Genomic DNA, 165737 nt, shown 5'->3' with positions numbered 1-165737 from the left:
TGTCCGGCCCGCCCGGGGCGGGTCGGACACGCCCTAGACTCGGGCCCGTGACGACGACCGTTCCGGCCCCGCGGACCTCGACGGACCTGGCCGACGCCGTGCGCGACGACGGGTCCCTGCGCCGCTTCCTGCGCGGGCTGCCCGGCGTCGACGAGGTGGGCCTGGAACGCCGCTCGGCCGTGCTGGCCACGCGCAGCATCAAGAAGGCCGCCAAGCTCCGCGCGCTCGACACGGCGATCTCGATGATCGACCTGACGACGCTGGAGGGCTCCGACACCCCGGGCAAGGTCCGCTCGCTGTGCGCGCAGGCCCGCCGCCCCGACCCCGAGCACCCCGACGTGCCGCCGGTCGCCGCCGTCTGCGTCTACCCCGACCTCGCGGGCACCGCGGTCGAGGCGCTGCGCGGCTCGGGCGTCGCGGTGGCCGCGGTCGCCACGGCGTTCCCGGCCGGGCGCTCGTCGCGGGCGGTGAAGCTGGCCGACACCACGATGGCCGTCGACGCGGGGGCCTCGGAGATCGACATGGTGATCGACCGCGGCGCCTGGCTGGCCGGGCGCTACGGCCAGGTGTACGACGAGATCGTGGCCGTCAAGGCGGCCTGCGGCGCCGCGCACCTCAAGGTGATCCTGGAGACCGGCGAGCTGGCCGGCTACGACGACGTCCGCCGCGCGTCCTGGCTCGCGCTGCTCGCGGGCGCCGACGTCATCAAGACCTCCACCGGCAAGATCTCCCCCGCCGCCACGCTGCCGGTGGTGCAGGTGATGCTCCAGGCCGTCCGCGACTGGCACCGCGCCACCGGCGAGCTGCGCGGGGTCAAGGCCGCGGGCGGGATCCGCACGAGCAAGGACGCGATCCGGCACCTGGTGGCCGTCAACGAGGTGGCCGGCCCGCGGTGGCTCACCCCCGACCTGTTCCGGTTCGGCGCCTCGTCGCTGCTGAACGACCTGCTCCGGCAGCGCCGCACCCAGGCGCTCGGCCACTACGAGAACACCGACCGGATCGGCACCGCCTGATGGACACCTGGGACTACGCCCCCGCCCCCGAGTCCGCGGCACTGGCGAACGTGGCGCCCACCTACCGCCCCTTCGTCGACGGCGCGTTCGTCGACGGGGGCGGCGAGGCGCTGAAGACGGTCAACCCGGCCACCGAGGAGGTGCTCGCCGAGGTCGGCACCGCGTCGGAGCAGGACGTCGACCGGGCCGTCGCCGCCGCCCGCCGCGCGTTCGAGAAGACCTGGGGCCCGATGCCGGGCGCCGAGCGGGCCAAGTACCTGTACCGGATCGCCCGGATCGTCGCCGAGCGCTCCCGCGAGCTGGCAGTGCTGGAGACCCTCGACAACGGCAAGCCGATCCGCGAGTCCCGCGACGTCGACGTGCCCACCGCGTCGGCGCACCTGTTCCACCACGCGGGCTGGGCCGACAAGCTCGGCTACGCGGGCCTGGGCCCCGACCCGCGCCCGGTCGGCGTCGTCGGCGCGGTGATCCCCTGGAACTTCCCGCTGCTCATGGCCGTCTGGAAGATCGCGCCCGCACTGGCCTGCGGCAACACGATCGTCCTCAAGCCCGCCGAGACCACCCCCTTGACGGCGCTGGTGCTCGCCGAGATCGCCGCCGAGGCGGGCCTGCCGGCCGGGGTGCTCAACGTGCTGCCCGGCGCGGGCGGCGTCGGCGCGGCGCTGGTGGCGCACCCCGGGTTGGACAAGGTGGCCTTCACCGGATCCACAGACGTCGGCAAGGAGATCCAGCGGACGCTCGCGGGCACCGGCCGCCGCCTCACCCTGGAGCTCGGCGGCAAGGCGGCCAACATCGTCTACGACGACGCGGCGATCGACCAGGCCGTCGAGGGCGTCGTCGACGGGATCTTCTTCAACCAGGGCCACGTCTGCTGCGCGGGATCGCGGCTGCTCGTGCAGGAGTCGATCGCCGAGGAGTTCTCCGAGCTGCTGCTGCGCCGCGTCGAGACCCTGCGCGTCGGCGACCCGCTGGACAAGAACACCGACGTGGGCGCGATCAACTCCCGCGCCCAGCTCGACCGCATCGTCGACCTGGCCGCGGCCGGTGACGCCGAGGGCGCCGAGCGCTGGACCAGCTCCTGCCCGCTGCCCGAGCGCGGGCTCTACTTCCCGCCCACGGTGTTCTCCGGTGTCGAGCAGACGATGCGGGTGGCCCGCGAGGAGATCTTCGGCCCGGTGCTCTCGGTCCTCACCTTCCGCACGCCCGAGGAGGCGGTGGCGAAGGCGAACAACACCCCCTACGGCCTGTCGGCGGGGATCTGGACGGAGAAGGGCGCCAAGGCGATGTGGACCGCGCGGCGCCTGCGCGCCGGGGTGGTCTGGACGAACACCTTCCACCGCTTCGACCCCACCTCCCCCTTCGGCGGCTACCGCGAGTCGGGCTTCGGCCGCGAGGGCGGCCGCGCCGGCCTGGAGGCCTACCTCTCCTGACCCCCCGCCCTCTCCTGACCCCCGCGAGTCGGGACATCCGTGCGACCGGGTCGTGCCGCCCGTGAGATCGCTCTCCGGCCCGGGCGACGGGACGGCAGGCGCGCCATCATCGACCCGATGCCCCGCACCCACGCCTTCACCGACGACGCCCTCGGCGACCACGACGCCGTCGGGCTGGCGGAGCTGGTCCGGCGCCGGGTGACCACGGCCGACGAGCTGCGCGCGGCGGCGCTCGCCCGGGCCGGGCAGGTGGCGCAGCTGGGTGCGGTGGTGACGACCGGGCCCACGGCGACCGGCGCCCCGGACGGGCCGCTGGCCGGCGTGCCGACCTACGCCAAGGACAACATCGAGGTCGCCGGCATGCCGTGCGGGCACGGCACCGCGGCGTTCGTCCCCCGTCCGGTGGCCGCGCACGGGCCGGTCACCGCGCAGCTGCTGGCCACCGGCCTGGACGTGCTGGGCACCAGCCGGATGCCGGAGTTCGGGTTCAACGCCTCCACCGAGTTCGACGGCGCGGCGCCCGCGCGCAACCCGTGGGACCCGGCGTACTCACCGGGTGCGTCGTCGGGCGGCGCGGGCGTGCTCGTCGCCGCGGGGGTGGTGCCGCTCGCGCACGCCAACGACGGCGGCGGGTCCATCCGCATCCCGGCCGCCTGCTGCGGGCTGGTCGGTCTCAAGCCCGGCCGCGGCCGGCTCGTGCCGAACCCGCAGGGCGCGCGGCTGCCGATCGACCTGATCGCCGACGGCGTCGTCAGCCGCACCGTCCGCGACAGCGCCGCGTTCCTCGCCGCCGCCGAGCGGTACCGGCGCAACCCGGCGCTGCCGCCGATCGGGCTCGTCGAGGGCCCGGCCGCGCGCCGGCTCCGGATCGGGCTGGTGCTGGACTCCCCGACCGGTGCCGCCACCTGCACGCAGACCCGCGCCGCCGTCCTGGACACCGCGCGCACGCTGGAGAAACTCGGCCACACCGTCGAGCCGGCCGCGATCCCGATCGGGGGCTCGTTCGTCGAGGACTTCGTCGACTACTGGGGCATGCTCGCCTTCCTCGCCGCGTCCACCGGGCGCTGGCTGCTCGGCCGCGACTTCGACCCCGCGCGCATGGACGGCCTCTCCCAGGGCCTGCGCGAGCGCTACCGCCGCGCGCTGCCCCGGACGCCGGTCATCGTGCGCAGGCTGCGCCGGGTGCAGGCCGGCTACGCACGGGTGTTCGCCGCGCACGACCTGGTGCTCTCCCCCGTGGTCGCGCACACCACGCCCCCGCTGGGGCACCTCTCGCCCACCGTCCCGTACGACGAACTGCTGCGCAGGCTGCTGGCCTACGTCGCGTTCACGCCGTTGAACAACGTGGCCGGGGCGCCGGGTCTCGCGCTGCCCGCGGGCCTGTCCGCGGACGGGCTCCCGATCGGGGTGCACCTGTCGGCGGCGGTGGGTGACGAGCGCAGCCTGCTGGAGGTGGCCTACGCGGTGGAGGCCGAGCGGCCGTTCCCCCGGATCCAGGGCCCATGATCACCGGTTCGGCGCGAAAGCGGCGAGAACCCGCCGGAAACGCGCCCGAACGATGATCATGCCGGCGATCGTGACCACGACGGCTCCCGGGCCGGGTGCCCGTTAGGCTCGGCCCGTGAGCCTCTCCCCCGCCGTCGACGGCCGCCTGCCCGTCGCCAAGACGTTCAAGCTGTACGTGGGTGGGGCGTTCCCGCGCTCGGAGTCCGGCCGCAGCTACCCCGTCTCCGACGCGAAGGGCCGGCTGCTGGCGCACGCCGCGCTGGCCTCCCGCAAGGACGTCCGCGACGCGGTGAGCGCGGCCGGGTCGGCGTTCCGGGGCTGGTCGGGGGCCACGGCGTACAACCGGGGGCAGGTGCTCTACCGCGTCGCGGAGATGCTGCAGGCCCGCCACGACCAGTTCGCCGACGACGTGCTGGCCGCCGAGGGCGGCACCCGGAAGAAGGCCGCGGCCCTCGTCGACGCCGCGATCGACCGCTGGGTCTGGTACGCGGGCTGGACCGACAAGATCGCCTCGGTGCTCGGCTCGGTGAACCCGGTGGCCGGGCCGCTGGTCAACTGGTCCACCCCCGAGCCGACCGGGGTGGTCGGGGTGCTGGCCCCGCAGTCCTCGTCGCTGCTGGGCCTCGTCGACGCCGTGGCGCCGGTCCTGGCCACCGGCTGCACCGCCGTGGTGGTGGCGTCGCAGGAGCGTCCGCTGCCCGCCGTCGGGCTGGCCGAGGTGCTCGCCACCTCCGACGTGCCCGGCGGCGTGGTCAACCTGCTCACCGGATCCACCGCGGAGCTGGCGCCCTGGCTCGCCGCGCACGGCGACGTCCACGCCCTCGACCTCACCGGGGCGCCGCCGGACCTCGCGGCCGAGTGCGAGCGCGCCGCGGCGGGCACCGTGAAGCGGGTGCTGCCCCGCCCGGCCACCGAGCCCGACCCCACCCGCACGCCGGGCCTGGCGCGGCTGCGCGCGTTCACCGAGATCAAGACGGTCTGGCACCCGGTCGGTCGCTGACCGGGGAGGGTCCTAGGCTCCTCGCCGTGGCCAGCGACATCGTCCCGATCCAGCTCTCCCTCACCGAGGGCGACCTCGTCACCCTCTGGGCCCCGAAGTGGCGCGAGGACGGCGAGGAGTGGGAGGCGTTCCTGGGCGACGACGACGCGCTGTTCGCCTTCCCCGAGGTGGCGCAGCTCGCCGCGTTCGTCCGCACCGCGCGCGAGCACGACCTGGTCGACCACCCCGCGTGGTCGGTCGTGCCCGATCTCAGCGTCGCCGAGCTGACCCCGCAGGAGACGCAGACCTACGACATCATCGGCGTGCCCGAGCTGGTGGCCGAGGACGCCGACCAGTGGACGATCGGCGAGCTGGGCGAGATCGTCGAGATGCTGCGCTCGATCGCCGACGTCTGCGAGCTCGACGTCGTCACCGAGGTGCTCGACTCCGCGCCCGGCTTCGGGCTGCTGCACCAGGGCACGCTGCCGTTCGTCGGGCGCGAGGGCGGGCGGCAGTGGACGGAGCTGGTCGACGTCGTCGCCGCGCGCTGGGACGACGTGATCGACGCCCTCGACGACCTCGTCGACACCCCCGAGGTCGACGCCGCGGCGCTCGCGACGGCGGAGAAGGAGGAGGCCGCGGCCGCCGTACCGGTGGAGGACGCCGACGCGATCGCCCCCGCCGACGACACCGACGACGTCGACGACACGGCCGACACCGACGACGAGGAGCCGGAGGGTTTCTGGAACGAGGTCGGCATCCACCCGATCCGGATCACGACCCGCGACGGCGAGTTCGTCTCGCTGCGCTGCTTCCTCGACGACAAGCCGGTGTTCCTGGGCACCGGCGGCACCATCGAGGTCTTCGGCGGCGGGCGCGCGCTGGCCCGCTGGATCGCCGAGGACGGGGCCGACGGGCACGACCTCACGGCCGCCTCGACCTGGCCGGACGTGGTCGCGCGGGCGTCGGTGGGCGAGCTGGAGGTGGAGGTCGACGACCTCGACTCCTACGTCCTCACCGGGCTGGCCGACGACATCGCCGAGGGCGTCCTCGCCGTCGACGCCACGCAGCTGGAGCAGGCCGTCGAGCTGCTGCGCGACGTCGGCGAGTGGGCGGGCGACGACGACCCCGCCGAGGCGCTCGCGGAGAACCAGCCGCTGGGCTGGCTCGTGTCGTTCGTGGTGCGCCCGAACCCGACCCGCCTGGCCCCGAGCCCGCCGTTCGACCGGGAGTCGGCGCGGTTCCGCGAGCTGGTCGAGGAGCTGACGGGGCGCCTGCACGAGAACTGAGGTCTCCTCCTCCACGGGGGAGGCCGCCCCGGGGCGCCCTGCCCGAACCTCGGACCCGAGGCGCCGCCCCGGCGCCCGGGACGAGGAGCGGGACATGAGCACGTTGAGCGTGTGGCGGTTCGACACCGAGGACGGAGCCGCCCGGGCCGTGGCGACCCTGGAGGACCTGGCCCGCAAGAAGCTGGTGACGGTCTGGGACGCGGCCACGGTGTCGTGGCCGAAGGACGCGAAGAAGCCCCGCACCGAGCAGCTGCACAACCTGACCGGGGCAGGCGCGCTCGGCGGGGCGTTCTGGGGCCTGCTGTTCGGCCTGCTGTTCTTCGTGCCCCTGCTCGGGGCGGCGCTGGGTGCGGCGTTCGGGGCGCTGGGCGGGACCCTGGCCGACGCCGGGATCAGCGACGACTTCGTGAAGCGGGCCCGCGACGAGATCACCCCGGGCACCTCGGCGCTGTTCGTCCTCACCTCCGACGTGGTGCTGGACAAGGTCTCCGAGGCGTTCACCGGGCAGCGGCCGCAGCTGCTGTTCACCAACCTGTCCACCGACCAGGACGACGCCCTGCGCGCGGCCTTCGCCGAGTAGGACACCGCCGAGTAGGACACCCCGGGGCCTCACCCGCCGGCGAGCGCCGCGGGCGGGGCCCCGTCGTCCTCCTGGACCGGGACGCGGTCCACCGGCGGCCGGCGCCCGGGGAGGTCACGCGCCGAGCCCAGCAGCGCCTGCGCCCAGGACGCCCGCGGGTCGCAGTCGACCAGCAGCGTCTTGACCAGCAGCGTGAGCGGCACCGCGAGCACCGCCCCGAGCAGCCCCAGCATCCAGCCCCAGAACGCCAGGCCCAGGAACGTCACGCTGATCGACAGGCCGACGGCGTTGCCGATGAACCGGGGCTGGGCCAGCGAGGTCAGCAGGAAGTTGACCACGCTGTAGATCACTAACACGGCCAGCACCAGCTGCGGGCCCCCGACGAGCAGGGCCAGCAGCGCGGGCGGCAGCACGCCGAGCCAGAACCCGACGTAGGGGATGTAGTTGGTGAGGAACGCCAGCAGCCCCCACAACAGCGCGAGCGGCACCCCCAGCAACGCCAGGGCGATCGTGTCGACGGCCCCCACCAGCAGCCCGAACACCGTCGTCACGACCAGGTACCGGCGGGTGTCGACGGCGAACCGGACCAGCCCGTCGGCGATGTGCGGGCGGTCCGCGGCGATGGCCGCCATCCGGGCCGACGCCTCGGTGGACTCGATGCTGAGGAACAGCATCAGCGACAGCAGGAAGACCAGGTTGGTGGCCAGGCCCGTCACCCCGGCCAGCAGCGCTCCGACGACGGCGACGAGCCGCCCGAGGTCCAGCGCCGCGGCCAGTACCCGCACCTGGCCGACCCCGACGCCCCACTCGCCCAGCAGCCCCGTCAGCCCGGCGACGAGCGCGTCCGCCTCCGCGGCGTAGCGCGGCAGGATCGTCGCCAGCTGCGCCACCGAGACGACCAGCACCACGACCAGTACCAGTACGACGGCGTAGACGAGCAGCACCAGCGCGGCCACCGACAGCCAGCGCGGCACCCCCAGCCCGCGCAGCCGCCCCTCCACGGGGCTGACCACGATGACGATCACGAACGCGAGGAACGCCGGCCCGATCAGCCAGGCCGTCGCCTGTACGCCCGCCGCCAGCACCACCGCGGCGGCCGCCCCCACCAGCACCACGAACGCCCGGGGCAGCGCGGTCACGGGTCGGCGCCCGGGACTTCCTGCACCGACACGACGTGCAGCCCCAGGTTCTGGATCAGCGCCAGCACCCCGTGCAGGTGGGACTCGTCGAGCACCTCCCCGAGGATGATCGTCTGCGGCGGGGCGTGCAGGACCGTCATGTCCGGGAACGCGCCCCTGGCCCGCTCCGACAGCAGGCCGGCCACCCGGAACTCGTAGCGCGTCGTCACGTCCCCACCACCTCCGTGGTCGCCGCCCGGGTCAGCCGGCCGGCTCGGTCGCCGGCGCGGGTGCCGCCCGGAGCTCGTCGGGCACCGAGCCGGGCATCCGGCCCGCCGGCACGATCGCCAGCAGCGCGAGGGCCGCCAGCACCAGCAGCGAGGTGCGCAGCGCCCGGATCCGGGCCTCGGTGTTGATCCGGACGGCCTCGTCCACCTGCGCCGCGGTGGCGGTGGTGGCGCCGAGGGTCTCGACGAGCGCGTCGTTGGGGACGAAGTTGACCTGGTCGAGGTTGACCTGGGACTTGAGCTCCGGAGGGATGGCGGGGTTGTCGACGAGCTGGCTCGACACGATCCCGCCCAGCACCCCGACGGCGAACACGCTGGCCAGGGCGATGCCGACGCTGCCGGAGATGTTGTGCACCAGCCCGCGCCACGCGCCGACGTCGCCGGAGAGGTTCCTGGGGACGGCGGTGAGCAGGGTGTTGAAGACCAGCGCCACGATCGCGCCCTGCCCCAGGCCCAGCGTGATCAGCCCGACGACGACGAGGATCTGGCTCCAGTCGTTGCGGATGGTGACCCCGAGCAGCGTCAGCGCGGCGGCCACCACGACGAACCCGGCCCTGGCGATCACGGCGGGCGACCAGCGCCGGTAGAACCCGGCCACCACCGAGCTGGCCACGAAGATCGACAGGGTGTACGGGATCACCGAGATCGAGGTCTCGAAGCTGGTGCGGCCCTGCACGATCTGCAGGTAGAGCGGGATGAGGAAGTTCGCCGCGGTGCCGACGAACAGCATCGTCGCCATGCACACGGTGGTGGCCCGCTCGGAGGGTGACTTCAGGACGTCGAGGGAGAACAGCTGCGGGCGCCCGGCCTCCTGCTGCGAGCGGGTCCAGGAGAAGAAGGCCTGCGCACCGACGACGCCGCCGACGATCAGCAGCGGCGCGGGCGAGACGCCGAACACCGAGAACGGGGCGGCCGGGGTCGCCAGGAACAGCCCCCACGAGGCCAGCCCGCTGAAGCCGAAGCTCAGCATGATCACCGACCCGGCGGCCAGCGCGGCACCGGTCCAGTCGATGCGGATGTCGGGCTGCGCCGGGACCGCCCGGATCCGGAAGCTCAGCACCAGGTTGACCACCGCGAAGGCGACGACCAGCGCGAACGACCAGCGCCAGCCGATCGTCGAGGCGAAGGAGCCCGCGACGAGCAGGGCGAGCACCCCCGCCGCCGGGATCGCGGCGGCGAGGAAGCCGATGGCCCTGGCCTGCTGCTCGCCGTGGAAGTTGGTGGAGATGAACACCACCAGCGCCGGGGCGATCAGGGCGATCACCGCGCCGGAGGCGGCCTGGGCGACGAACAGCATCGCCGGGCTGACGCTCAGCGCGACGGCCGCCATGGCCGCCCCGTGGATCGCCACCGCGATCTGGAACACCCGCCGGGAACCGTACTTCGCCCCCACCTTCGCCCCCAGCAGGATGAACGCCGCCATCGCGAAGGTCCCCGCGGTGATCGCCGTTCCCACGCTGGTGGCCGGGGTGCTCAGGTCGGTGGTGATCCCCTGCATGGACACCGTCAGGGCGTTGACGGCGAACGAGGCCTGGATCTGGGTCAGGACCACGACGACCAGGGGCAGCCAGGACGCGTTCGCGACGCCGGGCGGGGCGGGTGGCGAGGTCATGCGGCACGCCTTTCGGTCCTGCGGGGCCTGCGGACAGGGCACCCACCCTCGGCGGCGCGGACCGCGGGGGCCTCCCCCGCAGCGGGGGAGCCCGGGCCCCGCCGGGGCGTCCGTCGAGCACCCGCGCCGGGGCCCCGGCAGGCCCGCGGCGGGGGCCCGGGGCCAGGCCGACACCACACCTCCCCCGCCGCGGACGAGGCAGGGTGCCCGGGCGGGCGGGCACCGTCACTCCTGTTCCCCCGCCGGCAGGAGGCCGCCCGTGTCCAGCACGACCGCACCCGAACCCGCCGACCCGGCCGCCGCGGCCCGACCCGACGCCCCGGCCCGACCGGACGACCCCGATCGGACGGGCTGGTGGGCGATGCTGGTGATCGGCGTCCTCACCGTCCTCTACGGGCTGCTGGTGATGAGCCTGCGACCGGCTGCACTCGCGTCGGTCGCGGTGCTCGCCGGCATCGGGTTCGTCGTCGCGGGCGGCGTCCAGTTCCTGATCGCCGGCGGCATGGACCGGCGCTGGCGCTGGATCGCCTACGCCGGCGGGGTGCTGGCCGTCGGCGCCGGGGTCGCGGCCGTCGTGTGGCCCGGGCCGACCCTGTACGTGCTGGCCGTCGTCACCGCGTGGGGCTTCGTGTTCAACGGGCTGAGCCGGATCATCGGCACGCTGGTCGACGCCAAGCGCGGCCTGTGGTGGCTGGGCCTGGTGCTGGGTCTGTTCGAGCTGCTGATCGGGGTGTGGGCGATCGGGTCGCCGCTGCGCGAGGTGCTGCTGTTCGTCAACCTGGTGGGGATCTTCCTGATCCTGTGCGGCGTGGACGCGATCGTGCTGGCGCTGGGCGGGCGGTCCGAGGCCCGGACGGGCGCCCACGCGTCGCGCCCGTGACCGACGTCGCCGTCCTCGCGGTGCTGCTCGTCCTGCTCCTCCGGCCGTTCCGGGAAAGGACCTGACCTCCCATGTCCCCTGCCATCCGCGTCCCCGCGGACTTCGACCCGGTGCCGTCGGTCCGCGAGACCGGCGCCGTGCGGGTCTGCGCCGCGGCGGCCGTGCCGTCCGACGCCGACGCGCTCGCCGTCCTGCTCGGGCCCGCCGGTGACGTGCCGGCGGAGCTCGGGCTCGACCGCGCGGCGCTGGCCGCGGCCGGGTTCGGCGGGGAACCCGGCCGGACGCTGCTGGTCCCCGGCGGGGCCGGACCGGTCCGGGTCGCCGTCGGGACCGGTGACGCGCCGGACGCCGCGGGCCTGCGCGACGCCGCCGCGGCGTTCGCGAACGCGGTGCCGTGGAGCGCGCGGCCCGCCCTGCTGCTCACCGGCGCGGACCCGCGGGCCACGGCCCAGGTGCTGGTCGAGGGCGTGCTGCTGGCCCGCTACGCCTACGTCCCGCTCAAGTCCGCACCCGGGCGCACGGCGGTCGCGGCGGTCACCGTCGTGGCCCCGGGGGCGGTCGGTCCCGCCGGGGCGGGCGCGGAGACCGGGCGGATCCTCGCCGGGGCCACCGCGCTGACCCGCGACCTCGCGAACTGCCCGCCCGCCCACCTCACCGCCGCCCGGATGGCGGACGTCGCCGTCCAGCTCGGCGGCGCGCGCGGCCTGGGGGTGGAGGTCTTCGACCGTGACGCACTGGTCGCGCTCGGCTGTGGCGGTCTGCTCGGCGTCAACGGCGGGAGCCACGAGCCGCCGCGCATGGTCACGCTGACCTACACGCCACCGGGCGAGCCCGCGGGGCGGCTGGCGCTCGTCGGCAAGGGGATCATGTACGACTCGGGCGGGATCAGCCTCAAACCCGCCGACGGCGTCCACGCGATGATGAAGAACGACATGTCCGGCGCCGCGTCGGTGCTCGCCGCCATGTCGGTGCTCGCCGAGCTGGGCTGCCGCACCGCCGTCACCGGGTACCTGATGTGCACCGACAACATGCCCTCGGGCACCGCCCTGAAGATGGGCGACGTGCTGACCGTGCGCGGCGGCACGACCGTCGAGGTGAGGAACACCGACGCCGAGGGCCGGCTGGTGATGTCCGACGCGCTGGTGCTCGCCACCGAGGAGCGGCCCGACGCCATCGTCGACATCGCGACGCTCACCGGTGCCTGCATGCGGGCGCTCGGCACGTCGGTGGCCGGGGTGATGGGCAACGACCAGGCACTGGTCGACCGGCTGATCGAGGCGGGCGCGCGCACCGACGAGCCGCTGTGGCAGCTGCCGCTGGAGCGGCGCTACCGCGCCGACATCGACTCCCCGATCGCCGACCTCAACAACCTCGGCGACCTCAACGGCGGCGCGATCATGGCCGCGCTGTTCCTCGCCGAGTTCGTCGACGGGCTCCCGTGGGCCCACGTCGACATCGCGGGCACCGCCGACGTCGCGAAGCCCGGCGGCTGGCGGCCCGCCGGGTGCAGCGGGTTCGGCACGCGCCTGCTGGTCGAGCTGGCGCTCGGGTTCGGGGCGGGACGGTGACCGCCGGACCCGTCGAGTGGGTCGCGATCGTGTTCGACGGGCCGGCCGTCGACCCCACGGTCGTGCCGGCGCTCGCGGAGCTCGTGGGGTCCGGCACCGTCCGCATCCTGGATCTGCTCATCGTCTCCAAGGACACCGCGGGCGTCGTCACCTCCGTGGAGCTCGGCGAGCTCGACGCGGCCACGCTCGCCGCCTTCGACGTCCTCGACGGCGACGTGCTGGAGCTGCTCGGGGAGCAGGACGTGCCGGTCGTGGGCGAGGAGGTCCCACCCGGCGCGACGGCGCTCGTCGTGCTCTGGGAGAACGTGTGGGCCACCCGGTTCGCGCAGGCGGTGCGGGCCGCGGGCGGCACGCTGCTCACCCACGACCGCATCCCCGCCGACGTGGTCGAGCAGGCCATGGCCGGGGTGCCCCGGTGAGGCGCCGGGGGCTCGGACGGCGCGGCCCGGGGCTGCTGGGGACGGTCGCGCGCACCGCGGTGGTCGCGGGCACGGCGTCGGCGGTGGCGGGCGGGGTGGCGGCGCGGCAGCAGGAGGCCGCCCGGGCACCCCGGGGCCGGAACCGGCCGCACCCGCCGACGACGTGCCGTCCGTCGACGACATGCTGGCCCGGCTCACGCAGCTCGGCGAGCTGCGGGCGGCCGGGGTGCTCACCGAGGACGAGTTCACCGCCCAGAAGGCCCGGATCCTCGGGACCTGAGCACCGGAGGGCGCCACGGGCCGCCCGCGGTGATCGTCGTCTGCGGTGCGATCCGGCCGACCGTGGCCGCCCCGCACCGCTGGGGGTGATCATGGTCGGTCCGCGACCCTCCCGGGGTGCGCCGCCCGAGCGCACCTCCCCCGGGACGGGGGAGGCCGCCGCGCCGCCCGGTCCCCGACGCTGACGGCCCCGATGCCGGTGCCGCGCCCGCCCGAGGAGACCCGATGTCCGACCCCCGACCGGCCCGACCCGCCGTCGACGCGACCCGCCGGTGGTCCGGCGGCCTCGCCACCGCCGTGGTCGCCGCCCCGATCGCGCCGGCGGTCGGCAGCCCGGTCACCGGGGCGGCGGCGAGCGCGTCGCGGCCGGGCGCGCGGCCCGGCGCCGCGTGGTGAGCGGGGTCGCCGGGGCCGTCGGCGGGGTCCTCGCCCCGGCGGTGGCGGTCGGGCTGAGCCCGTTCGGGGTCGTCGGGGTGGTGCTGGTGCTGGGTTCGCCGCACGCCCGCACCAGCGGGCCCGCGTTCGCCGCGGGCTGGGTCGCGGGGCTGGTGGCGGTCAGCGCCGTCGCGGTGGCCCTGACCGGCGACGTCGACGAGCCCGGCAGCGTCGCCGCGAACGGTGTCGGCTGGGTCGAGCTCGCGCTCGGGGTGGCGCTGCTGTACCTGGCCGCGCGCAAGTGGCGGAAGCGGCGACGCCCCGGTGAGGAGGTCGTCCTGCCGGGCTGGATGGCCACGATCGGCGACGCGGGACCGGGCCGGGCGGTCGGGCTGGGTGTCACGTTGATGGTCGCCAACCCGAAGAACCTGGCGCTGACGGTGAGCGCCGCGGCGTCGATCGGGCAGACCGACGTGGTGGGCACCGGGCTGGTCGTGGCCGTCGCGGCGTTCGTCGTGCTGGGCTCGGTGCCGGTCGTCGGGGCCGTGCTGGCCCACCTGGTGCTGGGCGAGCGCGCCGCCGCCGCCCTCGGATCGGTCAAGGAGTTCATGATCGCCAACAACGACGTCGTCGTGGTGGTGCTGCTGCTCGTCTTCGGCTTCTCCCTGGTCGGGGACGGCCTGTCCGACCTCCCGCAGGCATGACGGCGGCCGCGGACCCCGGGCGCGTCAGGGGGCCGAGGCGAGCAGCCCCTGACGCCGGGCGGTCGTGACGGCCTCGCGCCGCGACCGGGCGTCGAGCTTGGTGTAGATCGCCTTCACGTGGGTCTTGACGGTGGAGTGCGAGACCGTCAGCTCCGCCGCGATCTCCCCCAGCGAGCGCTGGGTCGGCAACAGGCTGAGCACGTCGCGCTCGCGGTCGGTGAGCCGCACGAGGTGCCCCGGCCCGCCCGTCGCGGTACGCGCCCGCAGGATCCGTGCGGCCACCGGTTCGAGGTCGCCGAAGCCGCCAAGGTACCGGACGAGCACGTCGATCACCTCCGGCGGTGCCGAGGTCAGCGGACGCAGCGCGCCGGAGGCGGCGGCCAGTGCGAGCGCCCGCCCGAGCTCGCGGCGGGCCTGCGGGCGTCGTCCGGCGTGCAGGGCCAGCCGGCACGCCACGACCCGCGCCTCCACCCCGACCCACGGCACCAGCACGGGCGCGCTGCCGTCGAGGACCGGGGCCAGCGCGGACGCCGCGGTGCCCGTGCGCCCCGACGCCACGTGCCGCCGGGCGTGCAGGAACAGCACGTCGCCCGAGGACGGGCCGAGCAGGCCCTCGGCCCAGCCCAGGACGGCCCGCGCCTGGTCGGTGTGGCCCGCCGCCGTGGCCGCGCCGTGCTCCAGCACCGCCACGAGCGCGGTGAATCGCGGCGGGTTGCGCCCCGCCACGGCACCCGCCCGCGCGGCCGCCATCTCCGCCAGCCCCTCACCGGTGCGCCCGAGGTCGCACAGCGCGCACCCGTGCACGACCGACCGGACGTGCATCCCCGCACCGGGCACGGGCTCGTCGACGGGCGGGGCCGGGGCGGCGTCGAGGAACTCCAGGGCGCGGACCGGGTCGGCCGCCAGCAACGTGCCGTAGGCCCGCAACGTCGACGCCAGGCCGGCGGCCGCCGTGTGCGCCCAGCCCGAACCGGGCAGCTCGGCGCCCGCCTGCTCGGCCAGCCGCGTCATCGCCCCGAACTCCCCGCCGCCCGCCACCGCCGCCGCGAGGACGGCCAGCGCCCGGGCCGCCAGGTAGCCGTGGTGACGCCGCCGGGCCCCGTCGAGCACGGCCTGCGCCAGCGCGTGCGCGTCGGCGGAGCGGCCGTCGACGGCCAGCAGGAAGGCCTGGTCGAGACGGGCCATGGCGTCGAGGGCCCAGTGCTCGACGTCGCCCGGGGCGCGGTCCGGCGGCGGTGGCCCGGAGGCGAGCTCCATCTCGGCCGCGTCGACGAACAGTCCCGCCCGGCGGGACCGGACCAGGCGGTACAGCTCGCCCACCTCCGGATCGGCGTCCGCGCCCGCCTCGGCGAGGTAGTCGTCCGCGGGGCGGGTCGTGCCGCCCTCCATCGCGGCGAGCGCGTCGAGCAGGCCGAGCCGGTGGTCGACGCCGACCCCGCGGTCGACGAGCCAGGCCACCGTCGTGCGCACCGCCGAGTGGTGGCCGCCCGAGAGCAGGGTGACGGCGAACCGCCCCAGCAGGTCGGTCACCTGGCCGACCTGCCCGCCGGTGCGGGCGTGGCCCAGCGCCCGGTCCGGCTCGCGGTGCTCGGCGAACCAGGCGGCCGCCCGGACGTGCAGGGCGGCCGCGAGGTCGGGTCGCCTGCGTCGCAGGTCGGCGTGCAGGTGCGCGCGCAGCAGTGCCTGGGTCCGGTAGGTGGCGCGCCCCGTCCCGTGGCCGACGACGAGCGCCGTGCGCTGCTCGAGCTCCTCCAGCACGTCACCGGCGTCGGACCGCAGCGCCAGCGCCGCGGCCAGCCCCACCGGCACCCGGTCGCAGATGCTCACCGCGCGCAGGACCTCGACCTCGTCGGGGGCGAGGCGGGAGAGGATCTCCCCGACGAGGTAGTCGGCCACCACGCGGCCGTTGCCTGCCAGGTCGGCGAGGAAGCGGTCGCGGTCGACGCCCGCGCGCAGCGAGATCGCGGCGAGGCGCAGCCCGGCCGCCCACCCCTCGGTCTGCTCGACGAGCAGGCGTACCTGGTCGGGCCGCAGGTCCACCTCCTCCGCCGACAGCTTCGCCTCGGCCTCGTCGAGCCGGAACCGCAGCTGCTCGGCCCGGATCTCGCACAGGTCCCCGTTGAGCCGCAGCCGCGCGATCGACACCGGCGGGTCGGTGCGCCCGGCCAGCACCAGCCGCAGCCCCGGCGACCGGTCGCGCACGAGCGCGGCCAGCCCGTGCACCGCCGCCGGCGCCGTGAGCTCGTGCACGTCGTCGAGGACCAGCAGGACCGGCTCCGGCAGCGCGTCGGGCAGACCCGCGACCGCGGCCAGGAACTCCGGGTCCCGCCCCGGCCGGGGCGGGATCACCAGCCGGTGCACCGCGCTCCCGGGCTCCGTGTGGGACCCGAGCGCGGTGAGCACCGCGGCCCAGAACCGGCGGTCGTCGTTGTCGTCCTCGTCGAGCGAGACCCACGCCACCGGCTCGGGCCGCGTCGCCACCCACTCGGCGAGCAGCTGCGTCTTGCCGAACCCGGCCGGTGCGCTGACCACCGTGACCTGTCCGGGCCCACCGGCGTCGAGCGCGTCGAGCAGCCGGGCGCGGCGCTGGTGGCGCGGGGAGAGCCGCGGGACCTGCGTCTTCACCCGGGGGACGCCCGGCCGGGAGCCGGGCGCACGCGCACGTTCCCCGTCGTCCACTGGGGGAAAACTACGCCCTCCGTGTGCTTCCGGACATCACCCGACGGCCCTCCGCCCGAGGACCGAACGGCCTACCGCCCGGATCAGGCCCGCAGCGCCGCGTACCCGGGCTTGATGACGTCGTCGATCAGCGCGAGGCGCTCGTCGAAGCCGATGAAGGCCGACTTCATGGCGTTGACGGTGAACCACTGCAGGTCGGCCCAGCCGTAGCCGAAGGTGTCGGCGAGCCCGGCCATCTCCCGGCTCATCGAGATGTCGGACATCAGCCGGTTGTCGGTGTTGACGGTGACCCGGAACCGCAGCCTCGCCAGCAGGCCGATCGGGTGCTCGGCGAGCGACTTCGCCGCGCCCGTGTGCAGGTTCGACGTCGGGCACATCTCCAGCGGGATCCGCTTGTCGCGGACGTAGGCGGCGAGGCGGCCGAGCGTCGCGTCGCCGTGCTCGTCGACGGTGATGTCGTCGACGATGCGGACGCCGTGGCCGAGCCGGTCGGCCCCGCACCACTGCAGCGCCTCCCAGATCGACGGCAGTCCGAACGCCTCGCCCGCGTGGATGGTGAAGTGCCCGTTCTGCTGGCGGACGTACTCGAACGCGTCGAGGTGGCGGGTGGGCGGGAAGCCGGCCTCGGCCCCGGCGATGTCGAAGCCGACGACGCCGGTGTCGCGGTAGTGGATGGCCAGCTCGGCGATCTCGCGGGAGCGCGCGGCATGCCGCATCGCCGTCAGCAGGCAGCCGACGCGGATGCGCCGGCCCCGCTCCGCCGCCCGCGCGGTGCCGACCCGGAAGCCCTCCAGCACCGCCTCGACGACGGCGGCGAGCTCCAGGCCCTCCTCCACGTGCAGCTCGGGGGCGAAGCGCACCTCGGCGTAGACGACGCCGTCGTCGGCCAGGTCCTCGGCGCACTCGGCGGCGACGCGGACGAGCGCGTCGGCGGTCTGCATGACCCCGACGGTGTGCCCGAAGGTCTCCAGGTAGCGCACCAGCGAGCCGGAGTGCGCGGCGTCGAGGAACCAGCGACCCAGCGCCGCGACGTCCGTGGTCGGCAGCGGGCCGTAGCCGACGGCGTCGGCGAGCTCGACCACCGTGGCGGGGCGCAGGCCGCCGTCGAGATGGTCGTGGAGCAGCACCTTCGGAGCGTCGCGGACGGTCTCGGGATTCAGGGGTACCGGCACGGCCTGAACGCTAGAACACCACGTCACGGCACCCTCCCCGACCGGCCCGACTGCTCCGTACGGGCTAGCGCGCCTCCGATTGGGGAGCCGCGGACGGGTGATCAGCGGCCATCGCTACGCTGCGTACGCCCCGTCCGCTCCTCAGGAAGCTCCCCGCCGCCATGAGCAATGACTCGGTACAGTCTTTCGACCGCATGCGCGGCATGCTCGTGCGCGCCGCGGAGATCCGCGACAGCGAACAGCAGCAGATCTTCGACTCGCTCGACGAGATCCACGCCCGCCTCGCCGCGCTCGACGCGCTCGGCACCGTCCGCAAGCGCCTCACCGAGCTGCCCGACCGCACCGAGGTCAGCGTCCTGGCCGAGCGGCTCGACGAGACCGTCGCCAAGCTCGACGCGCAGGACGCCGCGCTCTCCACGGTGCTGCGGGCGCTGGAGTCGCTGCCCGACAAGCTGGCCAAGCCCTTCGCCCAGCTCGACGGCCGCCTCGACGGCATGGCCGGGCGCATGGAGGGCATCTCGGGCCGGATGGACGGCCTCGACGACCGCCTCGGCGGCCTGCACAAGCGCCTCGACGACCTCGACAACCGCCTCGACCGGCACGAGATGCGCCTCGACGCGATGCCGTCCTCGGTCGGCACGCCGATCAAGGAGCGCATCGAGGGCGTCGAGCGCGTGGTCCGCGAGCAGCTCGACGGCGCCACCCGCGCGTTCGACGAGACCGGCGAGGGCCTGCGCAACCTGCTCGGCGACACCAGCATCGGCCTGCACCGCCGCCTGGAGGACCTGGCCGCGCGCCCGGCCGTCGACCCGACCGAGCCGCTCGACGGCCTCGCCGGGCGTCTCGAGGCCCTCGCCGCCCGCCTCGACGCCCTCGACGAGGCCGTCACCGACCGGCTCACCTCGCTCGACCGGGCCGTCGACGGCAAGTTCGGCTCGCTCGACGGACGCCTCGACGAGAAGCTCGGCCGCATCGACGCCGTGCTCGTCGAGCGCCCCGACGCCGCCTCGGTCCGCGCGCTGGTGGAGCGGGCCAACGCCGAGTCCGAGCAGCGCAACGCCGGCCAGCTCGACGAGGCGATGGCCACCTTCGCCGAGCTGATCCTCGGCCGCGGCGGCCAGCCCCAGTCCCCGCCCCCGCCGCCCCGCCCGACCCAGCGCCGCGCCCGCAAGGTCACGGTGAAGTCGTCCAACGGCGCGTCCGCGGGCGACACGGTCACCGACGACCCCGACGACGACTGACCCCGCGAGTCGGGACTTCCGTGCGACGCAGTCGCACCGTCCGTGCGACGGCCGGACGTCAGCGGCGGGCCCGGCCCGCACTCACGCGTCGTCGAACTCGCTCGCACGGATGTCCCGACTCGCGGGGGGGGTCAGGGGCGGATCGCGTCCAGCAGCAGCGCCGGGCGCTCCGCGGGCCCGTCGGTGATCCGCAGGCCGCCGTCGAGGGCGGCGCGGGCCGCCGCGACCGCGGACGGGGTGTCGGTGTGCAGCTCCAGCAGCGGCTGCCCGGCCTCGACCTGCGCGCCCGGGTCGGCCAGCAGCAGCACCCCGGCACCGGCCTGCACGGCCTCCTCCTTGCGCGCCCGCCCGGCACCGAGCCGCCACGCGGCCGTGCCGACGGCGAGGGCGTCGGGGGTGAACGTGCCGGACGCCCCGGCCGCCACCGTCTCGACGTGCGAGGCCACCGGCAGCGGCGCCGACGGGTCACCGCCCTGGGCCGCGATCATGGCCTCCCACACCGGGTACGCCGCGCCGGAGGCCAGCACCTGCGCCGGGTCGGCGTCGGTGATCCCGGCCAGCTCCAGCATCTCCCGCGCCAGCGCCACCGTCAGCTCGACGACGTCGGCCGGCCCGCCCCCGCGCAGCACCTCGACGGACTCCGCGACCTCCAGCGCGTTGCCGGCGGCCCGCCCGAGCGGCACGGACATGTCGGTGACCAGCGCGGTCGTCGCGAGTCCGTGCGCGCCCCCGATGCCGACCATCGTGCGGGCCAGCTCCCGCGCGCGGTCGAGGGTCTTCATGAACGCCCCCGACCCGACCTTGACGTCGAGCACCAGCCCGCCCGTGCCCTCCGCGATCTTCTTGCTCATGATCGAGCTGGCGATGAGCGGGATCGACTCGACGGTGCCGGTGACGTCGCGCAGCGCGTAGAGCTTGCGGTCGGCCGGGGCCAGCGTCGGCGTCGTCGCGCAGATGACGGCCCCGACGGACGCGAGCTGGGCGGCGATCTCCTCCAGCGTCAGCGACGCGCGCCAGCCGGGGATCGACTCGAGCTTGTCCAGGGTGCCGCCGGTGTGCCCGAGGCCGCGCCCGGACAGCTGCGGCACCGCCGCACCGCACGCCGCGACGAGCGGCGCCAGCGGCAGGGTGATCTTGTCGCCGACGCCGCCGGTGGAGTGCTTGTCCACCAGCGGGCGGCCGAGGTCGCCGAAGGACAGCGTCTCCCCGGAGTCGATCATGGCCTGGGTCCAGCGCGCGATCTCCGCGGTGTCCATGCCGTTGAGCAGAATCGCCATCGCGAGCGCGGACATCTGCTCGTCGGCCACGTCGCCGCGGGTGTAGGCGGCCAGCACCCAGTCGATTTGCCCGTCGGTGAGCCGGCCCCCGTCGCGCTTGGTGGTGATCACGTCGACGGCCGAGAAGCTCATGGCTCGACGGTACGACGTTCCGCGCCGCGCGCACCCTGCGACCCCGACGCGCACCGTCGAGGGTGCGCGCGGGGCCCGAACGTGCGCGGCGGCGTCAGGTGGGGAGGTGTTCCGGGCCGAACGCGTCGGGCAGGACCTCGCTCAGCGGCCGGACGCCGCGGGGGGTGTCGAGCAGGCAGTCGGGGCCACCGAACTCGTAGAGCACCTGGCGGCACCGCCCGCAGGGCATGAGCAGCTCCCCGGTGCCCGACCGGCAGGCCACCGCGACGAACCGGCCGCCGCCGGTGAGCCGCAGCTGCCCGGCCATCGTGCACTCCGCGCACAGCCCGAGCCCGTAGGAGGCGTTCTCGACGTTGCAGCCGGTGACGACGCGCCCGTCGTCGCAGACCGCGGCGGCGCCGACCTGCAGGTGCGAGTACGGGGCGTACGCCGAGCCGGCCGCGGCGACCGCGGCGGAGCGCAGCGCCGCCCAGTCGTGGTCAGTCACCCTCGCCCCTGCGGTACTCCATGCCGATCGCGGCGGGCGGGCGCAGCCGTTGCGAGGCCACCGCCAGCACCAGCAGCGTGACGATCTGCGGCGCGTAGGAGGCGAACTCGCGCGGCACCGTCTCGGTCGAGAAGTAGACCGCATAGACCGCCGCACCCGCGACGAGCGCGATCGCCGCGGTCTGCCAGCGTCGCTGCAACACCCACAGCACCGCCAGCCCGACCGCCAGGATCGACGCCCCGTAGAGCAGCGCGTGCACCGCCTCGCCCCCGGCCCGCAGCTGCACGCCGTCGACGTAGCCGAACAGCGCGGAGCCCGCCAGCAGCCCGCCGGGCCGCCAGTTGCCGAAGATCATCGCGGCGAGCCCGATGTAGCCGCGGCCGCCGGTCTGGCCCTCCAGGTAGCCGAGCTGGCCGGGGTTGAGCGTGAGCGCCGCACCACCGAGCCCGGCCAGCGCCCCGGAGACGATCAGCGCGATGTACTTGTAGAGGTAGACCTGCACGCCCAGCGACTCCGCGGCCACCGGGTTCTCCCCGCACGAGCGCAGCCGCAGCCCGAAGCTGGTGCGCCACAGCAGCAGGTAGCTCGCCGGGACGAGGACGAACCCGAGCACGACCAGCGGCGTCAGCCCGGACAGCAGCCCGCCGAGCAGCCCGGCGACGTCGGAGAGCACCACCCGTTGCTGCGCCTCCACCGCGGCGAGCGCGTCGGCCAGCGGCTGCACCGAGAACGTCTCGAACCCCTCGACGCGCGGGCTCTGCCGCGGGTTGCCCGAGACCGGCAGGAACAGCAGCGTCGACAGGTACTTGGTGACGCCCAGGCCCAGCAGCGTGATCGCCACGCCGGAGACGATGTGGTTGACGCCGAACGACACGGTCGCGACGGCGTGCAGCAGCCCGCCGAGCACCCCGAACACCAGCCCGCCGACGACGGCGGCGTAGGGCCCCCACTGGTAGCCGGCCCACGCCGCGCCCCAGGTCCCGAGGATCATCATGCCCTCGAGCCCGATGTTGATCACGCCCGCGCGCTCGGCCCACAGGCCGCCCAGCGCCGCGAACAGGATCGGCAGCAGCAGCCGCACCGCCGCCTGGGTGGTGCCGCTGGAGGTGAGCTGGATCTGGCCGGTGAGCGTGGCCGTGACCGCCAGCAGCCCGACCCCCACGGCCACCACGATCGCCGAACGCGCCCAGCCGGGCAGCGTGCCGAAACCCGCCCGGGCCCTGGTCAGGGTGGTCATCCGACCACCTCCTTGTCCGCCGCGGGCGCGCCGCGCAGCTGCGCGGCGACCCGGCGCTGCTCGGCGGCGAGCTCGTAGCGCCGCACGACCTCGTAGGCGACGACGACCGACAGCACCACCGAGCCCTGCATGATCAGCACGATGTCACGGGGCACGCCGATGTTGTCGAGCGCGATCGCCGACTTGTCCAGGAACGCCCACAGCAGCGCGCCGAACGCGATGCCCGCAGGATGGTTGCGGCCCAGCAGCGCGACGGCGAGGCCGGTGAAGCCGTAGCCCTGCGGCGAGGTCAGGGTGTAGGCGAAGTCGCGCCCGAGCACCTCCGGCAGCCCGGCGAGCCCGGCGACCGCGCCGGAGAGCACCAGCGCGATGATCACCATCCGCTTGGCGTTCACGCCGCCCGCGGTGGCCGCCGTCGCCGACTCCCCCGACGCCCGCAGCTCGAACCCGAATCGCGTGCGGTTGAGCAGGAACCAGTAGCCGACGCCGAGCAGGACGGCGACCACGACCATCCCGAAGATGGTGCCCGCCCCGGTGTCCAGGCCCGGGAACTGCCCGCTCGGCTCGATCGGCTTGGTCGAGATGTTGTTGCCCTGCAGCACCCCGAAGGAGTCGGGGCGGATGAGGAAGGCGATCGCGCCCAGCGAGACGGCGTTCAGCATGATCGTGGAGATCACCTCGCTGACGCCGCGGTACGCCTTGAGCAGCGCCGGGATGCCCGCCCAGACCGCCCCGACCAGCACCGCCACCACGATGATCACCAGCGTGTGCAGCACCGGCGGGAGCACGATCAGCCCGCCGACGATCGCGGCCACGCAGGCCGCGAGCCGGTACTGGCCCTCGATGCCGATGTTGAACAGCTTCATCTGGAAGCCGATCGCCGCGGCCAGCGCGACGATGTAGTAGATGGCCGCGCTGTTGACGATGTCGACGGCCGTGGTGCCCTGCCCGACCTGGCCGATCATCACCCCCAGCGCCGTCAGCGGCGACGCCCCGCTGATCACCAGCGCGACGGCGCACAGCGCGGCGGCGAACAGGATCGCCAGCGCGGGCGGCAGCAGTGCGGAACGGATCCGGCTCATGCCGCGGCCCCGTCGGCACCGGTCATGGCGGCCCCCAGCTCCTCCGGCGTGACGGTGGCGGGGTCGGCGGCGGCCACCAGCCGCCCGCGCAGCATCACCTTGATCGTGTCGGACAGGCCGATCAGCTCGTCGAGGTCGGCGCTGATCAGCAGGACCGCGAGGCCGTCGGCCCGGGCCCGGCGCAGCACCTCCCAGATACCCGCCTGCGCGCCGACGTCGACGCCGCGGGTGGGGTGCGAGGCGATCAGCAGCACCGGGTCGCCGGACAGCTCGCGCCCGACGATCAGCTTCTGCTGGTTGCCGCCGGACAGCGCGGCCGCGGCGACGTCGACGCCGGGCGTGCGCACGTCGAACTCCTCGACGATGCGCCGGGTGTCGCGCCGAGCCGCCTCGCGGTCGATCAGGCCGCCCCGCGCGACCGGGGGCCTGCTCTGGTGGCCCAGGATCCGGTTGGCCCACAGCGGCTGCGTGGCGAGCAGGCCGTAGCGGGTGCGGTCCTCCGGGACGTAGCCGATGCCGGCCTCGCGGCGGGCCAGGGTGCCGGCGCGGGTGATGTCCGTGCCGGACAGCGTGATCGTGCCGTCGGTGGCCCGGCGCATCCCCATGATCGTCTCGACGAGCTCGGTCTGCCCGTTGCCCTCGACGCCCGCGATGCCCAGCACCTCGCCCGCGTGCACGACCAGGTCGACGTCGGCGAGCAGGGAACGACCCCCCTCGTCGGCGGCCAGCTGCAGCCCGGTCACCCGCAGCACCTCACGGTCGGTGACGGTCGAGTCGCGCGTCTCCGGGCTGGGCAGCTCGCTGCCGACCATCATCTCGGCGAGCTGGCGGCTCGTGACGGCCCCCGGGTCGGCGGAGCCCACGCAGGCACCGCGGCGGATCACGGTGATCGTGTCGGCGATGGCGCGCACCTCGTCGAGCTTGTGGGAGATGAACAGGAACGTGAAGCCCTCGGCGCGCATGCCGCGCAGCGTCGCGAACAGGTCGTCGACCTCCTGCGGCACCAGCACGGCCGTCGGCTCGTCGAGGATGATCGTGCGGGCGCCGCGGTAGAGCACCTTGACGATCTCGACGCGCTGCCGGTCGGCCACCCCGAGGCGCTCCACGAGCATGTCGGGACGCGCGTTCAGCCCGACGGTGCGGGCCAGCTCGGTGATGCGGGCCTTGGCCTTCGCCCCGATGCCCAGCTGCGCCTCGGCGCCGAGCAGGATGTTCTCCGCGACCGTGAGGTTGTCGGCCAGCATGAAGTGCTGGTGCACCATGCCGATCCCCGCCCGGATGGCGTCGGCGGGCGAGCGGAACCGCACCTGCGCGCCGTCGACGGCGATGGTGCCCTCGTCGGGCTGCTGGATCCCGTAGAGGATCTTCATCAGCGTCGACTTGCCGGCCCCGTTCTCGCCGCACAGCGCGTGCACCTCGCCGCGGCGCACCGCCAGGTGGATGTCGCTGTTGGCGACCACCCCCGGGAAGCGTTTGGTGATCCCGGTCAGCTCGACGGCGTAGTCCGTCATGCCACTCCTCGTCGGACGTGCGGGGTCGGACGTGCGTCGGGGGGCCGGGGCGTCGGCCCCGGCCCCCCGCGCACCGCGATGATGCCCTACGGCGTGCTGCTCACCGTGATGTCGCCGTTGATGATGGCGGCCTTGTAGGCGTCGAGGTCGGCGACCAGGTCGTCGACCCCGCCCCCGGTGGTCGAGTAGCCCACACCGTCGACCGACAGGTCGAAGGTCTGCGGCAGCACCGAGGTGTCCCCGGCGGCGACCGCGTTGATGAAGTTGAAGACCGCGACGTCGACGCGCTTGAGCATCGAGGTCATGATCACCTCGTTCGTCGGGGCGGCGACGGTGTTGAACTGGTCGGAGTCGACGCCGATCGCGTACTTCGGGGCCTCCGCGGTGGTGGCCGCGGCGACCGCCTCGAACACGCCCTGACCCGAGCCGCCCGCCGCGTGGTAGACCACGTCGGCGCCGCTGTCGAGCTGGCCGCGGGCCACCTCGGTGCCGCGGGCCGGGTCGTTGAAGCCGGAGAAGTCGCCGGCCGGGGAGATGTAGTCGACGTCGACCTCGACGTCGGGGGCCACCGCCTTGGCGCCCTGCACGAAACCGGCCTCGAACGCCTGGATCAGCGGCACCTCGACCCCGCCGACGAAGCCGATCTGGCAGGAGGTGGTGCGCATCGCGGCCGCCGCGCCGACCAGGAACGAGCCCTGCTCAGCGGCGAAGGTCAGGCTGGTGACGTTGGGCAGGTCGACCACGGAGTCGACGATCGCGAACTGGGTGTCGGGGAACTCCGCGGCGACCGTGGTCAGCGACTCGGAGTAGGCGAACCCGACCGCGACGACCGGGCTGAAGCCCTCGGTCGCCAGCTGGCGCAGCCGGCTGACGCGGGCGTCCTCGCTCTCGCCGGTGGCCGCGGCCACCTCACGGGTGTTGTCCTGCACCAGGCCGAGCTCGGCGACGGCCCGCTCCAGACCGGCGTAGGCGGAGTCGTTGAACGACTGGTCGCCGCGGCCGCCCACGTCGAAGGCCAGGCCCACGCGCAGCGCGCTGGCGTCGGCGTTCGGGGCGATCGGGGCGGCGCTCGGGGCGGCGGCGCCGCCCGCGGCCGCGGGAGCGGCGTTGCGGGCGCACTCGGTGCCCGCGGCGTCACCGCCCGCCGCGGGGGTGCCGGTGTCGCGGGCACAGCCCGCGAGGACCAGTGCACTGCTCAGCACCGCGGCGGCGAATGCCATACCTCTTCTGTGACGCACGGGGACGTGCCTCCTGTTCCGGCCGGCACCTCGTGGGCCCCGGGATCTCGCTGGGAGCGGCGCAGCGCTGCGCGACGGCGAACCGTAAACCCGGCGGACGGGGGTTGACCATGGCCGTGACCGAATCGTCGGCTCCGGTGGGTGAGCGCCCCGTGAGCACCCGGTGATCGGCATGTGCCACATTCGACCGATGGACGAGGTCACGACGACGGTCGCCGCCCCACCGGAACGGGTGTGGGCGTTGGTCACCGACATCACGCGGATGGGCGAGTGGAGCCCCGAGAGCACCGGCGGGCGGTGGCGCGGCGGGGCGACGGGGCCCGCCACGGGGGCGCGGTTCGTCGGCGGGAACCGCAACGGGTGGGTGCGCTGGAGCACCCACTGCCGCGTCGTGGAGTGCACGGCACCGTCGCGGTTCGCGTTCACCGTCGCCGAGAGCCGGATGACGTGGGGCTGGCGGCTCGAGCCCGACGGCGACGGCACCCGGCTCACCCAGTGGCGCGAGCGGACCGGCACCCCGAACGTCGCCGTCCGGGCGCTGGCGGCCAGCGGGCTGCTGGGCCGCGACCGCGAACAGCTCATGGTCGACGGCATGCACCGCACGGTCGCGGCGGTGAAGGCGGCGGCGGAGCGCTGACCGCGCCCCACGGCCAGGTGCTCGCGCACAGGGGGCGGGCTCGCGCACAGGTCGCACCGTGTGCGAGCGACCGGTTCCCGTGCGCGAGGCCGGTTCCCGTGCGCGGGACCGGTTCCCGTGCGCGGGACCGGTTCCCGTGCGCGGGACCGGTGACGGCGGGCGCCCGCGGGTGCGGCCGGTCGTAGAGTGCGCGGGCGTGCGCTGGATCGCGGCGGCGGGGCTGGTGGTCGGGCTGCTCACCGGGGCCGCGGCACCGGTCGCGCCGGGGTGCCCGGGCCAGGCCGCTCCCCCGGGCCCGGCCGCGGTGGAGGAGGCCGCCGGGCCGCCCGCGCTCCCGGTGCCGGCGGAACCGGTGGGCGGGCTCGGGGTCTGCGGTGACGCCGTGGCCGGGGGCGGCGCCGTGCCCGTCGAGCTGGCGTGGCCCGCGCCCGGCGCCGCGACGCCGGTGCCCGGGGCGCCCGTACCCGCCCCGGCGGCCGCGTTCGTGCTCGCCGACCTCGACACCGGGGCCGTGCTCGCCGCCCGCGCCCCGCACGCCCGCCACCGACCGGCGTCGGCGATCAAGGTGCTGACGGCGATCGTCGCCCTGCGCGACCTCGATCCCGACCTCGTCGTCGACGGCACCGCCGAGGACCTCCGGATCGAGGGCAGCCGCGCCGGTATCGGCCCCGGTGGCCGCTACACCGTCCGCCAGCTGCTGCAGGGGTTGCTGCTGAACTCCGGCAACGACACCGCGGCCGCGCTGGCCAGGGCCCTGGGCGGCGACGCGGCCACCGTCGCGGCGATGACGGCGACGGCCGCCGGGCTCGGGGCGCTGGACACCCGCCCGGCCACCCCCTCCGGCCTCGACGGTCCGGGCGGCGCGTCGAGCGCCTACGACCTCGCGCTGCTGTTCCGGGTGGCGATGCGCGACCCGCTGTTCGCCGCCACGATCGCGACGCCGTCGGTGCCCTTCCCCGGCTACGGCGACATGCCGGGGTTCGAGCTGTCCAACTCCAGCCGGTTCCGCACCGGCTACCCGGGCGCCCTCGGCGGCAAGACCGGCTTCACCGACGCCGCCCGGCACACCTTCGTCGGGGCCGCGGAACGCGGCGGCAGGCGGCTCGTCGTGGCGCTGGTGCGCGGCGAACAGTCCCCCGTGCCGATGACGGCGCAGGCCGCGGCCCTGCTCGACCTCGGCTTCGCGCTGCCGCCCGGCGTCGCGCCACTGGGGACGCTGGTGGACGCACCCCCGGTGGTCGCCGCACCGGGCCCGGGTGGCGCGCCGCCGTCCCCCGCCCCGGCCGACCCGGCTCCGAGCCCGGACGACCCGGCCGGGCCGGGGTGGATCGTGCCCGTCGGCGCGGTGGTGGCGCTGGTCGTGCTGGTGACGGTCGTCCTGCGCCGCCGGAGACGGTGAGGAGTCCTCCGGTCAGTCCCGGCGCCGCCCCCGCAGCAGGCCGGCTCCGAGCACCCCGGCGATCGCCCCGGCCCCGACGAGCCCGGCCGCGGTCCCGGCAGCGGGCCCCGAGCGGACCGTCACCTCCGAGTGGATCACCGCGGGCCCCGGGACCTCGACCTCCTCCTCCTGCTCGTTCTCCCGCGACGTCGCCGCCCAGGCCGTGACGAACAGGATGAACCGCGAGGTGAAGAAGGCGAACACCATCAGACCGATGAACGGGCCGATGATCTGGCCGGTCGGCGACTCCGTCACCGACGCCAGGTAGACCGTCATGACCTGCTTGAGCACCTCGAACCCGACGGCGCCGAGCACCGCCGCCTTCGCCGCGCTGCGCAGCGTGGCGTGCTCGCGGGGCAGCCGGGCGATCACCCACAGGAAGATCAGCCAGTTGGCCGCGAGACCGAGCAGGACGCCGAACAGGCCGAGGAGGAACTTCGCCCAGCCCTGCTCGGCCAGCCCGACGAACTCGAGGATCGTGCCCGTGAACCCGAACACGAGGCCGGTGATCGCGAACGAGCCGATCATGGCGGCGCCGAGGCCGACCAGGGTGAGCAGGTCGAACAGCGTCTTCTTGACGATCGCCGGGGCGGTCGGTGGCTGACCCCACTGCTCCGACAGCGCCTCGCGCAGGTTCGACATCCAGCCGATCCCGGTGTAGAGCGCGCCGAGCAGGCCGATGATCCCGATCGTGTTGCGGGACTCGATCGCGTTGTCGACGATCGGGTTGATCAGGTCGTCCAGGCCGGCCGGGGCGTTCGCGCTGATGCCGGCCTTGAGCTGGTCGAGCAGGTCGGGCTGCAGGAACAGCACGTACCCGAGCGCGGCCACCGAGACCAGGATCAGCGGGAACAGCGCCAGCACGGAGAAGTAGGTGATGGCCGCGGCGTAGTGGTCGCCGTGCCGCTCGGTGTAGCGGGCGCCGGCACGCACCAGGTGGTCGAGCCAGGCGTAGCGGGCTCGGTAGCGCTCCAGGAGCGTCGGCTCGGCGGGCTTCTCCGCCTCCGCGGCCCTGGCCCGGACGGCGTCCGCGTCCTTGTCGACGGCAACAGCCACGCTTCACGTCCTCAGGTGTCAGGTCGGGGGCAGGAACCCGATCTTGTCGTGGACGGCGGCCAGTGTCGCGCTCGCGACCTCGCGCGCCCGGGTGGCGCCGCGGGCGAGCACCCGGTCGAGTTCGGCCGGGTCGTCCAGGTAGCCCTGTACCCGTTCTGCGAGCGGAGCAGTGAAATCCGCGACGATCTCGGCGAGATCCTTCTTCAGGTCGCCGTAGCCCCTGCCCGCGTAGTCGCCCTCCAGCTCGGCGATCGTCCGCCCGGACAGCGCCGAGTGGATCGTGAGCAGGTTGGAGACCCCGGCCTTCGCCTGCGGGTCGTAGCGGATCTCCCGCTCGGCGTCGGTGACCGCCGAGCGGATCTTCTTCGCGTTGACCTTCGGGTCGTCGAGCAGGTTGACGATCCCGCCCGGCGCGGAGCTCGACTTGCTCATCTTGGCCGACGGGTCCTGCAGGTCCTGGATCTTCGCCGTGCCCGCGAGGATGTAGGGCTCCGGGACCACCAGCGTGCGCCCGAAGCGGGAGTTGAAGCGCTGGGCCAGGTCGCGCGTCAGCTCGACGTGCTGGCGCTGGTCCTCGCCGACGGGGACGCGGTCGGCGTTGTAGAGCAGGATGTCGGCGGCCTGCAGGATCGGGTAGGTGAACAGCCCGATCGACACGCGATCGGCCTGCTGCTTGGCCGACTTGTCCTTGAACTGCGTCATCCGGCTGGCCTCGCCGAACCCGGTGAGGCAGCCGAGCACCCACTCGAGGCGGGCGTGCTCGGCCACGTGCGACTGCACGAACACGGTGCAGCGCTGCGGGTCCAGCCCCAGCGCGAGCAGCTGCGCCACCCCGTTGCGGGTGCGGGCGGCGAGCGTCTTCGGGTCGTGCTCGACGGTGATCGCGTGCAGGTCGGGCACGAAGTAGAACGCGTCGTGGTCGTCCTGCAGGGCCACCCACTGCCGCACCGCGCCCAGGTAGTTGCCGAGATGGAACGAGTCGGCGGTCGGCTGGATGCCGGACAGCACCCGTGGGCGGCGGTCGGTGGGCGTGCTCATGGCGTCATCCTTCCAGCCGCCGCGACCGTGTTCTCCCGCCGGTAGCGTCGGGCACAGGCCGTCGGAGGAGGAACCCGTGACGCTGTTCGTCGCCCAGGAGACCGACACGGACGACAACCCCTACCTGCTCGGGGTGCACGCCCCCGTCCGCGACGAGATCACCGCCGACGACCTGGAGGTGGTCGGCGAGATCCCGCGCGACCTGAACGGGGTCTACCTGCGCAACGGGCCCAACCGCCGCTACGACGCGCCCGGTCGCTACCACTGGTTCGACGGCGACGGCATGGTCCACGCGATGGCGTTCGAGAACGGCACGGCGCGCTACCGCAACCGGTACGTCCGCACGGCGGCCCTCACCGCCGAGGAGGCCGCCGGGCACGCGCTGTGGAGCGGGGTCATGGAGTCCCCGCGCGGCAACCCGGTCGGCACCGCCCGCGGTCTGCCGTTCAAGGACAGCGCCAACACCGACCTCGTCCACCACGACGGCCGGGTGCTGGCCACCTGGTACCTGTGCGGGCAGCCGATGAGCCTCGATCCGCTGTCCCTGGAGACGATCGGCGCCGAGACGTTCCTGGGCACGCTGCGCGGTGACGTGATGGCGCACCCGAAGTCCGACGAGGCCACCGGCGAGCTGATGTGGTTCGACTACGGCGCCCGCGACCCGCTGCTGCGCTACGGCGTCGTCGGCGCCTCGGGCCGGGTCGAGCACGAGGTCGCGATCGACCTGCCCGGCCCGCGGCTGCCGCACGACATGGCGGTCACCGAGAACTTCTCGATCCTCATGGACCTGCCGCTCGTGCAGGACGCCGAGGCCGCGCGGCAGGGCCGGCACAAGATCACTTTCGACCGGGGGACGCCCTCACGGTTCGCGGTGGTCCCCCGCCGCGGCACCGAGGTCCGCTGGTTCACCGCGGAGCCCTGCTACATCTACCACGTCGTCAACGCGTTCGAGGAGGGTCGCACCATCGTCCTCGACGTCTGCCGGGTCACCCGCCCGGAGCCGGTGCCGACCCGCCCCGGGCCACTGGGCAAGCTGCTCGGCTACCTACGCCTGGACGCCCGCCTGCACCGCTACGTGTTCGACCTCGACACCGGCACCACCACCGAGACCCGGCTCGACGACGCCAACACCGAGTTCCCCTCGATCGACACCCGGATGACCGGCCGGGCCGCCCGTTACGCCTACACCGTGCACATCGCCGACACCGAGACCGTGCTGTTCGACGGCCTGCTGCGGTACGACCGCGTCACCGGCGAGCGCCAGGAGCACCGCTTCGGGCCGGGCCGCTACGGCAGCGAGGCCCCGTTCGCCCCCCGGGACGGCTCGCGGGGCGAGGACGACGGCTACCTGGTGTCGTTCGTGACCGACGAGCGCACCGGCCGCAGTGAGGTGGAGATCCTGGACGCCGCGGACCTCACGGCCGGTCCGGTGGCCAGGGTGCTGCTGCCGCAGCGCGTGCCGGTGGGCTTCCACGCCACCTGGGTGCGCGCCGACCAGCTCCGGACGCCGGCGTGAGGGTCCCGGGCCCGTGACCGGACGGACCCCCGAGGTGGAGCGGTTCTGGCGGGAGTTCTGCGCGGCGACGGGGACGGACCCCGGCACGCGCTGCGACGTCTGGCGCTTCGGTGACTCCGCGGCGTTGGCCGACGAGCTGCTGGAGCTGGTGCTGCACGGCCCGAAGCGGGCCACCGCGGGGCTGCTGCTCGACCACGAGCTCGACGGTGACCCGCTGCCCGAGGTCGGGGGCCTGAGCGTCGTGCTCGACGGCCGCGACCGGCCCCGGGTCGTGCTCCGGACCACCGGGGTGGAGGTCACGCCGTTCCGCGCCGTGGACGCGGCCTTCGCCTGGGACGAGGGCGAGGGCGACCGGACGCTGGCGTCGTGGACCGCCGGCCACGAGGCCTACTTCCGACGGTCCCTCGACGCCCGCGGCATGGCCTTCGACCCCGACCTCCCGTGCGTCCTGGAACGCTTCACGATCGCCTGGACGCCCTGAGGGTGCCGGCCGCCGCACGACTCAGTCCTGCGGCTCGGGCTCCGGTTCCGCAGCGGCGCGGATCACCTGCACCGTGCCGTTCTCCAGGTCGATCGGCCCGAGCCGCCACGGCTGCCCGTCGCCGGACTCGCCGCCCTCGTCGCTGATCTCCGGACCGGGGAAGAGACTGCCCAGAACACCCATACCCCGACGCTACGCCAGCGGCAGCAGCCGCGGCCCCGCCCCCGCGGCGGGCTCCAGGCGCGACGGGGAGCCCACGTAGGTCGTCGTCCGCTGACGGACCGGGCGGCCGGCCGCGTGCGCGATCGCCGCCAGCTCCGTCACGGTGCGGGCGCTGCCGTTCTCCGAGCCCGCCATCCGGCTGATCGTCTCCTCCATCAGGGTGCCGCCCATGTCGTCGGCACCGCCGCGCAGGATGTCGGCGGACAGGTCGTCGCCGAGCTTCACCCACGAGCACTGGACGTGGTCGATCCGACCGTGCAGCGCGAGGCGGGCGACGGCGTGGACGGCGCGGTTGTCGCGCTCGGTGGGCCCGGGACGGGCCAGGCCCGCGAGGTAGATCGGCGCGTTGTGGTGCACGAAGGGCAGCGGCACGAACTCGGTGAAGCCCCCCGAGCGGTCCTGCTGCCGGGCCAGCGTGCGCAGGTGACCCAGCCAGTGCCGCGGCTCGTCGACGTGGCCGTACATCATCGTGGAGCTCGACGGGATGCCGAGCCGGTGCGCGGTGCCGACCACCTCCAGCCACTGCGCGGCGGGCAGCTTGCCCTTGGTCAGCACCCAGCGGACCTCGTCGTCGAGGATCTCCGCGGCGGTGCCGGGGATCGAGCCGAGCCCGGCGTCGCGCAGCTCGGTGAGCCACTCCTCGATCGAGACGCCCGCCTTCGCCGCCGCCGACACGATCTCCATCGGCGAGAACGCGTGCACGTGCATGTCCGGGACGGCGGCCTTCACCGCGCGGACGAGGTCGGCGTAGAAGGTGACGGGCAGCTGCGGGTCGATGCCGCCCTGCACGCACACCTCGGTGGCGCCGTCGCGCGCCGCCTCCACCGCGCGGGCCGCGACCTCGTCGAGGGACAGGCGGAACGCGTCGGCGTCGCGCTCGCGCTGGGCGAACGCGCAGAACCGGCAGCCGACGTAGCAGACGTTCGAGAAGTTGATGTTGCGGTTGACGACGTAGGTGACCTCGTCGCCGACGACGTCGCGGCGCAGGTCGTCGGCCAGGCGGGTGAGCTCCTCCAGCGCCGGGCCCTCGGCGAGGATCAGCGCCATCGCGGCGGCGTCGTGGGCCGGGTCGAGCAGCGCGGCCGGGTCCGTGGACGCCAGCGCGAGCCCGGCGCGCACGTCGGAGTCGAGCCGCTCGGGAGCCGACCGCCGGGTGGCGTCGAGCTGTTCCCGCAACGAGTCCCAGTCGCCGTAGACCGAGGCGAAGTCGCCACGGCGGTCGTCGGTGCGGCCCTCGGTGTCGATCGCGGCGTGCAGGTCGGTGCGGCCGGTGGAGGCGAACCCGCCGTCGGGCTCCTGCCACGGCCTGCCCTCGACGACGGCGCTCTCGTCCGCGAGGCCGTCGGCATCGGCGAGCGCGGCGACGTGGGCGTGCAGCCGGGTGTCGATCCACGGCGAGCCCGCCCGGACGTACCCCGGGTACACCGTGAGGCGCTCGCGCAGCGTGAACCCGGCGGCGGCCGACCGGGTGGCCAGCTCGTCGATCGCGGGCCACGGCCGCTCGGGGTTGACGTGGTCGGCGGTGACGGGCGAGACGCCGCCCCAGTCGTCGATGCCGGCGCGCAGCATCAGCGCGAACTCACTCCCCACCAGGTTGGGCGGGGCCTGCACGCGCATCTTGGGCCCGAGCACGATCCGGGTGACGGCGATGGTGGCGGCGAGGTCGTCGAGGTCGGCGTCGGGGTCGTTGCGCATCGCGGTGTCCGGCTTCGCCCGGAAGTTCTGGACGATCACCTCCTGGATGTGCCCGGCCGCGCGGGCCGCGGCCCGGATCGCGAAGACCGACTCGGCCCGCTCGGTCCGGTTCTCCCCGATCCCGATCAGGATGCCGGTGGTGAACGGCACCCCGACGCGCCCGGCGTCGGTGAGAGTGCGCAGCCGGACCGCGGGCTCCTTGTCGGGGCTGCCGTAGTGCGGGCCGCCGGGCTCGCTCCACAGCCGTGTGGCCGTCGTCTCCAGCATCATCCCCATCGACGGTGCGACGGGCTTGAGCCGCGTCAGGTCCTCCCAGGACAGGACGCCGGGGTTGAGGTGCGGCAGCAGCCCGGTCTCCTCCAGCACCGCGATCGCGCAGGCGCGGACGTAGTCGAGCGTGGAGTCGTAGCCGCGGGCGTCGAGCCACTCGCGGGCGGCGGGCCAGCGGGCCTCGGGGCGGTCGCCCAGGGTGAACAGCGCCTCCTTGCACCCCGCGGCGGCGCCGGCGCGGGCGATCTCCAGCACCTCGTCGCGCTCGAGGAACGCGGCCGGGAGCCTGTGCGGGACGGTGGCGAAGGTGCAGTAGTGGCAGCGGTCCTGGCACAGGCGGGTGAGCGGGACGAACACCTTGCGCGAGTACGTGACGACGCCGGGGCGGCCCTCGGCGACCAGCCCGGCGTCGCGGACGCGGGAGGCGACGGCCAGCAGCTCGTCGAGGTGCTCGCCGCGCGCGGCGAGCAGGACGGCGGCCTCGGCGACGTCGATCACCGCGCCGTCGCGGGCCCGCCGCAGCGCCCGCCGGAGCGAGGCGTCGGTGGGCGCGGTTTCGGGGAGCAGGTCGGCCATGTCCCGACAGTATGTTCCCGCCGCGCCCGCGGTCGACCCGATCTGGACAGCGTTGAGGAAGCGGTGTGAACTCGGCCCGTGCGGCGGTACGTGTGTGCGGTCTTCTGCGCCTGCCTGCTCGCCGCGTGCGCCCCGGCGGCGCAGCGGCCGGTCCTCCCCCTGGTCGTGGTCCTGCACGGCCTCGGCGGCACCGGCGACGGCACGTACTCCTACGGCTTCGACGACGTCGAGGGCATCGTGGTCGCCCACCCCGACGGCGTCGACCGCTCCTGGAACGCGGGCGCCTGCTGTGGCGGGGCGCACGCCCGCGGGATCGACGACGTGGCCCGGCTCGACGCGCTCGTCGCCCGGATGGTCTCGCGCGGCGGCGTCGACCCCGACCGGGTGTACGCCGTCGGCTTCTCCGGCGGCGGGATGATGGCCTACGCCTGGGCGTGCGGGTCGCACACCCTGGCGGGGATCGGTGTCGTCGGGGGCGCGCGGGTGGCCCCGTGCCCCGACCCCGGACCGGTCGCGGTGGTGGCCGTGCACGGCGACGCCGACGCGGGCGTGCCGATCGGCGGCGGTGTCGGCCCGCAGAGCGTCACCGGCTTCGACTACCCGTCGCTGGAGGAGTCGCTGGCCCCGTTCCGCGACGCCGTGCGGATCGTGCGCCCCGGCGTCGGCCACGAGTGGGAGCCGGGCACCGCGCGGCTGTTGTGGGAGCGGCTACGGACGGCGGTCAGGCCACGTCGGCGGGGGTGCCGCCGGTGACGGCCACGAGTTCGGCGAAGGTCGTCGGGAACACCGCGTGCGCGATGCCGCCCGCCGCCCACACCTCGTCGTAGGCCTCCAGCGCGCGGTCGACGAGCGTGCGCAGCGGGGCCGGGTGCCCGACCGGGGAGACCCCGCCGATCACCTGCCCGGTGGCCGCGCGCACGAACTCCGGCGACGCCCGCCCGACCGTCCCGACCCCGAGCAGCGCCGCCACCCGGCCGGTGTCGACGCGGTGCGCCCCGGAGGTGAGGACGAGCAGCGGCTCGCCGTCGGCGTCGAAGACGAGCGAGTTGGCGATCTGCCCCACCTCGACGCCCAGCGCCGCGGCGGCCGCCGTGGCCGTGGTGACCGCGCCGGGCAGCACCTGCAGGCGGGCGACGCGGGCCGGGTCGGCCCCGGCGTCGCGCAGGGCGGCGGTGACCCGCTCGACGTTGCGGTGCACGGGGCCGGTCATCCCTCCTCCGCCAGCCGGGTGCCGGTGAGCTGGCCGCCGTCGGCCGGGGCGAGCACGCAGAACACCTGCCGCTGCCCGTACGACGGCGTGCCCGAGGTCGCGGTGTTCCGGGTGAACTCGGCCTCCGACGGCACCAGCGCGGTGACCGCCAGCCGGTCGGTGTCCGGGCCCGCGACGACACCGGACCCGAAGGTCAGCGCGCAGGCGGCGCGAGCGAAGTCGGGGAGCCCCGGCGGGAGGTCGAGGGCCTGCCGGCTGCCGAAGGTGTCGACGACGTCGAAGACCTCGGCGGCGTGCGGGGCGTCGCACTGCTCGGTGGCCGACGACAGGACCTGGACCCCCGGCTCGGGGGCGACCGCCAGGCAGTACTCGGAGGCGACGTCGAAGAGCGGCACGTCGCCGCCCTGGCCGTAGGTCAGGACCCGCACGTCCGGCCGCCCCGCCGCGGCGAGGGCGACACCGCCGAGAAGGCCCCCGACCACACCCACCAGCAGGCCCGCCACCAGCGCCGCCGCGATCCACCGCCACGGGCGGGCCGCCGCGGGCGGGGCCGCGAGCTGGCCCGTCACCGGCGCGGTGGGGCCCTCCGACGGCGGGCCGCCACCGGAGGCGAGCAGCGCCTCGGCCTGCGTCGCGGTGAGCCGGGCCTGCGGCGAGCGCTGCAGCAGCCCGGTGATCACCGGGCCGAGCGGCCCGCGGGTCCGCACCGGGGGCGGGTCGGTGTGCAGGACGGCCGAGATCGTGGCGGCCGTGGTCTCGCGGTCGAACGGGCCGTGGCCCTGCACCGCGTGGTAGAGCGTGGCGCCGAGCGCCCACAGGTCGGCGGCGGGCGTGGCCGGGCCGCCGTCGAGCCGCTCGGGCGACATGAACCCCGGCGAGCCGATCAGCGAGCCGGTCGTGGTGAGGCGCGGGTCGTCGACGGCCTGGGCGATGCCGAAGTCGGTGAGCTTGACCCGACCGCCCGCGCCGAGCATGACGTTGCCGGGCTTGACGTCGCGGTGCACGACCCCGCCGTCGTGCGCCACCCGTAGCGCGGCCAGCATGCGGCGGCCGATCTCGGTGGCCTGCCCCTCGTCGAGCGGCCCGGAGGCGGCGACCACCTGGGCGAGCGTGCGGGCCTCGATCAGCTCCATGACGATGTGGTCGACACCGTCGTCGGTGAGCACGTCGTAGACGGTGACGATGCCGGGGTCGTTGAGCCGACCCGCCGTGCGGGCCTCGCGCAGCAGCCGCTCGCGGAACAGCAGCCGCTCCCGCTCGGGCAGCCCGGCCGGCAGGTGCAGCTCCTTGACGGCGACGTGGCGGCCCATCACCCGGTCCTCGGCCCGCCACACGATGCCCATGCCGCCGCGACCCAGCTCGGCCAGCACCACGTACCGGCCGCCGATGACGCGTGTGGGGATCACGGACCGTACTCCACGGTCACGGGTGCGTGGTCCGACCAGCGCTGCGCGTGGCTCGCCGCCCGCTCGACGACGGCCGAGCGGGCGCGGGCGCCGAGCCCGGGCGTCGCCACGTGGTGGTCGATGCGCCAGCCGGTGTCGTTGTCGAAGGCCCGGCCGCGGTAGGACCACCACGAGTACGGCCCGTCGACGCCCGGGTGCCGCTCGCGCACGACGTCGACCCAGCCGTCGCGGCGCAGCGCGGCCAGCCACTCGCGCTCGTGCGGCAGGAACCCCGAGTTCCGGACGTTGCCGCGCCAGTTGCGGATGTCGGCCTGCGCGGGCGCGATGTTCCAGTCGCCGCAGACGAGCACCTCGCGGTCCTCCGCGGCGGCCTTCTCCCGGCGCAGCGCGAGGTAGGGGGCGAAGGAGGCGAGGAAGCGGTCCTTCTCGTCCTGCTTCGGCGTGCCGACGGTGCCGTTGGGCAGGTACAGCGACGCGATCGTGACACCGGGCAGGTCGACCTCCAGGTAGCGGCCGGACCCGGCGAACTCGTCGTCCTCGATCCCGGTGCGGACGGCCCCGGGCTCGGCGCGGCTGAGGATCGCGACCCCGCTGCGGCCCTTCGCGGACAGGCACGGTGCGAACCGGGCGTGCCAGCCGTCGAACAGGCCGGGCGGGATCTCCTCGGGCTGCGCGCGCGTCTCCTGCAGGCAGACGACGTCGGCCGCGGTCGCGGCCAGCCAGCCCGCGAACCCCTTCGCCGCGGCGGCCCGGATCCCGTTGACGTTGACGGAGGTGACGACCAGCACCCCGGCAGAATCCCTCAGCCGCAGTCGCTGCCCGGCACGGGGGTCAGGTAGGTGTCGGAGACGAAGCGCCCGTCCTCCAGCTGGCGGAACCCGTCGGTGACGGTGCGGGTGGCGTCCAGCACCGTGCCGCGGTCCAGCGCGCCCAGCAGCTCGGACTGCTCGGCGGGCCCGGCGCGCACGTTGAGCTGGTCGGTGGTGACCTCGACCTGGCAGCCCGTCGACCCGTCGGCCCCCGCCGTGCCCGAGCCCCGGTCGATCATCGCGAGCACCGTGAGGACGACCCCGAGGATGACGACGAAGGTCCAGCTCCGGTACGCCTCGACGCCCGGGCGCGTGAAGGTGGGGCGCTTGATTCCCAGGGGCACCGACCCACGGTAGCCGTCCGATGACCCCCGGGACACGGGGCACGCAGCCGGGGTGTTAACAGAACGGCCGTACGGTATAGCGTGACGGCAAGGTCCCGCGTACCCGATCACCGAGGCAGGCCAGCACACGATGAAGGTCATCTACACCTACACCGACGAGGCACCGGCACTGGCGACCCACTCGCTGCTCCCCGTCGTCGAGGCGTTCCTGGGCAAGGCGGGCGTCGACGTCGAGACCCGCGACATCTCCCTCGCCGCCCGCATCCTGGCCGCGTTCGGGCTGGTGCCCGACGCGCTGGCCGAGCTGGGCGAGCTGGCGAAGACGCCTGAGGCCAACATCATCAAGCTGCCCAACGTCAGCGCGTCGATCCCGCAGCTCAAGGCCGCGATCGCGGAGCTGCAGAAGGCGGGCTTCGACGTCCCCGACCACCCGCACGACGCCTACGACGCCGTCAAGGGCAGCGCGGTCAACCCGGTGCTGCGCGAGGGCAACTCCGACCGCCGCGCCCCGGCGTCGGTCAAGGGCTTCGCCAGGGCCCACCCGCACTCGATGGGCGCCTGGTCGCCGGACTCGGCCTCGCACGTCGTCACGATGGAGGACGGCGACTTCCGGCACTCCGAGCGCTCGGTCACGATCGGCGCCGACGACACGCTGCGCATCGAGCACGTCGCCGCCGACGGCACCGTCACCGTGCTCAAGGAGACGCTCCCGGTGATCACGGGCGAGATCGTCGACGCCGCGGTGATGCGCCGCGAGGCGCTCGACGCGTTCCTCGCCGCCCAGGTGGCCGACGCCCGCGAGCGCGGCGTGCTGTTCTCGGTGCACCTGAAGGCCACGATGATGAAGGTGTCGGACCCGATCCTGTTCGGGCACGCCGTCACCGCCTACTTCGCCGACGTGTTCGCCCAGTACGGCGACGAGCTCGCCTCCGTCGGCGCCAACCCCAACGACGGCCTGGCCAGCGTGCTCACCGCGCTGGAGAAGCTGCCCGCCGCCACGCGCGAGGCCATCGAGAAGGCGATCACCGCGGGCTACGAGTCCGGACCGTCGCTGGCGATGGTCGACTCCGACCGCGGCATCACCAACCTGCACGTGCCCAGCGACGTCATCATCGACGCCTCGATGCCCGCGGCGATCCGCTCGTCGGGGCAGATGTGGAACGCCGCGGGCGAGCTGCAGGACACCAAGTACGTCATCCCGGACTCCTCCTACGCCGCCCTCTACGCCGAGACGGTCGACTTCTGCCGCGAGCACGGCGCCTTCGACCCCACGACGATGGGCACCACCCCCAACGTCGGCCTGATGGCGCAGAAGGCCGAGGAGTACGGCAGCCACGACAAGACCTTCGAGATCCCGGCCGCGGGCACCGTCCGCGTCGTCGCGGGCGACGGGTCGGCGCTGCTGGAGCACGAGGTCGCCGAGGGCGACATCTGGCGCGCCTGCCAGACCAAGGACGCCCCGATCCGCAACTGGGTGGAGCTGGCCGTCTCCCGCGCCCGCGCCACCGGCGCCCCCGCGGTGTTCTGGCTCGACGAGACCCGCGCGCACGACGCCGAGGTGCTGCGGAAGGTGCGGGCCCAGCTCGACGAGCTCGACACCGACGGGCTGACGATCGAGGTCCTCGACGTCGCCGCCGCCACCCGCTACACCCTGGACCGGGCCAGGCGCGGCGAGGACACCATCTCCGTCACCGGCAACGTGCTGCGCGACTACCTCACCGACCTGTTCCCGATCCTGGAGCTGGGCACCAGCGCCAAGATGCTCTCGATCGTGCCGCTGATGAACGGCGGCGGGCTGTTCGAGACCGGGGCGGGCGGCTCGGCGCCCAAGCACGTGCAGCAGCTCGTGAAGGAGAACCACCTGCGGTGGGACTCCCTCGGCGAGTTCCTGGCGCTCGCGGTCTCGCTGGAGTTCCTGGGCGACAAGACCGACAACCCGCGGGCGACCCTGCTCGGGAAGGCTCTCGACGAGGCCACCGGGAAGCTGCTGGAGACCGGGAAGTCGCCCTCGCGCAAGGTCGGCGAGATCGACAACCGCGGCAGCCACTTCTACCTGGCGCTCTACTGGGCCCAGGCGCTCGCCGCCCAGACCGACGACGCGTCGCTGGCCGCCGACTTCGCCCCGCTCGCGCAGCGGCTCGCCGAGGCGGAGGACACGATCGTCGGGGAGCTGGCGGCGGTGCAGGGCAGCCCCGTCGACCTCGGCGGCTACTACCACGTGGACAAGGAGAAGGCGGACGCGATCATGCGCCCGTCCGCCACCTTCACCGCGGCGCTGACGGAGCTCTGACCCGGGTGGACGGCACCCTCACCCGATCCGGTCGGGTGGGGGTGCCGTTCGCGTGTCGGGCTCGGCCGCGTACTCGCCGGGCGTCAGGCCGGTGACGGTGCGGAAGTCACGGGTGAGGTGGGCCTGGTCGGCGTAGCCGAGCTCGGCCGCCACCCCCGCCAGGTCGACCGCGTCGGCCCGCAGCCGCGCGGCGGCCTCCTGCAGGCGGCGGCGCTGGATCAGCCACTTCGGGTGCAGCCCGAGGCGGCGGGCCAGCAGCCGCTGCAGGGTGCGCTCGCGGATGTCGAACTTCGCGCAGACCTGGCCCACCCGCCGCACCTGCGGGTCGCCCTCCACGTACTCGACGATCGCGTTGACCAGCCGCCCCTCGTCCTCGACGGGCGGCAGCCGCTCCAGCTCCCGCTCCAGGACCGCGACCGCGGCGAGCCGGCTCGCGGCGTCGGCCCCCATCACGTCGCGGATCCGGGTGGTCAGCCCCGGCCCGTCGACGCCGGGTGCCTGCGCCAGGTCGACGAACCGGTCGGTCAGCTCGCGGACCGGCCGGCCCCACACCGGCGCACCGGCCGCGGGCTGCAGCATCGCCCCGACCGCCCAGCCGTCGCCGGCCAGCTCGGTGACCGACAGCCCGGTCCGCGGTCCGTAGAGGCGGGCGTAGGAGTCGGCCACCACCACCAGGCACACGGGGTACTGCAGCACGCGCTGGCGCGACACGGTGCCGGGCGGCAGCGACCAGACCGGCACCCAGTAGCGGCGCACCAGGTCGGCGAGCCCGGGGCCGGGGGCGTAGCGGTGCACCGGCGGGCTGAACCCGGTGGCGTCGCGCAGGTGTGCGTGCTCCACCGGGTCGATGGCGCGGGGACGGCCGTCCACGTACGGCATTCTCCCTGTTCCGGCGCGGTCGGGTGGTGCATGGTGCGGTGTGTGCACCGCACCACCATCCATCTCACCGACGCGCAGCGCGACGTGCTCGACGCGCGCGCCGGCGCCGAGGGGGTCTCCTGGGCCGAGTTCATCCGCCGGATGCTCGACCGGTCGCTGCAGGGCGAGCCGGACCGGCTCACCGCGGATCTCGCCGCCATCCGGGATTCCTTCGGCACGCTGGGTGACGAGGAGATCGTCGTGGGCCGGGACGACGGACCGTAAACCGGTTGCGTGCAGCCGTAACGTAGATCGACGTGCTGTCGCCCTATCCGCAGCTCGTGATCGCCGGATTCCGCCGCCACTCGACCTACCGCCAGGCCGCCCTCGCGGGCCTGACCACCAACATCGTCTTCGGGCTGCTGCGCGCCGCCGTCCTGCTCGCCGTACTCGCCCAGCGCCCGGTCGTCGCCGGGTACGACGTGGCCGCCGCCGTCACCTTCGTCTGGCTCGGGCAGGGCCTGCTCACCGTCGTGCTGCTCTGGGGCGACACCGAGCTGGCCACCCGGATCCGCACCGGCGACGTCGTGATCGACCTGGGGCGGCCGTGGGACCTGCAGGCCGCGCTGCTCGCCGGCGACCTCGGGCGGGCCGGCTTCGCTGTGCTGGCCCGCCTCGTCCCGCCGATGGCCTTCGGCGCGGCACTGTTCCCGATCCGCTGGCCGGAGCGGCCCGCCACCTGGGCGCTGTTCGCGGTCGCCGCAATGCTCGCCGTGGTCGTCAGCTTCGGGATCCGGTTCCTGCTCAACGCCAGCGCCTTCTGGCTGCTCGACGCCCGCGGTGTGTTCGCCGTGTGGGGCGTGGTCGGCGGGGTGCTCTCGGGCCTGGTCATCCCGCTGGCGTGGTTCCCGGAGTGGGCGCGCACGGCACTGGCGTTCACGCCCGCGCCGTCGCTGTTCCAGACCCCGATCGACGTGTTCCTCGAGCGCGGGGAGCCGGTCGGGGCGCTGGCCGGGCAGGCGTTCTGGGCGGTGCTGCTGCTCGGCGTCGGCCGGGTCGTGCTGCACCGCGGGTCGCGACGGCTGGTGGTGCAGGGTGGCTGACCGCGTCCTGCTCCGGATCGTCGCCTCGCGGATCCGCAGCCAGCTCGCCTACCGCACCTCGTTCGCGCTGCACGTCGTCGCGCAGCTGATCGGGCAGGGCATCGAGCTGGTGGCGATCCTCGTGGTGTTCACCCAGGTCACGAGCCTGGGCGGGTTCGACCGGGACGAGGTCGTGCTGATGTACGCCCTCGCCGCCACCGCGTTCGGGCTCGCCGACCTGTCCGTCGGCCAGGTCGAGGAGCTGCCGACCTACATCCGCACCGGCGAGCTCGACGTCCTGCTGCTGCGCCCGCTCGGCACGCTCGTCCAGATCCTGTCGGCCGACATCGCCCTCAAGCGGGTGGGCAAGGTCGTCACCGGGCTCGCGGTCCTGGCGTACGCGTACGCGACCAGCGGCATCGACTGGACGCCCCTGCGGGTGCTCGTGGCGGCGACCGCACCGCTGTGCGGCGCGGTGATCTTCGGGGCGGTCTGGGTCGCGGCCAACACGGTGTCGTTCTGGGTCGTCGACGGCCGGGAGGTCGCCAACTCCGTCACCTACGGCTCGAACTTCGCCACCTCCTACCCGATCACCGTCTACGGGCCGTGGCTGCGCCGGGTCCTGTGCTTCGCGGTGCCCGGCGCGTTCGTCGCCTACTTCCCGGCGCTCGCGCTGCTCGGCCGGCCCGACCCGCTCGGGTTCCCGCTGTGGCTGCAGTACGCCCCGCCGCTCGTCGCCGCGCTCGCGGTGGGCGGGGCGGCACTCGTCTGGCGGGCCGGGGTCCGCCGCTACCAGGGGACCGGATCATGATCATCCAGACGCGGGGCCTCGGCCGTGACTTCGTCGTGCGCCGCACCCGGATCCCGGCCGTCGCCGACGTCGGCCTCGACGTCGAGCGCGGCGAGGCGGTCGGGTTCCTCGGCCCCAACGGCGCCGGGAAGTCCACCACGATCAAGATGCTGACCGGGGTGCTCGTGCCCACCGCCGGGACCGCGCGGGTGTGCGGGCTCGACCCGGTGCGCGAGCGGAAGGCCCTCGCCCGACGGATCGGCGTGGTGTTCGGGCAGCGCAGCCAGCTGTGGTGGGACCTCCCGCTCGCCGAGAGCTTCGCCCTGCACGGCGCGATCCACCGGGTCCCGGCCGCGCGGCACCGGGAGCGGCTCGACGAGTGCGTCGAGCTGCTGGACATGGCCGCGTTCCTGTCGACGCCGGTGCGCCAGCTCTCGCTGGGCCAGCGGATGCGCGGCGAGGTCACCGCGGCCCTGCTGCACTCCCCCGAACTGCTGGTCCTCGACGAGCCCACCATCGGCCTGGACCTCGCCAGCAAGGAGCGGCTGCGCACGTTCCTCGCGGCCGTCAACGCCCGCGGCGACGTGACGCTGCTGCTCACCACCCACGACCTGCCCGACGTCGAGCGGCTGTGCCGGCGCGTCGTCGTCATCGACAAGGGCCGCGTCCTCGTCGACGACGACCTGGCTACGCTGCGGCGGCGCTTCGCCGGGAACCGGACGCTGGTCGTCGACCTCGTGGAGCCGGCCGGGCCGCTGCACGGGCTCCACGGCGTCGTCGACGTGGCCGTGGAGGCGCAGGGGATGCGGCAGCGGCTGGAGTTCACCGGGTCCGCCGCCGGGCTGATCGCCGAGGCCGCGCGGCGGGTGGAGATCCGCGACGTCACCGTGGACGAGCCGTCGATCGAGGACCTGGTGCGCACCCTCTACGCGTCCTGACCCCGGGGGCCATGACGGGTGTCATCGATCCCGGTGATCGTCGGGACTGCCGGGGGGCGGGCGCGGCTCGGGATGCTCGGGCCATGATCCGATCCACGCGTGTCGCCACCGCACTGGCCGGTCTGTTCGTCGCGTCGGCCTGCGCCGCCCCCGGGCCCGACGCCGCCGGGCCCCCCGTACCCGAGCTGCGGTGGTCCGACTGCGCCTCCGACGCCGCGCTGGACTGCACCACCCTCACCGTGCCGGTCGACCGCGCCGACCCCGACGGCCCGGCGTTCGCGCTGCCCGTCGTCCGGATCCCGGCCGGTGACCCCGGGAACCGGATCGGTGCGCTCGTGCTGCACCGCGGCGGCCCCGGCTACAGCGTCGTCGACTACCTCACCGGGATCCGGTCGGGCGCGGTCCCGGACCCGCTGACGCCCGAGGTCTACGCCCGCTACGACGTGATCGCGCTCGACCAGCGCGGGGCGGGCGGGTCGCAGCCCGCGATGGTGTGCGGCGACGCGGCCCCCGATGTCCCCGCCCTCCCCGTCGACGACACCGAGCGCGCCGCCCGCCTCGCCGCCGACGAGGCGTTCGCGCGGTCCTGCGTGGAGGCCTCCGGCGAGATCATGGACCACCTCTCCACCGACGAGGCCGTCCGCGACCTGGACGCGCTGCGGGCGGGGCTCGGCGAGGAGCGGCTGAGCTTCGTCGGGCAGTCCTACGGCACGCTGTTCGGTGCGGTGTACGCGAACCTGTTCCCCGACCGCGTCGGCCGGTTCGTCCTCGACAGCGTGGTGGACCCGGCGGCGATCGCGGGCACCGAGCCGCTGCGCAGCACCCGCCTCGGCGGCGACGTGGCGACCGCGGAGACGATGGCGGAGTTCCTGCGGCTGTGCGCGGCGGGCGGCGAGCGCTGCCTGTTCGGCGCGGGCGACCCGGCCGGGGCGTGGGACCGCCTCACCACGGCGCTGCGCGAGGCGCCCGTGACGCTCACCGCCCCCGACGGGCGCACCGTGCGCCTGGGGTACTCCGAGGTGGTGTCGTGGGCCGGCAACTGGCTCTACCAGCCGAACCTGTGGGAGCAGCCGATCGCGGGCGCGTCGTTCCTGGCCCTCGCCGAGCAGGCCCTCGCCGACCCCACCGGGGAGGCGGGCACGCTGATGGCGCAGGTCCTGGTCAGCCTGCGCGACGACGCCGACCTCGTCGCCGCGCCCTACGCGGGCGCGCTCAACGCCACCGCGTTCGGCGTCAACTGCGCGGAGAACGAGTTCCCCGACGGCCCCGACGCGTTCACCGCGGCGGCGCCGACCGCGACGCCGCCGTGCCGCACTTCGGCGCGCTGCGGGCGTGGAACGACAGCGTGTGCAGCCGGTGGCCGGTGTCCGTCGAGGGCTACCGCGGCCCGTGGGACGCGCGGACCGACGAGCCGGTGCTGATCGTCAACAGCCGGTTCGACCCGGCCACCCCGCTCGCCGCGGCGCAGCGGCTGCACGACCTGATGCCGGGCAGCGCGCTGCTGGTGCACGAGGGCGTCGGGCACGTGGCCGCGCAGCAGTCGGCGTGCGTGGTGCAGGCCGCGGGCACCTACCTGACCGAGGGCACGCTGCCGGTCGAGGGCGCGACGTGCGCCCCCGACCGCGTCCCGTTCGGCTGAGCCCGGTTCAGCCGAGCTGGCCCGTCGAGGCGACCCCGGGGATCGCCCCGCCCCGGAACGCCTCGACGAACAGCGCGTGGTCCTCCCGGACGCGGGCGGAGTAGGAGTGGGCGAACTCGACCACCCAGTCGGCGAACTCCTGCTCCCGCCCGTCGAGCACGGCCAGGATCGCGTCCTCGGTGGAGAACGGCACCAGGGTGTGGTCGGCGTCGGAGTCGGCCACGCAGTGCACCTTCGCCGTGGCCCGGCCCAGGTACTCCACGACGGGCAGGATCTCCTCGGGCTCGGTGAGGTTGCTCCAGTCCAGGTCGTTCTCGTACGGCGAGACCTCGCTGACGACGAACCCGACGCCGTCGAGGTCGGTCCAGCCCAGCAGGCGGTCGGCGTGGGCCTGCAGCGCCCGCTGCGAGACCGCGGTGCGGTGGCCGTGGTGCTCGAACGCCCCCGCGATCTCCGGGTCGGTCACCACCCGGGACGGGGCGGCCACGTTGCCCTGCTTCATCGACACGACGACGTCGTTGTCGAGCGCCTCGTTGAGCCCCTCGATCAGCACGGTGTACGCGGGCAGCCCGGCGCTGCCGATGCCGAACCCGGACCGGCCGACCACGTCCTTCACCGTGTAGGCCACCCCGCGGAAGCGCTTGGACTCCGGGATCGAGTCGAGGTAGCGGGTGAACGCGTCGACGACGCGTCCCCGCTCGTCGTCGTCGAGGCGGCGGACGCCGGGCCCGTCGCGCAGGATCCGGTCGAAGCCCTCGGTCTCGGTGATGTCGTCGAGCAGCTCCACCCGCGTGCGCAGCCGCGCGAGCTGCAGCACCTGGCGGATCGCCCCCTCGGCGGTGCGCAGGTTCAGCGCGAAGGCGCGGTCGTCGTCCTTGTCGACGAACGTGCGCACCTGGTCGACGTAGCCGCGCACGTAGCCCCGCACGAGCGTGGTGATGTCGTCGTCGGAGATCGCCTTGCGCCAGCCCAGCAGCGCCATGCTCGCCGCGAACCGCAGGACGTCCCAGGTGAAGTGCCCGACGTAGGCCTCGTCGAAGTCGTTGACGTCGAAGATCAGGACGCCGTCGCCGTCCATGTAGGTGCCGAAGTTCTCCGCGTGCAGGTCGCCCTGGATCCACACCCGGCTCGTCCGCTCGTCCGCCCACGGGTCGTCCCGCTCCGCGACGTCGGCGTAGAACAGGCAGGCGCTGCCGCGGTAGAACGCGAACGGGTCGGCGGCCATCTTGCGGAACTTCGTCCGGAACGCGGCGGGGTTGGCGGACATGAGGTCGTCGAAAGCGTCCACGAGGGTGTCGACGATGCGCGCCGAACGGGTGACGGAGGCGTCGGTCATGCCGAGAAAGTAGCGGCTGTCACCCCCTACGGGGGACTCCTCAGACGAGCGCGAGCTGGCTGCGGGTGATGGTGACGGCCAGCAGCACGGTGACGACGCCCGGCACGGCGTAGCAGACGACGTCCAGGACGCGGCTGCGGATCGCGAGCAGCCCCACCCGTTCCGGCGGGAGCGCCACCCGCAGTGCGGCGGCGACCAGCAGCGCCCCGCCGAGCAGCACCCCGCCCTGGCGCCAGTGCTCGGTGAGCACGCGGGTCATGCCCGCGGCGGCGATCAGCAGGACGATCGCGGCGGGGGCCCACTCGGGCAGGCGGGTGCGCACGCCCTAGCCCCGCCCCGCCGCCTTCTCGGCCGCCTCCACGACGTTGGTCAGCAGCATCCCGCGGGTCATCGGCCCGACGCCGCCGGGCATGGGGGCGAGCAGGCCCGCGACCTCGGCCACCTCCGGGTCGACGTCGCCGGCCAGGCCCAGCTCGGTGCGCGTGACGCCGACGTCCAGGACGGTGGCGCCGGGGGCCACCATGTCGGCGGTGATCAGGCCCCGCACGCCGGCCGCGGCCACCACGACGTCGGCGCGGCGCACCTCGGCGGCCAGGTCGCGGGTGCCGGTGTGGCACAGGGTGACGGTGGCGTTCTCCGCGCGGCGGGTGAGCAGCAGGCCCAGCGGCCGCCCGACCGTGACCCCGCGCCCGACGACGGTGACCCGCTTGCCGGCCAGCTCGACGCCGTAGCGCCCGCACAGCTCGACGATCCCGCGCGGCGTGCAGGGCAGCGGCCCCGGCTCGCCGAGCACCAGCCGCCCGAGGTTGACCGGGTGCAGGCCGTCGGCGTCCTTCTCGGGGTCGACGCGCTCGAGTGCCGCACCGGCGTCCAGGCCCCGGGGCAGCGGGAGCTGGACGATGAAGCCGGTGCACGACGGGTCGGCGTTCAGCTCGTCGATGGCCGCCTCGACCTGCGCCTGCGTGGCGTCGGCGGGCAGCTCGCGCTGCAGCGAGGTGATCCCCACGCGGGCGCAGTCGCGGTGCTTTCCCCGCACGTAGGAGTGGGATCCGGGGTCGTCGCCGACGAGCAGCGTGCCCAGCCCCGGCGTGACGCCGGCGCCGGTCAGTTTCTCGACCCGCCCGGCCAGCTCGTCGAGGATCGTGGTCAGGGTCGCCTTGCCGTCCATCACGGTCGCCGTCACGCCCGCCATCCTCCCAGAGGTGGCCCGACCAGCCCTTCGGACAGGTAGAGATCCACCGAACTCGACGGGATCGGCCGCCTGACCAGCATCACATTCCGGTAGAGGTCATGATCTAGACCTTCGAAGGGGTGTTCAACGGCTGTGACGGCACGCACAATACGCGCTGACCGGCACTGACGCCGGAGAGCCACCTTACGAGAGGCATGGTCCATGAGTGTGGAGAGTGACGTCCAGTCCGGAGCACACGCCGCGGCCGATCCGGCTCCCCCGGCAGCACCCGCCGCCAACCCCGCGCTGCTGGGCCTGATGACCTTCATCCCCTCCGGCATCACCCTCGGTCTCTGGTTCGTCGGCTACCTCGACACCGCCACCGAGGCCGGCGGCATGATCCCGATCGTGGCACTGTCCGCGGGTCTGTTCCAGCTCATCGCCTCCATCGCGGCGCTGCGCGGCGGGGCCAGCACCGTGTCGGCGATCTTCGGGGTGTTCTCGGCCTTCTGGCTGAGCTTCGGCTTCCTGCTGATCGGCGCCACCAGCGGCTGGTGGGGCATCACGGCCGACAACCTGGCCAGCGTCCAGGGCACCTACCTGCTGTCCTTCCTGATCATCTTCGTGGTGCTCACCCTGGCCACGCTGCGCCTGCCGCTGACCTTCACCATCGGCTTCGTGCTGGTGTGCGTCACCTTCGCCCTGGCGTTCCTCGGGGTCACCACCGCCAACGCCAGCCTGTTCCCGCCGGCCGGCATCGCCACCTTCCTGTTCTGCATCGTGTTCGCCTACATCCTCGTGGACGGCATCGGTCAGGAGCTGGGTGGCAAGGCGCTGCCGCTGGGCAGCCCCATCCAGAAGTAACCCTCTCGACCCGGAGGCCCCGCCGCGCACCCGCGCGACGGGGCCTCCGTCATGTCGGCGGAGGCCCGGGTCAGCGGAAGTCGCGCGAACGGACCGCCACCGCCAGCTCCAGGCGGGTCAGCCGGTCGGCCACCAGGTTGAGCACCCCCTCCTCGCTGCGCTCCAGCCGCCCGCGCACCAGCAGCGCGGCGCTGCCGACCGCCACCGTGCGGTAGCGCGCCCACAGCCCCTCCGAGCAGGTCACGTTGAGCATCCCGCTCTCGTCCTCCAGGTTGACGAACGTGACGCCCTTCGCGGTGGCGGGCCGCTGCCGGTGGGTGACCAGGCCGCCGACCAGCACGCGCGGGGGTCGGCGCTCCGGGTCGCTCGGTGCGTCGAGGTCGGCGAGCCGGTCGATGCGCAGCGCACCGAGCCGGTCGAGGCGCTCGCGCAGATGCTGCACCGGGTGGCTGTCCGGGGAGACGCCGGTGGCCCAGACGTCGGCCACGGTGAGCTCGACGTCGGTCATGCCGGGCAGCGCGGGCGCGTCGAGGCCGACCGCGGTGCCCGGGAGCTGGTCGGGCCGCACCGACGCCACCACGCCCGCCGCCCACAGCGCCGAGCGCCGGTCCACACCGAAGCAGCCGAACGCCCCCGCCGTGGCCAGCGCCTCGGCCTGCGGCCCGGTGAGCCGCACCCTCCGGGAGAGGTCGGCGAGGTCGCGGAACGGGCCGCGCAGGTCGCGCTCGGCGTCGATCAGCTCGGCCAGGTCGGGCCCGATCCCGCGCACCTCCGCGGTGCCCAGCCGGATCGCGAACCCGCCCTCGCTGCGCGGATCGCTCTGCAGCAGCGCCTCGGACCGGCCGTGGTTGACGTCCGGGCCGCGGGCGAGCACCCCGTGCCGCCGGGCGTCGGCCACCAGCGACTGCGGCGAGTAGAACCCCATCGGCTGCGAGTTGAGCAGCGCCGCGCAGAACGCGGCCGGGTGGTACCGCTTGAACCAGGCGCTCCAGTACACCAGCGACGCGAAGCTGATCGAGTGGCTCTCCGGGAAGCCGAAGTTGGCGAAGGCCAGCATCTTGGCGAAGATCCCGTCCGCGACCTCGCCGGTGATCCCGTTGGCCGTCATCCCGTCGAAGAACCGCGCGCGCAGCTTCTCCATCTTCTCCGTCGAGCGCTTGGCGCCCATCGCGCGGCGCAGCTCGTCGGCGTCGCCCGCGGAGAAGCCGGCGACGTCGACGGCCACCTGCATGAGCTGCTCCTGGAACAGCGGGACGCCGAGCGTCTTCTTCAGCGCGTTCTCCAGCAGCGGGTGGTCGTAGACCGGCTTCTCCAGCCCGTTGCGCCGCCGGATGTAGGGGTGCACCGAGCCGCCCTGGATGGGCCCCGGTCGGATCAGCGCGATCTCGACGACCAGGTCGTAGAACTCCCGCGGCTTGAGCCGGGGCAGCGTGGCCATCTGCGCGCGGGACTCCACCTGGAACACCCCGACGGAGTCGGCGCGGCAGAGCATCTCGTAGACCTCGGGGTCGGTGGGCTGCAGCTCGTGCAGCTCGATCTTCTTCCCGGTGTGCTCGGCGACGAGGTCGATCATCAGGTGCAGCGCGGTGAGCATCCCCAGCCCGAGCAGGTCGAACTTGACGAGCCCGGCGTACGCGCAGTCGTCCTTGTCCCACTGCACGACGGTGCGGCCCTGCATCCGCGCCCACTCGACGGGCACCACCTCCGACACCGGCCGGTCGCAGATGACCATGCCGCCGGAGTGGATACCGAGGTGGCGGGGGAAGCCGATCAGCTGCCCGGCCAGCTCGCTCACCGGCTCGGGCATGCCCTCGACGACCGGCGCCCCGTTCCACCGCTCGATCCGCTTGCTCCACGCGTCCTGCTGGCCGGGGGAGAACCCGAACGCGCCCGCGACGTCGCGCACCGCCGACCGCGGCCGGTAGGTGATCACGTTCGCCACCTGCGCCGCGCAGGTCCGCCCGTGGGTGGCGTAGACGTACTGGATCACCTCCTCACGGCGGCCGGACTCGATGTCGAGGTCGATGTCGGGGTAGCCCTCGCGCGCCGGGGACAGGAACCGCTCGAACAGCAGCCCCATCCCCACGGCGTCGACGTTGGTGATGCCCAGCGCGTAGCAGACCGCGGAGTTCGCGGCCGAGCCCCGGCCCTGGCAGAGGATGTCGGCGCGGCGGCAGAACTGCACGATGTCGTGGACGATCAGGAAGTAGCCGGGGAAGTTCTTGTCCTCGATGATCGCGAGCTCGCGCTGGATCGTCTCCAGCGCCGCGCCGTACTCGGCGTGGCTGCCGTAGCGCCGGGCCGCCCCGCGCCAGGTGAGCTGCCGCAGCCAGCTCGCCTCGGTCTCCCCCGGTGGCACCGGGAACGGTGGCAGGTCCGGCGCCACCAGCCGGATCGAGAACGCGCACTCCCGCCCGAACTCCGCGGCCCGCGCCACCGCGCCCGGGTACCGCGCGTCGAACCGGGCCGCCATCTCCGCACCGGAGCGCAGGTGCGCGGTGCCCGCCGGGGGCAGCCAGCCGTCGATCTCGTCGAGGCTGCGCCGGGAGCGCACCGCGGCCAGCGCCGTGGCCAGGCGGAACCGGTCGGGGGTGGCGTAGTGGGCGGCCGTCGAGGCGATCGTGGGCAGCCCGGCGTCGGCGGCCAGCGCGGCCAGGGCGTCGTTGCGCTCGCCGTCGGTGGGCAGGCCGTGGTGGGTGAGCTCGACGGCGACGTGCCCGAACCTCTCCCGCAGCCACCGCAGCTCCTTCGCCGGGTCGCCACCGGTCTCCAGCGCGCGGCGCACGGCGCCCTTGCGGCAGCCGGTCAGCGCCAGCACGTGGCCCGCGGTGTCGGCCACCACCTCGTCGAGGTCGTAGACCGGGCGCCCCTTCTCCCGCCCGCGCAGCTGCGCGGTGCTGACGGTGCGGCACAGCGCGCGGTAGCCGTCCGGGTCGCGTGCCAGCAGGAGCAGGTGGGTCCCCTCGGGATCGGCCACCCCGTTCTGCGGGGCGGACAGGCCCAGGCTCAGCTCCGTGCCGAACACCGTCGGCAGGCCCACCTCGGCCGCGGCCTCGGCGAACCGCACCACGCCGTACATGCCGTCGTGGTCGGTGAGCGCCAGCGCGTCGAGACCGAGCCGGGCGGCCTGCTCGACCAGCTCCTCGGGGTGGCTCGCGCCGTCGAGGAAGCTGAAGTTGGAGTGGCAGTGCAGCTCGGCGAACGGGACGCGCTCCGCCGGGCGTTCCAGGTCGGGTGGCTCGTAGGGGCCGCGCTTGCGCGACCACGCCGGGCTGTCGCCCCCGTCGGCCTCCGCCCCGCCGGTGAGGCTGCCCCCGTCGCGCGGACGCCCGGACAGCGCCGCCTCCAGCTCCGACCACGGGACGTCCGGGTTGTTCCAGCCCATGCCCACAGTCGAACACACGTTCGATCCGGACTCAACGTCGCGCCCACCACTCCCGGGCTCACCGCAGCTCGTCCCACGCCCAGGAGGCGAGCGTGGTGGGGGTGGTCGTCGTGGCGTCACGGGGCTGCTCGGACACGAACCCGTCGCGCATCCCGGTGGACATCCCCATGATCGACTCCACCTGGCGCTCCCCCAGGCCCGCGCCCCGCAGCATCCCGCGCATCTCCTCGTCCGGCACGCGCTCGGCGCGCAGCGGGCGGCCGGTGGCCCGCGCGACGACCGCGGTGGCCTGCTCCCAGCTCAGGTCCTCGGGGCCGTGCACGGCCTGCACCCGCCGGCCGGTCCAGCCCGCGAGCAGACGGCCGACGGCCACCTCCGCGATGTCGCGCGGCGCCACCCAGGGCATCGGCAGGTCGACCGGCAGCACGACCGGGACGACGCCGGACAGCGGCTGCAGGAGCAGGTTGGTGAAGAAGAACCCGCAGCGCAGGTGCAGCACCGGGGCGCCGGTGGCGTCGAGGAGCTCCTCGGTGCGGGCGAGCCCGTCGATCTCCCCGACGCCGTGGCGCAGCTCGGCCCCGACGCTGCTCTGGAACACGGTGCGGCCGATGCCGTTCTCGGTGACGGCGCGGGCGGCGTGCGCGCCGAGGCGGGCGTAGTGGGCGGTCGGGTCGTCGCCGGTGCCGGGCGGGTCGACCCAGAACAGGGCGTCGGCCCCCGCCGTGGCGGCGACGACCGCGTCGGCGTCGGTGAGGTCGACCCGCACGGCGTCGACGTGCCCGCGCACGGCCTCGGGCAGCCGCGCCGGGTCGCGCAGCAGGGCGACCGGGCGCAGACCGGCGCGCACCAGCATCGCGAGGACGTGCCGGCCGACGTTGCCGGTGGGGGTGGTGACGGCGATCCGCATGCACCCCAGGCTCGCGGCCGACCCTGACAGCCCCGGTCAGGCACCCGGTCAGTCGTAGACGCCGACCACCCACCACCTCCCGTCGCGGTGGGCGAGCAGCAGCGCCGTGCCGTCGTCGAGGGCGAGCTGCATCCGGCTGACGGGCCCGGCGCCGGCCCACCACCGCTGCTCCAGCGGCCACGGCCCGGCCCACCCCCGCACCTCGCGGGCCGCGCCGCCGTCGACGGCGACCCGGTGCGGCGCGGCGGTGAGCCGGTCGGGGGCGGCGAGCCCGACCGGTGCGCCGCCGACGTCGAGGGGCTCGGCCGGCAGCGGTTCGACCGGGACCGTCGCCGGGGACGGGGCGGGCACGCGACCCGGCCACGACGGCGCCGGCTCCGGGACGGCGGGCCGGCCGATCGGGGTCGACCGCGTGGCCGCGCGGCGGCGCGCGTTGCTCGGGCGGGCGTGCCCGGACTCGGGCCGGTCGACGGCGCTGACCCGCCCGGTGGCACGCAGCACGTCGTCGGGCCAGCCCGCGGGGGCCCGGCGGGGCGTGCCGTCGCCCGGCCGCACACCCCACGACCACGCGCCCGGCTCGTCGGGGGCCGGATCCCGCTCTCCTCCGGCCCTCTCCCCCGCGGCGTCCGGTCCCCCCACCGGGCCCGTGCGGCGGGTGCGGCGCGGCGGCGGCGCCCCGGGCTCCCGCTCGTCCCCCCAGGGCACCAGCCGCACCTGCTCGGCGGGGTCGCGGCCGCCGGCGAGCACCGCGGTGACCACCGCGTCGGGCCCGAGCAGCGCCTGCACCCGCACCATCGCCCGCCCGGCCCGCGCGTCGGCCTCCCCGGCCTCGCCCCACAGCCCGAGCTGCAGCGCCCCGGCCGTCACCGTCTCCTCCGGGGTCAGCCGCAGCCACCGCACCTCCCCGGCGTGGCCGCGCGCCAGCCAGGCGTCGAGCTGCCAGCGGACGCGGTCGACGGTGCCGGAGGGCGAGAGCGGCTCGGCGCAGCGCCAGATCCGGTGCAGCTCCTCCCCCGCCGTGGTGCGGGCCGCGATCCCCAGCCGGGTGCAGGACAGTCCGTGCCCGGCGAGCGCGGCGTGCAGCCGCTCAGCCAGGCCGCGGGCGGCGAACGCGGCGGCGTCGACGCGGTCGACCGGCGGGTCCAGCTCGATCTCGACGGCCAGCTCCTCGGGCGGGCGGCGACGCAGCGGCGGACGCGGGTCGAGGCCGCGGGCGAGGCGGTGGGCCAGCACGGCGTCGGCCCCGAACCGGGAGGCGACGTCGTCGGCGTCGAGCGCGCCGAACGCCCCGAGGCTGCGCAGGCCGAGGCGGCGCAGCAGGTCGACGAGATCGGCCCGGCCGGCGTCGGGCTCGCGGTCGAGCTCCTCGACGCCGAGCGGGGCGAGGAACGGCGGTGTGTCGCCGGGACCCACCGCCAGCCCGCGCCGGGCCGCGAGGACGGCGGCGAACAGCCCGTCGGCGACCCCGACCTGGCACTCGACGCCCGTGCGCGCGGCCACCTGGTCGACCAGCCGCTCCGCCGCGGCCTGCTCGGAGCCGAACCAGCCGACCGGGCCCCGGGCCGGCATCACCAGCAACCCCGGCCGGACGATCTCGACACCGGGCGCCAGCTCCTCCACCGCGACGACGACGGGCTCGAACGCGCGCGCGTCGCGGTCGGGGTCGCGGGCGAGCACCGCGAGCTCGGGGCAGCGGGCCTGCGCCTCCCGGCGGTTGAGCCCGCGCCGGACCCCGTGCGCACGGGCCACCGCCGAGCACGCCAGCACCCGGTTGGCCACCACCACCGCCGCGGGCCGGTGCGGCGCCACCCCCTCCGCCCGGGCGGCCGCGGTGACCGGCCAGTCCGGCGACCACAGCGCCAGCACCCGCACCGGCTCGTTCATGATCGCGGACAGTGGCCGGGAGGTGTCACGGGCGACACCCGCGGACCACTCGCGGCGATCATGAGCACGGGCGCGCGGGAGCCCCTCATCCGGCCACCACGGCGGCCGGCTCCGGCACGACGACCTCGGGCGCACCACCCGGCCCCCCGCCGCGGGACGGCAGCAGCAGCCGCCCGCCCCTCCCCGGACCGAGGCCCTTCCCCCGCAGCTCCACCCGCACCCGCCGCGCGCACAGCCGCCCGGACCCGCCCTCCAGGCCCTGCCACTGCGCGTCGGCGCAGCTCAGCTCGACGTCGGCCCCCGGCCACGGACCCAGCGCGAGCAGCACCGCCCCCCGCTGACGGGCCCGGGCGGCGAGCCGCTGCCGGTCGGCCGCGCGCACCCCGCCCCCCGCCACCGCGACGACGTCCATCCCGTCGAGCAGGGCCACCGTGACGGCCAGCAGGTCGCGACCCGGCCGGGGTACCAGCGCCAGCCGGTCGAGCCGCACGCCCGCCTCGGCGGCGGCGACCAGCCCGAGCTCCGGACGGCCGACGACCCCCACCCACGCCCCCTCCGCCGACGCCTCGGCGACCAGGGCCAGCAGCAGGGAGGTGGCCCCCGGGCCGCCCACCACCGCGACCGAGGACCCCCGGCGCAGGCCCCCGGCCGGCAGCAGCCGGGCCAGCGGACCGGCCACCGGCAGCACGCGCCCGTCGGCGGCGGGCCCGCCGACGGGACGGATGCCGGCGGCCCGGTCCTCCAGGCCGCGCAACACCCCGCGGGCCAGCTCCAGCCGGCTCGCGGCGTCGGCCCGGGACCCGCCCCCGGGCATGCGTCGGACAGCGGCCTCGGCCACGGCATGCCTCCCCCGTCACGAGATGAACCGGCACTCGCGCCGTGGGAAGTCGGCGTGCTCGAACTGATGTTCGACAGCGTAACCGCCGGTGCACGCGGGGGGCAAGAACCGGTCCGGGTATCGACCGATCGGCCGTGGTGCCCACGACCCCGGGACCGGGCGCCACCGGTCGACCGCGGACGCAGGACGGGGGACTCGGCAGCGCAGGACGGGGGACTCGCGGGCAACACCCGCGAGTCCCCCGTTCCCCGTCCCCGAGTCCCCCCGTCCCCGAGTCCCCCGCCCCCGGGGTCGCCGTCGGTCAGTGCGCGAAGTGGCGCGTGCCCGTCAGGTAGAGGGTGACGCCCGCGGCCTGCGCCGCCGCCGTGACCTCCGCGTCGCGCACCGACCCGCCGGGCTGCACGACCGCGCGGACGCCGGCCTCCAGCAGCACCTCGAGGCCGTCGGGGAAGGGGAAGAAGGCGTCCGACGCCGCCACCGAGCCGCGGGCCCGGTCGCCGGCGCGGGCCACCGCGAGGCGCGCGGCGTCGACCCGGTTGACCTGCCCCATCCCCACGCCGACCGCCGCGCCACCGGCGGCCAGCAGGATCGCGTTGGACTTCACCGACCGGCACGCCCGCCAGGCGAACGCGAGGTCGGCCAGCACCTCGGGGGACGCGGCGTCCCCGCAGGCGAGGGTCCAGGACGCCGGGTCGTCGCCGGGGGCGTCGACGGCGTCGCGCTGCTGCAGCAGCAGCCCGCCGGTGATCGGCCGCAGCTCGGCGCCGGTGCGCGACGGGGCCACCGGCAGGCGCAGCACCCGCACGTTCTTCTTGCGGGTGAGCACCTCGAGCGCGCCGTCGGCGTAGGAGGGCGCGAGGACGACCTCGGTGAAGATCTCCGCCACCTGCTCCGCCATCTCGACGCTGACCTCGCCGTTGGTGGCGATCACCCCGCCGAACGCGCTGACCGGGTCGGTCGCGTGCGCCTTGCGGTGCGCGTCCGCGACGTCCGTGCCGACCGCGATCCCGCACGGGTTGGCGTGCTTGATCACCGCGACGCACGCGACGTCGCCGTGGTCGTGGGCCGCGCGCCAGGCCGCGTCGGCGTCGACGTAGTTGTTGTAGGACATCTCCTTGCCGTGCAGCTGCTCCGCGGCCGCGAGGCCGGGGCCGCCGGAGACGTAGAGCGCGGCGGCCTGGTGCGGGTTCTCGCCGTAGCGCAGCGTCGCCGCGCGCTCCCAGGTCGCCCCGGCCCAGACCGGGAACAGGCTGGGAGGTGCCCCCGGGCTGCCCGGGTCGGGGGCCAGGACGCTGCCCATCCACGACGCCACCGCGACGTCGTAGGTGGCGGTGTGCCGGAACGCGTCGGCGGCGAGCAGGCGCCGGTCCTCCAGCGAGAACCCGCCGCTCTTGAGCTGCTCCAGCGCCCACCCGTAGCGCGACGGGTCGACCACCACGGCCATGCTGTCGTGGTTCTTCGCCGACGCGCGGACCATCGCGGGCCCGCCGATGTCGATCTGCTCGACGCACTCCGCGGGCGTCGCCCCCGACGCGACCGTCGCGGTGAACGGGTAGAGGTTGGACACCAGCAGGTCGAACGGCGCGATGCCCAGCTCGGCCAGCTGCGCGAGGTGCTCGGGCTTGCGGGTGTCGGCGAGCAGGCCGGCGTGCACCCGCGGGTGCAGGGTCTTGACCCGCCCGTCGAGGCACTCCGGGAACCCGGTCAGCTGCTCGACCGGCGTGACCGGCACCCCGGCGTCGGCGATCCGCTGCGCGGTGGAACCGGTGGACACGATCTCCACCCCGAGCGCGTGCAGACCGGTGGCCAGCTCCAGCAGCCCCGCCTTGTCGTAGACGCTGATCAGCGCCCTCTTCACGGGCCTGCGCTCCGAGCTCACGGGATGGTCACCTCTCGTCCGGTCACGGTGGCCCCCTGCCGGGCCAGCGCGGCGACGGTGCCCACGAGCAACCGCCGCTCCTCGATCTTGATGCGTTCGTGCAGCGTGGCGACGGTGTCGCCGGGTTCGATCGGCACGGCGGCCTGCGCGAGCACCGGGCCGGTGTCCATGCCCTCGTCGACGAGGTGGACGGTGGCGCCGGTGACCTTGACGCCGTAGGCCAGCGCGTCGGCGACGCCGTGGACCCCGGGGAACGACGGCAGCAGCGCCGGGTGGGTGTTGAGGACCGGGGCGCCGACCCCGGACAGGAACCCCGGACCGAGGATCTTCATGAACCCGGCACTGACGACCAGGTCGGGCCGGTGCGCGGCGACGGCGTCGGCGAGCGCGAGGTCCCAGGCGGCGCGGTCGGGGCGGTCGGCGACGCGGAGCACGAAGGTCGGGATGCCCCGCCGCTCGGCGCGGGCCAGCCCCTCGATACCGGGCCGGTCGGCCCCCACGGCCACCACCTGCGCGGGCGGGCCGGCGTCGAGGAGGGCCTGCAGCAGCGTGCCGGACCCGGAGACGAGCACGACGACCCGCGCCGGGTCCGGGATCGCGATGCGCCGGCCGGGACCCGCGGACGGGGCGGCCGGCGGGCTGCTCGGCGACGCGGACACGCGGGCTCCTCGCGGCTCGACGATGATCGGGGAGAACCCGTCCAGCCTAGGCGGCGGCGCAGGTCACACCGATGTCGGAGCCCCGCCGTCGCCCTCGGCGGCCTCGCGGGCGGCCCGCTCCGCGGCCTCCCTCGCCCGCTGCGCCACCAGCTCTGCCACGGTGCGCGGGGCGGCGGGCCCGGCGGCGGCGGTGTCCCGACGCTCCGGGGTGGCGTCCGCCCGGCCGCGGCCGAACCAGCGCGGGCGGCGCTGCGGCTCCCGGTCCGCCGCGGTCGCCGCGGCGCCGCCCCGCCGAGCGGGTGTCGCCGCCGGGCCCGGGACGGGCCCGTCCGCCGTGCGGACGTCGGGGCGGCTGCGGTCGCGGACGCCGCGGCGGTCCCGGACGGCGGGCCGCTGCCGGGCGATCCGGTCGACGGCCCGGTCGCGCGCGGGTGGGTCGGCAGGGTCCGCGGGCGGGTCGGCAGTGTCCGCGGGCGGCTCGGCAGGGTCCGCAGGCGGGTCGGCAGCCTCCGCGGGCGGCTCGGCAGGGTCCGCAGGCGGGTCGGCAGCCTCCGCAGGCGGGTCGGCAGCGTCCGCAGGCGGGGTCCGGTCGGTCGTGTCGGACTCGGTGGTGTCCCGGACCGCGTCCGGCCCCGCGGACCGGTCGCCGTCCTCGACGGGTGCCGGGGTCCGCTCGTCGCCGTCCGGTGGGTCCTCCTCCGACGCGGCGCTGCCCTCCGGCCGACCGCCCCCGTTCGGGGCCGCCTCGTCCGTCCCGGCGCCCTCGTCCGTCCGCCCGTCCCGGTCCCGCTCCGCCCCGGCGGGCCCGTCCGGCTCCCGTTCCTCGTGTTCCTCCGCCGACACCGGCGCGTCGTCCGCCGGCTCGACCTCCGGCTGGTACTCCGGCTCCGGCTCCACGGCCGCGACCGGCGCCCGGTCCCGGGCGTCCACGTCCTGGTCGTCGTCCTCGTACTCGTACGGGTCCTCCCCGGGCGCCCGCCCCGCCCCGAGGAACACCACGAGCAGCGCGGGCAGCCCGACCAGCAGCAGCACCGCCGGCACGAGCAGCTCCACCGGGATCCGGACGGGGTCGTAGGGCCCGGCCGCGAGCCGCCCCCCGGCGAGCGCCCCCAGCATCCCGGCGACGACGGCGGCACCGGCGACCGCGGCACCGGCCACCGGCAGCGCGTCGTCCCCGGAACGGCGGGCGACGACCCCGGTCAGGCCGCCGACGACCAGCGGCCCGGCGAGCACCAGCGCGGTCCACGCCGGGGGCGACCCGGCGGGCAGCGCCGCGAGCAGCGGGAACACCGACGGCTCGCCTGCGGTCACCCCGAACGGCGAGACCGCCGCGGTGCCGACGGTGAACCCGGGCCCGACGACCCACGCCAGCCCGCCGACGACCGCGTTGGGCAGGTAGGCGAGCGCGAGCAGCGTGACCCCGATCCCGGAGCCGAGGTCGGGCGCCAGGTCGGCGTAGCTCTCCCCGACGTCGGGGGCTCCGAGCAGCAGCCCGGCGAGCAGCGCGACGGCGCCGAGGGTGAGCAGGCCGGTGAGCGCGACCGCGCCCGTCCGGACGGCGGCACCGGTCCACGCGGGGATCCGCCGGTCGGCGGGCCGGCCGCACACCCGGACGACCCCGATCGTCGCGGCGCCGCCCGCCACCAGCCCGGAGGAGACGAGCGCGGCCCACGGGGCGGCGGCCACCTCGGCCGCCCGCGGCAGCAGCGCACTGCCCAGCACGGCGACGGCGGAGTGCGCCCCGGCGAACGTCGCGAGCACCGCGCCCGCGTCGGTCCGCCAGCGCCCGCCGAGCCGGCGCACGGCCCAGCCGGCCCCCGTGGCGACGACGCCGGCGACGACGACGGTCGGCAGCAGCGGCAGCACGCTGAGCGGCTGACCGCCGAGCACCAGCGGGATCAGGTGGGCCGCCAGCCAGAGCGGGATCGCCGCGGCGAACGCGCCGTCGACCGAGATCCCGGCCCCGGCGGTGAGCACGACGGCCGCGGCCGCGGGCACCAGCAGCGCGTAGCTGACGATCACCGTGCCCATGGCCCCGGCCATCAGCACGCGGAGCCGCTCGAACCCGTCGGCCTCGGACCGCTCGACGGCCTCGTCCGGGTCGTGATCGGAGGCGTCGAGGGTTCGGGTCACCCCCGCAGGGTCGCAGCGCGGCGGGCGCGGATCGAGCAGGCGCGCGGATGCCCGGCCGAGTGATTCGCCGCCGGGCGCCCGCGCCCCGTCAGCCGGGCCGCGACTGCTCGTCGGGGGTGATGAAGCGCGTCTCCTCGGCCCGGCCCTGGTCGGCCTCGGCGGCGGGCGCGCCCTCGGGCGGGGTGACCGGCGTGCCCGACACCGGCGTGCTGGCCGACGACGAGACCTCCGTGGTGGCCGAGCCGGACCCGCTGTACCAGCCGGAACCGGCCTCGGCCGAGCCCGGCGCGGGGAGGGCGGAGGTCGCCTCCGTGGCGCTCTGGCCCGGGTCGGCCCCCTGGCCCGCCGCGTAGCCCGCACCGCCGTAACCCGCGGCCTGGCCGTACGCCTGGCCGTAGCCGGGCTGACCGCCCGGGGCGGCACCCGGACCCTGCGGCCCCGACGGCTGCGGTCCGGACGGCTGGACACCGGGCTGTGCGCCGTAGCCGTAGCCCGGCTGCTGCTGGCCGTACCCCGGGCCGTATCCGGGCTGCTGTCCGTAGCCGCCGTACTGCTGGCCGCCGTAGCCGGGGGGCTGCTGGCCGTAGCCGCCGTACTGCTGGCCGCCGTACCCGGGCGGCGTGGCCGGGCGGTGCGCCGGGGCCTTGAGCACGCCTGCGTCCATCAGCATCGCACCAGCGGCCAGCCCGGACGCCACGAACGCGAGGACGAGCCCGACGACCAGCAACGCGGACGGGCCGCCGCCGAAGTCCTGGCCCGCCGAGCTCGTGACGGCTTGGAGCAGCTGCAGCGTGCCGGTGAACAGCAGGACCACCGCGGGGACCAGCACGCGGCCGACCTTCGGCAGCACCGCGGCCCCGGCGAGCAGGCCGCCGCCGATCACGAGCGCACCCGCGAGGCTGCCGGTGAAGGTGAACTCGTCGAAGAAGCCCAGGAGGTAGATCACCACCACGAGCGCGGCGGCGCCGAGGGCCAGCAGCCGCGCGGGCCCGGGCCTGAGCTGGTGGTCGGTGGTGCTGGTCGCGGCCGTCGAGTTCGACTCGGGCTGCTGGGTCATCGTCAGTGCTCCCCTCCGTGCGGACTCCCGCGGTCCGGCGTACGGGCGTGCCGAACGCTAGTCCATCGACGGCGATCGTCCTCCCCGGACGCACGGGAGCCGCGCCCCGGAACGGGACGCGGCTCTCGTGGAACGGGACGGGTCTAGAGCCCCTTGACGATCTCCCGCATGAGGTCGGCGGTCTCGCTCGGCGTCTTGCCGACCTTGACCCCGGCGGCCTCGAGGGCCTCCTTCTTCGCCTGCGCGGTGCCCGCCGAGCCGGAGACGATGGCGCCGGCGTGGCCCATCGTCTTGCCCTCGGGCGCAGTGAAGCCCGCGACGTAGCCGACGACCGGCTTCGTCACGTTGGCCTGGATGTAGGCCGCCGCGCGCTCCTCCGCGTCGCCGCCGATCTCGCCGATCATGACGATCGCGGCGGTCTCGGGGTCGGCCTCGAAGGCCTCCAGCGCGTCGATGTGCGTGGTGCCGATGACCGGGTCGCCGCCGATGCCGATGGCGGTGGAGAAGCCGATCTCGCGCAGCTCGTACATCATCTGGTAGGTCAGCGTGCCCGACTTCGACACCAGCCCGATCTTGCCGGGGCCCGCGATGTCGGCCGGGATGATGCCGGCGTTGGACTTCCCGGGCGAGATGATCCCGGGGCAGTTCGGGCCGATGATCCGCGTCTTGTTGCCCTTGGCCACCGCGTGCGCCCAGAAGTAGGCGGAGTCGTGCACCGGCACGCCCTCGGTGATGATCACCAGCAGCGGGATCTCGGCGTCGATCGCCTCGATCACGGCGTCCTTGGTGAACTTCGGGGGCACGAAGGCGACGCTGACGTCGGCGCCGGTCTCCTTCATCGCCTCCTCGACGGTGCCGAACACCGGCAGGGTCTTCCCGCCGATCTCGACCGTCGTGCCGGCCTTGCGCGCGTTCACGCCGCCGACGATGTTCGTGCCCGCCGCGAGCATCTTGGTGGAGTGCTTGGTGCCCTCACCACCGGTGATGCCCTGGACGATCACCTTGCTGTTCTCGTTCAGGAAGATCGACATGTCTCAGGCCCCCGCCGCTGCGAGCTCGGCGGCCTTGTCGGCCGCGTTGTCCATCGTGTCCACCTGGGTGACCAGGGGGTGGTTGGCGTCGTCGAGGATCTTGCGCCCCTCGACGACGTTGTTGCCGTCGAGCCGGACGACGAGCGGCTTGGTGGCCGCGTCACCCAGGATCCCCAGCGCCTCGACGATGCCGTTGGCCACCGCGTCGCACGCGGTGATGCCACCGAAGACGTTGACGAACACCGACTTCACGTCCGGGTCGCCCAGGATGACGTCCAGGCCGTCGGCCATGACCTGCGCCGAGGCGCCGCCGCCGATGTCGAGGAAGTTCGCGGGCTTGACGCCGCCGTGCTTCTCGCCCGCGTAGGCGACCACGTCGAGGGTGCTCATGACCAGGCCCGCGCCGTTGCCGATGATGCCGACCTGGCCGTCGTCGAGCTTGACGTAGTTGAGGCCCTTCGCCTTCGCCTTCGCCTCGAGCGGGTTCTCGGCCCGCTCGTCGACCAGCGCCGCGTGCTCCGGGTGCCGGAAGCCGGCGTTCTCGTCGAGGGTGACCTTGCCGTCGAGCGCGATGACCCTGTCCTGCGGGTCGCGCACCAGCGGGTTGACCTCGACGAGCGTGGCGTCCTCGGAGACGAAGGTCTCCCAGAGCTTCACGATGACGTCGGCGGCCTCCTCGGCCACGACGGCCGGGTACTTCGCCGCCGCCACGATCTCGGCCGCCTTGGCGCGGTCGACGCCCGCGATCGCGTCGATCGGGATGCGGGCCAGCGCGTCGGGGCGCTCCACGGCGAGCTGCTCGATCTCCACGCCGCCCTCGGCGCTCGCCATCGCGAGGAAGGTGCGGTTGGAGCGGTCGAGCAGGAAGGAGAAGTAGTACTCCTCGGCGATGTCGCTGGCCTGCGCGACCAGGACGCGGTGCACGATGTGCCCCTTGATGTCCAGGCCGAGGATGTCGGTGGCCTTCTCGGCCGCCTCGTCCGGCGTGGACGCGAGCTTGACGCCGCCGGCCTTGCCCCGGCCGCCGACCTTGACCTGGGCCTTGACGACGACCGCGGTGCCGATCTCGGCGGCCGCCGCCTTCGCCTCCTCGGCCGTCTCGACGGTCTTCCCCGGCAGGACCGGGACGTCGTGCGCGGCGAAGAGGTCCCTCGCCTGGTACTCGTAGAGATCCATGGGCTCTCCCACTCCGCTGTGCGTACGAGCCGCTCTCCGGCTCTCGGGAACGCTGCTGCGACGACCCTAGCGACGCGGCCCGGACCTGCCCTGACCTGCCCCGGTGACTGCTGTCACCCCCGGACGGACAGGGCGGTGTGTCAATCAGGGACAGCGCGACGGCGGTCACTGATCTACCGTCACTCCATGGCGCTGGTCCGCGCGGGACTCGACCGTCTGGCCACGATGGCCGGTGCGGTCGGCCGCACCGCGGCCGAGGTCGGCCGGGCGGGCACCTACGTGGCCCGCACCGTCGGCACACCGGCGGGCGTGCGCGGCGTCGCCGTCGAGTGGGCGTGGCTGGCGGCGCACCTGGCGGTGTACCCGGCCGGGCTGGTGCACGAGACGTTCGCCGCGACCGGTGACGGCTACCGCACCGACCCGCTGCCCCCCGAGCGCCGCGGCCTGCTGGTGGCCGACGTGGAGGGTGCCGGATACCCGATCCTGCTGGTGCACGGGATCATGGACAACCGTTCGGTGTTCACCGTCTTCCGCCGGGCGCTGCGCCGGCGCGGGTTCGGCGTCGTGCACGCGGTCAACTACAGCCTGCTCACCGGCGACGTCCGGACCGCCGCCCACGAGCTGCGCGGGCACGTGGAGCGGCTGCGCGAGCTCACCGGCGCCGAGCGCGTCCACATCGTCGGGCACTCGCTCGGCGGGATGATCGCCCGCTACTACGTCCAGCGCCTCGGCGGCTCCGACGTCGTCGACACCCTGGTCACGCTGGGCAGCCCGCACACCGGCACGCTCAGCGCCTACCTCATGCCCACCCCGCTGGCCGCACAGCTGCGCCCCGGGTCGGAGCTGCTCGACGAGCTGGCCCGGCCCGCACCCGGGTGCCCCACGCGGTTCCTCGTGGTGTGGAGCCGCATGGACCAGATGATCGTCCCGCAGCGCAACGCCCGGCTGGCCCACGAGGACCTGCACGTCGAGCACCTGGAGCTGCGTGACGTCGGTCACCTCTCCCTGCCCATCGACCCCCGCTCGGTGCACTGGGTCGTCAGCGCCCTCGCTCGTTCGGACCACCGCCGTCACCCGTTCCGCCGTGGTCAGGCCGCGGGCGGCCGCGAGCCGACCACGTACCGCAGGCGCTCGTCACCCGCGTCCTGACCGGTCGTTCCCACAGCCCGACACGCCGTCCGCGGATTTGCCTCCCCCGCGTGACCACCGCTACGTTTCGCGCGTCCGCATCACGGACCGGTCACGACGGCAGCAGGGCATCCCCCGAGATGCCCGGCGGGATCCCCAGCCCACGCCGACCGGGACGCGACACGGGCAGACCGCTTATCCGTCGAGAAGGGCAGGTCGTGGCGCGCCACCGCTCCCCCAGCGGCGCTCCGGACCACCTCGCCGACGCGACCACGCAACTGCGCGCCGTCGCCGTCCCCGGGGTGCACCGGCTACCCGCGCCACCCACCGCGTCCGTCCGTGGACGCGTGACGGTCGCCGCCGTGGCCACCGGAGCCGTCGTCGCGGCCGGACAGACCGCCGTCACACCCCTGCTCGAGACCACCGAGCCCCCGCCCGTCACGATCGCCGCGCTGCTCCCGGTCGCCGAGACCGGGCCGGCGCCCTTCCCGGTCGACGCCATCGGCGGCGACCAGCTGCTGCCCGCGTCGCTGTCGATCAGCGGGCTCGACGCCGAGTCGCAGGTCGACGTCGAGAACCTCACCAAGGCCGTCGAGATCGGACAGGAGCTGGCCCGCCGCGACGCCCTGCTCGCCTCGGCCCTCGCCTTCGGCGCGCCGCTGGCCAACCTCGTCGGCGACCAGGCGTTCGTGCAGCCGACGCTGGGCCGCTTCACCTCCGGGTTCGGCGGCCGCTGGGGCACCTCGCACAACGGCATCGACATCGCCAACGCCATCGGCACCCCGATCTACGCCGTCACCGACGGGGTGGTCGAGGAGTCCGGCCCGGCGTCGGGCTTCGGGATGTGGGTGGTGCTGCGGCACCCCGACGGCACCAAGTCCGTCTACGGCCACATCAACCGCTCGCTCGTGCAGGTGGGCGACGAGGTGCGCGCGGGCGAGCAGATCGCCGAGCTCGGCAACCGCGGCTTCTCCACCGGCCCGCACCTGCACTTCGAGATCCACGACGCGAACGACAACCCGATGAACCCCCGCCCGTGGCTGGAGCAGCACGGGATCGACGGCTACTGACCCGGGCCGCGCTCGCGCTCCGCGACCGGCCCCGGAAGATCACCGGGTGGGCGCGTTTCCGGCGGGATGTCGCCGGAAACGCGCCGAGACGACGATCAAGGCGCCGTCCGCGCCTACAGCTTCTGCAGCGGCACGCCGCCGATCAGCATCAGCCGCACCGTGCCGGCGCTGCCGAAGTCGATCGTGACGGTGGCGCGGGCGCCCGTGCCGTCGGCGGCGGTGACCGTGCCGAGGCCGTACTTGTCGTGGCTGACGCGGTCGCCGACGTCGAGGCTGAGCGTGGGCACCGTGGACGCCTTCGGCACGTTCCAGCTGCCCCGGTCGGTGGCGGTGCTGCGCCGGCCGAAGCCGAAGCGGCCCACCGGCGCGGAGCGCTCGGGCTCGGCGCGGCGCCAGTCGACGAGGGTGTCGGGCACCTCGGCGAGGAACCGCGACGCCGGGTTGGCGTTGGGCTGCCCGAACGCCGAGCGGATCATCGCCCGCGACAGGTAGAGCCGCTGCCGCGCCCGCGTGATGCCCACGTAGGCGAGCCGCCGCTCCTCGGCCAGCTCGGCCGGGTCGCCCATGGCCCGCATGTGCGGGAACACGCCGTCTTCCCAGCCGGTGAGGAACACGACGGGGAACTCCAGCCCCTTCGCCGTGTGCAGCGTCATCAGGGTGACCATGCCCTGGTCGTCGTCGGGGATGGAGTCGGCGTCGGCGACCAGCGCCACCCGCTCCAGGAACGCCGCCAGCGAGCCCGGCGCCGGGAGCCCGTCGTCGACCTGATCGCCACCGGACTCCGGGTCGACGGCCACGTCGGCCACCGCGGCGTCGCCGGCGAACTCGCGCGCGACCGTGACCAGCTCGGCGAGGTTGTCCAGCCGCGAGCCGTCCTGCGGGTCCTCGCTGGCCTCCAGCTCGGCGGTGTAGCCGGTCTTCGCGTAGACGGCCTCCAGCAGCTCCGCGGTCTCCTCGCCGCGCTCCACCAGCTCGGCCAGCTCGTCGAGCATCCGGACGAACCCGGCGATGGCCCGCTGCGAGCGCGTGACCAGCCCGGGCACCCTCCCGGGGTCCTCGGCGGCGACGCGCAGGGCCGTGGCGAAGGAGATCCGCTCGCGGTCGGCGTAGGAGGCGACCATCTCCTCGGCCCGCTCGCCGATCCCGCGCTTGGGCACGTTGAGGATGCGGCGCAGGCTCACCGTGTCGTCGGGGTTGGACAGCACCCGCAGGTACGCGAGCGCGTCGCGCACCTCCATCCGCTCGTAGAACCGCACCCCGCCGACGATCCGGTACGCCATCCCGACCCGGGCGAACACGCCCTCGAACACCCGCGACTGGGAGTTGGTGCGGTAGAAGACGGCGATGTCGGAGTTGCGGTACTCCCCGCTGTCGACGAGCCGGTCGATCTCCTGGGCGACGAACGCGGCCTCGTCGTGCTCGTTGTCGGCGACGTAGCCGACGACCTTCTCCCCGTCGCCCGCCTCGGACCACAGGCGCTTGTCGCGCCGGTCGGGGTTGCGGGCGATGACGGTGTTGGCCGCGGTGAGGATCGTCTGGGTGGAGCGGTAGTTCTGCTCCAGCAGGATGGTGCGCGAGTCCGGGAAGTCCTTCTCGAACTCCACGATGTTGCGGATGCTCGCGCCGCGGAAGGCGTAGATCGACTGGTCGGAGTCGCCGACGACGCACAGCTCGGCCGGCGCCGCCCCCTCCACGGCCGGCGCCACCAGCGCCCTGACCAGCGCGTACTGGGCGTGGTTGGTGTCCTGGTACTCGTCGACGAGCACGTGCCGGAACCGGCGCCGGTAGTACTCGGCGACGGCGGGCAGCCGCTCCAGCAGCGAGACCGTCTCCATGATCAGGTCGTCGAAGTCGAAGGCGTTGGCGGTGCGCAGCCGGGCCTGGTAGACGCCGTAGACCTCGGCGACCTTGCGCTCGTACTCGTTCGTGGCGCGCTCCGCGGCGTCATCGGCGGAGAGCAGCTCGTTCTTGAGGTTGGAGATCTGCGCCCCGACCGCGCGGGGGGCGAACTTCTTGGGGTCCAGCCCCAGGTCGCGCGTGACCATGCCGATCAGCCGGCGTGTGTCGTCGGCGTCGTAGACGGAGAACGCGCTGCGCACGCCCAGGTGCTGGGCCTCGCGGCGCAGGATGCGCACGCACATCGAGTGGAACGTGGAGACCCACATCGCGTTGCCGCGGCGCCCGACCAGCGCGTCGACCCGCTCCTTCATCTCGGCCGCGGCCTTGTTGGTGAAGGTGATCGACATGATCTCGCCGGGGTGCACGTCGCGCTCGGCGAGCAGCCAGGCGATGCGGTGGGTGAGCACCCGCGTCTTGCCCGACCCCGCCCCGGCGACGATCAGCAGCGGCGTCCCGGCGTGCACGACCGCCTCGCGCTGGCGCGGGTTGAGCCCCTCCAGCAGCGCCGCACCCCGCTTCGTGCGGGGGGTGGTGACGGTGGTCTGGGGCAGTTCGAACAGCGCACTCATCGTGTCGAACAGGCTACCGCCGCCCCCGACGCCCTTCCGCTGTGGCACACTCCGACGGTGCGATCGCAGTGCGGGCGATTTTCCTACGGGTACCGGATCCCGGTGCCCGTGGCGGCCCTGCGCTGACCAACCCACGAGCCCCGGTGTCCAGGTGACCCGGGGCTTCTTGCTGTCACGGGTCGGGCACCGGCGATGAGGAGGAGACCGTGACCATGAGCGCCGAACAGACCCCGCCCCAGGACGACATCCCGGCCGAGGACGAGATCCAGGAGCTGCGCAGGGAGATCGACCACCTCGACGCCGAGATCCTGCGGCTGGTGGTGCGCCGCAGCGAGGTGTCACAGCGGATCGGCCGCGCCCGGATGGCCGCGGGCGGCCCCCGCATCGTCTACAACCGCGAGATGGCGGTGCTCGCCCGCTTCCGCGAGCTGGGCGTCGAGGGGCGCGAGCTGGGCATGCTGCTGCTGCGGCTGGGGCGCGGGCGGCTCGGCGGGCGCTGAACCCCGGCACCGCGTGGCACCCTGGACGACATGGGTGATCTGTTCGGTCTGGTGGCGTTCCTCGTGGCCCTCGCCGGCCTGCTCGTCGCGCTCGGCCACGTCGGGCACCTCGCGATGCTCAACGGCGCCGCCCGCACGCGCGGTGCTGCGGGCGGGGCGACGTCGGACTACGTCGCCGGGCGCTGGAAGGTCGCGGGCGGCACGGCCGCGGCGGCCGCGTTCGGGCTCCTGCTCACCAGCGGCGGCCTGCCGCTCGACGTGCTCGGCCTGCTCGTCGCGGGCGGGGCCGGTGTCGTCGCGAAGGGTGCGCTGGACCAGACGCGGGGCCGCTTCCGCGGCCAGGCCTGACCCGGCGAACGGACGAACGGTCTGTCATCCTCGATGAGCGGTAATACGCCGAACAGGTGAACGACGCCGAGCGGGCGAGCAGCACTTGGCTCCGTACGGCGACGTCCGGTAGACATTCGGCAACATGTTCACTCCACGGGAGGACGTCGTAGCTGTGCCTCAGATGGTGTCCGGCGTCGCCGACCCGATCGCGCCCGCCGACGTCGTCACGGTCGCCGAGCTCCTGCACCGCTACGCGCCGGACCCGACCACCGGGCCGCTGACCGTCGGCAGCCTGCTGCGCCGCGAGGGCCACGAGCCGTCCGCCGACCGCACCGGCGACCGGGACGGGGCCCCGCGCGGCCCCGGCGCCGTCGTCCGCCGCGGCGCCATCGCCGCCGCGGGCACGCTGGTCGTCGCGGGCTCGGTCCTCGGCGCGGCCGTGCTGGGCGACACCGGGGTCACCGGTGCCGCCGGCGGCACCGGCACCCCCGGCGGCTATCCCGGCGAAGGTCGCCTCGACCTCCCCCAGGCCGGGGTCGGCGCCATCCCGTCCGTCGTCGACAACACCGCGCAGAGCGACCCGCTCGACGCGGGCGACGCCGCGCCGCGCACCTGGACCGACATCGCCTTCCCCTCCGGCGTCACCGCCCCCCCGACGGCCCCGACCGTGGGCGGCGCGCCCACCGTCCCGGCGACCGGCGGCGGCACCGGCACCGGCGGCGGCACGGGAACGGCCGGCGGCGGCACGGGAACGGCCGGCGGCGGCACCACGGGCGGGTCGACCGCCGGAGGCGGCGCCCCCGGCCCGGCCGCGGAGGCACCGCAGCGCTCCGGACTCGGCGGCGCCGTCGCGGGCGTCGGCGAGGCGGCGGGCGGCCCGGTCGGCGGGGTCGTCGAGGATCTCGGCGGGGCCGTCGGCGGTGTCGGCGACACCCTCGGCGGCGGCAGCCCGAGCCTGGTCGGCGAGCTGGCCCGCGGCCTGCTCTGAGCTAGACCAGCCGCCGGTCCGACGCCCAGCGCGACAGCTCGTAGCGATTGGACAGCTGCGTCTTGCGCAGCACCGACGACACGTGCGTCTCGACCGTCTTCACCGAGATGAACAGCTCCCCGGCGATCTCCTTGTAGGCGTACCCGCGGGCCAGCAGCCGCAGCACGTCGCGCTCGCGGCGGGTGAGCAGGTCGAGTTCGGGGTCCCCGGGTGGGGCCGCCCCGGGCTTCTGGGAGAACACGTCGAGCACGAACCCGGCCAGCCGCGGCGAGAACACCGGGTCGCCGCCGTGCACCCGGCGCACGGCGTCGGCCAGCTCCCGCCCGGAGATCGTCTTGGTGACGTACCCGCGCGCCCCGGCCCGGATCACCGCGATGACGTCCTCGGCGGCGTCGGAGACCGACAACGCGAGGAACACCACGTCCGGCAGCTCGGGGCGGAGCTGGCGCAACACCTCGGCCCCGCCGCCGTCGGGCATGTGCACGTCGAGCAGGACGACGTCGGGCCGGTGGTGCCGGATGGCGGCCACCGCCTCGTCGACCGACCCCGCCTCGCCCACGACGGTGACGTCGGGGACGGCGCGGTCGAGCTCCGCGCGCACCCCGGAGCGGAACAGCGCGTGGTCGTCCACCAGGACGACCCTGATCATCGCTTCGGTCACGTCGCCGCCTCCTCGTGCGTGCGCACCGGCATCGCCAGGTGCACCTCGGTGCCCTCGCCGGGCGTGCTGCGCAGCCGCACGGTACCGCCGTGGCGGCCCATCCGGCCGTGCACGGAGTCGGCCAGGCCGTGGCGGTCCCCGGGCACGTCGTCGGGGTCGAAGCCCGAGCCGCGGTCGCGCACGAACAGGTTGACCTCGTCGTCCTCGACCTCGCAGTACACCGACACCTCCGCCACGCCCGCGTGCTTGGCCGCGTTGACCATCGCCTCGCGACCGGCCAGCACGAGCGCGCGCAGGTGGTCGTCGAGCGTGCGGTCGGCCCCGACGACCACGGGCGCCACCGTCACCGCGTAGGTGTCCTCGACCTCCGCCGCCGCGGCGGCCAGCGCCGCGGTCAGCCCCTCGTCGAGCGCGGCGGCCCCCCGGCCGTAGCCGCCCGGCCCGTAGAGCCACGCCCGCAGCTCACGCTCCTGTCCACGGGCGAGCCGGGCCACCTCGCGGGGCTGGTCGGACTGGCGCTGGATCAGCGCGAGGGTCTGCAGCACCGAGTCGTGCAGGTGCGCGGCGATCTCGGCCCGCTCGGTCTCCACGATCCGCTCGCGGCGCTCCTCGGTGAGCTCGCGGACCAGGCGCACCCACCACGGCACCGTCAGCACACCGACGCCCACCAGCGTGGCCAGCACCGCGAGCAGCGCGAACTGCACCTGCCCGAGCTGGAGCTGTCCGAACAGGAACACCGCGATCCCGGCGGCGACGAACAGCGCCCCCGCGACGGTCCGCCACAGCGCGTTGCGCCCGCCGGATCCGGTCCAGCGGCGGCGCTGGCCCTCGTCGGCCTCGCGCCACACCAGCGCCGCGCCGACGGCGGCCACCCCGAGCGGGCCGACGATCCAGCCGACGAGGTCGTTGCCCAGCGCGGCGGCCGTCAGCGCGGCGGCGACGCCGAGCGCGGCGAGACCCAGCGCCTGCTGCCGCTCGCGTCGCGGGGTGGAGCGCTCGACGTCCGAGCTCTCCTGCCGGACGAAGACCCACAGCAGGCCGTAGGCCAGCGCGCCCGCCCACCACATGGCCGCGAGCGCGATGAAGGCGGCGCGGACCCAGGTGACCGGGATGCCGAGGTGGTCGGCCACCCCGCCCGCGACGCCCGCGACGAGCCGGCCGGTACGGCGGCGGGCCAGCGGTGGGGTCGGCGTGTTCACCGCACCATCGTCACACGCACCGGCCGGGTGGACATCGGGGGAAACTCGGGGGTGGGCCGGGGTCATCCCTCATGATTCGACCCACCGCGGCGAGCAGGGTGGTGGACATGGACGGGACAGAGCTGCGGACGAGCCTCCGCGAGATGTGGGACACGCGGCCGGCACGGCCGCGCGAGGGCCGGCAGGTCGCCGGCGTGGCCGCGGGGATCGCGCACCGCTACGACGTGGACCCGGTGCTGATCCGCGTGGCGTTCGTCGTCGCCGCGTTCTCCGGGGTCGGCGTGCTGCTCTACGTCGCGGGCTGGGTGGTCCTGCCCGACGGCCGGGACACACCGTCGGCGCGGTCCGGGCCGCGCGGCGCCGCGCTGGTGGCGCTGGCCGTCATCGGCGCGATCGCGGTCGGTTCCGTGTTCGACGGGCGCGGCTTCGGCATCCTGCCGCTCGCCGTCGCGCTCGGGCTGCTGTTCCTGCTGCACCGCAGCCGCGGCGGGCGCACCGTCCCCCCGGCGCCGGTCACTCCCGCTGACGAGCCGGGCACCGTCTCGCTCGTCAAGGGCACCCCGCCGGCCTGGGACCCGCTCGGCGCGGCCCCCTTCGCCTGGGACCTGCCCGAGCCGGGCGGGCCGCCACCCGCCCCGGCCCGCCGCCGCCCGCCGGTCACCGCGGTGACGCTCGGGCTCGCGCTGATCGCCGGCGGGGCCACGGCCCTGCTGATGCTCACGCTGGGCGTGCTGACGGGGTCGAGCGCGCCGGTGCTGCTCGGGGTGGTGCTCGCGGTGCTCGGGCTCGGGCTCGTCGCCGGGGCGTTCCTGGGCGCGGGGCGCGGGCTCGTCCCCGCCGCCGTCCTGGTCGGCCTCCTCACCTGGGGCACCCTCGCGATGCCGTTCGACGAGTGGCCCGAGGGCGGCTTCGGTGACCTGTCCGCGAGCCCGGTGACGCCCGCCCAGCTCGCCCCGCTCTACACGCGGTCGGCCGGGGACGTCGACATCGACCTGAGCCGCCTGGACCTCTCGGGCACCGGCGGCCCGGTCGCCACCGAGATCCGCCTCGGCGCGGGCGACGTCACGATCACCGTCCCGGCCGACGCCGACCTGACGCTGGCGGGCGCCGTCGGGGCCGGGTCGATCCGCTACGGCGGCGAGGTGCGCGAGGGCGTCGACGCCCGGCTCGACGCCTCCGACCTCGGCGCCGACGGCGTCGCGGGCGGGCGCCCGCTGGAGATCACCGTGCACGCCAACGCCGCCGACGTGGAGGTGCTCCGTGGCTGAGCTGCAGACCCGGCGTCGCCGGCCCGACCCCCTGACGCTCGTGACCGGCGTACTCGCCCTGGTCCTCTCGGTGTTCGCCTTCGTGGGTGAACTGCCCGCGATCGACCCCCGATGGCTGCTCGCGGGCGGCGCGGCGGTCGTCGGCCTGGTACTCCTGGTGGGGAGCCTGACGAACCGTCGGGAGTAGCACGGCCCGTCCCGGGGGCTGGGGAGCGACCCGGGACAGGCGGCGGACGGCGGGCGGTACCGGGTCGGGGGACCCGGGACCGCCCGCCGTCATTCCCACTCGATGGTGCCCGGCGGCTTGCTGGTGACGTCGAGGACCACGCGGTTGACCTCGGCCACCTCGTTGGTGATCCGGGTGGAGATCCGCTCCAGCACCTCGTAGGGCAGGCGCGTCCAGTCGGCCGTCATCGCGTCCTCGGAGCTGACCGGCCGCAGCACGACCGGGTGCCCGTAGGTGCGCCCGTCGCCCTGCACCCCCACGCTGCGGACATCGGCGAGCAGCACCACCGGGCACTGCCAGATGCTGTCGTCCAGCCCGGCCGCGGTGAGCTCCTCGCGGGCGATCGCGTCGGCGGCGCGCAGCGTCTCCAGCCGGTCCCGGGTGACCTCGCCGATGATCCGGATGCCCAGCCCCGGCCCGGGGAACGGCTGGCGCCCGACGATCGCCTCGGGCAGCCCCAGCTCCCGCCCGACGCGGCGCACCTCGTCCTTGAACAGCGCCCGCAGCGGCTCCACCAGCGCGAACTCGATGTCGTCGGGCAGGCCACCGACGTTGTGGTGGCTCTTGATCGTGGCCGCACCGGACCCGCCGCCGGACTCGACGACGTCGGGGTAGAGGGTGCCCTGGACGAGGAACCCGACGTGCTCGTCCTGGGCCACGGCGGCCGTGGCCGTCTCGAAGACCCGGATGAACTCCCGGCCGATCGTCTTGCGCTTGGCCTCCGGGTCGGTGACGCCCGCGAGCGCGTCCAGGAACCGGTCGGCCACGTGCTCGGTGTGCAGGCGGGCCCCGGTGGCCGCCACGAAGTCGCGCTCGACCTGCTCCCGCTCCCCCGAGCGCAGCAGGCCGTGGTCGACGAACACGCAGGTCAGGCGGTCCCCGATGGCCCGCTGGACGAGGGCTGCGGCCACCGCGGAGTCGACACCGCCCGACAGCCCGCAGATCGCACGGCCGTCACCGACCTGGGCGCGGACCGCGGCGACCGTGTCGTCGATGATCGAGGAGGTGGTCCAGCCGGGGGCGATGCCCGCGACCTCGTGCAGGAACCGCGCCAGCACCTGCTGCCCGTAGGGCGAGTGCCCGACCTCCGGGTGGTACTGCACGCCCGCGAGCCGCCGGTCGGTGTCCTCGAACGCCGCGACGGCCGCCCGCTCGCTCGACGCCGTGACCGTGAACCCCTCCGGCGCGCGGACCACGGAGTCGCCGTGGCTCATCCACACCGGGTGCCGGGCGGGCGTGCCGTCGTGCAGGACGCCGCCGCACACGGTGAGCTCGGTGCGCCCGTACTCGCGGGTGCCGTCCGGGGCCACCTCCCCACCCAGCGCGCGCGCCATCGCCTGGAAGCCGTAGCACAGGCCCAGCACCGGGATGCCCACGGTGAACAGCTCCGGATCGACGACGGGCGCCCCCTCGGCGTACACGCTCGACGGCCCGCCGGACAGGATGATCGCCGCCGGCTTGCGCGCCACGATCTCCTCGACGGGGGTGTCCCCCGACACGATCTCGGAGTAGACCTGCGCCTCCCGCACCCGGCGGGCGATCAGCTGGGCGTACTGGGCGCCGTAGTCGACGACGAGGACGGTCGGTGGTTGCACCCGCCCACGATAACCACCGCGAGTGCCACCTCGTCGTCGCCGGCAGCGCGCTCACGACGCACTCGGAAGGATCACCGTCCGGGGGGACGGCGGAACCGGAGCGGCCGCGTCCCCGTCCAGGTCGGATGCTCACCGAACCGTTCCGCGGCACCCTGGCCGTCGCCCGCGGCCTCGTCACACCGGGGCAGCTGCGCGGGCCCCGCTTCCACCGGCTCCTGCCCGACGTCCACGTCCGCGCGGGCCGGGCGGTGGACCTGGCTCTCCGCTCCCGGGCTGCGGCGCTGTTCGTCGCCGGGCGCGGGGTGCTGGGCGGGTTCTCCGCGGCCGAGCTTCTCGGCGCCTCCTGCGGCCCGGCCGACGCGCCCGCGGAGGTGGTCCTGCTCGACGGACACCGCCAGCGCCCGCTCGACGGCCTGCTCGTGCGCCGCGACCGTCTCCACCCGCACGAGGTCACCATGGTCGGGGGGACCCCGGTGACCACGCCCCGCCGCACCGCGTTCGACCTCGCGCGGCGCCTGCCGGTGGTCGAGGCGGTGGTCGCCGTCGACGCGCTGGCGTTCGCCTGCGGCCTCGCCCCCGCCGACCTGCTCGCCGTGGCGCGCGAGCACCGCGGGGCCCGTGGCACCGGGCGGCTCGCCGAGATCGTCGGGCTCGCGAACCCCCTCGCGGAGTCACCGATGGAGACCCGCGTCCGGCTGGCGTTGGTGTTCGGTGGCCTTCCCGCACCCGTGCTCCAGCACCCGGTCGGGCCCTACGACCTGGACATGGCCTACCCCGCCTGGCGCGTCGCGATCGAGTACGACGGCCGCGCGCACCTGACACCGGCGCGGGCGACGCGGGACCTGGAGCGGCAGGCCCACCTCACGGCGGCCGGCTGGACGGTCCTCCGGTTCCGGGCGGGCACGGTGCTCCACAGCCCCGCCACGATCCCGGCGACGGTCCGCCGGCACCTGGCGGCCGAGGCCCGCCGCCGCGGCGTCACCCTCGCCGAGCTCCTGAGCGCCGCATGAGCCCGGCGCCCGCCACGGCCGTCCACGACCCGCGAGTGCCGCATCCGTGTCGGTCCGGCTGCGCCGGCGCGGCACTCACGTCGCTGTCGTCCCGGCTCAGCCCCGGACGGTCAGCCCCACGCGCTGGAACTCCTTGAGGTCGGAGTACCCGGTCTTGGCCATCGCCCGGCGCAGCGCCCCGAACAGGTTGACGGTGCCGTACGGGCTCGAGCTCGGCCCGAACAGCACCTCCTCCAGGCTGCGCTCGCCCGGCCCGAACCCGGTGACCTCCGAGCGGGGCAGCGACGGGTGGGCCACCGAGGAGGTCCAGTACAGGCCGCCGCCGGGCGAGTCGGCGGCGTCGGCGAGCTGCTCCCCGAGCATGACGGCGTCGGCCCCGCACGCGATGGCCTTCGCCAGGTCGCCGGAGCCGGTCATGCCGCCGTCGGCGATGACGTGGACGTAGCGGCCGCCGGTCTCGTCGAGGTAGTCGCGGCGGGCCGCGGCGGCGTCGACGATCGCGGTCGCCATCGGCACGCCGATGCCCAGCACCTCGTCGGTGGTGGTGGCGCTGGACTCCCCGTACCCCACGATGACGCCGGCCGCGCCGGTGCGCATCAGGTGCATCGCGGTGCGGTAGTCGCCCACCCCGCCCGCGACGACGGGCACGTCGAGCGAGGCGATGAACTCCTTGAGGTTGAGCGGCTCGCCACCGGACACGTGCTCGGCGGAGATGATCGTGCCCTGCACGACGAGGATCTCGACGCCGGCCGCGAGCAGGTCGGGGGTGAGCTCGCGGGCCCGCTGCGGGCTGACCCGTGCCGCGACCGTCACCCCGGCCTCGCGGACGGTGCGCAGCGCCTCGGCCAGCAGCGTGGGCTGGATCGGGGCGGCGTGCAGCTCCTGGAGCAGGCGGACGGCTGCGGCCGGGTCGTCGGACTCCGCGGCCTCGACCACCCGCGCGAGCGCACCGTCGGCGTCGGCGTGCCGGGCCCACAGGCCCTCCGCGTTGAGCACGGCAAGGCCGCCCAGCTTCCCGACGGTGACGGCGCTGGCCGGGGAGACCACCGCGTCGGTCGGGTGGGTGATCAGCGGGATCTCGAAGCGGTAGGCGTCGAGCTGCCAGGCGGTGGACACCTCCTGCGAGCTCCGCGTGCGCCGCGAGGGCACGATCTCGACCTGGCCCAGGTCGTAACTCCGACGGGCCTCCCGGCCCATCCCGATCTCCACGAGGTCACGCACGTGCAGCAGGGTAGACGGCCTACCTCGCGGCGTAGTTGGGCGCCTCGACCGTCATGGTGATGTCGTGCGGGTGGCTCTCCTTGAGCCCGGCCGCGGTGATACGCACCAGCTGCGCCTGCTGCAGCTGCGGGATCGTGTCGGCCCCCGCGTAGCCCATGCCCGAACGCAGCCCGCCGGTGAGCTGGTGGACGACCTGCGAGAGCGGCCCCCGGAACGGGATGCGCCCCTCGATGCCCTCGGGCACCAGCTTGTCCTCGCTGAGCACGTCGTCCTGGGCGTAGCGGTCCTTGGAGTAGGACTTGGCACCCTCGCGCGCGCTCATCGCCCCGAGCGAGCCCATGCCGCGGTAGGTCTTGTACTGCTTGCCGCCGACGAGGATGAGGTCGCCCGGCGACTCCGCGGTGCCGGCGAGCAGGCTGCCCAGCATCACCGTCGACGCCCCCGCCGCGATGGCCTTGGAGATGTCGCCGGAGTACTGGATGCCGCCGTCGCCGATCACCGGCACGCCCGAGGCCGCGCACGCCAGCGAGGCCTCGTAGATCGCGGTGATCTGCGGCGCGCCCACCCCGGCGACGACGCGCGTGGTGCAGATCGAGCCCGGCCCGACCCCGACCTTGACGGCGTCGGCCCCCGCCTCGACGAGCGCCGCGGCTCCCGCCCGGGTGGCGACGTTGCCGCCCACGACGTCGACCTCGCCCACCTCGGCGCGCAGCTTGGCGACCATCTCCAGCACACGGCGGGAGTGCCCGTGCGCGGTGTCGACCATCAGCACGTCGACCCCGGCCTCGACCAGCCCCATCGCGCGGGCGTAGGACTCCTCGCCGACGCCCACCGCCGCCGCGACGACCAGCCGGCCGTCGGGGTCCTTGGTGGCCAGCGGGTACTTCTCGGTCTTGTTGAAGTCCTTGATCGTGATGAGCCCGCGCAGGATGCCGTCGCCGTCGAGGATCGGCAGCTTCTCCAGCTTGTGGCGGCGCAGCAGGCCCAGCGCGGCCTCCGCCGAGACGCCCACCCGCGCGGTGATCAGCGGCGCGTGGGTCATCACCTCGGACACCGGACGGCTGTGGTCCATCTCGAACCGCATGTCGCGGTTGGTGATGATGCCGACGAGCCGGCCGCCCGCGTCGGTGACCGGCACCCCGGAGATCCGGAACTTGGCGCACAGCGCGTCGACGTCGGCGAGGGTGGCCTCGGGCGAGCAGGTGACGGGGTCGGTGACCATCCCGGCCTCGGACCGCTTCACGACCTCGACCTGCGCGGCCTGCTGCTCGGGCGAGAGGTTGCGGTGCAGGGTGCCCAGCCCGCCTGCGCGGGCCATCGCGATCGCCATCCGCGCCTCGGTGACGGTGTCCATCGGCGACGACACCAGCGGCACCTTGAGGCGCACCCGGCGGGTGACCTGCGTGCTCGTGTCGACGCTGCTGGGCACCACGTCGGATTCGGCCGGCAGCAGCAGCACGTCGTCGAAGGTCAGGCCCAGCATCGCGAACTTGGGCGGCAGACCGGCGGCCTCGCTCGTCATCGCACCTCCACCTCGCCGATCACGGCACGCTGCCGCCTGTGCCGCCATCGTATCCGCGCGCACACGCAGCGACGCGCCGGTCGGGCGAGGGCCTGCCCACAGATCTCCGGCACCCACGCCGAGTAGGATCGGCGGGGTGCCACCTGACGCGCTGCCGCCGGACCCGTTCGCCGGGGATCCGCACGACCCCGCGCTGTCCCTCGACGGCCCCGAGCCCGAGGACGCGGAGGAGCTGAGCGACGTCGAGCGCGACGAGATCGTCGCCGACCTCGCCGACCTCGCCGTGTACCAGGCCCTGCTGGAGGCCCGCGGGGTCCGCGGCATCGTCGTCGACTGCGGCGACTGCGGCGAACAGCACTTCCACGAGTGGAGCCTGCTGCGCGCGAGCCTGCAGCAGCTGCTCGACGAGGGCCAGATGCGCCCGCACGAGCCCGCCTTCGATCCCGACCCCAGCAGCTACGTCACGTGGGAGTACTGCCGCGGCTACGCCGACGCGGTGCTCTCCGACTCCTGACCCGCCCGTACGTCGAACGGCCCCGGCCCCCTCGCGGGGACCGGGGCCGTTCGGCGTGACCGGTCAGGATGCGGTCGGGGTCTCCGACCCGGACGCCGTGGGCGTGCCCTCGCGGGTGGCCGTGGAGCCGAGGCCCTGGCCCGTCGTGGTGGTCGGGTCCGCGCCGCCCTCGGTCGTGGCGGGCGGCGGGGCCTGGGTGTCGCCGGGCGGGACGGACCCGCCCGGACTCGGGGTGGGACTCGGCGTGACCGTGGCACTGGTGGGACCGGCGTCGAGCGGGCTGACCCCGGGGTCCGCCGACGTCGTCGGCGAGGTCGCGGACGAGCCGGGCGTCGTCGTCGCGGGCGCGGGCGGGGCACCCTCGGCGGCGGCCCGTGGCGGGACCCGGCGCTGCGGGTCGGCGGCCAGCGGGGTGCCCGGCTGGATGCGCTGGCCCTGCGGGGTCTCGGCCGCCTTGGCCTCCAGGAAGCTCGCCGTGTCGCTGAGCTCGACGAGGCCCTCCTCGATCCGGATCGCGGCGAGATCCTCCTCGGCCGCGGCCAGGACCTGTGCCGCCACCGCGGGCTCGCCGCGGGTGAGGGCGTCCTTGGCCTGGTCGATGCGCGACTCGACGCGCACGGCGGCCTCGACGGACTCCGCGCGCTCGCTGTAGAGGACCCGGGACACCTCCCACAGGGAGTCGCCCGGGCGGGCGTCGGCCGCGCCGTAGGAGACGCCGCCGATCGTAAAGACGATCATCGCCGCGGCGGCCGCGAGCGGGAACAGGTGACGGGCCCGGCGCCCGGCCGGGCGGGACGCCGCCTGCACCGTGGCCATCGCCGTGTCGAGGTCGACGAGCTCGGGGAGCGGCTCGGAGTCGACCTCGGAGCGCCACGAGGCGAGCAACGCGACGACCTGGTCGTCGGCGTCGTAGCCGTGCACTCCCGGGGTGGAGACGGACATGCCGGCCGCGAGCGCGCTGATCAGCTCGTCGTCGGCCTGTACGGCCACGAGATCGATCGGGCCGTCGGCCAGCTCGTCGAACGGGACCGGGCGGGCACGCATCCCGTCGGGACGGAAACCGTTGGTGCCGTTGGTGTGCGGCCGGCGAGGACTCGTCCCGCCGAAACCGCGTCGTTCGTCCTGCATCTAGACCACCCCCTCGGGCATCGACTTGCGAAGCCGGGCCAGGGCCCGGTGCTGTGCCACCCGGACCGCTCCGGGTGTGGAACCGACGGCCTCGGCCGCCTCCTCCGCCGACAGACCCACCACGACGCGCAGTACCAGGATCTCGCGCTGCTTCTCGGGGAGCTGGTCGAGCAGGCGCGCCATCTCGCCGGACAGCTCGACGCGCAGCGCCCGCTGCTCCGGCCCGTCCGCGGTCTCGACCGAGTCCGGCAGATCGGCGAACGGGTCGGACTTGTTGCGCGTGGACGCCCGGTGGGCATCGATCACCTTGTGCGAGGCGATGCCGTAGACGAAGGCGAGGAACGGGCGTCCCTGCACCCGGTACCCCGGTAAGGCCGTCAGCACGGCCAGACACACCTCCTGCGCGACGTCGTCCGCGGAGGCGAACGAACGCTCTCGCCCCAGCCTCGCGCGGCAGTAGCGCACGACCAGGGGTCGAATGATGGCGAGCACGCGCCCGACCGCAGCCCGGTCTCCCGCCATGGCGCGGGTGACGAGCTCGTCGGGAACGTCTGTCGTCTCACTCATCGCACTGTGTCGTCCGGGCGTTACGCAGCATCTTCGATCTCATCCGTTCGTGAGGCCGACCACGGAGAGTGCTCAACCGTGCCCTCAGTGCGGTCCACCGTAGCGAAGGGCCGGGGACCGCCGACGCGGGTCCCTCGACAGGAGGACGCACGGGGACGCCGCGGAGTTGCCCGGGAACCGTCACCGGGCGGACATGCGAACGGGTGCGTGGCCGCCGGTCGGCGGCCACGCACCCGTGTGGAGCTGGGTCGTCCCCTGGGGGACTCGTCCCTTAGGAGACCAGGCCGCGGCGGAAGCCGTGCGCGACGGCCTGGGCGCGGTCGCGCACACCGAGCTTGCGGAACAGCCGGCGCGCGTGGGTCTTGACCGTGTCCTCGGACAGGTAGAGCTCGCGCCCGATCTGCCCGTTGCTCTTGCCCTGGCTCATCCCGCGCAGCACCTGCAGCTCGCGCTCGGTGAGCTGGACACCGGGGTCGGTGGGAGCCCGCGGCGTGGGCACGGCCGTGCTCGCGAGCGTGTGTGCGAGCGCCGCCACCAGTTCGGGACGCGAGGCGTCCCAACGCAGGTAGCCGCGCGCGCCGCCCGCGATCGCGGCCGCGATGCTGCCCGCGTCGTCGGGGGCCCCGAAGACGATCACGTTCGCCTGGGGGTGGGCGGCGACCAGACGCCGCGTCGCCTCGACCCCGGTGGGCACCGCGCGCTGGGTGCCGACCAGGACCACGTCGACCGGCTGCCGGGAGAACCGGGCCAGCAACTCGTCCCCGTGCGCAACACAATCGATCCGGTGCACCCCCGGCACCGCGGACATCACGCGGGTCAGGCCTTCGCGGACGCTGCGACGATCGTCGCAGATGAGTACCGTCGTCACGACGATTCCTTCCTGCAGCTTCCTGCAGCCGGGTGATGTGTCACCCCACGCATCGGCGGGTGACCGCTCCACCTTGACACGATCAGGGCCCATTTGTGCCCTCCATTCGGGAGAGTTGCGCCGAGTGGCACTCGTCATGTGGGTGACGAAGTTCCGAATGGAGTAATTACATTACCGAGGTCCGCGCGGACGCCCGCACCGGCTCCCCCGTCAGACCCCTGCCCAGGGGATCACTGAGCTGGTAGAGCACGCTCGCCGTCCGTGCCGCGGCGTGTCGTCGGCGCGCCGTGCCGTTCGGCCGGCCGTTCGCCGCTTCGGGCGACCGGTCGCCCGCTCGGTCGTTTGCGTTCGGTGACGATCCGGTCACGGTCGGACCACCGAGCGTGTCGGCCAGGTCGGCCGCCGCCAGCCGGGCGGGACCCGACAGGGGGAACAGCCCGGCCCCGTCGGCGGCCTCGGCGATCGCATCCAGCTCACCCAGCACTGCTCCGTCCGGGTGAGCGACGGCCCGGACGACGGCCAGCACGAGCCGGGACTTGACGACGTGCCGTACCGACCCGGCCTCCCGCGCCCGCTCCAGCGCCCGCTCCGCCGGCTCCAGCCCGCGGGCCGCGACGCCCGCGTACAGGGCGGCCTCCGCACGCACCCAGCCGATGCGCACCGCCGTCCGCCAGGACGGGTGCCCCACGGCCTCGGCGGCGTCGAGCAGCCGACCCGCCACGGGGTCGCCCAGGCCCAGCGCGTCGGCGGCCAGCCCCACCAGCGCGTCGACGCCCGCCGCGGCCGCGTCGGTGCCGTCCGGGCACCGCGGCGCGGCAGGCGCGGCCGCCGCCAGCCGCAGGCCGCGGCCGTCGAGGGGGCGGGCGAGGGCGTGGCCGCCCCGCTGCCGGCGGTGGGCGGCCAGGGTCACGGCGGCGTGCGCGGCGACCGCACCCGGGACCCGCGGATCGGCCAGCAGCCCCTGCAGCACCGTCGCGGCGGCGGCGAACCTCCCCTGGCCCCCGTGGACGACGGCCGCGCACCACCGGTCGGCGGGAGAGGCGCCCGGGCCGATCCGGACCAGCGCGTCCGGCCCCGGACCGAACGCCGCGGCCCGCAGCGCGGCCGACGGCGCGGCCGCCCCGCTCAGACCAGCACCGCCGCGACGAGCTGCCGGCCGGCGTCGGACAGCGAGGCGAGGGACCCGACCCGGGGCGGCAGCGGGACCCCCGCCCATCCCGGGCCGGCGACGAAGGTGCGGAAGCGCGGTCGGGTGCGCGGCAGCGACCGCAGCAGGCCGACGTCGGCGCTCTGCGGCAGCTGTGACCACAGCACGATCGCGGCGGGCGCCGTCCGCCGGACGGCGGCGACCAGTGCGTCGGAGGGCAGGTTCGCGCCCATCGCCCGGGACTCGACGCACCGGTGGGCCAGTGACGCGGCCAGCGCCGTCAACGGCAGGGTGTGGAACTCCCCCGGCATCCCGGCGAGCAGGACCGGCCGGGGGTTGCGCGGAGCCGGTGCCGCTGCGGCGTGCCGCCCGAAGACCGTGATCACGCACTCGCTGATCAGGTGCTCGATCTCGATGCCCGCACCGGTGTCGGCCCAGCGCTGGGCCACCGCGGCCAGCACCGGGCGGGCCACGGCGTCCCAGGTCTGCTCGACACCGTCCGCCGCGATCGACTCCTCGAGCAGCCGGCGGATCGCCGTGGCGTCCAGGGCCAGCGCCGCGCGGCCCATGCCGCGCGCCGCCCGTCCCGCGCCCGGCAGGCGCAGCGCGCGGCCGCCCACGCGGACCCGGGTGGCGGCCCGGCCGTCGCCCGCGTGGTCCGACAGCAGCAGCGGACCGCCGTCGTCGGACGCGTCGAGGGCGCCCGGCGCCCCGGGCGCGGGCGGCAGGCGGCGGGGGCCGTCGGCGTCTGGCCGGGGCAGCCGGGCGGACCGGGCGTAGGCGGCGGCGTCGACGGGCGAGGCGCCGCGCAGCAGGGCGTGCTGCATGAGCTCGAGGCGCGCGACGTCGTCGGCGGTGTAGCGGCGGTGGCGCCCCGGCACGTGCTCGCCGGGGCCGATCCCGTAGCGGCGGTCCCAGGTGCGCAGCGTCGACGGGGCGATGCCCAGCCGGCGGGCGACGGCCGCGACCGAGAGCCGGGCCTGCTCCGGCGGGGCGGGGTCGTCCGGGCCCGGGTCGCCGGGGGCGTCCGCCGACGGCTCGGGATGCATCCGCTCATGGTGCGGGGCCGGTAGGGAGAAGAGCAACACCACCCCGATCGATATCGCACTTGAACAAGGTTTGGCGCGGTTCTAGGATGGGGACTCCGGGACCGTCGGAACGGTCGTCGTTGGAGGGGTGGTCGTCGTGGCGGACATCAGGAGGCTCCCGGTCCCGGTCACGGACATCTGGGACTGGCAGATGCACGGATCGTGCCGCGGGATGGACAGCGGGGAGTTCTTCCATCCCGAGGGTGAACGGGGCCCGGCGCGGGCCAACCGCGAGATCCGGGCGAAGCAGATCTGCGAGGCCTGTCCGGTGCTCGAGCAGTGCCGACGGCACGCGCTCGCCGTGCAGGAGCCCTACGGCGTGTGGGGCGGCCTGTCGGAGTCCGAGCGCGACGACATCATCCGCGGCCGCGAGCGCACCCTGAAGATGGCCGAGCGCGAGCCCACCCCCCGCTGACGCCCGGGGCAGGCGCCGCGGCGGCGCGCCGGCTCCGAGACAGCGAACGGGCCACCTCCGATCCGGAGGTGGCCCGTTCGTACGTGCGGGTGGGGCTAGTGGCCGTGCCCGTGGCCGTGACCGCCACCGGCGGGAGCCGGCGGGGCCTCGACGGGCTTGTCGACGACGGCGCTCTCCGTGGTGAGCACCATGCGCGCGATCGACGCGGCGTTGACCACGGCGGAGCGCGTGACCTTCACCGGGTCGATGACGCCGTCGGCCAGCAGGTCGCCGTAGGTGAGGGTGGCGGCGTTGAAGCCGTGGCCCCACTCCTGCTCGGCGACCCGGTTGATGACGACCGAGCCCTCGAAGCCACCGTTGGCGGCGATCCAGAACAGCGGCGCCGACAGGGCCTTGCGGACGATCGAGACGCCGGTGGCCTCGTCGCCGGTGAGGCCGAGGCCGCCGTCCAGCGTCTTGGCCGCCTGCACCAGCGCGGAACCGCCGCCGGGCACGATGCCCTCCTCGACCGCGGCCCGGGTGGCCGACACCGCGTCCTCGATGCGGTGCTTGCGCTCCTTGAGCGCGGTCTCGGTGGCCGCCCCGACCTTGATCACCGCGACGCCGCCGGCCAGCTTGGCCAGCCGCTCCTGCAGCTTCTCGCGGTCCCAGTCGGACGTGGCGTCCTCGATCTCGCGCTTGAGCTGCGCGACCCGGTCGTCGACGGCGCTCTTGGGGCCACCGCCCTCGACCAGGGTGGTGGAGTCCTTGGTGACCACGACGCGCCGGACCGTGCCCAGCAGGTCGAGACCCGCCTCGGACAGCTTGAGGCCGACCTCGGCGTTGATGACCGTACCGCCGGTGGCGATGGCCAGGTCCTCCATGAACCACTTGCGGCGGTCGCCGAAGAACGGCGACTTGACCGCGGCGACCTTGACGGTCTTGCGGATGGAGTTGACGACCAGCGTCGAGAGCGCCTCGCCCTCGAGGTCCTCCGCGATGATGAGCAGGGGCTTGCCGTCGGCGAGCACCTTCTCCAGCAGCGGGAGCAGGTCGGCGATGGCGCCGATCTTGTCGCGGTGCAGCAGGACGTAGGCGTTCTCCAGCACCGCCTCCATCGACTCCGCGTCGGTCACGAAGTACGGGGAGAGGTAGCCCTTCTCGAACTGCAGGCCCTCAGTGATCTCCAGCTCGGTGGCGAGCGTGGAGCCCTCCTCGATGGTGATCACGCCGTCCTTGCCGACGGCCTTGAGCGCCTCGCTGATCAGGTTGCCGATCTCCTGCTCGCGCGAGGCGATCGTGCCGACCTGGGCGATGTGCTCCTTGTCGTCGACAGGGACGGCCTTCTCCCGGAGGAAGTCGGCGACGGCCTCGGCGGCGGCGGAGATGCCCTTGCCCAGCGCCATCGGGTTCGCACCCGCGGCGACGTTGCGCAGGCCCGCGGCCACCATGGCCTGGGCGAGCACGGTGGCGGTGGTGGTGCCGTCGCCCGCGACGTCGTTGGTCTTGGTGGCGACGGTCTTCGCGAGCTGGGCCCCGAGGTTCTCGAACGGGTCCTCGAGGTCGATCTCACGGGCGATGGTGACGCCGTCGTTGGTGACGGTCGGCCCACCGAACTTCTTGTCGATGACGACGTGCCGGCCGCGCGGGCCGAGGGTGACCTTGACCGCGTCCGCGAGCTGGTTTACCCCACGCTCGAGTGCGCGGCGGGTCTGCTCGTCGAAGCTGATCTGCTTCGGCATGTCCTGCCTCTCTGGGATCTATCCGGGACAAGCGACCGCCCCGGTGGCCCGCTCGGTCGAGGGACCACCGGGGCGGCGGTACTACAGAACTGCCTGCGTCAGTTGACGACCGCGAGCACGTCGCGCGCGGAGAGGATGAGGTACTCCTCGCCGTTGTACTTGACCTCGGTGCCGCCGTACTTGGAGTAGATGACGACGTCGCCGACGGCCACGTCCAGCGGGACGCGGTTGCCGTTGTCGTCGATACGGCCGGGGCCGACCGCGAGGACCTTGCCCTCCTGGGGCTTCTCCTTGGCGGTGTCCGGGATGACGATGCCGGACGCGGTCGTGGTCTCCGCCTCGCTGGCCTGGACGACGATCTTGTCCTCGAGCGGCTTGATGTTCGCCACGACGATGACCTCCCCTTCGGGGTGTACGTGTATCGGCTCTGATCGGATGAACGCGAGACCACCGGGTTCCCCGCCGCCGCGGGTGCCGGGGTGCCGGGGTGATCTCGGCGTGCGTTGGCACTCTACCCACGAGAGTGCCAATCCCTCAACGGTGGCCCACCGTTCACCGGGTCGAGCCACGCGGTCCACTGCGCGCACCATCGGGTGGCCGAGGCTGCCGGTCGTGACCGACGACGCGAGCACCGCCACCGACCGCCGATCCGTCCTGCGGGCCGGACTCGCCGCCTCCGCCGTGCTGGCCGCCCCGGCCGGCCTGCTGGCCGCCTCCCCCGCGGCGGCCGGCCCCTCCGCGACGGCCCGCCGGGGCGATCCGTTCACCCTCGGCGTGGCCTCCGGCGAACCCTCTCCCGAGGGGTTCGTGCTCTGGACCCGCCTCGCCCCCGACCCGCTGGCCGAGGACGGCCTGGGCGGTATGGGCGAGCGGCGCACCGACGTCGAGTGGGAGCTGGCCGCCGACGAGCGCTTCCGCCGGATCGTGCGCCGGGGCGTCGGGACGACGGGGCCGGAGCTGGGGCACAGCGTGCACGTCGAGGCGGCCGGGCTGGCGCCGGGCCGCGAGTACTTCTACCGCTTCCGGGCCGAGGGCTCCATCTCCCCGACCGGGCGGACCCGCACCGCGCCCGCGGCGGCCTCGATGGTGCCGCTGACGATGTGCTTCACCTCGTGCTCGCAGTACGAGCACGGCTTCTTCACCGCCTACGCCCGGCTCGCGCAGGACGAGCCCGACCTGGTGCTGCACCTGGGCGACTACCTCTACGAGTACGCCGCCGGGGAGTACGTCGCGCCGCAGGGCAACGTGCGCGACCACCTCGGCCCGGAGACCTCGACGCTGGCAGGCTACCGGCAGCGGCACGCCCAGTACCGGACCGACGCCGACCTGCAGGCCGCGCACGCCGTCGCCCCGTGGCTGGTGGTGTTCGACGACCACGAGGTGGAGAACAACTGGGCCGGCGACGTGCGCGAGCTGCCCGAGGACCCGCCGGGCCCGTTCGCGCCGCGGCGGGCGGCGGCGCTGCGGGCGTACTGGGAGAACATGCCGCTGCGCGCGGCCCAGCGCCCGTCGGGGGCCGACATGCGGCTGTACCGCAGCGTCGGCTGGGGCGCGACGGCCGCGTTCCACATGCTCGACACCCGCCAGTACCGCACCGACCAGCCGTGCGAGGACACCTTCCCCGCCGACTGCGACGCCCGCACCGACCCGGCCGCGTCGCTGCCCGGCTCCGAGCAGGAGCGCTAGCTCGCCGAGCGGTTCGCCACCTCCCGTGCCCGGTGGGACGTGCTCGGCCAGCAGGTGTTCTTCTCCCAGGTCGATCTCGTGCCCGGCGGGGCGCGCGGGTTCAACCCCGACGCCTGGGACGGCTACACGGCCTCGCGCGACCGGGTCGTCGACTCCTGGGTGGACGCCGGGTCGCGCAACGTCGTCGTCCTCACCGGCGACGTGCACGCGCACTGGGCGGCCGAGGTCAGGCGGCGATTCGACGACCCGGCGTCCCCGGTGGTCGGCACCGAGCTCGTGTCGAGCTCGATCACCTCCGGCGGCGACGGCTCCGAGACGCGGGAGGACACCGCGGGGCAGCTCGCGGACAACCCGCACATCCGGTTCTTCAACGACCGGCGCGGCTACGTCCGCACCCGGTTCACCGCCGACGAGCTGACGGCCGAGTTCCGCGTGCTGCCCTACGTGCAGGAGGCCGGGGCGCCGGTCGAGACCCGGGCGACGTTCGTCGTCGAGGACCGGCGGCCGGGGCTCGAACCCGCCTGACGTGGCGTACGCCCTAACCGCTCCCGCCCATCACGGAGGAGGGTGCGGGAGCGGGCACCGGGGCCCGCCGGGAGGGGGCCCGATGAGCACGCTCGACGTGGTGCTGATCCTGCTCGCCGGGACCGCGGCGGGGGCGATCAACGCCGCGGTGGGCTCCGGGTCGCTGATCACCTTCCCCACGCTGCTCGCACTGGGTTACCCCCCGGTGCTCGCGAACGTCTCCAACAACATCGGGCTGGTGCCCGGCGGTGTCGCGAGCGTGTGGGGCTACCGCCGGGAGCTGGCCGACCAGCGGCGCAGGCTGCTCGTGCTCGGGTCGATGTCGGTGCTCGGCGGCGCCACGGGCGCGGTGCTGCTGCTCGTGCTGCCCGACTCGGCGTTCCGGGCCGTGGTGCCGGTGCTGATCGCGGTGGCCGCGCTGCTGGTCGCGGTGCAGCCCTGGATCGCCCGGGCGCTCGCCCGGCGGCCCGGGCGGACCGGGCGGCCCGACGTCGGCCCGGCCGCGCTGGCCGCGACCGCGACCTGCGGGGTCTACGGGGGCTACTTCGGCGGCGCGCAGGGCATCCTGCTCGTCGGGCTGCTGGGCACCGTGATGACCGAGACGCTGCAGCGCCTCAACGCCCTCAAGAACGGGCTCGTCACCTGCGTCAACGCCGTCGCCGCGGTGACCTTCCTGGTCGTGGCCCCGGCGCAGGTCGACTGGCGGGTCGTCGCGCTCATCGCGATCGGGTCGTCGGCGGGCGGGCTGCTGGGGGCGCGGGTCGGGCGCCGGCTGCCCCAGCCGGTGCTGCGCGGGGTGATCGTCGTCGTGGGTCTCGTCGCGATCGTGAACCTGCTGCTCTGATCAGGACACCAGCACCTCGGTGACCGGCATCGACGAGTCGGCGGGCAGGTCGAGCGGGCTCGCCTGCGCACCGCTTACGAGCAGGTGCGCGCCCAGGGCCGCCACCATCGCCCCGTTGTCGGTGCACAGGCCCGGGCGCGGGACGCGCAGCGCGAGGCCGGCGACGTCGCAGCGCTCCTGGGCCAGCGCGCGCAGCCGGGAGTTGGCCGCGACCCCGCCGCCCAGCAGCAGCGTCTCCATCCCCCGCTCGCGGGCCGCCCGCACGGCCTTCGCGGTGAGCACGTCGACGACGGCCTCCTGGAAGCTCGCCGCCACGTCGGCCACCGGCACCGGCGTGCCGGCCCGCTCCAGCGCCTCGACGTGCCGGGCCACCGCGGTCTTGAGCCCGGAGAAGGAGAAGTCGAACGGGGCGTCGCGGGGGCCGGTGAGCCCGCGCGGGAACGCGATCGCGCGGGGGTCGCCGTCGCGGGCCACGCGGTCGACGTGCGGGCCGCCGGGGAACGGGAGGCCGAGCAGGCGGGCGATCTTGTCGAACGCCTCGCCCGCCGCGTCGTCGATGGTGGCGCCCAGCGGCGTGACGGGGCCGGCGACGTCGGGCACGTCGAGCAGGCTGGAGTGCCCGCCCGAGACCAGCAGCGCCAGGCACGGCGGCAGCGGGCCGTGCTGGAGCGTGTCGACGGCGACGTGCGCGGCGAGGTGGTTGACGCCGTAGAGCGGCACGTCCCACGCGGTGGCGTAGGCCTTCGCCGCCGCCACCCCGACCAGCAGCGCACCGGTGAGCCCGGGCCCCGCCGTGACGGCCACGGCGTCGACGTCGCGGGCGGTGACCCCGGCGGTGGCGAGCGCCCGGCGCACCGCGGGGACCATCGCCTGCAGGTGCGCCCGCGAGGCGACCTCGGGCACCACCCCGCCGAAGCGCGCGTGCTCGTCGACCGAGGAGGCCACCTCGTTGGCCAGCAGCTCCGGGGCGGCCCCGTCGTGGCGGACGACCCCGACCCCGGTCTCGTCGCACGAGGTCTCGATACCGACGACGATCACCGGGCGTCCCTCCGCATCGTGTGGGCGTCGGCCCCGCTGGGCCGGTAGTAGCGCCTGCGCAGGCCGACCACCGAGAAGCCCTCCGACTCGTAGAGCGCCTTGGCCACCGCGTTGTCGGTGCGGACCTCCAGGAACACCGTGGCCGACTCCGCGTCGGCCACGGCGAGCAGCTCCCGCAGCAGCGTGCGGCCGATCCCGCGGCCCTGGTGCGACGGGTCGACGCCGATCGTGTGGATCTCGGCCTCCGCCTGCGGCGGACCGGCGACGAAGGCCAGCCCGGCGTAGCCCACGAGGGTGTCGCCGTCGCGGGCGGCGCGGTAGAGGTGGCCCATGCGGACCTCGTCGCGGAAGGCGCGCTCGCTCCACGGGTCGTCCTCGGGGAACAGCAGCTTCTCCAGCTCGGCGCAGCGGGGCGCGTCGTCGGGACGCAGGTCGTCGGTGCGGGTGGTGGCGGGGCTCATCGCGCGCTCACCTTCTTGCGCGCACCCGGCTCCGCGGCGTCGGGGCGGCGCAGGTACAGCGGCTCGAGCGGGCCCGGCTCGACACCCGCCCGCACCGCGGCCGCCGCGACCGCGACCAGCCCCCGCGGCGACGGGGCCGCGGGCTCGCGCACCGGCCATCCCAGACCGGGCGCCGACCCGCCGGCAGCCGCGACCGCGGGGAGGCCGCGCCCGACCAGCGCGGCAGGGGACTCCACGTGGGGCCCGTCCCGCCGCGCCCCCGACCCGTCGTAGAGCGCCCAGTACACCTCGCGACGCCGGGCGTCGGTGACGACGACGAACGGGCCCGGCCCGGCGACGTCGGCGGCGATCGCGTCGAGGGTGCACACGCCGTGCACGGGCACCCCGAGCGCGTCGCCCAGCGCGGCCGCCGTGACCATCCCGACCCGCAGCCCGGTGAACGGGCCCGGCCCGGCCCCGACGACCACCGCGCCGACCTCGCGCAGCGCGATCCCGGCGCCCGCGCACGCGGCGAGCACGCCGGGCATGAGCAGCTCCGCGTGCTTGCGCGGGTCGTGCACGACGTGGACCGAACGGGGCACGACCGCGTCCGCGGTCAGCTCGACGACACCCGCGGTGACGGCGGGTGTGGCGGTGTCCAGGGCGAGCACGTGCATCCGCCCAGGTTACGAGCGCGGGCCCGGGCCCGTCCCGAGGGGCTGCCCGCCTGTGGACGACTCCCGGCGATGTGGACAACTCACGGTCGTCGACGCCGTCCGGGGCGGGGGTCGTCAGGGGTGGGCCGCACCGTCGCCGCCATGAACCGATCCCCCGAACACCTCGTCCGGACCCGCACCGACCCGTGTCACGGTCGCCGTGCGCACGTCGTCGGGGCGGCGGTGCAGGCGCACGAGCAGGTGCCGGGCCGAGAGCCGCTCGGCCACGCCCTCGCCCCATTCCACGGCCACCACGGCGTCGGCCAGCTCGGTGTCGAGGTCGAGGTCGTCGAGCTCCGCGGCCACGTCGGCGGCCATCCCGAGGCGGTAGGCGTCGACGTGCACGAGCGGCACGCCGCGCGGACCGGCCCGGTGCTCCCTGGCGATCACGAAGGTCGGCGACGTCACCGGTCCGCTCACCCCGAGGCCGCGGGCGAGCCCCCGGACCAACGCCGTCTTGCCCGCGCCCAGCGGGCCCGAGAGCACCACCAGGTCGCCCGCGCCCAGGCCGGCGGCCAGGCGCTCGCCCAGTGCCTCGGTGTCGGCGACGCCGGGCAGCTCGAGCACGGCGCCGTCCGCGCCGTCCGGCGCGCTCACGCCCGCCGCCGGAACCGCCGGGGCCGGGCACGGCCGGTGGTTGGCTCGGCGACGATCCGGGCCGCGCTGCGCTGCAGCAGCCCGACCAGGGCCTCGTCCATCGTGGCGGGCTGCTCCAGCATCGGCAGGTGCCCCACCCCGGGGAAGCGCACCAGCACCGCGTCGGGCAGCTCGGCCGCGAGCCGCTCGGAGTGCGAGAACGGGATCACCCGGTCGGCCTCGCCCGCCGCGACGAGCAGCTCGCACCCGGCCAGCGCGGGCAGGGCCGCCACCCGGTCGTGGGTGCCGACGGTATCGACGAAGTCGGTCAGGGCGTCCACCGCGTTGGAGCTGATCATGGTGTCGACCAGGTCGACCAGCCAGGGGGCCACGCTCCGGTCGCCGTACGCGAAGCTGCGCGTGATCGCCCAGATGAGGTCGCCCGCCACCCCGCGCACGACGTCGACGAGCCGGGGCTGCAGCCGGGCGAGCAGGCCGACGCCCCGGGTCAGCGGGTTGTGCCGCGACAGCAGCGCGCCCTGCAGCCCGGCACTGGCCACCTCCCCGGCCGACGTCGAGACCAGCGCCACCCCGAGCACGCGCTCGGTGAACAGCTCGGGCCGGTGCTCGGCCAGCGCCATCAGCGTCATGCCGCCCATCGAGTGCCCCACGAGCACCAGCGGGCCCTCCGGGGCGAGCGCGCGGATCACGGCGTCGAGGTCGCGGCCGAGCTGCTCGATCGTGCAGCTCTCGCGCGGCGCCCGCTCCGAGCGCCCGTGGGAGCGCTGGTCGTACAGCACCAGCCGCACCGCGGGGTCCACCAGCTCGGCCAGCGACCGGCGCTGGAAGTGCCAGGTGCGGCGGTCCAGGGCGAAGCCGTGCACGAGCACCACGGTGAGCACGGGGGCGTCGTCCGGGCCGTCGGAGAGGTCGATCTCCTCGCACGACAGGCGCACCCCGTCGTCGGCGGTCACCGACGACGCCTCGCCCGGTGGCAGCACCCCGGGCTCCGAGGCGCCCTCCGACATCTGCGTGGCGAGCCTGCGGCGCGCCGAGGCGATCTCCCGGCGCTTGCGCGCGGCCGCGCCCACGGCCACGCCGGTGGCCGCGGCGCCCACCACGCCGCCCGCCACACCGACGGTCTGCCAGACCCCGGGACGCTTCACGCCTGCCCCACCACCGTGCGAGTCACCCGGGAGCCGTGCACGCCCGTGGCGATCTCGTAGTGGATCGTGTCGAGCTCGTCGGCCCACTCCTGCGCGGTGGGCCCGCCCCCGTCGCCCGGGCCGAACAGCACCGCCCCGTCACCCGTGCGGACGTCGGCGTCGGGCCCGCAGTCGACCACGAACTGGTCCATGCAGACCCGCCCCACCACCGGCCGCGACCGGCCTCCGATCGACACCCGCATCCGCCCGTTCCGGTTCAGTCGCCGCGGCACCCCGTCGGCGTAACCCGCGGGCACCAGCGCCAGCGTCGTCTCCGCAGGCGTGGTCCACTCGTGGCCGTAGGACACGCCCTCGCCGGCGGGCACCCGCTTCACCAGCGCCACCCGGGCCCGCAGCGTCATCGCCGGGCGCAGGGGGCTCTCGTCGACCGGCCGGTCGAGCGGGTCGAGCCCGTACACCGCGATGCCCGGCCGGACGATGTCGAAGTGCAGGTCGGGGCGCGTGAGCGTGGCGGCGGAGTTGGCGAGGTGGCGCAGCGGCGACAGGCCGCGGTCGCGGGCGGCCTGCCAGGCCGTGGTGAGCCGGGCGGCCTGCCGGTCGAGCGTCGGGTGGTGCGGGGCGTCGGCGTGCGCGAGGTGCGACCAGACGGCCACCACCTCGCACGACCCGTCGGCCGCGGCCTTGGCGGCGTCGTCGAGCAGGTCGGCCCACGCGGCGGCGGGCGCGCCGTTGCGGGACAGCCCGGTGTCGATCTTGAGGTGCAGGCGGGCCGGGCGTCCGGTCGACCGGGCGGCGGCCAGCACGGCGGCCAGGTGCTCGCGCGAGGCCACCGACAGGTCGACGTCGGCGGTCAGCGCGGCCGCGAAGTCGTCGTCGGGCACGTGCAGCCAGGACAGCAGGGGCGCCGTGATGCCGGCCGCGCGCAGCTCCAGCGCCTCCTCGATCGTGCAGACGCCCAGCCAGGACGCCCCGGCCGACAGCGCGGCCCGTGCCACCGGTACGGCGCCGTGGCCGTACCCGTCGGCCTTCACCACGGCCATGACCTGGGCATCCGCGGCCGCGGTGGCGAGCACCCCGATGTTGTGGCGCACGGCGTCGAGGTCGATCACCGCCTCGACCCGGGCCGTCCCCGACGAAGTCACGCCCGCATCATCGCATCACCGGTCGGCGCGGGGCGTCCCCCGCACGGCGTGCGCCGGCTCACTGCCGGCCCCCGCCCGCGGCGTGCAGCGAGCGCACGGCGGCCGGGATCGCGGCCTGCAGCAGCGAGGCCGGGGCGGGCGCGCCGTCGGCGGCCAGCTCCGCCGCCCGGGCGTGCACGAACGCGGCGCACCCCGCCGCCCACCACGGCTCCAGACCGGAGGCGAGCAGCGCCCCGATGATCCCCGACAGCACGTCACCCGACCCGGCCGTGGCCGCCCACGACGTCGTCGACGGGTGCACCAGGGCACGTCCGTCGGGCGCGGCCACGACGGTGGCGTTGCCCTTGAGCAGCACCGTCACCCCGAGCCCGGCCGCCGCGCGCCGGGCCGCGGCGATCCGGTCGACGCCCACGTCCCCGGCCAGCCGGGCGAACTCGCCGGCGTGCGGGGTCACCACCACGGGCCTGCCCCGCACGGCGGCGCGCAGGTCGGCGTGGCGCGCGAGCAGGGTGATCGCGTCGGCGTCGAGGCACAGCGGCACGTCGCGGTCGAGTGCGGCCACGACCGTGGCGTACCCGGTGTCGTCGGTGCCGGAACCGGGGCCCACCGTCCAGGCCTGGGTCCGGCCCGCACCACCGATGTCGGCGGTCGCCACCACCTCGGGCCAGCGCGCGTGCACGGCCTCGGCCCCGGTGCCCGCGTAGCGCACCATGCCGCTGGTCGCCAGCACCGCGGCGCCCGCGGCCAGCACGGCCGCGCCGGGATAGACCGCGGATCCGGCCGCGATCCCGACCACCCCCTGGCTGTACTTGTCGTCCGCCGGTCCGGGCACCGGCCAGCGGTCCGCCACGTCGGCCGCCTCGAGGACCTGCGCGTGCGGCGCGGGCAGGTAGGGCCCCAGCCCGAAGTCGACGAGGTGCACCGGTCCGCACGACGGCGCGGCGAGGACGTGCACCGGCTTGCGGGCCCCGAAGGTGACGGTCGCCGACGCGCGGACCGCGGGGTCGTGCACCTCACCGGTGTCGGTGTCGACACCGCTCGGCAGGTCGACGGCCACGACCGGCACCCGCGCCCGCTCCGCCGCGGCGAGCAGCCCGGCCCCCGGCTCACGCACCGCACCGTGACCGGAGATCCCCACGATCCCGTCGACGACCAGATCGGCCCGCTCCACCAGCGCCGCGGCCCCCGCCGCCGCGGCGACGCGGCCGCCGACCCGGCGCAACGCCACCAGCCCCGGCTCGTAGGCGCGCTCCGGCACCAGCAGCACCGCCGTCACCGCGACACCGCGGCGGCGCAGCTCGTAACCGGCCCACAGGGCGTCACCACCGTTGTGACCGGCCCCGACCAGCAGCACCACGCGGCGCCCGGCCACCCCGTCCCCCAGCATCGCGCGCACCCGCACCGCGAGCCCGTACGCCGCCCGCCGCATGATCGTCTCGCCGGGCACCCGCCGCATCATCGACGCCTCGGCCTCCCGGATCTGACCGGCGGTCCACACACCCCACATGCGGGCGAGGGTAGGCGGGCCGGCCGCTCCCGTCGCCCGGGCCCGATCGGGTGAGTCCCGTCCCGGACCGGCGACGGGCGGGCCGCGGTACTACGGTTCTGCGCTGTGACCCGGACCCGTTCGTCCACGCCCACCGCGGTGCAGGCGCAGCTCTCGGGGCTGCGCGGCGGCAAGGACGCCCTCGCCCAGCTCTCCCGCCCCGGCCCCCTGGTGGCCCTGCGCGGAGATCTGGGCATGGTCGGCATCCCGGGCGTCGTGTTCGCGCCGGAGGAGGGGCTCGGGCTGCCCGCCGTCGCGTTCGGCCACGACTGGCTCCAGCCCCCCGACCGCTACGCCGACCTGCTGCGGCACCTGGCCACCTGGGGCATCGTCGCGGCGGCCCCGGGCAGCCATCGGGGCGCCCTGCCCAGCCACGCCGGGTTCGCGGCCGACCTGCGCACCACGCTGGACGTGTGCGCGGGGGTGCGGCTGGGCGACGGCCGGATCAGTGTCGACGCCCGCCGCACCGCCTTCGCCGGGCACGGGATCGGTGGCGGCGTCGCGATCCTGGCGGCCGCCGGGCACCCGCGGGTGCGGGCCGTCGTGACGATCGCGATGGCCCAGACCCGCCCGTCGGCGCTCGACGCGGCCCGCACCGTCACCGTCCCGACGCTGCACCTCACCGCGGGCCGGGACACCGTCGCCCCCGCCGCCGGGCACGCCGAGCCGGTCTCGATGGCCGCAGGCGGACCGGTCGTGCTGCGCACGCTGAAGAAGGCCACCCACACCGGGTTCCTCGACGGCCTGCACTGGAGCGACCTGCTGCTGGCCGGAAGCCCCGACGAGCGGACCCGCCGCGTCACGCGCGGGCTCGTCACGGCGTTCCTGCTGCGCGAGCTGGGTGACGAGCGCGCCGACGCCCTCGACGAGCTGGTCGACGGCAAGGTCGCCGGCACCGAGGTCGTCGCCCGTTCCTGAACCCGGTGCCGTTCACGCGGGTGGACGGGCTCAGCGCCCGTCGTCGGACAGGCGGGCGATGCTCATGCCCCGCTCGTCGTCGACCCGGCGTGCCCCGGTCCCGCCCAGGCGCGGCCCGGAGCCGGACGGACCGGACGCCACCGGGCCGTCCACGGAGGCGTCCACCGGGCCGGTCGCCGCCGCAGCGAGCAGCCTCCCCACGGCCACCGTCGCCTCCAGCTCGCGGTCCAGCACCCGCCGGACCAGCCGCGCCCGCTCCGCCCAGGCGCGCCCCGCGTCGTCGGACCAGTCACCCGCCACGTCGTCGATCACCCGCCCCAGCCCGGGCAGGGCCTCCTGCAGGCGGGCGGCGGTCACGAGCACCAGCCCGGCCGCGGCCCGCAGGGCCTCGTCGAGGCCGTGATCGGCGGCGTCGCCGGGGTTCACGGCCGGTCCACCAGCTCGCCGAGCCGCCCGGCCGTGTCGCCGTCGACGGCCGCCGCGGCGTACGCGGCGACGTGCAGACCCGCGGCCAGCCCGGAGAGCTCCCGTCCCGTCCGGTCGACGGCGGCGGCCACCCGGTCGAGCTCGGCGAGCACCGCCGCCCCGCCCGGGGTGCGCGCCAGCGTCGCACGCGTCGCGGCATCGACCGCGGGCGCCGGGACCAGCCCGTCGAGGAGCGCGGACAGCCGCCTCCCGTGGACGTGCAGGCGGTCGGGATCCAGCTGCAGCTCGTGCGCCATGGGCCGATCCTGACCGACCCGCACCCGGCACGGGGCCGAACGGCGGAACTCAGTGCGCGGCGGCCACGACCTCGGCCAGCCGCACGGCGGTGTCGCGGGCCTGCTCCTCGGTGGGGGCCTCCACCATCACCCGCACCAGCTGCTCGGTGCCCGAGGGCCGCAGCAGCACACGGCCGGTGCCGCCCAGCTCCACCTGCGCCGCCTCGACGGCGTCGCGCACGGCCGCCGAGTCCGCCACGGCCGCCTTGTCGGCGACGACCACGTTGTGCAGCACCTGCGGCAGCGGCGTGACGATCCCCGCCAGCTCCGCCAGCGACGACCCCGTCCCGGCCATCCGCGCCATCAGCCGCAGCGCGGTGAGCAGCCCGTCGCCGGTGGTGGAGCGGGCGGGCAGCACGAGGTGCCCGGACTGCTCGCCGCCGAGGGTGAACCCGCCCGCGCGCAGCTCCTCCAGAACGTACCGGTCGCCGACCGCGGTGGTGCGCACCGCGATGCCCGCCGCCTCCATGGCCAGGTGCAGCCCGAGGTTGCTCATCACCGTGGTGACCAGCGTGTCCTCGGCGAGCTCGCCCGCGTCGCGCATCGCGACCGCGAGCACGGCCATGATCCGGTCGCCGTCGACCACCGCACCCGCCGCGTCGACGGCCAGGCACCGGTCGGCGTCGCCGTCGTGGGCGACGCCCAGGTCGGCGCCGTGCTCGCGGACGGCGTCCTGCAGCGGGCCGAGGTGGGTGGAACCGACACCGTCGTTGATGTTGAGCCCGTCCGGCTCCGCGTGCAGCGCCACGACCTCCGCCCCGGCGCGCCGGTAGGCGTCGGGGGCGACGGCGGACGCGGCCCCGTGCGCGCAGTCGACGACGACCCGCAGCCCCGCAAGCGACGGCGTGCCGTCGAGCAGGTGGGCGGTGTAGCGCTCGGCGGCGTCGGCGAGGTCGCGGACGCGGCCGATCGCGGCGCCGGTGGGCCGCGGCCCGGTGTCGCGCAGCCCGTCCTCGACCGCGACCTCGAGGGCGTCGGGCAGCTTGTGCCCGCCCGAGGCGAACAGCTTGATGCCGTTGTCGGGCATCGGGTTGTGCGAGGCGGAGATCATCACGCCCAGGTCGGCACCGAGGGCGTCGACGAGGTGCGCGACGGCCGGGGTCGGCAGCACACCGACCCGGACGGCGTCGGCACCGGCGCTGGTGAGACCGGCCACCACGGCCGCCTCGAGCATCTCGCCGCTGGCGCGGGGGTCACGCCCGACCACCGCGACCGGGCGGTGCGAGCGGTCACGCTCGGCAAGCACGCGGGCCGCGGAGGCGGACAGCGCAACGGCGAGCTCCGGGGTGAGGAGCTCGCCGTTGGCCAGTCCGCGAACGCCGTCGGTACCGAAGAGACGTCGTTCGCCCATGTTCAGCGCTTGCTGTACTGGGGCGCCTTGCGGGCCTTCTTCAGGCCGTACTTCTTGCGCTCGATGACGCGGGGGTCACGCGTGAGGAAGCCGGCGCGCTTGAGCGGCGGGCGGTCCTCGGAGTCGACCTCGATCAGCGCACGGGCGATCGCCAGACGCAGCGCGCCGGCCTGGCCCGAGATCCCGCCGCCGTGCAGGTTGGCGAAGATGTCGAAACGCTCGGTCTTCTCCAGCAGCACCAGCGGCTCCCGGATCAGCTGCTGGTGCAGTTTGTTCGGGAAGTAGGTCTCCAGGCTCTTGCCGTTGAGCGTGAAGTTGCCGGTGCCGGGCATCAGGCGGACGCGGACAACCGCCTCCTTGCGACGGCCGACGGTCTGCACCGGGCGGTCGGAGAACACGGCGTCGGTGAGGTCGCTCGCGACGTCGACCTCGACGTCGGTGTCGTCGGCGTCGGCGTCGGCGTCGACGGGGGCGGAGTCGATCTCGGCGACCTCGTCGGAGCCGGCCTCGGCCTCGACGGCCTCGGTCTCCGCGGGGGCCTCGACCTCGGGCTCGGGGCTGCTCACGGGCTGTCCTTCCACTGACTCGGAACTGGTCGGCTCAGAGGTGGTCACTGAGCGACCTGGGTGATCTCGAACGCGGCCGGCTGCTGCGCGGCGTGCGGGTGGTCCGGCCCGGCGTAGACCTTGAGCTTCTTGCCCATGGCCCGGCCGAGCTTGTTCTTCGGCAGCATGCCCTTGACGGCCTTCTCGACGAGGCGGTCGGGCTGCTTCTCGATCATCTCGCCGACCGAGCGCTGCCGGAGGCCGCCCGGGAAACCGCTGTGCCGGTAGACGAACTTGTCGTCGCGCTTGTTGCCGGACACGGAGATCTTCTCGGCGTTCACGATGACGACGAAGTCACCGGTGTCCATGTGCGGCGCGTAGGTGGGCTTGTGCTTGCCGCGCAGGAGCGTGGCGGCGTGCGTGGCGAGGCGGCCGAGCACCACGTCCGTAGCATCGATCACGTGCCAGGCGCGGTTGATCTCGCCGGGCTTCGGGCTGTACGTGGACACGGACCTACCTCGTCGCTGTCTGGGCTCGTCGAACTGCGGGCTCGGGAGCTGCCTCTGGTGCATCTGGTGCGGAGAAGGCCACCGGCCCCGGAGGCGGAATGCCCGCACACGGAGGGCACGACCTCTCGCCGCACTATCGGTTGTCGAGGGTACCCGCAGGTCCGGAGGAGGGTCACAACGCCCCCTCCGGACCCCGTCGCTCAGGTCCAGAGCGACCGGTTGCGGGCCTCCACCTGCTGGTAGTTCTCGTTCGCCGTGCCGACCGCACGCCCGATCTGGTCGAGCACGGCCGCGATGTCGACGGCCGCGTCGTTCCACTCCCGCTGCTTCTCCCGGTAGAACAGCGCGGCCTCGCCCTGCCAGGACGCCGCGACCGGCCGCAGCCCGTCCTCCAGCTCCACGAGCCGGTCGTTCATCCGCTTCGTCGTGGCCCGGATGTCCTCCTGCGCCGTGGCCAGCGCGGCGAACCCCACCTTGATCTGCGACATGTCGTCCTCCCTCAGCCCAGTGCGGCGGTGATCGTGGTCAGCTGGTCGCGCGAGGCGTCCTCGGAGGCCTGGTAGCCGGTGCCCGAGGTGCGGATCGCCTCCCCGATCGCGCCGAGCGCCTCCCCGAGGCGGTTGGCGTCGGTGTCCCAGCGGGCCATGAGCTGGACGAAGACCCGGTAGCTGTCGCTGGACCATTCGGCGGCGAGCGGCGCGAGCCTGCCCTGCAGCGCGCGCAGGTCGGCCAGGATGGTGTCCCTCACCTCCATCGCCCGCGTACCCGCGGCCATCATCTCCTCGGTCGAGGTACCGAAACCGTCCATGTCTCCTCCTCCGTGCGGTGACCGCGACGGTGGTCACCCCTGTGCGCCGGACCGTGTCACCCCCGGCCGGGCGCCCGTGGCCGTTCGGGGCAGACGTGTGCTGGTGCGAACGGCCGGGCGCCGGCGGTCAGCCGCCGCGGATCGTGGCCACCACCTCGGCGCAGGCCGCGGCCACCGCCGCCGCCCCGGACGGGGTGTGCCGGCAGCCGACGCTGAGCTGGGTGCCGCCGTCGAGGACGACGTACCACCGCACCTGCGTGACGCCGTCCTGCTCGCGGTAGGCGGTGACGGCCCGGCCGCCGAACCGCGCGTCCGCCTCGTAGCCCGACAGCGCGGGCCCGGCGGCGTCGAACTCCGCCCGCAGCTCCGCCGCCGCGCGGCGCGGCTCGGCCGACGCGTCGTAGCCCAGCGGGGTGGCCTCCACCGCGATCAGGTCGCTGCCCTCGGGCGCGGCCACCGGGGTCAGCAGGCTGCGGCGCCGCTCGGGCAGGCCACCGGTGTGCGCCCAGCCCGCCGGCAGGGCCAGCCGGTACCCGTACTGGGCGAGCACGCCCTCGGGTGGGGGCTCGGCTCCCGGCTCGACGAGCCGCCCGAGCGCGTGCAGCGCTCCCAGTGCGGCGGCCACGGCGGCGGCGCCCAGGAGCACCCGGCCCCGGCGCCGGACCGGTTCGGGGACGGGTGGCAGCCACGGCTGCGGCGGTGGGCACCACCCACCGGGCGGCGGTACCGCGGGCGGCAGCGGCAGGTCCAGTGCCGCCAGCACCGCCGCCGCGTCGGGCCGGGGCACCACGGTGACGTCGACGAAGCCCGCCGCGTCGAGGCACGCGGCGAGCCCCGGCGCGCGGGCGCACCCGCCGGCCAGCAGCACCGGCACGTCCGGCCGCCCGGCCACCTCCCGGGCCGCCCCCACGACCTCCACCCAGGTCGCCGCCGCCCCGAGCCGGTCGCCACCGGGGGCCGTGCGCCGCGCCACCACCCGGCCACCGCGGACCATGCGGACCCGCGTGGCCGACGCCCCGACGTCGAGCACGAGCGCCTCCGCCCGGCCGCCCGCCACGGCCACCGCCGCGTCGACGGCGACGACCCGCCCGGGCAGCCCGGCCGCGCGGCCGAGGAGCACCGTCTCGGTCGCACCGTCGAGCAGGCCGCGCAGCAGGACCGGCAGCGGCACCCCCGCTTCGGCGGGGACCTCCACCACCCGCGGCGCGCCGTCGGGTCCGGGCCGGGCGACCCGCACGACGGTGGCGCCGGGCTGGACCGCGACCCTCACGGCGCGTCGGCGGGCGGCATCCAGGCCAGCTGGATGCGCCGTGCGCCGTGTCTGCGGTCGACGAACGTGCCGCGCCCCGGCGGCGACGGAGTGGCCTTCACGGTCTCCACCAGCGCCCCCTCGTCCGGCCGACCGTTCATCACCAGGCCGGGGGTGGACAGCTCGCGCAGCCGCCCGAGCACCGGGTCGAACATCGCCCGGCCCGCCCCGCCGCAGCGCCGCGCCACCACCAGGTGCAGCCCGACGTCCTTGGCCTGCGGTAGGAACTCCAGCAGCGGCAGCAGCGGGTGCGCGCCGCCGTGGCCCCCGGTGGGGGCGACGAGGTCGTAGTCGTCGACCAGCACGAACACCTCCGGCCCGCTCCACCAGCTCCGTTCGCGCAGCTCGCGGGGCCCGACGTCGGGTCCTGGGAGCCTGCGGCGCAGCGACGACGCGACCTCCCGGGCCGCGTCGAGGGCCGCGTCGGGCGTGCTGGCGTAGCCGATGAGGTGGCTGTCCGGGACGGCGCCGAGCAGCGTCCGCCGGTAGTCGACGACGACCACCCGCGCCTCGTCGGGCCGGAACCGCCCGACGATCCCGTGCGCGAGCAGCCGCAGCAGCGTGGTCTTGCCGCTCTCCGCGTCGGCGAAGCACAGCAGGTGCGGCTCGGCCGCCACGTCGAACTGCACGAGCGCCAGCCGCTCCTCGTCGACGCCGAGCGGGAGGCCCGCCGAGCCCGGTTCGGGATCGGGCAGCCGGTCGTGGTCGAGCCGGTCGGGCAGCTGGCGCACCGGGGCGAACCCGGCGTCCGGCCAGGCCGCGGCCACGTCGCCGACGAGCGCGACGGTGTCCGACCCGGTGAGCCGCGGTGCGGCGAGCACCATCGCCGCGCCGTCGGGGGCCAGGCCGTGCCCCGGACGGGCGGGCACGGCGGCCGCGCGGCGCCGGTCGACCTCGGAGTCGGACACGTCGCCCAGGCGCAGCTCCAGCCGGCTCCCGAACAGGTCCTTGAACGCCGGTCGCAGCTCGCTCCACCGCCCCGCGGTGACGGCCAGGTGCACCCCGAACGACAGGCCCTGCGCGGCGACGGGCAGCAGCCGCGTCTCCAGGTCCTCGAAGTCGTGCCGCAGCGTGAGGTACCCGTCGACGACGAGCAGCACGTCGGTGGCGGGTTCGGCGGCGAACTCGCCTGCCGCGCGCCGGGACCGGAACGCCTCGATGCCCGCCACCCCGGCGTCGCGGAACAGCCGCTCGCGCCGGGCGAGCAGGGCGGCGATCTCGGCGACGGTGCGGCGCACCAGGTCGGGCTGGAGCCGGTCGGCGACGGTGCCGACGTGCGGCAGCCCGCCCAGCGGGGTGAGCGCCCCGCCGCCGAAGTCGAGCACGTGCACCCCCAGCTCGGCGGGGGTGTGGGTCAGCGCGAGGCCCAGCACGGCGGTGAGCAGCGTCGTCGACTTCCCCGACCGCGGCCCGCCCACCACCGCCAGGTGCCCCGCGGCGCCGGAGACGTCGAGCAGCAGCGGGTCGCGCCGCTGCTGGTAGGGCCGGTCGACGAGCGCGATCGGCACGCGCAGCGCCCCGCCGCGCCCGCCGGACGCGGCCAGCCCCCGGCCGGGCACCGGGCGCGGGTCGCCGACCAGCGCGTCCAGCGGCGGGGGGTCGCCCAGCGGCGGCAGCCACACCCGGTGCGCGGGCGGGCCCAGCCCGTCGAGCGCGGCGAGGACGGTCTCCAGCACCGTCGGCCCGTCGGCGGGCTCCTCCGGCTCGGGACCGGGCGGGGCGGGCGGCGCGACCGGGCGCACCCCGAACAGGTGCGCCGTGCGGCCCTCGACCGGGCCGCGGGGCCGCCCCGGCGCGCCGGACGGGCCCGACACGTAGGCGGCGCGGAACCGGACCAGCTCGTCGGTGCCGGTGGACAGGAACGCCGCACCGGGGGTGGCCGGGAGCTGGTGCGCGTCGGGAACGCCGAGCACGGCGCGCGACTCCGCCGCGGAGAACGTGCGCAGCGCGATCCGGTAGGACAGGTGCGACTCCAGCCCCCGGAGCCGCCCCTCCTCCAGCCGCTGCGAGGCGAGCAGCAGGTGCAGCCCCAGCGACCGGCCGAGCCTGCCGATCGTGACCAGCAGCTCCAGCAGCTCGGGGCGCTGCGCGAGCAGCTCGGAGAACTCGTCGACCACGACCAGCAGCGCGGGCAGCGGCGGCAGGTCCGCGCCGGCCCGGCGCGCCGCGGCGTAGTCGGCGACGCCGACGAGGTTGCCGGCGTCGCGCAGCAGCTCCTGGCGCCGGGTGATCTCCCCGGCCAGCGCGTCGGCCATGCGGTCGACCAGCGTCAGCTCGTCGGCCAGGTTGGTGATGACGGCCGAGACGTGCGGCAGCGCCGAGAGCCCGAGGAAGGTGGCGCCGCCCTTGAAGTCGACGAGCACCAGGTTGAGCTCGTCGGAGGAGTGGGTGGCGGCGAGGGCGAGCACCAGCGTGCGCAGCAGCTCGCTCTTGCCCGAGCCGGTGGCGCCGATGCACAGGCCGTGCGGCCCGCTGCCGCCCTGGGCCGACTCCTTGAGGTCCAGGTGCAGGGCGCCGCCGCTCTCGTCGAGCCCGATCGGCACGCGCAGCCGGTCGGTCTCGCTGCGGCGCCGGCGCGCCCGCAGCTCGGTCACCCCGTCGCGCCCGCCTGCCATCCCGAGCAGCGCGGGCAGGCCCGCGGCGGGACGCGGGCCGTCGGCGGTGGACGATCCGGCGCCGCCGGGCCGGTAGCGGGCCAGCCGCCGCGCCAGTGCGCGGGCCTCGGCGACGCCGAGCGCGTCGGGCCGCCCGATCACCCGCGGTGCCCCGTCGCCGTCGGGTGGGCCCCCACCGGTGCGCTCGACGGCGTCGGGCCCGACCAGCAACCGCACCACCGACGGGGACGGCCGCCTGCCCGGCGGCGGCCCGACCCGCAGCACCGTCACCCCGGCCACCGCGGCCCACGGGCCGGGCCCGTCGGCGACCTCGTCGACGACGACGAGCAGGTGCGGCTCGCCCGCCCCCGGCCCCGCGGGACGCCCGGCGAGCTCGGTGACCCACCAGCGGCGCACCTCGTCGGCGTCGGCGGTGAGCATCCGCAGCGCGCCGATGGCGTCGCGCCGGCGGGGGTGCGCGGTGTGCGGCAGCCACTTCGCCCACTCCCACTCCCCCGCCAGCGGGGGCGGGGCGACGACGGCGAGCAGGGCGTCGGCCGGGCTGTGCCACAGCGCGTACTGCGCCACCATCGCCCGGGCCAGCGCGCGGGCCGGCCGCAGGTCGGCGGAGTCGGCGGGCGGCTCCAGCCACACCGTCGAGCTGGCCCGCAGCGACAGGGCCACCGGCAGGTCGGGCACCACCGCGTGCCGGAGCAGGAACCGGCGCAGCGCCAGCGCGGTGATCGGCTCGATGCCCTCGACGGGCCCGGTCTGCGGGGCGACCAGCCGCGTCGCGAGGCGTTGCGGCCCGCACCCGACGCGCAGCCTCCCGAAGTCGGGATCGGCGGGCCGCCGCTCCCACAGCCGCCCGGCCGCGAGCACCACCGGCCAGGCCCCGACCTCGGGGTGCACCGACTCCAGCACCGCGCGCTGCTGCCCGGCGATCCCCCGGACGCGACGGCGCACCTGGGCGAGGTAGCGCAGGTAGTCGCGGCGGTCCTCGTCGACCGAGGCCGAGCGGTTGCCCCCGCCGCGACCGCCCGCGCCGGTGAGCATCATGCCCAGCGTCGAGACCATGAACATGCCGCCGAACAGCCACGACGTCGGGTTCCGCACGCCCAGGACCGCGATGAACCCGACGGAGGCGAGCAGCATCACCAGCGGCAGCAGCCGCGCCATCACCCCGGCGGGGACGACCCGCTCCGGCTCGGGGGGCGGCTCCAGCGTCAGCTCGCCCGACGGGCTGTGCCGCACCGGACGCGGCGTCCGGACCACTCCGACGGTGCCCACGCACCCACCTCCGCGACTTCGGTCAAACGGCCACGGGGCGACCCCGGCGCGGCGGATAGTAGGCAGCCGATCCCGCCCGGCGAGGCGATACGGAGAAACCCGAGGAGCGCGATGCCGTCCGTCCGACCCCCGGTGGCCGATCCGGCCCCGCCCGCCTACACCCGGCTCACCGTGCTGGCCCCGCGCACGCGCGTCGACGTCGCGCTGCCCGCCGACCTCCCGCTCGGCGAGCTGGTGCCGATGGTGCTGGAGCTGGTCGGCGAGCCGGGTCCGGGCCACGCACCGCTGCCGTGGCGGCTCTCCGGCGTCACCGGCGGGCCGCTGCACCCCGCCGCCACCCTCGACGAGCTGGGCGTCCTGGACGGCGAGATGCTGCGGATCGGCCCGGCGACGGCCCCGCCCCCGTCGCCGGTGTTCGACGACCCGGTCGACGCGCTGGCCTCCTCCGCCGGCCGCACGGCCGGGCCGCGGGTCACGCCCCGCGCCGCGGTCGCGGTCGTGCTCGGCGGCCTCGCGGCGGCGGTGCTCGCCTCGGTGCCGCCCGGCCCGTGGGCGGTGACGGCGGCGCTGCTGGGCACCGCCGCCGCCGCGGCCGCGCTGACGCGGGCGGCCCGCACCCACGCGGTGACGCCCGCGCTCGTCGCCGTCCCGCTCGCCGCCGGGGCGGGCGCCGCCGCGACGGCCGCCGTCCCGGGTGCCGCGCAGGTGCTGCTGGCGGCGGCCGCCGCCGGGGTCGCCGCGGCGGCGGGGCAGGCCCTGCTGCGGGCGGTCACCCCCGCGCTCGTCGCGGTCGTCGTCGCGGCCGTGCCGGTCGCCGTCGCCGCGGTCGCGGCCCTGCGGTTCGACATCCCGGTGGCCGCGCTGGCCGCCGGGGCCGGGGCCGGGGCCGTCCTCGCCGCCCCGCTGCTGCCCCGCGCGGCGCTGCGCCTGGCCGGGCTGCCCGGGCCGGTCGTCGCCTCCGACGCGGGCGAGCTGGCCGACGCCGACGACGGTCCCGACCTGCTGCCCCCGGCCGAGCTCGCCGCCCGCGCCGCGCTCGCCCGCGGCCACCTCGCCGGGCTGGTCGGCGGCTGCGCGGTGGTGGCGGCGGCGTCGGTCGGGCCCGTCGCGGCCGGTGGGGGCTGGACGGGGCCGGTGCTCGGCGGCGCCGTCGTGGCCGTGCTCGGCCTGCGCGCACGCAGCTTCGCCGACCCCGCCCCGGCCCGCACGCTGCTGGCCTGCGCGGTCGGCGGGGGTGTCGCGCTGGCCGCCGTCCTGTGTCTGGGCTCGGGCGGGCCGGGGCGGCTGCTGGTGGCCTGCGCCGCCGTGCTGGGCGCCGTGCTGGCCGTCACCGTCGGCGGCGGGCCACCGCCGTCCCCGGTCGCCCGGCGGGCCGTCGACATCCTGGAGGGGGTGCTCACCGCCGCCGCCGTGCCGCTCGCGCTGGGCGCGATGGGCCTGTTCGCCCTGGTCCGCGGCCTGTGAGCGGCGGTCGCGGGGCGGTGCTGCTCGCAGCGCTGCTGCTCGTCCCGGTCCCGGCGGCCGACCCGCCACCCGACCCCGGCGACCCGCCGCCGGTCACCGTCGCGGCCCCCGCGGGCCGGCCCCCGGGGCCCGCACCCGGGCTCCGGTCGCCACGGTCCTGCACGCCGCCCGCGTCCGGGCCGCCGGCGTCGACCGACCCGGCGCCCGCGCGGCGGCTGCAGCTGGCGGCCGCCCACCGCATCGCCACCGGGGCGGGCACGCTCATCGCCGTCATCGACACCGGGGTGGCCCCGCACCCGCGGCTGGGCGACCGGCTGCGCGGCGGCGGCGACTACCTCACCGGCGGCGACGGCCTCGACGACTGCGACGGCCACGGCACCGCGGTGGCCGGGCTGCTCGCCGCGTCCCCGTCCGCCGACGACGAGGTGGTCGGGATCGCGCCGGGCGCCGAGGTCCTGTCGATCCGGCAGTCCAGCCCCTCGTACACGGTCCCGGCCGCCGACGGGCGGCAGCGCCCGGCGGGCGACGTCGCCACCCTGGCCGAGGCGGTGGTGCTGGCCGTGCGCTCCGGCGCCGACGTCGTCAACGTCTCCGAGGCGGTGTGCCTGCCCCCGGACCGGGCGGCGGTCGAGGGCGCCGAGCTGCACGCCGCGCTCCGCTACGCCGAGGACGCCGGGGTCGTGGTGGTGGCCGCGGCGGGCAACGCGGGGGTCGGGCTCTGCGCCGAGCCGGGCGCCGACGCGGGCGCGCAGGTGTCGCTGCCCGGCTGGTACGACGAGCTGGTCGCCGTCGGCGCCACCGGCCCCGACGACGCCGCCGCCCCGTTCACCGTCGGCGGGCGGTGGGTCGACCTCGCGGCCCCCGGTACCGGGATGCGCTCGCTCGCCGTAGACGGCGGCGTGACCGCCGACCCGGTGGCGGGCACCAGCTTCGCCGCGCCGCTGGTGGCCGGGCTGGCCGCGCTGGTGCGGGAGCGGTTCCCCGAGCTGACCGCGGCACAGGTCGTCGACCGGATCCTGGCGACGGCCCGGCGCCCGGCGGGCGGCCGTGACGCCGCGCTCGGCCTCGGCGTGATCGACCCGGTCGCCGCGCTCACGGCCGAGCCCGCGGTGCTGGAGGTGACCGACGGCCCCGCGCAGGCCCCGACCGCGACGCTCGCCGGCACCGACCCGGTGGGCGACCCGCCGGCCCCGCTCCCGCCCGTCGACCTCGCCGTGCTGGGCGGGCTGCTCGCCGTCGCGGCGGCCACGGCGGTGGGCCTGCGCCGCCGCCCGGCCCACGGCTGACGGTCCCTCAGCCGGGCAGGACGTCGACCGTCTCGCGGGCCGCGGCCAGGTCCAGCGTGCCGCCGACGGGCAGCAGCCGCAGCGCCCACTCCGGGGCGGGCTCGGCCGCGGTGACGCCGAGGGCCTGCGCCGTGGGCTCGTCGGCCACCCCGTAGGCGACGCCGGAGGCCGCCACCAGCCACAGCGGCCCGGCCCCGTCGGCCCGGCCCGGCGCGGTGGCCCGCACCGCCCCGCCCCCGGCCGGGGAGAGCACGACGGCGTCGGCGCGTTCCCCGGCCCCGTCGGCCTGCACCAGGTCGACCCCCGCGGCACCCGCCGGGACCGGCAGCGCCGACCCGACCAGCAGCGCACCGCCGTCGGCCGCGGACCACACGCCGCACACGACGGGCGCGTCCCCGGCCTCGCGCAGCGGGCCCACCGTCTCCGGCCAGCCCTCGACGTCCAGCTCCTCGACGGGCGGCAGCCCGGCCAGCTCCTCCGGCCCGACCTCCCGCGTCCGGGAGCCGGCGGCCCGCAGTGTCTGCGCCACGGCCGGGCCGACCTGCTGTGCGCCGCCGGAGAGCAGCACGTGGTGGGTCGGCGGGCCCTCGCCCGCCGGGCGGCCGACCAGGACGTCGCCCACCCGTCCGGGGCCGTTCGCGGCGCCCGCGCCGGGGATGCGCGGGGTGCGCAGCGGCGGCCCCTCCGGCAGTGCGTTGAGCAGCGCCGCCGACGCCGGGCGCGGCTCCCGTCCGCCGAGCCCCATGGTGCTGACGACGGCGCGGTCGGCCAGGTCGACGCGGTGCCGCCGGCCGCCGGTGACCAGCCAGGTGTCGCCACCGCGGACGGCGAGCAGCACGGCGCCGCCCGAGGGGGCCACCGGTTCCGCTCCGCCGACGACGGTCGTGCGCAGCGCACCGCGACCGGACTCGGGATCGGCGGTGTCGCAGACCGCCCAGCGCGGCGCGATCACCGCACCGCCCAGGCGCACCGCCGTGGCACCGGCGACGGCGGCGGTGGGGGTGCGCGGGGCGGCGTCGAGGTCGGCGTCGGCGACCAGGACCGGGACGGCCGTCGCCGGGTCGGCCGCGCTCGCCCCGCCCGCGCGCAGCGCCGCGAGCACCAGCCGCCCCGCGGGGAGGTTGGCGACGGGCACCAGCCGGTCGGGCTCGTGCGCCACCACGTACATCGCACCCGACCCGGACCCGACGACGACGGCCTGCCGCGTCCAGTCCGGCCGCGGCGCCACCTGCGCCCAGATCGCGACCCCGCCCAGCGCCAGCATCCCGACCAGCGCCCCGGCGATCGCGGCCCGCCGCTGCGACCGCAGCTGCTCGTGCAGCGGCACCGGGTCGCCGCGGACCAGCGCGGCCTCCAGCCGGCGCAGCCCGAACCGGTAGGCGTCTACCTGGTCGCGGGTGGCGGGTGCCCGCGTCGCTCCGCCGGACTCCGCGCTCGTACGCACCTCGGGACGCTAACCCCGCGGCGCCCCCGCCCGTGGGCGTTCGGGAGAACTCACCGGACCTCGCCGATGTCCTCGAACCACAGGTCGGGACGGGCCGCGACGAACTCCTCCATCAGCCCGACGCACCGCTCGTCGTCCAGGACGGTGACCGTGACGCCGTGCTCGGCGAGCCAGTCGTGCCCGCCGTGGAACGTCCGCGCCTCGCCGACGAGCACCGCCCCGATCCCGAACTGGCGCACCAGGCCCGAGCAGTACCAGCACGGGGACAGCGTCGTCACCATGATCGTCGACCGGTAGTCGCGCCGGCGCCCCGCGGCCCGGAACGCCGCGGTCTCGGCGTGCAGCGACGGGTCGCCGTCCTGGACGCGGCGGTTGTGGCCGCGCCCGAGCAGCGCGCCGTCGCTCGCGAACAGGGCCGCGCCGATCGGGATGCCGCCCTCGGCCAGACCGGCCCGGGCCTCCTCGACGGCGACGTCGAGCATCGGGTTCATCCGCCCATGCTCCGGCCGATCACCGCGGCGATCAAGGACCGGCCTCCCCCGGCACCCGGACCCGCCGGGTCCGCTCGGCGCGCGCCGCGAGATCGGCGTCGGCGGGGTAGTCGACGCCCACCAGGCTCAGGCCGTGCGCGGGGGCCACCGGCACCTCGCTCGCCCGCTCGGTGCGGGTGAGCAGCGCGGCGGGCCACCCCACCGGGCGCCGCCCGCGGCCGACGTCGAGCAGGGCGCCCACCAGGCTGCGCACCATCGAGTGGCAGAAGGCGTCGGCGGACACGCCGGCGGTGGCCACGCCGTCGTCGTCGACGGTCCAGCGCAGCTCCTGCAGCGCCCGCACCGTGGTGGCGCCGTCGCGCCGCTTGCAGAACGCGGCGAAGTCGTGCTCGCCCAGCAGCCCGGCCGACGCGGCGTTCACGGCGTCGACGTCGAGCGGGAAGGGCCAGGACAGCGTGTCGCGGGCCCGCAGCGGGTCGGCCCCGTGCACCGCGGTGGCCACCCGGTAGCGGTAGTGCCTGCGCAGCGCGGAGAACCGGGCGTCGAACGCCGGTGGTACGGGGCTCACCGCCCGGACCCGGACGTCGGGGGGCAGCAGCCGGGCCAGTCGGCGCACCAGCCACGCCGTGTCCAGCGTCGGGGACAGGTCGGCGTGCGCCACCTGCCCGGTGGCGTGCACCCCCGCGTCCGTGCGCCCGGCCACCGTGAGCGCGACGGGCTCGCGCAGCACCGTCGACAGCGCGTCGACGAGGACCCCGCACACCGTGCGCAGGCCGGGCTGCATCGCCCACCCCGAGAAGTCGGTGCCGTCGTAGGCCAGGTCCAGGCGGAAGCGACCGAGCCCGCCGTCCGGGGGGACGACGGGCTCGGTGGGGTGGTGCGGGTCGCTCAGGACTCGTCCTTGTCCTGCTGTGAGGCAGGGAGCGAGAACCCGGCGGCCTCCGCGGCCTCGGCGCTGGCGAACCAGACCTCGGCCACGGTGTTGTCGTAGAACCGCGAGCCGGGGACGTGGTAGAGCATCGAGTCGGCGTTGCCCTTGATCTCGAAGCCCTCCGGCGCCTCCTGCGGGTCGTCCAGCGGGGCGTGGCTGCCCTCGCCGTACGGCGCGTCGGCGGAGTCGGCGGCGTCCTCGGCGGCCTCGGCCGCGTCGAGCGCCTTCTCCTGGGTCTCGCTGCCCTCGGGCGCCTCGGCCGCGGCCTCGAGAGCCTTCTCCGACGCCTCCTCGGCCGCCTCGGCGGCCGAGGTGGTGGCCGCCTGCGACGCCGCCGCGCGGCGGGCGCGGTTGGCCTCGTCGGTGACCGTCTTCTGCGAGACCAGCTCGATCACGGCCATGGGGGCGTTGTCGCCCTTGCGCGGCAGCGTCTTGGTGATCCGCGTGTAGCCACCGGGCCGGTCGGCGAAGAACGGTCCGATGTCGGCGAGCAGGCGGTGCACGACGGTCTTGTCGCGGATGACCTTCTGGATCTCGCGACGGTTGTGCAGGTCGTTCACCTTGGCCTTGGTGATCAGACGCTCGGCGTACGGACGCAGCTTGCGCGCCTTGGCCTCGGTCGTCGTGATCCGGCCGTGCTCGAACAGCGAGGTCGCGAGGTTGGCCAGGATCAGCCGCTGGTGCGCGGGTGACCCGCCCAGGCGGGCCCCCTTGGTGGGCTGAGGCATGGCTACAGCTGCTCCGTTTCTGCGTAGTCCTGGCCGTCGTCGCCGAACGGCTGGTCGGCGTCGTAGGTGTCGGAGCCGTACTCGGCGGCCGCGGCCGACGGGTCGAATCCGGGCGGGCTGTCCTTGAGCGCGAGCCCGAGGCCGACGAGCTTCATCTTGACCTCGTCGATCGACTTCGCCCCGAAGTTGCGGATGTCGAGCAGGTCCGCCTCGCTGCGCCCGACGAGCTCACCCACGGTGTGGATGCCCTCGCGCTTGAGGCAGTTGTAGGAGCGGACCGTGAGGTCGAGCTCCTCGATCGGCATCGCGAAGGCCGCGATGGTGTCGGCCTCCTGCGGCGACGGGCCGATCTCGATGCCCTCGGCGTCGACGTTGAGCTCGCGGGCGAGCCCGAACAGCTCGACGAGCGTCTTGCCGGCCGAGGCCAGCGCGTCGCGGGGGGTGATCGAGGGCTTCGTCTCGACGTCGAGCACCAGCTTGTCGAAGTCGGTGCGCTGCTCGACACGGGTGGCCTCGACCTTGTAGGTCACCTTGAGGACCGGCGAGTAGATCGAGTCGACCGGGATGCGGCCGATCTCGGCGCCGGTGGCCTTGTTCTGCATGGCCGGGACGTAGCCGCGACCCCGCTCGACGACGAGCTCCACCTCGAGGCGGCCCTTGTCGTTGAGCGTGGCGATGTGCAGGTCCGGGTTGTGCACGGTGACGCCGGCGGGCGGGACGATGTCGCCCGCCGTGACCGGGCCGGGGCCCTGCTTGCGCAGGTACATCGTGACCGGCTCGTCCTCCTCGGAGGAGACCACCAGCTCCTTGAGGTTCAGGATGATGTCGGTGACGTCCTCCTTCACCCCCGGGACGGTGGTGAACTCGTGGAGCACGCCGTCGATGCGGATGCTGGTGACCGCCGCGCCCGGGATGGACGACAGCAGCGTGCGCCGGAGCGAGTTGCCCAGCGTGTAGCCGAAACCGGGCTCCAGCGGCTCGATGACGAACCGGGAGCGGGTGTCGACGACCGAGTCCTCGGCCAGGGTGGGGCGCTGAGAGATCAGCATGGGAATGGGCCTCCTTCAGGCCTGCGGCAACCGCTATTTGATGCCGCAGTGAGCCCCCGGCCCCTCCCTGCGGGACCGGGGGTGTCGAGCCGCTACTTGGAGTAGAGCTCGACGATCAGCTGCTCGGTGACCTGCGTGTCGATCTGCGCACGCTCGGGCAACTGGTGGACCAGGATGCGCAGGTTCGAGGGGACGACCTGCAGCCATGCCGGAACCGGACGGTCGCCGAGGAGCTCCTTGGCGATGATGAACGGGTCCGTGTTGACCGACTTCGGCTTGACGTCGATCACGTCGTACTGGGAGACGCGGAAGCTCGGGATGTCGACCTTCTGGCCGTTGACCAGGAAGTGACCGTGGTTCACGAGCTGGCGGGCCATGCGCCGGGTGCGGGCCAGGCCCGCGCGGTACACGACGTTGTCCAGACGCGTCTCGAGGATCTGCAGCAGGTTGTCACCGGTCTTGCCCTGGCGACGGTTGGCCTCCTCGTAGTAGCGGCGGAACTGCTTCTCCAGCACGCCGTACGCGAAGCGGGCCTTCTGCTTCTCCTGCATCTGCAGGAGGTACTCGGTCTCCTTGATCCGGATCCGGCCGTGCTGGCCGGGCGGGTAGGGGCGACGCTCGAATGCCTGGTCTCCCCCGACGAGGTCGACCTTGAGGCGACGCGACTTGCGCGTCATGGGTCCGGTGTAGCGAGCCATGTCTGTCCTACCTCCCCTAGACCCGGCGCCGCTTGGGCGGGCGGCAGCCGTTGTGCGGCTGCGGGGTCACGTCGGAGATCGTGCCGACCTCGAGGCCGGCGGCCTGCAGGGAACGGATCGCGGTCTCGCGGCCGGACCCGGGGCCCTTCACGAACACGTCGACCTTCTTCATGCCGTGCTCGGCGGCCTTGCGGGCGCAGCTCTCGGCGGCCATCTGGGCGGCGAACGGCGTGGACTTGCGCGAGCCCTTGAAACCGACGTGGCCCGCGGAGGCCCACGCGATCACGGCACCGGTCGGGTCGGTGATCGACACGATGGTGTTGTTGAAGGTGCTCTTGATGTGCGCGTGCCCGTGCGCGACGTTCTTCTTCTCCTTGCGGCGGACCTTCTTGGGTCCGGCCTGCTGGCGAGTGCGGGGCGGCATTACTTCTTACCTGCCTTCTTCTTGCCGGCGACCGTCTTCTTCGGTCCCTTGCGGCCGCGGGCGTTGGTCTTGGTGCGCTGGCCGCGCACGGGCAGGCCGCGGCGGTGCCGGATCCCCTGGTAGCAGCCGATCTCGATCTTGCGGCGGATGTCGGCCTGCACCTCGCGGCGCAGGTCACCCTCGACCCGCAGGTTCTCCTCGATGTACGCGCGGAGCTTGGCGAGGTCCTCGTCGGTCAGGTCCTTCGAGCGCAGGTCGCGGTCGATCTCCGTGGCGGCGAGGATCTCCAGGGAGCGGGTGCGACCGATCCCGTAGATGTAGGTGAGCGCGATCTCCATCCGCTTGTCGCGGGGGAGGTCGACGCCGGAAAGACGTGCCATGCGGCGGTTTCTCCTGTCGATGCTGTGTGCCAGGTCTGCCCGACGCCCGTCCCGGAGCCGCTGAGTCCCGGGCCCCGGCCTGGTTCCGGGGGTGGTTGCGCCCGTGTGGCGCGGCAGGTGCGTCGAGTTCCTCTTCTGGTGCGTCGATCTACGGTGCGGTGATCAGCCCTGACGCTGCTTGTGGCGCAGGTTCTCGCAGATCACCATGACCCGCCCGTGACGGCGGATCACCTTGCACTTGTCGCAGATCTTCTTGACGCTCGGCTGGACCTTCACGTCCGTCGCTCTCTCAGTTGTCGGTCACTTGTATCGGTAGACGATGCGGCCGCGGGTGAGGTCGTAGGGAGACAGCTCCACGACGACCCGGTCCTCGGGGAGGATCCGGATGTAGTGCTGCCGCATCTTGCCGCTGATGTGGGCGAGGACCCGGTGTCCGTTCTCCAGCTCCACGCGGAACATCGCGTTCGGCAGGGGCTCGACGACCCGGCCCTCGACTTCGATCGCCCCGTCCTTCTTGGCCATGTCCTCCGCGATCCGTGACAGGTGTGCGTACTGTGGATGGTCGTGCAGGAGCGCCGCCGACCCGGGACCGTGAGGCCCTCTCAGGCACGCGACGGAACCGGCGCAGGGGCGCGCCGAAACTCCAGTGTACGACCCTTGCCGGACCCCTCGCGCATGGGGTACAAGGCGCCCCGCAATCGCCTTGACCGTCCCCCCGGGCGACGGGTGAGCTGGGCGGCGTGAGCATCGAGCAGCCCGGGGTACGCGTGGTCCGTACCCTGCCCCGTCCGCTGCGCCCGTTCCGCCACCGCGACTACCGGCTGCTCGTCGCGTCGATGGGCGTGTCGCTGTTCGCCAGCGGCATGTGGACGGTGGCGCTGGTCTTCCAGGTCATCGCGCTGGGCGGCGGGCCGTCGGAGCTGTCGCTGGTGATGACCGGGCTGTCGGCGGGGCTGCTGGTCAGCGTGCTGCTGGGCGGGGTGGCCGCGGACCGGCTGCCGCGCCGGGCCCTGCTGATCGGCGTCGAGGTGCTGCGGATCGGGGCGGTCGGCCTGGTCACCGTCCTGTCGCTGACCGGGGGGCTGCGGCTGTGGCAGCTCACGGTGATCGCGTTCGCCGTCGGGGCGGCCGAGGCGTTCTTCTTCCCCGCCTACTCCGCGCTGCTGCCCACCATGCTCCCGGCCGAGGAGCTGCTCGCGGCCAACGGCGTCGAGGGGATGCTGCGCCCGGTCGCCCTGCAGGCGCTGGGCCCGGCCGCGGCCGGTGCACTGGTCGCGGCGATCGCACCCGGTGCCGCGCTCGCCGCCGCCACCGCGGTCTACGTCCTCGCCCTGCTGCCGCTGCTCGTGATGCGGGTCGCGCCGGTCACCGCGGCCGCGGAACGCAGCTCCGTGCTGGGCGACCTGCGCGAGGCCGTCGGCTACTTCCTGCGCACGGGGTGGTTCTTCGCCACGCTGGTCTTCGCGACCCTGCTCGTGCTGGTCGTCATCGGGCCGATCGAGGTGCTGGTGCCCTTCGCGGTGCGCGACCAGACCGGCGCCGGGCCGCAGGGGTACGCCCTCGTGCTGGCCGGCTACGGCATCGGCGGCGTGCTCGGCTCGTTCGGGGCGTCGGCCGTGCGCCTGCCCCGCCGCTACCTGACCCTGATGATCCTGCTGTGGGGCCCGGGATCGCTCCCGCTCGCGGTCATGGGGCTCACCGACCGCCTCTGGCTGATGGTGGTCGCCGCGGTCGCGGTGGGCGTCGCGCACTCCTGGGCCCAGGTCATCTGGGGCACGCTGCTGCAGCGCCGGGTGCCGCCGCACATGCTGGGGCGGGTGTCGAGCCTGGACTTCTTCGTCTCGCTCGCCCTGATGCCGGTGTCGATGGCGCTGGCCGGTCCCGTCGGCGACGCACTGGGCCTGCCGCTGACGTTCGTGCTCGCCGGCGCGATCCCGGTGTTACTGGCGGTCGCGGCGATCCTGGGCTGGCGCCTGTACCGCGACGAGATCGCCCACCCGCTGGACACCCCGGTCACCCCGGTCACCCCGGTCAGCCCGGCATCGTGAACCACAGCATCGGGTTGCGGGTGGTGCCGCGGGCGCCGGCCAGGCCGAGCTCCTCGCGCAGGGCCATCAGGCGTGCGTACACGCCGGGTGCCCGCCGCCGCGACGCCGTGAAGCCCTCGACGCCGCGCTCGCGCATCCACCGCAGCAGCACCGCGCCCTCGGTGAACGGCAGCACGAACCGGCCGTGGTGCACGTCGTGCACGCTCACCGGGATCCCGGACGGCACGAGCGGGAACAGGTCGGCGAGGAACCAGCGTGCGAACGCCGCCGTGTGCGCGGCGTCGACGAACAGGTAACCCGTGTCGCGGGGCACGTCCGACAGGCGCCTGCGCACGTCGCCGTGCACGAACGTCCACCGGTCGCCGGTCAGCTCCCGCGGCACGGTGTGCCGCACGTTGTCGATGCGGTCGAACGAGTGCAGGTGCCCGGACCCGTTGTCGCGCAACGCCTGCAGGATCCAGCTCGTCGACCAGCCGTGGAAGGTGCCCAGCTCCATCACGTGCGCCGGGCGGGCGTCGCGCAGCAGCAGGTAGGTGATCTCGGCTTCCAGGTCGTCGAGCTGCGGGGTCATCGACGGCGTCGACTCCCGGAACCGCCGCTGGTCGGCCACCACCCGGGCCAGGTCGGCGGCGTGGGTCCGGTAGAGCGCCGACACGCGGCCCAGATCGATCATGACGGGCACCGTAGCCGGTCGCCCACTGTCGTCGACGGGCGGCGAGTACGGCCGCCGCCCGGGCGGCCGTACCCGCCTCCCGCTACAGCGCCTTGAGCTCCTCGGTGACCTCGGCGACGGACTTCTTGGCGTCGCCGAAGAGCATCGAGGTGTTGTCGGCGTAGAACAGCGGGTTCTCGATGCCCGCGAAGCCGCTGCCCATCGAGCGCTTGAGCACGATCACCGAGTGGCTCTGGTCGACGTTGAGGATCGGCATCCCGTAGATCGGGCTCGACGGGTCGGTGCGGGCCGCCGGGTTGGTGACGTCGTTCGCCCCGATCACCAGCGTGACGTCGGTGCGGGAGAACTCGTCGTTGATGTCGTCCATCTCCTTGAGCGCGTCGTAGGGGACGTCGGCCTCGGCGAGCAGGACGTTCATGTGGCCGGGCATGCGCCCGGCCACGGGGTGGATGGCGTACTTGACCTCCACACCCTTGGCCTCCAGCAGCTTCGCCATGTCCTTGACGGTGTGCTGGGCCTGGGCCACGGCCAGCCCGTACCCGGGCACCACGATGACCGACGACGCGTAGGCCATCTGCACCGCGGCGTCGGCCGCGGACGTCGACTTCACGGTGCGGTCGACGCCGTCGTCGGCGCCCGGCACCAGGGTGGTGCCGCCGAACCCGCCCGCGACGATCGCGGGGATCGTGCGGTTCATCGCCACGGCCATCTGGTTGGTCAGGATCGAGCCGGACGCCCCGACGATCATGCCCGCGACGATCATCGCGGTGTTGTCGAGCGCGAGGCCCGCGGCCGCGGCCGACAGGCCGGTGAGCGCGTTGAGCAGCGAGATGACCACGGGCATGTCGGCGCCGCCGATCGGCAGCACGACCAGCACGCCGAGCACCGCGGCCACCACGAGCAGGCCGATGATCCAGATCTCGGCCGCCCCGCCGAGCCCGGCCACGACCGCGCACGCGATCGCCCCGGCCAGCAGCGCGACGTTGACGAACTGCTGCGCCCGGCCCAGGCCGATCGGGCGGCCGGGGAGGATCTCCTGCAGCTTGCCGTAGGCGACGATCGAGCCCCAGAACGACACCGAGCCGATGATGGCGGCGAACAGCGACGCCACGATCACGTAGGCGGGCTCACCGGAGAACGAGTCGGTGGTGCGGAACTCCGACCACGCGATCAGCGCGACCGCGCCACCGCCGACGCCGTTGAACAGGGCCACCATCTGCGGGATGGCGGTCATCTGCACCTTCTGCGCCGAGGGCACCCCCAGCGCCGTGCCGACCACGAGCCCGACGATGATCAGGATCCAGTTGTGGGTGACGGTGAGCAGCGTGGCCACCACCGCGATCGTCATGCCGACCGCGGCGATCTTGTTGCCGCGCACCGCCGTCTTCGGCCCGGTCAGGCCCATCAGGCCGTAGATGAACAGGCCGAACGCGAGGATGTAGAGGATCGGGACCAGCACGTCCATCAGGAGTCGCCCTTCTTCTGCGCGGGCTTGGCCTTGAACATGCCGAGCATCCGGTCGGTGACCAGGAAGCCGCCGATCACGTTGATCATGCCGAAGGCGATGGCGACGACCAGGATGATCGCGTCGCCGACGGAGGGGTTCTCCAGGCGGCCCAGCACGATGAGCCCGCCCAGCAGGACGATGCCGTGGATGGCGTTGGTGCCCGACATCAGCGGCGTGTGCAGCGTGTTGGGCACCTTCGAGATCACCGCGAAGCCGACGAAGCCGGCCAGCACCAGGATCGCGATGTTCGCGAGCAGGCCCGTGGAGCCCGCCTCGGCGGCCTCGGCGGCCAGGACCGCGCCGGTCATGAGGTCTCCTCCCGGGTGACGCAGGACTTCGCGAGCACCTCGTCGTCGTAGTCGGGCGCGAGCCGGCCCTCGTCGTCGAGCATCAGCTCGAGCAGCGACGAGACGTTGCGCGCGTAGAGCTCCGAGGCGTGCTCGGGCATCGTCGCCGGCAGGTTGAGCGGCGCGGCGATCGTGACGTCGTGCTTGACGACGACCTCGCCGGGCTCGGTGAGCTCGCAGTTGCCGCCGCTCTCGCCCGCCATGTCGACGACGACGCTGCCCGGGCGCATGCCCTCCACGGCCTTCGCGGTGACCAGGGTCGGCGCCGTGCGGCCCGGCACGTTCGCGGTGGTGATCACGATGTCGAAGCCGGTGATGGCCTCCTCCAGCCGCGTCTGCTGCTCGGCGCGCTCCTCCTCGGTGAGCTCGCGGGCGTAGCCGCCCTCGCCGACCGCCTCGATGCCCAGGTCGAGCCACTGCGCGCCCAGGGACCGCACCTGGTCGGCCACCTCGGGCCGCACGTCGTACCCGGTGGTGCGGGCGCCGAGGCGCTTGGCGGTGGCCAGCGCCTGCAGTCCCGCCACGCCGACGCCCAGCACGAGCGCCTGGGCCGGCTTCACGGTGCCCGCCGCGGTCGTGAGCATCGGGAAGAAGCGCGTCGAGCGCTCCGCCGCGAGCAGCACGGCCTTGTAGCCGGCCACGTTGCCCTGCGAGGACAGCGCGTCCATCGACTGGGCGCGGGAGATGCGCGGGATCGCCTCCATCGCGTAGGCCACCACACCGGCCTCCTTGAGGGCGGCGAGCGACTCGGGTGCGGTGCGCGGGGCGAGGAAGCCGATGAGCGTGGCACCCCGGCGGAGCCTGCCGATCTCCTCGGTGGTCGGCGGCGCGACCTTCGCCACGACGTCGGCCGTCCACGGGTCGCCGATGGTGGCGCCCGCGGCGACGTACACGTCGTCGGGGATCAGCGCCCCGAGCCCGGCCCCGGACTCGACGACGACCCGCACGCCCTTCCCGACGAGCTTCTCCACGACCTTGGGGACCAGCGCGACCCGGCGCTCCCCCGCTCCGGACTCGCGGGGCACCCCTACGGTGGCGCCCCCGTCTGCTGCTGTCATTGCCGGAACCTAGCCCAGCACCCCGGCGAGCGGACCCGCCGTGTGATCAGTGTTGGGTCACGACGGTGTGCTCGACCGATTCAGGATCCGGGCAGGGTGAGGATCCGGGGCCCGTCCTCGGTGACGGCGACACTGTGCTCCCAGTGCACGGCGCGGCTCCCGTCGGCGGTGACGACCGTCCAGCCGTCGGGCAGCTCGAGGGTCTCCGGGTCGCCGCCGGTGAGCATCGGCTCCACCGCCAGCGCCATGCCGGCACGCAGCCGCGGCCCCTGTCCGGGGTCGCCGTGGTTGGGCAGGAACGGGTCCATGTGCATGGCGGTGCCGATGCCGTGGCCGCCGTACTCGGCGACGATCCCGTACTCGACGCCGTCGCGGCGCCCGGCCTCCTCGCAGGCCGTCTGCACGGCGTGGGAGATGTCGGAGAGCCGCCCGCCGGGCACGACGGCGGCGATCCCGGCGTGCAGCGCGGCCTCGCACGCCGCCGACAGCTTCCGGTCGGCCTCGCTGACCGCACCGATCGGGATCGTGACCGCGGCGTCGCCGTGCCAGCCGTCCAGGATCGCGCCGCAGTCGACGGAGATCAGGTCGCCGTCGGCGAGGAGCGTGGCCGTGGACGGGATGCCGTGCACGATCTGCTCGTTCACCGAGGCGCAGATCGACGCCGGGAACCCGTGGTAGCCGAGGAACGAGGGCACGGCGCCGCCGTCGCGGATGGTCTGCTCGGCCAGCGCGTCGAGCTCACCGGTGCTGACGCCCGGCTTGGCCAGGTCGACGACGGCCGCGAGCGTGCGGGCGACGAGCGCGCCCGCGGCCCGCATCGCCTCCAGCTCGCCCGGCGTCTTCAGCTCGATGTCCCGGCCACGCAGCCGGGCCACCAGGCCGCGGACCCCTCCGCGCCCCCGGCTCACGGCCGGGGCAGGGCGTCGAACACCCGGTCGGTGATCTCCTCGACGGTACCGACGGCGTCGACGCTGACCAGGCGGTCGGCGTAGTACTCGAGCAGCGGGGCGGTGTCGTCGCGGTAGACCTGCTGGCGGCGACGGATGACGTCCTCGGTGTCGTCGCTGCGCCCGCGCCCGAGCAGCCGCTGCACGACGACCTCGTCGGCGACGTCGAACTCGACGACCGCGTCGAGCTCGAGGCCCTGCTCGCTCAGCAGCCCGGCCAGCGACTCGGCCTGCGGGGCCGTGCGCGGGAAGCCGTCGAGGATGAAGCCCTTCGCGGCGTCGGGCTCGGTGAGGCGCTCGCGGACCATCGCGACCGTGACCTCGTCGGGGACCAGGTCACCCGCGTCCATGTAGCGCTTGGCCTCGACCCCCAGGGGGGTCTCCTCCTTGAGGTTGGCCCGGAACAGGTCGCCGGTCGAGATGTGCGGCACGTCGAGCCGCTCCGCCATCCGCTCAGCCTGAGTTCCCTTGCCCGCACCCGGCGGCCCCACCAGAACGAGTCGCACGCGAGCCCGCCTTCCCCTGTTGTTCTACAGCTTGTCGATGCGACGTTAGCGCAGGAATCCCTCGTAGTTGCGCTGCATGAGCTGGCTCTCGATCTGCTTCACGGTGTCGAGACCCACGCCGACCATGATCAGAACAGCCGTGCCGCCGAACGGGAAGTTCTGGTTCTGACCCGATCCGGTGATCCCCAGGAAGAAGTTCGGGAGCACCGCGATCAGGCCGAGGTAGAGCGATCCGGGCAGCGTGATGCGCGAGAGCACGTAGTTCAGGTACTCGGCGGTGGGCCGGCCCGGGCGGATGCCGGGGATGAAGCCGCCGAACTTCTTCATCTCGTCGGCCCGCTCGTCGGGGTTGAACGTGATGCCGACGTAGAAGTACGTGAAGAAGATGATCAGTGCGACGTACAGCAGGATGTGCACCGGGTTGGACTGATCGACCAGATAGGTCTGCACGAACTGCTGGAACCCGCCGTCGACGCTCCCGGCCAGCTGCGAGATCAGCTGCGGCAGGTACAGCAGCGACGAGCCGAAGATGACGGGGATGACGCCGGCCTGGTTGACCTTGAGCGGCAGGTACGTGGACGTGCCGCCGTACATCCGGCGACCGACCATCCGCTTCGCGTACTGCACCGGGATCCGGCGCTGGCCCTGCTCGACGAACACCACGCTCGCGATGATGGCCAGACCGAAGACGCAGACCCCGGCGAAGATCAGCGGGCCGCCCTCGGGGTTGTTGAGGATGTTGGCGCCCTCGGCCGGGATCCGCGCGGCGATCGAGGCGAAGATCAGCAGCGACATGCCGTTGCCGACGCCGCGCTCGGTGACCTGCTCGCCCAGCCACATGACGACGGCGGTGCCCGCGGTCATCACGACGACGATCAGGGCGAGGTCGAAGACGCTGTTGCCCGGGATGATGTCCTGGGTGCAGCCCTGGAACAGCTGCCCGCGGTCGGCCAGCGCGACGATGCCGGTGGCCTGCAGGACGCCGAGCGCGATCGTCAGGTAGCGGGTGTACTGGGTCAGCTTGGCCTGACCCGACTGCCCTTCCTTCTTCAGCTGCTCGAACCGCGGGATGACCACGGTGAGCAGCTGCACGATGATGCTCGACGTGATGTACGGCATGATGCCGAGCGCGAAGATCGACAGCTGGAGCAACGCCCCGCCGGAGAACAGGTTGATCAGCGAGTAGACGCTGGCGTTCGCCCCGCCGGAGACGTCGGCGATGCACTGCTGCACGGCCGGGTACGAGACACCCGGCGACGGGATGGTGGCACCGAGCCGGTAGACCGCGACGATCCCGAGCGTGAAGAGGATCTTCTTCCGGAGATCCGGCGTGGTCAGTGCCGACCGGAAAGCGCTGAGCACTGGTGTGATCCTCCTGTACTGGTGGCCCCCGCGTCGCGGGCTGCCGCGGCGGCACCCGGCCGACCCGCGCAGAACCCTAACAGCGGCTGTACCGCCCCCACGGCGCGGACCGGAGCCGGTAGGGCCCCGGTCCGCACCGAACGGGTGTCACAGCTCGGTGACGGACCCGCCCGCGGCCGCGATCTTGTCGCGGGCGCTGCCCGAGAACGCGTGAGCACTCACGGTGAGCTTGACGCCGTCGAGGTCACCGTTGCCCAGCACCTTGACGGGCTGGTTGCGGCGGACCGCACCGGCCTCGACGAGCTCGTCGGGACCGACGGTGCCACCCTGCGGGAACAGGGTGGCCAGGTCGCCGACGTTCACGACCTGGAACTCCACGCGGAAGCGGTTCTTGAACCCCTTCAGCTTGGGCAGCCGCATGTGCAGCGGCATCTGCCCGCCCTCAAAGCCCGCGGGCACGCCCTTGCGGGCGCGCGTGCCCTTGGTGCCGCGGCCGGCGGTCTTGCCGCCCTTGCCGCCCTCACCGCGTCCGACGCGGGTCTTCGCGGTCTTCGCACCCGGCGCGGGGCGCAGGTGGTGGATCTTGATGGTGGACTCGCTCACGAGTTCACCTCCTCAACCGTCACGAGGTGCCGGACGGTGTGGACCATGCCCCGGATCTGCGGGGTGTCGTCCTTCTCCACCGTCTGGCGGATCTTGCGCAGCCCGAGCGAGAGCATCGTGGCGCGCTGGTTGGCCTTGGCGCCGATGACGCTCTTGCGCTGGGTGATGATCAGCTTCGACATCAGACCCTCGCCGCCTGTGCGGCTTCCGCACGCGCACGCATCATCTGGGCCGGGGCGACGTCCTCGAGCGGCAGGCCACGGCGGGCCGCCACCTCCTCGGGACGCTGGATCATCCGCAGCGCGGCGATCGTGGCGTGCACGACGTTGATCGCGTTGTCGGAGCCCAGGCTCTTGGAGAGGATGTCGTGGATCCCGGCGCACTCCAGCACGGCACGCACCGGACCACCGGCGATGACGCCGGTACCGGGGCTGGCCGGGCGGAGGAGGACGACGCCGGCAGCGGCCTCGCCCTGCACCCGGTGGACGATCGTGCCGCCGATGCGGGGGACGCGGAAGAAGTTCTTCTTCGCCTCCTCCACACCCTTGGCGATCGCCGCGGGCACCTCCTTGGCCTTGCCGTAGCCGACGCCCACCAGGCCGTCGCCGTCGCCGACGATCATCAGCGCGGTGAAGCTGAAGCGCCGACCACCCTTGACGACCTTGGCGACACGGTTGATCGTGACCAGCCGCTCGATGTACGGGGTCTTGTCCTGGGCTCCGCCCCGGCCGCCCCCGTCGCGGCGGTCACGGCCGCCGCCGGAGTTGTTGCGCTCGCCACCGGGCCCGCTGTTGGGCCCTCCGGACCCACCGGGCCCTCCGCCGTCGCGCCGTGCACGTCCCGGCATCAGTGGTTTCCTTCCATGTTGTTCGTGTGCATCAGAACTCCAGACCACCCTCGCGCGCGGCGTCGGCCAGCGCGGCGATCCGGCCGTGGTAGCCGAAACCACCGTGGTCGAACACGACGGCAGTGACGCCGGCCTCGCGGGCCCGGGTGGCCACGAGCTCGCCGACCTTGGCCGCACGGGCCTTCTTGTCGCCGTCGAGCGCGCGGACGTCGGCCTCCATCGTCGACGCCGAGGCCAGCGTGCGGCCTGCGAGGTCGTCGATCAGCTGCACGAGGATGTGCCGCGAGCTGCGCTTGACCGCGAGCCGGGGACGCTCCGGGCTGCCGCTGACCTTCTTGCGGAGCCGGGCGTGCCGGCGGGTGACGGCGGTACGGCGCTTGGCCGACACCTGGGAGGCGGTCCGCTTCCTGGCCGCCGCGGAAATTGTCTCGGCCATTACTTACCCGTCTTCCCGACCTTGCGGCGCACGTTCTCGCCCGCGTACCGCACGCCCTTGCCCTTGTAGGGCTCGGGCTTCCTGATCTTGCGGATGTTGGCGGCGGTCTCGCCGACCAGCTGCTTGTCGATCCCCTGGACGGAGAACCGGTTCGGGGTCTCGACGACGAAGGTGATGCCCTCCGGCGGCTGGACGACCACGGGGTGGCTGAACCCGAGCGCGAACTCGAGGTTGCCCGCCTTGAGGGCGACGCGGTAGCCGACGCCGACGATCTCGAGCTTCTTCTCGTAGCCCGTGGTGACGCCGAGCATGAGGTTGTTGACCAGCGTGCGCGACAGGCCGTGGTAGGCCTTGCTGCGCCGCTCGTCGTCCGGCCGCTTGACGACCACGGCACCGGTGTCGTCGCGCTCGACCGTGATCGGCTCGATGACGGTGTGCGTCAGGGTGCCCTTGGGCCCCTTGACCGTCACCGTACGACCGTCGATCTGGACATCCACACCGGACGGAACGGTGATGGGCAGCTTCCCGATTCGGGACATGGTGTTACCCCCTCACCAGACGTAGGCGAGGACTTCTCCGCCCACGCCGTTCTTGTGTGCTTGCCGCTCGGTCTGGAGACCGGCGGACGTGGAGATGATGGCCACGCCCAGACCGCCGAGCACGCGCGGCAGGTTCGTGGACTTGGCGTAGACGCGCAGACCGGGCTTGGAGACGCGGCGCAGGCCGGCGATGCTCCGCTCGCGGTTGCGGCCGTACTTCAGCTCGATGACCAGGGACTTGCCGACCTCGGCGTCCTCGACGGAGTGCGAGGCGATGTAGCCCTCACGCTGGAGGATCTCGGCGATCGACACCTTGAGCTTGGAGTGGGGCATGACCACGCGGTCGTGGTACGCCGAGTTGGCGTTGCGCAGACGCGTGAGCATGTCCGCGATGGGATCGGTCATCGTCATGTGACGTCACTGCTTTCCCGCCTGGTTCCCCCGGGCTCGCACCCGGGGGCCTGTGACGATCTGGAGGAGGGTGGGGCTACCAGGAGGACTTGCTCACGCCCGGCAGCTCGCCGGCGTGGGCCATCTCGCGGACGCAGATCCGGCAGAGGCCGAACTTGCGCAGCACGGCGCGGGGCCGTCCGCACTTCTGGCAGCGGGTGTAACCGCGGACCTTGAACTTCGGAACGGCCGCGGCCTTGATCCGGAGGGCCTTCTTGGCCATCTCACGCCTCCTTGAACGGGAAGCCGAGCTTGCGCAGCAGCGCCCGGCCTTCCTCGTCGGTCGTGGCCGTGGTGACGACCGTGATGTCCATGCCGCGCGGACGGTCGATCGAGTCGGGGTCGATCTCGTGGAACATCGACTGCTCGTTCAGGCCGAAGGTGTAGTTGCCCCGGCCGTCGAACTGCGTGGCCGAGAGGCCGCGGAAGTCGCGGATACGCGGCAGCGCGATCGTCAGCAGCCGGTCCAGGAACTCCCACATCCGGTCGCTGCGCAGGGTGACCTTCGCGCCGATCGGCATGCCCTCGCGCAGCTTGAACTGGGCGATCGACTTGGTGGCCCGGCGCATCTGCGGCTTCTGGCCGGTGATGGTGGCCAGGTCGCGCATCGCGCCGTCGATCAGCTTCGCGTCGCGGGCGGCGTCGCCGACACCCATGTTGACGACGACCTTCACGACGCCGGGGATCTGCATGACGTTCGCGTAGGAGAACTGCTCGCGCAGCTCACCCGCGATCTCGTCCCGGTAGCGCTGCTTGAGCCGCGGGATCGTCTTCTCTTCGGTGCTGGTCATGTCAGATCTCCTTCCCGTTGCTCCGGGAGACCCGAACGCTGGACCGCTTGCCGTCCTCGTCGCGGGTGACCTGACGGCCCACGCGCGTCGGCTTGCCGTCGGAGTCGACGACCATCACGTTCGAGACGTGGATGGCGGCCTCCTGCGTGACGATGCCGCCGGACTGGGCGCCGCGCTGGTTCTGGCTGACCCGGGTGTGCTTCTTGATCCGGTTCACGCCCTCGACCAGGACGCGGTCACGCTCGGGGTAGGCCTGGATGACCTTCCCCTTCGCTCCCTTGTCCTTGCCGGCGATCACCACGACGGTGTCGCCCTTCTTGATCTTCATGGGTTACAGCACCTCCGGCGCGAGGGAGATGATCTTCATGAACTTCTTGTCGCGCAGCTCGCGACCGACCGGTCCGAAGATGCGGGTCCCCCGCGGCTCGCCGTCCGGCTTGATCAGCACGGCGGCGTTCTCGTCGAAACGGATGTAGGAACCATCCGGGCGGCGACGCTCCTTGACGGTGCGGACGATGACCGCCTTGACGACGTCACCGCGCTTCACCCCGGCCCCGGGCATCGCGTCCTTCACCGTGGCGACGATGGTGTCGCCGATGCCCGCGTAGCGCCGGGCCGAACCGCCCAGCACCCGGATGCACAGGATCTCCTTGGCACCGGTGTTGTCGGCGACGCGCAGTCGCGACTCCTGCTGGATCACTTCGCCTTCTCCAGGATCTCCACCAGGCGCCAGCGCTTGGTGGCCGACAGCGGGCGGGTCTCCATCAGCCGGACGCGGTCGCCGACGCCGGCCGTGTTGGCCTCGTCGTGCGCCTTGATCTTCGTCGTCCGGCGGATGACCTTGCCGTACATCCGGTGCTTCACGCGGTCCTCGACGACGACGACGATCGTCTTCGCCATCTTGTCGGAGACCACGAGACCCTCACGGATCTTGCGCTCGTTCCGCTCCACCTCGGTGGGCGGCGTCTTCGCTGTGTCGCTCATGCCGCGCCCTCATTCTCGTCCGGGGCGGCAGACAGGCCCAGCTCGCGCTCGCGCATGATCGTGTAGATCCGCGCGATGTCGTGCCGGACGGTACGCAACCGCCGGTTGTTGTCCAGCTGCCCGGTGGCCATCTGGAAACGGAGGTTGAACAGCTCCTCCTTGGCCTCCCGCACGCGGAGCACCAGCTCCTCGTCGGTGAGCTCACGCAGCTCGGCTGCGGTCGTCGTCGACGCGGCCATCAGATGTCACCACCCTCACGGGTCACGATCCGGCACTTCATGGGCAGCTTGTGGATCGCGCGGCGCAGGGCCTCGCGGGCGAGCTGCTCGTTCGGGTAGCTCATCTCGAACAGGACCCGGCCGGGCTTGACGTTGGACACCCACTTCTCGGGGGATCCCTTACCGGAACCCATGCGGGTCTCGGCCGGCTTCTTGGTGAGCGGGCGGTCCGGGAAGATGTTGATCCAGACCTTGCCGCCACGCTTGATGTGCCGGTTGATGGCGATACGAGCGGACTCGATCTGCCGGTTGGTGACGTAGGCGGGCTCGAGGGCCTGGATGCCGTACTCACCGAAGGTGACGCGGGTGCCGCCCGAGGCCGCACCGGTGCGGTGCGGACGGTGCTGCTTGCGGTGCTTGACCCTGCGCGGAATCAGCATGATCAGGCCTCCGAACCCGAATCGGGCGCCGGCGCGTCGACGGTCGCGGTGGCGGTGCCACCGGACGACGACTCGGCGGCGGCACGGCCGGCCTCGGTGCCCGAGCCCGTGGTGCCCGAGGCACCCGAACGACGGCGGGCCGGACGCTCGCGACGCGGGCCGCGGTCGCCACCGGGAGCCGCGGCCGCAGCCGGGGCACCTTCGCGACGGCCACCGACGACGTCACCCTTGTAGATCCACACCTTGACGCCGATGCGCCCGAAGGTGGTGCGGGCCTCGAACAGGCCGTAGTCGATGTCGGCGCGCAGCGTGTGCAGCGGGACGCGACCCTCGCGGTAGAACTCCGAACGCGACATCTCCGCGCCGCCGAGGCGACCCGAGCACTGCACCCGGATCCCCTTGACCTGCGGGGAGCGCATGGCCGACTGGATGGCCTTGCGCATCGCGCGACGGAACGCCACGCGGTTGGACAGCTGCTCGGCGACGCCCTGCGCGACGAGCTGTGCGTCCGACTCGGAGTTCTTGACCTCGAGGATGTTGAGCTGGACCTGCTTCTTGGTCAGCTTCTCGAGGTTGCCGCGGATGCGGTCGGCCTCGGCGCCACGGCGACCGATGACGATGCCCGGACGCGCGGTGAAGATGTCGACACGGACCCGGTCCCGGGTGCGCTCGATCTCGACCTTGGAGATGCCGGCCCGCTCCATGCCCTTGGAGAGCATGCGGCGGATCTCGACGTCCTCCTTGACGTACTCGGCGTACTGCTTGTCGGCATACCAGCGCGACTTCCAGTCGGTGGTGATACCGAGGCGGAAGCCGTGCGGGTTGATCTTCTGACCCATTAGCGGGTCCTCCCCTTCGCACCACGAGCGCCGCGCCCGTTCTTGGCGGGCTGCGACTCGACCTCGACGGTGATGTGGCTCGTGCGCTTGCGGATCCGGTACGCGCGGCCCTGGGCCCGCGGGCGGATGCGCTTGAGCGTCGGGCCCTCGTCGGCCATGGCCACGGCCACCACGAGGGTGTCCGGGTCCAGGTCGAGGTTGTTCTGGGCGTTGGCCGCCGCACTGGCGACCACCTTGTACAGGGGCTCACAGGCAGCCTGCGGCGAGAACCGCAGGATGTCGAGAGCGTCCTGGACCGGCCGACCCTTGATCAGCGCGATGACGCGCCGGACCTTGGTCGGCGACATGTGCACGTGCCGCGCGATCGCGCGCGCCCGGACGGGCGCGGCGGTCGTGCTCTCGGCCGTTTCAGCCATGGTCACTTCCTCCTGCTCCGTCTCAGCGCCTGCGCGACTTGCGGTCGTCCTTGATGTGGCCACGGAAGGTCCGCGTGGGCGCGAACTCCCCCAGCTTGTGGCCCACCATGGAGTCCGACACGAACACCGGCACGTGCTTGCGGCCGTCGTGCACCGCGATCGTGTGCCCGATCATGTCGGGGATGATGGTCGACCGTCGGGACCAGGTCCGGATGACGGTCTTCTTGCCCGACTCGTTGAGGACGTCCACCTTCTTGAGCAGGTGGTCATCCACGAACGGGCCCTTCTTCAGGCTGCGTGGCATCTTTTACCTCCCTGCTCAGCGCTTGTTCTTGCCGGTGCGACGCCGGCGGACGATCAACTTGTCGGACGGCTTGGTACGGCGGGTGCGGCCCTCGGGCTTGCCCGCGGGGTTGACCGGGTGGCGACCACCGGAGGTCTTGCCCTCACCACCACCGTGCGGGTGGTCGACCGGGTTCATGGCCACACCGCGGACGGTCGGGCGCTTGCCCTTCCACCGCATGCGGCCGGCCTTACCCCAGTTGATGTTGGAGTGCTCGGAGTTGCCGACCTCGCCGATCGTCGCGCGGCAGCGGACGTCGACGTTGCGGATCTCCCCCGACGGCAGCCGGAGCTGCGCGTACGGGCCGTCCTTGGCCACCAGCTGCACCTTGGCCCCGGCCGAGCGCGCCATCTTCGCGCCGCCACCGGGGCGGAGCTCGATCGCGTGGATCACGGTGCCGGTGGGGATGTTGCGCAGCGGCAGGTTGTTGCCGACCTTGATGTCGGCCCGGGGGCCGGCCTCGACGCGGTCGCCCTGCTTGAGCTTCTCCGGCGCGATGATGTAGCGCTTCTCGCCGTCGGCGTAGTGCAGCAGTGCGATCCGCGAAGTGCGGTTCGGGTCGTACTCGATCTCCGCGACCTTGGCCGGCACGCCGTCCTTGTCGTTGCGACGGAAGTCGATCAGGCGGTAGGCCCGCTTGTGGCCACCGCCCTGGTGCCGGGTGGTGATACGCCCGTGCGCGTTGCGCCCGCCCTTGGAGTGCAGCGGACGGATCAACGACTTCTCGGGCGTGGACCGCGTGATCTCGGCGAAGTCCGAGACGCTGGAGCCACGGCGACCGGGGGTCGTCGGCTTGTACTTACGGATACCCATCGTCCTACGCCCCTGCCCGGCCACCGAAGACGTCGATCGTCCGGCTCTCCTCGGAGAGCGTGACGATCGCGCGCTTCGTGTCCCTGCGCTTGCCGTAGCCGGTGCGGGAGCGCTTGCGCTTCCCGTTGCGGTTCAGGGTGTTCACGGAGAGCACCTTGACGCCGAACACCTTCTCGACGGCGATCTTGATCTCGGTCTTGTTCGCGTCCGGCTTCACGAGGAAGGTGTACTGGCGCTCCTCGAGCAGCCCGTAGCTCTTCTCGGAGACGACCGGCGCGAGCAGGACGTCCCGCGGATCGGGGATCACTTGCCCTCCTTCTCACGCTGCGACGGCGGCAGCTGGAAGCCGGCGGCCTCGGCAGCCTCGGCGGTGGCGAACCAGACCTCGGCCACGGTGCGGGCGTAGAACGAGCTGCCCGGCACGTGGTAGAGCATCGAGTCCGCGTTGCCCTTGACGGGGAAGCCCTCCGGCTGGCCACCGTCGGCCAGCGGAGCGTGGCTCTGCGGGCCGAACGGCGCGGCGTCGTCGGCGGGGGCCGCGGGCTTCTTGAGCAGGCCCTGCGGCTGCGCCGCGGCGGCGGACCTCCGCGTCGGCGCCGCGACGGGCCCGGCGAGGAAGGTCTCGAGCGACTCCTCGGTGAACAGCACGACGTCGTTGACGAGCACGTCGTAGGTGTTCAGCTGGTCGGGCGCGATGAGGTGCACGGTCGGCAGGTTGCGCAGGCTGAGCTGGCTGACGACGTCCTCACGGCCGACGACGGCGAGCACGCGGTGCGCGGCGTCGCTGACGAGGCCCTCGATCGTCGTGCGCGCGGCCTTGGTGGAGGGCGCGTCGCCGGTGACGAGCGAGTCGACGACGATGACGCGGCCCGCGCGGGCCCGGTCGGAGAGGGCCCCGCGGAGCGCGGCGGCCTTCATCTTCTTGGGCGTCTTCTGCGTGTAGTCGCGCGGCGTCGGGCCGTGGACGACACCGCCGCCGGTGAACTGCGGCGCGCGGGTCGAGCCCTGGCGCGCGCGGCCGGTGCCCTTCTGGCGGTACGGCTTCTTGCCGCCGCCGCGGACCTCGCCACGGGTCTTCGTGTCGTGCGTGCCCTGGCGGGCGGCGGCCAGCTGGGCCACCACCACCTGGTGCATCAGCGGCACGTTCGCGGTGACGTCGAAGACGTGCGCGGGCAGGTCTGCCTTCACGGTCGTGGTCATGCGGTCACACCACCCTTCGCGGCGGTCTTGACGAGCAGCAGGCCACCACGGGGACCGGGCACGGCACCCTTGATCAGCAGCAGGCCGCGCTCGGCGTCGACCCGGAACACGGTGAGGTTCTGGGTGGTGACGCGGGCGACGCCCATGCGGCCGGCCATCTTGATGCCCTTGAAGACGCGGCCCGGCGTGGCGCAGCCGCCGATGGAGCCCGGCGAGCGGTGCTTGCGCTGCACACCGTGGCTGGCGCCGAGGCCGTGGAAGCCGTGGCGCTTCATGACGCCCGCGGTGCCCTTGCCCTTGCTGGTGCCGACCACGTCGACCGTCGCGCCGTCGGAGAAGACCTCGGCGGTGATCTCCTGGCCGAGCGTGTACTCGGCGGCGTCGGAGGTGCGCAGCTCCACCAGGTGGCGCCGCGGCGTCGTGCCCGCCTTGCCGAAGTGCCCGGTGCGCGGCTTGTTCACCTTGCGCGGGTCGATGGCGCCGTAGGCCAGCTGGACGGCGACGTAGCCGTCCTTCTCGGCCGTGCGGACCTGCGTCACCACGTTCGGGCCCGCCTGGACCACGGTGACCGGGACCACCCGGTTGTTCTCGTCGAAGACCTGGGTCATCCCGAGCTTGGTGCCCAGGATCCCGGTGATCTGTCGTTCGCTCATGAGTCCGTCAGCCCTACTGGATGTTCACGTCGACGGACGCCGGCAGGTCGATGCGCATGAGCGCGTCGACCGTCTTGGGCGTCGGGTCGAGGATGTCGATCAGCCGCTTGTGGGTGCGCATCTCGAAGTGCTCGCGCGAGTCCTTGTACTTGTGCGGCGAGCGGATGACGCAGTAGATGTTCTTCTCCGTCGGCAGCGGCACCGGCCCGACGACCCGAGCTCCCGTGCGCGTGACCGTCTCGACGATCTTGCGCGCGGAGGCGTCGATGGCCTCGTGGTCGTAGGCCTTCAGCCTGATGCGGATCTTCTGTCCCGCCATGGTCGTCGGTCGTCCTTCTCATCCTGGGAGCGTGCTGCGGGCGTTTCCGGGTCGGGCCCGGCCCGTGGACCGGCGCAGCGCGCGGTGGCGCTGTCGGTTCGCACGGTCTGGGCTCCGGTCCACGAGGTCGGGCGTGTCGCCCGGATCGCGTACCGGTTCCCCGTGATCACCCGCGACCCCGGGGGGTCACTGTGCTCGGGGGGCTGGCGCCGGGCCCGGCACGCACGGAGACGAACTCCGCGCATGCCGGGGCCCTACGCGCAACCCGTCAAGGATGCCACACGACGTGCGGCACCCTTGACCGGGGGGTGGTGCGGTGTTACTTGGTGATCTTGGTGACCTGGCCGGCGCCGACGGTCCGACCACCCTCGCGGATGGCGAACTGCAGGCCCTCCTCCATGGCGATCGGCTGGATCAGCTTCACGTCCATGAGGGTGTTGTCGCCGGGCATGACCATCTCGGTGCCACTGGGCAGCGTGACCACGCCGGTGACGTCCGTCGTCCGGAAGTAGAACTGCGGACGGTAGTTGTTGAAGAACGGCGTGTGCCGGCCGCCCTCGTCCTTGGACAGGATGTAGACCTGGCCCTCGAACTCGGTGTGCGGCGTGGTGGTGCCGGGCTTCACGATGACCATGCCGCGCTCGACCTGCTCGCGCTTGACACCGCGGAGCAGCAGCGCCGCGTTGTCGCCGGCGCGACCCTCGTCGAGGAACTTCTTGAACATCTCGATGGAGGTCGTGGTGGTCTTGAAGGACTTCTCCTTGATGCCGACCACCTCCACCTCCTCGTTCACCTTGACGATGCCGCGCTCGATGCGGCCGGTGACGACGGTGCCACGACCGGAGATCGTGAAGACGTCCTCGACGGGCATGAGGAACGGGCGGTCGACGTCGCGCTCGGGCTCGGGGATCGACTCGTCGACGGCGTCCATGAGCTCGAGCAGCTTGTCGGCCCACTCGGCGTCGCCCTCGAGGGCCTTGAGCGCCGAGACGCGCACGATCGGCAGGTCGTCGCCGGGGTACTCCTGCGACGACAGCAGCTCGCGGACCTCGAGCTCGACGAGCTCCAGGATCTCCTCGTCGTCGACCATGTCGGCCTTGTTCAGCGCGACGACGATGTAGGGCACGCCGACCTGGCGGGCGAGCAGCACGTGCTCACGCGTCTGGGGCATCGGGCCGTCGGTCGCGGCGACCACCAGGATGGCGCCGTCCATCTGCGCCGCACCGGTGATCATGTTCTTGATGTAGTCGGCGTGCCCGGGGCAGTCGACGTGCGCGTAGTGGCGCTTCTCGGTCTGGTACTCGACGTGCGCGATCGAGATCGTGATGCCGCGCTGACGCTCCTCGGGAGCCTTGTCGATCTGGTCGAACGCCGACGCCTCGTTGAGGGACGGGTACTTGTCGTGGAGAACCTTGGTGATTGCCGCCGTCAGCGTGGTCTTACCGTGGTCGATGTGACCGATGGTGCCGATGTTGACGTGCGGCTTGGTCCGCTCGAACTTCGCCTTCGCCACTGGGGAATCCTCCTGGACTGAGTGACTTCATCCGCCGTGCTGACGGGGGGGGTCTGTGGGTGGAACGGGGTCCGGCGGGCCCGTGACGGGCCCGCCGGGGAGTGCTACTCGCCCGTGGCCTTGGCGATGGTCTCCTTGGCCACGTTGGTCGGGACCTCCGCGTAGGAGTCGAAGACCATGGTGTAGTTCGCCCGGCCCTGGGTCCGCGACCGGAGGTCGCCGACGTAGCCGAACATCTCGGACAGCGGGACCAGCGCCTTGACGACGCGGGCGCCCGCCCGCTCCTCCATGGCCTGGATCTGGCCGCGGCGGGAGTTGAGGTCGCCGATCACCTCACCCATGTAGTCCTCGGGCGTGGTGACCTCGACGGCCATCATCGGCTCGAGCAGCGCCGGGCTGGCCTGACGTGCGGCCTCCTTGAGCGCGATCGAGCCGGCGACCTTGAACGCCATCTCGGACGAGTCGACCTCGTGGTAGGCACCGTCGACCAGGGTCAGCTTGACCCCGACGAGCGGGAAGCCGGCCAGGATGCCGTACTGCATGGCGTCCTGTGCACCGGCGTCGACCGACGGGATGTACTCCCGCGGGATGCGGCCACCGGTGACCTTGTTGTCGAACTCGTACAGCGCACCGTCGGCGGTGTCCAGGGGCTCGATGGTGATGATCACCTTGGCGAACTGGCCCGAGCCACCGGTCTGCTTCTTGTGCGTGTAGCTGTACTTCTCCACCGTCCGGCGGATGGTCTCGCGGTAGGCGACCTGCGGCTTGCCGATGTTCGCCTCGACCTTGTAGTCGGTCTTCATGCGGTTCACCAGCACCTCGAGGTGCAGCTCCCCCATGCCGGCGAGGATGGTCTGGCCGGACTCCTCGTCCTGCGTGACCTGGAAGGTGGGGTCCTCCTCGGCCAGCTTCTGGATCGCGACGCCCAGCTTCTCCTGGTCGGCCTTGGTCTTCGGCTCCACCGCGACCTGGATGACCGGGTCGGGGAAGGACATCGACTCGAGCACGATGGGGTGCTGCGGGTCCGACAGGGTCTCCCCGGTCGTGGTGTCCTTCAGGCCGATGACCGCGTAGATGTGGCCGGCCTGGGCCTCGTCGACCGGGTTCTCCTTGTTGGCCTGCATCTGGAACATCTTCCCGATGCGCTCCTTGCGGTCCTTGGTCGAGTTGACGACCTGGGACCCCGCGGCGACCTTGCCGGAGTACACCCGGATGTAGGTGAGCTTGCCGAAGAACGGGTGCGCGGCGATCTTGAACGCGAGCGCGGAGAACGGCTCGTCGACGGCCGGCCTGCGGGTGGCCACCGTCTCGCCGTCCTGCAGCGTGCCCTCGACCGGCGGCACGTCCAGCGGCGACGGCAGGTAGGCGATGACCGCGTCGAGCATGGGCTGGACGCCCTTGTTCTTGTACGCGGACCCGCACAACACCGGGTAGGCGATCCGGTCGGTCACGATCTTGCGGATGCCGTGCTTGATCTGCTCGACCGTGAGCTCCTCGCCACCGAGGTAGAGCTCCATGAGCTCGTCGTCGGTCTCGGCGACGGCCTCGACGAGGGCCGTGCGGTACTCCGCGGCCTTCTCGGCGAGATCGGCCGGGATCTCCTCGACGGTGTAGTCCTCACCGATCTTGACCTCGCCGCGCCAGGTGAGCGCGCGCATCTCGACCAGGTCGACGACACCGATGAAGTCGTTCTCGGAGCCGATCGGCAGCTGCAGGGGCAGCGGCGTGGCGCCGAGCCGCTCCTTGATCGTCTTCACGGTGAAGTAGAAGTCGGCGCCGAGCTTGTCCATCTTGTTGACGAAGCAGATGCGCGGGACGTCGTACTTGGTGGCCTGCCGCCAGACCTGCTCGGACTGCGGCTCGACCCCCTCCTTGCCGTCGAAGACCGCGACCGCGCCGTCGAGCACCCGCAGGGAGCGCTCGACCTCGACGGTGAAGTCGACGTGGCCGGGGGTGTCGATGATGTTGATCTGGTGGTCTTTCCAGAAGCAGGTGATCGCGGCGCTGGTGATCGTGATGCCGCGCTTCTGCTCCTCCTCCATCCAGTCCATCGTGGCCGCGCCGTCGTGCACCTCACCGATCTTGTAGTTCAGACCGGTGTAGTACAGGATCCGCTCGGTCGTGGTGGTCTTGCCGGCGTCGATGTGCGCCATGATGCCGATGTTGCGGACCTTGCCCAGGTCCGTCAGGACGTCCCGTGCCACTGCTAGCTCTCCCTCAGAGGGTTGGCGATCGACGGTCCGTCGGTCACCAGCGGTAGTGGGCGAAGGCCTTGTTGGACTCCGCCATCTTGTGCATGTCCTCGCGCCGCTTGACGGCGGCACCGAGGCCGTTGCTCGCGTCGAGCAGCTCGTTCATGAGCCGCTCGACCATGGTCTTCTCGCGGCGCGCGCCGGCGTAGGACACCAGCCAGCGCAGGCCCAGCGTGGTCTGCCGGACGGCACGGACCTCGACCGGGACCTGGTAGGTGGCGCCACCGACGCGGCGGCTGCGCACCTCCAGGGCGGGCTTGACGTTGTCGAGCGCCCGCTTGAGCGTGACGACGGGGTCGGCGCCGGTCTTCTCGCGCGTGCCCTCGAGCGCGGCGTAGACGATGCGCTCGGCCAGCGAGCGCTTGCCGTCCTGGAGCACCTTGTTCACCAGCTGGGTGACCAGCGGCGAGCTGTAGACCGGGTCGGAGACCAGCGGTCGCTTCGGAGCAGGGCCCTTGCGAGGCATCAGCTCTTCTCCTTCTTCGCGCCGTAGCGGCTGCGAGCCTGCTTGCGGTTCTTGACGCCCTGCGTGTCCAGCGAGCCGCGGACGATCTTGTAGCGGACACCCGGGAGGTCCTTCACGCGGCCGCCGCGGACGAGGACGATCGAGTGCTCCTGGAGGTTGTGGCCCTCACCGGGGATGTAGGCCGTGATCTCCATCTGGCTGGTCAGCTTGACGCGCGCGACCTTGCGAAGCGCCGAGTTCGGCTTCTTCGGGGTGGTCGTGTAGACGCGTGTGCAGACGCCGCGGCGCTGGGGGCTCCCCTTGAGCGCGGCCGTCTTCGTCTTGGTGGCCTTGTCCTGACGGCCCTTGCGGACCAGCTGCTGGATCGTGGGCATGAACCGTCTGCTTCTTCCCGTCGGTGGTGCTGTGCTCTCTGGATGACGTGCCGGGGAGGCCGGTAGCACCGGCCGCCCTCCCCCGAGGTCGGGCGTGTCGCACCTCTGGACACCGTGCACATGAAGTCGGGGAACCTCACCGGGTGGCCATCGGCCCTGCGCGTCGCGGCGCGATCGCGAGCCGGAGCCTGCGATCGACGACCCACGGGCGCGCAGATCGGCCCGACCGAGGTCGAGCGCAAGCACCAAGAGTACCCGCCCCGCCGAGAGGGGGTCAAAACGGGTCCTGGTCAGCGTCTGCCGGTACGGGCAGAGTGCCGCACCGTGCCGCCGGCCGCAAGGGGACTCGCCCGCTCGCCGCGCACGGACACCCGCTCGTCGCACCCGACGTGCCTGGCCCGGGCGTGCGGCGCGTGGCCCCGGCGAGCCGTTCCGCCGGACCCGCGTCTCCGGTTACCGTCCGGTATGCCCCTCCCCCGTGCCGCCGTGCGGCTGCTGACCCGCGGCGTGGTCGCGCCGCTGCTGACCCCGCTGCTGCCGCTGCCGCTCAGCCGCCGGCTGCTCGACGTCACCGGGTACGTCCTGCCCGTGCCCCGGGGCACCCGGCGCACCGCCACCGTGCTCGGCGGTGTGCCTGCGGAGCGGGTCGCCACACCGGGGTCCGACGGCCCGCACCAGGTCCTGTACCTGCACGGCGGCGGGTACAAGACCGGCTCCCCGAGATCACACCGGTCGCTGACCGCCCAGCTCAGCCGGGCCTGCGGCGCACCCGTGCACGTCCCGGACTACCGGCTCGCCCCGGAGCACCCGTTCCCGGCCGCCGTCGACGACGCGGTGGCGGCCTGGCGGGCGCTGCGCGCGGCCGGGCACCGTGCACAACACATCGCGGTGCTCGGGGATTCCGCGGGCGGCGGGCTGGCCATGGCGCTCGCCCTGCGGCTGCGGGCCGCGGGCGAGGAGCTGCCCGGGTCGATCGGGCTGATCTCCCCGTGGCTCGACCTCGACCTGTCCTCGCCGTGGGTGCTCGCCAACTCCGGGCGCGACGCCATGCTCGACGCCGACACGCTGACCCCCGCCGCCGAGGACTACCGGGCCGGTGCCGACGCCTCGGAGCTCGCACCGCTGGCCGCCGACCTGTCCGGGTTCCCCCCGCTGCACGTCGTCGCCGGGGCGGACGAGGTGCTGGTCGGCGACGCCGACGCGCTGGTCGAGCGGGCCCGCGCGGCCGGCGTCCCGGTCTCCTACACCCGCGCGGCCGGGATGTGGCACGCCTACCCCGTGTTCGCCGGCCTGCTCGCCGAGGCCGACGCCGCGGTGGCCGGGCTCGGTGCCGCCGTGCGGCGCGACTGCGCCGCGGACCGCGTGCGCGTCGCCGTCGTCGGTGCGGGTTTCGGGGGCATCGGGCTCGGTGCGGTGCTGAGCGGGTCCGACGTCGCCGACGTGACGATCCTCGACAAGGCCGACGGCGTGGGCGGGGTGTGGCGGGCCAACACCTACCCCGGTGCCGCGTGCGACGTGCCGTCGCACCTCTACTCGTTCTCCTTCGCCCCGGGGCGCGAGTGGACCCGGCGCTTCGCGCCGCAGCCCGACATCCTGCGCTACCTGGAACGCGTCGCGGCCGAGCACCGGCTCGCACCGCGGCTGGGCACCGAGGTCACCGAGGCCCACTGGGACGACGCCCGCGCCACGTGGCGGCTCGACCTCTCCGACGGCGGCTCGCTGGAGGCCGACGTGCTGGTGCCCGCGTGCGGGCAGCTGTCCCGGCCCGCGCGGCCCCGGATCCCCGGGCTCGACACCTTCGCCGGCCCGGTCTTCCACTCCGCGGAGTGGGACCACGACGTCGACCTGCGCGGGAAACGGGTCGCCGTCGTCGGCACCGGGGCCAGCGCCATCCAGTTCGTGCCCGCCATCGTCGACGACGTCGCCTCGATGACGGTCTTCCAGCGCTCCGCGCCCTGGCTGATCCCCAAGCCGGACCGCCCCTACGGCCGCGTGGCCCGCACGCTGCAGCGCGTGCTCCCGGCCGGCCGGCTGCCCGCCCGCGGGTTCTGGACGCTGTTCTTCGAGACCGGCGCGCTGGGCTTCACCCGGTTCCCGCTGCTCACCCCGCCGTTCCGCTGGGCCCACCACGCGATGCTGCGCAGGCAGGTGCCCGACGCCGGGCTGCGCGCGCGGCTGCAGCCCGACTACCCCGTCGGCTGCAAGCGCGTCGGCATCTCCTCGGACTGGTTCCCGGCGCTGGCCCGCCCCCACGTCGATGTCGTCACCGACGCCATCGCCGCCGTGACCCCGACCGGAGTCCGCACCGCGGACGGCACCGAGCACGCGGCCGACGTGATCATCCTGGGCACCGGCTTCGCCACCAGCGACTTCCTGGCGCCGATGAAGATCTTCGGCCCGGGCGGTGTCGAGCTGTCCGAGCGGTGGCGCGACGGCGCGCGGGCGCACCTGGGCATCTCCGTGCCCGGTTTCCCCAACCTGTTCCTGCTCTACGGCCCCAACACCAACGTCGGCTCCGGGTCGATCGTGCACATGCTGGAGAGCCAGATCGCCTACGTGCGGCAGGCGATCGCCGCCGTCGCCGGCGGTGCGGGCCCGCTCAGCGTGCGCCCGGACGTGGAGTCGCGCTTCGACACCGAGATGCAGGACAGGCTGGGCGACAGCGTGTGGACGGGCTGCCAGAGCTGGTACCGCACGGCGAGCGGGCGGATCGTCAACAACTGGCCCGGCCTGATGCGCGAGTACCGCCGCCGCACGGCGCACTTCGACCCTGCGGACTACGAACGCCCCTGAGCCGGGACGGCCAGGACCGGCGGGCGTGGTCGGCGGGCCGCGTGCGCGTGGTTCACCGCCAGGTCCCGCAGAATCCCCGACGCTCTCACCCAACTCGGTGGGGCCAGAGTGCCGTTCGTGCAGGGGCGGAACGCGCGGACGGGGCCGGACACCCCCACGGGAGAGGGGTGGCCGGCCCCGTCCGGGACCCTCCGAGCGGCTACCTAGCGGTAGTCGCGACCGAAGTCGTAGTCGTCCAGCGGCACCGCGGCGCCGGTGCCCGTGCCGAACACGTCGGGGCTGTAGTAGCCGTCGTCGTAGCTCGGCAGCGCGTAGGCGGCCGCGCGGGCCTCCTCCGTGGGCTGGACCTGGATGTCGCGGTAGCGGGCGATGCCCGTACCGGCCGGGATCAGCTTGCCGATGATCACGTTCTCCTTGAGCCCGACGAGCTTGTCGCGCTTCCCGTTGATCGCGGCATCGGTGAGGATCCGGGTGGTCTCCTGGAACGAGGCCGCGGACAGCCACGACTCCGTGGCCAGCGAGGCCTTCGTGATCCCCATCAGGACCGGGCGGCCGGACGCGGGCTCGTTGCCCTCGGCCACGACGCGCCGGTTCTGGGTCTCGAAGTCGGCCCGCTCGGCGAGGGCGCCGGGCAGGAACTCCGTGGACCCCGAGTCGATGATCGTGACCCGGCGCAGCATCTGCCGGATGATCACCTCGATGTGCTTGTCGTGGATGTCCACGCTCTGCGTGCGGTACACCTTCTGCACCTCACGCACGAGGTGCAGCTGCACCTCACGCGGGCCCATGACGCGCAGCACCTCGTGCGGGTCGGCCGTGCCCTCGAGGAGCAGCTGGCCCACGTGCACGTGGTCGCCGTCGGCGAGCGGACGCTCCTGGCCGTCGACGACGGTCATCGCGAGCCACTGCCGCTTCGACAGCTTCTCGTAGACGATCTCCTCGCTGCCGTCGTCCGGCGTGAGGGTGATCTTCCAGAAACGCTCGCCGTCCTCGATGGAGATGCGCCCGTCGACGTCGGCGATCGGGGCCTTGCCCTTGGGGACGCGGGCCTCGAACAGCTCCTGGACACGCGGCAGACCCGTGGTGATGTCGTCGCCCGCCACACCACCGGTGTGGAAGGTACGCATCGTGAGCTGGGTCCCCGGCTCACCGATCGACTGCGCCGCGACGATGCCGACCGCCTCGCCGACGTCGACCAGCTTGCCGGTGGCCATCGAGCGCCCGTAGCACATGGCGCAGATGCCGGTGGCCGACATGCAGGTGAGCGGGCTGCGCACCTTGATCGTCTCGACGCCGGCCGCGACGAGCACGTCGAGTGCCGGGTCGCCGAGGTCGTCGCCCCGGGACACGATCACCGAACCGTCGGGCCCCGTGACGTCCTCGCCCGAGGTGCGGGCGTAGACGGCGGTGCGCAGGTAACGGTGCGGGATCCGCCGGCCGTCGGAGGTCTCCTCGGTGACGGCCATGGAGACACCGCGCTCGGTGCCGCAGTCGACCTCGCGGACGATGACGTCCTGGCTCACGTCCACCAGACGACGGGTCAGGTAGCCCGAGTCGGCGGTACGCAGTGCCGTGTCGGCGAGGCCCTTGCGGGTGCCGTGCGTGGAGATGAAGTACTCCAGGACCGACAGGCCCTCACGGAAGTTGGACTTGATCGGACGGGGGATGTACTCGCCCTTGGGGTTGGCCACCAGACCACGCATGCCGGCGAGCTGCCGGACCTGGGTCATGTTGCCCGCCGCGCCCGACTTGACGATCGTCGGGATCGGGTTGTCCTCGGGGAAGTTGGCCTCCATGGCCCGGGCGACCTCTTCGGAGGCCTGGGTCCAGATCTTGACCATCTCGTCGTTGCGCTCCTGGTGGGACAGGGCCCCACGCAGGTAGCGCTTGTTGACCTGCTCGGCCTTGACCTCGTAGCCGTCGAGGATCTCCTGCTTGTTCGGCGGCACGATGACGTCGGAGACGGCCATCGTGACCCCGGAGCGGGTGGCCCAGTAGAAGCCCGCGTCCTTGAGCCGGTCGAGACACTGCGCGACCTCGGTCATCGAGTACCGCTCGGCCAGGTTGTTGACGATCATCGCCTGGCGCTTCTTCGGCAGGATCTCGTTGACGAAGGGGTAGTCGGCCGGGAGCAGCTCGTTGAACAGCACCCGTCCCAGCGTCGTCTCGGCCAGCCACGGGTCGCCCTCGGTCCAGCCGATGGACTCCGCGATCTCGGCAGGCGGGGTGACCCCGTGCAGCCGGATCTTCATGGGCGCCTGCAGGTGGAGCACCTTGCGGTCGTAGGCCATGATCGCCTCGGCGACCGAGGAGTAGACCCCGCCCTCGCCGTGGGCGCCCTCGCGCAGCCGGCTCAGGTGGTAGATGCCCGTGACCATGTCGAGTCGCGGCATGGCCAGCGGACGCCCGGACGCAGGCGAGAGGATGTTGTTCGACGACAGCATCAGCACGCGCGCCTCGGACTGCGCCTCGGCCGACAGCGGCAGGTGCACCGCCATCTGGTCGCCGTCGAAGTCCGCGTTGAACGCCTCGCAGACCAGCGGGTGCAGCTGGATGGCCTTGCCCTCCACCAGCTGCGGCTCGAAGGCCTGGATGCCCAGGCGGTGCAGGGTCGGTGCGCGGTTGAGCAGCACCGGGTGCTCGGAGATGACCTCCTCGAGCACGTCCCACACCTGCGAGCGGCCACGCTCGACCATGCGCTTCGCGGACTTGATGTTCTGCGCGTGGTTGAGGTCGACCAGCCGCTTCATGACGAACGGCTTGAACAGCTCCAGCGCCATCTGCTTGGGCAGGCCGCACTGGTGCAGCTTGAGCTGCGGGCCGACGACGATGACCGAACGGCCGGAGTAGTCGACGCGCTTGCCGAGCAGGTTCTGGCGGAACCGACCCTGCTTGCCCTTGAGCAGGTCGGACAGCGACTTGAGCGGCCGGTTGCCCGGGCCCGTCACCGGCCGGCCGCGGCGGCCGTTGTCGAACAGCGCGTCGACGGCCTCCTGCAGCATCCGCTTCTCGTTGTTGACGATGATCTCGGGTGCGCCGAGGTCGATCAGTCGCTTGAGGCGGTTGTTGCGGTTGATGACCCGGCGGTACAGGTCGTTCAGGTCGGAGGTCGCGAAGCGGCCACCGTCGAGCTGCACCATCGGGCGCAGGTCCGGCGGGATGACCGGGACGCAGTCGAGCACCATGCCCATCGGCGAGTTGCCGGTGGTCTGGAACGCCGCGACGACCTTGAGGCGCTTGAGGGCGCGGAGCTTCTTCTGCCCCTTGCCGCTGCGGATGGTCTCCCGCAGGTTCTCGGCCTCGGCCGGGATGTCGAAGTTCTGCAGCAGCGTCTGGATCGCCTCGGCGCCCATGGCGCCGGTGAAGTAGTCGCCGTACCGGTCGTAGAGCTCCCGGTAGATCGACTCGTCGGCGATGAGCTGCTGCACGTCGAGCTTGACGAAGGCGGTCCAGATCTCGTCGAGCCGGTCGAGCTCGCGCTGGGCGCGGTCGCGCAGCTGGCGCATCTCGCGCTCGCCACCGTCCTTGACCTTGCGACGGACGTCGCCCTTCGCGCCCTCGGCCTCGAGCTCGGCCAGGTCGGCCTCCAGCTTCTGGGCCCGCTCCTCGAGATCGGTGTCGCGCCGGTTCTCGACCCGCTTGCGCTCCACGCTCATCTCGGTCTCGAGCGTGGACAGGTCGTTGTGGCGCAGCTCCTTGTTGACCGACGTGATCACGTAGGCCGCGAAGTAGATGATCTTCTCGAGGTCCTTGGGCGCCAGGTCGAGCAGGTAGCCCAGCCGGCTCGGCACACCCTTGAAGTACCAGATGTGCGTGACCGGGGCGGCCAGCTCGATGTGCCCCATCCGCTCACGACGCACCTTGGCGCGCGTGACCTCCACGCCGCAGCGCTCGCAGATGATGCCCTTGAACCGGACGCGCTTGTACTTGCCGCAGTAGCACTCCCAGTCCCGGGTCGGGCCGAAGATCTTCTCGCAGAAGAGTCCGTCCTTCTCGGGCTTGAGCGTGCGGTAGTTGATCGTCTCGGGCTTCTTGACCTCGCCGTGGGACCACTCGCGGATGTGCTCCGCGGTGGCCAGACCGATGCGCAGCTCGTCGAAGAAGTTGACGTCGAGCACTATGAGTCCTCAGTCCTTCGTTGTATCGGCTTCGGGCGGGCGGTCAGTTGACGACGTCGTCGACGGTCATCGACTCGGAACCGGGGCGGCTGGACAGGTTGATGCCCAGGTTCGCCGCGGCCCGCTCGAGGTCCTCGTCGTCGGTGTCGCGCATCTCGATCGCCTGCCCGTCGCTGGAGAGCACCTCGACGTTCAGACAGAGCGACTGGAGCTCCTTGAGGAGCACCTTGAACGACTCCGGGATGCCGGGCTCCGGGATGTTCTCGCCCTTGACGATCGCCTCGTAGACCTTCACGCGGCCCGCGACGTCGTCGGACTTGATCGTGAGCAGCTCCTGCAGCGTGTAGGCCGCGCCGTAGGCCTGCATCGCCCAGCACTCCATCTCACCGAAGCGCTGGCCACCGAACTGCGCCTTACCACCGAGGGGCTGCTGCGTGATCATCGAGTACGGGCCGGTGGACCGGGCGTGGATCTTGTCGTCCACCAGGTGCAGCAGCTTCAGGATGTACATGTAGCCCACCGACACCGGGAACGGGAAGGGCTCCCCGGAACGGCCGTCCATCAGCGTGGCCTTGCCGTCGGACTTGACCATCCGCTCGCCGTCACGGTTGGGCAGCGTGCACCCGAGCAGGCCGGTGATCTCGTGCTCCTTGGCGCCGTCGAAGACCGGGGTGGCGGTCTTCGTGCCGGCGGGGGCGGAGTACAGGCTCTCCGGGATCTGCTTGGCCCAGTCGGTGCCCTCGGCGTTCTCGCCCTGCTCGATGTCCCAGCCGGTCTTGGCGATCCACCCGAGGTGGGTCTCCAGGACCTGCCCGATGTTCATCCGTCGCGGCACACCGTGGGTGTTCAGGATGATGTCGATCGGGGTGCCGTCGGGCAGGAAGGGCATGTCCTCGGCGGGCAGGATCTTGCCGATGACGCCCTTGTTGCCGTGCCGGCCGGCGAGCTTGTCGCCGTCCTGGATCTTGCGCTTCTGGGCCACGTAGACGCGGACCAGCTCGTTGACGCCGGGCGCCAGCTCGTCCTCGTCGTCGCGGGAGAAGACCCGGATGCCGATGACCTTGCCGGTCTCGCCGTGGGGCACCTTCAGCGAGGTGTCGCGGACCTCGCGCGCCTTCTCACCGAAGATCGCGCGGAGCAGGCGCTCCTCCGGGGTCAGCTCGGTCTCGCCCTTGGGCGTGACCTTGCCGACCAGGATGTCGCCGGGCTGGACCTCGGCGCCGATCCGGATGATGCCGCGCTCGTCGAGGTCGGCGAGGACCTCCTCGGAGACGTTCGGGATGTCCCGGGTGATCTCCTCGGCGCCCAGCTTGGTGTCGCGGGCGTCGATCTCGTGCTCCTCGATGTGGATCGACGTGAGCACGTCGTCCTGCACCAGGCGCTGCGAGAGGATGATCGCGTCCTCGTAGTTGTGGCCCTCCCACGGCATGATCGCCACGAGCAGGTTCTTCCCCAGGGCCATCTCGCCGTTCTCGGTGCACGGGCCGTCGGCCAGCACCTGCCCGACCTCGACGCGCGCACCCTCCACCACGATGGGCTTCTGGTTGGTGCACGTGCCCTGGTTGCTGCGGCGGAACTTGTGCAGCCGGTAGGTGCGGCGGGTGCCGTCGTCGGCCATCACCGTGATGAAGTCGGCGCACAGCTCCTCGACGACGCCGGCCTTCTCGGCCACGACCACGTCGCCCGCGTCGACCGCGGCACGCAGCTCCATACCGGTGCCGACCAGCGGCGAGTCGGAACGGAGCAGCGGCACCGACTGGCGCTGCATGTTCGCACCCATCAGGGCGCGGTTGGCGTCGTCGTGCTCGAGGAACGGGATCATCGCCGTGGCGACCGAGACCATCTGCCGCGGGGAGACGTCGATGTAGTCGACGCCCGCCGGGGAGATGTAGTCGACCTCGCCGCCCTTGCGGCGCACCAGCACGCGGTCGCCGATGAAGTTGCCGTCCTCGTCGAGCGGCTCGTTGGCCTGCGCGATGACGAAGCGGTCCTCCTCGTCGGCGGTGAGGTAGTCGATCTGGTCGCCGGCCTTGCCGTCCTCGACCTTGCGGTACGGGGACTGGATGAAGCCGAACGGGTTGACCTGCGCGAAGCTCGACAGCGACCCGATCAGGCCGATGTTCGGGCCCTCCGGGGTCTCGATCGGGCACATGCGGCCGTAGTGGCTGGGGTGCACGTCGCGCACCTCGAAGCCGGCGCGCTCGCGGGACAGACCACCCGGGCCCAGCGCGGAGAGGCGACGCTTGTGCGTCAGACCCGCGAGGGGGTTGGTCTGGTCCATGAACTGCGACAGCTGCGACGTGCCGAAGAACTCCTTGATCGCCGCCACGACGGGCCGGATGTTGATCAGGGTCTGCGGCGTGATCGCCTCGACGTCCTGGGTGGTCATCCGCTCGCGGACGACCCGCTCCATGCGCGAGAGGCCGACCCGGATCTGGTTCTGGATCAGCTCGCCCACGGTGCGCAGGCGACGGTTGCCGAAGTGGTCGATGTCGTCGGTCTCGACCGGGATCTCGACGCCCGAGCCCTCCTGGCCCTCGACGGCGTCGGAGATCATCGAGGTCTCCCCGGCGTGCAGCCGGACGAGGTACTCGATGGTGGTGGCGATGTCCTCCTCGGTCAGCGTGCCGACCGGGTTGGGCGTGGACAGGCCGAGCTTCTTGTTGACCTTGTAGCGGCCCACCTTGGCGAGGTCGTAGCGCTTGTCCTTGAAGAACAGGTTCTCCAGGAGCGTCTGCGCGCTCTCCCGGGTGGGGGGTTCGCCGGGGCGCAGCTTGCGGTAGATGTCGAGCAGCGCCTCGTCCTGGCCGGCCGTGTGGTCCTTCTCCAGGGTGGCGAGCATCGTCTCGGAGAAGCCGAAGCGCTTCGAGATCTGCTCGGCGTCCCAGCCCAGCGCCTTGAGCAGCACGGTGACCGGCTGGCGGCGCTTGCGGTCGATACGGACGCCGACGGTGTCGCGCTTGTCGACGTCGAACTCCAGCCACGCACCGCGGCTGGGGATGACCTTCACCGAGTAGACGTCCTTCTCGGTCGTCTTGTCGATGTTGTGGTCGAAGTAGACACCGGGCGAGCGGACCAGCTGAGACACCACGACGCGCTCGGTGCCGTTGATGATGAACGTGCCCTTGGACGTCATCACGGGGAAGTCGCCCATGAAGACCGTCTGGCTCTTGATCTCACCGGTGGTGTTGTTCGTGAACTCCGCGGTGACGAACAGCGGAGCCGCGTAGGTCATGTCCTTGTCCTTGCACTCCTCCTCCGACGCCTTGACCTCGTCGAAACGGGGGTCGGAGAAGGACAGGGACATCGACCCGGAGAAGTCCTCGATCGGCGAGATCTCGGTGAGGATCTCCTCGAGACCCCCCACCGGGTTCTCGTCACCGGCATCGATACGCCGCTGGAACCAGGCCTCGTCCCCGACGAGCCACTCGAACGACTGCGTCTGCAGGTCGAGCAGATCGGGGACCCGGAGCGGCTCGCGGATCTTCGCGAAGGAGACCCGGGTGGGGGCTCCGGGGAGGGCCATGTGGTCCGAGGTGGTCGCGGGGGTCTTGGTGGCGTGCGGCGATGCCAAGATGCGTCCTTCCGGAACTGCGCTCTTCATCTGGCGTGCTGCGGGTTCCACGCGCTACCGTTTCTCATCGTTGCGGTAGGAGCGGGAAGGTCCGAGGCACCCCGTCTGTTGTCAGGGCGCGGCCGCCGACCACCTTCGCGAGCATCTCGGGGTGGACCGCCGGAGCACGTTCTCCTCGGCAGGGACCTCGATGCGCGCGCGAAGCTGGACGGAGGCAGCGCAAAGAGGCAGTCTAGCTGCAAATGCAGCCGCTGTCGAGACAGGTCCCCAAGGGAACCATCGAGACCTAAGAGTGACCTGACAGGCGCACCGAGTCAAGACGCTACGCGTCGGTAAGTGGTCCCTTCTGCGGGACGACCGGCAGATCGGGCCCGGTGATCGCGCCCGACGGGCGGCCCCGGCCGGGGCTCGTCCCGTCGCGGCGACCGCCGACGGCGGCGCGGGGGCGCGCCCCGGTCCGCCCGCGCCCGCCCGCTGGGACGGCGAACGGCTTCCGTTTGACAGTCTGTGACGGGCGACACCACGATCGCGAAGGTCCACTCTGCTGTCGACCTTCTTGGAGACGACGATGTCCGACGCCCCCGCCATGCGCGACCTGCTGGGTGCCGACGCCCCCTCCAACTGGGGCAAGTGGGGGCCCGACGACGAGCTCGGCGCGCTCAACTATCTCGACGCCGGGGAGGTGCTGCGCGGTGTGCAGCACGTGAAGTCGGGCGAGACCTTCACCCTGCAGATCCAGATGGGCCGCCAGGACGGGCCGGGCGACCCGCTGTGGCCCGGCCGCGAGGGCATCCAGCGCCAGAACGTCATGGACGAGTCCACCTGGGACGGCGAGGGCGCCCCGGCGTTCCCCGGCGGCCTGCACTACGCCGACGACACCGCGCTGATCTTCCTGCAGGGCTCCACGCAGTACGACGCGCTGGGCCACGTCTGGTACGACGGCAAGCTCTGGAACGGCTACGACGCCCGCAGCACCGTCGGCGGCATGCAGAAGGCCTCGGTGCTGCCGATCGCGGAGAAGGGCGTCGTCGGGCGCGGCGTCCTCATCGACATGGCGCGCCACCGCGGCAAGCAGTGGCTCGACAAGGGCGAGACGTTCACCCACGAGGACCTCGAGGCCGCCGCCGCCGCGCAGGGCGTCACGATCGAGCCGCACGACGTGCTGTGCGTCCGGACCGGGTTCATGAAGTACTGGTACGAGCTCAACGACAAGGAGTCGTTCTACGACGGGTTCAACGAGCCCGGCCTGACGTATTCGCGCGAGCTCGTCGAGTGGTTCCAGACCCGCGAGATCCCCAACCTCGTCACCGACACCATCGCCAACGAGGTGACCTACGAGCCGGAGACCGGCGTCGCGCTGCCGCTGCACAACGCGCTGATGCGCAACCTGGGCGTCACGCTGACCGAGATCGCCTGGTTCGAGGATCTCGCCGACGCCTGCGCCGCCGACGGACGGTGGAGCTTCCTCTACGTCGCCGCGCCGCTCAAGGTCGTCAACGGGACGGGGGCCCCGGTGAACCCGATCGTGATCCGATGACCGGCGCCTACCACGCGAAGCCGTGGCTGGCCCGGTACGCCCCGGGCCAGCCGGCGTCGATCACGCCGGAGTTCGACAGCGCGCTGGAGATGTTCCGGGCCGCGGTGGCGCGCGACCCCGACGGGGAGATCATCCGCTACTTCGACGGCCGCATCACCCTGCGCGAGCTCGACGCGCTGACCGACGCGTTCGCCGCCGGGATCGTCGACGCCGGGTTCGCGCCGGGTGAGCGCCTGGCGGTCTACCTGCAGAACGTGCCGCAGTTCCTCATCGCGCAGATCGGTTGCTGGAAGGCCGGCGGCATCGCCGTGTCGATCAACCCGATGAACAAGGAGCGCGAGCTCACCGAACTGCTCACCGACTCCGGGTCGACGGTGCTGGTGTGTCTGGAGAGCCTGTACCGCGACGTGGCGGCGGCCGTCGTCCCGGGCACCGCGGTCCGCCAGGTGATCACCACCTCGGAGCTGGAGTACCAGACCCGCGACGACCCGCGGATCTTCACCGGGGTCGAGCGGATCGCCTGCGAGGGCACCGTCGACATGGCCGGGCTGCTGGAGCGTTTCGCGGGCCAGGCACCGCCCGCGGTCACCCTCGGCCCGGACGACATCGCGTTCCTGACCTACACCTCCGGCACGACGGGCCCGCCCAAGGGGGCGATGACCACCCACCGCAACGTGGTGTTCAACGCCCAGACCTACCGCGAGTGGGTGGGCCTGAGCAGCGACGACGTCGTGCTCGGCGTCGCCCCGCTGTTCCACATCACCGGCCTGATCGCGCACATCGCGATCTCGCTGCTGATCGGGGCGCCGCTGGTGCTGATGTACCGGCTCGACCCGGCGGTGACGATCGAGACGATCCGCGACGAGCGGGCCACCTTCACCGTCGGCTCGATCACGGTGTTCATCGCGCTGATGAACTCCCCCGCGGCCGAGAAGGACGCGCTGGCGTCGCTGACCAAGATCCTCTCCGGTGGGGCGCCGATCCCGCCGTCCACCGTGAAGGCCTTCGCCGCGACGTTCGAGCACTACATCCACAACGTCTACGGCCTCACCGAGACGACGTCGCCCAGCCACGGCACGCCGTTCGGCACCGAGGGGCCCGTCGACGAGGCGTCCGGCGCGCTGTCGGTCGGCGTGCCGGTCTACGACACCGTGGTCCAGATCGTCGACGACGAGGGCAACGACCTGCCGGTCGGGGAGATCGGCGAGCTGGTGACCACCGGCCCGCAGGTCGTCGCCGGGTACTGGAACAAGCCGGAGGAGACCGCGAAGGCGCTGCCCGGCGGTTCCCTGCACACCGGCGACGTCGGGTACATGGACGCCGACGGCTGGTTCTACATCGTCGACCGCAAGAAGGACCAGATCAACGCGGGCGGCTACAAGGTGTGGCCGCGCGAGGTCGAGGACGTGCTCTACGAGCACGAGGCGGTGCGCGAGGCCGCCGTCGTCGGGGTGCCCGACGAGTACCGGGGCGAGAGCGTCAAGGCGTTCGTCAGCCTGCGTCCGGGCAAGCAGGTCTCCGAGGCCGACCTCATCGCGTTCGCCAGGGAGCGGATGGCGGCCTACAAGTACCCGCGGTCGATCGAGTTCCTCGACGAGATCCCCAAGACGGTCACCGGCAAGCTGCTGCGCCGCGAGCTGCGCGGGCGGTGACACGCGACAGGGGCGGCACCCGGTCCGGGTGCCGCCCCTGTCGTGCGTGCGGTGGTGACGCGGTGATCAGGCCAGGCTGACCTTCGCGCCGGCCTCCTCGAGCTTGGCCTTGGCGGCGTCGGCCGCGGCCTTGTCGACGCCCTCGAGGATCGGCTTCGGGGCCGACTCGACGAGGTCCTTGGCCTCCTTGAGGCCCAGGCCGGAGACGAGCTCGCGGACGACCTTGATGACCTGGATCTTCTTGTCACCGGCGGCGTCGAGGACGACGTTGAACTCGTCCTTCTCCTCCTCGGCGGGCGCGGCGGCACCACCGGCGGCGGGGCCGGCGGCGACGGCGACCGGGGCGGCCGCGGTGACGTCGAAGGTCTCCTCGAACTTCTTCACGAACTCCGACAGCTCGATGAGGGTGAGGTCCTTGAAGGCCTCGAGCAGCTCGTCGGTGGACAGCTTCGCCATGGTGGCGGTCCTTTCTCAGGGGTGCAGCACAGATGCGGCAGGTGGGGGTGGAGCTCAGCTCTCGGCGTCGGCCGGAGCCTCGGTGGTGGCGTCCTCGGCGGCGGGGGCCTCGGCGGCCGGGGCCGCAGCCTCGCCACCCTCCTCCGCGCGCTTGTCGGCGAGTGCCTGGGCGAGGCGCGCGACCTGGGACGCCGGAGCGGCGAACAGGCCGGCGGCCTTGGACAGGTTGGCCTTCATCGCGCCGGCCAGCTTGGCCAGGAGGACCTCACGGGACTCCAGGTCGGCGAGCGAGGCGACCTCGGCGACGGTCAGAGCGCGACCGTCCATGTAGCCGCCCTTGATGACCAGGGCCTTGTTGTCCTTGGCGAAGTCGCGGATGGCCTTGGCGGCCTCCGACGGCTCGCCGTTGATGAACGCGATGGCCGTGGGGCCGACCAGCAGCGACTCGATGCCGTCGACGCCGGCATCCTCCGCCGCCCGCTTCACCAGGGTGTTCTTGGCGACGCGGTAGGTGGTGCCGGTGCCCAGAGCGCGGCGCAGCGCGATCAGCTGGGTCATGCTGAGGCCGCGGTACTCGGTGACGACCGAGGCGGACGCGCCCCGGAAGCGGCTGGCGATCTCTTCGACCGCAGCGACCTTGTCGGGTCGAGCCATTCCCTGCCTCCTCTCGGGTAGTCGTCGGTGTTGTGACCCACCGGCGACTGCCCCTGGAGACGCGGAACGCCCCGGCGCAGGAGCGCACGGGGCGTGGGGGCGCACGTCGGCGCCCGGAGCTGCCTCGTCCTCCTGCGCGGGCCGCCCGCTCCTGGCGGGGCCTTCGTACGCCCCTGGACGAGCGGGCGCAGACCTGCGGTCTTCGGTGGAACCGAGGACGATGCTACGCCCCCGCGCCGGGGCCCGGCGCGGGGGGTGTCAGCAGGTCAGCGGCTCTCCACCCCGGCGATGAGCCAGCGGCCGTCGACGCGCTCGCCGGTGACGGTGAGCCGGCCCGCCGCGGCGACCTGCTCGGCGTTGGCCGCGGTGGTGGCCTGCTGGTCCATGAACGCGACGAGCACCGCGCGGTCGCCGTCGATCGACTGCACCGCCGACACCGTGACGACCGCGGAGACGACGGCCTGCTGCTGCGGGGCGAGCTCGCGGACCTGGGCGAACAGCCGGTCGAACTCCGGGGCGAAGCCCTCGGTGATGACGCCGCGGGCGCCGCGCTCGTTCTCGTCGAGGCGGGCGAAGTCGTAGGAGTAGAGCAGCTCCAGCGCGTCGCCGAGCTGGCTCTGGACCTCGGAGGTGGCGGCGAGGTCGGTCAGCGCGGTGTTGGCCGCGGCCGGGGTGCCCCGCAGGCTCGCGGTGGCGATGCCGAAGAACGCCGACAGCGCGACGAGCACCACCAGCGCCGCGGCGAGCACGGGCACGGTGCGCAGCCGGGCGAGCAGCGCGGCGGCCCGGCCGGGGGTGTCGGCGGTGGGTGCGGGCCGCTCGCGGCGCGGCGCGCGGCGGCCGCGCGGGACGGCGCCCTCGGCCGCCCGTTCCGGGGCGTCCCCGTCGAGGTCGGCGGGGGCCGGCTCGACGGGTTCGGCGGGATCCGCGACGTCGGGGTCGGCCGTCACCGGCGAGACCGGACCGGCGTCGGGGTCGACGACGCCCGGTTCGGTGCGCCCACGGGCCCTGGCCGGCGCGGCGGCCCGGGGCGGACGGACGCCCGTGAGGGTGGGGCCCTCGCCGTCGGTCTCGGGGCGGGTCGCGGGCGCGGTGCCCGCGACCTTGGGACGGCGGGTGGCGGGGCTGGGGCTCATGCGGCGGCGTGCGGGCATCTGTCGCACCTCCTGCTCGGGGCGGGGACGGGTGGGGGGCCGGTCAGCGGACGACGTCGGCCCGGCTGGCCTTCCAGCCCGCTTCGGTGCGGGTCATCTCGATCTGCAGGCGCTGCCGCAGCAGCACCGGGTCCTCGCCGGGGACGGTGACCTGCACGTCCACCCCGACGACCACACGCGCCAGTCCGGAGCGCAGGTCGAGCTCGGCGACGGCGGCGTCGGTGACCGAGGCGGCGGTGCTGCGGCCGGACTCGGTGACCAGCCCGGCGTACTCGGCCCGGTTGGCGCGGAACTCCTCGAGCAGCCCGCCGGTGGACGACTGCTCCCACAGGTCGAGCCCGGGCTCCACGTCGGTGGAGTCGAGGGTGTTGAGGTTGATCGCGGCCTGCCGGGCGTCGACGAGCACGACGTCGCGCTGCCGGGCGAGATCCAGCGAGTCGTCGGTGACCGTGAACGCCCACAGCGCGCCGAGCACCAGAGCGAGGAGCGCCGCCCCGGCGACGAGCACCGTGAGCAGCCGGACCGGGTCGCGGCGGGGCGCGGCGTCCGGCCCGGGACCGGTGTCGCGCTCGTCGAGCTGGGTCATGCGCCCTCCAAAGGGGGAACGCGGCCTAGGGGAGCAGGCCGGTGAGGATCTGCGCCGGGCTGGTCAGCGGGGTCTGCGAACCGACCGGTGCCGCGCCGGCGAACACGCCGCCCTCGGGCGGCCCGACCGGTGCGTCCTTCGGCGGAGTGGGGGTCTCCGCCCGGGGGACATTCTGCGCCCCGCGCACGGAGATGGGGCTGCCGGGGGGTTCCGCACAGTAGGCGTCGGCGTTCGCGGGGGTGTCCGCGATGTCGATACCGCTGCGCCGTTCGGTGCCCTCGTAACCCTGCGTGCAGGGGTAGGGGTCGAACAGGTTGACGGCCAGGCCGAGGTGCGCGGTGCCGTCGCCGGGGGCCACGGTGTAGCCCACGGAGGCGAAGGCCGGGTAGGTCACCAGCAGCTGCCGGATGCCGGCCTGCCGGGGCTCGGCGACGCGGGCGACGGTGAGCAGGTCCGAGAGCAGCACCGACAGCCCGTTGCCGCTCTCCCGCAGCAGCCCGGTGATCTGCTCGGAGGCCTGCGGGGCGGTCTCCAGCAGGCGCCGCAGGTCGGGGTCGGAGGTCGCGAGCTGGTCGGCCAGCAGCGCCAGGTCGGCACTGAAGTTCTGGAACGACCCGGACACCTCGTTCTGCGTGGTGAGCACGGTGCGCCCGTCGCGCAGCAGGTCCAGCGTCTGCGGGAGGGCCTCGACGGCGTCCTCGCTGAAGGCGTCGGTGGTCGACAGGATCCGCTGCAGCGGCCCGGCCGTGCCCTCGAACGCGGTGCCCAGCTCGGACACGACGGTCTGCAGCGACTCCAGCGGCACCGAGCGCGCCAGGTCGTCGACGCCGACGACGAGCTCCTCGACCGGCACCGGGACCGTGGTGCGGTCGACCGGGATGACCGAGCCGCCCTCCAGCAGCGGCCCGCCGTCGGAGGCGGGCTGCAGGTCGACGTACTGCTCGCCGATCGCGGACAGGTTGCGGACCGCCGCGTCGACGTCGGCGGGGATGTCCGGGGCGCTGCGCTCGACGTCGAGCCGCACGTCGACGCCGTCGGCCGTCAGCGTCAGCGGCCCCACCCGTCCGACGGACACGCCGCGGTAGGTGACGTCGGCACCGGTGAAGATGCCGCCGGAGTCGGCCAGGCGCATCGTCACGGGGTAGGTCGTGGTGCCGACGACGTCGCCGAAGCCCGCGTACCGGAAGCCGGTGTACCCGACGCCGATGACGGTGAGCAGCAGGAACGCCACCAGCTGGATCCTCGTCGACCGGGTGATCATCGTCCGCCTCCCAGGAGGCCGCCGAGCAGGCCGCCGCCGCGTTGCTCGGCCTCCTGCTGTTCGAGTTCGGTCGGTTGCCCCGGCTCGGGGGCCCGGGTGGAGCCCTCGGGTGCGCGGTCGGGCAGCGGCTGCACCTGGCCGGGCAGGATCGGGACGGCCTCGCCCAGCAGCGGGAACTCCTGCAGGCCCTGCAGCGCGCCGGTCGGGCCGAGCAGGGGCCCGAGCAGCTGGCCGGTGGGCGGCAGCGCGGCGAGCGGGCTGTCCGGGCCCAGCAGCGGCTGGTTGGACCGCGTCAGGTTCGCCAGCACCGACCCCAGGTCCAGATCGACCGTGGCGTAGAGGTTGGCGTAGTCGCCCGCGAAGGCGGCCTCGCCCGCGTCGGTGAACGGCGGGGTGAACAGCAGCTGCAGCGACTCGGGCAGGTCGGCGCCGGACTCCGCGAGCTTCTGCAGGACCGGGCGCAGCAGCTCCAGGTCGGCCAGGAGGTCGTCGCGGCTGCGGTTGATCACGTCGGTGCCGACGGCGGAGAGCCGGTCGAGCGCCTGCAGCATGTCGACGAGCTGGGCGCGCTGGTCCTCCAGCTCGGTGAGCCCGGGCTCCAGGTCGTCGAGGGCGACCTCGATCTGCCCGCGGCGGTCGGCCAGCGTGATGCCCAGCCGGTTGATCTCGTCGAGCGCGCGGGTGATCTCGGTCTTCCGCTCGTCGAGCGCGCCGACGAGGGTGTCCACGTCGTCGAGCAGCGCCCGGATCTCCGGCTCGTTGCCCTCCAGCGCGAGGTTCAGCTCGTTCGCGATGGTGCGGATCTGCGCGACGCCGCCGCCGTTGAGCAGCATCGACAGCGCGCCGAGCACCTCCTCGACCTCGGCGGCCCGGCCGGAGCGCTCCAGCGGGATCACGGCGCCGTCGGTGAGCGTGCCGGAGCCCGCCCCGTCGGCGGGCGCGCCCAGCTCGACGAACTTCTCCCCCAGCAGGCTCGTCGTGCGCACCCGGGCCGAGGCGTCGGAGGGCAGCTCGACGTCGTCGTTGACCAGCATCGTCACCATCGCGGTCCAGCGGTCGCTGACCGTGATGGAGGTGACGGTGCCGACCGGCACGTCGTCGACGGTCACCAGCGACTGGGGCACCAGGTCGACGACGTCGGTGAACTCGGCGGTCACCTCGAACGGGGTCTCACCGAGGTCGGCACCACCGGGGAGGGTGACGCCGCGCAGGCCGTCGGACAGCAGGCCGCAGCCGGTCGTGACCATCGTCGCGGCCGTCAGCACGGCGGCCAGCCGCAGCGTCCGTGCGGTCATCACTCACCATCCAGGGGACGGGCGGGCTGGGCCGCGGCCGGGCCGGCCGGAGCGGTGGGCAGGGCCAGACCGGGGACCGGTGGCACCTCGCCCGCCTGCAGCGAGGTGATCACCTCGGCCGCGGACGGCAGGGGGAGCGCCTCCAGCGGGCCGAGCGCCTCGCAGGCGTCGGCGACACCCACCGGCAGTTCCGCCAGCGCCTCGGGCGTGCCCCGCTCGAGGAGCTCGCAGATCAGCACGAGCGGCGGCAACGTCAGCTCGTTGATGTTGGCCCGGGTGTCGAGGGTGCCCGAGGAGCCGTTGTAGGCGTTCGCGAGGTTGCTCAGCGCGTTGGGGGCGGTGTCGAGGGTCTCGGCCAGCGCCCGCTGCTGGCCGACCAGCACGCCGGTGACCTCGGTGAGCCGGTCGACGTTGGACGCCAGGATCTCCCGGTTGTCGCGGACGAACACCGCGACCTCGCCGAGGGCGATCGACAGCTCGCGCAGGGCGTCGCCGAGGTCGCCGCGCTCGTCGGCCAGGAAGGCGGCGACGTCCTCCAGGCGGGTGTTGAACTCCCGGACCTCGGCGTCGTTCGCCGCGATCACCGCGACGAACCGCTGCAGCTCGGTGACCGTGCCGAACAGCTCCTCGCGGGAGTCGGCCAGCGTGCCGGACAGCTCGCCGAGGTCGGTGATCGTGTCGTTGAGGGCCTGGCCGTTGCCGCCCAGGTTGGCGGCGCCGACGTCGAGCACCCGGGACAGCGACCCGTCGGCGTTGACGCCGTTCGGGCCGAGCGCGTCGGTGAGGTCGGTGGCGGTGCGGGCCAGGTCGTCGACGTCGAGCGGGACCGCGGTGCGCTCCACCGGGATCACCGCCCCGTCGACGAGCTCGGGCCCGCCCGAGTAGGTGGGCGTGAGCTGCACGTACCGGCCGGTGACCAGGCTCGGCGAGATCACCACGGCCCGCGCGTCGGCCGGGAGCCGCAGGTCGGGGTCGTCGATCGTCATCTCGACGCGGACCCGCGTGCCCTCGGGGATCACGCGGTCGATCGAGCCGACGTCGACGCCGAGCACCCGCACCGAGTTGTCCTCGAACACCGCGGTGGCCGAGGTGAAGTAGGCGACGACCGAGCGGCCCGGCGGGCGGGCGATGACGACGAACGCCGTCGCCAGCAGCACCGCGATGACCGCGACCAGGCCGACCAGCTGGAACTGCCGGCGGTCGGTTGCGTTGAGCGCCATCAGCAGCCGCCTTCGTTGATCGGACCGAGCGGCGGGAGCACGAGACCGCAGATGTAGTTGTCGAACCAGCGGCCGTTGCCTACCGCGTTGCTGAACAGGCGGGTGAACACCGCCTGCCGCTCCAGGGCCAGGTCGAGGTTGTCGCGGTTGCGCTGCAGGATCTCCGCGACCCCGTCGAGCGCCTCCAGGGTGGGCGTGAGCTGCTCCTGGTTGTCGGCGACCAGGCCGCGCAGCTGCACCGACAGCGCGCGGGTGCCGTCGAGCAGGGCGCTGATCGCGTCCTTGCGGCGCTGGATCTCCGCGAGCAGCAGGTTGCCGTCGCGCAGCAGCCGCTCGAACTCCGGCGCCCGGTCGGCGAGCACCCCGGACAGGTTCTGCGTACCGGCGAGCAGCCTGCGGATCTCCTCGTCGCGGCTCGCGATGGTCTGCGAGAGCCGGGACAGGCCGTCGAGCGCGCCGCGGACCTCGGGCGCGGTGCCGGAGAACGTCTCCGACAGCGTGTCCAGGCTGGTGGCGAGCTGGTCGGTGTCGAGGCCGTCGATGGTGCTCGACAGGCCGTTGAACGCCTCGACGACGTCGAACGGGGACGCGGTGCGCTCGAGCGGGATGACCGCGTCGGAGGCGAGCTCGGCGTCGCCCTGCGGGTCGAGCTCCAGGTACTTCGCGCCGAGCAGCGTCTTGACCTCGATCGACGCCGTCGTGCGGTCGCCGACCCAGGCGTCCTTGACGTCGAAGGTGACCAGCACGCGGTCGCCCGCCAGCTCGACGGACTCCACGCGGCCCGCCTCGACGCCGGCGACGGTGACCAGGTCACCGGACTGGAGCCCGGCGGCCTCGCTGAACTCGGCGCGGTGGATCTCCCCGCGGGTGACCGCGGCCGGGACGGTGAACGCCGCGACCAGGATCCCGATGATGACCGCGATGCCGATCAGGGCGACGGGGACGGGTCCGCGCTTCTCGGGCATCAGTTCTCCCCCAGCAGCGGGATGGCGGGCAGGTCCGGCGACGAGGGCAGAGCGGGCAGCGGACCGCCGAGCAGGGTGGTGTCGCCCTCCCCGCTGCCGGCCGGGTCGGCCCCGCAGCGCGCCTGGGTGTTGGTGTAGGCGTCGAACTGGAAGGACGGGACGAACGGCGTGAGCCCGACCGTGCCGCTGGCCTGGCAGAGATAGAAGTTGAACCAGCTGCCGTAGCTGCCCGCGCGGGTGATCGTGTTGAGCTTGCCGGGCCAGTTGACCAGGAAGCTCTCCAGCGCGGGCTCGCTCGCGTTGAGGTTGTCGGACAGGTCGCCGAGCGCGGCGATGTCGTCGCGCAGGGCGGGCCTGCCCTCCTCGACGAGGTCGGCCGTCACCTGCGTGAGGTCGCCGATGGAGGCCAGCGCCTCGCCGATCGGCTCGCGGTCCTCCGAGAGCCCCGACACCAGCTCCTGCAGCGAGATCACCAGGGCCGACAGCTCCTCGTCGCGCTGGTTGACGGTGTCGAGCACGAGGTTGAGGTTGTCGATGACCTGGCCGATGACGGCGTCGCGGTCGGCGATCTCGTTGGTCAGCGACGCGGTGCTCGCGAGCAGGCTGCGGATCGTGCCGCCCTGGCCCTGCAGCACCTCGATGATCTCGAAGGACAGCTTGTTGACCTGCTCGGCGTCCAGCGCGGCGAACAGCGGCTTGAAGCCGTTGAACAGCGTGGTCAGGTTCAGCGGGCCGCGGGTGCGCTCCAGCGGGATGGTGTCGCCCTCGGCGAGCATCGCCCCGGTCGGGCCGGAGCCCTGCGTCAGGCCGAGGTAGCGCTGGCCGACGAGGTTCTTGTAGTTGATCGCCGCCGACACCGAGGCGGGCAGGTTCTGCGCCTCGTCGACGGTGAAGGAGACCTCGGCGAAGCGACGGTCGACGATCCGCACGGCCTCGACGGCGCCGACGACGACACCGGCGATGCGCACGTCGTCGCCGACCAGCAGGCCCGCGGCGTCGTCGAACCGCGCGCTGTAGGTCGCGCGCTCCCCACCGGAGCCGTTGGCGATGGTCACGCCGAGCACGGTGGTGGCCAGCGCGACGACGACGGCCAGGGCCAGGAACTTCAGCAGGGGCGCGAGCGGCAGGTTCCTCACGTCAACGTCACCTCGGACCCGCGGTAGAGCGGGCCGACCATCATCGAGCTCCAGCTCGGGACGGCCGCCGGGTCGCCACCGTCCTGGGCCGCGACCAGCTCGGCGACCAGCGCCTGCTCGCCGGGCGAGTTGGGCAGGCCCATGCCGTCGTAGGCGATGGCCTCGATGGGCAGTTCCGGCAGCCCCGGTAGCCCCGGCAGTGCCGGGCCCTCGGGTGCCTCGCCGCGGGCGCTCGACCCGTCCTCGCAGGTGTAGGAGGCGTCGCCGGTGCCGAAGGTGTCGCCGCCGAGGTCGTCGACGTCCCCGCGGGGGGAGTCGGCGGGCGGGGGCGGGGCCAGCGAGCCGTCGCAGAACGGCCCGTCCGGCGGCTCCTGCGGACCGAGCGGGAGGATCGGGTAGCAGCGCGGGCCGCGGTCGTCGAGGTACTCGGGCTCGTCCTGGTTCGGGACGTACTTGCCCTTGTTGTTGACGATCTCGACCGTCACGTAGACGCCGGGGCGGCCGTTGTTCGCGCCGTAGACCTCGTCCAGGCGCGGGATGAGGCCGTTGAGCTGCTCGAAGAAGCAGGGGAACTCCGGCGAGTAGCGCGCGAGGCTCTCCAGCGTCGGCCGCGAGGCCGCGGACAGCGAGATGATGTTCTCGCCGTTGCGGTCGAGGAAGCCGCGCAGGTCGTCCGACGCCGTGGTGACGCCGCCGATCAGCGCGCGGAGCTGGTCGCGCTGCTCCACCACCGTCCGGCTGGTCACCGTGAAGTCCTCCAGCGCGTCGAGCAGGTCGGGGGCGGCGGAGTCGAGGTTGCGCGCGAAGTCGGCGAGCTGGGTGATGTCCTCCTGCAGGTCCGGGATGCCCGGGCGCAGGCCGCCGGTGAGCTCCTGGAGCCGCACGAGGGTGTCGCCGAGCCGCTCGCCGCGACCCGCCAGCGCCTGCGACAGCGCGCCGAGGGTCGTCGCGAGGTCGTCCGGGGAGACGGCCTGCAGCAGCGGGAGCAGCCCGTCGAGCGCGGCGTCGATCTCGCGGGCGGTCTCGCTGCGGTCCATCGGGATGACGTCGCCCGCCGCGATCGTCGTTCCCCCGCCGCCGTTCTCGGGGGCGACGAGCGAGACGTACTTCTCGCCGAACAGCGTCTTGGGCAGCAGCCGGGCGGAGACCCCGGCGGGGATCAGCTCGACCATGTCCGGTTCGAGCGAGAGCTCCACCTGCGCGCCCGAGCCGGTGGTGCTGATCTGCGAGACGGTGCCGACGATCAGCCCGCGGACCTTGACGTCGGAGCGCTCGGTGAGCTGGTTGCCCGCGCGGTCGACCTCGAGGGTGACCGGGACGCCGCGCTCGAACACGCCGCGGTAGTCGGCGACGGCCAGCCCGAGCAGGGACGCGATGACCAGGACGAACGCGAGGCCCTGGAGTCGACGCTTGATCATCCGGCCACCCGCACCGAGGTCTCCGTCCCGTAGATCACGAGGGTGAGGAAGAAGTCGAGGATCGCCGTCGAGACGATCGACAGCCGGACCGACCGGCCCACCGCGATCCCCACGCCCGCGGGCCCGCCCTTCGCCGTGTAGCCGTAGTGGCAGTGGATCAGGATGATCACCAGCGCGAAGACGATGACCTTGAGGTAGGAGTACAGGACGTCGCTGACCGGCAGGAACAGGTCGAAGTAGTGGTCGTACGTGCCACCCGGCAGCCCGTTGATCAGCGTGACGTTGAGCCGGGAGGACAGGAAGCTGGCGAGCAGGCCGATCGTGTAGATCGGGATGATCGCGATCGTCCCGGCGATCACGCGGGTGGTCACCAGGAACGGCACCGACGGCACCGCCATGACCTCCAGCGCGTCGACCTCCTCGGAGATCCGCATCGCGCCGAGCTGCGCCGTGAAGCCCGCGCCGAGGGTGGCCGTCAGCGCCGCGGCGGCGACCAGCGGCGCGATGTCGCGGGTGTTGAAGTACGCGGTGATGAACCCGGTGAGGGCCTCGACGCCGAGCGAGTCGAGCGCACGGAAGCCCTGCAGGCCGACCAGCGAGCCGACGAACAGCGACAGCGACAGCATCACGCCGGCCGTGCCCAGGATGACGATGAGCGCCCCGGAGCCGAAGCTCACCTCGGCGAGCAGCCGCGCGATCTCCGAGCGGTACCGGCGCAGGGTGCGCGGGATCCAGCCGATCGCGCGGCCGTAGAGGGACAGCTGGTCGCCGAACTCGTCGAGCTGGTCCAGCGGGCCGCGGACGAGGCTGCGGGCCCGGGTCGTGAGGGTCGCCATGTCAGGAGCCCTTCGGCGGGACGAGGTCGAGGTAGAGCGTCGTCAGCACCAGGTTGAGGAAGAACACCAGCACGAAGGAGATGACGACGGCCTGGTTCACCGCGTCGCCCACGCCCTTGGGGCCGGGGGGCGGGTTGAGGCCCCGGTACGCCGCGACAACGCCGGCGGTGAAGCCGAACAGCAGCGCCTTGAGCTCGCTGACCAGAATGTCGCTGACCTGCGCGATCGAGGAGAACGCCGCGATGTAGGCGCCCGGGGTGCCGCCCTGGACGATGACGTTGAAGAAGTAGCCGCCCGCCACGCCGACGACGGTGGCGAGCCCGTTGAGCACGACGGCGGTGGTGGCCATGGCCAGCACCCGCGGGACGACCAGGCGCTGGATCGGCGAGATCCCGAGCACCTCCATCGCCGCGATCTCCTCGCGGATGGTGCGGGCCCCCAGGTCGGCACAGACCGCGCTCCCGCCGGCCCCGGCGATCAGCAGCGCGGTGACGATGGGCGCGGCCTGCTGGACGATCGCCAGGACGCTGCCCGCCCCGGTCTGGCTCTGCGCGCCGAACTGGCGGGTGAGCTCACCGAGCAGCAGCGCGATCGTCGCGCCGAAGGGGATCGTGAACAGCGCCGTCGGGAGCGCGGAGACCTTGGTGACGAACCAGGTCTGCTCGATGTACTCGCGCAGCTGGAACGGCGGCTTGAACGTGTTGACCACGACGTCGACGCCGAGGGAGAACAGGCGGCCGACGGGCGTCAGCGCGCGGGTGAGGGGAGCGGTCACGACGGCGCTACCCCTGCGGCCGGTGGCGGCCGGGGCCGGGCGGGGGTGACTGGAGCCCGGGGCGGTCGAACACGTCGGTGTCGGCGGCGCCGCCGGGGCCCCCGAGCAGCCCCCGGCGGGGCAGCGGCGCACCCGCGCCCGCCATCGCGGGCTCGGCCGCGTAGCTGCGGCGGATCGCCTCCTGCGCCGCGGGCGGCAGGGTGTGCAGCATCTGCTGCACCCGGTCGCGGCGGCGGCCGACGGCCTTGCGCTCCGGCATCCCCGCGCTGACCTCCAGCTGCGGCTTCATCTCCGGCAGCCCTGCCAGCTCGCCCGCCTCGGCCATCTCGCGCTGCGCCTGGGCGGTGTCCTTCTCCTCGCTCATCCCGATCGGGCCCTGACGGCGGCCGTTGAGGAACTGGGAGACGACCGGCTCCTCGCTGGTCAGCAGCACCTCCCGCGGCCCGAACATCGCCAGGTGCTTGCGGTAGAGCATGCCGATGTTGTCGGGCACGGTCTGCGCGGTGTTGATGTCGTGGGTGACGATCAGGAACGTGGCGTCGGTCTGCGCGTTCAGGTCGATGATCAGCTGGTTCAGGTACGCCGTGCGCACCGGGTCCAGGCCGGAGTCCGGCTCGTCGAACAGGATGATCTCGGGGTCGAGCACCAGCGCGCGGGCCAGGCCGGCCCGCTTGCGCATCCCGCCGGAGATCTCACCGGGCAGCTTCTTCTCGTCGCCGGTGAGCCCGACCAGGTGCATCTTCTCCGCGACGATGTCCTTGATCTGCGCCTCGGACTTCTTGGTATGCTCGCGCAGCGGGAAGGCGATGTTGTCGAACAGGTTCATCGACCCGAACAGCGCGCCGTCCTGGAACAGCACCCCGAACAGCTTGCGGATCTCGTAGAGCCGCGACTCCGAGCACTTCACCAGGTCGGTGTCGTTGATGACGATCGAGCCCTTCTCCGGCTTGAGCAGCCCGATCAGGGTCTTGAGGAACACCGACTTGCCCGTGCCCGAGGGGCCGAGCAACACCGACACCTCACCGGGCGGCAGCGTCAGCGAGACGTCCGACCAGATGTTCGCCCGGCCGAAGGACTTCGAGAGCCCCTCGACCTGCACCTCGACACCGGCCACGGCGCCGCCTCCTCGTTCGGGTTCCGGGCGAGTCGCGGCCGCGATGCGGGGAGCGGGCGGCCGACTGCCCACAACAGCCCAACGAGGAATCGTGAGGTGGGTTACTGACCAGTTGCGGAGGAAGTCGAAGTTGGACCGTTCGCGCGAGGGCCATCCCCCAGCAGGTGTAACCGACGGTACCCGCAGGTCACGGCGGGGTCACCATCGATCACTCAGCGTGCGCCGGGTCGGCACCGAACGTGCCCC

The 165737-nt window shown here is 73.9% G+C and carries 163 protein-coding genes and 1 pseudogene; 45 read left to right on the top strand and 119 right to left on the bottom strand.

What is annotated here, in order from left to right:
* The first annotated feature begins 47 nt into the window (after positions 1–47).
* The 6 genes from deoC to PHY01_RS13595 all read left to right on the top strand — a co-directional run bounded on the left by deoC (position 48) and on the right by PHY01_RS13595 (position 6797).
* Positions 48–1013, top strand: a complete 966-nt coding sequence (deoC, locus tag PHY01_RS13620; protein ID WP_170183796.1) for a deoxyribose-phosphate aldolase — start codon at positions 48–50, stop codon at positions 1011–1013.
* Positions 1013–2443 carry an aldehyde dehydrogenase family protein gene (locus tag PHY01_RS13615; RefSeq protein WP_141278999.1) on the top strand — a complete coding sequence of 477 codons (1431 nt, stop codon included), beginning with the start codon at positions 1013–1015 and terminating at the stop codon, positions 2441–2443. Before deoC ends, PHY01_RS13615 begins: the two co-directional genes overlap by 1 nt.
* Positions 2444–2560: 117 nt before the next feature.
* The gene (locus tag PHY01_RS13610; protein ID WP_141278998.1) at positions 2561–3949 is read left to right on the top strand and encodes an amidase; all 1389 of its coding nucleotides are present in this window, start codon (positions 2561–2563) and stop codon (positions 3947–3949) included.
* A gap of 115 nt (positions 3950–4064) precedes the next feature.
* Positions 4065–4949: an aldehyde dehydrogenase family protein gene (locus PHY01_RS13605; RefSeq protein ID WP_246085881.1), complete on the top strand. Its 885-nt coding sequence runs from the start codon at positions 4065–4067 to the stop codon at positions 4947–4949.
* Between the two features lie 26 nt (positions 4950–4975).
* Positions 4976–6217, top strand: coding sequence for a SatS C-terminal domain-containing protein (locus tag PHY01_RS13600; RefSeq protein WP_141278997.1), 1242 nt, complete (start codon positions 4976–4978; stop codon positions 6215–6217).
* A 94-nt stretch (positions 6218–6311) separates the two neighbouring features.
* On the top strand, positions 6312–6797 hold the full coding sequence (locus PHY01_RS13595) for a DUF1269 domain-containing protein (protein ID WP_141278996.1): 486 nt from the start codon (positions 6312–6314) through the stop codon (positions 6795–6797).
* A gap of 29 nt (positions 6798–6826) precedes the next feature.
* Here PHY01_RS13595 and PHY01_RS13590 read toward each other — a convergent pair whose 3' ends face one another.
* From PHY01_RS13590 to PHY01_RS13580, 3 genes are read right to left on the bottom strand one after another with little or no spacing between them, the layout of a single operon-like run.
* Entirely contained in the window at positions 6827–7936 is a 1110-nt protein-coding gene (locus tag PHY01_RS13590) for an AI-2E family transporter (protein WP_141278995.1), read from the bottom strand.
* On the bottom strand, positions 7933–8145 hold the full coding sequence (locus PHY01_RS13585) for a DUF8691 family protein (protein WP_141278994.1): 213 nt from the start codon (positions 8143–8145) through the stop codon (positions 7933–7935). Before PHY01_RS13585 ends, PHY01_RS13590 begins: the two co-directional genes overlap by 4 nt.
* A gap of 31 nt (positions 8146–8176) precedes the next feature.
* The gene (locus PHY01_RS13580; RefSeq protein WP_141278993.1) at positions 8177–9814 is read right to left on the bottom strand and encodes an MFS transporter; all 1638 of its coding nucleotides are present in this window, start codon (positions 9812–9814) and stop codon (positions 8177–8179) included.
* Between the two features lie 259 nt (positions 9815–10073).
* On the opposite strand from PHY01_RS13580, the gene PHY01_RS26480 reads away from it, so the two are divergent.
* The 6 genes from PHY01_RS26480 (at position 10074) to PHY01_RS13555 (ending at position 14039) form a co-directional block, all read left to right on the top strand.
* Positions 10074–10694 carry a DUF308 domain-containing protein gene (locus PHY01_RS26480; RefSeq protein WP_170183795.1) on the top strand — a complete coding sequence of 207 codons (621 nt, stop codon included), beginning with the start codon at positions 10074–10076 and terminating at the stop codon, positions 10692–10694.
* A gap of 71 nt (positions 10695–10765) precedes the next feature.
* Positions 10766–12262: a leucyl aminopeptidase gene (locus tag PHY01_RS13570; RefSeq protein ID WP_141278991.1), complete on the top strand. Its 1497-nt coding sequence runs from the start codon at positions 10766–10768 to the stop codon at positions 12260–12262.
* Entirely contained in the window at positions 12259–12681 is a 423-nt protein-coding gene (locus tag PHY01_RS13565) for a DUF6325 family protein (protein WP_141278990.1), read from the top strand. Before PHY01_RS13570 ends, PHY01_RS13565 begins: the two co-directional genes overlap by 4 nt.
* A gap of 163 nt (positions 12682–12844) precedes the next feature.
* Positions 12845–12961 carry an SHOCT domain-containing protein gene (locus PHY01_RS26890; RefSeq protein ID WP_218030142.1) on the top strand — a complete coding sequence of 39 codons (117 nt, stop codon included), beginning with the start codon at positions 12845–12847 and terminating at the stop codon, positions 12959–12961.
* Between the two features lie 224 nt (positions 12962–13185).
* Entirely contained in the window at positions 13186–13356 is a 171-nt protein-coding gene (locus PHY01_RS26475) for a hypothetical protein (protein ID WP_170183794.1), read from the top strand.
* The gene (locus PHY01_RS13555; RefSeq protein ID WP_170183793.1) at positions 13353–14039 is read left to right on the top strand and encodes a GAP family protein; all 687 of its coding nucleotides are present in this window, start codon (positions 13353–13355) and stop codon (positions 14037–14039) included. The genes PHY01_RS26475 and PHY01_RS13555 overlap by 4 nt, the downstream gene beginning before the upstream one ends.
* Positions 14040–14063: 24 nt before the next feature.
* Here PHY01_RS13555 and PHY01_RS13550 read toward each other — a convergent pair whose 3' ends face one another.
* Positions 14064–16664 carry a winged helix-turn-helix domain-containing protein gene (locus tag PHY01_RS13550; RefSeq protein WP_141278988.1) on the bottom strand — a complete coding sequence of 867 codons (2601 nt, stop codon included), beginning with the start codon at positions 16662–16664 and terminating at the stop codon, positions 14064–14066.
* Positions 16665–16801: 137 nt separating this feature from the next.
* A complete protein-coding gene (locus PHY01_RS13545; RefSeq protein WP_218030141.1) occupies positions 16802–17890 on the bottom strand; it encodes an adenosine deaminase in 1089 nt (362 codons plus the stop codon).
* 194 nt (positions 17891–18084) lie between these two features.
* On the opposite strand from PHY01_RS13545, the gene PHY01_RS13540 reads away from it, so the two are divergent.
* Positions 18085–19131, top strand: coding sequence for a PA containing protein (locus PHY01_RS13540; RefSeq protein ID WP_246085880.1), 1047 nt, complete (start codon positions 18085–18087; stop codon positions 19129–19131).
* Between the two features lie 131 nt (positions 19132–19262).
* On the opposite strand, the gene PHY01_RS13535 is transcribed toward PHY01_RS13540, so the two are convergent.
* The 6 genes from PHY01_RS13535 to PHY01_RS13510 form a co-directional block, all read right to left on the bottom strand.
* A complete protein-coding gene (locus tag PHY01_RS13535) occupies positions 19263–20540 on the bottom strand; it encodes a thymidine phosphorylase (RefSeq protein ID WP_141278985.1) in 1278 nt (425 codons plus the stop codon).
* A 94-nt stretch (positions 20541–20634) separates the two neighbouring features.
* Positions 20635–21027: a cytidine deaminase gene (locus tag PHY01_RS13530; protein WP_141278984.1), complete on the bottom strand. Its 393-nt coding sequence runs from the start codon at positions 21025–21027 to the stop codon at positions 20635–20637.
* Positions 21020–22264, bottom strand: coding sequence for an ABC transporter permease (locus tag PHY01_RS27595; RefSeq protein WP_141278983.1), 1245 nt, complete (start codon positions 22262–22264; stop codon positions 21020–21022). Before PHY01_RS27595 ends, PHY01_RS13530 begins: the two co-directional genes overlap by 8 nt.
* A complete protein-coding gene (locus PHY01_RS13520; protein WP_141278982.1) occupies positions 22261–23346 on the bottom strand; it encodes an ABC transporter permease in 1086 nt (361 codons plus the stop codon). The genes PHY01_RS27595 and PHY01_RS13520 overlap by 4 nt, the downstream gene beginning before the upstream one ends.
* Positions 23343–24857, bottom strand: a complete 1515-nt coding sequence (locus PHY01_RS13515; RefSeq protein WP_141278981.1) for an ABC transporter ATP-binding protein — start codon at positions 24855–24857, stop codon at positions 23343–23345. Before PHY01_RS13515 ends, PHY01_RS13520 begins: the two co-directional genes overlap by 4 nt.
* Positions 24858–24943: 86 nt before the next feature.
* Entirely contained in the window at positions 24944–26077 is a 1134-nt protein-coding gene (locus PHY01_RS13510) for a BMP family lipoprotein (RefSeq protein WP_141278980.1), read from the bottom strand.
* Between the two features lie 208 nt (positions 26078–26285).
* Here PHY01_RS13510 and PHY01_RS13505 point away from each other — a divergent pair, with 208 nt between their 5' ends.
* On the top strand, positions 26286–26732 hold the full coding sequence (locus PHY01_RS13505; RefSeq protein ID WP_141278979.1) for an SRPBCC family protein: 447 nt from the start codon (positions 26286–26288) through the stop codon (positions 26730–26732).
* 196 nt (positions 26733–26928) lie between these two features.
* Positions 26929–28131, top strand: coding sequence for a D-alanyl-D-alanine carboxypeptidase family protein (locus PHY01_RS13500; RefSeq protein ID WP_141278978.1), 1203 nt, complete (start codon positions 26929–26931; stop codon positions 28129–28131).
* Between the two features lie 12 nt (positions 28132–28143).
* On the opposite strand, the gene PHY01_RS13495 is transcribed toward PHY01_RS13500, so the two are convergent.
* The gene (locus PHY01_RS13495; protein ID WP_141278977.1) at positions 28144–29226 is read right to left on the bottom strand and encodes a YhjD/YihY/BrkB family envelope integrity protein; all 1083 of its coding nucleotides are present in this window, start codon (positions 29224–29226) and stop codon (positions 28144–28146) included.
* Between the two features lie 18 nt (positions 29227–29244).
* Positions 29245–30264 carry a tryptophan--tRNA ligase gene (gene trpS / locus PHY01_RS13490; RefSeq protein ID WP_141278976.1) on the bottom strand — a complete coding sequence of 340 codons (1020 nt, stop codon included), beginning with the start codon at positions 30262–30264 and terminating at the stop codon, positions 29245–29247.
* A gap of 76 nt (positions 30265–30340) precedes the next feature.
* On the opposite strand from trpS, the gene PHY01_RS13485 reads away from it, so the two are divergent.
* Positions 30341–31780 (top strand): carotenoid oxygenase family protein, encoded by a 1440-nt coding sequence (locus PHY01_RS13485; RefSeq protein WP_246085879.1) that lies wholly within the window; start codon positions 30341–30343, stop codon positions 31778–31780.
* 13 nt (positions 31781–31793) lie between these two features.
* Positions 31794–32261 carry an ASCH domain-containing protein gene (locus PHY01_RS13480; RefSeq protein ID WP_218030140.1) on the top strand — a complete coding sequence of 156 codons (468 nt, stop codon included), beginning with the start codon at positions 31794–31796 and terminating at the stop codon, positions 32259–32261.
* A gap of 21 nt (positions 32262–32282) precedes the next feature.
* Here the strand turns inward: PHY01_RS13480 and PHY01_RS26470 are convergent, their stop codons facing one another.
* Positions 32283–32444: a hypothetical protein gene (locus PHY01_RS26470; protein WP_170183792.1), complete on the bottom strand. Its 162-nt coding sequence runs from the start codon at positions 32442–32444 to the stop codon at positions 32283–32285.
* A gap of 9 nt (positions 32445–32453) precedes the next feature.
* Complete coding sequence (locus PHY01_RS13475; RefSeq protein ID WP_141278975.1) at positions 32454–35024, bottom strand: bifunctional FO biosynthesis protein CofGH; 2571 nt, start codon at positions 35022–35024, stop codon at positions 32454–32456.
* A gap of 78 nt (positions 35025–35102) precedes the next feature.
* Between PHY01_RS13475 and PHY01_RS13470 the strand changes: the two genes are divergently transcribed.
* Positions 35103–35777 (top strand): CE1 family esterase, encoded by a 675-nt coding sequence (locus PHY01_RS13470; RefSeq protein WP_141278974.1) that lies wholly within the window; start codon positions 35103–35105, stop codon positions 35775–35777.
* On the opposite strand, the gene PHY01_RS13465 is transcribed toward PHY01_RS13470, so the two are convergent.
* The 4 genes from PHY01_RS13465 to PHY01_RS13450 are packed head-to-tail and all read right to left on the bottom strand — an operon-like array spanning position 35746 to position 38793.
* Complete coding sequence (locus tag PHY01_RS13465) at positions 35746–36234, bottom strand: YbaK/EbsC family protein (RefSeq protein ID WP_141278973.1); 489 nt, start codon at positions 36232–36234, stop codon at positions 35746–35748. The two genes, PHY01_RS13470 and PHY01_RS13465, sit on opposite strands and share 32 nt — an antisense overlap.
* Positions 36231–37640 carry a serine/threonine-protein kinase gene (locus tag PHY01_RS13460; RefSeq protein WP_246085878.1) on the bottom strand — a complete coding sequence of 470 codons (1410 nt, stop codon included), beginning with the start codon at positions 37638–37640 and terminating at the stop codon, positions 36231–36233. The genes PHY01_RS13465 and PHY01_RS13460 overlap by 4 nt, the downstream gene beginning before the upstream one ends.
* Complete coding sequence (locus PHY01_RS13455; protein WP_141278972.1) at positions 37637–38428, bottom strand: exodeoxyribonuclease III; 792 nt, start codon at positions 38426–38428, stop codon at positions 37637–37639. The genes PHY01_RS13460 and PHY01_RS13455 overlap by 4 nt, the downstream gene beginning before the upstream one ends.
* 14 nt (positions 38429–38442) lie before the next feature.
* Positions 38443–38793 (bottom strand): SH3 domain-containing protein, encoded by a 351-nt coding sequence (locus PHY01_RS13450; protein ID WP_141278971.1) that lies wholly within the window; start codon positions 38791–38793, stop codon positions 38443–38445.
* Positions 38794–38923: 130 nt separating this feature from the next.
* Between PHY01_RS13450 and PHY01_RS13445 the strand changes: the two genes are divergently transcribed.
* Positions 38924–41083: an NADP-dependent isocitrate dehydrogenase gene (locus tag PHY01_RS13445; protein WP_141278970.1), complete on the top strand. Its 2160-nt coding sequence runs from the start codon at positions 38924–38926 to the stop codon at positions 41081–41083.
* 18 nt (positions 41084–41101) lie between these two features.
* Here the strand turns inward: PHY01_RS13445 and PHY01_RS13440 are convergent, their stop codons facing one another.
* Positions 41102–41953, bottom strand: coding sequence for a helix-turn-helix domain-containing protein (locus PHY01_RS13440; RefSeq protein ID WP_218030139.1), 852 nt, complete (start codon positions 41951–41953; stop codon positions 41102–41104).
* Positions 41954–42004: 51 nt separating this feature from the next.
* On the opposite strand from PHY01_RS13440, the gene PHY01_RS13435 reads away from it, so the two are divergent.
* The 6 genes from PHY01_RS13435 (at position 42005) to PHY01_RS26465 (ending at position 46390) form a co-directional block, all read left to right on the top strand.
* Positions 42005–42226, top strand: a complete 222-nt coding sequence (locus PHY01_RS13435) for a ribbon-helix-helix domain-containing protein (RefSeq protein WP_170183791.1) — start codon at positions 42005–42007, stop codon at positions 42224–42226.
* A 32-nt stretch (positions 42227–42258) separates the two neighbouring features.
* The gene (locus tag PHY01_RS13430) at positions 42259–43044 is read left to right on the top strand and encodes an ABC transporter permease (protein WP_246085877.1); all 786 of its coding nucleotides are present in this window, start codon (positions 42259–42261) and stop codon (positions 43042–43044) included.
* Positions 43037–43834, top strand: a complete 798-nt coding sequence (locus PHY01_RS13425) for an ABC transporter permease (protein WP_141278967.1) — start codon at positions 43037–43039, stop codon at positions 43832–43834. The genes PHY01_RS13430 and PHY01_RS13425 overlap by 8 nt, the downstream gene beginning before the upstream one ends.
* Positions 43831–44751, top strand: a complete 921-nt coding sequence (locus tag PHY01_RS13420) for an ABC transporter ATP-binding protein (RefSeq protein ID WP_141278966.1) — start codon at positions 43831–43833, stop codon at positions 44749–44751. The genes PHY01_RS13425 and PHY01_RS13420 overlap by 4 nt, the downstream gene beginning before the upstream one ends.
* A gap of 83 nt (positions 44752–44834) precedes the next feature.
* Complete coding sequence (locus PHY01_RS13415) at positions 44835–46172, top strand: alpha/beta fold hydrolase (RefSeq protein WP_170183790.1); 1338 nt, start codon at positions 44835–44837, stop codon at positions 46170–46172.
* Complete coding sequence (locus PHY01_RS26465) at positions 46115–46390, top strand: alpha/beta hydrolase (protein WP_246085876.1); 276 nt, start codon at positions 46115–46117, stop codon at positions 46388–46390. Before PHY01_RS13415 ends, PHY01_RS26465 begins: the two co-directional genes overlap by 58 nt.
* A gap of 7 nt (positions 46391–46397) precedes the next feature.
* Here the strand turns inward: PHY01_RS26465 and PHY01_RS13405 are convergent, their stop codons facing one another.
* From PHY01_RS13405 to PHY01_RS13395, 3 genes are read right to left on the bottom strand one after another with little or no spacing between them, the layout of a single operon-like run.
* Positions 46398–47726 (bottom strand): DUF2252 domain-containing protein, encoded by a 1329-nt coding sequence (locus tag PHY01_RS13405; protein WP_141278964.1) that lies wholly within the window; start codon positions 47724–47726, stop codon positions 46398–46400.
* Positions 47727–47766: 40 nt separating this feature from the next.
* A complete protein-coding gene (locus tag PHY01_RS13400; protein WP_246085875.1) occupies positions 47767–48048 on the bottom strand; it encodes a DUF3017 domain-containing protein in 282 nt (93 codons plus the stop codon).
* A gap of 3 nt (positions 48049–48051) precedes the next feature.
* Positions 48052–48909 carry a bifunctional methylenetetrahydrofolate dehydrogenase/methenyltetrahydrofolate cyclohydrolase gene (locus PHY01_RS13395; protein WP_141278963.1) on the bottom strand — a complete coding sequence of 286 codons (858 nt, stop codon included), beginning with the start codon at positions 48907–48909 and terminating at the stop codon, positions 48052–48054.
* Positions 48910–49119: 210 nt separating this feature from the next.
* Between PHY01_RS13395 and PHY01_RS13390 the strand changes: the two genes are divergently transcribed.
* Positions 49120–49761: an acetate uptake transporter family protein gene (locus PHY01_RS13390; RefSeq protein ID WP_141278962.1), complete on the top strand. Its 642-nt coding sequence runs from the start codon at positions 49120–49122 to the stop codon at positions 49759–49761.
* Between the two features lie 70 nt (positions 49762–49831).
* Here PHY01_RS13390 and PHY01_RS13385 read toward each other — a convergent pair whose 3' ends face one another.
* The 10 genes from PHY01_RS13385 to sucC all read right to left on the bottom strand — a co-directional run bounded on the left by PHY01_RS13385 (position 49832) and on the right by sucC (position 64710).
* Positions 49832–53146: an error-prone DNA polymerase gene (locus PHY01_RS13385; protein ID WP_141278961.1), complete on the bottom strand. Its 3315-nt coding sequence runs from the start codon at positions 53144–53146 to the stop codon at positions 49832–49834.
* A 58-nt stretch (positions 53147–53204) separates the two neighbouring features.
* The gene (locus PHY01_RS13380; RefSeq protein WP_141278960.1) at positions 53205–54053 is read right to left on the bottom strand and encodes an NAD(P)H-binding protein; all 849 of its coding nucleotides are present in this window, start codon (positions 54051–54053) and stop codon (positions 53205–53207) included.
* A gap of 48 nt (positions 54054–54101) precedes the next feature.
* Positions 54102–55937 carry a Y-family DNA polymerase gene (locus PHY01_RS13375; RefSeq protein WP_141278959.1) on the bottom strand — a complete coding sequence of 612 codons (1836 nt, stop codon included), beginning with the start codon at positions 55935–55937 and terminating at the stop codon, positions 54102–54104.
* Between the two features lie 85 nt (positions 55938–56022).
* Positions 56023–56775 (bottom strand): DnaE2-dependent mutagenesis accessory factor ImuA', encoded by a 753-nt coding sequence (gene imuA' / locus PHY01_RS13370; RefSeq protein ID WP_174824113.1) that lies wholly within the window; start codon positions 56773–56775, stop codon positions 56023–56025.
* A gap of 301 nt (positions 56776–57076) precedes the next feature.
* A complete protein-coding gene (purH, locus tag PHY01_RS13365; protein WP_141278958.1) occupies positions 57077–58654 on the bottom strand; it encodes a bifunctional phosphoribosylaminoimidazolecarboxamide formyltransferase/IMP cyclohydrolase in 1578 nt (525 codons plus the stop codon).
* Entirely contained in the window at positions 58651–59256 is a 606-nt protein-coding gene (gene purN, locus PHY01_RS13360) for a phosphoribosylglycinamide formyltransferase (RefSeq protein WP_141279009.1), read from the bottom strand. The genes purH and purN overlap by 4 nt, the downstream gene beginning before the upstream one ends.
* Positions 59257–59376: 120 nt before the next feature.
* Positions 59377–61446, bottom strand: a complete 2070-nt coding sequence (locus tag PHY01_RS13355; protein WP_141278957.1) for a cell division protein PerM — start codon at positions 61444–61446, stop codon at positions 59377–59379.
* 88 nt (positions 61447–61534) lie between these two features.
* Entirely contained in the window at positions 61535–62503 is a 969-nt protein-coding gene (locus PHY01_RS13350) for a DUF5336 domain-containing protein (RefSeq protein ID WP_141278956.1), read from the bottom strand.
* 143 nt (positions 62504–62646) lie between these two features.
* Entirely contained in the window at positions 62647–63534 is an 888-nt protein-coding gene (sucD, locus tag PHY01_RS13345; protein WP_141278955.1) for a succinate--CoA ligase subunit alpha, read from the bottom strand.
* A gap of 3 nt (positions 63535–63537) precedes the next feature.
* Positions 63538–64710, bottom strand: a complete 1173-nt coding sequence (sucC, locus tag PHY01_RS13340) for an ADP-forming succinate--CoA ligase subunit beta (protein WP_141278954.1) — start codon at positions 64708–64710, stop codon at positions 63538–63540.
* A 186-nt stretch (positions 64711–64896) separates the two neighbouring features.
* Here sucC and PHY01_RS13335 point away from each other — a divergent pair, with 186 nt between their 5' ends.
* Positions 64897–65859, top strand: a complete 963-nt coding sequence (locus PHY01_RS13335) for an alpha/beta hydrolase family protein (RefSeq protein WP_141278953.1) — start codon at positions 64897–64899, stop codon at positions 65857–65859.
* A gap of 341 nt (positions 65860–66200) precedes the next feature.
* On the top strand, positions 66201–66908 hold the full coding sequence (locus PHY01_RS13330) for a M23 family metallopeptidase (protein ID WP_246085874.1): 708 nt from the start codon (positions 66201–66203) through the stop codon (positions 66906–66908).
* Between the two features lie 113 nt (positions 66909–67021).
* Here the strand turns inward: PHY01_RS13330 and pcrA are convergent, their stop codons facing one another.
* The gene (gene pcrA / locus PHY01_RS13325) at positions 67022–69376 is read right to left on the bottom strand and encodes a DNA helicase PcrA (protein WP_141278951.1); all 2355 of its coding nucleotides are present in this window, start codon (positions 69374–69376) and stop codon (positions 67022–67024) included.
* A gap of 212 nt (positions 69377–69588) precedes the next feature.
* On the opposite strand from pcrA, the gene PHY01_RS13320 reads away from it, so the two are divergent.
* From PHY01_RS13320 to PHY01_RS13310, 3 genes are all read left to right on the top strand, one after another.
* Positions 69589–69876, top strand: coding sequence for a chorismate mutase (locus PHY01_RS13320; RefSeq protein ID WP_141278950.1), 288 nt, complete (start codon positions 69589–69591; stop codon positions 69874–69876).
* 30 nt (positions 69877–69906) lie between these two features.
* A complete protein-coding gene (locus PHY01_RS13315) occupies positions 69907–70224 on the top strand; it encodes a hypothetical protein (RefSeq protein WP_141278949.1) in 318 nt (105 codons plus the stop codon).
* A gap of 154 nt (positions 70225–70378) precedes the next feature.
* The gene (locus PHY01_RS13310; RefSeq protein ID WP_141278948.1) at positions 70379–71194 is read left to right on the top strand and encodes a hypothetical protein; all 816 of its coding nucleotides are present in this window, start codon (positions 70379–70381) and stop codon (positions 71192–71194) included.
* Position 71195: 1 nt separating this feature from the next.
* On the opposite strand, the gene PHY01_RS13305 is transcribed toward PHY01_RS13310, so the two are convergent.
* Positions 71196–71843, bottom strand: a complete 648-nt coding sequence (locus PHY01_RS13305) for a response regulator (protein ID WP_141279008.1) — start codon at positions 71841–71843, stop codon at positions 71196–71198.
* 8 nt (positions 71844–71851) lie between these two features.
* Positions 71852–73120 (bottom strand): ATP-binding protein, encoded by a 1269-nt coding sequence (locus PHY01_RS13300; RefSeq protein ID WP_141278947.1) that lies wholly within the window; start codon positions 73118–73120, stop codon positions 71852–71854.
* Positions 73121–73161: 41 nt separating this feature from the next.
* Here PHY01_RS13300 and PHY01_RS13295 point away from each other — a divergent pair, with 41 nt between their 5' ends.
* Together PHY01_RS13295 and PHY01_RS13290 are read left to right on the top strand one after the other, a co-directional pair.
* Positions 73162–74322: a PspC domain-containing protein gene (locus tag PHY01_RS13295; RefSeq protein ID WP_170183788.1), complete on the top strand. Its 1161-nt coding sequence runs from the start codon at positions 73162–73164 to the stop codon at positions 74320–74322.
* Entirely contained in the window at positions 74315–74509 is a 195-nt protein-coding gene (locus tag PHY01_RS13290) for a hypothetical protein (protein ID WP_141278945.1), read from the top strand. Before PHY01_RS13295 ends, PHY01_RS13290 begins: the two co-directional genes overlap by 8 nt.
* 89 nt (positions 74510–74598) lie before the next feature.
* Here the strand turns inward: PHY01_RS13290 and guaA are convergent, their stop codons facing one another.
* On the bottom strand, positions 74599–76143 hold the full coding sequence (guaA, locus tag PHY01_RS13285) for a glutamine-hydrolyzing GMP synthase (protein WP_141278944.1): 1545 nt from the start codon (positions 76141–76143) through the stop codon (positions 74599–74601).
* A gap of 125 nt (positions 76144–76268) precedes the next feature.
* Here guaA and PHY01_RS13280 point away from each other — a divergent pair, with 125 nt between their 5' ends.
* Positions 76269–77153, top strand: coding sequence for an endonuclease domain-containing protein (locus PHY01_RS13280; protein WP_141278943.1), 885 nt, complete (start codon positions 76269–76271; stop codon positions 77151–77153).
* 96 nt (positions 77154–77249) lie between these two features.
* Here the strand turns inward: PHY01_RS13280 and PHY01_RS13275 are convergent, their stop codons facing one another.
* Together PHY01_RS13275 and guaB are read right to left on the bottom strand one after the other, a co-directional pair.
* Complete coding sequence (locus PHY01_RS13275) at positions 77250–78374, bottom strand: GuaB3 family IMP dehydrogenase-related protein (protein WP_141278942.1); 1125 nt, start codon at positions 78372–78374, stop codon at positions 77250–77252.
* Positions 78375–78393: 19 nt separating this feature from the next.
* Positions 78394–79896: an IMP dehydrogenase gene (gene guaB, locus PHY01_RS13270; RefSeq protein ID WP_141278941.1), complete on the bottom strand. Its 1503-nt coding sequence runs from the start codon at positions 79894–79896 to the stop codon at positions 78394–78396.
* 127 nt (positions 79897–80023) lie between these two features.
* On the opposite strand from guaB, the gene PHY01_RS13265 reads away from it, so the two are divergent.
* Complete coding sequence (locus tag PHY01_RS13265; RefSeq protein WP_170183801.1) at positions 80024–80410, top strand: DUF5319 domain-containing protein; 387 nt, start codon at positions 80024–80026, stop codon at positions 80408–80410.
* A gap of 63 nt (positions 80411–80473) precedes the next feature.
* Here PHY01_RS13265 and PHY01_RS13260 read toward each other — a convergent pair whose 3' ends face one another.
* The 5 genes from PHY01_RS13260 to PHY01_RS13240 all read right to left on the bottom strand — a co-directional run bounded on the left by PHY01_RS13260 (position 80474) and on the right by PHY01_RS13240 (position 85169).
* A complete protein-coding gene (locus tag PHY01_RS13260) occupies positions 80474–81538 on the bottom strand; it encodes an anti-sigma-D factor RsdA (RefSeq protein WP_141278939.1) in 1065 nt (354 codons plus the stop codon).
* Positions 81539–82105 (bottom strand): sigma-70 family RNA polymerase sigma factor, encoded by a 567-nt coding sequence (locus PHY01_RS13255; RefSeq protein WP_141278938.1) that lies wholly within the window; start codon positions 82103–82105, stop codon positions 81539–81541. It abuts the gene before it with no gap.
* A 271-nt stretch (positions 82106–82376) separates the two neighbouring features.
* Positions 82377–82973: a response regulator transcription factor gene (locus tag PHY01_RS13250; RefSeq protein WP_075942692.1), complete on the bottom strand. Its 597-nt coding sequence runs from the start codon at positions 82971–82973 to the stop codon at positions 82377–82379.
* Between the two features lie 166 nt (positions 82974–83139).
* On the bottom strand, positions 83140–83943 hold the full coding sequence (locus PHY01_RS13245) for a hypothetical protein (protein WP_141278937.1): 804 nt from the start codon (positions 83941–83943) through the stop codon (positions 83140–83142).
* A 155-nt stretch (positions 83944–84098) separates the two neighbouring features.
* Positions 84099–85169 carry a MerR family transcriptional regulator gene (locus PHY01_RS13240; RefSeq protein WP_141278936.1) on the bottom strand — a complete coding sequence of 357 codons (1071 nt, stop codon included), beginning with the start codon at positions 85167–85169 and terminating at the stop codon, positions 84099–84101.
* Positions 85170–85305: 136 nt separating this feature from the next.
* Between PHY01_RS13240 and PHY01_RS13235 the strand changes: the two genes are divergently transcribed.
* Positions 85306–85623 (top strand): WhiB family transcriptional regulator, encoded by a 318-nt coding sequence (locus PHY01_RS13235; RefSeq protein ID WP_141278935.1) that lies wholly within the window; start codon positions 85306–85308, stop codon positions 85621–85623.
* A 95-nt stretch (positions 85624–85718) separates the two neighbouring features.
* Here the strand turns inward: PHY01_RS13235 and groL are convergent, their stop codons facing one another.
* Both groL and groES read right to left on the bottom strand, forming a co-directional pair.
* Complete coding sequence (gene groL / locus PHY01_RS13230) at positions 85719–87344, bottom strand: chaperonin GroEL (protein WP_141278934.1); 1626 nt, start codon at positions 87342–87344, stop codon at positions 85719–85721.
* Between the two features lie 98 nt (positions 87345–87442).
* Entirely contained in the window at positions 87443–87733 is a 291-nt protein-coding gene (groES, locus tag PHY01_RS13225) for a co-chaperone GroES (protein WP_013677399.1), read from the bottom strand.
* Between the two features lie 214 nt (positions 87734–87947).
* Here groES and PHY01_RS13220 point away from each other — a divergent pair.
* Both PHY01_RS13220 and PHY01_RS13215 read left to right on the top strand, forming a co-directional pair.
* Positions 87948–89555, top strand: a pseudogene (locus PHY01_RS13220) (alkaline phosphatase D family protein).
* Between the two features lie 82 nt (positions 89556–89637).
* Complete coding sequence (locus PHY01_RS13215) at positions 89638–90399, top strand: sulfite exporter TauE/SafE family protein (RefSeq protein ID WP_141278933.1); 762 nt, start codon at positions 89638–89640, stop codon at positions 90397–90399.
* Here the strand turns inward: PHY01_RS13215 and tsaD are convergent, their stop codons facing one another.
* From tsaD to PHY01_RS13180, 7 genes are all read right to left on the bottom strand, one after another.
* The gene (gene tsaD / locus PHY01_RS13210) at positions 90400–91437 is read right to left on the bottom strand and encodes a tRNA (adenosine(37)-N6)-threonylcarbamoyltransferase complex transferase subunit TsaD (RefSeq protein ID WP_141278932.1); all 1038 of its coding nucleotides are present in this window, start codon (positions 91435–91437) and stop codon (positions 90400–90402) included.
* Positions 91434–91898 carry a ribosomal protein S18-alanine N-acetyltransferase gene (gene rimI, locus PHY01_RS13205; RefSeq protein WP_141278931.1) on the bottom strand — a complete coding sequence of 155 codons (465 nt, stop codon included), beginning with the start codon at positions 91896–91898 and terminating at the stop codon, positions 91434–91436. The genes tsaD and rimI overlap by 4 nt, the downstream gene beginning before the upstream one ends.
* A complete protein-coding gene (tsaB, locus tag PHY01_RS13200) occupies positions 91895–92554 on the bottom strand; it encodes a tRNA (adenosine(37)-N6)-threonylcarbamoyltransferase complex dimerization subunit type 1 TsaB (protein ID WP_141278930.1) in 660 nt (219 codons plus the stop codon). The genes rimI and tsaB overlap by 4 nt, the downstream gene beginning before the upstream one ends.
* A gap of 114 nt (positions 92555–92668) precedes the next feature.
* Entirely contained in the window at positions 92669–93190 is a 522-nt protein-coding gene (tsaE, locus tag PHY01_RS13195; RefSeq protein WP_141278929.1) for a tRNA (adenosine(37)-N6)-threonylcarbamoyltransferase complex ATPase subunit type 1 TsaE, read from the bottom strand.
* Positions 93187–94335, bottom strand: coding sequence for an alpha/beta fold hydrolase (locus PHY01_RS13190; RefSeq protein ID WP_141278927.1), 1149 nt, complete (start codon positions 94333–94335; stop codon positions 93187–93189). Before PHY01_RS13190 ends, tsaE begins: the two co-directional genes overlap by 4 nt.
* Entirely contained in the window at positions 94332–95477 is a 1146-nt protein-coding gene (alr, locus tag PHY01_RS13185) for an alanine racemase (RefSeq protein WP_141278925.1), read from the bottom strand. Before alr ends, PHY01_RS13190 begins: the two co-directional genes overlap by 4 nt.
* A gap of 58 nt (positions 95478–95535) precedes the next feature.
* A complete protein-coding gene (locus PHY01_RS13180) occupies positions 95536–96984 on the bottom strand; it encodes an NAD(P)H-hydrate dehydratase (protein ID WP_141278924.1) in 1449 nt (482 codons plus the stop codon).
* Between the two features lie 105 nt (positions 96985–97089).
* Between PHY01_RS13180 and PHY01_RS13175 the strand changes: the two genes are divergently transcribed.
* A complete protein-coding gene (locus tag PHY01_RS13175) occupies positions 97090–97941 on the top strand; it encodes a dienelactone hydrolase family protein (RefSeq protein ID WP_307723967.1) in 852 nt (283 codons plus the stop codon).
* A gap of 30 nt (positions 97942–97971) precedes the next feature.
* Here the strand turns inward: PHY01_RS13175 and PHY01_RS13170 are convergent, their stop codons facing one another.
* The 9 genes from PHY01_RS13170 to eccCa form a co-directional block, all read right to left on the bottom strand.
* Positions 97972–98367 carry a WXG100 family type VII secretion target gene (locus PHY01_RS13170; protein WP_141278922.1) on the bottom strand — a complete coding sequence of 132 codons (396 nt, stop codon included), beginning with the start codon at positions 98365–98367 and terminating at the stop codon, positions 97972–97974.
* Positions 98364–98663, bottom strand: coding sequence for a hypothetical protein (locus tag PHY01_RS13165; RefSeq protein WP_141278920.1), 300 nt, complete (start codon positions 98661–98663; stop codon positions 98364–98366). Before PHY01_RS13165 ends, PHY01_RS13170 begins: the two co-directional genes overlap by 4 nt.
* Before the next feature lie 49 nt (positions 98664–98712).
* Entirely contained in the window at positions 98713–100053 is a 1341-nt protein-coding gene (glmM, locus tag PHY01_RS13160; RefSeq protein WP_141278918.1) for a phosphoglucosamine mutase, read from the bottom strand.
* Between the two features lie 2 nt (positions 100054–100055).
* Complete coding sequence (rpsI, locus tag PHY01_RS13155; RefSeq protein WP_141278916.1) at positions 100056–100619, bottom strand: 30S ribosomal protein S9; 564 nt, start codon at positions 100617–100619, stop codon at positions 100056–100058.
* Between the two features lie 44 nt (positions 100620–100663).
* Positions 100664–101107: a 50S ribosomal protein L13 gene (rplM, locus tag PHY01_RS13150; protein WP_141278914.1), complete on the bottom strand. Its 444-nt coding sequence runs from the start codon at positions 101105–101107 to the stop codon at positions 100664–100666.
* Positions 101108–101307: 200 nt separating this feature from the next.
* Complete coding sequence (locus PHY01_RS13145) at positions 101308–101595, bottom strand: WXG100 family type VII secretion target (protein ID WP_141278912.1); 288 nt, start codon at positions 101593–101595, stop codon at positions 101308–101310.
* Between the two features lie 11 nt (positions 101596–101606).
* Complete coding sequence (locus PHY01_RS13140) at positions 101607–101915, bottom strand: WXG100 family type VII secretion target (RefSeq protein ID WP_141278910.1); 309 nt, start codon at positions 101913–101915, stop codon at positions 101607–101609.
* Between the two features lie 127 nt (positions 101916–102042).
* On the bottom strand, positions 102043–103185 hold the full coding sequence (locus PHY01_RS13135; RefSeq protein ID WP_141278908.1) for a type VII secretion-associated protein: 1143 nt from the start codon (positions 103183–103185) through the stop codon (positions 102043–102045).
* Complete coding sequence (gene eccCa / locus PHY01_RS13130; protein ID WP_141278906.1) at positions 103182–107108, bottom strand: type VII secretion protein EccCa; 3927 nt, start codon at positions 107106–107108, stop codon at positions 103182–103184. The genes PHY01_RS13135 and eccCa overlap by 4 nt, the downstream gene beginning before the upstream one ends.
* A 111-nt stretch (positions 107109–107219) precedes the next feature.
* Here eccCa and eccD point away from each other — a divergent pair, with 111 nt between their 5' ends.
* Together eccD and mycP are read left to right on the top strand one after the other, a co-directional pair.
* A complete protein-coding gene (gene eccD, locus PHY01_RS13125) occupies positions 107220–108572 on the top strand; it encodes a type VII secretion integral membrane protein EccD (protein ID WP_141278904.1) in 1353 nt (450 codons plus the stop codon).
* A 17-nt stretch (positions 108573–108589) separates the two neighbouring features.
* Positions 108590–109858 (top strand): type VII secretion-associated serine protease mycosin, encoded by a 1269-nt coding sequence (gene mycP, locus PHY01_RS13120; RefSeq protein ID WP_246085872.1) that lies wholly within the window; start codon positions 108590–108592, stop codon positions 109856–109858.
* Positions 109859–109865: 7 nt separating this feature from the next.
* Here mycP and eccB read toward each other — a convergent pair whose 3' ends face one another.
* The 10 genes from eccB to infA all read right to left on the bottom strand — a co-directional run bounded on the left by eccB (position 109866) and on the right by infA (position 116525).
* Positions 109866–111302, bottom strand: coding sequence for a type VII secretion protein EccB (eccB, locus tag PHY01_RS13115; RefSeq protein ID WP_141278901.1), 1437 nt, complete (start codon positions 111300–111302; stop codon positions 109866–109868).
* Positions 111303–111352: 50 nt separating this feature from the next.
* A complete protein-coding gene (locus PHY01_RS13110) occupies positions 111353–111784 on the bottom strand; it encodes a nucleoside deaminase (protein WP_170183800.1) in 432 nt (143 codons plus the stop codon).
* Positions 111785–111824: 40 nt separating this feature from the next.
* On the bottom strand, positions 111825–112685 hold the full coding sequence (gene truA / locus PHY01_RS13105; RefSeq protein WP_370467344.1) for a tRNA pseudouridine(38-40) synthase TruA: 861 nt from the start codon (positions 112683–112685) through the stop codon (positions 111825–111827).
* A complete protein-coding gene (rplQ, locus tag PHY01_RS13100; RefSeq protein WP_141278895.1) occupies positions 112682–113452 on the bottom strand; it encodes a 50S ribosomal protein L17, sunset domain variant in 771 nt (256 codons plus the stop codon). The genes truA and rplQ overlap by 4 nt, the downstream gene beginning before the upstream one ends.
* A gap of 2 nt (positions 113453–113454) precedes the next feature.
* Entirely contained in the window at positions 113455–114501 is a 1047-nt protein-coding gene (locus tag PHY01_RS13095; protein WP_141278894.1) for a DNA-directed RNA polymerase subunit alpha, read from the bottom strand.
* Between the two features lie 92 nt (positions 114502–114593).
* Positions 114594–115199, bottom strand: coding sequence for a 30S ribosomal protein S4 (gene rpsD / locus PHY01_RS13090; RefSeq protein ID WP_141278892.1), 606 nt, complete (start codon positions 115197–115199; stop codon positions 114594–114596).
* Positions 115200–115215: 16 nt separating this feature from the next.
* Positions 115216–115623 (bottom strand): 30S ribosomal protein S11, encoded by a 408-nt coding sequence (rpsK, locus tag PHY01_RS13085; RefSeq protein ID WP_141278890.1) that lies wholly within the window; start codon positions 115621–115623, stop codon positions 115216–115218.
* Entirely contained in the window at positions 115623–116003 is a 381-nt protein-coding gene (rpsM, locus tag PHY01_RS13080) for a 30S ribosomal protein S13 (protein ID WP_141278889.1), read from the bottom strand. Before rpsM ends, rpsK begins: the two co-directional genes overlap by 1 nt.
* 162 nt (positions 116004–116165) lie before the next feature.
* A complete protein-coding gene (rpmJ, locus tag PHY01_RS13075) occupies positions 116166–116279 on the bottom strand; it encodes a 50S ribosomal protein L36 (protein ID WP_010148647.1) in 114 nt (37 codons plus the stop codon).
* Between the two features lie 24 nt (positions 116280–116303).
* A complete protein-coding gene (gene infA / locus PHY01_RS13070) occupies positions 116304–116525 on the bottom strand; it encodes a translation initiation factor IF-1 (RefSeq protein WP_028929190.1) in 222 nt (73 codons plus the stop codon).
* Positions 116526–116743: 218 nt separating this feature from the next.
* On the opposite strand from infA, the gene PHY01_RS13065 reads away from it, so the two are divergent.
* A complete protein-coding gene (locus tag PHY01_RS13065) occupies positions 116744–118051 on the top strand; it encodes an MFS transporter (protein ID WP_246085870.1) in 1308 nt (435 codons plus the stop codon).
* Here the strand turns inward: PHY01_RS13065 and PHY01_RS13060 are convergent.
* From PHY01_RS13060 to rpsL, 32 genes are all read right to left on the bottom strand, one after another.
* Positions 118035–118724, bottom strand: a complete 690-nt coding sequence (locus PHY01_RS13060) for a class I SAM-dependent methyltransferase (RefSeq protein WP_141278885.1) — start codon at positions 118722–118724, stop codon at positions 118035–118037. The two genes, PHY01_RS13065 and PHY01_RS13060, sit on opposite strands and share 17 nt — an antisense overlap.
* 82 nt (positions 118725–118806) lie before the next feature.
* Complete coding sequence (locus PHY01_RS13055; RefSeq protein WP_141278883.1) at positions 118807–120189, bottom strand: NAD(P)(+) transhydrogenase (Re/Si-specific) subunit beta; 1383 nt, start codon at positions 120187–120189, stop codon at positions 118807–118809.
* Positions 120189–120539, bottom strand: a complete 351-nt coding sequence (locus PHY01_RS13050) for an NAD(P) transhydrogenase subunit alpha part 2 (protein WP_141278882.1) — start codon at positions 120537–120539, stop codon at positions 120189–120191. Before PHY01_RS13050 ends, PHY01_RS13055 begins: the two co-directional genes overlap by 1 nt.
* Positions 120536–121636 carry a Re/Si-specific NAD(P)(+) transhydrogenase subunit alpha gene (locus tag PHY01_RS13045; protein ID WP_141278880.1) on the bottom strand — a complete coding sequence of 367 codons (1101 nt, stop codon included), beginning with the start codon at positions 121634–121636 and terminating at the stop codon, positions 120536–120538. The genes PHY01_RS13050 and PHY01_RS13045 overlap by 4 nt, the downstream gene beginning before the upstream one ends.
* Before the next feature lie 80 nt (positions 121637–121716).
* A complete protein-coding gene (map, locus tag PHY01_RS13040) occupies positions 121717–122511 on the bottom strand; it encodes a type I methionyl aminopeptidase (protein WP_281283629.1) in 795 nt (264 codons plus the stop codon).
* Between the two features lie 29 nt (positions 122512–122540).
* A complete protein-coding gene (locus tag PHY01_RS13035) occupies positions 122541–123089 on the bottom strand; it encodes an adenylate kinase (protein ID WP_141278878.1) in 549 nt (182 codons plus the stop codon).
* A 45-nt stretch (positions 123090–123134) separates the two neighbouring features.
* Positions 123135–124451 (bottom strand): preprotein translocase subunit SecY, encoded by a 1317-nt coding sequence (secY, locus tag PHY01_RS13030; protein WP_141278876.1) that lies wholly within the window; start codon positions 124449–124451, stop codon positions 123135–123137.
* A gap of 147 nt (positions 124452–124598) precedes the next feature.
* Positions 124599–125054 carry a 50S ribosomal protein L15 gene (gene rplO / locus PHY01_RS13025; RefSeq protein WP_141278875.1) on the bottom strand — a complete coding sequence of 152 codons (456 nt, stop codon included), beginning with the start codon at positions 125052–125054 and terminating at the stop codon, positions 124599–124601.
* A complete protein-coding gene (gene rpmD / locus PHY01_RS13020) occupies positions 125051–125236 on the bottom strand; it encodes a 50S ribosomal protein L30 (protein ID WP_141278873.1) in 186 nt (61 codons plus the stop codon). Before rpmD ends, rplO begins: the two co-directional genes overlap by 4 nt.
* Complete coding sequence (gene rpsE / locus PHY01_RS13015) at positions 125236–125901, bottom strand: 30S ribosomal protein S5 (protein WP_141278872.1); 666 nt, start codon at positions 125899–125901, stop codon at positions 125236–125238. Before rpsE ends, rpmD begins: the two co-directional genes overlap by 1 nt.
* Before the next feature lie 31 nt (positions 125902–125932).
* Positions 125933–126337 carry a 50S ribosomal protein L18 gene (gene rplR / locus PHY01_RS13010; RefSeq protein ID WP_141278871.1) on the bottom strand — a complete coding sequence of 135 codons (405 nt, stop codon included), beginning with the start codon at positions 126335–126337 and terminating at the stop codon, positions 125933–125935.
* Positions 126337–126876, bottom strand: coding sequence for a 50S ribosomal protein L6 (gene rplF / locus PHY01_RS13005; RefSeq protein ID WP_141278870.1), 540 nt, complete (start codon positions 126874–126876; stop codon positions 126337–126339). Before rplF ends, rplR begins: the two co-directional genes overlap by 1 nt.
* 12 nt (positions 126877–126888) lie before the next feature.
* Complete coding sequence (gene rpsH, locus PHY01_RS13000; RefSeq protein ID WP_141278869.1) at positions 126889–127287, bottom strand: 30S ribosomal protein S8; 399 nt, start codon at positions 127285–127287, stop codon at positions 126889–126891.
* A gap of 76 nt (positions 127288–127363) precedes the next feature.
* On the bottom strand, positions 127364–127549 hold the full coding sequence (locus tag PHY01_RS12995) for a type Z 30S ribosomal protein S14 (RefSeq protein WP_141278868.1): 186 nt from the start codon (positions 127547–127549) through the stop codon (positions 127364–127366).
* A 1-nt stretch (position 127550) separates the two neighbouring features.
* Positions 127551–128117: a 50S ribosomal protein L5 gene (gene rplE / locus PHY01_RS12990; RefSeq protein ID WP_141278867.1), complete on the bottom strand. Its 567-nt coding sequence runs from the start codon at positions 128115–128117 to the stop codon at positions 127551–127553.
* A 1-nt stretch (position 128118) separates the two neighbouring features.
* Entirely contained in the window at positions 128119–128445 is a 327-nt protein-coding gene (gene rplX / locus PHY01_RS12985; RefSeq protein WP_141278866.1) for a 50S ribosomal protein L24, read from the bottom strand.
* Between the two features lie 3 nt (positions 128446–128448).
* The gene (gene rplN, locus PHY01_RS12980; RefSeq protein ID WP_141278865.1) at positions 128449–128817 is read right to left on the bottom strand and encodes a 50S ribosomal protein L14; all 369 of its coding nucleotides are present in this window, start codon (positions 128815–128817) and stop codon (positions 128449–128451) included.
* Positions 128814–129101, bottom strand: coding sequence for a 30S ribosomal protein S17 (gene rpsQ, locus PHY01_RS12975; protein ID WP_141278864.1), 288 nt, complete (start codon positions 129099–129101; stop codon positions 128814–128816). Before rpsQ ends, rplN begins: the two co-directional genes overlap by 4 nt.
* Complete coding sequence (gene rpmC, locus PHY01_RS12970) at positions 129098–129340, bottom strand: 50S ribosomal protein L29 (RefSeq protein WP_141278863.1); 243 nt, start codon at positions 129338–129340, stop codon at positions 129098–129100. The genes rpsQ and rpmC overlap by 4 nt, the downstream gene beginning before the upstream one ends.
* The gene (gene rplP, locus PHY01_RS12965; RefSeq protein WP_141278862.1) at positions 129340–129759 is read right to left on the bottom strand and encodes a 50S ribosomal protein L16; all 420 of its coding nucleotides are present in this window, start codon (positions 129757–129759) and stop codon (positions 129340–129342) included. Before rplP ends, rpmC begins: the two co-directional genes overlap by 1 nt.
* 2 nt (positions 129760–129761) lie before the next feature.
* Positions 129762–130598 carry a 30S ribosomal protein S3 gene (gene rpsC, locus PHY01_RS12960; protein ID WP_141278861.1) on the bottom strand — a complete coding sequence of 279 codons (837 nt, stop codon included), beginning with the start codon at positions 130596–130598 and terminating at the stop codon, positions 129762–129764.
* Complete coding sequence (gene rplV, locus PHY01_RS12955; RefSeq protein WP_141278860.1) at positions 130598–131014, bottom strand: 50S ribosomal protein L22; 417 nt, start codon at positions 131012–131014, stop codon at positions 130598–130600. Before rplV ends, rpsC begins: the two co-directional genes overlap by 1 nt.
* A 22-nt stretch (positions 131015–131036) precedes the next feature.
* Entirely contained in the window at positions 131037–131318 is a 282-nt protein-coding gene (rpsS, locus tag PHY01_RS12950) for a 30S ribosomal protein S19 (RefSeq protein ID WP_141278859.1), read from the bottom strand.
* A 15-nt stretch (positions 131319–131333) separates the two neighbouring features.
* Positions 131334–132170 (bottom strand): 50S ribosomal protein L2, encoded by an 837-nt coding sequence (rplB, locus tag PHY01_RS12945; RefSeq protein ID WP_141278858.1) that lies wholly within the window; start codon positions 132168–132170, stop codon positions 131334–131336.
* A 4-nt stretch (positions 132171–132174) separates the two neighbouring features.
* Positions 132175–132477, bottom strand: coding sequence for a 50S ribosomal protein L23 (rplW, locus tag PHY01_RS12940; RefSeq protein ID WP_141278857.1), 303 nt, complete (start codon positions 132475–132477; stop codon positions 132175–132177).
* Positions 132474–133370, bottom strand: a complete 897-nt coding sequence (rplD, locus tag PHY01_RS12935) for a 50S ribosomal protein L4, sunset domain variant (protein ID WP_141278856.1) — start codon at positions 133368–133370, stop codon at positions 132474–132476. Before rplD ends, rplW begins: the two co-directional genes overlap by 4 nt.
* Complete coding sequence (rplC, locus tag PHY01_RS12930) at positions 133367–134023, bottom strand: 50S ribosomal protein L3 (protein WP_141278855.1); 657 nt, start codon at positions 134021–134023, stop codon at positions 133367–133369. The genes rplD and rplC overlap by 4 nt, the downstream gene beginning before the upstream one ends.
* Positions 134024–134036: 13 nt before the next feature.
* Complete coding sequence (gene rpsJ / locus PHY01_RS12925) at positions 134037–134342, bottom strand: 30S ribosomal protein S10 (RefSeq protein ID WP_040804197.1); 306 nt, start codon at positions 134340–134342, stop codon at positions 134037–134039.
* A gap of 319 nt (positions 134343–134661) precedes the next feature.
* On the bottom strand, positions 134662–135855 hold the full coding sequence (tuf, locus tag PHY01_RS12920; RefSeq protein WP_141278854.1) for an elongation factor Tu: 1194 nt from the start codon (positions 135853–135855) through the stop codon (positions 134662–134664).
* Between the two features lie 104 nt (positions 135856–135959).
* Positions 135960–138059 (bottom strand): elongation factor G, encoded by a 2100-nt coding sequence (gene fusA / locus PHY01_RS12915; RefSeq protein WP_141278853.1) that lies wholly within the window; start codon positions 138057–138059, stop codon positions 135960–135962.
* 43 nt (positions 138060–138102) lie between these two features.
* Positions 138103–138573 carry a 30S ribosomal protein S7 gene (rpsG, locus tag PHY01_RS12910; RefSeq protein ID WP_141278852.1) on the bottom strand — a complete coding sequence of 157 codons (471 nt, stop codon included), beginning with the start codon at positions 138571–138573 and terminating at the stop codon, positions 138103–138105.
* The gene (gene rpsL / locus PHY01_RS12905; protein ID WP_141278851.1) at positions 138573–138947 is read right to left on the bottom strand and encodes a 30S ribosomal protein S12; all 375 of its coding nucleotides are present in this window, start codon (positions 138945–138947) and stop codon (positions 138573–138575) included. Before rpsL ends, rpsG begins: the two co-directional genes overlap by 1 nt.
* A 465-nt stretch (positions 138948–139412) precedes the next feature.
* On the opposite strand from rpsL, the gene PHY01_RS12900 reads away from it, so the two are divergent.
* Complete coding sequence (locus PHY01_RS12900) at positions 139413–141740, top strand: alpha/beta hydrolase fold domain-containing protein (protein ID WP_170183787.1); 2328 nt, start codon at positions 139413–139415, stop codon at positions 141738–141740.
* 203 nt (positions 141741–141943) lie between these two features.
* Here the strand turns inward: PHY01_RS12900 and PHY01_RS12895 are convergent, their stop codons facing one another.
* Both PHY01_RS12895 and rpoB read right to left on the bottom strand, forming a co-directional pair.
* Positions 141944–145858 (bottom strand): DNA-directed RNA polymerase subunit beta', encoded by a 3915-nt coding sequence (locus PHY01_RS12895; protein ID WP_141278850.1) that lies wholly within the window; start codon positions 145856–145858, stop codon positions 141944–141946.
* A gap of 43 nt (positions 145859–145901) precedes the next feature.
* Positions 145902–149432, bottom strand: coding sequence for a DNA-directed RNA polymerase subunit beta (gene rpoB, locus PHY01_RS12890; protein WP_370467342.1), 3531 nt, complete (start codon positions 149430–149432; stop codon positions 145902–145904).
* A gap of 568 nt (positions 149433–150000) precedes the next feature.
* On the opposite strand from rpoB, the gene PHY01_RS12885 reads away from it, so the two are divergent.
* Together PHY01_RS12885 and PHY01_RS12880 are read left to right on the top strand one after the other, a co-directional pair.
* Positions 150001–150969 (top strand): cyclase family protein, encoded by a 969-nt coding sequence (locus tag PHY01_RS12885; protein ID WP_141278849.1) that lies wholly within the window; start codon positions 150001–150003, stop codon positions 150967–150969.
* The gene (locus PHY01_RS12880; RefSeq protein ID WP_141278848.1) at positions 150966–152621 is read left to right on the top strand and encodes a long-chain-fatty-acid--CoA ligase; all 1656 of its coding nucleotides are present in this window, start codon (positions 150966–150968) and stop codon (positions 152619–152621) included. Before PHY01_RS12885 ends, PHY01_RS12880 begins: the two co-directional genes overlap by 4 nt.
* A gap of 66 nt (positions 152622–152687) precedes the next feature.
* On the opposite strand, the gene rplL is transcribed toward PHY01_RS12880, so the two are convergent.
* The 13 genes from rplL to PHY01_RS12815 all read right to left on the bottom strand — a co-directional run bounded on the left by rplL (position 152688) and on the right by PHY01_RS12815 (position 165491).
* On the bottom strand, positions 152688–153077 hold the full coding sequence (rplL, locus tag PHY01_RS12875; RefSeq protein ID WP_141278847.1) for a 50S ribosomal protein L7/L12: 390 nt from the start codon (positions 153075–153077) through the stop codon (positions 152688–152690).
* A 54-nt stretch (positions 153078–153131) separates the two neighbouring features.
* Positions 153132–153731, bottom strand: a complete 600-nt coding sequence (gene rplJ, locus PHY01_RS12870; RefSeq protein WP_141278846.1) for a 50S ribosomal protein L10 — start codon at positions 153729–153731, stop codon at positions 153132–153134.
* A 266-nt stretch (positions 153732–153997) separates the two neighbouring features.
* Entirely contained in the window at positions 153998–154885 is an 888-nt protein-coding gene (locus PHY01_RS12865) for a nuclear transport factor 2 family protein (protein WP_141278845.1), read from the bottom strand.
* A gap of 43 nt (positions 154886–154928) precedes the next feature.
* Positions 154929–155471 carry an Rv1363c family protein gene (locus PHY01_RS12860; protein ID WP_141278844.1) on the bottom strand — a complete coding sequence of 181 codons (543 nt, stop codon included), beginning with the start codon at positions 155469–155471 and terminating at the stop codon, positions 154929–154931.
* Positions 155472–155496: 25 nt separating this feature from the next.
* On the bottom strand, positions 155497–156732 hold the full coding sequence (locus PHY01_RS12855) for an MlaD family protein (RefSeq protein ID WP_141278843.1): 1236 nt from the start codon (positions 156730–156732) through the stop codon (positions 155497–155499).
* Positions 156729–158027, bottom strand: a complete 1299-nt coding sequence (locus PHY01_RS12850) for an MCE family protein (protein ID WP_141278842.1) — start codon at positions 158025–158027, stop codon at positions 156729–156731. The genes PHY01_RS12855 and PHY01_RS12850 overlap by 4 nt, the downstream gene beginning before the upstream one ends.
* Positions 158027–159247: an MCE family protein gene (locus tag PHY01_RS12845; RefSeq protein WP_141278841.1), complete on the bottom strand. Its 1221-nt coding sequence runs from the start codon at positions 159245–159247 to the stop codon at positions 158027–158029. The genes PHY01_RS12850 and PHY01_RS12845 overlap by 1 nt, the downstream gene beginning before the upstream one ends.
* A complete protein-coding gene (locus PHY01_RS12840) occupies positions 159247–160212 on the bottom strand; it encodes an MCE family protein (RefSeq protein ID WP_141278840.1) in 966 nt (321 codons plus the stop codon). Before PHY01_RS12840 ends, PHY01_RS12845 begins: the two co-directional genes overlap by 1 nt.
* Positions 160212–161348, bottom strand: a complete 1137-nt coding sequence (locus tag PHY01_RS12835) for an MCE family protein (RefSeq protein WP_141278839.1) — start codon at positions 161346–161348, stop codon at positions 160212–160214. Before PHY01_RS12835 ends, PHY01_RS12840 begins: the two co-directional genes overlap by 1 nt.
* Complete coding sequence (locus PHY01_RS12830; RefSeq protein WP_141278838.1) at positions 161345–162766, bottom strand: MCE family protein; 1422 nt, start codon at positions 162764–162766, stop codon at positions 161345–161347. The genes PHY01_RS12835 and PHY01_RS12830 overlap by 4 nt, the downstream gene beginning before the upstream one ends.
* Complete coding sequence (locus PHY01_RS12825) at positions 162763–163602, bottom strand: MlaE family ABC transporter permease (RefSeq protein WP_141278837.1); 840 nt, start codon at positions 163600–163602, stop codon at positions 162763–162765. The genes PHY01_RS12830 and PHY01_RS12825 overlap by 4 nt, the downstream gene beginning before the upstream one ends.
* Position 163603: 1 nt before the next feature.
* Positions 163604–164377: an MlaE family ABC transporter permease gene (locus PHY01_RS12820; protein ID WP_141278836.1), complete on the bottom strand. Its 774-nt coding sequence runs from the start codon at positions 164375–164377 to the stop codon at positions 163604–163606.
* A 7-nt stretch (positions 164378–164384) separates the two neighbouring features.
* A complete protein-coding gene (locus PHY01_RS12815; RefSeq protein WP_281283627.1) occupies positions 164385–165491 on the bottom strand; it encodes an ABC transporter ATP-binding protein in 1107 nt (368 codons plus the stop codon).
* Positions 165492–165737 lie beyond the last annotated feature (246 nt).

The organism is Pseudonocardia hydrocarbonoxydans, assembly GCF_006539565.1.
Classification (GTDB): domain Bacteria; phylum Actinomycetota; class Actinomycetes; order Mycobacteriales; family Pseudonocardiaceae; genus Pseudonocardia; species Pseudonocardia hydrocarbonoxydans.
This window is presented reverse-complemented; position numbering and strand designations above follow the sequence as displayed.

What these genes read in the sequence shown, in the direction of transcription:
- PHY01_RS13615 (WP_141278999.1), top strand. Translation starts at nt 1,013, where the DNA reads ATGGACACCTGGGACTACGCCCCCGCCCCCGAGTCCGCGGCACTGGCG.
- PHY01_RS13610 (WP_141278998.1), top strand. Translation starts at nt 2,561, where the DNA reads ATGCCCCGCACCCACGCCTTCACCGACGACGCCCTCGGCGACCACGAC.
- PHY01_RS13595 (WP_141278996.1), top strand. Translation starts at nt 6,312, where the DNA reads ATGAGCACGTTGAGCGTGTGGCGGTTCGACACCGAGGACGGAGCCGCC.
- PHY01_RS13580 (WP_141278993.1), bottom strand. Translation starts at nt 9,814, where the DNA reads ATGACCTCGCCACCCGCCCCGCCCGGCGTCGCGAACGCGTCCTGGCTG.
- PHY01_RS13570 (WP_141278991.1), top strand. Translation starts at nt 10,766, where the DNA reads ATGTCCCCTGCCATCCGCGTCCCCGCGGACTTCGACCCGGTGCCGTCG.
- PHY01_RS26475 (WP_170183794.1), top strand. Translation starts at nt 13,186, where the DNA reads ATGTCCGACCCCCGACCGGCCCGACCCGCCGTCGACGCGACCCGCCGG.
- PHY01_RS13540 (WP_246085880.1), top strand. Translation starts at nt 18,085, where the DNA reads ATGCGCGGCATGCTCGTGCGCGCCGCGGAGATCCGCGACAGCGAACAG.
- PHY01_RS13535 (WP_141278985.1), bottom strand. Translation starts at nt 20,540, where the DNA reads ATGAGCTTCTCGGCCGTCGACGTGATCACCACCAAGCGCGACGGGGGC.
- PHY01_RS27595 (WP_141278983.1), bottom strand. Translation starts at nt 22,264, where the DNA reads ATGACCACCCTGACCAGGGCCCGGGCGGGTTTCGGCACGCTGCCCGGC.
- PHY01_RS13520 (WP_141278982.1), bottom strand. Translation starts at nt 23,346, where the DNA reads ATGAGCCGGATCCGTTCCGCACTGCTGCCGCCCGCGCTGGCGATCCTG.
- PHY01_RS13515 (WP_141278981.1), bottom strand. Translation starts at nt 24,857, where the DNA reads ATGACGGACTACGCCGTCGAGCTGACCGGGATCACCAAACGCTTCCCG.
- PHY01_RS13510 (WP_141278980.1), bottom strand. Translation starts at nt 26,077, where the DNA reads ATGGCATTCGCCGCCGCGGTGCTGAGCAGTGCACTGGTCCTCGCGGGC.
- PHY01_RS13505 (WP_141278979.1), top strand. Translation starts at nt 26,286, where the DNA reads ATGGACGAGGTCACGACGACGGTCGCCGCCCCACCGGAACGGGTGTGG.
- trpS (WP_141278976.1), bottom strand. Translation starts at nt 30,264, where the DNA reads ATGAGCACGCCCACCGACCGCCGCCCACGGGTGCTGTCCGGCATCCAG.
- PHY01_RS26470 (WP_170183792.1), bottom strand. Translation starts at nt 32,444, where the DNA reads ATGGGTGTTCTGGGCAGTCTCTTCCCCGGTCCGGAGATCAGCGACGAG.
- PHY01_RS13475 (WP_141278975.1), bottom strand. Translation starts at nt 35,024, where the DNA reads ATGGCCGACCTGCTCCCCGAAACCGCGCCCACCGACGCCTCGCTCCGG.
- PHY01_RS13465 (WP_141278973.1), bottom strand. Translation starts at nt 36,234, where the DNA reads ATGACCGGCCCCGTGCACCGCAACGTCGAGCGGGTCACCGCCGCCCTG.
- PHY01_RS13445 (WP_141278970.1), top strand. Translation starts at nt 38,924, where the DNA reads ATGAAGGTCATCTACACCTACACCGACGAGGCACCGGCACTGGCGACC.
- PHY01_RS13420 (WP_141278966.1), top strand. Translation starts at nt 43,831, where the DNA reads ATGATCATCCAGACGCGGGGCCTCGGCCGTGACTTCGTCGTGCGCCGC.
- PHY01_RS13415 (WP_170183790.1), top strand. Translation starts at nt 44,835, where the DNA reads ATGATCCGATCCACGCGTGTCGCCACCGCACTGGCCGGTCTGTTCGTC.
- PHY01_RS13405 (WP_141278964.1), bottom strand. Translation starts at nt 47,726, where the DNA reads ATGACCGACGCCTCCGTCACCCGTTCGGCGCGCATCGTCGACACCCTC.
- PHY01_RS13390 (WP_141278962.1), top strand. Translation starts at nt 49,120, where the DNA reads ATGAGTGTGGAGAGTGACGTCCAGTCCGGAGCACACGCCGCGGCCGAT.
- PHY01_RS13385 (WP_141278961.1), bottom strand. Translation starts at nt 53,146, where the DNA reads ATGGGCTGGAACAACCCGGACGTCCCGTGGTCGGAGCTGGAGGCGGCG.
- PHY01_RS13380 (WP_141278960.1), bottom strand. Translation starts at nt 54,053, where the DNA reads ATGCGGATCGCCGTCACCACCCCCACCGGCAACGTCGGCCGGCACGTC.
- PHY01_RS13375 (WP_141278959.1), bottom strand. Translation starts at nt 55,937, where the DNA reads ATGAACGAGCCGGTGCGGGTGCTGGCGCTGTGGTCGCCGGACTGGCCG.
- PHY01_RS13350 (WP_141278956.1), bottom strand. Translation starts at nt 62,503, where the DNA reads ATGACCCAGCAGCCCGAGTCGAACTCGACGGCCGCGACCAGCACCACC.
- sucD (WP_141278955.1), bottom strand. Translation starts at nt 63,534, where the DNA reads ATGTCGATCTTCCTGAACGAGAACAGCAAGGTGATCGTCCAGGGCATC.
- sucC (WP_141278954.1), bottom strand. Translation starts at nt 64,710, where the DNA reads ATGGATCTCTACGAGTACCAGGCGAGGGACCTCTTCGCCGCGCACGAC.
- PHY01_RS13335 (WP_141278953.1), top strand. Translation starts at nt 64,897, where the DNA reads ATGGCGCTGGTCCGCGCGGGACTCGACCGTCTGGCCACGATGGCCGGT.
- pcrA (WP_141278951.1), bottom strand. Translation starts at nt 69,376, where the DNA reads ATGAGTGCGCTGTTCGAACTGCCCCAGACCACCGTCACCACCCCCCGC.
- PHY01_RS13320 (WP_141278950.1), top strand. Translation starts at nt 69,589, where the DNA reads ATGAGCGCCGAACAGACCCCGCCCCAGGACGACATCCCGGCCGAGGAC.
- PHY01_RS13315 (WP_141278949.1), top strand. Translation starts at nt 69,907, where the DNA reads ATGGGTGATCTGTTCGGTCTGGTGGCGTTCCTCGTGGCCCTCGCCGGC.
- PHY01_RS13305 (WP_141279008.1), bottom strand. Translation starts at nt 71,843, where the DNA reads ATGATCAGGGTCGTCCTGGTGGACGACCACGCGCTGTTCCGCTCCGGG.
- PHY01_RS13300 (WP_141278947.1), bottom strand. Translation starts at nt 73,120, where the DNA reads ATGACCCCGGCCCACCCCCGAGTTTCCCCCGATGTCCACCCGGCCGGT.
- PHY01_RS13295 (WP_170183788.1), top strand. Translation starts at nt 73,162, where the DNA reads ATGGACGGGACAGAGCTGCGGACGAGCCTCCGCGAGATGTGGGACACG.
- PHY01_RS13280 (WP_141278943.1), top strand. Translation starts at nt 76,269, where the DNA reads ATGCTCACCGAACCGTTCCGCGGCACCCTGGCCGTCGCCCGCGGCCTC.
- guaB (WP_141278941.1), bottom strand. Translation starts at nt 79,896, where the DNA reads ATGACGAGCGAGGCCGCCGGTCTGCCGCCCAAGTTCGCGATGCTGGGC.
- PHY01_RS13260 (WP_141278939.1), bottom strand. Translation starts at nt 81,538, where the DNA reads ATGCAGGACGAACGACGCGGTTTCGGCGGGACGAGTCCTCGCCGGCCG.
- PHY01_RS13255 (WP_141278938.1), bottom strand. Translation starts at nt 82,105, where the DNA reads ATGAGTGAGACGACAGACGTTCCCGACGAGCTCGTCACCCGCGCCATG.
- PHY01_RS13240 (WP_141278936.1), bottom strand. Translation starts at nt 85,169, where the DNA reads ATGCATCCCGAGCCGTCGGCGGACGCCCCCGGCGACCCGGGCCCGGAC.
- groL (WP_141278934.1), bottom strand. Translation starts at nt 87,344, where the DNA reads ATGCCGAAGCAGATCAGCTTCGACGAGCAGACCCGCCGCGCACTCGAG.
- PHY01_RS13215 (WP_141278933.1), top strand. Translation starts at nt 89,638, where the DNA reads ATGAGCACGCTCGACGTGGTGCTGATCCTGCTCGCCGGGACCGCGGCG.
- rimI (WP_141278931.1), bottom strand. Translation starts at nt 91,898, where the DNA reads ATGAGCCCCGCCACCACCCGCACCGACGACCTGCGTCCCGACGACGCG.
- tsaB (WP_141278930.1), bottom strand. Translation starts at nt 92,554, where the DNA reads ATGCACGTGCTCGCCCTGGACACCGCCACACCCGCCGTCACCGCGGGT.
- PHY01_RS13180 (WP_141278924.1), bottom strand. Translation starts at nt 96,984, where the DNA reads ATGTGGGGTGTGTGGACCGCCGGTCAGATCCGGGAGGCCGAGGCGTCG.
- PHY01_RS13165 (WP_141278920.1), bottom strand. Translation starts at nt 98,663, where the DNA reads ATGGCGCACGAGCTGCAGCTGGATCCCGACCGCCTGCACGTCCACGGG.
- glmM (WP_141278918.1), bottom strand. Translation starts at nt 100,053, where the DNA reads ATGGGCGAACGACGTCTCTTCGGTACCGACGGCGTTCGCGGACTGGCC.
- PHY01_RS13145 (WP_141278912.1), bottom strand. Translation starts at nt 101,595, where the DNA reads ATGTCGCAGATCAAGGTGGGGTTCGCCGCGCTGGCCACGGCGCAGGAG.
- PHY01_RS13140 (WP_141278910.1), bottom strand. Translation starts at nt 101,915, where the DNA reads ATGGACGGTTTCGGTACCTCGACCGAGGAGATGATGGCCGCGGGTACG.
- eccD (WP_141278904.1), top strand. Translation starts at nt 107,220, where the DNA reads ATGCCGTCCGTCCGACCCCCGGTGGCCGATCCGGCCCCGCCCGCCTAC.
- PHY01_RS13110 (WP_170183800.1), bottom strand. Translation starts at nt 111,784, where the DNA reads ATGCTCGACGTCGCCGTCGAGGAGGCCCGGGCCGGTCTGGCCGAGGGC.
- rplQ (WP_141278895.1), bottom strand. Translation starts at nt 113,452, where the DNA reads ATGCCTCAGCCCACCAAGGGGGCCCGCCTGGGCGGGTCACCCGCGCAC.
- PHY01_RS13095 (WP_141278894.1), bottom strand. Translation starts at nt 114,501, where the DNA reads ATGCTGATCTCTCAGCGCCCCACCCTGGCCGAGGACTCGGTCGTCGAC.
- rpsD (WP_141278892.1), bottom strand. Translation starts at nt 115,199, where the DNA reads ATGGCTCGCTACACCGGACCCATGACGCGCAAGTCGCGTCGCCTCAAG.
- rpsK (WP_141278890.1), bottom strand. Translation starts at nt 115,623, where the DNA reads ATGCCGCCCCGCACTCGCCAGCAGGCCGGACCCAAGAAGGTCCGCCGC.
- rpsM (WP_141278889.1), bottom strand. Translation starts at nt 116,003, where the DNA reads ATGGCACGTCTTTCCGGCGTCGACCTCCCCCGCGACAAGCGGATGGAG.
- infA (WP_028929190.1), bottom strand. Translation starts at nt 116,525, where the DNA reads ATGGCCAAGAAGGACGGGGCGATCGAAGTCGAGGGCCGGGTCGTCGAG.
- PHY01_RS13060 (WP_141278885.1), bottom strand. Translation starts at nt 118,724, where the DNA reads ATGATCGATCTGGGCCGCGTGTCGGCGCTCTACCGGACCCACGCCGCC.
- PHY01_RS13055 (WP_141278883.1), bottom strand. Translation starts at nt 120,189, where the DNA reads ATGGACGTGCTGGTCCCGATCCTCTACATCCTCGCGTTCGGCCTGTTC.
- PHY01_RS13050 (WP_141278882.1), bottom strand. Translation starts at nt 120,539, where the DNA reads ATGACCGGCGCGGTCCTGGCCGCCGAGGCCGCCGAGGCGGGCTCCACG.
- PHY01_RS13045 (WP_141278880.1), bottom strand. Translation starts at nt 121,636, where the DNA reads ATGACAGCAGCAGACGGGGGCGCCACCGTAGGGGTGCCCCGCGAGTCC.
- rpmD (WP_141278873.1), bottom strand. Translation starts at nt 125,236, where the DNA reads ATGTCGAAGCTGATCATCACCCAGCGCAAGAGCGTCATCGGCGCCAAG.
- rpsE (WP_141278872.1), bottom strand. Translation starts at nt 125,901, where the DNA reads ATGCCGGGACGTGCACGGCGCGACGGCGGAGGGCCCGGTGGGTCCGGA.
- rplR (WP_141278871.1), bottom strand. Translation starts at nt 126,337, where the DNA reads ATGGCCGAGACAATTTCCGCGGCGGCCAGGAAGCGGACCGCCTCCCAG.
- rplF (WP_141278870.1), bottom strand. Translation starts at nt 126,876, where the DNA reads ATGTCCCGAATCGGGAAGCTGCCCATCACCGTTCCGTCCGGTGTGGAT.
- rpsH (WP_141278869.1), bottom strand. Translation starts at nt 127,287, where the DNA reads ATGACGATGACCGATCCCATCGCGGACATGCTCACGCGTCTGCGCAAC.
- PHY01_RS12995 (WP_141278868.1), bottom strand. Translation starts at nt 127,549, where the DNA reads ATGGCCAAGAAGGCCCTCCGGATCAAGGCCGCGGCCGTTCCGAAGTTC.
- rplE (WP_141278867.1), bottom strand. Translation starts at nt 128,117, where the DNA reads ATGACCAGCACCGAAGAGAAGACGATCCCGCGGCTCAAGCAGCGCTAC.
- rplX (WP_141278866.1), bottom strand. Translation starts at nt 128,445, where the DNA reads ATGAAGATCAAGAAGGGCGACACCGTCGTGGTGATCGCCGGCAAGGAC.
- rpsQ (WP_141278864.1), bottom strand. Translation starts at nt 129,101, where the DNA reads ATGAGCGACACAGCGAAGACGCCGCCCACCGAGGTGGAGCGGAACGAG.
- rpmC (WP_141278863.1), bottom strand. Translation starts at nt 129,340, where the DNA reads ATGGCCGCGTCGACGACGACCGCAGCCGAGCTGCGTGAGCTCACCGAC.
- rplP (WP_141278862.1), bottom strand. Translation starts at nt 129,759, where the DNA reads ATGCTGATTCCGCGCAGGGTCAAGCACCGCAAGCAGCACCGTCCGCAC.
- rpsC (WP_141278861.1), bottom strand. Translation starts at nt 130,598, where the DNA reads ATGGGTCAGAAGATCAACCCGCACGGCTTCCGCCTCGGTATCACCACC.
- rplV (WP_141278860.1), bottom strand. Translation starts at nt 131,014, where the DNA reads ATGGCTGAAACGGCCGAGAGCACGACCGCCGCGCCCGTCCGGGCGCGC.
- rpsS (WP_141278859.1), bottom strand. Translation starts at nt 131,318, where the DNA reads ATGCCACGCAGCCTGAAGAAGGGCCCGTTCGTGGATGACCACCTGCTC.
- rplB (WP_141278858.1), bottom strand. Translation starts at nt 132,170, where the DNA reads ATGGGTATCCGTAAGTACAAGCCGACGACCCCCGGTCGCCGTGGCTCC.
- rplD (WP_141278856.1), bottom strand. Translation starts at nt 133,370, where the DNA reads ATGACCACGACCGTGAAGGCAGACCTGCCCGCGCACGTCTTCGACGTC.
- rplC (WP_141278855.1), bottom strand. Translation starts at nt 134,023, where the DNA reads ATGAGCGAACGACAGATCACCGGGATCCTGGGCACCAAGCTCGGGATG.
- rpsJ (WP_040804197.1), bottom strand. Translation starts at nt 134,342, where the DNA reads ATGGCGGGACAGAAGATCCGCATCAGGCTGAAGGCCTACGACCACGAG.
- rpsG (WP_141278852.1), bottom strand. Translation starts at nt 138,573, where the DNA reads ATGCCTCGCAAGGGCCCTGCTCCGAAGCGACCGCTGGTCTCCGACCCG.
- rpsL (WP_141278851.1), bottom strand. Translation starts at nt 138,947, where the DNA reads ATGCCCACGATCCAGCAGCTGGTCCGCAAGGGCCGTCAGGACAAGGCC.
- PHY01_RS12900 (WP_170183787.1), top strand. Translation starts at nt 139,413, where the DNA reads ATGCCCCTCCCCCGTGCCGCCGTGCGGCTGCTGACCCGCGGCGTGGTC.
- PHY01_RS12885 (WP_141278849.1), top strand. Translation starts at nt 150,001, where the DNA reads ATGTCCGACGCCCCCGCCATGCGCGACCTGCTGGGTGCCGACGCCCCC.
- PHY01_RS12880 (WP_141278848.1), top strand. Translation starts at nt 150,966, where the DNA reads ATGACCGGCGCCTACCACGCGAAGCCGTGGCTGGCCCGGTACGCCCCG.
- rplL (WP_141278847.1), bottom strand. Translation starts at nt 153,077, where the DNA reads ATGGCGAAGCTGTCCACCGACGAGCTGCTCGAGGCCTTCAAGGACCTC.
- rplJ (WP_141278846.1), bottom strand. Translation starts at nt 153,731, where the DNA reads ATGGCTCGACCCGACAAGGTCGCTGCGGTCGAAGAGATCGCCAGCCGC.
- PHY01_RS12865 (WP_141278845.1), bottom strand. Translation starts at nt 154,885, where the DNA reads ATGCCCGCACGCCGCCGCATGAGCCCCAGCCCCGCCACCCGCCGTCCC.
- PHY01_RS12860 (WP_141278844.1), bottom strand. Translation starts at nt 155,471, where the DNA reads ATGACCCAGCTCGACGAGCGCGACACCGGTCCCGGGCCGGACGCCGCG.
- PHY01_RS12855 (WP_141278843.1), bottom strand. Translation starts at nt 156,732, where the DNA reads ATGATCACCCGGTCGACGAGGATCCAGCTGGTGGCGTTCCTGCTGCTC.
- PHY01_RS12850 (WP_141278842.1), bottom strand. Translation starts at nt 158,027, where the DNA reads ATGACCGCACGGACGCTGCGGCTGGCCGCCGTGCTGACGGCCGCGACG.
- PHY01_RS12845 (WP_141278841.1), bottom strand. Translation starts at nt 159,247, where the DNA reads ATGGCGCTCAACGCAACCGACCGCCGGCAGTTCCAGCTGGTCGGCCTG.
- PHY01_RS12840 (WP_141278840.1), bottom strand. Translation starts at nt 160,212, where the DNA reads ATGCCCGAGAAGCGCGGACCCGTCCCCGTCGCCCTGATCGGCATCGCG.
- PHY01_RS12830 (WP_141278838.1), bottom strand. Translation starts at nt 162,766, where the DNA reads ATGATCAAGCGTCGACTCCAGGGCCTCGCGTTCGTCCTGGTCATCGCG.
- PHY01_RS12825 (WP_141278837.1), bottom strand. Translation starts at nt 163,602, where the DNA reads ATGGCGACCCTCACGACCCGGGCCCGCAGCCTCGTCCGCGGCCCGCTG.